172 protein-coding genes, 3 pseudogenes and 3 riboswitches are annotated in these 197,227 nt (G+C 71.4%); of the genes and pseudogenes, 85 read left to right on the forward strand and 90 right to left on the reverse strand.

What is annotated here, in order from left to right; all coding sequences use genetic code 11:
• Positions 1-499: 499 nt before the first annotated feature.
• The 7 genes from ACFYYH_RS15645 (at position 500) to ACFYYH_RS15675 (ending at position 13,006) form a co-directional block, all read left to right on the forward strand.
• Positions 500-3,541 (forward strand): family 16 glycoside hydrolase, encoded by a 3,042-nt coding sequence (locus ACFYYH_RS15645; RefSeq protein ID WP_388550863.1) that lies wholly within the window; start codon positions 500-502, stop codon positions 3,539-3,541.
• Between the two features lie 683 nt (positions 3,542-4,224).
• Positions 4,225-5,715 carry a sugar ABC transporter ATP-binding protein gene (locus ACFYYH_RS15650; protein ID WP_388550866.1) on the forward strand — a complete coding sequence of 497 codons (1,491 nt, stop codon included), beginning with the start codon at positions 4,225-4,227 and terminating at the stop codon, positions 5,713-5,715.
• Positions 5,712-6,728 carry an ABC transporter permease gene (locus ACFYYH_RS15655; protein WP_388550868.1) on the forward strand — a complete coding sequence of 339 codons (1,017 nt, stop codon included), beginning with the start codon at positions 5,712-5,714 and terminating at the stop codon, positions 6,726-6,728. Before ACFYYH_RS15650 ends, ACFYYH_RS15655 begins: the two co-directional genes overlap by 4 nt.
• Entirely contained in the window at positions 6,725-7,729 is a 1,005-nt protein-coding gene (locus tag ACFYYH_RS15660; RefSeq protein WP_388550871.1) for an ABC transporter permease, read from the forward strand. The genes ACFYYH_RS15655 and ACFYYH_RS15660 overlap by 4 nt, the downstream gene beginning before the upstream one ends.
• Complete coding sequence (locus ACFYYH_RS15665; protein WP_388550874.1) at positions 7,729-8,970, forward strand: ABC transporter substrate-binding protein; 1,242 nt, start codon at positions 7,729-7,731, stop codon at positions 8,968-8,970. The genes ACFYYH_RS15660 and ACFYYH_RS15665 overlap by 1 nt, the downstream gene beginning before the upstream one ends.
• Positions 8,967-9,833 (forward strand): sugar phosphate isomerase/epimerase family protein, encoded by an 867-nt coding sequence (locus tag ACFYYH_RS15670; RefSeq protein WP_388550877.1) that lies wholly within the window; start codon positions 8,967-8,969, stop codon positions 9,831-9,833. Before ACFYYH_RS15665 ends, ACFYYH_RS15670 begins: the two co-directional genes overlap by 4 nt.
• A gap of 47 nt (positions 9,834-9,880) precedes the next feature.
• Positions 9,881-13,006, forward strand: a complete 3,126-nt coding sequence (locus ACFYYH_RS15675; protein ID WP_388550880.1) for a ThuA domain-containing protein — start codon at positions 9,881-9,883, stop codon at positions 13,004-13,006.
• A 144-nt stretch (positions 13,007-13,150) separates the two neighbouring features.
• Here the strand turns inward: ACFYYH_RS15675 and ACFYYH_RS15680 are convergent, their stop codons facing one another.
• The 6 genes from ACFYYH_RS15680 to ACFYYH_RS15705 form a co-directional block, all read right to left on the reverse strand.
• A complete protein-coding gene (locus ACFYYH_RS15680; protein WP_388550883.1) occupies positions 13,151-13,684 on the reverse strand; it encodes an SMI1/KNR4 family protein in 534 nt (177 codons plus the stop codon).
• A gap of 192 nt (positions 13,685-13,876) precedes the next feature.
• Positions 13,877-14,128, reverse strand: a complete 252-nt coding sequence (locus ACFYYH_RS15685; RefSeq protein WP_388550885.1) for a hypothetical protein — start codon at positions 14,126-14,128, stop codon at positions 13,877-13,879.
• A complete protein-coding gene (locus ACFYYH_RS15690; RefSeq protein ID WP_388550888.1) occupies positions 14,125-14,310 on the reverse strand; it encodes an SDR family NAD(P)-dependent oxidoreductase in 186 nt (61 codons plus the stop codon). The genes ACFYYH_RS15685 and ACFYYH_RS15690 overlap by 4 nt, the downstream gene beginning before the upstream one ends.
• A 750-nt stretch (positions 14,311-15,060) precedes the next feature.
• The gene (locus ACFYYH_RS15695) at positions 15,061-17,448 is read right to left on the reverse strand and encodes a SpoIIE family protein phosphatase (protein WP_388550891.1); all 2,388 of its coding nucleotides are present in this window, start codon (positions 17,446-17,448) and stop codon (positions 15,061-15,063) included.
• A gap of 199 nt (positions 17,449-17,647) precedes the next feature.
• Positions 17,648-19,714 (reverse strand): SpoIIE family protein phosphatase, encoded by a 2,067-nt coding sequence (locus tag ACFYYH_RS15700; RefSeq protein ID WP_388550894.1) that lies wholly within the window; start codon positions 19,712-19,714, stop codon positions 17,648-17,650.
• A gap of 463 nt (positions 19,715-20,177) precedes the next feature.
• Positions 20,178-20,600, reverse strand: a complete 423-nt coding sequence (locus tag ACFYYH_RS15705) for a YjbQ family protein (RefSeq protein ID WP_388550897.1) — start codon at positions 20,598-20,600, stop codon at positions 20,178-20,180.
• A gap of 92 nt (positions 20,601-20,692) precedes the next feature.
• Here ACFYYH_RS15705 and ACFYYH_RS15710 point away from each other — a divergent pair, with 92 nt between their 5' ends.
• The 6 genes from ACFYYH_RS15710 to ACFYYH_RS15735 all read left to right on the forward strand — a co-directional run bounded on the left by ACFYYH_RS15710 (position 20,693) and on the right by ACFYYH_RS15735 (position 26,423).
• Positions 20,693-20,776: a putative leader peptide gene (locus ACFYYH_RS15710; RefSeq protein WP_388551189.1), complete on the forward strand. Its 84-nt coding sequence runs from the start codon at positions 20,693-20,695 to the stop codon at positions 20,774-20,776.
• 163 nt (positions 20,777-20,939) lie between these two features.
• Complete coding sequence (locus tag ACFYYH_RS15715; RefSeq protein WP_388550899.1) at positions 20,940-21,806, forward strand: ABC transporter permease; 867 nt, start codon at positions 20,940-20,942, stop codon at positions 21,804-21,806.
• Positions 21,779-22,609, forward strand: coding sequence for an ABC transporter ATP-binding protein (locus ACFYYH_RS15720; RefSeq protein WP_388550902.1), 831 nt, complete (start codon positions 21,779-21,781; stop codon positions 22,607-22,609). The genes ACFYYH_RS15715 and ACFYYH_RS15720 overlap by 28 nt, the downstream gene beginning before the upstream one ends.
• Before the next feature lie 327 nt (positions 22,610-22,936).
• The gene (locus ACFYYH_RS15725; protein WP_388550904.1) at positions 22,937-23,977 is read left to right on the forward strand and encodes an ABC transporter substrate-binding protein; all 1,041 of its coding nucleotides are present in this window, start codon (positions 22,937-22,939) and stop codon (positions 23,975-23,977) included.
• A complete protein-coding gene (locus tag ACFYYH_RS15730) occupies positions 23,974-25,182 on the forward strand; it encodes an LLM class flavin-dependent oxidoreductase (protein ID WP_388550907.1) in 1,209 nt (402 codons plus the stop codon). Before ACFYYH_RS15725 ends, ACFYYH_RS15730 begins: the two co-directional genes overlap by 4 nt.
• A gap of 149 nt (positions 25,183-25,331) precedes the next feature.
• Positions 25,332-26,423 (forward strand): NAD(P)-binding domain-containing protein, encoded by a 1,092-nt coding sequence (locus ACFYYH_RS15735; protein WP_388550909.1) that lies wholly within the window; start codon positions 25,332-25,334, stop codon positions 26,421-26,423.
• Between the two features lie 164 nt (positions 26,424-26,587).
• Here the strand turns inward: ACFYYH_RS15735 and mltG are convergent, their stop codons facing one another.
• Together mltG and ACFYYH_RS15745 are read right to left on the reverse strand one after the other, a co-directional pair.
• Positions 26,588-27,433: an endolytic transglycosylase MltG gene (gene mltG, locus ACFYYH_RS15740; RefSeq protein ID WP_388550911.1), complete on the reverse strand. Its 846-nt coding sequence runs from the start codon at positions 27,431-27,433 to the stop codon at positions 26,588-26,590.
• Between the two features lie 222 nt (positions 27,434-27,655).
• Positions 27,656-29,503, reverse strand: coding sequence for an ABC transporter ATP-binding protein (locus ACFYYH_RS15745; RefSeq protein ID WP_388550913.1), 1,848 nt, complete (start codon positions 29,501-29,503; stop codon positions 27,656-27,658).
• 114 nt (positions 29,504-29,617) lie between these two features.
• Between ACFYYH_RS15745 and ACFYYH_RS15750 the strand changes: the two genes are divergently transcribed.
• The 3 genes from ACFYYH_RS15750 (at position 29,618) to ACFYYH_RS15760 (ending at position 34,126) form a co-directional block, all read left to right on the forward strand.
• Complete coding sequence (locus ACFYYH_RS15750) at positions 29,618-30,061, forward strand: MarR family winged helix-turn-helix transcriptional regulator (RefSeq protein WP_388550915.1); 444 nt, start codon at positions 29,618-29,620, stop codon at positions 30,059-30,061.
• A 463-nt stretch (positions 30,062-30,524) separates the two neighbouring features.
• Complete coding sequence (locus tag ACFYYH_RS15755; RefSeq protein ID WP_388550918.1) at positions 30,525-32,348, forward strand: ABC transporter transmembrane domain-containing protein; 1,824 nt, start codon at positions 30,525-30,527, stop codon at positions 32,346-32,348.
• Positions 32,345-34,126: an ABC transporter ATP-binding protein gene (locus ACFYYH_RS15760; RefSeq protein WP_388550920.1), complete on the forward strand. Its 1,782-nt coding sequence runs from the start codon at positions 32,345-32,347 to the stop codon at positions 34,124-34,126. Before ACFYYH_RS15755 ends, ACFYYH_RS15760 begins: the two co-directional genes overlap by 4 nt.
• A 146-nt stretch (positions 34,127-34,272) precedes the next feature.
• On the opposite strand, the gene ACFYYH_RS15765 is transcribed toward ACFYYH_RS15760, so the two are convergent.
• A complete protein-coding gene (locus ACFYYH_RS15765; protein ID WP_388550923.1) occupies positions 34,273-35,064 on the reverse strand; it encodes a metal-dependent hydrolase in 792 nt (263 codons plus the stop codon).
• A gap of 75 nt (positions 35,065-35,139) precedes the next feature.
• Between ACFYYH_RS15765 and ACFYYH_RS15770 the strand changes: the two genes are divergently transcribed.
• Complete coding sequence (locus tag ACFYYH_RS15770) at positions 35,140-37,713, forward strand: DEAD/DEAH box helicase (RefSeq protein ID WP_388550926.1); 2,574 nt, start codon at positions 35,140-35,142, stop codon at positions 37,711-37,713.
• A gap of 106 nt (positions 37,714-37,819) precedes the next feature.
• Complete coding sequence (locus ACFYYH_RS15775) at positions 37,820-38,701, forward strand: acyl-CoA thioesterase (protein WP_388550929.1); 882 nt, start codon at positions 37,820-37,822, stop codon at positions 38,699-38,701.
• Positions 38,702-38,707: 6 nt separating this feature from the next.
• On the opposite strand, the gene ACFYYH_RS15780 is transcribed toward ACFYYH_RS15775, so the two are convergent.
• The gene (locus ACFYYH_RS15780; RefSeq protein WP_388550932.1) at positions 38,708-38,971 is read right to left on the reverse strand and encodes a DUF6011 domain-containing protein; all 264 of its coding nucleotides are present in this window, start codon (positions 38,969-38,971) and stop codon (positions 38,708-38,710) included.
• Between the two features lie 85 nt (positions 38,972-39,056).
• Here ACFYYH_RS15780 and ACFYYH_RS15785 point away from each other — a divergent pair, with 85 nt between their 5' ends.
• Positions 39,057-39,545, forward strand: a complete 489-nt coding sequence (locus ACFYYH_RS15785; protein WP_388550935.1) for a glutathione peroxidase — start codon at positions 39,057-39,059, stop codon at positions 39,543-39,545.
• A 43-nt stretch (positions 39,546-39,588) separates the two neighbouring features.
• On the opposite strand, the gene ACFYYH_RS15790 is transcribed toward ACFYYH_RS15785, so the two are convergent.
• Positions 39,589-40,818: an acyl-CoA dehydrogenase family protein gene (locus ACFYYH_RS15790; protein ID WP_388550937.1), complete on the reverse strand. Its 1,230-nt coding sequence runs from the start codon at positions 40,816-40,818 to the stop codon at positions 39,589-39,591.
• Positions 40,819-41,001: 183 nt separating this feature from the next.
• Between ACFYYH_RS15790 and ACFYYH_RS15795 the strand changes: the two genes are divergently transcribed.
• Positions 41,002-41,646: a TetR family transcriptional regulator gene (locus ACFYYH_RS15795; protein ID WP_388550939.1), complete on the forward strand. Its 645-nt coding sequence runs from the start codon at positions 41,002-41,004 to the stop codon at positions 41,644-41,646.
• 127 nt (positions 41,647-41,773) lie between these two features.
• Here the strand turns inward: ACFYYH_RS15795 and def are convergent, their stop codons facing one another.
• Positions 41,774-42,337, reverse strand: coding sequence for a peptide deformylase (gene def / locus ACFYYH_RS15800; protein WP_388550940.1), 564 nt, complete (start codon positions 42,335-42,337; stop codon positions 41,774-41,776).
• A 115-nt stretch (positions 42,338-42,452) separates the two neighbouring features.
• Between def and ACFYYH_RS15805 the strand changes: the two genes are divergently transcribed.
• The 5 genes from ACFYYH_RS15805 (at position 42,453) to ACFYYH_RS15825 (ending at position 47,184) form a co-directional block, all read left to right on the forward strand.
• Positions 42,453-43,691, forward strand: coding sequence for a MurT ligase domain-containing protein (locus ACFYYH_RS15805; RefSeq protein WP_388550942.1), 1,239 nt, complete (start codon positions 42,453-42,455; stop codon positions 43,689-43,691).
• A 49-nt stretch (positions 43,692-43,740) separates the two neighbouring features.
• Positions 43,741-44,469 carry a type 1 glutamine amidotransferase gene (locus ACFYYH_RS15810; protein ID WP_388550944.1) on the forward strand — a complete coding sequence of 243 codons (729 nt, stop codon included), beginning with the start codon at positions 43,741-43,743 and terminating at the stop codon, positions 44,467-44,469.
• A 297-nt stretch (positions 44,470-44,766) separates the two neighbouring features.
• Complete coding sequence (locus ACFYYH_RS15815; protein WP_388550946.1) at positions 44,767-45,792, forward strand: 6-phosphofructokinase; 1,026 nt, start codon at positions 44,767-44,769, stop codon at positions 45,790-45,792.
• 219 nt (positions 45,793-46,011) lie between these two features.
• Positions 46,012-46,962, forward strand: a complete 951-nt coding sequence (locus tag ACFYYH_RS15820; protein WP_388550947.1) for a cytochrome c oxidase assembly protein — start codon at positions 46,012-46,014, stop codon at positions 46,960-46,962.
• A 63-nt stretch (positions 46,963-47,025) separates the two neighbouring features.
• Complete coding sequence (locus ACFYYH_RS15825) at positions 47,026-47,184, forward strand: hypothetical protein (protein ID WP_388550949.1); 159 nt, start codon at positions 47,026-47,028, stop codon at positions 47,182-47,184.
• 173 nt (positions 47,185-47,357) lie between these two features.
• On the opposite strand, the gene ACFYYH_RS15830 is transcribed toward ACFYYH_RS15825, so the two are convergent.
• The 5 genes from ACFYYH_RS15830 to alsS all read right to left on the reverse strand — a co-directional run bounded on the left by ACFYYH_RS15830 (position 47,358) and on the right by alsS (position 52,901).
• Positions 47,358-48,560: an SPFH domain-containing protein gene (locus ACFYYH_RS15830; RefSeq protein WP_388550951.1), complete on the reverse strand. Its 1,203-nt coding sequence runs from the start codon at positions 48,558-48,560 to the stop codon at positions 47,358-47,360.
• A gap of 58 nt (positions 48,561-48,618) precedes the next feature.
• Complete coding sequence (locus ACFYYH_RS15835) at positions 48,619-48,789, reverse strand: hypothetical protein (protein ID WP_388550953.1); 171 nt, start codon at positions 48,787-48,789, stop codon at positions 48,619-48,621.
• 379 nt (positions 48,790-49,168) lie between these two features.
• Complete coding sequence (locus ACFYYH_RS15840; RefSeq protein WP_388550955.1) at positions 49,169-49,984, reverse strand: SAM-dependent methyltransferase; 816 nt, start codon at positions 49,982-49,984, stop codon at positions 49,169-49,171.
• 267 nt (positions 49,985-50,251) lie between these two features.
• Complete coding sequence (gene budA, locus ACFYYH_RS15845; protein ID WP_388550957.1) at positions 50,252-51,067, reverse strand: acetolactate decarboxylase; 816 nt, start codon at positions 51,065-51,067, stop codon at positions 50,252-50,254.
• Positions 51,068-51,221: 154 nt separating this feature from the next.
• Positions 51,222-52,901: an acetolactate synthase AlsS gene (gene alsS / locus ACFYYH_RS15850; protein ID WP_388550958.1), complete on the reverse strand. Its 1,680-nt coding sequence runs from the start codon at positions 52,899-52,901 to the stop codon at positions 51,222-51,224.
• A 395-nt stretch (positions 52,902-53,296) separates the two neighbouring features.
• Between alsS and ACFYYH_RS15855 the strand changes: the two genes are divergently transcribed.
• The 3 genes from ACFYYH_RS15855 to ACFYYH_RS15865 all read left to right on the forward strand — a co-directional run bounded on the left by ACFYYH_RS15855 (position 53,297) and on the right by ACFYYH_RS15865 (position 55,876).
• Positions 53,297-54,397: an ATP-binding protein gene (locus ACFYYH_RS15855; protein ID WP_388550959.1), complete on the forward strand. Its 1,101-nt coding sequence runs from the start codon at positions 53,297-53,299 to the stop codon at positions 54,395-54,397.
• 54 nt (positions 54,398-54,451) lie between these two features.
• Entirely contained in the window at positions 54,452-54,844 is a 393-nt protein-coding gene (locus ACFYYH_RS15860; RefSeq protein WP_388551191.1) for an SCO5389 family protein, read from the forward strand.
• Between the two features lie 300 nt (positions 54,845-55,144).
• Entirely contained in the window at positions 55,145-55,876 is a 732-nt protein-coding gene (locus ACFYYH_RS15865; RefSeq protein WP_388550960.1) for a peptidase inhibitor family I36 protein, read from the forward strand.
• 276 nt (positions 55,877-56,152) lie between these two features.
• Here the strand turns inward: ACFYYH_RS15865 and ACFYYH_RS15870 are convergent.
• Positions 56,153-56,500: pseudogene (locus tag ACFYYH_RS15870) on the reverse strand (winged helix-turn-helix transcriptional regulator); the annotation flags it as partial.
• A 111-nt stretch (positions 56,501-56,611) separates the two neighbouring features.
• On the opposite strand from ACFYYH_RS15870, the gene ACFYYH_RS15875 reads away from it, so the two are divergent.
• Positions 56,612-57,250 (forward strand): NADPH-dependent F420 reductase, encoded by a 639-nt coding sequence (locus tag ACFYYH_RS15875; protein WP_388550962.1) that lies wholly within the window; start codon positions 56,612-56,614, stop codon positions 57,248-57,250.
• Positions 57,251-57,307: 57 nt separating this feature from the next.
• Here the strand turns inward: ACFYYH_RS15875 and ACFYYH_RS15880 are convergent, their stop codons facing one another.
• Entirely contained in the window at positions 57,308-58,339 is a 1,032-nt protein-coding gene (locus ACFYYH_RS15880) for a medium chain dehydrogenase/reductase family protein (RefSeq protein ID WP_388550964.1), read from the reverse strand.
• Positions 58,340-58,592: 253 nt separating this feature from the next.
• On the opposite strand from ACFYYH_RS15880, the gene ACFYYH_RS15885 reads away from it, so the two are divergent.
• The gene (locus tag ACFYYH_RS15885) at positions 58,593-60,119 is read left to right on the forward strand and encodes a GMC family oxidoreductase (protein ID WP_388550965.1); all 1,527 of its coding nucleotides are present in this window, start codon (positions 58,593-58,595) and stop codon (positions 60,117-60,119) included.
• 63 nt (positions 60,120-60,182) lie between these two features.
• On the opposite strand, the gene ACFYYH_RS15890 is transcribed toward ACFYYH_RS15885, so the two are convergent.
• Complete coding sequence (locus ACFYYH_RS15890) at positions 60,183-61,133, reverse strand: AraC family transcriptional regulator (protein WP_388550967.1); 951 nt, start codon at positions 61,131-61,133, stop codon at positions 60,183-60,185.
• A 275-nt stretch (positions 61,134-61,408) separates the two neighbouring features.
• On the opposite strand from ACFYYH_RS15890, the gene ACFYYH_RS15895 reads away from it, so the two are divergent.
• Both ACFYYH_RS15895 and ACFYYH_RS15900 read left to right on the forward strand, forming a co-directional pair.
• Positions 61,409-62,125 (forward strand): lysophospholipid acyltransferase family protein, encoded by a 717-nt coding sequence (locus tag ACFYYH_RS15895; RefSeq protein WP_388550968.1) that lies wholly within the window; start codon positions 61,409-61,411, stop codon positions 62,123-62,125.
• Between the two features lie 84 nt (positions 62,126-62,209).
• The gene (locus tag ACFYYH_RS15900) at positions 62,210-63,247 is read left to right on the forward strand and encodes an NAD-dependent epimerase/dehydratase family protein (protein ID WP_388551193.1); all 1,038 of its coding nucleotides are present in this window, start codon (positions 62,210-62,212) and stop codon (positions 63,245-63,247) included.
• Positions 63,248-63,383: 136 nt separating this feature from the next.
• On the opposite strand, the gene ACFYYH_RS15905 is transcribed toward ACFYYH_RS15900, so the two are convergent.
• The 9 genes from ACFYYH_RS15905 to ACFYYH_RS15945 form a co-directional block, all read right to left on the reverse strand.
• A complete protein-coding gene (locus ACFYYH_RS15905) occupies positions 63,384-64,958 on the reverse strand; it encodes an alpha/beta hydrolase (RefSeq protein ID WP_388550969.1) in 1,575 nt (524 codons plus the stop codon).
• Positions 64,959-65,101: 143 nt separating this feature from the next.
• Positions 65,102-65,854: an urease accessory protein UreD gene (locus ACFYYH_RS15910; protein WP_388550971.1), complete on the reverse strand. Its 753-nt coding sequence runs from the start codon at positions 65,852-65,854 to the stop codon at positions 65,102-65,104.
• The gene (gene ureG / locus ACFYYH_RS15915) at positions 65,851-66,528 is read right to left on the reverse strand and encodes an urease accessory protein UreG (protein WP_388550972.1); all 678 of its coding nucleotides are present in this window, start codon (positions 66,526-66,528) and stop codon (positions 65,851-65,853) included. The genes ACFYYH_RS15910 and ureG overlap by 4 nt, the downstream gene beginning before the upstream one ends.
• 159 nt (positions 66,529-66,687) lie before the next feature.
• A complete protein-coding gene (locus ACFYYH_RS15920) occupies positions 66,688-67,383 on the reverse strand; it encodes an urease accessory protein UreF (protein ID WP_388550974.1) in 696 nt (231 codons plus the stop codon).
• Positions 67,383-69,104, reverse strand: coding sequence for an urease subunit alpha (locus tag ACFYYH_RS15925; protein WP_388550976.1), 1,722 nt, complete (start codon positions 69,102-69,104; stop codon positions 67,383-67,385). The genes ACFYYH_RS15920 and ACFYYH_RS15925 overlap by 1 nt, the downstream gene beginning before the upstream one ends.
• Positions 69,097-69,408 (reverse strand): urease subunit beta, encoded by a 312-nt coding sequence (locus ACFYYH_RS15930; protein ID WP_093599025.1) that lies wholly within the window; start codon positions 69,406-69,408, stop codon positions 69,097-69,099. The genes ACFYYH_RS15925 and ACFYYH_RS15930 overlap by 8 nt, the downstream gene beginning before the upstream one ends.
• 13 nt (positions 69,409-69,421) lie before the next feature.
• A complete protein-coding gene (locus tag ACFYYH_RS15935; RefSeq protein ID WP_388550978.1) occupies positions 69,422-69,724 on the reverse strand; it encodes an urease subunit gamma in 303 nt (100 codons plus the stop codon).
• A gap of 135 nt (positions 69,725-69,859) precedes the next feature.
• The gene (locus tag ACFYYH_RS15940) at positions 69,860-70,066 is read right to left on the reverse strand and encodes a hypothetical protein (RefSeq protein WP_388550980.1); all 207 of its coding nucleotides are present in this window, start codon (positions 70,064-70,066) and stop codon (positions 69,860-69,862) included.
• A 171-nt stretch (positions 70,067-70,237) separates the two neighbouring features.
• On the reverse strand, positions 70,238-70,588 hold the full coding sequence (locus ACFYYH_RS15945; RefSeq protein WP_388550982.1) for a type II toxin-antitoxin system Phd/YefM family antitoxin: 351 nt from the start codon (positions 70,586-70,588) through the stop codon (positions 70,238-70,240).
• Between the two features lie 68 nt (positions 70,589-70,656).
• Here ACFYYH_RS15945 and ACFYYH_RS15950 point away from each other — a divergent pair, with 68 nt between their 5' ends.
• The 3 genes from ACFYYH_RS15950 to ACFYYH_RS15960 all read left to right on the forward strand — a co-directional run bounded on the left by ACFYYH_RS15950 (position 70,657) and on the right by ACFYYH_RS15960 (position 72,624).
• Entirely contained in the window at positions 70,657-71,325 is a 669-nt protein-coding gene (locus tag ACFYYH_RS15950; protein ID WP_388550984.1) for an ATP-dependent Clp protease proteolytic subunit, read from the forward strand.
• Between the two features lie 7 nt (positions 71,326-71,332).
• The gene (locus ACFYYH_RS15955; protein WP_388550986.1) at positions 71,333-71,641 is read left to right on the forward strand and encodes a hypothetical protein; all 309 of its coding nucleotides are present in this window, start codon (positions 71,333-71,335) and stop codon (positions 71,639-71,641) included.
• A 316-nt stretch (positions 71,642-71,957) separates the two neighbouring features.
• Positions 71,958-72,148, forward strand: a riboswitch (cyclic di-AMP (ydaO/yuaA leader).
• Between the two features lie 2 nt (positions 72,149-72,150).
• Positions 72,151-72,624 carry a C40 family peptidase gene (locus tag ACFYYH_RS15960; protein ID WP_388550987.1) on the forward strand — a complete coding sequence of 158 codons (474 nt, stop codon included), beginning with the start codon at positions 72,151-72,153 and terminating at the stop codon, positions 72,622-72,624.
• A gap of 438 nt (positions 72,625-73,062) precedes the next feature.
• On the opposite strand, the gene ACFYYH_RS15965 is transcribed toward ACFYYH_RS15960, so the two are convergent.
• Positions 73,063-73,494 (reverse strand): ATP-binding protein, encoded by a 432-nt coding sequence (locus tag ACFYYH_RS15965; protein ID WP_388550989.1) that lies wholly within the window; start codon positions 73,492-73,494, stop codon positions 73,063-73,065.
• Positions 73,495-73,756: 262 nt separating this feature from the next.
• On the opposite strand from ACFYYH_RS15965, the gene ACFYYH_RS15970 reads away from it, so the two are divergent.
• Positions 73,757-74,611 (forward strand): helix-turn-helix domain-containing protein, encoded by an 855-nt coding sequence (locus ACFYYH_RS15970; RefSeq protein ID WP_388550991.1) that lies wholly within the window; start codon positions 73,757-73,759, stop codon positions 74,609-74,611.
• Between the two features lie 101 nt (positions 74,612-74,712).
• The gene (locus tag ACFYYH_RS15975; RefSeq protein WP_388550993.1) at positions 74,713-74,907 is read left to right on the forward strand and encodes a DUF397 domain-containing protein; all 195 of its coding nucleotides are present in this window, start codon (positions 74,713-74,715) and stop codon (positions 74,905-74,907) included.
• A gap of 75 nt (positions 74,908-74,982) precedes the next feature.
• On the opposite strand, the gene ACFYYH_RS15980 is transcribed toward ACFYYH_RS15975, so the two are convergent.
• On the reverse strand, positions 74,983-76,140 hold the full coding sequence (locus tag ACFYYH_RS15980) for an 8-amino-7-oxononanoate synthase (RefSeq protein WP_388550995.1): 1,158 nt from the start codon (positions 76,138-76,140) through the stop codon (positions 74,983-74,985).
• A gap of 143 nt (positions 76,141-76,283) precedes the next feature.
• Here ACFYYH_RS15980 and bioB point away from each other — a divergent pair, with 143 nt between their 5' ends.
• From bioB to manD, 8 genes and pseudogenes are all read left to right on the forward strand, one after another.
• Complete coding sequence (bioB, locus tag ACFYYH_RS15985) at positions 76,284-77,471, forward strand: biotin synthase BioB (RefSeq protein WP_388550997.1); 1,188 nt, start codon at positions 76,284-76,286, stop codon at positions 77,469-77,471.
• Positions 77,464-78,753 (forward strand): adenosylmethionine--8-amino-7-oxononanoate transaminase, encoded by a 1,290-nt coding sequence (locus ACFYYH_RS15990; protein WP_388550999.1) that lies wholly within the window; start codon positions 77,464-77,466, stop codon positions 78,751-78,753. Before bioB ends, ACFYYH_RS15990 begins: the two co-directional genes overlap by 8 nt.
• Positions 78,754-78,756: 3 nt before the next feature.
• Entirely contained in the window at positions 78,757-79,473 is a 717-nt protein-coding gene (bioD, locus tag ACFYYH_RS15995) for a dethiobiotin synthase (RefSeq protein ID WP_388551001.1), read from the forward strand.
• Positions 79,474-79,943: 470 nt separating this feature from the next.
• Complete coding sequence (locus ACFYYH_RS16000) at positions 79,944-81,278, forward strand: hemolysin family protein (protein ID WP_388551002.1); 1,335 nt, start codon at positions 79,944-79,946, stop codon at positions 81,276-81,278.
• On the forward strand, positions 81,275-82,291 hold the full coding sequence (locus ACFYYH_RS16005; RefSeq protein WP_388551004.1) for a hemolysin family protein: 1,017 nt from the start codon (positions 81,275-81,277) through the stop codon (positions 82,289-82,291). Before ACFYYH_RS16000 ends, ACFYYH_RS16005 begins: the two co-directional genes overlap by 4 nt.
• A gap of 93 nt (positions 82,292-82,384) precedes the next feature.
• A pseudogene (locus ACFYYH_RS16010) lies at positions 82,385-83,149 on the forward strand (SGNH/GDSL hydrolase family protein); the annotation flags it as partial.
• Positions 83,150-83,397: 248 nt separating this feature from the next.
• Complete coding sequence (gene purB, locus ACFYYH_RS16015; RefSeq protein ID WP_388551006.1) at positions 83,398-84,840, forward strand: adenylosuccinate lyase; 1,443 nt, start codon at positions 83,398-83,400, stop codon at positions 84,838-84,840.
• Between the two features lie 139 nt (positions 84,841-84,979).
• Positions 84,980-86,242 carry a D-mannonate dehydratase ManD gene (gene manD, locus ACFYYH_RS16020; RefSeq protein WP_388551008.1) on the forward strand — a complete coding sequence of 421 codons (1,263 nt, stop codon included), beginning with the start codon at positions 84,980-84,982 and terminating at the stop codon, positions 86,240-86,242.
• Between the two features lie 13 nt (positions 86,243-86,255).
• Here the strand turns inward: manD and ACFYYH_RS16025 are convergent, their stop codons facing one another.
• Positions 86,256-86,693, reverse strand: coding sequence for a hypothetical protein (locus ACFYYH_RS16025; protein WP_388551010.1), 438 nt, complete (start codon positions 86,691-86,693; stop codon positions 86,256-86,258).
• Between the two features lie 78 nt (positions 86,694-86,771).
• Positions 86,772-87,212, reverse strand: a complete 441-nt coding sequence (locus tag ACFYYH_RS16030; RefSeq protein WP_388551011.1) for a nitroreductase family deazaflavin-dependent oxidoreductase — start codon at positions 87,210-87,212, stop codon at positions 86,772-86,774.
• Between the two features lie 295 nt (positions 87,213-87,507).
• Here ACFYYH_RS16030 and ACFYYH_RS16035 point away from each other — a divergent pair, with 295 nt between their 5' ends.
• On the forward strand, positions 87,508-88,671 hold the full coding sequence (locus ACFYYH_RS16035) for an ROK family transcriptional regulator (protein WP_388551012.1): 1,164 nt from the start codon (positions 87,508-87,510) through the stop codon (positions 88,669-88,671).
• Between the two features lie 343 nt (positions 88,672-89,014).
• Here the strand turns inward: ACFYYH_RS16035 and ACFYYH_RS16040 are convergent, their stop codons facing one another.
• Together ACFYYH_RS16040 and sigJ are read right to left on the reverse strand one after the other, a co-directional pair.
• Positions 89,015-89,791, reverse strand: coding sequence for a GntR family transcriptional regulator (locus ACFYYH_RS16040; protein WP_388551013.1), 777 nt, complete (start codon positions 89,789-89,791; stop codon positions 89,015-89,017).
• 262 nt (positions 89,792-90,053) lie between these two features.
• Positions 90,054-90,950, reverse strand: a complete 897-nt coding sequence (sigJ, locus tag ACFYYH_RS16045) for an RNA polymerase sigma factor SigJ (protein ID WP_388551015.1) — start codon at positions 90,948-90,950, stop codon at positions 90,054-90,056.
• A gap of 237 nt (positions 90,951-91,187) precedes the next feature.
• Here sigJ and ACFYYH_RS16050 point away from each other — a divergent pair, with 237 nt between their 5' ends.
• From ACFYYH_RS16050 to ACFYYH_RS16070, 5 genes are all read left to right on the forward strand, one after another.
• Positions 91,188-92,825, forward strand: coding sequence for an alkaline phosphatase D family protein (locus ACFYYH_RS16050; protein WP_388551017.1), 1,638 nt, complete (start codon positions 91,188-91,190; stop codon positions 92,823-92,825).
• Between the two features lie 229 nt (positions 92,826-93,054).
• Positions 93,055-94,458, forward strand: a complete 1,404-nt coding sequence (locus tag ACFYYH_RS16055; protein ID WP_388551019.1) for an SWIM zinc finger family protein — start codon at positions 93,055-93,057, stop codon at positions 94,456-94,458.
• Entirely contained in the window at positions 94,455-97,220 is a 2,766-nt protein-coding gene (locus tag ACFYYH_RS16060) for a DUF6493 family protein (RefSeq protein ID WP_388551021.1), read from the forward strand. Before ACFYYH_RS16055 ends, ACFYYH_RS16060 begins: the two co-directional genes overlap by 4 nt.
• Positions 97,221-97,251: 31 nt before the next feature.
• Entirely contained in the window at positions 97,252-98,703 is a 1,452-nt protein-coding gene (locus ACFYYH_RS16065) for a GNAT family N-acetyltransferase (RefSeq protein ID WP_388551023.1), read from the forward strand.
• Positions 98,704-98,937: 234 nt separating this feature from the next.
• Positions 98,938-100,620, forward strand: a complete 1,683-nt coding sequence (locus ACFYYH_RS16070; protein ID WP_388551025.1) for a DUF885 domain-containing protein — start codon at positions 98,938-98,940, stop codon at positions 100,618-100,620.
• 144 nt (positions 100,621-100,764) lie between these two features.
• On the opposite strand, the gene ACFYYH_RS16075 is transcribed toward ACFYYH_RS16070, so the two are convergent.
• The 5 genes from ACFYYH_RS16075 to ACFYYH_RS16095 form a co-directional block, all read right to left on the reverse strand.
• A complete protein-coding gene (locus ACFYYH_RS16075) occupies positions 100,765-101,583 on the reverse strand; it encodes an SDR family oxidoreductase (RefSeq protein ID WP_388551026.1) in 819 nt (272 codons plus the stop codon).
• Between the two features lie 269 nt (positions 101,584-101,852).
• Entirely contained in the window at positions 101,853-104,861 is a 3,009-nt protein-coding gene (locus tag ACFYYH_RS16080) for an AAA family ATPase (protein ID WP_388551028.1), read from the reverse strand.
• Complete coding sequence (locus ACFYYH_RS16085; protein ID WP_388551030.1) at positions 104,858-106,024, reverse strand: exonuclease SbcCD subunit D; 1,167 nt, start codon at positions 106,022-106,024, stop codon at positions 104,858-104,860. The genes ACFYYH_RS16080 and ACFYYH_RS16085 overlap by 4 nt, the downstream gene beginning before the upstream one ends.
• A complete protein-coding gene (locus ACFYYH_RS16090; RefSeq protein WP_388551032.1) occupies positions 106,021-106,641 on the reverse strand; it encodes a YigZ family protein in 621 nt (206 codons plus the stop codon). The genes ACFYYH_RS16085 and ACFYYH_RS16090 overlap by 4 nt, the downstream gene beginning before the upstream one ends.
• A gap of 171 nt (positions 106,642-106,812) precedes the next feature.
• Entirely contained in the window at positions 106,813-107,637 is an 825-nt protein-coding gene (locus ACFYYH_RS16095) for a response regulator (RefSeq protein ID WP_388551034.1), read from the reverse strand.
• Positions 107,638-107,745: 108 nt separating this feature from the next.
• On the opposite strand from ACFYYH_RS16095, the gene ACFYYH_RS16100 reads away from it, so the two are divergent.
• The gene (locus ACFYYH_RS16100) at positions 107,746-109,338 is read left to right on the forward strand and encodes an ATP-binding protein (protein WP_388551036.1); all 1,593 of its coding nucleotides are present in this window, start codon (positions 107,746-107,748) and stop codon (positions 109,336-109,338) included.
• Between the two features lie 149 nt (positions 109,339-109,487).
• Positions 109,488-109,895, forward strand: coding sequence for a CoA-binding protein (locus ACFYYH_RS16105; protein WP_388551037.1), 408 nt, complete (start codon positions 109,488-109,490; stop codon positions 109,893-109,895).
• A 78-nt stretch (positions 109,896-109,973) separates the two neighbouring features.
• On the opposite strand, the gene ACFYYH_RS16110 is transcribed toward ACFYYH_RS16105, so the two are convergent.
• From ACFYYH_RS16110 to ACFYYH_RS16125, 4 genes are all read right to left on the reverse strand, one after another.
• Positions 109,974-110,222 (reverse strand): hypothetical protein, encoded by a 249-nt coding sequence (locus ACFYYH_RS16110; protein WP_388551039.1) that lies wholly within the window; start codon positions 110,220-110,222, stop codon positions 109,974-109,976.
• Positions 110,223-110,309: 87 nt separating this feature from the next.
• Positions 110,310-111,509 (reverse strand): helix-turn-helix domain-containing protein, encoded by a 1,200-nt coding sequence (locus tag ACFYYH_RS16115; RefSeq protein ID WP_388551041.1) that lies wholly within the window; start codon positions 111,507-111,509, stop codon positions 110,310-110,312.
• 73 nt (positions 111,510-111,582) lie between these two features.
• Complete coding sequence (locus ACFYYH_RS16120) at positions 111,583-112,137, reverse strand: YbaK/EbsC family protein (protein WP_388551043.1); 555 nt, start codon at positions 112,135-112,137, stop codon at positions 111,583-111,585.
• Positions 112,138-112,181: 44 nt separating this feature from the next.
• Positions 112,182-112,754 (reverse strand): helix-turn-helix domain-containing protein, encoded by a 573-nt coding sequence (locus ACFYYH_RS16125; RefSeq protein WP_388551044.1) that lies wholly within the window; start codon positions 112,752-112,754, stop codon positions 112,182-112,184.
• Positions 112,755-112,847: 93 nt separating this feature from the next.
• On the opposite strand from ACFYYH_RS16125, the gene ACFYYH_RS16130 reads away from it, so the two are divergent.
• Positions 112,848-113,714 (forward strand): EamA family transporter, encoded by an 867-nt coding sequence (locus ACFYYH_RS16130; protein ID WP_388551046.1) that lies wholly within the window; start codon positions 112,848-112,850, stop codon positions 113,712-113,714.
• A gap of 109 nt (positions 113,715-113,823) precedes the next feature.
• On the opposite strand, the gene ACFYYH_RS16135 is transcribed toward ACFYYH_RS16130, so the two are convergent.
• Positions 113,824-114,582 (reverse strand): acyltransferase, encoded by a 759-nt coding sequence (locus ACFYYH_RS16135; protein ID WP_388551048.1) that lies wholly within the window; start codon positions 114,580-114,582, stop codon positions 113,824-113,826.
• Between the two features lie 481 nt (positions 114,583-115,063).
• Here ACFYYH_RS16135 and ACFYYH_RS16140 point away from each other — a divergent pair, with 481 nt between their 5' ends.
• The 5 genes from ACFYYH_RS16140 (at position 115,064) to ACFYYH_RS16160 (ending at position 119,674) form a co-directional block, all read left to right on the forward strand.
• Entirely contained in the window at positions 115,064-116,851 is a 1,788-nt protein-coding gene (locus ACFYYH_RS16140) for a sensor histidine kinase (protein WP_388551050.1), read from the forward strand.
• Positions 116,852-117,044: 193 nt separating this feature from the next.
• The gene (locus ACFYYH_RS16145) at positions 117,045-117,464 is read left to right on the forward strand and encodes a roadblock/LC7 domain-containing protein (protein WP_388551052.1); all 420 of its coding nucleotides are present in this window, start codon (positions 117,045-117,047) and stop codon (positions 117,462-117,464) included.
• On the forward strand, positions 117,461-117,817 hold the full coding sequence (locus ACFYYH_RS16150) for a DUF742 domain-containing protein (RefSeq protein WP_388551053.1): 357 nt from the start codon (positions 117,461-117,463) through the stop codon (positions 117,815-117,817). Before ACFYYH_RS16145 ends, ACFYYH_RS16150 begins: the two co-directional genes overlap by 4 nt.
• Positions 117,798-118,412, forward strand: coding sequence for an ATP/GTP-binding protein (locus ACFYYH_RS16155; protein WP_388551055.1), 615 nt, complete (start codon positions 117,798-117,800; stop codon positions 118,410-118,412). Before ACFYYH_RS16150 ends, ACFYYH_RS16155 begins: the two co-directional genes overlap by 20 nt.
• On the forward strand, positions 118,409-119,674 hold the full coding sequence (locus ACFYYH_RS16160; protein WP_388551057.1) for a cytochrome P450: 1,266 nt from the start codon (positions 118,409-118,411) through the stop codon (positions 119,672-119,674). Before ACFYYH_RS16155 ends, ACFYYH_RS16160 begins: the two co-directional genes overlap by 4 nt.
• Before the next feature lie 186 nt (positions 119,675-119,860).
• On the opposite strand, the gene ACFYYH_RS16165 is transcribed toward ACFYYH_RS16160, so the two are convergent.
• Positions 119,861-121,087: a cytochrome P450 gene (locus ACFYYH_RS16165; RefSeq protein WP_388551059.1), complete on the reverse strand. Its 1,227-nt coding sequence runs from the start codon at positions 121,085-121,087 to the stop codon at positions 119,861-119,863.
• A 212-nt stretch (positions 121,088-121,299) separates the two neighbouring features.
• Between ACFYYH_RS16165 and ACFYYH_RS16170 the strand changes: the two genes are divergently transcribed.
• The gene (locus tag ACFYYH_RS16170; RefSeq protein ID WP_388551061.1) at positions 121,300-121,830 is read left to right on the forward strand and encodes a gamma carbonic anhydrase family protein; all 531 of its coding nucleotides are present in this window, start codon (positions 121,300-121,302) and stop codon (positions 121,828-121,830) included.
• 110 nt (positions 121,831-121,940) lie between these two features.
• Here the strand turns inward: ACFYYH_RS16170 and ACFYYH_RS16175 are convergent, their stop codons facing one another.
• Both ACFYYH_RS16175 and ACFYYH_RS16180 read right to left on the reverse strand, forming a co-directional pair.
• Entirely contained in the window at positions 121,941-122,648 is a 708-nt protein-coding gene (locus ACFYYH_RS16175; RefSeq protein ID WP_388551063.1) for a DedA family protein, read from the reverse strand.
• A gap of 108 nt (positions 122,649-122,756) precedes the next feature.
• Positions 122,757-123,209, reverse strand: coding sequence for a DUF4442 domain-containing protein (locus ACFYYH_RS16180; RefSeq protein ID WP_388551065.1), 453 nt, complete (start codon positions 123,207-123,209; stop codon positions 122,757-122,759).
• A gap of 94 nt (positions 123,210-123,303) precedes the next feature.
• Between ACFYYH_RS16180 and ACFYYH_RS16185 the strand changes: the two genes are divergently transcribed.
• Both ACFYYH_RS16185 and ACFYYH_RS16190 read left to right on the forward strand, forming a co-directional pair.
• Positions 123,304-124,395, forward strand: coding sequence for a hypothetical protein (locus ACFYYH_RS16185; protein WP_388551067.1), 1,092 nt, complete (start codon positions 123,304-123,306; stop codon positions 124,393-124,395).
• A 40-nt stretch (positions 124,396-124,435) separates the two neighbouring features.
• Positions 124,436-125,803 carry an MFS transporter gene (locus tag ACFYYH_RS16190; RefSeq protein WP_388551069.1) on the forward strand — a complete coding sequence of 456 codons (1,368 nt, stop codon included), beginning with the start codon at positions 124,436-124,438 and terminating at the stop codon, positions 125,801-125,803.
• Between the two features lie 71 nt (positions 125,804-125,874).
• Here ACFYYH_RS16190 and metE read toward each other — a convergent pair whose 3' ends face one another.
• Positions 125,875-128,259 carry a 5-methyltetrahydropteroyltriglutamate--homocysteine S-methyltransferase gene (metE, locus tag ACFYYH_RS16195; protein WP_388551071.1) on the reverse strand — a complete coding sequence of 795 codons (2,385 nt, stop codon included), beginning with the start codon at positions 128,257-128,259 and terminating at the stop codon, positions 125,875-125,877.
• 163 nt (positions 128,260-128,422) lie between these two features.
• Positions 128,423-128,676: riboswitch (cobalamin riboswitch) on the reverse strand.
• Between the two features lie 78 nt (positions 128,677-128,754).
• On the opposite strand from metE, the gene ACFYYH_RS16200 reads away from it, so the two are divergent.
• Positions 128,755-129,894 carry an enoyl-CoA hydratase/isomerase family protein gene (locus ACFYYH_RS16200; protein WP_388551073.1) on the forward strand — a complete coding sequence of 380 codons (1,140 nt, stop codon included), beginning with the start codon at positions 128,755-128,757 and terminating at the stop codon, positions 129,892-129,894.
• Between the two features lie 71 nt (positions 129,895-129,965).
• Here ACFYYH_RS16200 and ACFYYH_RS16205 read toward each other — a convergent pair whose 3' ends face one another.
• Positions 129,966-130,667 carry a TVP38/TMEM64 family protein gene (locus tag ACFYYH_RS16205; protein ID WP_388551075.1) on the reverse strand — a complete coding sequence of 234 codons (702 nt, stop codon included), beginning with the start codon at positions 130,665-130,667 and terminating at the stop codon, positions 129,966-129,968.
• A gap of 228 nt (positions 130,668-130,895) precedes the next feature.
• Here ACFYYH_RS16205 and ACFYYH_RS16210 point away from each other — a divergent pair, with 228 nt between their 5' ends.
• The 3 genes from ACFYYH_RS16210 to ACFYYH_RS16220 all read left to right on the forward strand — a co-directional run bounded on the left by ACFYYH_RS16210 (position 130,896) and on the right by ACFYYH_RS16220 (position 134,248).
• The gene (locus tag ACFYYH_RS16210) at positions 130,896-131,615 is read left to right on the forward strand and encodes a DNA alkylation repair protein (RefSeq protein WP_388551076.1); all 720 of its coding nucleotides are present in this window, start codon (positions 130,896-130,898) and stop codon (positions 131,613-131,615) included.
• 373 nt (positions 131,616-131,988) lie between these two features.
• Entirely contained in the window at positions 131,989-133,158 is a 1,170-nt protein-coding gene (gene tuf, locus ACFYYH_RS16215) for an elongation factor Tu (RefSeq protein WP_388551078.1), read from the forward strand.
• Between the two features lie 244 nt (positions 133,159-133,402).
• A complete protein-coding gene (locus tag ACFYYH_RS16220; RefSeq protein ID WP_388551080.1) occupies positions 133,403-134,248 on the forward strand; it encodes a spermidine synthase in 846 nt (281 codons plus the stop codon).
• Between the two features lie 17 nt (positions 134,249-134,265).
• On the opposite strand, the gene ACFYYH_RS16225 is transcribed toward ACFYYH_RS16220, so the two are convergent.
• The 5 genes and pseudogenes from ACFYYH_RS16225 to ACFYYH_RS16245 all read right to left on the reverse strand — a co-directional run bounded on the left by ACFYYH_RS16225 (position 134,266) and on the right by ACFYYH_RS16245 (position 140,576).
• The gene (locus tag ACFYYH_RS16225; RefSeq protein WP_388551081.1) at positions 134,266-134,772 is read right to left on the reverse strand and encodes an N-acetyltransferase; all 507 of its coding nucleotides are present in this window, start codon (positions 134,770-134,772) and stop codon (positions 134,266-134,268) included.
• Between the two features lie 131 nt (positions 134,773-134,903).
• A pseudogene (locus ACFYYH_RS16230) lies at positions 134,904-135,035 on the reverse strand (chlorophyllase); the annotation flags it as partial.
• A 243-nt stretch (positions 135,036-135,278) separates the two neighbouring features.
• Positions 135,279-136,262 (reverse strand): methylmalonyl Co-A mutase-associated GTPase MeaB, encoded by a 984-nt coding sequence (gene meaB, locus ACFYYH_RS16235; protein ID WP_388551083.1) that lies wholly within the window; start codon positions 136,260-136,262, stop codon positions 135,279-135,281.
• 4 nt (positions 136,263-136,266) lie between these two features.
• Positions 136,267-138,657 (reverse strand): methylmalonyl-CoA mutase, encoded by a 2,391-nt coding sequence (scpA, locus tag ACFYYH_RS16240; RefSeq protein WP_388551085.1) that lies wholly within the window; start codon positions 138,655-138,657, stop codon positions 136,267-136,269.
• The gene (locus ACFYYH_RS16245) at positions 138,657-140,576 is read right to left on the reverse strand and encodes a methylmalonyl-CoA mutase family protein (RefSeq protein WP_388551087.1); all 1,920 of its coding nucleotides are present in this window, start codon (positions 140,574-140,576) and stop codon (positions 138,657-138,659) included. Before ACFYYH_RS16245 ends, scpA begins: the two co-directional genes overlap by 1 nt.
• Positions 140,577-140,998: 422 nt before the next feature.
• On the opposite strand from ACFYYH_RS16245, the gene ACFYYH_RS16250 reads away from it, so the two are divergent.
• Both ACFYYH_RS16250 and ACFYYH_RS16255 read left to right on the forward strand, forming a co-directional pair.
• Complete coding sequence (locus tag ACFYYH_RS16250) at positions 140,999-141,871, forward strand: undecaprenyl-diphosphate phosphatase (protein ID WP_388551089.1); 873 nt, start codon at positions 140,999-141,001, stop codon at positions 141,869-141,871.
• A gap of 95 nt (positions 141,872-141,966) precedes the next feature.
• The gene (locus ACFYYH_RS16255) at positions 141,967-142,155 is read left to right on the forward strand and encodes a hypothetical protein (protein WP_388551091.1); all 189 of its coding nucleotides are present in this window, start codon (positions 141,967-141,969) and stop codon (positions 142,153-142,155) included.
• A 50-nt stretch (positions 142,156-142,205) separates the two neighbouring features.
• On the opposite strand, the gene ACFYYH_RS16260 is transcribed toward ACFYYH_RS16255, so the two are convergent.
• The 3 genes from ACFYYH_RS16260 to ACFYYH_RS16270 form a co-directional block, all read right to left on the reverse strand.
• Positions 142,206-142,763: a GNAT family N-acetyltransferase gene (locus ACFYYH_RS16260; protein WP_388551093.1), complete on the reverse strand. Its 558-nt coding sequence runs from the start codon at positions 142,761-142,763 to the stop codon at positions 142,206-142,208.
• Positions 142,764-142,827: 64 nt separating this feature from the next.
• On the reverse strand, positions 142,828-143,661 hold the full coding sequence (locus ACFYYH_RS16265) for a RimK family alpha-L-glutamate ligase (RefSeq protein ID WP_388551095.1): 834 nt from the start codon (positions 143,659-143,661) through the stop codon (positions 142,828-142,830).
• Entirely contained in the window at positions 143,658-144,605 is a 948-nt protein-coding gene (locus tag ACFYYH_RS16270) for a RimK family alpha-L-glutamate ligase (protein WP_388551097.1), read from the reverse strand. Before ACFYYH_RS16270 ends, ACFYYH_RS16265 begins: the two co-directional genes overlap by 4 nt.
• A 414-nt stretch (positions 144,606-145,019) precedes the next feature.
• Here ACFYYH_RS16270 and ACFYYH_RS16275 point away from each other — a divergent pair, with 414 nt between their 5' ends.
• Together ACFYYH_RS16275 and lnt are read left to right on the forward strand one after the other, a co-directional pair.
• Positions 145,020-145,478 (forward strand): nuclear transport factor 2 family protein, encoded by a 459-nt coding sequence (locus ACFYYH_RS16275; protein WP_388551099.1) that lies wholly within the window; start codon positions 145,020-145,022, stop codon positions 145,476-145,478.
• A 291-nt stretch (positions 145,479-145,769) separates the two neighbouring features.
• A complete protein-coding gene (lnt, locus tag ACFYYH_RS16280; protein WP_388551101.1) occupies positions 145,770-147,371 on the forward strand; it encodes an apolipoprotein N-acyltransferase in 1,602 nt (533 codons plus the stop codon).
• On the opposite strand, the gene ACFYYH_RS16285 is transcribed toward lnt, so the two are convergent.
• The gene (locus ACFYYH_RS16285) at positions 147,292-148,200 is read right to left on the reverse strand and encodes a Gfo/Idh/MocA family protein (RefSeq protein ID WP_388551103.1); all 909 of its coding nucleotides are present in this window, start codon (positions 148,198-148,200) and stop codon (positions 147,292-147,294) included. The genes lnt and ACFYYH_RS16285 overlap by 80 nt on opposite strands.
• 11 nt (positions 148,201-148,211) lie before the next feature.
• On the reverse strand, positions 148,212-148,664 hold the full coding sequence (locus ACFYYH_RS16290) for a hypothetical protein (RefSeq protein WP_388551104.1): 453 nt from the start codon (positions 148,662-148,664) through the stop codon (positions 148,212-148,214).
• Between the two features lie 156 nt (positions 148,665-148,820).
• Here ACFYYH_RS16290 and ACFYYH_RS16295 point away from each other — a divergent pair, with 156 nt between their 5' ends.
• Positions 148,821-149,339 carry a DinB family protein gene (locus ACFYYH_RS16295; RefSeq protein WP_388551105.1) on the forward strand — a complete coding sequence of 173 codons (519 nt, stop codon included), beginning with the start codon at positions 148,821-148,823 and terminating at the stop codon, positions 149,337-149,339.
• Positions 149,340-149,507: 168 nt separating this feature from the next.
• Positions 149,508-149,990: a hypothetical protein gene (locus ACFYYH_RS16300; RefSeq protein WP_388551107.1), complete on the forward strand. Its 483-nt coding sequence runs from the start codon at positions 149,508-149,510 to the stop codon at positions 149,988-149,990.
• A 109-nt stretch (positions 149,991-150,099) separates the two neighbouring features.
• On the opposite strand, the gene ACFYYH_RS16305 is transcribed toward ACFYYH_RS16300, so the two are convergent.
• From ACFYYH_RS16305 to ACFYYH_RS16335, 7 genes are all read right to left on the reverse strand, one after another.
• The gene (locus ACFYYH_RS16305) at positions 150,100-150,678 is read right to left on the reverse strand and encodes a hypothetical protein (protein WP_388551109.1); all 579 of its coding nucleotides are present in this window, start codon (positions 150,676-150,678) and stop codon (positions 150,100-150,102) included.
• Positions 150,679-150,791: 113 nt separating this feature from the next.
• Positions 150,792-151,475, reverse strand: a complete 684-nt coding sequence (locus ACFYYH_RS16310; protein WP_388551111.1) for a uracil-DNA glycosylase — start codon at positions 151,473-151,475, stop codon at positions 150,792-150,794.
• A 192-nt stretch (positions 151,476-151,667) separates the two neighbouring features.
• The gene (locus tag ACFYYH_RS16315; RefSeq protein WP_388551113.1) at positions 151,668-153,248 is read right to left on the reverse strand and encodes an ABC transporter substrate-binding protein; all 1,581 of its coding nucleotides are present in this window, start codon (positions 153,246-153,248) and stop codon (positions 151,668-151,670) included.
• 324 nt (positions 153,249-153,572) lie between these two features.
• Complete coding sequence (locus tag ACFYYH_RS16320; protein WP_388551115.1) at positions 153,573-154,352, reverse strand: SDR family oxidoreductase; 780 nt, start codon at positions 154,350-154,352, stop codon at positions 153,573-153,575.
• A 17-nt stretch (positions 154,353-154,369) separates the two neighbouring features.
• Positions 154,370-155,131: a 3-oxoacyl-ACP reductase FabG gene (gene fabG, locus ACFYYH_RS16325; protein WP_388551116.1), complete on the reverse strand. Its 762-nt coding sequence runs from the start codon at positions 155,129-155,131 to the stop codon at positions 154,370-154,372.
• 187 nt (positions 155,132-155,318) lie between these two features.
• Positions 155,319-155,702 (reverse strand): DUF3037 domain-containing protein, encoded by a 384-nt coding sequence (locus ACFYYH_RS16330; RefSeq protein ID WP_388551118.1) that lies wholly within the window; start codon positions 155,700-155,702, stop codon positions 155,319-155,321.
• Positions 155,699-156,586, reverse strand: a complete 888-nt coding sequence (locus ACFYYH_RS16335; protein WP_388551119.1) for a HipA family kinase — start codon at positions 156,584-156,586, stop codon at positions 155,699-155,701. The genes ACFYYH_RS16330 and ACFYYH_RS16335 overlap by 4 nt, the downstream gene beginning before the upstream one ends.
• 320 nt (positions 156,587-156,906) lie before the next feature.
• On the opposite strand from ACFYYH_RS16335, the gene ACFYYH_RS16340 reads away from it, so the two are divergent.
• Positions 156,907-157,383, forward strand: coding sequence for a MarR family winged helix-turn-helix transcriptional regulator (locus ACFYYH_RS16340; RefSeq protein ID WP_388551121.1), 477 nt, complete (start codon positions 156,907-156,909; stop codon positions 157,381-157,383).
• 73 nt (positions 157,384-157,456) lie between these two features.
• Here ACFYYH_RS16340 and ACFYYH_RS16345 read toward each other — a convergent pair whose 3' ends face one another.
• Positions 157,457-158,083, reverse strand: a complete 627-nt coding sequence (locus ACFYYH_RS16345) for a TetR/AcrR family transcriptional regulator (protein WP_388551122.1) — start codon at positions 158,081-158,083, stop codon at positions 157,457-157,459.
• Between the two features lie 125 nt (positions 158,084-158,208).
• On the opposite strand from ACFYYH_RS16345, the gene ACFYYH_RS16350 reads away from it, so the two are divergent.
• Positions 158,209-159,660, forward strand: a complete 1,452-nt coding sequence (locus ACFYYH_RS16350) for an amidase (protein ID WP_388551124.1) — start codon at positions 158,209-158,211, stop codon at positions 159,658-159,660.
• A gap of 58 nt (positions 159,661-159,718) precedes the next feature.
• Here ACFYYH_RS16350 and ACFYYH_RS16355 read toward each other — a convergent pair whose 3' ends face one another.
• On the reverse strand, positions 159,719-160,777 hold the full coding sequence (locus tag ACFYYH_RS16355) for an aldo/keto reductase (protein WP_388551125.1): 1,059 nt from the start codon (positions 160,775-160,777) through the stop codon (positions 159,719-159,721).
• A gap of 113 nt (positions 160,778-160,890) precedes the next feature.
• On the opposite strand from ACFYYH_RS16355, the gene ACFYYH_RS16360 reads away from it, so the two are divergent.
• Positions 160,891-161,520: a TetR/AcrR family transcriptional regulator gene (locus ACFYYH_RS16360; RefSeq protein WP_388551126.1), complete on the forward strand. Its 630-nt coding sequence runs from the start codon at positions 160,891-160,893 to the stop codon at positions 161,518-161,520.
• A 242-nt stretch (positions 161,521-161,762) separates the two neighbouring features.
• Here the strand turns inward: ACFYYH_RS16360 and ACFYYH_RS16365 are convergent, their stop codons facing one another.
• Entirely contained in the window at positions 161,763-162,842 is a 1,080-nt protein-coding gene (locus ACFYYH_RS16365) for an NAD(P)H-dependent flavin oxidoreductase (RefSeq protein ID WP_388551128.1), read from the reverse strand.
• 58 nt (positions 162,843-162,900) lie between these two features.
• The gene (locus ACFYYH_RS16370) at positions 162,901-163,857 is read right to left on the reverse strand and encodes an NmrA family NAD(P)-binding protein (protein WP_388551129.1); all 957 of its coding nucleotides are present in this window, start codon (positions 163,855-163,857) and stop codon (positions 162,901-162,903) included.
• A 185-nt stretch (positions 163,858-164,042) separates the two neighbouring features.
• Between ACFYYH_RS16370 and ACFYYH_RS16375 the strand changes: the two genes are divergently transcribed.
• From ACFYYH_RS16375 to ACFYYH_RS16385, 3 genes are all read left to right on the forward strand, one after another.
• Positions 164,043-164,621 (forward strand): winged helix-turn-helix transcriptional regulator, encoded by a 579-nt coding sequence (locus tag ACFYYH_RS16375; RefSeq protein WP_388551131.1) that lies wholly within the window; start codon positions 164,043-164,045, stop codon positions 164,619-164,621.
• Positions 164,622-164,798: 177 nt separating this feature from the next.
• Positions 164,799-167,000 (forward strand): prolyl oligopeptidase family serine peptidase, encoded by a 2,202-nt coding sequence (locus ACFYYH_RS16380; protein WP_388551133.1) that lies wholly within the window; start codon positions 164,799-164,801, stop codon positions 166,998-167,000.
• Between the two features lie 72 nt (positions 167,001-167,072).
• The gene (locus ACFYYH_RS16385; protein WP_388551135.1) at positions 167,073-167,555 is read left to right on the forward strand and encodes a Rieske (2Fe-2S) protein; all 483 of its coding nucleotides are present in this window, start codon (positions 167,073-167,075) and stop codon (positions 167,553-167,555) included.
• 123 nt (positions 167,556-167,678) lie between these two features.
• Here the strand turns inward: ACFYYH_RS16385 and ACFYYH_RS16390 are convergent, their stop codons facing one another.
• Positions 167,679-168,584: a LysR family transcriptional regulator gene (locus ACFYYH_RS16390; RefSeq protein ID WP_388551137.1), complete on the reverse strand. Its 906-nt coding sequence runs from the start codon at positions 168,582-168,584 to the stop codon at positions 167,679-167,681.
• 73 nt (positions 168,585-168,657) lie between these two features.
• On the opposite strand from ACFYYH_RS16390, the gene ACFYYH_RS16395 reads away from it, so the two are divergent.
• Positions 168,658-169,767, forward strand: coding sequence for a DMT family transporter (locus ACFYYH_RS16395; protein WP_388551139.1), 1,110 nt, complete (start codon positions 168,658-168,660; stop codon positions 169,765-169,767).
• Here the strand turns inward: ACFYYH_RS16395 and ACFYYH_RS16400 are convergent.
• Positions 169,758-171,089 (reverse strand): aminotransferase class I/II-fold pyridoxal phosphate-dependent enzyme, encoded by a 1,332-nt coding sequence (locus ACFYYH_RS16400; protein ID WP_388551141.1) that lies wholly within the window; start codon positions 171,087-171,089, stop codon positions 169,758-169,760. The two genes, ACFYYH_RS16395 and ACFYYH_RS16400, sit on opposite strands and share 10 nt — an antisense overlap.
• A 35-nt stretch (positions 171,090-171,124) precedes the next feature.
• Between ACFYYH_RS16400 and ACFYYH_RS16405 the strand changes: the two genes are divergently transcribed.
• Positions 171,125-171,820 (forward strand): pyridoxamine 5'-phosphate oxidase family protein, encoded by a 696-nt coding sequence (locus ACFYYH_RS16405; RefSeq protein WP_388551142.1) that lies wholly within the window; start codon positions 171,125-171,127, stop codon positions 171,818-171,820.
• Positions 171,821-172,142: 322 nt separating this feature from the next.
• Here the strand turns inward: ACFYYH_RS16405 and ACFYYH_RS16410 are convergent, their stop codons facing one another.
• From ACFYYH_RS16410 to ACFYYH_RS16425, 4 genes are all read right to left on the reverse strand, one after another.
• Positions 172,143-173,075, reverse strand: coding sequence for a DMT family transporter (locus tag ACFYYH_RS16410; RefSeq protein WP_388551144.1), 933 nt, complete (start codon positions 173,073-173,075; stop codon positions 172,143-172,145).
• A gap of 218 nt (positions 173,076-173,293) precedes the next feature.
• The gene (locus ACFYYH_RS16415) at positions 173,294-174,313 is read right to left on the reverse strand and encodes a DMT family transporter (RefSeq protein ID WP_388551146.1); all 1,020 of its coding nucleotides are present in this window, start codon (positions 174,311-174,313) and stop codon (positions 173,294-173,296) included.
• A gap of 110 nt (positions 174,314-174,423) precedes the next feature.
• The gene (locus tag ACFYYH_RS16420; RefSeq protein WP_388551148.1) at positions 174,424-174,978 is read right to left on the reverse strand and encodes a Clp protease N-terminal domain-containing protein; all 555 of its coding nucleotides are present in this window, start codon (positions 174,976-174,978) and stop codon (positions 174,424-174,426) included.
• A gap of 355 nt (positions 174,979-175,333) precedes the next feature.
• Positions 175,334-175,957 carry a PadR family transcriptional regulator gene (locus ACFYYH_RS16425; RefSeq protein WP_388551149.1) on the reverse strand — a complete coding sequence of 208 codons (624 nt, stop codon included), beginning with the start codon at positions 175,955-175,957 and terminating at the stop codon, positions 175,334-175,336.
• 318 nt (positions 175,958-176,275) lie between these two features.
• On the opposite strand from ACFYYH_RS16425, the gene ACFYYH_RS16430 reads away from it, so the two are divergent.
• Positions 176,276-177,097 (forward strand): PhzF family phenazine biosynthesis protein, encoded by an 822-nt coding sequence (locus tag ACFYYH_RS16430; protein ID WP_388551151.1) that lies wholly within the window; start codon positions 176,276-176,278, stop codon positions 177,095-177,097.
• An 80-nt stretch (positions 177,098-177,177) separates the two neighbouring features.
• Here ACFYYH_RS16430 and ACFYYH_RS16435 read toward each other — a convergent pair whose 3' ends face one another.
• Positions 177,178-177,978 (reverse strand): CPBP family intramembrane glutamic endopeptidase, encoded by an 801-nt coding sequence (locus tag ACFYYH_RS16435; protein WP_388551153.1) that lies wholly within the window; start codon positions 177,976-177,978, stop codon positions 177,178-177,180.
• A gap of 97 nt (positions 177,979-178,075) precedes the next feature.
• On the opposite strand from ACFYYH_RS16435, the gene ACFYYH_RS16440 reads away from it, so the two are divergent.
• Positions 178,076-179,917, forward strand: coding sequence for a substrate-binding domain-containing protein (locus tag ACFYYH_RS16440; protein WP_388551155.1), 1,842 nt, complete (start codon positions 178,076-178,078; stop codon positions 179,915-179,917).
• 33 nt (positions 179,918-179,950) lie between these two features.
• Here the strand turns inward: ACFYYH_RS16440 and ACFYYH_RS16445 are convergent, their stop codons facing one another.
• Positions 179,951-181,474 (reverse strand): glutamate--cysteine ligase, encoded by a 1,524-nt coding sequence (locus ACFYYH_RS16445; RefSeq protein ID WP_388551156.1) that lies wholly within the window; start codon positions 181,472-181,474, stop codon positions 179,951-179,953.
• 501 nt (positions 181,475-181,975) lie between these two features.
• On the opposite strand from ACFYYH_RS16445, the gene ACFYYH_RS16450 reads away from it, so the two are divergent.
• Both ACFYYH_RS16450 and ACFYYH_RS16455 read left to right on the forward strand, forming a co-directional pair.
• A complete protein-coding gene (locus ACFYYH_RS16450; protein WP_388551158.1) occupies positions 181,976-182,584 on the forward strand; it encodes a hypothetical protein in 609 nt (202 codons plus the stop codon).
• 347 nt (positions 182,585-182,931) lie between these two features.
• Positions 182,932-183,138: a DUF5999 family protein gene (locus ACFYYH_RS16455; RefSeq protein WP_388551159.1), complete on the forward strand. Its 207-nt coding sequence runs from the start codon at positions 182,932-182,934 to the stop codon at positions 183,136-183,138.
• Between the two features lie 152 nt (positions 183,139-183,290).
• On the opposite strand, the gene gcvP is transcribed toward ACFYYH_RS16455, so the two are convergent.
• Positions 183,291-186,176, reverse strand: a complete 2,886-nt coding sequence (gcvP, locus tag ACFYYH_RS16460; RefSeq protein WP_388551161.1) for an aminomethyl-transferring glycine dehydrogenase — start codon at positions 186,174-186,176, stop codon at positions 183,291-183,293.
• A 177-nt stretch (positions 186,177-186,353) separates the two neighbouring features.
• Positions 186,354-186,451: riboswitch (glycine riboswitch) on the reverse strand.
• A 111-nt stretch (positions 186,452-186,562) separates the two neighbouring features.
• Here gcvP and ACFYYH_RS16465 point away from each other — a divergent pair.
• Positions 186,563-186,967 carry a PRC-barrel domain-containing protein gene (locus ACFYYH_RS16465; protein WP_388551163.1) on the forward strand — a complete coding sequence of 135 codons (405 nt, stop codon included), beginning with the start codon at positions 186,563-186,565 and terminating at the stop codon, positions 186,965-186,967.
• Here ACFYYH_RS16465 and ACFYYH_RS16470 read toward each other — a convergent pair.
• The 10 genes from ACFYYH_RS16470 to ACFYYH_RS16515 all read right to left on the reverse strand — a co-directional run bounded on the left by ACFYYH_RS16470 (position 186,955) and on the right by ACFYYH_RS16515 (position 196,991).
• A complete protein-coding gene (locus tag ACFYYH_RS16470; RefSeq protein ID WP_388551164.1) occupies positions 186,955-188,385 on the reverse strand; it encodes a DNA polymerase IV in 1,431 nt (476 codons plus the stop codon). The two genes, ACFYYH_RS16465 and ACFYYH_RS16470, sit on opposite strands and share 13 nt — an antisense overlap.
• 150 nt (positions 188,386-188,535) lie before the next feature.
• On the reverse strand, positions 188,536-189,105 hold the full coding sequence (locus ACFYYH_RS16475; RefSeq protein ID WP_388551166.1) for a MerR family transcriptional regulator: 570 nt from the start codon (positions 189,103-189,105) through the stop codon (positions 188,536-188,538).
• A gap of 183 nt (positions 189,106-189,288) precedes the next feature.
• Positions 189,289-189,762 carry a bifunctional nuclease family protein gene (locus ACFYYH_RS16480; RefSeq protein ID WP_006123076.1) on the reverse strand — a complete coding sequence of 158 codons (474 nt, stop codon included), beginning with the start codon at positions 189,760-189,762 and terminating at the stop codon, positions 189,289-189,291.
• A gap of 53 nt (positions 189,763-189,815) precedes the next feature.
• Positions 189,816-190,556 carry a MerR family transcriptional regulator gene (locus ACFYYH_RS16485; RefSeq protein WP_388551168.1) on the reverse strand — a complete coding sequence of 247 codons (741 nt, stop codon included), beginning with the start codon at positions 190,554-190,556 and terminating at the stop codon, positions 189,816-189,818.
• 16 nt (positions 190,557-190,572) lie between these two features.
• On the reverse strand, positions 190,573-191,391 hold the full coding sequence (locus tag ACFYYH_RS16490) for an FHA domain-containing protein (protein ID WP_388551195.1): 819 nt from the start codon (positions 191,389-191,391) through the stop codon (positions 190,573-190,575).
• Between the two features lie 148 nt (positions 191,392-191,539).
• Positions 191,540-192,241: a DUF881 domain-containing protein gene (locus ACFYYH_RS16495; protein ID WP_388551196.1), complete on the reverse strand. Its 702-nt coding sequence runs from the start codon at positions 192,239-192,241 to the stop codon at positions 191,540-191,542.
• A gap of 119 nt (positions 192,242-192,360) precedes the next feature.
• On the reverse strand, positions 192,361-192,693 hold the full coding sequence (locus ACFYYH_RS16500; protein WP_023543062.1) for a small basic family protein: 333 nt from the start codon (positions 192,691-192,693) through the stop codon (positions 192,361-192,363).
• On the reverse strand, positions 192,690-193,619 hold the full coding sequence (locus ACFYYH_RS16505) for a DUF881 domain-containing protein (RefSeq protein WP_388551170.1): 930 nt from the start codon (positions 193,617-193,619) through the stop codon (positions 192,690-192,692). Before ACFYYH_RS16505 ends, ACFYYH_RS16500 begins: the two co-directional genes overlap by 4 nt.
• A gap of 159 nt (positions 193,620-193,778) precedes the next feature.
• Positions 193,779-196,274 (reverse strand): sugar phosphate nucleotidyltransferase, encoded by a 2,496-nt coding sequence (locus ACFYYH_RS16510; protein WP_388551172.1) that lies wholly within the window; start codon positions 196,272-196,274, stop codon positions 193,779-193,781.
• Positions 196,275-196,382: 108 nt separating this feature from the next.
• The gene (locus ACFYYH_RS16515) at positions 196,383-196,991 is read right to left on the reverse strand and encodes a CDP-alcohol phosphatidyltransferase family protein (protein WP_388551174.1); all 609 of its coding nucleotides are present in this window, start codon (positions 196,989-196,991) and stop codon (positions 196,383-196,385) included.
• Between the last annotated feature and the right edge of the window lie 236 nt (positions 196,992-197,227).

Raw genomic sequence — 197,227 nt, forward strand, 5'->3', positions numbered from 1 at the left:
CGGGGGGGGGGGGGGGGCGGGCGGGGGGGGGGGGGGGGGGGGGGGGGGGGGCGGGGCGGGGGGGGGGGGGGGGGGGGGGGCCCCCCCCCCCCCCCCCACCGCTGTTCCGAGCCACCCCTTCCCCGCGTCGACGTCAAGGAGGTCCGTCCCGGCCCGGTCGGCGCATTCCGTGTGCGTGGTCACGGCTTTGTGCGCCCGGCGCCGTCGAGCCCCCTCGAGCGCCGTCGAGCGCTGTCGAGCGCCGTCGAGCCCCATCGAGTCCCTTCACACGGGCGCCACCTCTCGCTCCCTCAACACCCCTTCCGTTTCCCCTTGTTGAGGACAAAGTCTGGACCGGCACAGCGCGCGTCCATACCCTGGGCGTCGTTCTCGCGCAGAAGTCTGCGTGGAGCGCGGCGGAACCCCCGCCACCGCACCGCCGGTACGTGTACGAACTCCACTCCGCGGACGCGGGCCGCCCCCGGCCCCGCCCACTCGCAGCGCCCCAGCAGGAGGACGAGTGCAGCCACACGAGTACCAGAGCGCCCGCCGCGGTCCACGCGGTCCACGCGGTCGACGCGGTCCACGGACCGTCATCGGTTCACTCCTCGCCGCCCTCATCGGCGGAGTTCTCGCGGCGCCCGCGGCCTCCGCGGAGACAAGGGCCCCCGCGGAACTGCCGCCGCAGGAACCCGGCGTCACCCTCCGTGTCTTCGACGTCCAGTCCCCGCTCAGCCGGCTCTGCGACCTGAAGCCCGCCCAGACCCCCAACGTCGACAAGCTGATTCCCACGGTCGACTGGTCCTCCACCGAGGGCTTCGGCTTCACCGACAACTTCATGTCGCAGATCATCGGCAATGTCACCGTTCCCGCCGACGGTGCCTACGCCTTCCGCCTGATCAGCGATGACGGCTCCCGTCTCTTCATCGGCGACCAGCGGGTCATCGACCACGACGGATTGCACGGCGCCGAACCCAAGGACGGCGAGATCACCCTCACCTCCGGCTACCACGCGCTCCGTATCGACCACTTCGACCGCGGCGGCGGCCAGCAGGTGACCCTCCAGTGGAAGCCGCCGGGCGCCACCGGCTTCACTCTCGTCCCCAACTCCGTGCTCAGTACAGACGCCGACGTGGTCCGGGTCACCGCCCCCGGCCGCAAGGAGTGCGAGGGCAGCTTGGACACCCCCGGCGACGGGCTCCCGCTGACCTCCGTCCACCCGGGCTACACCCTCACCGATCTGCGCCCCGACGGCTTCGAGCCGCAGGTCTCCGCCATGGACTGGCTGCCGGACGGCCGGCTCGCCGTGACCACCTGGGGCGGCAGCACCACCACCGAGGGAGAGGCCTATGTCCTCGACGGTGTCACGGGTGACACCGGACCGGAGAAGGTCACGTACAAGAAGATCGCCGAAGGGCTCAGAGAGCCGATGGGCATCAAGTACGTCGAGGGAAAGCTGTACGTGTCGGAGAAACACCAGCTCACCGAGTTGTCCGACACCGATGGCGACGATGTCACCGACACCACCCGCAAGGTCGCGGCCTGGCCGTACGGAGGCAACTTCCACGAGTTCGCCTTCGGACTGCTCTACAAGGACGGCGACTTCTATCTGAATCTCTCGGTCGCCATCAACAACGGGGGTGCGACGACGGATCCCCAGCCGGCCGCGAACCGCGGCACCACCGTCAAGGTGAACAGGCGGACCGGGGAGGTCAGTTATGTGGCGGGCGGTCTCCGCACCCCGAATGGGATCGGCTGGGGCCCGGAGGACGGTCTCTTCGTCACCGACAACCAGGGCGGCTGGCTCCCCGCCTCGAAGCTGGTCCAGGTGAAGCAGGACCGGTTCTTCAACCACTACACCAACCCGGACGGGCCGTTCGACGACCGTACGGTCACCAAACCGGTGCTCTGGCTGCCGCAGAACGAGATCGCGAACTCGCCGAGCACGCCCATGATGATCAAGGAGGGAACCTTCGCCGGCCAGATGCTCTTCGGTGATGTGACCTACGGCGGAATCCAGCGCGCCGATCTGGAGAAGGTGGACGGCGAGTACCAGGGCGCGGTGTTCCGCCACACACAGGGCCTGGAGGCCGGCATCAGCCGTATCAGCACGGGTCCGGACGGCGCGATCTACGCGGGCGGCCTCGGCGCGGACGGCAACTGGGGCCAGGAGGGGAAGCTGCGCTTCGGCCTCCAGAAGCTCGCCCCGAACGGCAGGAACGTCTTCGACATCAAGACCATGCGCGCCACCGCCGACGGCTTCGAACTCACCTACACGAAGCCCCTGTCGGAGGAGACCGCCGCCACGTTGACGAGCGACGGCTACTCCGTGCGGCAGTGGCGCTACGTCCCCACGCCGGCGTACGGCGGCCCCAAGGTGGACGAGGAGAGTCTGCCCGTCGCGGCCGCCGAGATCTCCGAGGACCGCCGTACGGTCCGGCTCGGCATCCCCGGGCTGAAGACCGACCGGGTGGTGCATGTGCGCTCGCCGCGCCCGTTCGCCTCGGCCGACGGCGAGCAGCTCTGGTCCACCGAGGCCTGGTACACCCTCAACGCGCTGCCCGGCCCCGAGGCGCCCGTGACCTCGTACGACGCCGAGTCCGCACGGCTCTCCGGCGGCGCGGACATCGACACCGAGCACGCCGGCTACACGGGCGGCGGCTTCGTCGACGGCTTCGGCACCCAGGGCGCCACCGCCACCTTCGAGGTCGAGGTCCCCGCCGACGGCACCTATGACGTGGGTCTGCGCTACGCCAACGGCCCCAACCCCTTCGCCGGCACCAAGACGATCGGCGCCGGTGTCAACGGCGGCCAGACGCGGCAGATCAGTCTCCCCGCCACCGGCGCCTGGAACCGCTGGTCCACCGGGACCGAGCGGTTCGACCTCCGCAAGGGCCGTAACACCGTCGTCTACAGCTACCGGCCCGGGGACACCGGCCATGTCAATCTCGACATGATCGAGGTACGGGCGCACGGCAGCCGTGTCGACCTGTTCTCCGGCGGCAGCATCTCCTCCGCCTGGCAGCACACCGACGGCCGCGACATCGAATGGCCGCGCACCGCCGACAACTCCGTCGAGGTGTGCTGTGGCGACATCCGTACCAAGCAGTCCTTCGGTGACTTCAGGCTGCACGCCGAGTTCCGGGTGCCCAAGCTGCCGCCGGACGTCACCGGCCAGGACCGCGGCAACAGCGGTGTCTACCTCCAGGAGCGGTACGAGATCCAGATCCTGGACTCGTTCGGCGTGGAGGAACTCGCGGCGAACGAGTCCGCGGCGATCTACGAGAAGAAGGCCGCGGACCTGAACGCCGGCACCGCGCCCGAGACCTGGCAGACGTACGACATCGTCTTCCGCGCGGCCCGTTTCGACGACGCGGGGAAGAAGACCGAGGACGCCAGGGTCACCGTGGTGTGGAACGGTACGAAGGTCCACGACGACGTGGCCGTGGACGGCCCGACCGGCAGCGGCGACGCCGAATCGGCCGCGACGGGCGCGATCCGGCTCCAGGACCACGGCAACAAGGTCCGTTTCAGGAATCTGTGGATCGAGCCGCTGGACTGACCGCCGCGCGGACCCCCGCGGGACTGCGACGCGTCCCCCGCCCGGAGACGGCCGGGGGACGCGTCACGCACCGGGAACGCGTCACGCACCGGGGAAGCGTCATCCGCCGGGAACTCTCCCGCCGACCAGGCCGGACCAGCGGATCAGGCCTGATCAACGCGTCAGACCGGTCACGCCGGATCACCGGAGCAGACCGGTCACGCCGGATCGACGCATCGGACCTGCCAGGCCGGATCAGGCCATCGCCCGCGCCAGTCGGCGGTTCACCTGGGAGGGCGACATCGCGTGCTCAGGCGCGACGCTGCTCGGCCAGGGCCATCACGTTCACGTCGTTGTCGACGAGCGCCCGCAGGCCCCGGCACCCCGACTCCGATCGAGCGCGGCGTCCGCAGGCCCGTGATCCGCGCGATGTCCGCACGTGTCGTCACAGCTCCGGAACTGCTGAGCGCCAGCACCTCGCCGGGCGAGTGGGCGGCGGAACCACTGTGATCCGACGGCACGGGCATGGCAGTCACCCCAGGGCCTCTCGTTTGGCACGGCTTCCGCTGCTCACAAAACGTTCCCTGTTCGCCGGTCGGCCCAAGTTCCCGTCGACTCCCCCTCGGAGAAAGCTTCTTGGACCCTTGACAGGTCAAAGGTCAGTCACGACTCTGCACGCAGACCGCTGACCGAGGAGCCGGCCGATGCTGACGATGCAAGGCGTGTCCAAGAGCTTCCTGGGCGTACGGGTACTCCACGATGTGGGGCTCGACCTCGAACCGGGTGAAGTCCATGCCCTGGTGGGCGAGAACGGCGCCGGCAAGTCCACCCTGATGAAGATCCTCGCGGGCGAGCACATCCCGGACACCGGCACCATCACGATCGACGGCACCGCGCACACCTTCACCCACCCGGCGCAGGCACAGGCCGCCGGCATCGGCATCATCCATCAGGAGTTCGCGCTCCTTCCCGACCGCACCGTCGCCGAGAACGTCTTCCTCGGCCGTGAACCGGTCCGCCGCGGACTCGTGGACCGCGGGGCCATGGAGCGCCGTACGGGTGAACTCCTCGCCGGGATCGACGAAACCGGCATCACGCCGCGTAATTTTGTCAGGGACCTGACAGTCGCACGCAGGCAGACCGTCGAGATAGCCAAGGCCCTCGCCTCGGACGTCCGGGTCCTCGTCATGGACGAACCCACCGCGCCCCTCGCCGACCACGAGAGCGAACTCCTCGCGGCGCTCGTACGCAGGCTCACCGCGCGCGGCCTCGGCATCCTCTACATCTCGCACCGCCTGCCGGAGGTCTTCGCCCTCGCGCGGCGCATCACCGTCCTCAAGGACGGCCGCCGCGTCACCACGGTGCGTACCGCCGACACCGACACCGACCAGGTGGTCAGAAGCATGGTCGGACGGGAGCTGACCTCCTACTACCCAGCGCGTGCCCGCCCGGAGGAGATCGGCGCGGAGCGGCTCACGGTCACCGGCGGCGGCAATGCCCGCGTCCATGACATCGACCTGACCCTGCGGGCGGGAGAGGTCGTCGGCGTCGCCGGACTCCAGGGATCCGGGCGGACGTCCCTGGCGCGCGCCCTGTTCGGCGCGACCCCCTTCACCACGGGCACCATGACCGTCGGCGGCAGGCCGCTGCGGCCCCGACGCCCGCGCCAGGCCATCCGGGCCGGTATCGCGCTGGTCACCGAGGACCGCAAGACGGAGGGCCTCGCGCTGCATCAGTCCGCGAGGGACAACGCGCTGCTCGTCCTGCGGGCCGTCCCCCCGCGCGGCGGACCGCCGACGGGCAGGGAGATCACGGCGCTCCTCGACCGCGTGCGCCTCCAGGCGCGGGGCCAGGACCAGCGGGCGCTGTACCTCTCGGGCGGCAACCAGCAGAAGGTCGTCATCGCCAAGTGGCTCGCGGCCCGGCCCCAGGTACTCCTGTTCGACGAGCCGACCCGTGGCGTCGATGTCGGCGCCAAGGCCGCCCTCCACACCCTCGTCCGTGAACTCGCCCGTGAAGGGCTCGCCGTACTGATCGTCTCCTCGGAACTGCCCGAGCTGATCGGCATGAGCGACCGGATCCTCGTGATGTCCGAGGGCCGTCTCGTGGGCGAGTTACCCGCCGGCGCGGAGGAGGAGAGCATCATGCGGCTCGCCACCGCAGGCCGCAGGGGCGGACCTGAGGACACCGCGTGACCGCGACCGGGCCCAGGCCGCTCGCCCCGCCCCGGGCCGCCGCCCGCACGCCCGGGTTCCGGCCCGGCGATCCCGTCACCGGTGTCTGGCTCGCGGCGCTGTCCGTCGTCGTCCTCGGCTGGATCGTCGTCGCCGCCCGCGGCGGGGACTTCCTCACCACCACCAATGTGGTCACGATCCTTCAGAACAGCGTCGCGCTCGGCCTCGTCGCCGTCGGCCAGTCCGCCGTCGTCCTCACCGGCTCCCTGGACCTGTCGGTCGCCTATCTCATCAGCCTCGGCACCCTCGTCGCCGCCGAGACCATGGCGAGCGGCGGCGTCGTGACGGCGGTGATCGCCGTCCTCGCCCTGTCCGCCGCGGTGGGGCTCGCCAACGGACTGGTCGTCACCGGCCTGAAGGTCAACGCGTTCATCGCGACGCTGGGCACCGCGTTCATCCTGCGCGGCTATATCGAGGACACCTACACCGGCCCCGCCGGGAAGGTACCGGCCTCCTTCCAGCACCTCGGCTACGACCGCGTCGGTCCGGTCCCCGTCTCGGTGTTCCTCCTGGCGGCGGTGGCCGGCGCGGTGTGGCTGATCACCCGCCGTACCCGCCTGGGCCATCACATGTACGCGACCGGCGGCGACGAGCACGCCGCCCGGCTCTCGGGCGTCCGCACCCGACGTACCGTCGTCGTCGCGCATGTCATCTGCTCGCTGTGCGTCGGCGCCGCCGCCCTCTTCCTCGCGGCGCGCCTCGGCGCGGGAGCGCCCTGGGCGGGTACGGAGGCCCGCTACGACCTCGAATCGATCGCCGCGGTGGTCCTCGGCGGCACGGCGCTGGCCGGCGGTCGCGGCGGAGTGGCGGGGACCCTCGGCGGTGTCCTCGTCCTCGCCGTTCTCGACAGCGTCTTCAACCAGCTCGCCGTCGACCCGTTCTTCAAGAACGTGCTCCGCGGTGTCGTCATCATCGCGGCCGTCGCCGTCTACGCCAGGCCCCGCCGTGCCGCGAAGGGAAGGCCGACCGCATGACCACGGCAACCGTCACCCGCCACGGCAGGCGCGTCGTACGGGCACTGGGCACCGGCACCCCCGTCTACGTACTCCTCGCCGTGCTGCTCGCCACGCTGGCCCTCACCGACCCGGGCTTCTACGAACCCGACCGCTTCCTCTCCTTCGTCAAACGCGCCGCGCCGCTCGTGATCCTCGCCGCCGGGCAGTATCTGGTCATCGTCTGCGGCGAGTTCGACCTCTCCGTCGGGGCGGTCGTCACCGCGGGCGTCGTGGTCGCCGCCGAGTTGTACGGCTCGTTCCCCGACGCACCCTGGCCCCTCGTCACCGCCCTGCTGCTCGTCGCGGGCGGTGTGGCAGGACTCGTCAACGGGCTGATCACCACCGCCCTGCGCGTGCCGTCGTTCATCACCACCCTCGGCATGATGCTGATCCTCGAAGGCGCGGTCTTCTTCTGGACCGGCGGCTCGCCGCAGGGGGCCCTGCCTGCCGCCTTCCGCCAGCTCGGGCGCGGTTCGGCGTTCGGCTGGCTGCCGTGGGCGGTGATCGTCTGCCTGGTCGTCGGTGCCGCCGCCGTGCTGCTGACGCGCTCGGACTTCGGCCGCACGCTCGTCGCCACCGGCGACAGCGAACGCGCAGCGGCCCTCGCCGGGGTGCGTGTCGCCCGGGTCCGGATCATCGCCTTCACACTCTCCGGGATCGCCGCGGCGACCGCCGCGGTCCTGGTCGGCGGCTTCTCGGGCGTCTCCGCCCAGGCGGGCAGGGGCTACGAGTTCGAGGCCATCACGGCCGTGGTCCTCGGCGGTGTGGTACTCGGCGGCGGGCGGGGCTCCATCGTCGCCGCCATGGCCGGCGCCTTCTCGTTGCAGGCGCTGTTCACCCTGCTCAACCTCCAGGGCGTCTCCGGCGCACTGGAGTCCACCGTCCAAGGATGCATCGTCATCGCCGCCGTCGGGCTGGGAGCAGCCGACTGGTCCCGGCCGCGCCGCCGACGTACGAACCCCTCGGAAGGACAACCCTGATGACAGCGTCCCGCCCCCCGCGCGGAAGGCCGCTCCGCCGCCGCGTCCTGACCTCGGCCGTCGCCCTGCTGGCGACAGCTCTCCTCGCGTCCTGTACGAGTGACACGCCCCCGGACTTACCGGACGCCCCCGGCGGCGCCTCCGCGACGGCGGACGGCCAGGACAGCGGCGAGCGGTCGGAGTTCTTCGAACAGGCGGAGTACGAACGCCAGTTGGCCCTCGCGAAGGAGAAGCCGCAGGGCCCCGCCGGCAGGCCGTGGGAACAGATGCTCAGCCCCGAGTTCACCGACACCACGCGGTACAGGAAGGAGCGGGCGGGCGGTGTCCATCTCTGCTTCTCCAACGCCGGTGTCTTCAACCCCTGGCGTCAGGTCGGCCTGAAGAACATGCGGGCGGAGGTCGGACTCCACCAGGAGATCACCGAGTTCACGGTCCTCGACGCACAGGGCAAGGACGACAAGCAGATCTCCGACATCCAGGAGCTCACCGGCAAGGGCTGCGACGCCCTGATCGTCTCCCCCAACACCACCGCCACCCTCACCCCCGCCGTCGAGCAGGCCTGCGCCGAGGTGCCGGTCATCGTCTTCGACCGCGGTGTGGAAACGGACTGCGCGGTCACCTTCATCAACCCGGTCGGAGGCTACGCGTACGGGGCGGTTGCCGCCGACTTCCTCGTCGAGAACGTCGAGCCCGGGGGAAAGATCCTCGCCCTGCGCATCTCGCCCGGTGTGGATGTCCTGGAGACCCGCTGGTCGGCCGCGGAGGTCGCCTTCGACAAGAGTGAACTCGACGTCGTCGATGTGAGGTTCACCGACGGGGACCCGGCCAGGACCAAGTCGGTCGTCACCGACGCGCTGACCCGGCACGGTGGCATCGACGGCGTGTGGATGGACTCCGGCGCGACCGCCGTGGCCGCGGTGGAGGCGTTCGAGGACGCGGGCCAGGACGTACCGCCCATCACCGGCGAGGACCAGCAGGACTTCCTCCAGGTGTGGAAGGACAAGAAGCTCACCGCGATCGCCCCGGCGTACCCGACCTTCCAGTGGCGCACCCCGGTCATAGCCGCCCTGAAGATCCTTCAGGGCCGGCAGGTCCCCAAGGAGTGGAAGCTCCCGCAGCCCTCGATCACCGAGGACAACCTCGACGAGTACCTCGAACCGGGCATGCCGCCCCTGCACTACGCGATGTGCGGCTGCGCCGATCTGCCCGGGTTTCCCGAGGGGTGGGGAGGCAGGGGATGACCCGGTTCCCGCTCGGCGCCAATCCGTGGATCTGGCAATCCCCCGTCGGGAGCGCCGCCCTCACCGAGGTGCTTCCGCGGCTGGCCGGCTGGGGTTTCGACTGCGTGGAACTGCCGTTGGAGCAGGCCGGGGACTGGGAGCCGGCGGCCACCGCCAAGCTGCTGGACGCGAACGGGCTCGCCCCGGCGGCCGTGATCGCGGTCATGCCGCCCGAACGGAATCTCGTACGGACCGACCCGGGCACCGTACGGGCCACCCAGGACTATCTGCTGCGGTGCGTGGACGCGGCCCGTGCGGTGGCGGCCCCCGTCGTCGCCGGCCCGGTCTACACGGCGGTCGGACGCACCTGGCGGATGACCGCCGCGGAACGGGCCGCCGCCTGGGCGGAGCTCAGGGAGAACCTCGCGCCCGTGGTCGGCCACGCGCGCGCCGCGGGGGTACGGATCGGGGTCGAGCCGCTCAACCGGTACGAGACCTCCCTGCTCAACACCGTCGGCGAGACCCTCACGGCCCTCGACGGCCTCGACGCCTCGGTCATCGGGGTCGCCCTCGACACGTACCACCAGAACATCGAGGAGCGCGGTCTGCCCGGGGCCGTCCACGAGGCCGGCTCCCGCGTCGTCCATGTCCAGGTGTGTGCCAACGACCGCGGCACTCCCGGCGCCGACCATCTCGACTGGGCCGGGTTTCTCACCGCGCTGGACGGGAGCGGCTACCGGGGTGCCCTGTGCATCGAGTCGTTCACCGCGCACAACGACGCGATCGCCGTCGCCGCGTCCGTCTGGCGCCCCCTCGCCCCCACGCAGGACGGGATCGCCACCGAGGGCCTCGCCTTCCTCCGCCGGGCCCTCCGCACCCTCTGATCGGTACCGCACCCGCACACCGAACCCCCCTCCAGAGAGGACCGGTCATGAGCCGTCATGCTCGCGGCATGAGAAGGGCGGTCGTCGCCTCGGCGAGCGCGTTACTGCTCGGACTCGCCACCCTTCCCGCCGGCGCCGCCGGCGCCCCCGCCGACAGCGACGAACCCGCCTTCCGCGCCCTGCTCTTCACCCGCGCCGTGGGTTACGTCCACGGTTCCATCCCCGCGGGGATCGAGATGTTCGAGGAAGAGGCCGCCGAGAACGGTTTCGAGATCGTCCAGAGTGCCGACCCGGCCGTCTTCGACGACGAGAAGCTCAAGGACTTCGACGCCGTCGTCATGCTCCAGAACTCCGGCATGGTCTGGGACACCGACGCACAACGCGACGCGATGGAGAACTTCGTCCGCGGCGGGAAAGGCGTCGTGGCCATCCACAACACCCTCGACATGGGCATCGAGGACCAGTTCCCGTGGTGGGACGAGACCATCAACGGCGGCGTACACATGCCGGCCCACTCACCCGGAGTGCTCCAGGGAACGGCCAAGGTCGCCGACCGCGTCCACCCCTCCACCAAGGGCCTGCCCGAACGCTGGGAGCGTCCGGAGGAGTGGTACAACTTCGACCGCAGTCCCCGCGGCGACGTGCACGTCCTGGTCACCGCGGACGAGACGACGTACGACCCCGGCGGCTCCGCGATGGGCGCCGACCACCCCATCTCCTGGTGCCGCGACACCCAGGGCGGCAAGGTCTGGGCCACCGCGATGGGACACGACACCCCGGCCTACGGCGAAGCCTTCTTCCGGGACCATGTCATCGGCGGACTGAAGTGGGCCGCGGGCGACGAGGCGGGCGACTGCGGCGGCACCGTCTGGAGCGGCTACGAGAAGGTCACCCTCGACGACAACACCGCCGACCCGATGGAACTCGACGTCGCCGAGGACGGCCGTGTCTTCTACGTGCAGCGCGACGGCCACGTGAAGGTCTTCGACCCCGAGGCCCACTCCACCGCGACCGCCGGCACGCTCGACGTCTACACCGGCGGCGAGGACGGCCTGATCGGCATGGAACTCGACCCGGACTTCGCCAGGAACGGCTGGATCTACCTGTACCACTCCCCCGCCGGAGCCACGAAGGACATCAACCGTCTCTCCCGCTTCACCATCAGGGGCGGCACACTCGACCCGGCCAGCGAGAAGAAGCTGCTCGACATCCCCGCCTACCGGGACCGCACCTTCCCCGAACCCGGACACACCGGCGGCGCCGTCGAGTTCGGCCCGGACGGCACCCTCTACCTCGGTGTCGGCGACGACGTGCCGCCCAACCTCGACCCCGACTGGCAGGGTTACGCGCCGATCGACTGGCGTGCGGGCAAGGAGATGCTCGACGCCGCACGCACGGCCGGCAACACCAACGACCTGCGCGGCAAGATCCTGCGCATCAAGCCCACCAGGAGCGGCGGCTACACCATCCCCCGGGGCAACCTCTTCAAGCCGGGCACCAAGAAGACCCGCCCCGAGATCTACGCGATGGGCTTCCGCAATCCGTTCCGCTTCACCGTCGACGCGAAGACCGGATACGTCCATGTGTCCGACTACGGCCCCGACCGGGGAGCCCCCGCCACCGACAGGGGGCCGGAGGGCCTCGTCGAGTACAACGTCATCAAGAAGCCGGGCAACTTCGGCTGGCCGTTCTGCCACGGCGACAACCAGGCGTACGCCCCGTACAACCCGGACACCGGGGAAGTCGGCGCCAAGTTCGACTGCGCGAACCCGGCGAACCCCTCGCCCAACAACACCGGCCTCACCGAGCTGCCGGACCTGACGCGGCCGGATCTCTGGTACGGCTACGGCACCTCCGAGGAGTTCCCCGAGATGGGCTCCGGCGGCTCCGCCCCCATGAGCGGCCCGGTCTACCACTACGACGACGAGAACCCCTCCACGACGAAGTTCCCCGCCTACTTCGAGGGAGCGAGCTTCTTCTACGAGTGGTCGCGCAACTACGTCAAGGAGATCCGCTTCGACACCGACGAGAAACTTCTCAAGATCAACGACTTTCTGTCCTCGGTGACGTTCAACAAGCCGATGGACATGACCTTCGGCCCCGACGGCTCGCTGTACGTCCTCGAATGGGGCAGCTCCTTCGGCGGTGGCAACAACGACTCGGGCCTGTACCGCGTCGACTACGTCCAGGGGCAGCGCAGCCCGGTCGCCAGGGCCACGGCCTCCGCCACGAACGGGCCCCTGCCGCTCGACGTCGACTTCTCCGGCGAGGGCAGCACGGACCCCGACGGCGACGCGCTGACCTACGCGTGGGACTTCGACGGCGACGGCACCTACGACTCCGGCGAGACGGCCCCCGCCCACACGTACACCACCGCGGGGGACTTCACCGCCCAGCTCAAGGTCACCGACTCCACCGGCAGGTCGGGCTACGCCAACATCCCGGTCACCGCGGGCAACACCGCGCCGGAGGTGACCATCGACTTCCCGGTCGACGGCAAGCTGATCACGTTCGGGGACAGCGTTCCCTACAAGGTCACGGTCACCGACCCGGAGGACGGGCCGGTCGACTGCTCCGAGGTCACCGTCAACCCGGCCCTCGGACACGACGACCACGAGCACCCGACCACCGACCTCCCGGGGTGCGAGGGCACCGTCGACACCGGTGATCTGGGCGGCCACCCCGAAGGCGCGGACCTCACCTACGTACTCAACGCCACGTACACGGACGCGGGAGCCGCGGGAGCCTCCGCCCTCACCGGCTACGGCCGCGCCGTCCTGCAACCCCGGCACAAGCAGGCCGAGTACTACGACGCGCAGTCCGGCACCCGGGTGGTCTCACAGGCCGGCGCCGAGAACGGCATGCGCGTCGGCGACGTCAGCGACGGCGACTGGATCGCCTTCGATCCGATGAGCGTCGAAGGCATCGCCGGCATCAGCTACACGCTGTCGTCCCCGTACGGCGTCGGCGCGATCGAACTCCGGGCGGACGCTCCCGACGGCACGCTCCTCGCCACCACCCCGGTCCCCCACACCGGCGGCTGGGACACCTACCACCCCACCCCGCCCGTCCCGGTCCAGCCCCTCCCCGGCACCCACCGGCTGTACCTGGTCTTCACCTCCCCGCAGGACAACTCGTTCGACGTGGACGCGATCGAGTTCACCAGCCCCTGACCCCCACCGCCGAACCCGCCTGTGCCGCGCGCCCGCACCCCCGTCGGACGCGCGGCACACCCCCACACGAACGGGCAGTGGTGACCGCCGGGAATCACGGGACAGCCTCTCCGACACCATCCATCGCTTCATCACCCCGAGCCGCTACACCGTAGGAGGGTCGAGCCGCCCCGTCGGCTCAAAGCTTGGTTCACCCTCGACGACAGGGAGGAACAGATCACCCTGAAGCGCCTTCCACAGGAAGTCCGTAAAAGAAAGATCGAAAAAAGCCCACTCACCCATATCGACCGCCACTCCCCAAGAACCCCTCTCAGTACGAGGCGGCACAAGGAAGAGCGCGTTTCCGGAAATTGACCTTCCTACCGCAACCAACCCACCGACGGCCGGATGCAGTGGATATTGAAATTCCTCAGGATTGTCCTGCGAGAGTGCAGCATGAGCAAGGGCCGCCTGATCCCACAATTCAGCCAGCCGCAGCCCGGCACCGCCGGCCTCACCTTTCGGATGGTAAAGATAGAGCTGCTCATTAATACACCCCGGGCCATATGCCGAAATGAATTCCTTATAATCTCCCGGGAAATCGATTCCAGCATCTCGCCCAGTCGCCCCCCAATCCCCCTCGACTTCGCGGTTGCACTGCGGCGGTCCAAGCAAATCACGGAATTGAGAGAGTTCCACCGGATGACCTTTCTAAACACGAGTACCCGTATGTGCGCGACAGCTCCCGTAGCACGGCGGTCCTCGGCGTCAGGACCGAAACGCGTCATGGGAGCGTAGTAGAAAGCAGGATCACGGGAGGAAAAGTCCCGAAAACATGAAACTCCGGTGTGCTTCACGTTGGTCTTCGCGCGCCCCATCAGCTTCGTACCCTTACCGTTCAGTCGCTCCGCATGGCGTCCGCGCCCCGACGGCCAGACGCAGGGGCGGCTCCTCCATCGCCGCGACCGCCATGACCGCGTCTGCCACGTTCTCGGCGTCGCCGAACGCCGATGGGGGCAGCGCGGAGAAGTCCGTGAGGAACTTACCGACGGTCGGTGCGTTCGTGTCGTGCGGGGCGACGACATGGAGGCCGGTGGCGAACTCGGTGGCGAAGACCCCAGGTTCGACGATAGTGACCTTCACACCCGTGGGCTGTCCTGCGGGACCGTGGTGGCCTGCCCCCGCGGGGCCTGGTCCGCCAGCTCGGCGAGTCGGTCGCGGCGGCGGCCGATGGCGATCACGTGGGCGCCCCCGGCGAGCGCGCGTTCGGCGACCAGGCGGCCGAAGCCCGAGGTCGCGCCGGTGATGAGCCAGGTTGAGGTCATGTCGGAATCCTTCAACGGAGGGCCGTGCCATGTACCCGGCGACAGGGGATGCGAGAGCGCGGGGTGGCGTCCCGCGAGGGCACACGGGGCGGCGGCGCGCGGCGATGGATCCGGAGCGGCTCGGTCTGCGCGACATGACACCGCGACGGGTCCCCGGGCTGCGCCGGGAGGAACTCGCGGCGCCGGCCGGCGTCCGTATGGACCACTACACACGCCTGGAGCAGGACAGACCCGTCACGCCCTCGGATTCCGTAGCGGTCCGGGCTGGACGGACATCGCGGATTTGCTGGTCCCGGCGCCAAGGTCACGCCGAGCGGTCCCGCGATCGAGCCGCCGGACGGCTGGGAGCTGTCCGCCTTCGTGAGGCGGACGTTCCGGAGATGCTCGCTCCGGCCGGACGCCAAGCCGGGACCGTTCCTGCCACGAAGGATCGAGATGGGTACCTACCTGGGTATCCGCCGCGGCAGCCGTCCGGTGGCGACGGCCGGTGAGCGACTGCGCATTCCGGGTCGGGCGGCCGGGCCTTCGGCCATGGCTCCCGCGTCGGACGAGGCCGTCTCCGGGCCAACGACCACTGCTCGTCCGTCAAGTCGCCCGGGTACAGCCTGCGTTCACTCCACCGCCGGTCCGACAGACCATCGCCTGCGGACCAGCGGATTCCGCCCGCATCCACACCGCACATGACGTGCACGCACAAAACGGGCGGCGGGTGAGTCACCGTGGCCATGCCATGCCATGCCGTGCCGTGCCTCAGACAACAGGGTCCAACTGTTGCTCCGCCCAAATGATCTTCCCCTGTGCCGTGTGCCGGCTTCCCCAGCGGGACGACAACTGCGCGACGAGGAAGAGTCCGCGGCCGCCCTCGTCGAAGGTGCGGGCCCGCCGCAGATGAGGAGCGGCGTCGCTCCCGTCGACGACTTCGCAGATCAGGGAGCGATCCTTGATGAGCCGCAGATGGATGGGGGGACGTCCGTGACGTATGGCGTTGGTGACCAGCTCACTGACGATGAGCTCGGTGGCGAACGACCTGTCGTCAAGGCCCCAGGCGCTGAGCCGCTCGCTCGCCCGGTCCCGTGCCGCCGCGACCGCGGAGGGGCTCGCCGGCACCTCCCAGTGCGCGACGTCGGCGCTGTCCAAGGCGCGCGGGCGTGCCACGAGAAGGGCGGCATCGTCGTGTGCGCTCTCGGGTAGTACGGCCGTCAGGATCTTGTCGCGGACGGCCGTGATCGAGGAAGTGGCGGCGGAGAGGCATTCCTGGAGTCTGGCGATTCCCTCTCCGAGATCCCGGTCGCGGGACTTCACCACTCCGTCGGTGAAGAACACGAGCAGGGATTCCTCGGGGAGGACCACCTCGACCGATTCGAAGGGCAGACCTCCCAGGCCCAGGGGCGGCCCCTCCGGAAGGTCCAGAAGACGACTGGTCCCGTCCGGCAGCACCAGCAGGGGTTCCACGTGCGCGGCCCGAGCGAGACGGCATCGACGGGAAGTGGGGTCGTAGACCGCGTAGAGGACCGAGGCCCCCACTTCCGGATCGGGGGAACCGGTCTCCGTCTCCTGGTCCATCCGGTTCACGATGTCGTCGAGGCCGGTGAGCAGTTCCTCCGGCTGAAGGTCGATGTCGGCGAGGGCACGGACGACCGAACGCAGCCGTCCCATGGTGGCGGCCGCCCGCACCCCGTGCCCCACGACATCGCCCATGACCAGCGCCACCCGGGCGCCGGACAGGGGGATCACGTCGAACCAGTCTCCGCCCACCCCCGCGGCAAGGTCGGCGGGACGGTAGCCGTAAGCGGCGTCGACCGCGTTCTGGGCGGGCGGTTCACGGGGAAGGAGGCTCTGCTGAAGTGCCAGGGCCGTGTTGTGTTCACGCTCGTAGTTGCGCGCGTTGTCGATGCACATGGCTGTGGTGTCGGCGAGTTCCTCGACGAGCAGCAGGTCCTCGGCGTCGAACGGCACCTCACGGCGCAGGAACGTGACGACACCGAGTGTGGTGCCCCGGGCGGTCAGGGGAGCGCAGACAGCCCCTCCGCGCCCGTCGGGCGCGAGATCGGATCGCAACTCCGGCCAGACGGCCGCCTCGTGCGGCAGGTCCACCCGTACGGCTCTCCGCTCCGACAGGGCCCTGCCCAGCAGGGAGCGGCGGTCTACGACATGCCACGTGCTCATGGTCTGTTCATCCGCGAGGTGGCCCGCCCGGATCTGCCCGGAGGCATCGCCGCTCATCGCGACGAGGCGTACCGCCGGCCGGCCGCGGGAGACCGAGCGGTCGGTCCCCAGCGCCTCGGGCAGCAGATGCACCATCGCGATATCGGCGAGATCGGGCACCGACAGACCGGTCAGCTCACGGGCCGTCCTGCCGACATCGAGGGAGAGACCTATGTTCCGGCGAGCCTCGTCGAGGAGGGTGAGCCGCTGGCGGGCCCAGAACTCGGCCGAGTTGTCCCGCGCCATGGAGCAAACAGCCACCACGGTGCCGTAGAGGTCCCGGACGGGGTCTATATGGAGCACCCACTCGTGCGGCCGGTTCTCTCCCGGCACCTTTTCGTACGTGTGGATCGACCGCGCCACTCCGCTATCGCGGGCCTGGCGCACTTTCTCCTCCACCGCGTAGTGCTGATCGTCGGGCGTGAGGATCTCCGTGATGCGTCGACCGCGCATCTGGCCGACGTCCATGTCGAACAGCTGACAGGTCCGGTCATTGGCCCACAGAACGCGTAGTTCGCGGGACCAGACGACGATGGCGGCGGACGACTGCGTCCACGCGCGTGCCAGCAGACCGATGCCGGAGTCCACCATGAGCCCCGGCGGCCGGCTGATGAGCCAGAGCGTGAGCCTTCCCTCCGTGAGCATCGGCTGCAACACCATGTCCACCGGGACAGTGCCTCCCGCCTTGTGACGGAGAACTGACCGGTCGATCCATCGGCGAGCGTCGAGCCCCTTCGCCATGGCGTGGCGCCGGCTCTCCTCGACGAGGTCCAGTACCGACCGGCCGATCACCTCGTCCCCGCGGTAGCCGAGGAGGGCGCCGGCTTCGGGGCTCCAGCCGTCCACATGGCCATGGGCGTCGACGGATATCGCCGCGACTCGGTTCGCGGCCGGATCCCCGTCTGCCCCTCCCGATTCCGCAGCTGTGTGCATGTCCGGACCATTCTGTCCACGGAGGTGGTGCCGGCGCCGTTTCCGTGAACGCGGGAACTTCCTCGTACACGGAGAACCCCGGCCTGGTCGAAATGCCTAGGTTTCGTCAAGGCTCCACCGTAACCATTCCCCATGAACGCATCCAGAACGTCACCTGCTCCTGGGGCATGAGGAGAACCCACCACGCGATCCGTCGCCGTCAATCGTCACGTTTCACGAGGAGGAGGGCGATGTCGTCCCTGCTCCGGGAGGACCGCCGGGTCTGTCCGGCCTGTCGGACGAGGCTCTCCGCGAGCGCGTCCAGAGGCCGTGGTTCCGCCGCCGCCAGTCGGGCGGCGAGTTCGTTCACGGCCGTGTCCAGATCGGTGCCGGGCGTTTCGACGAGGCCGTCGGTGTAGAGGGCGAGTGCGGAGCCTGGGGGAAGCGGGACCTCGGTGGTCCGGTACTCGGCCTCCGGCTCGATGCCGAGAAGGAGTCCGGTCGGTATGTCCAGGACCTCCGTACGCCCGTCGGGACGGCGCAGTACCGGTGGGAGGTGTCCGGCGGACGACAGGCAGGCCCGGTGGTGGCGCAGATCGAGGTGGGCGTAGAGGCAGCTTGTGAAGAGGGTGGAGTTCAGGTCCATCAGCAGGCGGTTGGTGCGTGCGAGGATCTCGCCCGGAGAGGCGCCCGCGCTGGCGTGGGTGTGGACGGCGGTGCGGACCTGTCCCATGAGCGCGGCGGCGTTGACGTTGTGGCCCTGTACGTCGCCGATGACGGCGGCGGCCGTGGTGTCGTCCAGGCGGATGAGGTCGTAGAAGTCGCCGCCGATGTCGAGGCCGCGGTCCGCCGGGAGATAGCGGGCGGCGACTTCGAGGCCGGGAATCCGCGGCAGATCGTGCGGCAGCAGCGCGGCCTGCAGACCGCGTGCGACCTGGTTCTCGGTGTCGAAGAGACGGGCCCGCTCCAGCGCCTGTGAGATCACTCCGATCAGTGAGGTGAGTCCGGCGCGCTCGTCCGGCGAGAAGGGGTGGGGCTGGTCGTAGCCGAGGACGCAGCAGCCGATCGTACGGCCGTAGGCGAACAGCGGCAGATAGGCGAAGGCGTCCATGATCCTGTAGAGCTCGATGTGCGGATAGGTGCGCCGGAGTTCCTCGGTGTTCGCGTAGAAAGCGGGAAGGCCGGTCGCGATGGCCCGTGTGCTGGCGGATCTCGCGGTCAGAGGGAGTCCTTCGAAGGCGTCCGGAACCCTTTGGGGGAAGCCCCGGGAGCTGATGACCCGGACTCTTCCCTCGTCGGCGGCGAGCACGGCCAGGCCCTGGGCACTGACGACGGGCATGATCTGGTCGGTGACCGCTTCCGCCACGTCCTTGACCCCGGCGGCCTCGGTGAGGGCCGTGGAGAGATGGAGGAGGTGGTAGAGGGCGCCCGGCCGGGCCTGCCCCGTGGCGGGCGGGGTCAGGAACGGTGCGCGGTCGTCGGAGGGTGTCCCGGCGGGTGTGATGCGTACGCTGATGCCGGTGGCGTCGGGGTAGAGGGTGAAGGCCAGCCGGTGGTCGGGGGGCCGCAGTGCGGTGAAGGACGTGGGGAGACGGCTGAGCAACGCCGCCAGGTAGAAATTCCTGCGGATCGGGTCGTCGAGCCAGGGCAGGACGTCCCAGGGGCGGGCCCCCAGCAGGTCATGGCGGCTGCCGCCCAGCAGTTCGGCGGCCTTGCCGTTGAGGAACGTGATACGGCCTTCCAGGTCCAGCGCGCAGGTGCCTTCCGGGAAGCGCTCCGTCAGCTCCGCCCCGGGCTGTTCGTGCCGGGTGGGCGGCGGGTCCACGATGCGCAGATCCGTGGGCCGCATCGGACGCCCGTCGTCCGCGGCCCGCCGCAGGAGGCGGCTGATCCGGCGGCGGTACCGCTCGGTCAGCCGCGCTTCCCCGGAGGAGAGCTCGGGAGCGTGCGTACCGGGCCATATCTGCAGCAGGGTGCCCCAGCGGACGGCGCCGGTCGTCAGGGGGACGACGCTCATGGCGACGTGGTAGGGCAGCGCGAGCGCCGTACGCGGAAAACGGTGGGCCAGCTCCGTGTGGCTGGCCAGCCACACCGACCGGCCCTCGCGCACCGCCTCCGCCACCGGGACCGGCGCGGCCAGCGCCACCCGGGACCACGGCCGGGCCACGTTCCGGGGCAGGCCGGTCACCGCGACCATGTGCACCAGCTGGTCCTCCGGCACCAGCAGATACACGATGCCGATATGGGCGCCGGTGGCCCGTACCAACTCCGCCAGGGCTCGATCCACGTCCGCCTCGGTACGGGCTTCGCGGTCCCCCACGCCTACGCCACCCCAGGTGCCCCGGCGGGAAGCGAGCGCCGCCGTCGGCAGAGGCACAGCCCAGCGGCCGTCCAGCCGTACCGGATTCCCGTTTCCGACCGTCTACGGGCCGCTGAGCGGCACCGCGAGCCCCCCTCTGGCTCCGCTCGCTGGCCCTGGAGTCGATTGCGCATATGCAGACAACAATCCTTATAGCCCCCATATAGTCTAGCGCTGCACCCCGGCCGTCGGCCGACGCCGACTCCGAAGCGGTCCGCCCGGGCCGATCGCGCGTGAACCAGCCCGGCCGGCACGGACCGCGCCAGGAGCGGCGCGATACCGGGACGACGCGCCCTCGCGACCTCGATCCCGTCATGCGCAGGAAGGCGTCCGATGTCCTCGACCACCCCCCACCCGCCCAAAAAAAATCGCTCCTCGTACGGCAGGAAAATCAGCCCAGGAAGCTCAGGCGTACCTGGCGGTCGGGGTTGTCGGTGTTCGTGTCGACCAGGCAGACCGACTGCCAGGTGCCCAGGGCCAGTCGGCCTCCGAGCACGGGGAGGGTGGCGTGTGGGGGGATCAGGGCGGGGAGGACGTGGTCGCGGCCGTGGCCGGGGGTGCCGTGGCGGTGGCGCCAGCGGTTGTCGGCGGGCAGCAGGGACTGGAGCGCGGCGAGCAGGTCTTCGTCGCTGCCGGCGCCGGTCTCGATGAGGGCCACCCCGGCGGTGGCGTGCGGTACGAAGACATTGAGCAGGCCGTCCCGGCCCGCCGCGGTCTGCTGGAGGAACTCCTCGCAGGCGTCGGTCAGATCGGTCACCACCTCATGGGTGCCGGTGGTGATGTTCAGGACTCTGGTGGTGAACGCGTCGGACATCCCTCCATCCTGCCGCCCGCCCCTCGGGATCGCGCGTCCGCGTGCCGAGACACCATTGACCTGATCCGGAAACGCTCGCTACGTTCTGCGCCATGTTGCGATCAGCTCTGCTCACCACGCGCGGTCATATCGACCTGCTGCGGGTGGCGTCCGCCGCGTGTTGTCGCGGCCACTGATCCTTTTCCGGCGCCCGCGCCGTTCTCCCCGCCGGACATGCCCCGGCTTCCTTCCCGGATGAGTGCCGTAACCCCCTGACCGCGTGCCGTCCGGCACCGCCGTATACGGACATCGAGCCGCGACTTCCCCCCTCCCGCGCTCTTTCGCCCCCGTGGAGCTGTTATGACTCTCGGCCATGCCCCGCCGGATATTTCCGTCCTGTCCAAGAATCAGCGACCCGATCTGGAGCCGATCACCCCCTCGTCCGTGCCCGGCTCCCGGCGGCGCTCCGTGCCCCGGTGGCTGCGTCGCACCGTCGGGCCGCTGCTGCTTCTGCTCCTCTGGCAGGTGCTCAGCGCGACCGGCGTGCTCCACGAGGACATCCTCGCCTCGCCCGGCACGATCGCCGGGGCCGCGGGCGATCTGATCGCGGACGGCACCCTGCCCGCCGCCATGGGCGTCTCGCTCCAGCGGGTCGCCGTCGGTCTGCTGCTCGGCGGGGTCATCGGCATCTCCCTCGCGCTGGTCTCGGGGCTGTCCCGGCTCGGCGAGGATCTGGTCGACGCGACCGTGCAGATGCTGCGTACGGTGCCCTGGGTCGGGCTGATCCCGCTCTTCATCATCTGGCTCGGCATCGGAGAGGCGCCCAAGATCGCGCTCATCGCGCTCGGAGTCGCCTTCCACCTCTATCTCAATGTGTACGCGGGGATCCGCGGGGTCGACGAGCAGCTCATCGAGGCGGGACATTCACTGGGGCTCGGCCGGTGGGGGCTGATCCGGCATGTCGTGCTGCCGGGGGCGCTGCCCGGCGCGATGACCGGTCTGCGGTACTCGCTCGCCACCGCCTGGCTCGCGCTGGTCTTCGGCGAGTCCATCAACGCCGACGCCGGCATCGGCTTCCTGATGAACCAGGCCCGGGAGTTCTTCCGTACCGATGTCATCGTCGTCTGCCTGGTCGTCTACGCCTTTCTCGGTCTGCTCGCCGATGCCGTCGTCCGCACTCTCGAAAGGCTGCTGCTGCAATGGCGACCGACCTTCCAGGGACAGTGAGCCCGCGCTCCGCCGCGACCGACGTCTCCCGCTCCGCCGGCTCTGCCGCCGCTGTCTCTGCCGCCGCTGCCTCCGCCGCCTCCGACGGCGTCGCGGTGAGGGTCGAGGGGCTGACCCGGTCCTTCGAGGGACGGCCGGTGATCGACAAGCTCGATCTGACCCTGCGGCCCGGGGAGTTCACGGTGCTGCTGGGCCGCAGCGGATGCGGCAAGTCCACCCTGCTGCGGGTGCTGGCGGGGCTCGACCGCGAGATCGAGGGCACGGTACTCGTACCGAAGCGGCGCGCCGTCGCGTTCCAGGCGCCACGGCTGATGCCCTGGAAACGGGTCTGGCGCAATGTTCTGCTCGGCCTCGACGGAAAGCCCCAACGGGCCGTGGCCGAGAGCGCGTTGGAGGAAGTGGGACTGACCCACCGCTCCGGTGCCTGGCCCAAGACGCTGTCGGGCGGGGAGGCTCAGCGCGCCTCGCTGGCCAGGGCGCTCGTACGGGAACCCGATCTGCTGCTGCTCGACGAGCCGTTCGGCGCGCTGGACGCCCTGACACGGCTCAACGCCCAGCGGCTGGTCGCCGAGTTGTGGCAGCGGCGCGGCTGCGCGGTCCTGCTGGTCACCCATGACGTGGAGGAGGCACTGCTCCTCGCGGACCGGGCGCTGGTGATGCGCGACGGTGTCATCGCGTACGAGACGAAGGTGGCGCTGGACCGTCCACGCTCCGTGGGCGATCCCGGCTTCGCCGTGCTGCGCTCCCGGCTGCTCACCGAACTGGGCGTCGACGAACCCGCCGCTCCCGGAACCGCGGCCTGATACGGCGCGGCGCCCCGGTGCCACTTCCACGTACCGCCGTGCACGTACCTGCCGTACGGGTGCCGCGTGCTCCGCGCCCCACGCCGCGTGCCGCGCTCCAGTGCCGTCGCCGTGCGGTGGCGCGTACCGGACCCCGGCGCCGTCGCCGTCGCGGCGCCGCACCGCAGCGGTCCCGCGCGGTGGCGTCCGGTGTCGCACTGCGGGGCGTTCCGGCGTGCTCGCCCTCCGTACGTTCCGGCCCCCTCCCGTCAAACCCAACCCGTCCCCTCCCCGTTCCCTCCCCGTTCCCTTTCTCCCCGTCCCCCCTCCCAGAAAGCCTGACACCCCATGAAACGCTTCCTGCCCGCCGTCCTCCTCCCCCTCACCCTGCTGCTCGCCGCCTGCTCCGGCACCTCGTCCGCCGACGGCTCGGGCGGCGCGGGCGGCAGCGTCGACGGCAAGGGTGCCGTGACCCTCGCCGTCGGTGACCAGAAGGGCGGTTCCGAGGCGGTCCTGCGCGCGGCCGGTGAACTCGACGATCTCCCCTACCGGATCAAGTGGTCGACCTTCACCTCGGGACCACCCATGCTCGAAGCCGTCAACGCCGAGGCGGTCGACGTCGGTTCCGTCGGCAACACCCCACCGGTCTTCGCCGCCGGAGCCGACTCGAAGATCATCGTCGTGGCCGCGACCCATGGTTCCGCCCGGGGCGAGGCCATTCTCGTACCCGAGGACTCGCCCCTCACCAGGACCACCCAGCTCAAGGGGAAGTCGGTCGCCGTCGCCCAGGGCAGTTCGGCGCACTACCAGCTCGTCGCCTCGCTCAAGAAGGCCGGGCTCACCCTGGACGACATCAAGGTCACCCTGTTGCAGCCGGCCGACGCGCTGGCCGCGTTCACCAGTGGCAAGGTGGACGCCTGGGCGGTCTGGGACCCGTACACCTCGCAGGTGCTGCACGCCGGGCAGGGACGGGTGCTGACCGACGGTGAGGGCGTCGTCAACGGTCTGAACTTCCAGGTCGCCGCCCCCTCCGCCCTGGCGGACAAGGCGAAGGCCGAGGCCATCGGCGACTATGTCGAGCGGCTGCGCCGGGCGCAGGACTGGGTCTTCGACCACCCCGAGGAGTGGGCGAAGGTCTGGGCGAAGGAGACCGGACTGCCGTACGAGGTGGCCCTGGGCGCCGTGAAGCTGACCCACGGCACCCGGGTGCCGGTCGCCCTCGACCAGGCCGTTGTCGACTCCGAGCAGGGCATCGCCGACACCTTCGCCGATCTGAAACTCATTCCGCGCCGCTTCGACTTCGCCGACTACGTGGACGACCGCTTCAACAAGGACCTGCCACCGTCGACCTCGCCGGCGCGCAGCTACGGAAAGGCCTCATCCCGATGAGCATCCATCTGCACTGGTTCCTGCCGACCGGGGGCGACGGACGTACCCTCGTGGACCGTCACGCGTACACCGACGGCGGCATCAAGCGCTCCAGGATCACGCCGGTGAGCGGGGTCAGGGCGCCCGACATCGAATACCTCGCGCAGATCGCCAAGGCGGCCGAACAGCTCGGCTTCGAGGCGGTGCTGACGCCTACGGGCACCTGGTGCGAGGACTCCTGGCTGACGACGGTGGCCCTCGCGCAGCAGACGGAGCGGCTGAAGTTCCTCGTGGCCTTCCGGCCGGGGCTGATCTCACCGGTGCTTGCGGCGCAGATGGCGGCCACCTATCAGCGCGTCACCCGCGGCAGGCTGCTCCTCAATGTGGTGACCGGCGGTGACTCGACCGAGCAGCGGCGCTTCGGCGACCATCTCGACCACGACCAGCGGTACGCCAGGACGGCGGAGTTCCTGTCGGTGATCCGTGGTGTCTGGGGCGGACGCCCCTACGACTTCGACGGTGAGCACTACCAGGTGGAGGGCGGGCTGACCGCGCTGCCGCCCAACCCGCTGCCCGAGATCTTCTTCGGCGGCTCGTCGGCCGCGGCGGGACCGGTCGCCGCCGAGCATGTCGATGTCTATCTGACCTGGGGCGAGCCGCCGGACCAGGTGAAGGAGAAGATCGACTGGATCAGGGGGCTCGCGGAGGAGCGTGGCCGTACGGTCCGCTTCGGCATCCGGCTGCACACCATCTCGCGGGACTCCGCGAAGGAGGCCTGGGCGACGGCGGGCCGGCTGCTCGACGATCTCGATCCCGAGACGGTCGCGGCGGCCCAGCAGGCGCTGGGCAGGAGCGAGTCGGTGGGCCAGCAGCGGATGCTCGCCCTGCACGGCGGTTCCCGCGACCGGCTGGAGATCTCGCCCAATCTCTGGGCGGGGGTCGGTCTGGTCCGCGGCGGCGCGGGCACCGCGCTGGTGGGCAGCCACGCCGATGTCGCCGACCGGATCGAGGAGTACCACGAGCTGGGGATCGAGCACTTCGTGCTCTCCGGCTATCCGCATCTGGAGGAGGCGTACTGGTTCGGCGAGGGGGTGACCCCCGAGCTGGCGAGGCGCGGGCTGCTGGCGCGGATCCCGGCCTCCCCGCTGCTGGGCGTGCCCGCGGCGAACGGCCGGCCGGCGTCCGCGCCCGGAGGCGCGCCGCTGCTGTTCGCCGGGGGCCGCTGAGCGGACCACGCGCCGACGGGACGGGGCAGCGCGCCTCGCACCGCGCACCGCGCACCGCGCACCGCGCACCGCGCACCGCGCACCGCGCACCGGCGGCAGCGCCTCCGGTGCGCGGGAAGATTCCCGGTACCGAGGCTGTTTGTGGAAACGTGAACGACTTCGGGGTACGGGACATCGATGTGGTGGTCGTGGGCGCCGGACAGGCGGGTCTGTCCGGCGCCCATCATCTGCGGCGGTCCGGGTTCGAACCGGACCGCGACTTCGTCGTGCTGGACCATGCCCCGCGGCCGGGCGGTGCCTGGCAGTTCCGCTGGCCCTCGCTGACGTACGGCAAGGTCCACGGCATGCACGCGCTCCCCGGTATGGAACTGATCACCCGGCCCGCCGACGACGACCGGCCCTCCTCCGAGGTGATCGGCGGCTATTTCACCGCGTACGAGGAGCGCTTCGGACTCCGGGTCCACCGGCCCGTCGATGTCACGGCGGTACGTGAGGGCGGCGGCGGGCGGCTGCTGGTGGAGACCTCCGAGGGGAACTGGTCGGCCCGCGCGCTGATCAATGCCACCGGCACCTGGGACCGGCCGTTCTGGCCGCGCTATCCGGGCCAGGAGACCTTTCTGGGGCGGCAGTTGCACACGGTGAACTATCCGGGCCCCGAGGAGTTCACCGGGCTGCGCGTGATCGTGGTGGGCGGCGGGGCCTCGGGCACACAGCATCTGATGGAGATCGCGAAGGTGGCGGCGGACACCACCTGGGTGACCCGGCGCCCGCCGGTCTACCGCGAGGGTCCGTTCGGGGAGGAGCAGGGACGGGCCGCCGTCGCGCTCGTCGACGAACGGGTACGCCAGGGGCTGCCGCCGCAGAGCGTGGTCTCGGTGACCGGGCTGCCGGTGAACGAGGCGATCAGCCGGGCGCGCGAGGAGGGGGTACTCGACCGGCTGCCGATGTTCGACCGGATCACCCCGCAGGGGGTGGCCTGGGCCGACGGACGGACGGTGGAGGCCGATGTGATCCTCTGGGCGACCGGTTTCCGTGCCGCCATCGACCATCTCGCACCGCTGCGGCTGCGCGAGCCGGGCGGCGGTATCCGGGTCGAGGGAACGCGGGCGGTACGGGACAAACGCGTCCATCTGGTCGGATACGGCCCCTCGGCGTCCACCATCGGCGCCAACAGGGCCGGGCGGGCGGCGGTACGGGACATCAAGCGGCTGCTGGAGCGCGAGCCCGCGACGGCGGCCTGACGCCACACCTCCCCGGACGCCACACGTCCCAGGCAGCGCGCGTTCGAAGCACCGCGCGCCCCAGGCGCAGCGCGGCCCCGGGCACCCCGGCACCCCGGCACCCCTCACCTCATGTCTCACTGCTCACCGGTCGGTCGCGCCGGCCGATCGGACGACCGCCGCCCTCAGCTCTTCGCCTTGGTGCGGTTCTCGTTGAACTCCTCGACGTTCTTCTGGTGCTCGGAGTAGTTGTTGGTGAAGCGGGTGTCGCCCTTCGCCACGGTGACGAAGTAGAGCCACTCGCCGCGCGAGGGGTTGAGCGCCGCGTTCATCGCCTCCTCCCCCGGGTTCCCGATCGGGGTCGGCGGCAGGCCCTTGCGTTCATAGGTGTTGTACGGGCTGTTGATCTTCGTGTCGGCCTGGGTGGTGTCGAGTGTGTTGCGGCGGAGCGCGTAGTTGAGGGTCGAGTCCATCTGAAGGGGCATGCCCAGGGCGAGCCGGTTGTGCACGACCCGGGAGACCTTGGCCATGTCGGTCGGTGAATCGGCCTCCGCCTGCACGATGCTGGCGATGGTGACGGACTGATAGGTCGTCATACCGTTGCGCTGGGAGCCCGCGGTGACATGGTCGCCCGTGAACTTCTGACTCGCGGTGTTGACCATATAGCTGAGCAGACCGGCCGGAGTGGTCGATGAATTGATCGGATACGTGGCCGGGAAGAGAAAACCCTCGGGGTTGCCCCGGGCCGCCTCCGGCAGCTTGAGCCGCGCCGCGGTCGCCGTGTCCTTGGTGGTGCCCTTCGGGAGTTCCAGGGCCTTGTCGACCAGGGCGTACACCTCGGAGGCGCGTCGCCCTTCGGTAATGACCAGTGTCGAGGTCTTCTCGTCGCCGCTCTCCCCGCCCATCAGGAGTACGGGCACCAGCACCGCCGCCCCGACGGCGAGGGTGCCGGCCACCAGCAGGACCAGCCGGCCACGGCGGGTCAGACGGGGTCTGCGACCGGGTCTCGTCCCCGGCGGCTCGTTCATCATATGGGCACGGTAACCCCGAGTGATCGCCGATCCCGGCACCTGAGGTGCGGCGACACGGGTGGCATGCGTACGGACGGGTGATTCGTGTACGCACAGCGACCATCCTGGTGAACGAATGCCCGGAGGCGGTGCCGTCGCTCCCCCGTCCCACGGAGTCGCTCGCGTGCTCAGGTGATGACCGTACTCAGAGACGATGGCCGTGCTCAGAGACGATGGCCGTGCTCAGGTGATGACCGGAGCCAGCTCGTCGGTGTGTCCCGGCAGGCTGTCCCGGCGGACCAGGGCGGCATAGCGCCCGTCCTGACGGAGCAGTTCGTCATGGGTGCCCCGCTCGGCCACACGGCCCGCGTCGAGCACCACGATCTGGTCCGCGTCCCGGACGGTGGAGAGCCGGTGCGCGATGGTGATCGTGGTGCGCCCCCGGGAGAGCGCGTCGATGGCCTGCTGCACGGCGTGTTCGGTACGGGTGTCCAGCGCGCTGGTCGCCTCGTCGAGGATCAGCACCGGCGGGTCGCGCAGGATCGTGCGCGCGATCGCGAGCCGCTGCTTCTCCCCTCCGGAGAAGCGGTATCCGCGCTCGCCCACCAGCGTGTCGTATCCGTCGGGGAGCGAGGCGATGTGGTCATGGATCTGGGCGGCCCTGGCGGCCTTCTCTATCTCCTCGTCCGTGGCCGTGGGCTTGGCGAAGCGCAGATTCTCGGCGACGGAGGCATGGAAGAGATAAGTCTCCTGGGAGACCACTCCGACAGCCCGTGCGAGCGTGTCGAAGTCCAGCTCCCGGACGTCCACCCCGTCGAGCAGGACCCGGCCGCCGGTCACGTCGTACAGCCGGGGCACGAGATAGCTGAGGGTCGACTTGCCCGAGCCCGTGGGCCCGACGACGGCGAGGCTGCCGCCGGACGGGACGGTCAGCCCGATCCCCTGGAGGGTCGGCTGCCCGCCCGTGCCGTCATAGCCGAAGTCGACGTCGTCGAACCGCACCTCACCGCGGATCCTGTCGATCCTGACCGGCCGCTCGGGCTCCGTGATGTCGACCGGGAGGTCGAGGTACTCGAAGATGCGCTGGAACAGCGCGAGCGAGGTCTGCATCTGCACTCCGGTGGAGAGCAGGCTCACGGCGGGGCGGAACAGGCCCTGCTGGAGCGAGACGAAGGCCACGAGCGTGCCGAGGGAGACGGCGCTGCCCCCGGCGCCCATCGTGATGCCCGCCGCCCAGTAGATGACGGCGGGCATGGCGGCCATGACGATGCCGATGGTGGACATGCGCCAGCGCCCCGCCATGTTCGACCGGACCTCCAGGTCGACCAGGCGCTCGGACTCGTCGGCGAAGGACTTGGTCAGCGAGTCGGCGCGCCCCATCGTGCGCCCGAGCAGGATGCCGCTCACGGAGAGGGACTCGGTGACGGTGGCCGCCATCGTGGCCATCTGGCGCTGGCGCTCGGTGGTGATCTTCTTGCGCTCGCGGCCGACTATCCGGCTGATCCAGACGAACAGCGGCAGCAGGACCAGCGAGACGGCGGTGAGCCGCCAGTCCAGGGCGAGCATGGCGACGACCGAGGCGACGACGGCCGTGAGGTTGGAGACCAGGGAGGTCGCGGTCGAGGTGACGGTGGCCTGCATACCGCCGATGTCGTTGGCGATACGGGACTGGACCTCACCGGTCCTCGTCCTGGTGAAGAAGGCGAGCGGCATCCGCTGGAGCTGGCTGTAGACGCCGGTGCGCAGATCGTGCATGACCCGCTGGCCGACCGTCGTGGAGATCAGCGTCTGGAGCACACCGAAGACGCTGTTGACGACCGCGGTGGCGATCATGCCGAGGGCGAGCAGACTGAGCAGTCCGGTACGGCTCTGCGGGATCGCGGTGTCCAGGATCTCGCGGAGCAGGAACGGCGAGGCGACCGAGACCAGCGACGAGGCGCCGACCAGCAGCCCCACGATCGCGAGCCGGCCGCGGTAGGGGCGGAAGAGGGCGAAGATGCGCCGGAGCTGCGCGGGCGGCTCCGGCTCCCCCGCGTGGTCCGTCCGGGCCGGGCGGGGTGGGGGTGTCCAGGTGGATTCCTCGGGTTTCATGGGCTCCTTCGACGAGCGGGAGGGCTTCCGTGGAAGCACGGATCGGATGCTTTTGAGAGCCTAGCTCACTGTTACCTATGTACACAATGAACTGTGTCCTGATATTGTTCCCGCATGAGCACCCCCGACGCCGACGGCATGCTGGCCGAGCAGTTGCTGCGGCTGACCCGCCGGCTCCAGCGCGTCCAGAAGCGGCAGATGGAGCCGATCGGCATCACCCCCGCCCAGGCCCGGCTGCTGCGTACGGTCGCGTTCTACGACCAGCCGCCCCGGATGGCCGATCTGGCCGAGCGGCTCGAAGTGGTGCCCCGGGCCGTGACCAGCCTGGTGGACGGTCTGGAGGCGAGCGGCTGGGTGCGGCGCGCACCCGATCCGACCAACCGCCGGGTCGTACGGATCGAGCTGACCGACAGCGGCCGGGCCACCCTGAGGGCGCTGCGCGGCGCGCGGCGGGCCGCGGCGGAGGACATCCTCGCGCCGCTCACCGCGGACCAGCGGGACGTGTTCGGCGGACTGCTGTCGACCCTGGTCGACGGGGGCGCTCACCGGCACTGCTGAGCACCGCGGCCACCGCGGACGCGTGCGGCCGGTCCGCGCCGCACACCCCACCGGACACCCCACCCGGATGTCCCCTCGGGACACCCTCGACACCCTCGACGCCCCCGAAGCCCCGACGCCCCCGGCCGCTCCCGGCCGCTCCCCGCCGCCCACCCGGACGGGCCAACCCGCGCCGACAGTTCCCGGACCGGACCGGTGACGTACGGGACCGGATCACATCGGATCCGACCGTACGGCACCGGATCCGACCGTACGGTGACACGCTCCGCCCCGGACCGGGCCGGAGCGAGATCGCGCCAGGGCCACCCGCCCCGGGCGTCACTCCGGGACGCATCCCGGAATGTCCCCGTGGCATCGCTCAACTGGCTCGATCTCGCGCTCCACGCGGAAAACCCGTTGCCTCAGGCACTCCGCCAGGGCGAACCTTGCACGGTTTGGGCCACTCCACGAGTCATGGGACATCATGCAGATTCGCGACCTTCCGTATCCCGATCCAGGGATCCCCGACGCTCGGTCAGGCCCACGGTTCCTGCTGTGGCTCGGACGCAACCAGCTCGGCGGCCAGCTCAAGGCGCTCGCCTGGGGCCTGGTGCACTTCACCGGTATCGGGGGGCTCTCGGTGGGCGCCGGGCTCGCCGTCCAGGCGGTCGTCGACCGCTCGGGCGGCAGGCTCGCGCTCGCCGGCGGCCTCATCGCGCTGTTCGGCGCCGCCATCGCCGTCGGCGACACCATGCTGCACCGCTCCGCCGTCACCAACTGGATCACCGCCGCCGCGCGTGTCCAGCAACTGCTGGCCCGCAAGACCGCGGAGCTGGGCTCCGCGCTGACCCGTCGGGTGGCCGCCGGTGAGGTCGTCGCCGTCTCCACCGGCGATGTCGAGAAGATCGGCTGGTTCGTGGAGGCGCTCTCGCGCTTCCTCGCCGCCGCGATCGCCATAGTGCTGATCTGCGTCGGGCTGGTCCTGTACCTGCCGGAGCTGGGGACGCTGGTCGCCGTCGGCGTGCCGGTCCTCGCCCTCGCCGTCCTGCCGCTGCTCCCCCGTGCCACCCAGCGGGCCGACGTCCAGCGCGAGAAGGCCGGGAAGGCCACCGAACTGGCCTCGGACACGGTCGCCGGGCTGCGGGTACTGCGCGGCATCGGCGGCGAGGAGCTGTTCCTCGGCCGCTACCGCGCCGCCTCGCAGGAGGTGCGCGAGGCCGCCGTGCGCAGCGCGCGGATGTGGTCGCTGATCTCGGCGATCCAGGTGCTGATGCCGGGCGTCATGCTGATCTCCGTCATCTGGTACGGGGCACGGCTCGCCCTGGACGGACGGATCGAGGTCGGCGGTCTGGTCACGGTCTACAGCGCGGTGACCCTGCTGCTCTTCCCGCTGCGCCACTTCGAGGAGATCGCCATGGCGTACTCCTTCTCCCGGCCCTCGGCGCGGCGTGCCGCGCGCGTGCTGTCGCTGGAGCGGACCACGTTCGAGGACGAGCGCGGCGGTCTCGACGACGCCAGGCCGACGGGGGATCTGTACGACCCCGCCACCGGTCTGCTCGCCCCGGCCGGGCTGCTGACCGTCGTGGTCTGCGGTGATCCGGACGCGGCCGGGCGGCTCGCCGAGCGGCTCGGCGGCCATGCGACCGAGGAGGAGAAGAGCCCGTCCGTGCTGCTGGGCGGGGTGGCGCTGGACGATCTGCCGCTGGACGCGGCGCGGGCCAGTGTCCTCGTCCAGGACAAGGATCCGGTGCTGCTGTCGGGCACGCTCACCGAGCTGCTGGACATCCCGTCCTCCGGGGCGGTCGAGCCGGAGAAGGCGCTGGCCGCCGCCCAGTGCGCGGATGTGCTCGACGCGCTGGCCCAGGCGTCGGTGGACGGCAGCGGTGACCCGATGCGGTCCAGGATCACCGAGCGCGGCCGTTCGCTCTCCGGCGGCCAGCGCCAGCGGCTGGCACTGGCCCGTTCGCTGGTGACCGATCCCGAGGTGCTGGTGCTCGACGAGCCGACGTCCGCCGTGGACTCCCATACGGAGGCGCGGATCGCCCAGGGGGTGAAGGAGCTGCGGGCCGGCCGCACGACCGTCGTGTTCGCCTCCTCGCCGCTGCTGCTGGACCACGCGGACCGGGTGGTCTTCCTCCACGAGGGCGAGGTCGCGGCGGTGGGTGTCCACCGTGAGCTGGTACGGAACGACGCCGGCTACCGGGCCGTCGTCACCCGCGAGACCGAACAGGAACAGCGCGTGGAGCGCGAACCCGTCATGGAGCCGGCGTCCGCGCGGGCCCGGGAAGAGATCGAGGAATCAGCATGATCGGCGTGGCGCCACCGGCGTACGACCCGGCGGCCCCGGAGTCGGCGACGACCCTGCCGGTCGGGACCCCCGCGACCGTACGGGCCTATGTGAGGGAGCTGCTGAGCCGGCACCGCGCGGCGTTCATCCTGCTGGTCACCGTGAACGCGGTCTCGGTGATCGCCTCGATGGTCGGCCCGTATCTGCTGGGCGGCATCGTCGAGGATCTGGCCGCGGGCGCACGGGACCTGCGTCTGGAGCGCACGGTGGCGGTGTTCGCCGTCGCGCTGATCGTGCAGACGGTGTTCACCCGGCTGGTACGGCTGCGCGGGGCGATGCTCGGCGAGGAGATGCTCGCGGATCTGCGCGAGGACTTCCTCGTCCGGGCCGTGGGGCTGCCGCCCGGTGTGCTGGAACGCGCGGGCACCGGCGATCTGCTCTCCCGGATCACCACCGATATCGACCGGCTGGCGAACGCCATGCGCGAGGCCGTGCCGCAGCTCGCGATCGGCGTGGTCTGGGCGGGGCTGCTGATCGGCGCGCTGGCGGTCACCGCGCCGCCCCTGGCGCTGGCGGTGCTGGTGGCGCTGCCGCTGCTGATCGCCGGATGCCGCTGGTACTTCCGGCGGGCGCCCTCGGCGTACCGCTCGGAGGCCGCCGGATACGCGGCCGTCGCCGCCATGCTCGCGGAGACGGTCGACGCCGGCCGGACCGTGGAGGCGCACCGCCTCGGCGGGCGCCGGGTGAAGCTGTCGGAGCGGCGGATCGAGGAGTGGACCGCGTGGGAGCGGTACACCCTGTGGCTGCGGTCGGTGCTGTTCCCGGTCATCAATGTGACCCATACGACGATCTTCCTGGCCGTGCTGGTGATGGGCGGTGTCTTCGTCCTCCAGGGCTGGATCACGGTCGGGCAGCTCACGACGGGCGCGCTCTTCGCCCAGATGCTGGTGGACCCGGTGGGTCTGATCCTGCGCTGGTACGACGAGCTCCAGGTCGCCCAGGTGTCCATCGCCCGGCTCGTCGGGGTACGGGAGATCGAGCCGGACGCGGGCGACGCCTCGGTCGTGCCGGACGGCCGGGACGTCAGCGCCGACGAGGTGCACTTCGGCTACCGCGAGGGCGTCGACGTGCTCCACCGGGTGACCCTGGATGTCAGCCCCGGCACCCGGCTGGCCCTGGTCGGCCCCTCGGGAGCCGGGAAGTCCACCCTGGGCCGGCTGCTCGCGGGCATCTACGGACCGCGGCGGGGGCACATCACCCTCGGCGGGGCGGAGCTGTCCCGGATGCCCGCCGAGCGGGTGCGGCAGCATGTCGCGCTGGTCAACCAGGAACACCATGTGTTCGTGGGCTCGCTGCGCGACAATCTGCTGCTGGCCCGCACGGGCGCGGTGGACGCCGAGCTGTGGGCGGCCCTCGGGGCGGTCGACGCGGACGGCTGGGCACGGGCGCTGGACGACGGGCTGGACACGGGGGTCGGCTCCGGGGGTACGGCCCTGACCCCGGCGCAGGCCCAGCAGATCGCGCTGGCCCGGCTGGTGCTCGCGGATCCGCACACCCTGGTCCTCGACGAGGCGACCTCGCTGCTGGACCCGCGGGCGGCCCGGCATCTGGAGCGCTCGCTGGCCAAGGTCCTGGACGGCCGTACGGTCGTGGCGATCGCCCACCGGCTGCACACCGCGCATGACGCGGATGTGATCGCGGTGGTCGAGGAGGGCCGGATCAGCGAGCTGGGCAGCCACGACGAGCTGGTGGCGGCGAACGGCGCGTACGCGGCGCTGTGGCGGTCCTGGCACGGGTGACGGCAACGGCAAAGGGGGGCGGCCGGTGCGTTCCGCACCGGCCGTCCCCGCCTCTCCGGGCGCCCGGCTTTCCGGCGCCGGGCCGCCCCCGCCGCGTACCCGGCCGCGAAACGGCCGCGAACCGGTCCTCAACCGGCCCCGGTGCGTTATATGACGCCCAGAGCCGCCGCGCCGCCCACTCCGCCCAGGATCATGAACGCCGGCATCAGCACCTTCAGCTCCACCCAGCTTCCGGCCCGGAAGCGCATCGCCTTCGGCGGCCCTATCGGGTACCAGCGCTTACGGCCCAGCGGGATGGGCCACAGTATCGGGCAGCCCGACACCGTCAGCGCGTCCCCGATGTCATGGACCAGCGCGCCCAGGACGATCGGCAGGCCCAGCCAGAGGTACTCCTGTCCCGGGGCGGTGAACAGCCAGTCGGCGCCGTTGCCCGGCTGGTCCAGCACGTCCGCCAGGATCCAGGCGCTGGTGGCGCCGAGCAGCCAGACGAGCACATCGCTGGAGACCCGCGCGGCCCGCCAGAGCAGGCCTTCCACTGCGAGCACGAGATGGACGAACAGGATCGCGAGCACCGCCCGGCGTCCGAACCCGTACGCCAGTGCCGAGGCACCGGCCCCGGTCAGGACCGCCCAGAGCCAGGTGTGGGTCAGTGTGCGGTGACCGCCGGTGCGGCGGGCGTCACCGGGCTTCCTCGTGGCCTTGTAGACGGCGAACGAGAGTTTGTCGACGATCTCGCAGAGCGTCCGCGACACCGGCCCGAACGCCCGGGAGATCGTCGCGGCCTTGTGGTCCAGGTCGGGGGCGAGCGCGGCACCCGCGCAGATCAGCGCGCCGACCACCAGGACCGGCCAGGGCATTCCATGGCCCGCGGCAGCCGCCGCCGCACCCACTCCCAGCCAGGCCGCCGCCCCCGACAGTGAGTGTGCCGGTCCCATCATGCTCGTTCCCGCCCCAGTGCAGTTGTGGTGAAGCCCCGCGTGCCGAAGCCCAGTTGACAGGCCAGCGTACCGTTAGTGATCTTCACTTTCCCGGCCGGTTCCCGTATCCAGGGGGAAGGCAGGCAAGATGGGGGCGTGACCCTTATCGATCAGCTGCCGCCTGACGCCGACCCCGATGCCCTCTTCGAGGCCTTCTCCTCCTGGGCCGAAGGCCAGGGCATCACGCTCTATCCGGCTCAGGAGGAGGCGCTGATCGAGGTGGTCTCCGGGGCCAACGTCATCCTGTCCACCCCCACCGGCTCCGGAAAGAGCCTGGTCGCGGCGGGTGCGCACTTCACCGCGCTGGCCCAGGACAAGGTCACCTTCTACACCGCGCCGATCAAGGCGCTGGTCTCGGAGAAGTTCTTCGACCTGTGCAAACTCTTCGGCACGGAGAACGTCGGCATGCTGACGGGTGACGCCTCCGTCAACGCCGACGCCCCGGTGATCTGCTGCACGGCCGAGGTGCTCGCCTCGATCGCACTGCGCGACGGCAAGTACGCGGACATCGGCCAGGTCGTGATGGACGAGTTCCACTTCTACGCCGAACCGGACCGCGGCTGGGCCTGGCAGATCCCCATCCTGGAACTGCCGCAGGCCCAGTTCATCCTGATGTCCGCGACCCTCGGAGACGTCTCACGCTTCGAGGCGGACCTGACCCGCCGCACGGGCCGGCCCACCTCGGTCGTACGGTCCGCGACCCGCCCGGTGCCGCTGTCGTACGAGTACCGGCTCACCCCGATCACCGAGACGCTGACCGAGCTGCTGGAGACCAAGCAGGCACCGGTGTACATCGTGCACTTCACGCAGGCCGCGGCCGTCGAGCGGGCGCAGTCGCTGATGAGCATCAACATGTGCACGCGCGAGGAGAAGGACCGGATCGCCGATCTGATCGGCAACTTCCGCTTCACCACCAAGTTCGGCCGCAATCTCTCCCGGTATGTGCGCCATGGCATCGGTGTGCACCACGCGGGCATGCTGCCCAAGTACCGGCGGCTGGTGGAGAAGCTCGCCCAGGCCGGCCTGCTGAAGGTCATCTGCGGTACGGACACGCTCGGCGTCGGTGTCAACGTCCCCATCCGCACGGTGCTGTTCACCGCGCTCACCAAGTACGACGGCAATCGTGTCCGTACGCTGCGGGCCCGGGAGTTCCACCAGATCGCGGGCCGGGCGGGCCGCGCCGGCTTCGACACGGCGGGCCTGGTGGTGGCGCAGGCGCCCGAGCATGTCGTCGAGAACGAGAAGGCGCTCGCCAAGGCCGGGGACGATCCCAAGAAGCGCCGCAAGGTGGTGCGCAAGAAGGCCCCCGAGGGCTTTGTGGCCTGGTCGGAGACCACGTTCGACAAGCTCATCGGCTCCGATCCCGAGCCGCTGACCTCCCGCTTCCGGGTCACCCACACCATGCTGCTGTCGGTGATCGCGCGGCCGGGCAACGCCTTCGAGGCGATGCGCCGTCTGCTGGAGGACAACCACGAGCCGCGCAGACAGCAGCTCCGGCACATCCGGCGGGCCATCGCGATCTACCGTTCGCTGCTGGACGGCGGGGTGGTGGAGCGGCTGGAGACCCCGGACGCGGAGGGCCGTATCGTCCGGCTCACCGTCGATCTCCAGCAGGACTTCGCGCTCAACCAGCCGCTGTCGACGTTCGCGCTGGCCTCGTTCGAGCTGCTGGACCCGGAGTCCCCCTCGTACGCGCTGGACATGGTCTCCGTCGTCGAGTCCACATTGGACGATCCGCGGCAGATCCTCGCGGCGCAGCAGAACAAGGCGCGCGGCGAGGCGGTGGCCGCGATGAAGGCGGACGGTGTCGAGTACGAGGAGCGGATGGAGCGGCTCCAGGACGTCTCGTACCCCAAGCCGCTCGAAGAGCTGCTCGTCCACGCCTACAACACCTACCGCAAGAGCCATCCGTGGGTGGGCGACCATCCCGTCTCGCCGAAGTCGGTGATCCGGGACATGTACGAACGGGCGCTGTCCTTCACCGAGTTCACCTCGTTCTACGAGCTGGCCAGGACGGAGGGCATCGTGCTGCGCTATCTGGCGGGCGCCTACAAGGCACTGGAACACACCATTCCGGACGATCTCAAGTCGGAGGACCTGGAGGATCTCACCGCGTGGCTCGGTGAGATGGTGCGCCAGGTCGACTCCAGTCTGCTCGACGAGTGGGAACAGCTCGCCAATCCGGAGATCGAGACGGCCGAGCAGGCGCAGGAGAAGGCCGATCAGGTCAGGCCCGTCACGGCCAACGCCCGTGCCTTCCGGGTGCTCGTACGCAACGCCATGTTCCGCCGTGTCGAGCTGGCCGCCCTGGACAGGGTCGGGGAACTGGGCGAGCTGGACGGCGAGTCGGGATGGGACGCGGACGCCTGGGGCGAGGCGATGGACGCGTACTGGGACGAGTACGAGGATCTGGGGACCGGGCCCGATGCCCGCGGGCCCAAGCTGCTCGCCATCGAGGAGGACCCGGCGCACGGTCTGTGGCGGGTGCGCCAGACCTTCGCCGACCCCAACGGCGACCATGACTGGGGCATCAGCGCGGAGGTCGATCTGGCGGCCTCCGACGAGGAGGGCCTGGCCGTGGTGCGGGTCACGGCCGTGGGCCAGCTCTGAGCAGGGCCGTGGGACGGCCCCGGGGCCTGCCGCGGTCCGGCCCCGGACCCGCACGGCACCGAGCACGGGAACGAGAACGGGAACGAGAACAGGAGAGCACCACGTCATGACGAACCCCGCCGAGCGGCTGGTCGATCTGCTCGATCTGGAGCGGATCGAGGTCGACATCTTCCGCGGGCGCAGCCCCGAGGAGTCCCTGCAACGGGTCTTCGGCGGCCAGGTGGCGGGCCAGGCCCTGGTGGCGGCGGGCCGTACCACCGACGGGGACCGGCCGGTCCACTCGCTGCACGCGTACTTCCTGCGGCCGGGGCGGCCCGGCGTGCCGATCGTGTACCAGGTCGAACGGATCAGGGACGGACGGTCGTTCACCACCCGCAGGGTGACCGCCGTCCAGCAGGGGCGCACGATCTTCAATCTGACGGCCTCCTTCCACCGTCCGGAGGAGGGCGGTTTCGAGCACCAGCTCGCACCGCGACTGGAGTTCCCCGACCCGGAGACGCTCCCGACGGTCGGCGACGAGGTGCGTGCCCATCTGGGCCAGCTGCCGCAGTCGCTGGAGCGGATGGCCCGGCGCCAGCCCTTCGACATCAGATATGTGGAGCGGCTGCGCTGGACCCAGGAGGAGATCAAGGAGGCGGACCCGCGCAGCGCGGTGTGGATGCGCGCGGTGGGGCCGCTGGGCGACGATCCGCTCGTCCACACCTGCGCGTTGACGTACGCGAGCGACATGACGCTGCTGGACGCGGTACGGATCCCGGTCGAGCCGCTCTGGGGGCCGCGGGGATTCGACACGGCGTCGCTGGACCACGCGATGTGGTTCCACCGCCCGTTCCGCGCGGACGAGTGGTTCCTGTACGACCAGGAGTCGCCGATCGCAACGGGCGGCCGGGGGCTGGCCCGGGGGCGGATCTACGACCGCGGGGGCCGGCTGCTGGTCTCGGTGGTGCAGGAGGGCCTGTTCCGGCGGCTGGAGGCGACCGGGCCGTAGCCGGTCTCAGACGCCGGGGAGCGGTTCCTGGTCGGCCTCGCGGCGACGGGTCCTGATGTCCGGCGCGGGCGGATGGAGTTTGGCGTCACAGGCCGGACCGAGGCCGGTGCGGCGCGACGCCGTGCCGGTGAGCGGTCTGCCGCACATACGGCATCTGATCTCGCGACCGGGGCCGGGCGGGCCGGAGTCCGGTGCAGAACCGGGCAGCCGGCCGTCGTCCGTACCGCCGTCCGTGCCGCCATCGCCGTCGCCGAGCAGGGGTTCGCGCATGTCCCAGCTCTATCAGCCCGCCCGGGGCGGCGATCACCCGCGGGTCCACAATGAAGGCAGAACGCCGGAGACCGAGGAGATCTTGATGACTCTGTACGACATCCCGCTGCGCACCCTCACGGGTGAACCCACCACCCTGGCCGCCTTCGAGGGCAAGGCCGTCCTCCTGGTGAACGTCGCGTCCAAGTGCGGCCTCACCCCGCAGTACGCGGGTCTGGAGCGGCTCCAGCAGCAGTACGGCGACCGGGGGTTCACCGTCGTCGGCGTGCCCAGCAACCAGTTCGCGGGGCAGGAGCCCGGCACCGCGGAGGAGATCCGGACCTTCTGCTCGGCGACGTACGGTGTCACCTTCCCGCTGCTGGAGAAGACGGACGTGAACGGGGAGACCCGGCACCCGCTGTACGCGGAGCTGACGAAGACGGCCGACGCCCAGGGCGAGGCCGGGGACGTGCAGTGGAACTTCGAGAAGTTCCTGCTCTCCCCCAAGGGTGAGGTGGTCGCCCGGATCAGGCCGCGTACGGAGCCGGAGGCGCCCGAGGTCGTCGCCGCGATCGAGGCCCAGCTTCCCGGCTGAGCCGCGCTCACCGGGGCCGTCGCTCTCGCGGCGGCCTCGGGGCTCAGCGGATCGGCATGCCCGACAGGGTGCGGGCGATCACCAGCCGCTGGATCTCGCTCGTCCCCTCGAAGATCGTGTAGATCGCCGCGTCCCTGTGCATGCGCTCCACCGGGTACTCCCGGGTGAAGCCGTTGCCGCCGAGTATCTGCACGGCCTGGGCCGTGACCCGCTGGGCCGTCTCACTGGCGTACAGCTTGGACATCGAGCCCTCGGCGGAGGTGAACGGCTTGCCGGTGACCGCCATCCAGGAGGCCCGCCACACCAGCAGCCGGGCCGCGTCGATCCGGGTCCGCATGTCGGCCAGTTGGAAGGCGATGCCCTGGTTGTCGATGATCGGCCGGCCGAACTGGCTGCGGGTCTTCGCGTAGTCGAGGGCGACCTCGTACGCCGCGCGGGCCGTGCCCACCGCCATGGCGCCCACCGCCGGGCGCGAGGCCTCGAAGGTGGCCATGGCCGCGTTCCTCACCCGCTCGCCGCCCGCCGTGCCGGCCCGCTCACGGGCCCGCGCGAGCCGCTCGTCCAGCTTCTCCTTCCCGCCGAGCAGACAGTGCCCGGGGACCCTGACGTCCTCCAGGACGACCTCGGCGGTGTGGGAGGCGCGGATGCCGTGCTTCTTGAACTTCTGGCCCTGGGAGAGGCCGGGGGTGGCCGGGGGGACGATGAAGGACGCATGACCCTTCGAGCCCAGCGCGGGGTCGACGACGGCGACCACCACATGGACATGGGCGATGCCGCCGTTGGTCGCCCAGGTCTTGGTGCCGTTCAGCACCCACTCGTCCTTGGCCTCGTCGTACACCGCGCGGGTACGCATCGCTCCGACATCGGACCCGGCGTCGGGCTCGGACGAGCAGAAGGCGGCGACCTTCACATCGTCGGCGTCGCCGTACATCTGCGGCACCCAGGTGCCGATCTGCTCCTCGGTGCCGTTGGCGAGGACGCCGACGGCGGCCAGGCCCGTACCGACGAGCGACAGGGCGATGCCCGCGTCGCCCCAGAACAGCTCCTCCATGGTCATCGGGATACCGAGGCCGGTGGGGTCGAAGAACTGCTGGGCGTAGAAGTCGAGGGAGTAGACACCGATCTTGGCGGCCTCCTGGATGACCGGCCAGGGAGTCTCCTCACGTTCGTCCCACTCCGCGGCGGCCGGACGCATGACGTCCGCGGCGAATCCGTGCAGCCAGTCACGGACCTGCTTCTGGTCGTCATTGAGTTCAAACGTGAACTCGGCCACGGTTCCCCTCCAGCACTGTGTTGTCCTCAACTGCGGTCGCTCACCGACGTTACCGACGGTAACATCAGTCTGTTACCGGTAGGTAGAGAATGTCAACCGGCCATGGTCTGATCTGCATTGATCGCGGGCAGGGTGTTACGTTGCCGGTGCGTCACGCAATCGCATGGGCGGGGAGACACCACGATGGAGACCACACAGCAGGCCGACCAGCAGCGGTCGGCGCGACAGCGGAGGCGGCAGTTGCTGGAGGCCGCCGACCGGGTCGTACTCCGGGACGGCCCGCACGCCTCCATGAACGCCATCGCCGCCGAGGCGGGCATCACCAAGCCCATTCTCTACCGCCACTTCGGCGACAAGGGCGGGCTGTACCGCGCGCTCGCCAAGCGCCACACCGACGCGCTGCTCGACGCCCTGCGGACCGCGCTCGACGCGCCCGCGGAGCGGCGCCAGCGCGTGGAGGCCACGCTCGACACGTATCTCGCCGCGATCGAGGCGCGCCCGCAGGTCTACCGGTTCCTGATGCATCCCGCCGAGGACACCCAACTGCCCGAGCAGGGCTTCGATGTGGGCCGCCACTCGGCCCCGCTGCTGCGCCGCCTCGGCGAGGAACTCGCCAAGGTCATCGAGGAACGGGTCGATCTCGGTCCGGGCAGTGAGCAGCTCGCCCGGGTCTGGGGCCATGGCATCGTCGGGATGATGCACGCCGCCGGCGACTGGTGGCTCGGCGAACGGCCGTGCTCGCGCGAGCAGTTGGTACGGAGCCTGGCGGACCTGCTGTGGGGCCGGCTGGCCGCGGTCGACGACCGCGAGGGCGGCCCCGGGTTCTGAACGCTCCGGCGAGGGCACCTCTCCCGGGATCCCGGTCCCGGCCGCCCGGCTCTTCTCCCCCCGGCCCGCCACGGCACGGACGGGCCGGGGGGAGAAGAGCCGGGAGCCGTCGGACAGCCGGGAGCCGTCAGACGCCCGTGCCCGTCGTCGCGGGACCGGACCAGGGCGCCCGGCGTGCGGCGCGCAGCACTCTGGAGCGGCGCCGGCCGGTGAGCCGGTCGGAGTACACCGTTCCGTCCAGGTGGTCGCACTCGTGCTGGAGACAGCGCGCGAAGAAACCCGTTCCCTCGATCCGCAGCGGTTCGCCGTGCCGGTCGACGCCCTCGGCCACGGCGTGGTCGTACCGCTCCGTCCCCGCCTCGATGCCCGGCAGCGACAGACAGCCCTCGGGGCCCCGCAGAACGATGTCGTCCGCCTGGGTGAGCCGCGGATTGACGAGGTGTCCGAGATGGCGGACGTCCTCGTCGTCCGGGCAGTCGTACACGAACACCCGCAGCGGCACGCCGATCTGGTTCGCCGCGAGCCCGACCCCCCGGGCGGCGTACATGGTCGCGAAGAGGTCTTCGATCAGTTCCGACAGGGCGGGACCGAAGTCCGTGACGGGCTCGCAGGGGGCGTGCAGCACCGGATCGCCCAGCATTCTCAAGGGGCGTACTCTCCCGGCACTGCCGGGGATCGAACGGTTAGGCATGCCGGTCAGGGTACGGTCACCGTGACCTCCGCCTTCCCGCCCGGTGCCGCGGTTCGGGCCCTTGGCCGGATCTCGATAGGCTGACCCCGGACCGACGCAAGGAGGATCAAGGACGATGGCAGGCAACACGGACCCGCTGACGCCACGGGCCAAGCTGGCCGTGACGGCGGGCAAGGCCGCTGCGGCGGTGTCGCGCGCCGCCGGCCGCGGCAGCGGATCGGTGATCGGCGGGAAGGTGGCACTGAGACTCGACCCCGATCTGCTGGGTCGGCTCGCGCAGCACCTCGACGTCATCCTCGTGTCGGCGACGAACGGCAAGACCACCACGACCCGGCTGATCGCCGAGGCCCTGCGGGCAGCCGGGCCCGTGGTCTCCAACGCGCTCGGCGCCAATATGCCGGCCGGCATCACCTCGGCCCTCGCGGGCGGCTCCGACGCCAAGTACGGTGTGATCGAGGTCGACGAGAAATATCTCGCCGGTGTGGCGCGCGACACCACGCCGAAGGCGATCGCGCTGCTCAATCTCTCGCGCGACCAGCTCGACCGCGCCGCCGAGACCCGGATGCTCGCCGAGAAGTGGCGCGAGGGCCTCGCCGGCACCAAGGCCGTCGTCATCGCCAACGCGGACGACCCGCTGATCGTCTGGGCCGCCTCCTCCTCCCCCAATGTGGTCTGGGTGGCCGCGGGGCAGGAGTGGAAGGACGACGCCTGGTCCTGCCCCGCCTGCGGCGGTGTGATGCAGCGCCCCGGCGACGACTGGTTCTGCGGTGAGTGCGGCTTCCGCAGGCCGTCCCCGAGCTGGGCGCTCCACGGCGACCATGTCCTCGACCCGCACGGCTCCGCCTGGCCGATCCATCTCCAGTTGCCGGGACGCGCCAACAAGGCGAACGCCGCCACCTCGGCCGCCGTCGCGGCCACCTTCGGGGTGCCGCCGCAGGTGGCGCTGGAGCGTATGTACCAGGTGCAGGCCGTGGCCGGCCGGTACGACGTGGTGTCGTTCCTCGGCCGTGATCTGCGACTGCTGCTCGCGAAGAACCCCGCGGGCTGGCTGGAGACCTTCTCGCTGATCGATCCGCCGCCGACACCGGTCATCCTCGCCGTGAACGCACGGGGCGCGGACGGCACGGACACGTCCTGGCTGTGGGACGTCGACTACACCCGGCTCGCCGGACATCCGATCTTCGTGATCGGCGACCGCAAGCTGGACCTCGCCGTACGCCTGGAGGTCGCGGGACTGGACTTCCGGGTCTGCGAGACGCCCGACGAGGCCGTTCAGATGGCCCCGCCCGGACGGATCGAGGCCATCGCCAACTACACGTCGTTCCAGGATCTGCGCAGACGGGTGGGGAACTGAGTCCATGTCGGGATACACGACCTCACGGAACTCCGAAGGACGAGCGAGAATGAGCGACAACAGCCTCCGGCTGGTGTGGATCTACCCTGACCTGCTGAGCACCTACGGGGATCAGGGGAACGCTCTCGTGGTGGAACGCCGGGCACGGCAGCGCGGTCTGAATGTCACCCGCGTCGATGTGCGCAGCGACCAGCCGGTGCCGACGTCCGGGGACATCTATCTGATCGGCGGCGGCGAGGACAGGCCGCAGCGGCTGGCCGCGGAGCGGCTGCGCCGTGACGGCGGGCTCAGCCGGGCGGTCTCCAACGGCGCCATCGTGTTCTCGGTCTGCGCCGGCTACCAGATCCTGGGTCATGAGTTCATCAACGACCTGGGTGAGCGCGAGCCCGGACTCGGGCTGCTCGATGTGGTCTCCACCCGTGGTGAGGGCGAGCGGTGTGTCGGCGACGTGCTCGCCGACATCGACCCCCGGCTGAACCTGCCGCAGCTCACGGGGTTCGAGAACCACCAGGGCATCACGCATCTCGGCCCGTCGGCCCGCCCGTTCGCGCGGACCCGGCTCGGCCGGGGCAACGGCACGGGCGACGGCACGGAGGGCGCGTACAACGACACCGTGTTCGGTACGTACATGCACGGCCCGGTGATGGCGCGCAACCCGCAGATCGCGGACCTGCTGCTGAAGCTGGCCCTCGATGTGAACGCGCTGCCGCCGACGGACGACCGCTGGTACGAGGCGCTGCGCGCCGAGCGGGTGGCGGCCGCCGTCCAGCCCTCCTGACGGTCCCCGCGGCGGGCCGGCCCGGCGGTGCCGTCCGAGACGGGTCCGGCCCGGCGGTCCCGTTCCGGGCTCCGCCCGCGCCCCCGCCAGCGTCTCCCCCGCCTCCGCCCCGCCCCGGTTCCTCCGGGACCGGGGCGGGGTGCGGCGGGGCCGTACGGGCCGCCCGCGCCGTACGGATGTGTGTCCAGCAGTCGGACGCGGGTTTCGGTCCCGCCGCCGCCCGCCGGTAGGGTGACGGGGATCTGTCCGGACGATGGGGTCCGGCCGTCGGCCCACGTTGCAAAGGTATCCCGGGCAATGCGAATTGGTGTGCTCACCTCAGGCGGCGACTGCCCCGGCCTCAATGCCGTGATCAGGTCCGTCGTACACCGCGCCGTCGTGGACCACGGCGACGAGGTGATCGGATTCCACGACGGCTGGAAGGGCCTTCTGGAGTGCGACTACCGCAAGCTCGACCTGGACGGCGTCGCCGGCATCCTGGCGCGCGGCGGCACGATCCTCGGCTCGTCCCGGGTCCAGCCCGCGCATCTGCGGGACGGTGTGGAGCGGGCCAGGGGGCATGTGGCGGAGCTGGGTCTCGACGCGATCATCCCGATCGGCGGTGAGGGCACCCTCAAGGCGGCCCATCTGCTCTCCGAGGCCGGGCTGCCCATCGTCGGCGTACCGAAGACCATCGACAACGACATCGCCTCGACCGATGTGACCTTCGGCTTCGACACGGCCGTCGGTGTCGCCACGGAGGCGCTGGACCGGCTGAAGACCACCGCCGAGTCCCACCAGCGGGTCCTGATCGTCGAGGTCATGGGGCGGCACACCGGCTGGATCGCCCTGCACTCCGGGATGGCCGCCGGTGCCCACGCCATCGTCGTGCCCGAGCGCCCCTTCGACATCGGCGAGCTGACCGAGCTGGTCGGCAAGCGCTTCTCCGCGGGCAAGCGGTTCGCGATCGTGGTGGTCGCGGAGGGCGCGAAGCCGCGCGAGGGCTCCATGGAGTTCGACGAGGGCGGCAAGGACGTCTACGGGCACGAGCGGTTCGCGGGCGTGGCCCGGCAGCTCTCCATCGAGCTGGAGGAGCGGCTCGGCAAGGAGGCCAGGCCGGTGATACTCGGGCATGTCCAGCGCGGTGGCACCCCCACGGCGTACGACAGGGTCCTGGCCACCCGCTTCGGCTGGCACGCGGTCGAGGCCGCGCACCGGGGCGAATTCGGCATGCTGACGGCGCTGCGCGGTACGGACATCGTCATGGTGCCGCTGGGCGAGGCCGTGGAGACGCTCAAGACGGTGCCCGCGGAGCGGTACGCCGAGGCGGAGTGCGTGCTCTGACCCTGGGCCCCAGGAAGGGCGCGAGGGCCCCGTCCCGTACGAAGGCGTGGAACCGCCCCCGGCCGCCGTTGCGGCCGGGGGCGGTTCCACGTCCTGTCCGGCCCGTCCCGTACGGTCCGGGGGCGGACGGCGCCCTGTTCCGGGCAGGGCCTAGGCTGGTGCGGACAACCGGCACGAATCCGGCCGGGGTGAGCGGTCACGTCCCACGGGAGCACACGGATGGATCACAGCGGGCACGGCACGACCATGGATCTGCCGCCGTTCACGCTGGGACGGGCACTGGAGTACTCCCCCGACCTCTTCTTCCTGATCGGCTGCCTGCTGGCGCTCGCCCTGTACGGCTGGGGTGTGGTGCGGCTGCGCCGGCGCGGTGACGCCTGGCCCGTGGGCCGTACCGTCGCGTTCGTCCTCGGCGTGCTGACCGTGGCGCTGGTGATGTGCACCTCGCTGAACGACTACGGCATGGTCATGTTCAGCGTGCACATGGTCCAGCACATGGTGATCAGCATGGTCTCCCCGATCCTGCTGCTGCTCGGGGCCCCGGTGACGCTGGCGCTGCGTGCGCTGCCGGTCGCGGGCCGCGGCCGCAAGGGCCCGCGCGAGCTGCTGCTCGCGGTGCTGCACAGCCGCTACGTGCGGATCATCACGCATCCCGCGTTCACCATCCCGCTCTTCATCGCGAGCCTGTACGGGCTGTACTTCACCCCTCTCTTCGACTTCCTCATGGGTTCCAGGGCGGGGCACATCGCGATGATGGTGCACTTCCTCGCGGTCGGTCTGGTCTTCTTCTGGCCGATCATGGGCATCGACCCGGGACCGCACCGGCCCGGCCATCTCCTGCGGATGCTGGAACTCTTCGCCGGCATGCCGTTCCACGCCTTCTTCGGGATCGCGCTGATGATGGCGACCGAGCCGATGGTCGCCGCGTACCGCGATCCCCCGGGCTCGCTGGGGATCGACGCCCTCAGCGACCAGAACGCGGCGGGCGGCATCGCCTGGGCGTTCAGCGAGATCCCCTCGGTGCTGGTGCTGATCGCGCTGGTCTACCAGTGGTACCGCTCGGAACAGCGGCAGGCGCGGCGCTCCGACCGGGCCGCCGACCGTGACGGTGACAAGGAGCTGGCGGAGTACAACGCGTATCTCGCCTCGCTCAGGGCCCGGAGCCAGTAGCGCGAACCCCCTGTCGCGGGCGACGATGGGCGTCACGGCCCCGGCCCCCGGAGGAGGACCCAGATGTCCGGATCCACGAAGACGATGGGCGTGGTGACCGTCGGTGCGCTGGTCCTGGTGACGGGCTACACGGCGGTGCTCGGCAGCAATGGATGGCTCTGGTTCGGGTGGGTGGTGCTGGGGCTGATCACGATCGCCATGATCGCCGCACGCGGACGCTGACGACACGGACGCTGACGACACGGACGCTGACGACACGGGCGCCGGCGACACCGGGCCGGCGGATCACCGCACCGGGCCGGCGGGCCCTTCCGACATTCGACGGGCGGCCCCGGACAGGGCCTACGCCGTGTCCGGGGCCGCCCGTCGAGAGATCCCGCGACGGTGTGCCGGGGTCAGTTGGAGTCGGTGACGCGGAGCGAGGGCTTGCCGTTCACGCTCGACGCCTTGGCGGCCCCGAGGGTCCCGTTCCTCAGCGAGTCGAGGATGGCCATGCCCTGGCCGACCAGACCCGCCGCCATGTCGTTGACCCCGTCGGTGCCGTTCAGAACGGTCAGATTGGCCCCCGACATGCCCCGGGAGGCCGCCTCGGCAAGCGCCGGCAGATTCTCCACGATGCGGTTGGCCGCGATGAGTTCCTGGTTGCCGTCCTTCAGCGAGCCGGCGCGGGCGGTGTTCGCGTCGGCCTGCGCCTGGGCGAGGGTGCGCTCGGTGTACGCGCCGCCGTCCGCCTCGAACCTCGCCCGGTCACGCGCGGCCTCCGCGAGGGTGCGCTGGCGGTACGCCTCGGCGTCGGCCGGGCGCCTGACCTCGGCCTCCAGCCGCTGTGCGGCCAGGAGCGCCTGACGCTCGGCCAGGGCCGTCTGCTCCTCGATGGTCTCCTGCGAGGACCTGGCCTCGGCCAGCGGTCCCGCCTGTGCGGCGCGGGCGTTGACCTGCTCCGTCTCGGCGTGGAAGCCGGCCCGCTTGATCGCGGTGTCCCGTTCGTACTCGGCCTTGAGCGCGGCGGCCTGCTGCTCGCGCTCGGCCGCCTCCTGGTCCGCCTTGGCCTGCGCGATCCGCGCCTGGCTCGCGACGGCCGCCGCGTGCGGGGCGGCCAGATTGTCGATATAGCCGGTGGCGTCGTCGATCTCCTGGATCTGGAGCGCGTCCACGACGATCCCGAGCTTCTCCATCTCGCTGTGGCTGCCCTGCTTCACTTCCTGGGCGACCCGGTCACGCTCGCGGATGATCTGTTCCACGGTCAGCCCGCCGACGATGGAGCGGAGGTGACCGGCGAAGATCCGGCCGACCAGTTCCTCCATCCGTTCCTGTTCCGCCAGGAAGCGGCGGGCGGCGTTGGCGATGGACACGGCGTCGTCACCGACCTTGAACACCGCCACCGCGCGGACCCTGAGCCTGATGCCCTGCTGGGTGACGCAGTCCTCGACGATCTCCGCTTCCCGCAGGGCCAGGGACAGCATGCGGGCCTTCTGCTTGACGGGCATCACAAAGCTGCCGTGACCGGTGACGATACGGAACTGGGTGTCCTGCGCCTGTCGTTTGGAGCCGGATATGAGCATCGCCTCGTTGGGCGCGGGAACATGCCAGAACAGCATGACGGACTCCTGTCGTGCTACTTCAGATGGTGCTGCCTGAGATGAGATCTGGAACAAATCAGGCGGGGAAGGGCTCCACGATCACCGAGCGCGCCGAGACGCACTCCACGACGATCACACGGAGGTTTCTGCCGACCGGGTGGTCCGCCCAGGCCGCGTAGGCCTCGGAGCCGCCCCGTACGGAAATCAGAACCTCACCGGGGCCGTCCGCCGGAATCGGAACGGTCACCCTGCCGATCGCGCCGACCGGGCTCTGTTCGGATTCATCTGCCGCGCACATACGTCGTTGCCCGCGTCCGTACACCCGGTTCATCAGCCGCGATCATGGGACCACGCCTCCTGGAGGACCACGCCTCCGACCTCGTCCTTCATCGAGGACGCCCCCGGCGAAACGGCCGACGGCGACATACCCTCGATAGATTCACACTACTCCGCGGGCATCAGGAGAGCGTGCCGACGGGAGAGGCCGCCGTGCCCTCACGTGTCGGTGAGGGTGCCCCTCAGGGGCCCGCGAAGACACCAAGCCGCGCCGTACGGGCGACGGCCCGGCCGGGCCGAGAAGGCGGGGCCGGGCCGTCGCGAGGGGCCGGGGCGGGGAGCGTGGCGGATCAGTGGCTCTTGCGGGCCACCGCGCCGTACATGGCGATGTCACGGTCGTCGATGGGCGGCCGACCGGGCTCGGGCCGCCAGTGATGGACCTGGGTCAGCCCGGGTTCGACCAGGTCGAGGCCGGCGAAGAAGCTCTCGGCCTCGGCGCGGGTGCGGAGCTGCATGGGCATACCGCGGCTGGCGTACTCGACGGCGACCCTGCCGACCTCGACCGGGGCGAAATCGGCGGTGCCGATGGTCATGGCCAGGAAGCTGCCCACCGGCAGCGGGTCGAGAAGACGCCGGACGAGACCGTGGTCGTCGTCGCTGTCGAGTATGAAGTGCAGAATGCCGATGATCATGAGGCCGACGGGCTCCTTCAGATCCAGGAGTTCCTGGAACTCCTCGGAGCCGATGATCGCCTCGGGATCACGCATGTCGGCGTCGACATACGCGGTGCGGCCCTCGGGAGAGCTGGTCAGCAGCGCGCGGGCGTGGGCCAGCACGATCGGGTCGTTGTCGACGTAGACGACCCGGGCGTCGGGGCGCTCCTCCTGCACGACCTCGTGCACATTGGGCGAGGTGGGCAGTCCTGTGCCGATGTCCAGGAACTGGCGGATGCCCTCCTCCCGCGCGAGATGACGGGCCGCGCGGTGCATGAACTCCCGGTTGGCGCGCATATGGACGGGGAGCGCGGGCCACCCCACACACATCGCGTCGCCGGCCTCCTGATCGACCGGATAGTTGTCCTTGCCGCCCAGGATGTAGTCGTAGACGCGCGCCGAATGCGCCTCGCCGGTGTTGAATCGGTCGTCCGGAGAGCCCTGCGGTGCCACCTTCACTCCTTCCGGGTACCCGGACCCGCGCCCGGCGGACGCCCGTGTACCAGTTCCGGTCCGTACGGTGCGCGGCCGGGACCGGCCCCGATCAAAGCCTTGGCCTGAGTCTAAGCGCTCAGTGATCTCTCACGGTATGAACAGGCCACATGGGCGGACCGACTTCGGCGCACGGCATCCCAGGAGGCGAGTACGGCGGAACCGGAGGAGGACGGCGGGACCGGAGTGGGCCGGAGCGGGGGACCGGAGTGGGCCGGAGTGAAGGGGTCAGCCGCCTTCCGTCTGCCGGATCTGCTCGCCCAGATGGTCCGTGCTGAGATCGGCCTCCAGGAACTTCCCCGACCGGGGCAGGCTCAGATGGAACTCCGACGCCGTGCTGATGGCGATCTCGCCCTCGTCCAGCCGGAAGTCCAGGGCATGGCCGCCGCTCTCACGAGCGGCGTCGAGGAAGTGCAGATGGTAACCGGCCACCGAGATGCCCTGCTCGTAGTCGGGTGAGCGGAATCCGGCGAGCGTTCCCCCGGTGTCCGTGAAGGTCCTCTCCACCTGCCCCTCGGTGGCCTGGACCAGGGGGCGATAGGGCGGTGTCTGCTCCATGACCGTACGGGTGCGGACCGAACCGAAGGCGCCGGTGATCCGGATGGCGTGGACGAGATTCGCGCTGGGGATCACCCTGTCGATCAGCGCGATGACGGCGGCCCGCTCCGTCGGCTCCGTGACCCGGATGGATCCCTGGGGGTCGAACCGGGTCACGACGGCGAAGGGCGTACGGGCCGTGGGCACGGCCACGGCGGCGCTGCCGTCCGACCACAGGTGGTAGCAGGTGCCGTCGAGGATGACCATCTCGCCGTCGAGCCGGTTGAACGTACCGAGACCGAAGTCGCCGTGGGTCAGCAACTCGGCGATGGTGACATCCCCTTCGTAGACCCCGTCGAGCAGGGCGCCCATCGTGGACGACTGATAGATCTCGCGGGCGGGACGGGCCCGGCGGCGGAGCGCCGGGTCCCCGAGACGGTGCGCGATCATCGTGCGCGCCCAGCGCCGGAACCGCTCTGTCGAGGCGTGGTGGTCGGACGCAGTCATGTCTGCCCGCTCTCCTGTGCTGCCGAGGTCACCGGACTCGGTCGTCGTACGGGGGCCCCGTAGCGGGTCCTCGTACGGGGGCACCGTGCCCGGTCGCCCTGCCCGGTCGCCCTGCCCGGTCGCCGTGGTCGGTCATGCGAAGCCGCCGTCCCGGTCATTCGAAGACGTCGTCGTGGAGCTGGGCGGCCAGTTCGGTGTTGTGGCTGTAGTCCACCGGCACATCGATGAGGGAGGGCCCCTCCTCCGCGAGCGCCCGGCGCAGTGCCGAGGTGAACTCGTCCTGGGTCGTGACCCGGCAGCCGTGCGCCCCGAACGCCTCGGCGTACTTCACGAGGTCGTAGTCGCCGAGCCGGACGCCCGACTTCCTGCCGTACTTCAGCAGTTCCTGGAAGCCGACCATGTCGTAGGTGTTGTCCCGCATCAGTACATGCGTGAAGGTCAGCCCGAGCCGCACAGCGGTCTCCAACTCCTGCCCGGAGAAGAGGAATCCGCCGTCGCCCGATACGGAGACCACCTGGGTGCCGGGGCGCACCATACTGGCCGCCATGGCCCAGGGCAGGCCCACGCCGAGCGTCTGCTGCCCGTTGGAGAACAGCAGGTGCCGCGGCTCGTGGACCCGGAAGTGACGGGCCATATGGATATACACCGATCCGATGTCGCAGGTGACGGTGGCGTCCTCGTCCAGCGCGTCGCGCAGACCCAGGACGACGGCCACCGGGTTGAGCCCGTCGCCCGTGGGGACGGCGGCGCGGGCCCTCTCGTCGATCTCGGCCAGCTCCCGCCGGCGACGGGCGATACCGGCCTGGTACGCCTCGCCCCGGACCAGTCCGGCCAGCGGCTTCACCAGTTCGGTGAGCGTCGCGGCCACCGCGCCGCGCAGTTCCAGCGTCGGCTGGTAGTGGTTGTCGACCGCCGCCGGGATCGAGTCGATGTGCACGACCGTACGGTCCACATCGGTGTTCCACAGGACCGGGTCGTACTCGACGGGGTCGTATCCGACGGTGACCAGGACATCCGCCTCGGCCACGACGGCATCACCCGGCTGATTGCGGAAGAGACCGACCCGGCCGACGTAATACCGTTCCAGGTCGCGGGACATGACGCCGGCCGCCTGGAACGTCTCGACCACCGGGAGCCCGGTCTCCACGACCAGCGCCCGCAGCGCGGCGCAGCTTCCTGGGTCCGCGGCCCGGGTCCCCACCAGCAGGACCGGCCGCCGCGCGCCGCGGATGAGATCGGCCGCCTGCCAGATCGTCTCCACCGGGGCGGGGCCGAGCGACGGTACGGGCAGCAGTCGGCTGATCCCGGCGGTGGTCGGGGCCGCCAGGACGTCGGACGGCAGGATCACCGCGGCCGATCCCCGCGGCTCCGTGGTGGCGGCCCGGAACGCGTTGACGACCGTCTCCGGCACATTGTCGGGATCGTTGACCTCACCGGTGAACTTGGTCACCGTCCTGAGCAGCGTGGCGGCGTCCATCGACTGGTGCGTCCGCTTGAGTCTGTCCTCCCGGCCGACCGCGCCGCACAGGGCCACGACGGAGTCCTGCTCGGTATTCGCGGTCAGCAGACCGGTGGCGAGATTGGCCGTACCGGGACCGGAGGTCACCAGGACCACCCCCGGAATACCGGTCAGCCTGCCCATCGCCGCCGCCATGAACACGGCGTTCTGCTCATGCCGGCAGACCACCAACCGCGGTCCCATGTCGGCCAGTACGTCGTAGACGGCGTCTATCTTCGCTCCCGGGACCCCGAAGACATACGGAACTCCCTGCGCCCGCACCGTCTCGACCGCCCGCTGCGCGCTGCGTACCGGATCCGCGCGCTTCCCGCTCATGGCGACGTCCTCTCCGCGCGCGTCCTGCCCCTCCGCTTCTCTTCCGCTTCCCCTCCGCCTGTGCTGCTCCGCGCGCCCTCGCTTCGTTCGTCCCACTGTATTTTGCGGGCCAAGTGGTCACATCTTGGGCGCTTCGACCGCCCGTACGGTCACGTAAAGAATCCGCTCGATCACGGAAGGCCGCCAGTCTCGCCCTCACCGGGAGAACCCGGCCGGCCACCCGGGGGGGGGATCCCCCCCGACCCGGCCGGATCCGGCCGCCAACCGCCCCTGACGTGCCGGCACCCAACCCTCTTCACCAGCCACCCAGTTGAGTGAGCCGCGATTTGACAGGCACTCAGACACGCCACTAGACCTAGCGACATGACATTCATTTCCAATAGAACGGCCCACTGATGCGTGTCGCGTTCGCCGGAAAGGGCGGCAGCGGCAAGACCACCCTGTCGGCTCTCTTCTCCCGTCATCTCGCGCGCTCCGGCGCGCCCGTCCTCGCCATCGACGGCGACATCAACCAGCATCTCGCCGATGCTCTCGGCGCCGGTGCGCCCGACTCCGGGCAGGACGGCTCGCGTATGGGCGGCTCGCGTATGGGCGGCCCACGTGTGGGCGGCTCACGTGTGGGCGGCTCCCCCGAGGGCGGCTCCGCCGGGGACGGCTCCTTCACCGCCCCACCGCTCAGTGCGCACCTCGGCGAGATCAAGGACACTCTGCGGGGCGAAAATCCGCTCATCGGCTCGCGGGAGGCCATGATCAAGACCACCCCGCCCGGCCGGGGCTCCACCCTGCTGCGCCTGCTCGGCGACGACCCGGTGCACACCCGCCATGTACAGGAGGTGGGCGGGGTTCCGCTGATGGTGACCGGAGAGTTCGACGAGAGCGATCTGGGCGTGGCCTGCTACCACTCCAAGCTCGGCGCGGTGGAGCTGTATCTCAACCATCTCGTGGACGGCCCCGGCGAGTATGTCGTGGTCGACATGACGGCGGGCGCGGACGCGTTCGCCTCGGGTCTGTTCACACGGTTCGATCTGACGGTCCTGGTCGCCGAGCCCACCCGCAAGGGCGTCTCGGTCCACCGCCAGTACCGCGACCACGCACGCGAGTTCGGGATTCCTCTGGCGGTCGTCGGCAACAAGGTCACCGGTGAGGACGATCTGCTCTTCCTCAAGGAGCATGTCGGTGACGACCTTCTGACCCACTGCGAGCAGTCGTCGTTCGTACGGGCCCAGGAGCAGGGGCGGGCCCGGGGGGACCTGGAGGCGCACAACCGGCACGCGCTGGACGTGATGCGCTCCGCGCTCGACGCCCGTACGAAGGACTGGGCCGCCTTCCAGAAGCATGCCGTCGAGTTCCATCTGCGCAACGCCAGGGCCTGGGCCAACCAGGCCACGGGCATCGACCTCGCCACGCAGATCGACCCGGACTTCCGGCACGGCCCGGACGCCCTGACGTCCTCACCCGCCGTGATGCCCACGGCCGCCGCGATGTCCACGGTCTGACGGGCACCGCCGACCCCCCACCCCATGAACAGCAACCGAGAGGACACCCTCGTCATGTCACTCGACGTCTCCCCCGAACTGCTCGCCGACGCCGAACAGGGCGAGGTCCGCGAGAAGGATTTCGTGGACACCGTGCGCGGCTCACTCCCGTACGCGTACCAGCTCATCGCCGGGCTGGTCGACGAACTGCGGTCCGGTTCCGCCGACTTCGCCGACAACCACACCCCGCCGCCCTCGGAGAAGGACCGCGGCCAGCTTCTGCGGGCGTTGTCCAGCGACGCGATCCGCGGCAGCCTGGAACGGCACTTCGGGGTGACCCTGGCCTTCATGAACTGCCACCGGGTCGCCGTCTTCCGCCCCGAGGCGGTCGGCGGCCGCGCGCACGTCCGGTTCACCTCCCTGCGCTCGCAGATCCTCAACCAGTCGCCCGAGTTCCGCGACTGCTGAACCCGCCGGTCCGCGGATCACACGGGCCCGGGTACGGGCCCCGCGCGGACCGGACGCCATCGATCGGCAGAGATACGGGCAGACCTGCCCCGGAGGCACGTGTCACTACGGTGAGTTACACATCTGTCGCATAGTGTGGCGACGGCCGATACGTCGTCCCGTCGTCGCGATGTGCTGGGCTCCGCCCTCGAACACCGTCCGGGACAGCCACGGTCCGCAGAACCCGGCGGCTGCCCGGGACCGGCCACGGTGGCCGGGCTCCGGGCAGCCGCGTCAGCCGTCAACGGTCAAGGGAGCGCAGTGAGCGACAACGAACCAGAACTGATCTACGGCCAGGGTGCCGAGGCCTGCCCCGAGGGGAGCTTCTGTCTCTACCGGGGCAGCAACTTCAACGCGGGTCAGACCCCGGGGCGTGGCGACAAGATCCTCGCCATCCCGACGGGCGCGCACGTCAACGACTTCTCCACCTACGGGTTCGACCACAGCGGTGACGGGGTGAGTGCCGTCGTCAACAACACCACCGAGGACAACGCGCTCTTCTCGGCCGCCGACCAGCAGGGGCACTCACTGCCGGTGGAGCGGGGCGGCTCGATCGCCGATCTGCGGGGGATCCCCATGGCCGGGAGTCCGAACGGCTCCTGGAACGACCAGGCCCAGTCGGCGCTGGCGGCCCGCTTCGTGGGGAACCTGCGGGTCGACCAGGAGCTGCGGGGCCACTGGGCGGAGGGCGCGGGGCACATCTACTCCTACCGGCTCACGATGCACGCCGAGGACACCCGCGTCATCAAGTGGGCCGTGGGCTTCGGTGACCTGCCGGAGGGAACCACGCTGTCCAAGAGCTTCATCGACGCCTTCTGGGGCGAGATCCTCCGCGACGGCACCGACGGCGCCGTCCTGCTCGGCTCCCCCAAGGGCGGCGGACACAGCGTCGATCCCGGGGCGGCCCTCCCCATCGACATCCAGGTCCTCCATCCCGACGAGGACCCCGCCCACGAACGTCTCACCGGTCTGCACGCCCAGCAACTGGGCTGATCCGGCACCCGGCCCGTAAGACACCCGACAGGCGCCCGACCGGGAAACCCCCGTCGGGCGCTTGGTGCTGTCGTCTCCGCACCGGCTTCTCCGCACCCGTTTCTCCGCACAGGCGCACCGAGTCGACCGGCGCACCGAGTCATACGGGCGTCGCAGGGACGCCGAGAGGATCAGAGCCGGGGCGGGCGCCCGCCGGAGCCGGCCGTTCGACGGTGCCGACCGTCGGCGGTACCGGGCGTCGTGCGCCTCGCGAGCGACGTCGATCTGTTCGATGTTCTGCTCGGCCCAGCGCGTCACGGCCTGAAGGACGGGCACCAGACTCTGCCCCAGTGGGGTCAGCTCGTAGTCCACGCGCACCGGCACGGCCGGGGTCACGGTGCGGGAGAGCAGACCGTCGCGTTCGAGGCGGCGCAAAGTCTGCGTCAGCATCTTCTGGCTCGCTCCCGCGACGGCACGCGCCAGCTCGCCGTAGCGGCGCGGGCCCTCGGCCAGCTCCTTGAAGACGAGAGCGACCCACTTCTCCCCCATGCGCTCCAGAAGCCGGTTGGTGGGGCAACTGGCAAAGCGGGCCTGGTGCGAGAGGCGGGCCTCCGCGTGTCGCTGCGCGGCGGTGCGCGTGGTCATGGCATCCCTTCGCGTGCGTCGGCCACCTTGAAGTGCGTACTCCTTCTCCACCGTAGCCCCGCCTAACGTCGGTCGTGAGCGCCCCCTCTCCGACCAAGGAGCGAACACACCATGACGACGATCGGCGTCCTCGGCTCCGGCAATGTGGCCCGAACCCTCGCCGGCGCACTGCACCACGCGGGGCACGAGGTCCTCGTGGGTTCCCGGAACCCGCAGAAGACATCCGCCGGCTGGGACGGTTCCGGAATACGCGTCACCGGCCTGCGGGACGCCGCCGGTTCGGCCGAGGTGGTCATCAACGCCACGCCCGGCTCGGCGTCGCTGGAGGTACTCACCGGCCTCGCGTCACGGCTGACGGGCAAGATCCTGGTCGACATCGCCAACGCCGCGGAATCCGGCTCCGACGGCTTCGCCTCGGTCCCCCTGTATCCGGGCAGCAGCCTGGCCGAGGAGATCCAGCGGGCGCTGCCCGACGTACGCGTGGTGAAGACCCTCAACACCATGCACGACTCCCTCATGGCCGACCCGTCCCAACTGACCGTCGCTCCCTCCGTCTTCGTGTCCGGGAACGATGCCGATGCCAAGAGGGCCGTCGGCGCCCTGCTCGCCGGACTGGGCTGGCCGCCGGAGTGGATCATCGACCTCGGGGATGTGACGACCGCCCGGGTGCCCGAGGCGTTCGTGCTGATGGTCGGCAGCCTTGTCCGTGCGCTGGGGCCCATACCCTTCGGCATGGCCGTCGCCCGATGAGACCCGGAGAACGCGGGGCTCCCCGGCCGGCGCGTCGTGGTGGCGGCCGCGGACGCGCTACGGGTTCAGTACGACCTTTCCTGCGACGGTGCCGGATTCGGCCAGCCGCAGGGCGTCGGCGATACGGGCGAGGGGCAGCTCGGCGGCGATCCGGGGCGTGATGTCACCGCGCTCCAGGGCCGCGAAGACCTGCGTGAGATCGGCGGACAACCGGGCCCGGAACCGGTTCTTCGCGAGGGCCCGGCCGGCCCAGACATTGAAGAAGTAGGCACGGCGGCGGTTGGGCAGCACGTTCCACAGCCACACCCGGCCGAGCAGCTTGAGGACGGGCCACTGCTTGGATCCCTCGTCGTCCCGGGTGGAGGCGCTGCCGTAGGAGACGAGCGTGCCGCCGGGCGCGAGGAGGCGCCAGGAGTCGACGATGCCCCGGCCACCGACATGGTCGAAGACGGCGTCGACGCCACCGGGGGCGAGCTCGCGGATCCGCGCGGGCATGTCTCCGGCGCGGTAGTCGACGGGGAGGACGCCCCGTTCCCGCAGGGAGTCGTGGTGGCGCGCCGACGCCGTGCCGATCACCTTCACGCCCGCGACCCGCGCGAGCTGGACCAGGACCGAGCCGACGCCGCCGTTGGCGCCGTGCACCACAATGGTCTGTCCCGCGCGGATACGTGCCGTGCGGTGCAGCATCTGCCAGGCGGTGATGCCGTTGACCACCACGGTCTCGGCCTCCGCCGCGCCGACCCCGTCGGGGACCTTCACCACGTCCGCCGCGTCCACGCTCACATGGCTGGCCCAGCCGCCGGTCTTGACCAGCGCGGCCACCCGGGTGCCGGCCAGGCCCGGTCCGACACCCTCGCCGGTCGCCAGCACCGTACCGACCAGGTCGTAGCCGGGCACGAAGGGGAACGCCGGCTGGTCGTAGTACCGGCCGCGGCGCATCTGCTGCTCGGCGAAGGAGATCCCGGTCGCCTCCATCCGGATCACGACCTGCCCCGGCCCCGGGGTGGGGACGGCTCCGTGCCGGATCTGAAGGCCTTCCGGCTCCACCCTGCCCGGCAGGACGACCTCGACAAGTCCTTCGGCGTTCATGACGGCCTCCACTGCACTCACTGTCGCGTTACCAAGCTTCGCGTTCGTTAGAAGTTATAACGCGATCGCGAAGTGAGTGTCAATAGATTCAGTGACACCTTCTAACGAAATCGTGAAGGCGTAGCCACGTACGCAGAAACCAGGGAGCCGTGCTCGTATTGGCGAGTACGTGTGCGCCCCGAGGCGCGTTCCCCTGCTCTCCGCCGCCTACCGTCGGAGGTAACGAGGAACGAGCCCCGGAAAGGAGCGGACGATGTCGGAGCTCAAGCGGGTGGAGCACGAATATGTCGTCGTGGGAGCCGGTTCATCGGGCAGTGTGATCGCACGGCGGTTGCTCGACCGTGGCCATAGCGTCCACATTCTGGAGGCCGGGCCGGAAGACACCAGTGAATCGGTGCACAGCCCCTCCTCCTGGCCCGCCCTGTTCGACAGCGAGCTCGACTGGGCGGTGCGGACGGTTCCGCAGAGGCACGCGAAGGACCGTTCCCTGCGGATGCCCAGAGGCAAGGTCCTGGGCGGCTGCGCGTCGGTGAACGGCATGATCTATATGCGCGGAGTCCGGAGCGACTACGACGACTGGAGCTACGGCGGCGCGACCGGCTGGGACTGGGAGAGCGTCTTCCCGTACTTCCTGAAGTCCGAGGACCACGAGGACGGAGCGAGCCGGTGGCATGGAGCGGAAGGTCCTCAGCCGGTCTGCCGGATCCAGGACCCTCACCCCATGGCGGCGGCGTTCGTCGACGCGGCCGTCTCCAGCGGCTTCCCGAAGACCGACGACTTCAACGGAGAGCACCCGCTGGGCGCGGGATTCAACCAGCTCACCATGCGGGACGGCAGGCGCGTGTCGACCTGGCGGTCCTTCATGACGCCGGTCCAGGAACGTCCCGCGCTCACCGTGACCACGCTCGCCCAGGCGCACCGCGTCCTCTTCGACGGCCGCCGGGCCGTCGGAGTCGAGTACAGCGTGCGCGGTGAGCCGCGCCGGGCCTACGCCTCCGCCGAGGTGGTGCTCAGCGCCGGTGTCATCGGCTCGCCCAAGCTGCTCCTGCTGTCGGGGATCGGTCCGGCCGGACACCTCAGGGAGATGGGCATCGAGGTCAGACATGACGTGCCGGGCGTGGGAGAGAACCTGCACGACCACCTCCTGGTCTCGAACATCTACGAGTCGACGAGGCCGCTGCCTGCGGGCAGATACAACATGATGGAGAGTCAGCTCTACTGCAAGAGCGACCCACGGCTGCTCGGACCCGACCTCCAGCCGGTCTTCATCCATCGCGTGTATCCGGCGGAGGGCTATCCGGTGCCCGAGCACGGATACACCATCGCCCCCGGCATCGTCCGGCCCCTGTCCCGAGGACGCCTGCGGCTCGCTGCCGCCGATCCGGAGCGCGCGCCGCTGGTCGATCCGCATGTGCTGGAGGCCCCGCACGACCTGGAGAGGCTGGTGGACGCGGTGGAGATCTGCCGCGAGATCGGCCATTCCTCGGCGTTCCGCGAATGGCGCAAGGCGGAGATCGCTCCCGGCCCTGCGGCCAGGACCCGTGACGATCTGCGTGCGTACGTACGGAGCGCCGCCGGCACCTACCACCACCAGGTCGGCACCTGCCGCATGGGCCAGGACGCGATGTCCGTCGTGGACCCGGAGCTGCGGGTCCACGGAGTGCGGTCGCTGCGCATCGCGGACGCCTCGGTCATGCCGGCCATTCCGTCCGGCAACACGCACGCGCCGTCGATGATGATCGGCGAGAAAGCCGCGGACCTCATCCTCTCCGACGCCTGAAGCCGGCCGGAACGCTGAATGCGGCGACCCGGTCGCGCCGGCCGGGCCCGCCCGGAACCGGCGTCACTCCCGCGGCCGGAGGCCGGCGCCGCGTACCCGCGCGGATCGTCTGATCTCGGCCGCGCTCTGTCCGTACTCGGCACGCAGTGTGCGGCTGAGGTGGGTGGCGTCCAGGACGCCCCAGTCCGCGGCGATCACGGAGGCGCCGCGGTGGCCCAGCGCAGGATCGCTGAGATCGTGCCTGATCCGTTCCATCCGGCGGCTGCGGATCCAGGCCGACAGCCTGATGTCACGCGGCTCCAGGATCTTGTACAGATAACGCACCGAGATCCGGTGCTCCGCGGCCACCGACTCCGCGCACAGGCACGGATCGGAGAGACGGCGCAGACAGTAGGCCAGCACCCGGTCGGCGAGTTCCTGACCGGGTGGCGCGACCGACGGACCGGCGATCGCGGACAGCGCGAGGGAGACCAGAGCGTCGGCGAGGTGCGGACCGTTGTCGCGAGCGAGACCCTCCAGGTCGTCGGCCGCGTCCCGGAGCAGCGTCGCCGCCAGCCGATGCGCACCCGAGTCGGCGGGTACGGCGCAGGCGGTCCGGCCTGCCACCTGGCCGAGGTACGGTCCCAGCAGTGTGCGCGGTATGCCGAGGACCACAAGATCGGCCGGCTCGGTGAAGCGCAGCACGTACGGCCGGACGGTCTCGTAGGCGACCAGCTCGTCAGGACCCAGCAGACAGCGCCGGCCGTCCTGCTCGATGCCCACCTGACCACGACCGCGCAGGGTGACTTTGACGAGTTCCTGGTCGTCGGAGCCGATGAGCCCGGGCGCGCGCCTCACCTCGCAGGCCGTGGCGCGGACCCGGGTCACGACGACATCCCCCGCGGTCGCGTGCCGCAGCGTGCCGCGGAAATCCCCGTCGTCGCCGTCCGGGACGACACGGAGCGGTGCGAACACCCGGGACCCCAGATGCTCCAGTCTCTCGGCCTGCTCGCGGCCGACCGCCGCGGCCCTCATGGGGACTTCCTCCCTGTCGCCCTACCGTCCGGCGCGATCGTCAGAAAAACACTCAATCATCATAATTCTATGCGATCTCACCATTGTCGAACGCAGCCGCCTCGTCGTCTTCCGGCACCACGGCACGCCGGATATCGGTGCGCGGCCACTCGACCTGTCCCCCTGGGGACGGTTACAACGGACGACACCTGCACATACACTTGCCTCCGCCGGGAACCCGGTTGACCTGGGACAATGCCGTCCTGGAGCCGGTCGGGCCAGTGAGGAGCGCACCCGTGTTCTACTACGTCCTCAAATATGTGCTGCTGGGGCCCCTGCTGCGGGTGCTCTTCCGGCCCCGGATCGAGGGGCTCGAACACATTCCGGCCGAAGGCGCGGCGATCGTCGCGGGCAATCACCTCTCCTTCTCCGACCACTTCCTGATGCCGGCGATCCTCAAACGGCGCATCACCTTCCTCGCCAAGGCCGAGTACTTCACCGGTCCCGGTCTCAAGGGGCGGCTGACCGCGTTCTTCTTCCGCAGCGCCGGGCAGATCCCGGTGGACCGCTCGGGGAAGGAGGCCGGGCGGGCGGCGATCCGGGAGGGGCTGGGGGTGCTGGCCAAGGACGAGCTGCTGGGGATCTATCCGGAGGGCACCCGCTCGCACGACGGACGGCTCTACAAGGGCAAGGTCGGGGTCGCGGTGATGGCGATCAGGGCGCAGGTGCCGGTGGTGCCGTGCGCCATGGTCGGTACGTTCGAGATCCAGCCGCCCGGTCAGGTCGTCCCCCGGATCAGAAGGGTCGCGATCCGCTTCGGTGAGCCGCTGGAGTTCTCGCGCTACGCCGGTCTGGAGAACGAGAAGGCCGCGGTCCGCGCGGTCACCGACGAGATCATGTACGCGATCCTCGGACTGTCCGGGCAGGAGTACGTCGACCGGTACGCCGCCGAGGTGAAGGCCGAGCAGGCGAAGACCGAGCCGGCGCGGAAGTTCCGGCGGCGGCCACGCTGACAGCGGATCCGCCACCGGCGAAAGCCCTGGGCGCCCGCCGCCGCATCCCTTTAGCGTCCCCGTATGAGCAGGGGACACGCAGTGGTGATCGGTGCGGCGGGACAGACGGGGCGGGTGGCCGTACAGGCGCTCGCCGAGGACGGCTGGGAGGTGACCGCCGCCTCGCTCGGCGGCGGCAGGGACGAGCACTGGCCCGGTGAGGTACGGGCGGTGCCGCTGGACCGCGAGGACGGCACGGCGCTGGCCGCGCTGCTGGGCGACGGCCGCGATGTGGTCGTCGACCTGGTGGCCTTCGGACAGGAACACGCCCGTCAGCTCACCGGACTCGCGGACCGGATCGGCTCCGCGGTCGTCGTCTCGACCGGCTCGGTGTACGAGGACGACCGGGGCCGCGGGTTCGACACCCAGGGCGAGCCGGACGGCGGTCCGCGTTATCCGGTGCCGATCCCGGAGACCTGGCGCACCGTGGCCCCGGGGGACACGACGTACAGCACGAGGAAGGTGCTGCTGGAGCGTGAGCTCCTCGGCGCGGGCGACGCGCTGCCGGTGACCCTGTTGCGGGCGGGGGCGATCCACGGCCCGTACTGCCGCACGCCGCGCGAGCTGTACTTCGTCAAGCGGCTGCTGGACGGCCGGACGCGGCGGGTGCTGGCGTACGGCGGCCGCAGCCGTTTCCATCCCGTCCATGTGGCCAATCTGGCCGAGCTGATCCGGCTCGCCGCGCTGAAGCCCGGCTCCCGGGTGCTCAACGCCGGGGATCCGCAGACGCCCACCGTCGCGGAGATCGGCGCGGAGATCGACGCGGTGCTGGGCCGGGAGACGGAGACGGTGCTGCTGGACGGGCCGCCGGAGGGGACCGTCGGGGACCACCCCTGGGCCGTCGAGCACCCCGTCGTCTATGACCTGGCCGCCGCCGGGCGGGAGTTGGACTACCGGCCGGTCACCGGCTACGCCGAGTCGCTGCCGGAGACGGTCGACTGGCTGGCCGGGCGGCTGCGCGGCCGGGACTGGGCGGACGCGTTCCCCAAGATGGCCGCGAACTACGGGCGCGACGCTCTCTTCGACTACGCGGCGGAGGACGCGTGGCTGGCGGAGTACGACCGGGGCCGGGGCGCCCGTTAGGTGCTGTCCGGTCGGTCTTCAGGTGCTGTCCGGTCGGTCTTCGTGGATCACAGGGCTTGGCAGAGACCGCGCGGGGAAGGGCGGGAAAAGGAGAGGGGGCGGCCGGTGGGACCGGCCGCCCCCGCTCCTCGGGGCCTTACGGCTTCGGCGTGGCGTGCGGAGCGCACGTCACATCGGCGCGGTCCAGCGCGCCGGTCAGCAGATACGCCTTCACCCGGTCGTTGACGCACGGGTTGGCCAGGTTGGTGATGCCGTGCGAACCGGCGTCCCGTTCGGTGATCAGACGCGAGCCCTTGAACCGCTTGTGCAGTTCGACGGCGCCCTCGTACGGCGTGGCGGCGTCACGCGTGGACTGCGTGATCAGCACCGGCGGCAGGCCCTTGCCGGTCCTGACCTCCGCCGGTGTCCCCTGCTTCACGCCCCAGGTGGCGCACGGCAGGTTCAGCCAGGCGTTGGCCCAGGTGAGGAACGGGTGGTCCCGGTGGAGCCGGGTGTTGTCCCGGTCCCAGGTCCGCCAGCTCGTGGGCCACTGCGCGTCGGCGCACTCGACGGCGGTGTAGACCGCGTTGCCGTTCTCGGCCGAGGCGTTGCCCTTGGTGTCGGACAGGTCCGGCCCGGCGGCGTCGACGAGCGCCTGGGTGTCACCGGCCAGGTAGTCGCTCCAGACGGAGGCGACCGGCACCCAGCTCGAGTCGTAGTACGGAGCGCTCTGGAAGAGGCCGATCAGCTCGGCGGGACCGACGATCCCACCGATCGGCTTCCTCTTGGCCTCGGCCCGCAGCTTCTCCCACTGCCGCTCGACCTGCGCGGGGGTGGCGCCGATGTGGAAGGCCGCGTCGTTCTGGGCGACCCACTTCATCCAGTCCTGGAAGCGCGTCTCGAAGGCGACGTCCTGGTCCAGGTTGGCCTGGTACCAGATCTTCTCCTTCGAGGGGTTCACCACGCTGTCGACGACCATGCGGCGCACATGCGTCGGGAACAGCGTGCCGTAGACGGCGCCGAGGTAGGTGCCGTAGGAGACGCCCAGGTAGTTGAGCTTCTTCTCACCGAGCGCGGCCCGGATGACATCCAGGTCCCGTGCGGTGTTGGGCGTCGTCATGTGCGGCAGCATCCAGCCGCTGCGCTCCTTGCAGCCGTCCGCGTACTCGGCCGCCAGCTTGCGCTGGGCGCGCTTGTCGGCCTCGCTGCCGGGAACGGGGTCCAGCTTGGGCGCCTTGACGAACTCCTGCGGGTCGACGCAGGAGATGGGGGTCGAGCGGCCGACTCCGCGCGGGTCGAAGCCCACGAAGTCGTACGCCTTCGCCGCGTCCGCCCAGATGGCGTTCTTGGTGACGACACGGCGGGGGAACGCCATGCCGGAGCCACCGGGACCGCCGGGGTTGTAGATCAGCGCGCCCTGGCGCTCGTCCTCGGTGCCCGTGTTGCCGATACGGTCGACAGCGAGCTTGATCTGCCGGCCGTTCGGCTTGCCGTAGTCGAGCGGCACGGTGACATAACCGCACTGGATGGGCTTCTCCAGTGACCAGTCGGCCGGGCAGTCCTGCCAGTCGATGCCCTTCTCGGCGGCCCGCTCCGCGGCGACCGTGGCGCCGTACGCGACCGGATCGCCGTGGTGACGGCCGTCGGCGTTCGCCGGAACGGCCGTCGCGCCCGCTATGAGCGCGCCCGCGAGCAGCGTGCCGGCCGAACCGAGCACTGCTGTGCCTCTCAAGTGGAACCTCCCCCTGTGTGCCGCGCTGCCGTGTGCAACGCGCGTTGATTGACTCTCCGGGATCCTTTCGTCTGGAAGGTCGCCAAGAACAGGCTGTATCGGCATTTCTTTACCGAACCCATAACCGGTGAACGGTGTCCCGCTCAGCGGTGCGCGGAGGAGTCAGGTACCTCGTCGAGCACCTCGTCCAGTACGCGCCGCAGCCGCAGGGCGTCCGGCGCGACGGCCGTGACCAGCACGGCGGGTCCGGCGAGCGGGGTGAGTACGGCGCTCTCCCCCAGCAGCCGCGGCATGGCCGGTTTCTCCTCGAACTCCGGTCCCACAAGGAGGAGTTGGCCGACGGCCCGGTGTCCGCCGAGGACCGCTCCGCCGTCCCAGCCGGCGGGTGCTCCGGGGCCGTAGGCGAGTTCCTGGTCGAGCAGCGGACGTCCGGCGCGCAGCACGGTGAGCCGGGTGTGGAGGGTGCCCGGCCCCTCGCCGTGGCGGCCGAGGATCTGCTCCTCGCGCAGGGTCAGCCGGGCGGTGCCCGCCAGTTCGACACGGGTACGCATCCGCAGATCACTGCCGTACGCGGAGACGAGCTGTTGCGGCAGCCAGTTCAGCTCGGCGTTCTCGCCGACCGTCAGCCGCACGTCGTAGTGGGCGGGGCCGGCCGCGCGGCCGGGCAGGGCGACCGTCGCCGCGGCGGCGTCCACGGTCAGCCGGGCCCCCTCCCGTACCTCGGCCTCGATGGCGAGCCGGTCACCGCCGAGCGGCGCGCTCATCGCACCGATGACGGTGACCCGGGCGCCGGGGCCGGTGGCGCGGGTACGGCGCAGCGCGAGCGGTCCCTCACCGGCCAGCACCGGCAGTCCGGTGGGGGTGGCGACGATCCGGGCGGTGGCGCGGACGCTCATGCGGTCCAGGCGGCGAGCCGCGCGCGCACCCACTCCGAGACCGGCGCCACCCCGTCCTCGCCCTTCAACGAGGTGAAGACCACGGGGAGTTCGCCCCGCTGCTCCTTGGCGTCGCGGGCCATCCTGCCGAGGTCGGAGCCGACGTAGGGCGCGAGGTCCGTCTTGTTGACCACCAGCAGGTCGGCGGTGGTGACACCGGGGCCGCCCTTGCGCGGGATGTCGTCGCCGCCCGCGACGTCGATGACGAAGATCTGCGCGTCCACGAGGCCCTTGGAGAAGGTCGCGGTGAGATTGTCGCCGCCGGACTCGACCAGGATCAGATCGAGCGGCCCCACCGCGTCCTCCAGATCCTCGACGGCTTCGAGATTGGCGGAGATGTCGTCGCGGATCGCGGTGTGCGGGCAGGCACCGGTCTCTACGGCCTGGATCCGCTCGGGCGGCAGCACGGCCTCCCGGAGCAGGAACGCGGCGTCCTCCCGGGTGTAGATGTCATTGGTGACGACGGCGAGGGAGAACCGGTCGCGCAGTGTGCGGCAGAGGGCGGCGACGGTCGCGGTCTTGCCGGAGCCGACGGGCCCGCCGAGGCCGATACGGAGCGCGCGCCGCCTGCCGTCGGGCCGGGTGGCGTCGGCGCTGACGGCGGCGGGGCCGTCCTGGCTGTGGTCGAGATGCATGGTGCGGCTCCTGTCGGGGGGAGGTACGCGGAGGCGGGGAGGTACGCGGAGGGGCCCGGGAGTGCGGGAGTACGGGAGCGGAGGGGCCCGGAGGTCAGGGGCCCGGGGCCGCGTGCCGGGGTGCCGGGGGGCCGGGTGCCCGGGGCCGGGTCTTCGGAGTCATGAGGCGAACAGCCGTACGGGCCGGGCGGCATGGGCCTCCGCGGTGATGTCCAGCAGGGGCGCCGAGGCGGCGGGCAGGGCGTCGGTCCCCTCGCGCTCCGCGCGCCCGGCGTATCCGGCGGCCCGCGCGGCGACCCGGTCGAGGTCGGGGACGAGCCGGGCGAGGACCGCGGTGGCCTCGAAGGGGTCGAGGCTGAGCAGCCGTACGGCCGCGGTCGCGGGGCCGCTCACCGCCTCGTACACCGCGCAGTACGCGGCGTCCTCGGGGGTGAGCCCGGCGGAGCGCGCGGTCAGGCCCAGGACCACCGGCTGGTGCGCGCCCCGCGGCCGGGCCGCGGCGAGTGCGTCCAGTCCGGGTCCCGGCCAGGTGGCGCGGGCGGCGCGCATCAACTGGCGGCCGAGTCTGCGCCCGGTCGCCCGCAGCGCGGGTGAGGGGGTACGGGCCTCGGCGGCCTCGTCCAGTTCCAGCGGGTCCAGTCCCCGGGCCGCCGCGGCGGCCAGCGCCGCCGCGGTCAGTCCGCTGGTGTGCAGCCGGCCCCGGCAGAAGCCGGCCAGGTCCCGGGCATCACGGATCCGGCCCGCCGTGACGGCCGCCTCCGCCCCGCCCGAGTGGGCATGGCCGCCGGCGGGGAACCGTCCGTCGGCGAGCACGAGCAGCGCGGCCCGGCCCGCGGATCCCGAGGGCGTGTTCATCAGAAGAGGAAGTAGCGCTGGGCCATCGGGAGTTCGGCAGCGGGTGCGGGCTCGACCGGCTCGCCGTCGATGGTCACCGTGAAGGTGTCGGCGTCGACCTCGACCCGGGGCAGCGCGTCGTTCTCGCGCATATCGGCCTTGGTGATCCGCCGGGTGTTCCTGATCGGTACGAACTCCTTGGCCAGACCGAGCCGTTCCGGCAGCCCGTCCTCGATCGCCGCCTCCGCGACGAAGTTGAGCGAGCCCGCCGCCGCTGCCCGGCCCAGTGCGCCGAACATGGGGCGCGGCAGCACCGGCTGGGGTGTCGGGATGGAGGCGTTGGCGTCGCCCATCTGCGCGTAGGCGATCTGGCCGCCCTTGAGGACGAGCTGGGGCTTCACCCCGAAGAAGGCCGGGTCCCAGAGCACGAGATCCGCGAGCTTGCCGGTCTCGACGGAGCCGATCTCCTGGTCGAGGCCCTGGGCGACCGCCGGGTTGATGGTGTATTTGGCGACATAGCGGCGCGCGCGGTGGTTGTCGGCCCGGCCGTCCCCGGGCAGTGCGCCGCGGCGCTTCTTCATCACATGCGCGGTCTGCCAGGTGCGCGTGATCACCTCACCGACCCGGCCCATGGCCTGGGCGTCGGAGGAGATGATCGAGATGGCTCCGAGGTCGTGCAGGATGTCCTCGGCGGCGATGGTGGAGGGCCGGATACGGGACTCGGCGAAGGCGAGGTCCTCGGGTACGGCCGGATTGAGGTGGTGGCAGACCATCAGCATGTCGAGGTGTTCCTCGATGGTGTTGACGGTGTGCGGCCGGGTCGGGTTGGTGGAGCTGGGCAGGACGTACGGCTCGCTGACGACGGTGATGATGTCCGGGGCGTGCCCGCCGCCCGCGCCCTCCGTGTGGTACGCGTGGATCGTGCGCCCCGCGATGGCCGCGAGGGTGTCCCCCACGAAGCCCGCCTCGTTCAAGGTGTCCGTGTGGATGGCGAGTTGGGCCCCGGACTCCTCGCAGACGCTCAGACAGGCATCGATGACGGCGGGAGTGGCGCCCCAGTCCTCATGGATCTTGAAGCCGAGCGCGCCGCCCCGCAGTTGGGAGCGCATCGCGTCGCGCGACATGGTGTTTCCCTTGCCGAGCAGACCGATATTGACGGGGAAGGTCTCCAACGCCTCGAACATCCGGGCGAGATGCCAGGCACCCGGGGTGACGGTGGTGGCCTTGGTGCCCTCGGCGGGTCCCGTGCCGCCGCCCACGAGGGTGGTGACGCCGGTCGCCAGCGCCTGGTCCACGATGGTCGGCGAGATGAAGTGGACGTGCGCGTCGATCGCTCCGGCGGTGACGATCTTCCCGTTGCCCGCGATGACCTCGGTCTCGGGACCGATGACCAGATCGGGGTGGACACCGTCCATGGTGTCGGGGTTGCCCGCCTTGCCGATGCCGGTGATCCGGCCGTCCCGTACCCCGATGTCGGCCTTGACGACGCCCCAGTGGTCGATGATCAGGGCGCCGGTGATCACGGTGTCGGGCGCGCCCTCGGCCCGGGTCGTACGGGACTGGCCCATCGACTCGCGGATCACCTTGCCGCCGCCGAACACCGCCTCGTCCCCGGCGCGTCCCGGCCCGCCGGAGCGGTCCTCCTCGATCTCGACGAGCAGATCGGTGTCGGCGAGCCGGATCCGGTCACCGGTGGTGGGGCCGAAGAGATCCGCGTACACGGCGCGGGACAGCTCAGTCATCGAGGGGACCTCCGGTCTCGCCCCGCAGGCCCGGTACGACCCGCAGACCGGCGAGGGGAACGAGTGCGATGTCGACGGGAATTCCGGGTTCGAAGCGGACGGCGGTGCCCGCGGCGATGTGCAGCCGCTTGCCGCGCGCGGCGGCGCGGTCGAACTCCAGACCGGGGTTGGCCTCGGCGAAGTGGTAGTGGGAGCCGACCTGGACGGGGCGGTCGGCGACATTGAGCACGGTGAGCCGGGTGACCTCACGGCCCTCGTTGAGGGCCACGGGCTCGTCGGCGTACAGGATCTCTCCGGGAATCATCGGCGCTTCCGCCTCACACGATCGGGTCATGGACGGTGACGAGCTTGGTGCCGTCGGGGAAGGTGGCCTCCACCTGTACGTCATGGATCATCTCGGGGATGCCGTCCATGACATCGGCCCGGCCGAGCACCTTCCGCCCGGACGCCATGAGTTCGGCGACGGTGCGGCCGTCCCTGGCGCCTTCGAGGATGTGCGAGGTGATCAGGGCGACCGCCTCGGGGTGGTTGAGCCGCAGCCCGCGCGCCCTGCGCCGGGCCGCCACGTCCGCGGCCACATGGATGAGCAGGCGTTCCTGTTCGTGCGGGGACAGTTGCACGCTTCCACCTCATCGTCTCCGGCCCGGTGGCGGCCGGGCGCAGCGGAACCCCAGCCAACCTCAACACTCTGTTGAACCGCAACGGTACGGCCACGGTCAGGGATTGCACGGTAGGGCGGAAGTTTTTCCGGCGCGTTAACTGATCTTCGGCCCGCGCATGGACCGCAGGGCCCGCACCCCCTTCTGGCACACCTCGACGGACACCTCGCCGGAGAGTGCCTGCTGGGCGGCGCATCCCGCCCGTACGGCCGTCGAGGACCGGGTCGTATACGGCGCGGTGGTGGTCGCGAGCGGCGCCGCGGTGACCCCGCTGGGGCCGCGCGGCGCGCGGGCGGCGCTCACCCGCGCCTCCCGGCCCGCCCGCGCCTCCCGGCCCACCCGCGCCTCCCGGCCCACCCGCGCCTCCCGGCCCGCCCGCGCCTCCCGGCCCGCCCGCGCCTCCCGGCCCGCCCGCGCCTCCCGGCCCGCCCGCGCCTCCCGGCCCGCCCGCGCCTGCGGGGCCGCCCGCCGGGCCTACTCGCGCTCGGGGCCGCGGTGCTCCGAGCGGGGTTCGGGCCGGGTGTCGGCGCGGTGTTCGAGCCGGGGCTCGGGACGGGGCTCGGGACGGTGCTCGGCCGCGATGCCGAACCGCCGCCGTTCGCCCGGAGCGGACGGCACGGAACGGATCGCGGAGACCGCGCTGATCACCCGCTCCTCGGCCTCCTCCCGCTCGCTTTCAAGTCGTTCCAGGTCAGCGGCGGAGACCAGGGCGACCAGCGGCTTTCCGTGCCGGGTCACGACCACTCGCTCACCGCCGTACACGACACGGTTGATCAGCTCGGCTAGCTCGGCTCGGGCTTGCGTCACCGGAATCTCGTAGGCCATGGTTCCATCATAACTGTCTGTACGTCCTGTACATTTTTTACAGGGCCGTGCACGAGGAGAGGTACGCCATGAACCGCCCTTCGGCCCGCCATGTCCTGCCCGAGTTCACCGAGCGGACAGCCGGCGGGACCCGCACCCTCGATCCGTACTCCAAGCTGCTGGAGGAGCGGATCGTCTTCCTCGGCACCGCGGTCGACGACACCGCGGCCAATGATGTGATCGCGCAGTTCCTCCATCTCGAGTACGCGGCGCCCGACCGGGACATCTGCCTCTACATCAACTCGCCCGGCGGCTCCCTCAGCGCCATGTCCGCGATCTACGACACGATGCAACTCGTCACCTGCGACGTGGAGACGACCTGCCTCGGCCAGGCCGCCTCGACCGCGGCGGTCCTGCTGGCGGCCGGCACCCCGGGCAAGCGGATGGCGCTGCCCGGAGCCCGGGTCGTCATCGAGCAGCCCGCCATCGAGGAGCCCGTCCGGGGCCAGCCGTCCGATCTGATGATCCATGCGGAGGAACTGCTGCGGCAGCGGAGCATGCTCGCGTCCCTGCTCGTACGGCACACCGGCCGGAGCGAGGAGCGAATCGCCGGGGACATCGAGCGGGCCAGGGTCTTCGCCGCGGCCGACGCGAAGGCGTACGGTCTGGTCGACCACGTGGTCCAGAACCGCAAGACGTCCCTCGGCAGGCCGGCCCCCAGCGCGGCACACCCCTTCGGCTCCCCCGGTGGGCGGTGACACGCCGATGCTGCCACCGGAGCTTCCTCCGCTGCCCGCGCTGACCCGCGCCGAGGGCGATCTCGTCGACAGCTTTCTCCAGATCCTCGATCTGCTGGGGCGGATCAACCCGGCGCGCGGCACGGACACCTACGGCGCACTGCGCGCGGCCCAGGCGCTGCCCGCGCAAGCGGTCGCACTACGGGACGCGCTGACGGCGATGCATCTGCGCGGTGAGACCGAACTGCACGCCACGACCCTCGCCCGCGCCCTGCGGGTACTTGACGGGGAGCGACGCGCCGGGCGCGTCACCATGCCGCCCGAAGACACGACATGAGCCCGTGTCTGTTCCCGTATGGACGCGTCCGTACGGGAACGGCTCGGCCTTTCGGGGTATGGATCTTCTGGACGCGCCGGGGGACGCAAGTTGCGCGAAGTGGCCGGGCACGGGAAGCGCGGCCCAACTCCCGCGCAGGTACGGGCCTCATCAGGCCTCGGACCCCCGGCCCGACACACCGCTCCGCCACCCGTACGGATCAGACGTGACGAACTTCACATATCCTCGTTTCGCCTCGGAAATCATCTGATAACGAGTCAAGATCCGTGGGACGACAAGCCCCCGCCACCCCCGGCGGGGCGGTCCGGGCGGACGCCGAGTCCTGCCGCCGTTCCGGATGTCTGGTCGACAGAAGTGGATCGGCAGGAGTGGAGGACCCGAGCAGTACGGGACGGCCGTGTACGCGTGTATGGCCGTTCCTTGGGGTGAAGCCGCTGACGCGGCCGGGCATCTTCGCCTGTCCGAACCCGACAGGTCATCCTTCACAGGCGGCTGACGAAGGGTTGCGCATGAATGCGCAGACATATGTCCCGTCTCTGCTCTCCCGGGCCGGTGCCGTATCGGTCCTCACCCTCGCGACGGTCGGGGGCACCATACTGGCCCCCGGCGCGACGACCGAGGCCCATGCCGCCGCACGTGCCGTCAAGGCGCTCCGCGTGGCCGCCTCCAAGGAAGGCTCTCCGTACCAGTGGGGGGCCACCGGACCCCATCGCTTCGACTGCTCGGGCCTGACGCTCTACTCGTTCAAGAAGGCGGGCAAGAAGCTCCCGCGCACCGCTCAGCAGCAGTACAACAGAACCCGCCATGTCTCGGCCTCCCACCGGCGCAAGGGCGACCTGGTGTTCTTCCACTACGGAAGTTACGTCTACCACGTCGGCATCTACGCGGGCCGCGGGAAGATCTGGCACTCGCCGAAGACCGGTGCCCTGGTGAGGCTCGAACGGATCTGGACCCGGAATGTCCTGTACGGCCGGGTGAACTGAGCGCGGTACGCCTGGACCGGCCGGTGCGCGCCCTGCCGGTCCAGCACGGCCCACAGCACGGCCGACCCGCGCGGGCCGGCCCACGGAACACCGTCACACCGAATACACCGGATACACCGGACGGTCCGAACGGTCCGGACGGTCCGGCCCGGACGACGGGACCGGACGGAACACACGCCGCCGGTGCACACCGGCACACGGAACACACGCGGCCCGCGGTGGGCCGCAGCGGAACACGACCGTTCCGTCCCCCACCGGCAGGGGACGGAACGCCCCTTGGGCGCCGCCGGCCGGCGCCCGGGACTCACGCGGCCCGTCCCAGGCCGCAACGGAACACCCCGTGTCCCGTCCCTCGCGGGGCGGGACACGGCACACCGTTCGGCCGCGCCCGGCCCGTCCCCGGCCGGGCGCGGTCGGGCGCGGCCGGGCGCGGTCGGGTCAGCTCTGGACGGGGACCGTCCAGGGCAGTGCGATCCAGACCGTCTTGCCGCCCTCCGCGGTCGGCGTGACGGACACGGCCCCGCCGCCCTCCAGGGCCAGCCAGCGGACGATCACCATGCCCCGGCCGTTGTCCTGCTGCGCCGCCACCGGCAGCCGCTGCGGCCAGCTCGGGTGGCTGTCGGTGACACCGACACGGAGCTGTTCGTCCCGGTCGAGCGCGATCTCGACGGTGAACGTGGGCGACTGGCCGAAGGTGTGCTGCACCGCGTTGGTGGCGAGTTCGGAGACGATCAGCCGGACCGTGTCGGCCGTCTCGGCGTCCCCCGGCAGGCCCCACTCCCTCAGCAGGTCGGCGACATATCTTCTCGCCGCCGGTACCGACGCGGGATCGCTCGGCAGCGTGATGGATGCTTCCTGATGGTCTGCCATGGCGACGCCGTCCCTTTCCCGCCCGGACCTGACTCCGGCGCAGTGCGGATGCCTGCGTGGACGGCCTCGGACTGTGCTCAGCGTGCCACTCATCCTGCCGTTCACACGGGCCATCCACCGAGATCTGCATATATCTGTCGCTCGAAGTGGTGAACTCTGCTACGCGAGACCGTATTTGGGCGGCGAAAAGATAACTTCTCCGCCGCGGCGCACTGGGCGCGTACGAGACGCTTACCGGAGAGGGCCGGGGAAGGGATTTATCATGCGGCATATTCCGGCGGTACGCCGACGCAGGCTCGGGGAGGAATTGCGCAGGCTGCGCCAGCGGGCGGGACTGACGAGCGGGGAGACCGCGCGGCTGCTCGGCTGGCACCAGTCGAAGGTGAGCCGGATCGAGACGGGTGTCAGCGGGGTGAAGGACGAGGACCTGGTGGCGCTACTCGACGCCCTGGGGATCACCGATCCGCAACTGCGCACCCTGCTCGGCGCCCTGGCGGGCATCACGGACGGCGGGCCGGGGTGGTGGAAGGCGTACGGCGGGGTGATCCCGCCCCGGTACCGGGACTTCATCAGCCTGGAGTCACAGGCCTCCACGGCCCGTACGCTGGAGACCTCGGTGGTGCCGGGGCTGCTCCAGACACCCGACTACGCGCGGGCGGTGACCAGGGCGGCGCTGGTCGGTCTGCCCGCCACGACGGTCGACTCCCTGGTCGAGGTGCGGCTCGCCCGCCAGGAGGTGCTGCACTCCGCGACCCCGCTCGAACTGCACGCGGTGCTGGACGAGGCCGTGCTGCGGCGCGAGGTGGGCGGACCCGGGGTGATGCGGGGCCAATTACGGCGTCTGTCCGAGGTGGCCCGGCTTCCGCAGGTCTGTCTCCAGGTACTTCCGTTCACCGCGGGCGGCTATGTCGGGCTCACAGGTCCTTTCGTTGTCTTCTCCTTCCCGCACATTACTGATCTGGATTTGGTCGTTCTCGACCATTTGACGAATAGCCTCTATCTGGAGCGGAAAGAAGACCTCGAGGCGTACGGCGCCGCGTTCCGCACGATGCAGGCGCATGCCCTCCCGCCCCAGGAATCATTGGATCTCATCGCCGGGATCGGCGACGGCGCGTAGGGAGCATCATGTCCGCTTACCTCGCACAGCCCCCTGTCCAGACTCCATCCTCCATCCCCCACACACACCACTCTCCTCCGACGACTTCCCCGGTAACAGCCGTGGCCCCGGCCGCCGTCTGGCGGCGCAGCAGCCACAGCACGGGGGCGAACAACTGCGTCGAGTCCGCGCGCACCGGCGCGGATGTACTCGCCGTACGGGACTCCAAGAACGTGACACGGCCTCATCTCTCGTTCTCCGCGGCCGCGTGGACGTCCTTCGTCGCCTCTCTGCGGGAGGAGACATTCACCGACTGACCGTGGCACCCGCTCGGTTCGTTCCGCCCGCTCAGCCGTGTCCTTCCGGCCGGTTCCCTCCGGCCGGGCGGACACTCAGGCCGCGGTCGCGCCCACGGGCGCGGCCGCGGTGATCGTCCGTACCGCCGCGCCGATCTGATCGTCCGTCAGATCGGCACGCGCGGTGAGCCTGATCCGGGAGATGCCGTCGGGCACCGACGGCGGGCGGAAACAGCCCACGGCCAGCCCCCCGGTCCGGCAGTCGGCCGCCCAGCGCACGGCCGCCTCCGGTGACGGCGCCTGTACGGAGACGACGGCGGCGTCCGGTGGCGCGACGGTCAGGCCCGCGCCGGTCAGCCGCCGGTGCAGCGTACGGGCGACCTCGCGCGCGCGGTCCGCCCTGCCGGGCTCCCCGCGCAGCAGCCGCAGACTCGCCAGCGCGCCGCCCACCGCCGCCGGTGCCAGCCCCGTGTCGAAGATGAACGTCCGCGCGGCGTTGACGAGATGCTCGACGACCCGGGCCGGGCCGAGCACCGCACCGCCCTGGCTGCCCAGGGACTTGGAGAGGGTCAGGGTGGCGACCACACCGGCCGTCCCCGCGATCCCCTCGGCGTGTGCCGTGCCCCGCCCTCCCTCGCCGAGCACACCCAGACCGTGCGCGTCGTCGACCAGGAGGGCGGCTCCCCCGGTACGGCAGATTCCGGCCAGTTCCGCCAGCGGCGCGGCGTCGCCGTCCACCGAGAACACCGCGTCGCTCACCACCAGCGCCCGCCGCCCCGGGTGCGCTTCGAGTGTCTTGCGTACGGCGCCGGGCTCCGCGTGCGGTACGACCACGGTCTCGGCGCGCGAGAGCCGGCAGCCGTCCACGATGGAGGCGTGGTTGCCCGCGTCGGAGACCAGCAGGGAGTCACGGGCCGTCAGCGCGGTGAGGGCGGCGAGATTGGCCGCGTAGCCGGAGGAGAGGACGAGCGCGGCCTCGAAACCGCAGAACGCGGCGAGTTCACGCTCCAGTTCGGTGTGCAGCTCCGTGCTGCCGGTGACCAGCCGGGAGCCGGTGGCCCCCGCACCCCAGCGGCGGGCGGCGTCCGCCGCCGCACCGGTCACCGCGGGATGACGGGCGAGCCCCAGATAGTCGTTGCTCGCCAGATCCAGCAGGGCGGAGTCGGCGGGGCGCGGGCGGAGCGTACGGACCAGGCCCGCCCTCTCACGGCGGCGCGCCTCGTCGTCGGTCCAGTCGAAGGGATCCTGCGCCATGGTGCGGTCCTTTTGTAGGGTGCGCACAGACTTTAACCGTGGCCGGACCGGGTCAGGATGTGGCCATGCACACACTTCGTTCCGGTGGTGTTGTCGTGTTCCTCCCTGGCTTCGCGACGCTCGCATAGGCCAGGATCGGCATCATGGACCTGCTGAAGACGCTGGTGGAGAAGGGCCTGCGGCGCGAGCCGCCGACCCGCGAAGAAGCCCTCGCCGTACTGGCGACCTCCGACGACGATCTGCTCGACGTGGTGGCCGCGGCCGGGAAGGTGCGCCGCCAGTGGTTCGGGCGGCGGGTGAAACTCAACTATCTGGTCAATCTGAAGTCCGGTCTGTGCCCCGAGGACTGCTCGTACTGCTCGCAGCGGCTCGGATCGACGGCGGAGATCCTCAAGTACACCTGGCTCAAGCCCGAAGAGGCGTCGAAGGCCGCGGCGGCCGGTGTGGCGGGCGGGGCGAAGCGCGTCTGTCTGGTGGCGAGCGGACGCGGACCGACGGACCGTGATGTCGACCGGGTGTCCCGCACGATCGAGGCGATCAAGGAGCAGAACGAGGGCGTCGAGGTGTGCGCCTGTCTCGGGCTGCTCTCGAACGGGCAGGCGGAGCGGCTGCGCGCGGCGGGCGCCGACGCGTACAACCACAACCTCAACACGTCCGAGAGCACGTACGGGGACATCACCACCACCCACACCTACGCCGACCGGGTCGACACCGTGCGGCAGGCGCAGGCCGCCGGGCTGTCCGCCTGTTCCGGTCTGATCGCCGGTATGGGGGAGAGCGACGCGGACCTGGTGGATGTGGTCTTCTCGCTGCGCGCGCTCGACCCGGACTCGGTCCCGGTCAACTTCCTGATCCCGTTCGAGGGCACCCCGCTGGCGAAGGAGTGGAACCTCACCCCGCAGCGCTGTCTGCGCATTCTGGCGATGACCCGGTTCGTCTGCCCGGACGTGGAGGTCAGGCTCGCGGGCGGGCGTGAGGTGCATCTGCGCTCGATGCAGCCGCTCGCGCTCCATCTCGTCAACTCGATCTTCCTCGGTGACTACCTCACCAGTGAGGGCCAGGAGGGCAAGGCCGACCTGGAGATGATCGCGGACGCGGGCTTCGAGGTGGAGGGCGCGGACACCACGACGCTTCCCGAGCACCGGGCGGGCGGCTGCGGGCCGTGCGGCGGCGAGTCCGAGGCGGGCGCTTGCGGCACGGCGGTGCCGGAGCGTACGGCCGCGGCGGCCGCCGGGCAGGCCCCGCCCGCGGCGGGCGATCCCGCGGCGCGTACGGATCTGGTCGCCGTACGCCGTCGGGGCGCCGGTACGGATCTGGCGCCCAATGCCTGAGCTGTCCCCGGCCGACCTGCTGGCCCTGGACCGGGCCCATGTCTGGCACCCGTACGGCCCGATGCCGGGCCGTGTGGAGCCGCTGGTCGTGGAGTCCGCGTCCGGGGTCCGGCTCCGGCTCGCCCAACCCGTCGAGGGGCAGAGCGAGTTGATCGACGGCATGGCGTCCTGGTGGTCGGCGGTCCATGGCTACAACCACCCGGAGCTGAACGCGGCGGCGCGTGGTCAGCTCGACCGGATGAGCCATGTGATGTTCGGCGGGCTCACCCACGAGCCCGCCGTACGGCTGGCCTCGCTGCTGGTGGAGATCACACCCGAGCCGCTGCGCCATGTCTTCCTCTCCGACTCGGGCTCGGTGGCGGTCGAGGTCGCCGCGAAGATGTGCCTCCAGTACTGGCGCTCGCTGGGACGTCCGGAGAAGCGGCGGCTGCTCACCTGGCGGGGCGGCTACCACGGGGACACCTGGACACCGATGTCGGTGTGCGACCCCGACGGCGGTATGCACGAGCTGTGGTCGGGGGTGCTGCCGCGGCAGATCTTCGCCGGGGCGCCGCCGGCCGCGTACGAGGAGACATACGCGGAGAGCCTGCGCACACTGATCGCCCGGCACGCGAAGGAACTGGCGGCGGTCATCGTCGAGCCGGTGGTACAGGGAGCGGGCGGGATGCGCTTCCACTCCCCCGAGTATCTGCGGGTGCTCCGGGAAGCGTGCGACACACACGGCGTCCTGCTCGTCTTCGACGAGATCGCGACCGGATTCGGGCGTACGGGCACGCTCTTCGCCGCCGAACAGGCCGGTGTCTCCCCCGATGTGATGTGTCTGGGCAAGGCGCTGACCGGGGGCTATCTCTCCATGGCGGCGACGCTGTGCACCTCGCGGGTGGCCGACGGCATCTCGCGCGGAGAGGTCCCCGTACTGGCCCATGGACCGACCTTCATGGGCAATCCGCTGGCCTCGGCCGTCGCCCGCGCCTCGATCGAGCTGCTGCTCGGACAGGACTGGGAGGGCGAGGTCAAGCGGATCGGGACGGGCCTGCGGGACGGGCTGGCGGAGGCCGCCTCCCTGCCGGGCGTCGCGGAGGTACGGGTGCTGGGCGCGATCGGGGTCGTCCAGCTCGACCACGAGGTGGACATGGCGGCGGCGACCCGGGCGGCGGTGCGCGAGGGGGTCTGGCTGCGGCCGTTCCGGGATCTCGTCTACACCATGCCGCCCTATGTGACCGGCGACGACGATGTCGCCCGGATCTGCCGCGCGGTGACCGCGGCGGCGCGGGAGGGCTGAGCCATGCCCGTGCTGATCGTGACGGGGACCGGGACCGAGATCGGCAAGACCGTCGTCACGGCGGCGGTCGCGGCGGCGGCCCTGGCGCGCGGGCGGACCGTCGCGGTCCTCAAGCCCGCGCAGACCGGGGTCGGCCCGGCCGACCGGGGCGACGCGGCGGAGGTCGTCCGGCTGGCGGGTCCGCTGACGGCGGCGGAGCTGGCCCGGTTCCCCGAGCCGCTGGCCCCGGCGACGGCGGCGCGCCGGGCCGGAGCGGTGCCGGTACGCCCCGAGGAGGTGGCCGAGGCGGCCGGGAAGCTGACCGCCGAGCACGATCTGGTGCTGGTCGAGGGGGCGGGCGGACTGCTCGTACGGTTCGACGGGAAGGGCGGGACGCTCGCGGACGCGGCCCGGCTGCTGGAGGCTCCGGTGCTGGTGGTGGCACCCGCCGGGCTCGGCACCCTCAATATGACCGGGCTCACCGCCGAGGCGCTGCGGACGCGGTCGCTGACGCTCGCGGGGGTGGTGATCGGGAGCTGGCCGGCCGCGCCCGGCCTCGCGGAGCGCTGCAATCTCGCGGATCTGCCGGACGTGGCGGAGGCCCCGCTGCTGGGCGCGCTGCCGGAGGGCGCGGGTGCGCTGGATCCCGTGGAGTTCCGGGCGCGGGCGCCGCAGTGGCTGGCACCCCGGCTGGACGGCCGCTGGGACGCGGCGCGCTTCGGGGCCGGGTTCACGGCCTGAGGCCGAGGCCGGGGACCGGCCCCCGACCGGGCCCCGTCCTCCGGCCCCCGACCGGAGCCGCGCGACCCGTGCGGCGGGCCCGTGTACGGCAGGTGGCCGCGTACGGCAGGTGGCCGCGTACCGCGGTTGCGCGGCGGGACGGGCTGACCCGGCGGAGCTGAATCCGCTGCTCCCGTTCGTCGCCGTCGCCACGGACCGCGCGGCGGCCGCCCAGGACCTGCGCGCGGTGGCCCCGTCGTCCCAGCACGCCGTCCCGGCGCGCCGTCCCCGGCGACGCGGTGGTGCCGGACCGCGGCGAACTCGCCCACCATGCCTGGCGCCCGGCGGGGTACGCACCTCAGGAGCGGTGGATCCGCTGGTGAAGCCACCGGCGGTCCGACCCCTCCCGGACACCACCGGGCGGGGTCCCCCGGAGGACGACACCGCGCGGTCCTTCTGCCCCTGACGGAATATGAGACGGAGGTGAACCGATGACCGAAGTGCTGCTGCTCCTGGTGGCGATCCTGCTGTCGCTCGCCTGCGGGGCCTTCGTCGCGGCGGAGTTCTCCCTGACCACCGTCGAACGCGGTGAGCTGGAGCGGGCCGCCGAGCGCGGCGAGCGCGGCGCGGCCGGGGCGCTGAAAGCCGTACGGAGTCTCACCTTCCAGCTCTCCGGAGCCCAGCTCGGCATCACCGTGACCAATCTCGTCGTCGGCATGCTCGCCGAGCCGTCGATCGCCAAGCTGATCCGCGGTCCGGTGGAGGCGGTGGGACTGTCGCCCTCCGTGGCCTCCTCGGTGGCGCTGGTGATCGGTACGGCCCTGTCGACGGTCTTCCTGATGGTCGTCGGCGAGCTGGTGCCGAAGAACTGGGCGATCTCGTCACCGCTGGCCGTCGCCAAGGTGGTCGGCACCCCGCAGCGGTACTTCTCCTCGGCCTTCCGGCCCTTCATCCGCCATCTCAACAACACGGCGAACCGGATCGTACGCAAGTTCGGGCTGGAACCCACGGAGGAGCTGGCCTCGACGCGCAGTCCCCAGGAACTGGTCGCGCTGGCCCGGCACTCGGCGAAGGAGGGGGCGCTGGAGGAGGACACCGCGGAGCTGTTCGTCAGGACCCTGAGCCTGTCCTCGCTGACCGCGGAGAACGTGATGACCCCCCGGGTACGGGTGATGGCCCTCGACGAACGGGCCACGGCGGAGGATGTCGCCAACGCCACCCGTGCCAGTGGTCTGTCGCGCTTCCCCGTCTACCGCGACAGTCTGGACACCGTCGTCGGGATCGCGCACATCAAGGACGTCCTGGCGGTCCCGGCGGCGAGCCGGACCCGGCGCCCGGTGTCCGAGCTGATACGCGAACCGCTGCTCGTGCCGGAGACGCTGACGGTGGACCGGCTGCTGGACCGGCTGTCCGGCGGCGCCACCATGGCCGTGGTCATCGACGAGTACGGCGGAACGGCGGGGGTCGTGACACTGGAGGACATCGTGGAGGAGGTCGTCGGCGAGGTACGCGACGAGCACGACCCGCAGGAGACCCCCGATCTGGTCCCGCTGGGTCACGACGCGGAGGGCAGGGCGCTCTGGTCGGCGGACGGCGCCGCGCGCGCCGACCAGTTGCGTGCCGTCGGGCTGCGGATGCCCGAGGGACCGTACGAGACGCTGGCCGGGCTGGTCGCCACCGAGCTGGGCCGTATCCCGGCCGAGGGCGACCGGGTGGTGCTGGACGGCTGGCTGCTGGAGGTCGTGGACGCCACGGGCCGGCGCGCGGCGCGGCTGCTGCTCCACGCCCCCGTCAGGGTGGCCGAGGAGAACGAGGAGACCGTATGACCATCGCGATCCAGCTCTTCGTCGGTCTGCTGACCCTGGTCGTCAACGCGTTCTTCGTCGCGTCCGAGTTCGCGCTGGTCTCCGTACGGCGCAGTCAGATCGAACCGGAGGCCGAGGCGGGCAACCGCCGGGCACTGCGCGTCGTCTGGGGACTGGAGCACGTCTCGGCGCTGCTGGCGGCGGCGCAGCTCGGCATCACGCTCTGCACGCTGGTGCTGGGTATCGTCGCCGAGCCCGCCATCGCGCATCTGCTGGAGCCCCTCTTCGTCGCGGTGGGGATGCCGAACGGTCTGGTGCATCCGGTCTCGTTCGTGATCGCGCTCGTCGTGGCGACCTATCTGCACATGCTGCTGGGCGAGATGGTGCCGAAGAACGTCGCCCTCGCGGGACCGGCGCGGGCCGCGCTGCTGCTCGGCCCCCCGCTGGTGGCGCTGGCACGGGCGCTGCGCCCGGTGATCTTCACCGTCAACGCCTTCGCCAACGGTCTGCTCAGCCTGCTCCGGGTGGAGACCAGGGACGAGGTGTCCGCCACCTACTCCGACGACGAGCTGTCCCGTCTGGTGACGGACGCGGGCGACGCGGGGCTGCTCGACGACCGCGCCACCGAGCGGCTGCACGACGCGCTGGAGCTGGGGCGGCGGCCGGTGAGGGATGTGGTGCTGCCGCTGGAGCGGGTGGTGTCCGTACGGCTCGGTGTCACCCCGGAGGAACTGGAGAGCCTCTCGGCGCGGTCGGGTTTCTCGCGCTTCCCCGTGGTGGACAGCACCCGGCGCATCCTCGGCTATCTGCATGTGAAGGACGCCCTGGACGCGGGGCCGCGCCACGAGCCGTTCCCGGTCTCCGCGATGCGCCCGATCGCCCGGGTGCGGGCGGAGACACCGATGGACGACGTACTGACCGCGATGCGCCGCAGCCGGACCCATCTCGCCGCCGTCCTGGACGCGGACGGCAGGCTGGCGGGCCTGGTGACGATGGAGGACGTACTGCGCCAACTGGTGGGCAGGCACGCGTGAGCCGGGAACCCACAGGGACCCGGGGCCGGTGTGGGCCGGGGCACCGGAGGCCGCGGGAAAGCCGTACGTACCGCGCGGTACGATCGCTCCGCCATGGAGATGAATGCCAACTACACCAGTTTTGTCGCGGTCGGTGACTCCTTCACCGAGGGCATGTCCGACCTCCTCCCCGACGGCTCGTACCGCGGCTGGGCGGATCTGCTCGCCGGACGGCTCGCCGCACGCTCGCCGGGCTTCCGGTACGCGAATCTCGCCGTACGCGGCAAGCTCATCGGCCAGATCCTCGACGAGCAGGTGGACCTCGCCGCCGCGATGAGGCCCGACGTGGTGACGCTGGTCGGCGGGCTCAACGACACCCTGCGGCCCTCGTGCGACATGGGGCGGGTCCGCGGACTGCTCACCGAGGCCGTGGAACGGCTGGCGCCCTCGTGCGGACAGCTCGTCCTGATGCGCAGCCCCGGCCGCGACGGGCCGGTGATGCAGCGTTTCCGGCCGCGCATGGAGGAACTGTTCGCCCATGTCGACGAGCTGGCGGCACGGCACGGCGCGCTGGTCGTCGATCTGTACGGGGCGCCGGTCCTCGGTGACCAGCGGCTGTGGGACCTGGACCGGCTGCATCTCACCGGCGAGGGGCACCGCAGGGTCGCCGAGGCGGTCTGGCAGGCCCTGGGCCTGCCGGCGGAGGACGACTGGCGCACGGAGCTGCCGGCGGCCGTGCCCCTGCGGTGGCTGACCCGGCGGGTCGGTGACGCGCGCTTCGCTCGGCAGCATCTCGGGCCGTGGATCGTACGCCGGGTGACCGGCCGCTCCACCGGTGACGGCAGGCCCGCCAAGCGCCCGGAGCTGCTCCCGTACGAGGTGGAGGTACCGCTCCCGCACCGGATGCCGCTACCGCTACCGCCCGGGGCGCCGGTGCCGCTACCGCTACCGCCCGAGGCGCCGCTACCGCCCCTGCCCGGGGCGCCGGTACCGCGTCCGCGCGAGGGGGCGGTGTCGCTCCCGTACGAGACGCCCGGCCCGGACGGCGAGCCGTCGCGGCTCTCGTAGCAACCCACAAACCCGACGGCGGCGCCGACCTGCGCGAACCGCCAGTAGAATCAGCTCACGTGACTGCCGTGTCTGCGAAGCCTCGCATCCCCAATGTCCTTGCCGGCCGCTACGCCTCGGCGGAGCTGGCCGTGCTGTGGTCCCCCGAGCAGAAGGTGCGGCTGGAGCGTCAGCTCTGGCTGGCGGTGCTCCGGGCGCAGAAGGACCTCGGGATCGAGGTGCCCGACGCGGCCCTCGCCGACTACGAACGGGTGATCGACCAGGTCGACCTGGCATCGATCGCCGAGCGCGAGAAGGTCACCCGGCACGATGTGAAGGCGCGGATCGAGGAGTTCAACGCGCTCGCCGGGCATGAGCAGGTGCACAAGGGCATGACCTCCCGCGATCTGACCGAGAACGTCGAGCAGCTCCAGATCCGGCTCTCGCTGGAGCTGATGCGGGACCGTACGGTCGCCGTACTGGCCCGGCTCGGCAAGCTGGCTGGCGAGTACGGCGAGCTGGTCATGGCGGGCCGCTCGCACAATGTCGCCGCGCAGGCCACCACCCTCGGCAAGCGCTTCGCGACGGCCGCCGACGAGCTGCTCGTGGCGTACGGACGGCTGGAGGACCTGCTCGGCCGCTATCCGCTGCGCGGGATCAAGGGGCCGGTCGGCACGGCGCAGGACATGCTCGACCTGCTCGGCGGCGACTCGGCGAAGCTGGCGGAGCTGGAGCGGCGGATCGCCGGGCATCTCGGCTTCGCGCGGGCCTTCACCTCGGTCGGCCAGGTGTATCCGCGCTCGCTCGACTACGACGTGGTGACCGCGCTGGTGCAGCTCGCCGCCGCGCCGTCCTCGGTCGCGCGGACGATCCGGCTGATGGCCGGGCACGAGCTGGTCACCGAGGGCTTCAAGCCCGGCCAGGTCGGCTCGTCCGCGATGCCGCACAAGATGAACACGCGCTCCTGCGAGCGGGTCAACGGGCTGATGGTGATCCTGCGCGGCTACGCCTCGATGACCGGTGAGCTGGCGGGCGACCAGTGGAACGAGGGCGATGTCTCCTGCTCGGTGGTCCGCCGGGTGGCCCTGCCCGACGCGTTCTTCGCCTTCGACGGGCTGCTGGAGACGTTCCTGACGGTCCTGGACGAGTTCGGCGCGTTCCCCGCGGTCGTGGCACGTGAACTGGACCGCTATCTGCCGTTCCTCGCCACGACGAAGGTCCTGATGGCCGCGGTGCGGGCCGGGGTGGGGCGCGAGGCCGCGCACGAGGTCATCAAGGAGCACGCGGTGGCGTCGGCGCTGGCCATGCGCGAGCGGGGCGCGGAGCGCAACGAGCTGCTCGACCGGCTGGCGGAGGACGAGCGGATCCCGCTCGGCCGCGCGGACCTGGACGCGCTGATGGCGGACAAGCTGTCCTTCACGGGCGCGGCGGAGGACCAGATCGCGACGGTGGTGTCCCGGATCGAGGAGATCGCCAAGCAGCACCCGGAGGCGGCCGCGTACCGGCCGGGATCGATCCTGTAGCCCCCGGCACGTATCGCTGGGCCACATATGGCTCGGCTACGTGTCGCTGGGCTACGTATGGCTCGGCCACGTGTCGCTCGGCCACGTATCGCTGGGCCACGTATCGCTGGGCATCCCTTCGAGAGTCTGGACACCGCACGTGAGCGCGACCGACACGATCGTCGCCGTGGATGTGGTCATCACCAGTCCCGGCCGTAACTTCGTCACCCTGAAGATCACCACGGCCGAGGGGCTGGTCGGCTGGGGCGACGCCACCCTCAACGGCCGGGAACTCGCCGTCGCCTCGTACCTCCGGGACCATGTCGCGCCGCTGCTCGTGGGGCGCGACCCGGCGAGGATCGAGGACACCTGGCAGTACCTCTACCGGGGGGCGTACTGGCGGCGCGGCCCCGTGACCATGACCTCCGTCGGCGCGGTGGACCTCGCCCTGTGGGACATCAAGGGCAAGGCCACCGGACAGCCCGTCTACCAGCTCCTCGGCGGCGCGGTCCGCGACCGGATCCTCACCTACACGCACGCGAGCGGCCGGGACGTACCGCGGCTGCTCGACGCCATCGACGCACAGCGTGCACGCGGTTTCCTGGCGGTGCGGGCGCAGAGCGGTGTGCCCGGTCTGGGCACGGTGTACGGCGTGAGCGAGAGCGGCCCAGGTCCCGGCTCCGGCGCCGGCCCCGATCACGCGCGGGCCGGACAGGGCCCGGCCGGGCGTGGCGCGGCTCCCGACGTGGAGATCTGGGACACCGACGCCTATCTCCGGCACGCCCCGGAGATGCTCGCGGCGGCCCGCGCGCATGTGGGGCCCGAGCTGAAGCTGCTGCACGACGTGCACCACCGGCTCACCCCCGGCGAGGCCGCCCGGCTCGGCAGGGCGCTGGAGGCGGTGAACCTCTTCTGGCTGGAGGACGTCACCCCGGCGGAGAACCAGGAGGTGCTGCGCCATGTCCGGCGGCACACCACCGTTCCGCTGGCGATCGGCGAGGTGTTCAACACCGTCTGGGAGTGCCAGACGCTGATCACCGAGCAGCTCATCGACTTCGTGCGGACGTGTGTGACCCACGCGGGCGGGATCAGCCATCTCCGGCGGATCGCGGCCCTGGCCGAGATCTGGCAGGTGCGGCTCGGGCCGCACGGCCCCTCGGACATCTCCCCGGTGGCGATGGCCGCGTCGCTCCATGTCGGTCTGTCGACCCCGAACTTCGCCATCCAGGAGTACATGGGGTACGAGCCCGTCGTCCACGAGGTGTTCCGGCACGCGTGGAGTTACGAGGACGGATATCTCCACCCGGGGGACGAGCCCGGTCTCGGGATCGAGGTCGACGAGGCGCTGGCCGCCCGCTTCCCGTACGAGCCCGCCTATCTGCCCATCGCCCGCCGCCAGGACGGCTCGGTCAGCGACTGGTGACCACGGGCACGCGTCATGGCGGGTCCGTCTCCGTCACCGCGGCGATCAGCCGGAACGGCTGCTCCCCCTCGTCCTCCGTCAGACCCAGCGCTATCCAGCGGCCCCCGGTCCGCCACAGATGGAGAAACCGGAGGCCGTCGCTCAGCTCACGCCACGGCTGCGGTATCTCCTCGCCCTCGCCGGCGCGCACCTGAAGACTCCACAGGCTGAGGCGGTGCGGCTCGCCGTACCGGCCGGTGAGAAGCTCCGTGAGCGCGGTGTGCTCCGCTCCGTACTGATCGGCGTCCTCGACGCGGCGCGTGCCGTCGTCGTCCCAGAAGCCCTCGCTCCGGGCCAGCTCCGCGAGGTGATAGCCCGGCCCGCTCGCGCCCACCTCGGACGGGCCGGGCTCCGCCGGGAAGGGGCGGGCACGCAGCAGCTCGATGACGGCGAGACGCTGTGCGGTGGACATGACCCCAGTAAACCCCCGGCCACTGACAATTGGCTGCCCGTCAGACGGTCCGTCCCCTTCCCGGCGGGAACGCGTCGCTCAGTCCGCCACCCGCGTCAGCCGTACGACCGGGATGTCCCTGTCCGTCTTCTTCTGGTATCCCTCGTAGGGCGGGAACAGCTCCACCAGCCCCGGCCACACCCGGGCCTTCTCCTCCGGTGACAGGGTCCGCGCCCGCGCGGCGAAGCGCTCGGCGCCCACCCGCAGCCGTACGTCCGGGTTCGCCTCCAGATTGAGGAACCACAGGGGGTGGTCGTCGGCGCCGCCCTTGGAGGCCACGATCAGATAGTCGTCGCCGTCCCGCCCGTAGATCAGTACGGTGCGACGCCACTGTCCGGTGCGCCGGCCGCGGTAGTCCAGCAGGAGGCACGGCGCTCCCTGCAACACGGCACCGCGGGCGCCGTTGGACTCCTCGTACGTCTTCGCCTGCTCCGCGACCCACCCGGAGGGGCTGATCACAACCTCTTCGTCCTGCGCCATCTCGGCTCCTCGGCCCGTTCCCTCGCCAACGCGTCCCACCCTAGGGCCTCTCGTTTGGATCGTGCCGGGCTCGCGTGCCCCGGCACCGCGTCTCGCCGCGTTGCCGGCGGAGGAGGGAGCCGACGCTCCGCGTGGGCTCCCTCCTCCGCCTCGCGATCCACGGCGCCGGACCCCGTTCCCTCATCCAGCCGGATCCAGACGAAAGACCCTCGTCAGCCCTGGGCGCAAGCGACTCGCCGCACCGCCGACCACCGAGTAGCATCCGCCAAACACGCACGAGCTGGGAGGACATACCGTGGGGCGGCTGACCGGCGGAGACCCTTCCCTCCTGCGGCGGATCAACTCGGCCGTGGTGCTGCACGCCCTGCGGGGCGCCGGTCCGCTCACCCTCACCGATCTGACCCGGATCACGGATCTCTCCCGGCCGACCGTCGAGGGCGTGGTGGAAGGACTCATCGACACGGGCCTGGTCGTGGAGTCCGCCCCGGAGGAGGGCGAGACCCGTAAACAGGGCCGTCCCGCACGGCGGTTCAGGTTCCGCGCCGAGGCCGGCCATCTGCTGGGGATCGAGATCGGAGCGCACCGGATCGCCGCGCTGCTCTCCGGACTGGACGGACGGATCATCGGCGCCGGCGCGCGTGAGGTCTCGGAGAAGGCCGACGCGGACGAACGGCTGGAGCGGGTACGGCTGGTCGTCGCCGACGTCCTGCGGCGCACCGGCGTACCGCGCAGCTCCCTGCGGGCGGTCGGTGTCGGCAGCCCCGGCATCGTGGAGACCGACGGGACCGTACGGCTGGGCACCGCGCTCCCCCAGTGGACGGGGCTGGCGCTCGGCGAGCGGCTGCGCCGCTCGTTCCGATGTCCGGTGCTCGTGGAGAACGACGCGAACGCGGCGGCGGTCGCCGAACAGTGGAAGGGCGCCGCCACCGACTCCGGAGACATCGTCTTCGTTCTGGCCGGACTCAGTCCCGGGGCGGGAGCCATGATCGGCGGGCGGCTGCACCGGGGCTTCGGCGGGGCGGCGGGCGAGATCGGTGCGCTGCATCTGCTCGGCCGCGATGTGACTCCGGAGAAGCTCCTGTCGACGACGGACGAGCCGCTCCATCCGCTGGACGAGCAGGCGGTGGCGAAGGTCTTCGCCCACGCCAAGGAGGGCGACGTACGGGCCCAGGAGGCCGTCGAGCGGTTCCTCCAGCGGCTGGTGCACGATGTGGCGGCGCTGGTGCTGGCGCTGGACCCGGAACTGGTCGTGATCGGCGGCTGGGCGGCGGGGCTCGACGGCGTACTCGACCCGCTGCGCGGTGAACTCTCCCGCTACTGTCTGCGCCCGCCGCGGGTGACGCTCTCGATGCTCGGTGAGGCGGCGGTGGCGACGGGCGCGCTGCGGCTGGCCCTCGACCATGTCGAGGAGCAGCTCTTCGCGGTGGAGGGCACGGTGACGGCCCGCCGGGAGCGGTGAGGGCCGTACGGAACGGCTCGCTCGGCACGGGAGGCCGGACAGGCGGCCCCCGGTGGGCGCGGGCACGCGGCCACGGTGGTCAGGTGGTCAGGTGGTTACGGGCATGCGGCCCCGGCGGCGCGGGCGTGTCGGCACGAGGGCATGGGAAAGGGGCGTGCGCCGCACGTCCCCTGACGGGTCGTTCGGTCACGCCCGGTTCTGAACTCCCCCATGGACGACCGGCTTCGGCGAACGGGCCGCGCACGGCCCGCTCCTGACCGCCTCGTACCGCCTGATCGCCTTGTACCGGTAGGCCCCCTGGCCGCCCCGCTTCAGGGCGCCCCGCGCTGTGAGCGCCCTGCCGTCAGGACGCCCTGCGCTCCTGCGGGTGGTCGCCCGGGTGATCGCTGATCTCCAGGTCGCCGGAGGCTCCGAAGGTCAGCCGGCAGGTGTCCGCGCGGTACGTCGCCACCGAGACCGCGGCCGTACGCCCGTCCACCACATAGCGCGTGGTGACCACGAGCACGGGAGCGCCCGGCAGCCGGTCCAGCGCCTTGGCGTCGTCCGCGCGCGCGGAGCCCAGCTCCACCGCGCGGTCCTGGCCGTCGAGGCAGAGCCGCTGGAGCTCGCGCAGCACGCTGCGGGCGCGGGCGGGGCCGGACGGCGCGTCGATCGCCGACAGCTCGGGCACGGACGAGGACGGTACGTAGAGCAGTTCGGTGGCGACGGACTGGCCGTGCGTGATCCGGATCCTGCGTACCGTGTGGACCTCTTCGCCGGCCTCCGTCTCCAGCAGCCGGGCCACGCCGGCGCCGACGGGCGCCAGGGCGCAGTCGATCGGCTGCCAGGCGTCCTGCGCGGCGCCCGGCCATTCGTGCTGGGCCGTCGAGACGTCCACACCCACCCGTGGCGGCGCGACGGTCGTGCCGACACCGCGGCGGCGCTGGAGACGCCCTTCCAGTTCGAGCTGTTCGAGCGCCTGCCTCAGCGTGGCGCGCGCGACCCCGAAACGGGCGGCCAGTTCACGCTCGTTGGGCAGGATCTCACCCACCGCGAAGTCGGAGTCGAGTGCTTCGCCGAGCACGGTCTTGAGGTGCCAGTACTTCGGCTCCGGCACTGTTTCAAGCTGCGTGGTCCCCACCCTGATCCTCCGCGATCGCCGTTCACCGACGGTTTTCCGTTTTCCGTGCCCTTGTTTATTAAAGGTTCCTGCACTAACTAGCGACGATAGGACCGCCTCTCCCGTTGGTCAAGACCAATCCTGCTTCGGTCACCGAGAGAAGTCACTCCCGGACTCAGGGTGTTCACACTACGTTCGTACGCCGGTGAGGCGTGTACGGCATGGAGCCCCGCGTCCGGAAAAGGGCACGGGGCTCGGTAACGCGTGGACCGGCGAGCAGGACCTACCGGGCGGACCGCCCGGTCACCAGTCCGCTGAGCTTGTCCGGATTCCGCATGATGTGGACGCAGGCCACCTTGCCGTCGGCGATCTCCAGTTGAAGGACGAGTTCCGGCCGTCCCTCGCTGAGGACGAGCAGCGCCACGGCCCCGTTGACCTCCGTGAGCCGGCGTTCGAAGTGGGCCCCGTCTCCGGCGACGGCGGCGAGGAACCGGGCCACCTTGTCCGCGCCTTCGAGAACCCGCAGCGGCGCCTTGGCCTTGCCGCCGCCGTCCCCGACGAGCCGGGCGTCCGGTGCCAGCAGACCGATGAGTGCGTCCAGATCGCCGCCGGCCGCCGCCGCGAGGAACCGCTCGGTCAGATCACGGCGTTCGGCGGGGTCGACGTCGTAACGCGGTCTGCGCTCCTCGACATGGCGGCGGGCCCGGCCCGCGAGCTGACGGACCGCCGCCTCGCTCCTGTCCAGCACGGCGGCGATCTCGCCGAACGGGAGGCCGAAGGCCTCCCGCAGGACGAACACCGCCCGCTCCAGCGGCGAGAGGGACTCCAGGACGACCAGGAGGGCGACGGAGACCGAGTCGGCCAGCACGGCGCGTTCGGCCGCGTCGGGCGCGACGGGACCGTAGTCGGTGACGACCGGCTCCGGCAGCCAGGGCCCGACGTAGGACTCGCGCCGCGCCTGGACCTGGCGCAGCCGGTCGATGGCGAGACGGGTGGTGATCCGTACGAGATACGCGCGCGGCTCGCGCACGTCCTCACGCTCCCGCGCACTCCAGCGCAGCCATGCCTCCTGCACCACGTCCTCGGCGTCGGCGAACCGGCCCAGCATGCGGTAGGCCACTCCGGTCAGTACGCTCCGGTGCGTTTCGAACTCGTCGGTGCTCGCCGTGTCGGTCGCCACCGTCCCATCCCAGCCCACGGCCTGTCGGCTGTCCAGGTGACGCGCGCATGGCACCGCCGCGCCCCTGCCCCGGCGGGTGCCGAGGCCGGTGGCGGGGCCGGTGACGGTGCCGGTGCCGGTGCGAACGGCCGGTTGTTCACACGGGGTTCGCGCGGTGGCCGCCACCGGGGACTAGGTATGGCGGGGACTAGGTATGGCTCGACACCCCCGGCCTCCACCTGCCCAGGAGACTCATCGATGGCGAACAGCCCCAGGAACACCACCTCCGCGTCCCCGGCCGCCGGCGCTCCCGGCCCGGCCGGCGGCGCGGACACTCCCGCCCGCCGCAGTGTGCTGCGCGGCTCGCTCGCGGCCTCCGCCGCGCTGGCCCTGCCCGGTGCCGCGCTCGTGGCGGCCGCCCCGGCCCAGGCCCGGTCAGGACGGCCGCGTGCCGCCTGGGGCGTACAGACCGGCGACATCACCACCTCCACCGGGCTGGTGTGGGTACGGTCCGACCGGCCCGCCCGGATGACCGTGGAGACCTCGGCCACCGAATCGTTCCGCCGCGCCCGTACCTGGCACGGACCCCTGCTCGGCCCCGGCAGTGACTTCACCGGAACGGTCCCGCTCGGCGGGCTGCCCGCCGGTGAGCAGGTGCACTACCGGGTGACGCTCGCGGATCCGCACGACCCCCGCCGTACCGGCGAGCCGGTGTACGGCACGTTCCGTACCGCGCCCGCGACCCGCCGCCAGGGCGTGCGGTTCCTGTGGTCGGGCGACATCGCGGGCCAGGGCTGGGGCATCAACCCGGACATCGGCGGTTTCCGGGTGTACGACGAGATGCGCCGGCTAAACCCGGACTTCTTCCTGTGCAGCGGCGACACGATCTACGCGGACGGTGTGATCGAGCCGAGCGTGACGCTGCCCGACGGGCGCGTCTACCGCAATCTCGTCACCCAGGAGAAGTCCAAGGTGGCGGAGACCCTCGACGAGTACCGGGGCAACTTCCGCTACAACCTGCTCGACACGAACGTCCGCGCGTTCAACGCGCAGGTGCCGTCCATCGTCCAGTGGGACGACCACGAGGTGCGCAACAACTGGTACCCCGGGCAGATCCTCGACGACGCGCGGTACACCGAGAAGAGCGTGGACGTGCTCGCCGCGCGGTCCACCCAGGCGTTCCACGAGTACTTCCCCATCTCCGCCACGGGAGCGCGCGGGGCGGACCGGCGTGTCCACCGGGTCGTGCGCCACGGACCGCTGCTCGATGTGTTCGTCCTCGACATGCGGACGTACCGCAACGCCAACTCGCCCGGCCGGCAGTCCGACGACACGACCGGCATCCTGGGTGCCGAGCAGCTCCACTGGCTCAAGCGCGAACTGGCGCGGTCCCGCGCGGTGTGGAAGGTCATCGCCGCCGACATGCCGATCGGGCTGGTCGTGCCGGACGGTACGGCCGGCTTCGAGGCGATCGCCCAGGGTGACCCGGGTGCCCCGCTCGGCCGGGAACTCCAGATCGCCGAACTCCTGCGGTACATCAAGCACCGGCGCATCACCGGCACGGTGTGGCTGACGGCGGACGTCCACCACACCTCGGCACAGCACTACGAGCCGGAGCGGGCCGCGTTCAAGGACTTCGCGCCCTTCTGGGAGTTCGTGTCGGGGCCGCTCGCCGCGGGCCAGTTCCAGGCCAGCGCCCTCGACGCCACCTTCGGTCCCGACCGGGTGTATGTGAAGGCGCCGGAGCGGGCGAACGTCTCGCCGATGGAGGCGCCGCAGCTCTTCGGTGAGGTGGACATCGACGGCGGCAGCGGCGAGCTGACGGTCCGTCTGCGGGCCGAGGGCGGCGCGGTGCTCTTCACCAAAGTGCTCCAGCCGGGCCGGGTCGGGCAGTAGCCGACGGGGGCCGGGGCGCGGGCGGCCGGCATCGGCGACCCGCCCGTACTCCGGCCACCCGGCCGTATCCAGGCCGTACCCAGGCCGTACCCAGGCCGTATCCAAGCCGCGCCCCGTCCTCGCCCCGTCCTCGCCCCGCCCGTGCCGTGCGGTGTCCCCTGCGCGGGTGCGGGGCCTGCGCTCCCTCGTCAGAGGCCGATTGTCAGTGCCGGGATCTACCGTCCTTTCCATGACGCGATCCACGCAGGCGATGGCCTACTCCCGTCCGTCCGCCCTGGAGAGTTCCCCCGGCGGGCGGCTGCTCGGCCTGGAGACCTCGGGCGGGCTGACCCCCACGGGCGCCGAGGCGCACCCCCGGTTCTTCTCGGGCTTTCTGGCCTCGCCCAGGGCCGCCGCCCGGGGGCTGCTGGCGGTCGCGGATGTCGCGGGCGCGCGCTACTACCAGCGGATGGTGGGCGGTTCGCTGGACCCGGTGGTGACGGGGAACGGCGACCGGCTGCGCTTCGAGTCGTTCTCCGGCTGCTGCGGGGTGTACGCGAGGCTGGACGTGGAGCCGGACGGGCTCGACGGCGCCCGGACGGGGCACGGCACCACCAATGTGGATGTGAACAGCCCGCTGCGCGAGGCCCTGTCCCGGATGGCCGGTGACGATCCGCTCCATCTGCGGGTGGGTCCGGACGAGTTGGCGGTCACCACCGTCGATGGGCCGGTGGTGGAGAAGAAGGTTCCGCTGCCCGACCGGTGGCTCCGGGGCTTCGCCGAGGCGCAGGTCGTCTCCGCGGGGTTCGATCTGCGGGCCGAGCTGAGCGCCGGGGAGGCCGTCCGTTTCCTGCGTTCGCTGCCGCGGGGTTCGGGTACGGCCTCGCGCGGGGCGCAGTGGGTCGTACCGGCGGGAAAGACCCTGCGGCCGACCACGCGGCCGGTGCCGGGAGCCGTCTGTCTGCCGGGGCCCGAGCGGCTGGCCGCCCTCCAGCGTGTGCTGCGGGACGCGACGGCGCTGCGGGTGTACGGACCGGTGGCGGACGGCGGCGCGCCGACGGCGAGTGCCTGGGAGGCGGTGCTGCCGGGGATGCGGCTCACGCTCACCCTGTCCCCGAGTGCGGCGCGCGGATTCTCGGGCGAGGGCGGGGTGCTGGAGGCGCTGGCCACCGGGGAGGCGGCGGAGGACGCCGAGCTGGTGTCCGTACTGCTGGCGTGGGAGCCGCGGATCGATCCGGCGGAGCTGGCCGCACAGGCGGGGCTGACGGTCGAGCGGGTGCGGGCGGCGCTGACCCGGCTCGGCACGGCCGGGCGCGTCGGCTATGACCTCGCGGACGCGTCGTACTTCCACCGCGAGCTGCCGTACGACGCCGATCGCGCCGAGCGGCACAATCCACGGCTGGTCTCGGCCCGTGCCCTGCTCTCGTCGGGGGCGGTGGCGCTCGACGGCGCACTGGCCTCGGTCGCCTCGGGCGAGCGGCGTTACCAGGTGCGGGAGGCCGACGGTGTGCTGAGCTGCACCTGCCGGTGGTGGGCGGAATACCGGGGCCGGCGTGGCCCGTGCGCCCACGCGCTGGCCGTCCGGATGGCGCGGCGCGAGGCCGTCGTGACGAGCGGCGTGACGAGCGGCGTGACGAGCGGCGGTGCCCGATGAGCGAGCTGCTCGACGCGGTGAGGGCCGGCCGGGCGCAGGACGTCCCCGGGCTGGTCGAGCCGCTCTCCCCTGCGGACCGCAAGGCGGCGCTGCCGGAGCTGAAGGCACTGCGCCAGGAGATGCGCGGCTGGCCCTGGGGGCAGTGGCGCGAGCGCGGGAAGGCGGGGTACGCGCTGCTGCTGGCGGGGGCCGGCTGCCATACGGGGGCGGCAGCGGCGGCTGCCTGGATCGGTGCCGGTGATCTGCGCGCGGGGCGCCGGCTCCCCCACCGTGAGCTGCTCGAACTGCTCTCGGGACGGGATCCCGCCTGGCTGGGGGATGTGGCGCACCGGCTCGCGGGACGGCCGTCGACGTCCCGGCTCGACTACGAGCTGATCGCGGGTCTGGTGGGACTGGCGGGCTGTCCGGCACCGACCGCGGACGGCTTCGTGCACGGCTGGGCCGAGGCCGCACAGTCGTCCGGCGGGCTCCTGGCCGTGCTGCGGGCCGATCCCCTGGTGCGGATCATGGTGCCCCTGCTGTTCGACACGGCCGAACTGCCCTCCCCCCTGGCCTGGTACGGCAATGCGGAGGATCCGCGGCACTGGCCGTCGGTGCTCGCCGTCCTGGCCGAGGAGGGGGTGGTGGAGCGGAGTCTGCTCGTGGACTGCGCCGTGGCGCGGCTGCTGCGCGGCGGCGCGCCCGGCGATCTGGGCTTCTTCCTGAACCTGCTGCGCCGGCTCACACCCACCGCGGACGAGGAGCGCGAGCATCTCGCCGACTGGATGGGTATGGCCGCGGACGGACCGCCGGCCGTGGCGGGGTACGCGCAGGACGTGCTCGGCCGGCTGGCGCTCTCCGGTGATCTGCCCACGCGGAGCCTCGCGGACATGTCGGGATCGGTGCTGTTCCGGCGGGAGAAGAAGCTGGTCGGGGCCCACCTGGTGCTGCTGGGCAAGGTTCTGCGGGCGGACGGCGGCGCCGCGGATGAGCTGCTGCCCGTGGTCGCCGAGGTCTTCGGGCATGAGGACACCGCCGTCCAGGAGCGTGCGCTGAAACTGGTGGCGCGCCATCTCGCCGCCGTGGACACGGCGCGGCGCGCCGAGCTGGCAGCGGCGGCGGCTTCGTTGAGCCCGGTCCACCGGGCGCGCGCCGTCGAGGTCTTCGGCGCCCTGCCGAGCGAGCCGGATCCCGTCCCGTACGAGGAGATTCTGCCGGTCGTGCCGCGCTCACCGCGGTCCGCCCCGGCCCCGGCCACCCTCGCCGAGCTGGTCGAGGAGGTGGTGGTGCTGGTCGCCTCGCAGGGCGACGGCCCGGACGCGACGGTGTTCGAGCGGACGCTGGACGGGCTGGTGCGGCACGCCTACCGGGACCGCGCGGCCGTGGCCGGCGCGTTGAGGGACGCGCTCGCGCACCGCTGGTGGCTGGACGACGCGTCGCCACGCGACCGGGACCTGTGGTTCTCGCGGAGTCCGTACGGCGTGGAGGTGGTGGCCGCCTCGCTCTGTGAGCGGGTTTCCCTCAGGGCGCTGCGGGACACCGGGGCACGGGCGGCGGTACGGCAGTCCTGCGCGCACACGGTGCTGGACGGGGTGGTCGAGGCGCGGCTGTGGGAGGTGGCCTTTCTCGTGCGCACCAGACCGTTGCCCTTTCTGCTCGCCACCCCGACGCGGGAGACGGGCGCGCTGGACGCCGATGTGCTGGTCGAGCGGCTGAGCGAGTACCAACGGCTCTGTGCCACCCCCGCTCCGGTCGACTTCGCGCAGGCGCTGCTGAGGGTACGGCGGGACGGTCATCCGGAGGCGTTGCGCGCCGCGGTGGCGCTCGGCACCCCGGAGGCCGAGCGGCTGGCCGCCTGGCTCACCGCCGACAGGACGGCCCTGCCCGCACTCGGCGTCACCGAGGAGCGCGGGCGCCGGGGCACGGGCGGGCGGGACGCCGGCGGGCAGAACGGGGCGTTCCGCCGATGGCCGGCGTCGGGATCGCGGACGGCGCGGAGGCTGGCCGCGGCCATGGAACGGCTGGTCGTCCGCAGTGAGTTCCCGCCCGCGTTCCGCCGGCTGGCCAGTCCGGAGCGCCCGGCCGGAGCGGGGTGTTACCACTGGGGCGGGGAGCGGAACGACAACTGGCCGGCCGTGCTGCCGGAGGACCGGGACACACTCGCCGGCTGGCTGCTGCCCATGGTGGCGGCCTGCGCCGAGGCCGACCAGCGGGGCGGCGCCTGGTGGCTGCCCCCGCTCGCCGAGAGCGACGGCCTCGCCGGTCCCCGGCTGCACCGGGCGCTGGCGTACGGGCTGGGCGCCCGGCATCCGCGGGACCGGCTGTCGTCCGTGGACGCGCTGCTGGTGCTGGCCGCCCGGGGCGATCTGGACGGCCCGCTGCTCGGGCGGGAGCTGGCCACGCTGGTGATGTCCGGGGCGGTCAAGGTCAACCGACTGGCCGACGCCGCGCGCACGGCCGCGGCGACCGGTGCGTATGCGACGGTCTGGTCGGTGCTCGGCGCCGCGCTGCCCGGTCTCCTGGCCTCCGGCGCCACACGTTCCGGTTTCGGGGAGCTGCTGTCCGTGGCCGCGGAGTGCGTGGAGCGCTGCGGCGCGCGCGGCACGATACCGGGACTGGCCGAGTCGGCCGGTCGCGGGGGCGGGTCGCGCGTCGTCGCCCAGGCGGCCCGGCTACTGGCCGCATTGCGTCAGGGAAGCGATCATTCCGCGCCACATATGGCCGAAGATCGCCCAAAAGGGAACAGATCCATCCTTAACCCATCAGTCACAAACCGTTCGTGATCACGCAACACCATTCCGTCAGAGTGAGGTCATGACCAATGTGACGTCTGCGAAGAGTGTCCGCCGCCCCCACCACTGGCGGCGGGACCTCGTCGAACTGGCCGCTCTGTTCACCGCGGTGGCGGTCGCCGACTCCGTGGCGAACATGATCGCGCATGGACCCGACGGTGCGTTCCTGCTGTTCGCCTCCGCCCTCACTCTGATCGCCACCGCCGCCTTCCACACATGGTGGGCACGGAGACACGGTCATGCCCCACCGGTATCCGCTCCCGCCGGCGCCGTGACCGGTGCGACGACCGCCGCCGCCCTGCCCGTGCCGGGGCTTCCGGACCCCCGGACCGGAGCGGTGGTCTCGCCGGACCGGACCGAGACGGCGCTCTGGCGGATGCGGACCACCGTACGGGACGAGCCCGGGAGCCTGGCGGCGCTGTGCACGGCGTTCGCCACGCTCCACGTGGACATCCTCACGCTCCAGACGCATCCGCTGGCCGAGGGGACGGTGGACGAGTTCCTGCTGCGTGCCCCGGCCGCGCTCCAGCCGAAGGACCTCATCGGCGGGGTCGCGGCGGCGGGCGGCAGCGGCACCTGGATCGAGCGGGCCGACGCGCACGATCTGGTGGACACCCCTACGCGGGTGCTCGGTCTGGCCACCCGTACGGCGCTCGACGGTGCGGAGCTGCCGCTCGCGCTGCGCCAGTTGCTGGGCCGCTGCACGATCCACTCACGGCCGGCCGTCCCGGTCACCGGCCGTGCCACGGGTGAGAGCGCGCCGGTCGAGGGCGTGCTGGACGGGACGGAGATGCGGCTGCACGACCCGAACGGCGGAAGCATCACCGTCGAGCGTCCGTATCTCCCCTTCACCCCCACCGAGTTCGCGCGGGCCCGCGCCCTGGTCGAGCTGGACGCCCGGCTCGGCCCGCGCATCCCGCGCAGCCAGGACGTACTCACGCTCCCGGAGGGCGAGGAAATCACCGTACGGCGCGCCGATCACGACGATCTCGACGCCGCGCTCGCCATGCACGGCCGCTGCTCCGACCGCACACTGAGCCAGCGTTACCACGGCCCCGTGGGCGACGCGGACCGCTATCTCCAGCATCTGCTCAGCCCGCGCTTCGGCCGTACGCTCGCCGTCGAGTCGGCGTCGGGGCGGCTGGTGGCCCTCGGGCATCTGCTCTGGGACGGCGACGAGACCGAGGTCGCGCTGCTCGTCGAGGACGCCTGGCAGCGGCGCGGTATCGGCTCCGAGCTGCTGGGCCGGCTGGTCGGGCTCGCCGTCGAGGCGCACTGCACCAGCGTGTACGCGGTCACCCAGGCGTCCAACACCGCCATGGTCGCGACCATGCGTGACCTCGGGCTGCCGCTCGACTACCAGATCGAGGAGGGCACGCTGGTCATCACGGCCCGGCTGGACCCGGCCTCCGTGTCGATGCTTCCGCCCTACGGGGACTCCGGTCTCTTCGACCACGAGCAGGCCGACCGCTGAACGGGAGCACCGCTGAGCGGGAGCGGGCGACCGCCGAGCGCGCGGGCCGGTACGGACGCCGCGCGTGCCGTGCCGTGCCGGGACCTCGGGCCGTGCCGGGACCGGGCCCCCTGGGCCTGACCTCTCGCCCCGGCCCTCGCCCCGGTCGGCCTCGCCCCGGTCGTCGGCCGATCCGCCGCTGCCACGGAAACCGGGAGGTGACGGGGGAGGTCCCTCTTGGAGAGGATGGCCCGCATGTCAGACACAGCCGGCAGCGCGCTGCCCCGCCAGGTCGCCGACGCCTACGTCGACGCACTCGTCGCACTCGATCCCATCACCGGCACCTACCTGGGCGTCGCGGAGAGTTCCCGCCGCCTTCCCGATTTCTCCCCCGCAGGTCAGGACCGTCTCGCCCAGCTCGCCCGGGAGACCCTCGCCCGGCTCGACCTGGCCGAGACGCTACCGGGCGCGGACACCGACGCCGAGCGTCGCTGCGGCCGGCTGCTGCGTGAGCGTCTGACGGCGGAACTGGCCGTCCACGACACCGATGAGGGGCTGCGCAAGGTCAGCAACATCCACTCCCCGGCACATCACATCCGCGATGTGTTCGCCGTGACCCCGGCCGGGACGGACGAGGACTGGGCGGCGATCGCCGAGCGGCTGCGGGCCGTGCCCGCGGCGCTGGAAGGTTTCCGCGCGTCGCTCGCCCTGGGACTCGAACGCAAGCTGTACGCGGGGCCGCGCCCCACCGCGACCTTCGTCGGCCAGCTCACGGCATGGGCGGGCGAGGACCGTGGCTGGTTCGAGGACTTCGCCTCGGCGGGCCCCGACTCCCTCCGCACCGAACTGGACGAGGCCGCGCGCGGGGCCACCGCCGCCGTCGCGGAGCTGCGCGACTGGATGCGCGAGGTGTACGCGCCGGCCGTCGAGGACGCGCCCGATGTCGTGGGCCGCGAGCGCTATGCCCGCTGGGCGCGCTACTTCAACGGCACGGACCTCGATCTGGACGAGGCGTACGCGTACGGCTGGTCCGAGTACCACCGGCTGCTCGCCGAGATGCGGGCCGAGGCCGGGAAGATCCTGCCCGGCGCGGGCCCCTGGGAGGCGCTCGCGCATCTGGACGAGCACGGCGCGCACATCGAGGGGGTCGACGAGGTCAGGGAGTGGCTCCAGAACCTCATGGACGAGGCCATCGAGGCGCTGGACGGCACGCACTTCGAACTCGCCGAAGAGCTGCGGAAGGTGGAGTCCCGGATCGCCCCGCCCGGCGGAGCCGCCGCGCCGTACTACAGCAGCCCGTCCGAGGACTTCTCCCGGCCCGGCCGCACCTGGCTCCCGACCATGGGCGCCACCCGCTTCCCCGTCTACGACCTGGTGTCCACCTGGTACCACGAGGGCGTGCCCGGCCACCATCTCCAGCTCGCCCAGTGGACGCTCGTCGCCGACCGGCTCTCCCGCTACCAGGCGACCGTCGGCATGGTCAGCGCCAACGCCGAGGGCTGGGCGCTCTACGCGGAGCGGCTCATGGACGAACTGGGATTCCTGCCCGACGCGGAGCGCAGGCTCGGCTATCTGGACGCGCAGATGATGCGTGCCTGCCGGGTGATCGTGGACATCGGTATGCACCTTGAGCTGGAGATCCCGGCGGACTCGCCGTTCCACCCCGGCGAGCGCTGGACGCCCGAGCTGGCACAGGAGTTCTTCGGCAACCACAGCGGCCGCCCCGCCGACTTCGTGGAGAGCGAGCTGACCCGCTATCTCTCGATGCCGGGCCAGGCGATCGGGTACAAGCTGGGCGAACGCGCCTGGCTGCTCGGCCGGGAGAACGCCCGTAAGGCACACGGCGACGCGTTCGACGCGAAGGCGTGGCACATGGCGGCGCTGTCGCAGGGCTCGCTGGGGCTGGACGATCTGGTGGAAGAGCTCTCCAGGCTCTGACGCGTGGGGGCCCGGCCCGCTCTGACGCGTGGGCCGGGCCCGGCCGGAAGGTACGGGCCCGGCGGCGTCAGCCGACGCCCCAGGGCCCGGCGCGGCTCCCGACGGCCACCGGCCACCGCCACAGGCCACCGTCCGCCGTCCTGGTCAGCGGCGGAAACCGCCCTCCGAGTCGATGACCTGACCCGTGATCCACTCGGCCTCGTCGGTCGCGAGCCAGGCGATCAGCCGGGCCGGGTCGTCGGGCATGCCCCAGCGTCCGCCCGGGAACCGCGCGGCGACGGCCTCGTACGCGGAACCTGTCAGATAACCGGTGTCGACGGGGCCGGGGTTGACGGTGTTGACCGTCACCGCGAGATCCGCGAGCGAGGTGGCCAGGGACCGGGTAGCGGAGGCGAGGGCTCCCTTGGCCAGAGCGTATGCGAGCTCCTCCGGCATCCCGGCGCCGAGATCCTGGCCGGACGTCATCGTCACGACCCGGCCGCCGGGCGTCCGGGCGGGGAGCTTCGCGCGCAGCCGCGCGTACGCCTGGACGAGAAGGATCACCGACCGGGTGTCGGTCGCCCAGTGCGCGTCGAGCATCGCCGCGTCGACGGTGTCGAGCGTGCCGTCGTGACCGCTGAGCGCGTGGTTGGCGACCAGGATGTCGAGCCGGCCGCCGAGCGCCTCGGCGGCGGTGCCGATCAGTTCGGCGGGCCCCTCGGCCCCGGACAGATCCCCGGGCCCGTGCACCACCCGCGCCGCCGGATCCGCCTGTGCCCGTCGCACCTGGGCGACGACTCCTTCCGGCCCTTCGGGATCCGCGCCCCACGGCTGGCCCGCGTCGTGCGGCACATGGTGATGGAGGTAGACGCTCGCGCCGTACGCGACCAGCCGCCGCGCGACCGCGCAGCCGATGCCGGCCCGGCGGCTGGCGCCGGTCACCAGGGCGGTCCGCCCGCGCAGCGGCAGCGGGTCACGGCGCATGTCCGGGTCCGGGAGCGCTTCAGCACCCTCAGCACCCTCAGCACCCGAGCGGTCACCACCCGCGGGGCCGGGACTTGCGGGACCTGCGGGACCTGCGGGACCGGGGGGATCAAGTGGGGTCATGGAAGCCCATAGTCGTCGGCGCGGCGGTGGGTGTCACACGGATATCCCAGTGCGAGGCCGTGCGCCACGAGCTCCCGACGCGCCGCTCCGCCGGCCGCCCACCGCCCCACGCCCCGCCCGGTCTGCCCCGCCCGGTGTGCCGCGCCCTACACCCCCGTCGCCGTCGCCCGGTGGCGCACCGCCGAGCCGTGCCGTTCCTTGACGATCTCCAACTGCGTGGGGATACGGCGGCGCAGATCGGCGACATGGCTGACGATGCCGACGCTGCGGTCGCGCTCCCGCAGCGCGTCCAGGACATCAAGGACCTCGTCCAGCGTCTGGTCGTCCAGACTGCCGAAACCCTCGTCGATGAAGAGGGTGTCCAGCCGTACGCCACCGGCCTCGTCGGTGACCACGTCCGCGAGACCGAGCGCCAGGGCGAGGGACGCGAAGAAGGTCTCGCCGCCCGAGAGTGTCGCGGTGTCGCGCGCGCTGCCCGTCCAGGCGTCGATGACCTGGAGTCCCAGCCCGGACCGGCGCTGCCCGCCCGCTCTGGCGTCGGAGTGGACGAGGGCGTAGCGCCCGGAGGACATGCGCTGGAGCCGTACGGTGGCCGCCGCGGCGACCTGTTCCAGCCGGGCGGCCAGGACGTAGGACTCCAGACGCATCCTGCGTTCGTTGTCGGCGGAGGTGCCCGCGGTGAGTCCGGCGAGGCGGGCCACCCGGTCGTACTCCTGCCGCACCGGGCCGAGCCCGCGTACCTCCGACTCGGCGAGCCGGGAGAGTCTGGCCAGTTCGGCACGGCGGTCCCGGGCGGTGACGGCGGCGGCCGACGCGTCCCGCAGGGCCCGCTCGGTCCGGTCGTGGGCGGCCTGCGCGGCGCCGGTGTCGGCGGGCGGCCGCGCGGCGGCGTCCCGGGCGTCCAGTTCGGCGAGCCGGTCGGCGATCGCGGCGGCCTCGGCCTGGAATCCGTCGAGGCGGTGCTGGAGTTCACGCCGGTCGGCATGGGTGAGCAGGGCCGCCGCGGCGGCCTGCGGGGTGTCGAAACCGGCCCGGAATGCGGCGCTCGCGAGCCGGCCGTCGGCCTCCTTGAGCCGCAGCGCCGTGGTGTCGGCCTCGCGTACGGCCTCGGCGGCCCCGGCGAGCCACCGGGCCCGCCGTTCGAGCTGTTCCGCGCGGTCGGCGACGGTCTCCGCGTCGCCCCGGGCACGGTTCAACTCGGCTCGCAGCGCGCTCTGTTCGCGGTCGAGGGCTTCGCGCCGCGAGGTACGGGCGGCGACCCGGCGTTCGGCGTCCTGCCGCGCGGCGAGCCGGCCCTCGTGCTCGCGCTCGGCATGGGCCAGCGCCTCGCGGGCCGTGTGCGTACCGGCTGCGAGCCGGTGCGCCTCGGCGTACTCCCGTTCCAACGCGGTCGTGTGCGCGGCGAGTTCGGTGACGGCGGCGGCTCCGGCCGCCTCGCGGGCCGCCGCGTGCCGTTCCACGAGCGCCACATGGTCGCGCTCGGCCCGGTCACGGATCCCGGCCGCTCGCTGATGGGCCGTCAGCGCGGCTTCCTCGGCGGCCGGTTCGACCTGTCCGGCGGCGGCGCGCGCGGGCTCGGGGTGGGCGGCGGAGCCGCAGACCGCGCACGGTTCGCCGTCGACGAGCCGGGCGGACAGCTCGGCTGCCATGCCCCGCAGCCGCCGCTCCCGTAGATCGAGCCATGTCTCATGGGCGGTGTTGGCCCGCCGCGCGGCCTCACGGAGCCGCCGCTCGGCCTCGCCGGTCTCCGCTTCGAGGCGGTCGCGGCGGCGGGCGGCGTCGAGCCGTTGCCGGGCGGGTTCGAGCCGGCCCGCGATTTGTTCGGCGCGGGTCGCCGCCTCCTGGGCGGCCTCGATACGGTCCTGTAGCGCCCGGCGTTCGCTCTCCCAGCCCGCCAGCCAGCCGGCCGCGTCCTGGAGGGTCTCCTCGTCGGCCCGCGCCTGCCGGTCCAGTTCGGCGCGTTCGGCCGTGATCTCCGCGCTGCGCGCCTCGGCGCGCCGGGCCGCGTCGAGGGCGCCCAGCTCCTGCCGCACCGCCCTTTCGAGGGAGGCCAGTTGCTCGGCTCCCGCCTCGACGAGATCGGCGGGCAGCAGCGCCCGGGTGCGGTCGTACTCGTCGGACGCCGACCGGTGCGCCCGCTCCGCCTCGTCGCGCAGCGCGAGCGCGGGGGCGACCAGCTCCGCCTTGTGGGCGCGTTCCAGCACCGCCTGGCCGCGGTCGCGTTCGGGGCGGCGGGCTTCGAGTGCCTCGGCGCGCCGGCGGGTGTCGGCGAACCGCCGCTGGAGCCGGTCCAGTTCCTGGGCATCGTCCAGTGCGCGCCGGGCGGCGGTCCGCCTGCTCTCGGCCGCGGTGAGCGCCGACTCGGCGATGTCCGCCCGTTCCCGGGCGGTGGAGCGGGCGATCGCCGCCCACTCCAGGACGGACCCGGCGAGTCCGGCGTCACCCGGCTTCCGCTCGGGCAGCGAGGGGGCCGAACTGCCCTCCGAGGCCTGGGCGATGCGCTGGGCGACACCGAGCAGCCGTTCGTCCCCCGCGCGGACCCGGTGTTCGGCGGCGCGCCGCAGCTCGGCGAGCCGCTCCTCGACCGCCGCGAACCGGCGGGTGTCGAAGAGCGTGCCGAGGAGCTTGCCGCGCGCTTCGGCGTCGGCGCGCAGGAAGCGGGCGAAGTCGCCCTGGGGCAGCAGCACCACCTGGCAGAACTGCTCGCGGCTCATCCCGAGCAGCCGGCCGATCTCCTCACCGATCTCCTGGTGGGAGCGGCTCATCGCCCGCCATGCGGCGCGCTCGGCGTCGTACTCGCGCAGCCAGCTCTGTGCCTTCTCCGTGGTGAGGCCCTTGGCGCGCTTCTTGGGACGCTGCTGGGCGGGCCGCCGGGTGATCTCCAGCCGCCGTCCCGCCACGGTCAGTTCGAGCGCGACCTCGGTGGGGGTCCCGGTGGAGGCGTGGTCGCTGCGCAGCGGAGCCCCGGGGCTCTGCCGGGCCCCGGGCACGGCCCCGTACAGCGCGTAGCAGACCGCGTCGAGCACGGAGGTCTTGCCCGCGCCGGTCGGCCCGTGGAGCAGGAAGAGCCCGGCGGTGGAGAGCGCGTCGAAGTCGACGGTCTGGGTGGTGGCGAAGGGGCCGAAGGCGGTGACCGTCAGCCGGTGCAGTCTCACCGGCTCACCTCGCGTGCCTCGGCGTCGACCCGTACCTCGTCGAAGGCCTCGCTCAGCACGGCGCGTTCGTGTTCGTCGGGTCCGGCCCCGCCCCGTACATGCGCCACGAAGTCCTCCGCGATCTGCTGGTCGGTACGGCCGGCGAGCCGCTGGGCGTACGAGGCGAGCGGGTCGTCGTCGCCGCGCCCGGGGTCGAAGACCAGGCTGAGGGTGTGCGGGAATCGCCCGGTGAGCCGTGCCATGGGATCGGCCGGGCGCACCGGATCGGTGAGGGTCGCCTCGACCCAGGAGTCCTCGTGGCGGGTGAGTCCCGGATCGTCGAGCAGCGCGTCGAGGGTGCCGCGGATCCTGGCCAGGGCGCGCGGCACCGGGCAGTCGATCCGCTCGGCGTCGATCCCGCCCTCCGGGCCCAGCTCCACCAGCCACATGGTCTTGCGGTGGGCGGTCTCCGAGAAGGAGTACGCGAGCGGGGAGCCGGCGTAGCGGACGCGTTCGGTGAGGGTCTGGCAGCCGTGGAGATGGCCGAGGGCGACATAGTCGGCGCCGTCGAAGACGCCCACGGGCACGGCGGCCACTCCCCCGACGGTGATGTCGCGCTCGCTGTCGCTGGGGGCGCCGCCCACCACGAAGGCATGCGCGAGGACGACGGAGCGGGTGCCGGGGCCGCGTTCCGCGAGGTCGGCGCGCACCCGCTCCATCGCGGCACCGAGCACCGCCTCGTGTCCGGCCTTCGCCGTCGCGAACTCGTCGCGCACCAGGGCGGGTTCGAGATACGGCAGACCGTAGAAGGCCACCTCGCCATGGGGGTCCGCGAGGAGTACGGGGGTACCGCAGCCGGCCGGGTCGGTCCGCAGATGGATCCCGGCCCGCCCCATCAGCCCGGCGCCTACGCCGAGTCTGCGCGCCGAGTCGTGGTTGCCGGAGATCATGACGGTCGGCACGCCGGCGTCGGCGAGACGGTGCAGGGCGCGGTCGAAGAGTTCCACGGCGGCGAGCGGTGGTACGGCCCGGTCGTAGACATCGCCCGCGACCAGGACGACGTCCACCTCGCGCTCCCGGACGGTCGCGACGAGATGGTCGAGGAAGGCGGCCTGGGCGTCGAGCAGGCCGACGCGGTGGAACGACCGTCCGAGATGCCAGTCGGATGTGTGCAGGATCCTCAAATGAAGGCCTCGCCGCCCAGTTCCAGTACGGCCGTCCCGGCCGTGGTGTCGGCGAGCCAGGCGCGGAAGGACGCCAGGTCCGCGTCCGGCAGGCCGATCCCGATGGTGACCGACTCGCCGTACCGCACCTCGCGCACGGTACGGCCCGTGGCGCGCAGATCGTTCTCCAGCCGGCCCGCGCGCTGGTGGTCGACGGTGACGGTGGCGAGCCGGAAGCGCTGCCGTGTCACGGTGCCCAGGGCGTCCAGGGCTTCCCCGACCGCTCCTCCGTACGCCCTGATGAGCCCGCCCGCGCCGAGCTTGACCCCGCCGTAGTAACGGGTGACGACCGCCGCGGTGTAGCGCACCTCACGTCGCATCAGCATCTGGAGCATCGGCGCCCCGGCCGTCCCGCCGGGCTCTCCGTCGTCGCTCGCCCTCTGCACGGAGGCGTCGGCGCCGATCACATACGCGAAGCAGTTGTGGGTGGCCGTCGGATGCTCCGTGCGGACGCGGGCGACGAACTCCTGTGCCTCCCGTTCGCTCGCGACGGGCGCCAGCGCGCAGAGGAAGCGCGACCGGTTGATCTCGGTCTCGTGCGCACCCGCGCGGGCGACGGTCCGGTACTGCTCCTGCATCCCCCCACCCTATGCGGCGGGGCCGGGCGGAAGTGGCCGGGGCGTACGGTCCGTTCTCCTGGCGACGGAGGCCGGCCGCGAGTCGGCGAGGCCGGCGTCCCTCCGGCTGTCCCGGGAGTTCCGTCCGGCTCTCCCGGGGAGTTCCGGCCGCCTCTCACCGGGAAGTTCTGCTCAGCTCCGGGACGGTTCCGTTCCGTCCCGGGGCGGCTGGGTGGCGGTTTCGAGGAAGAAGTTGTCGATGCCCTGGACGGCGGCGATGAACTCGTCGAGGTTGACGGGTTTGGCGACGTAGGCGTTGGCGTGCTTCCGGTAGGCGTCCTGGACGTCGTCCGGGGCCGCGGAGGTGGTGAGCACCACGACGGGGATGCTGCCCAGGGACGCGTCGTTCTTGAGGACGGCGAGCAGTTCCCGGCCGTTCATGCGGGGCATGTTCAGGTCCAGGACGATGAGGTCGGGCCGTGGCCTCGCCGGATCGCGGAGGTATTCCAGGGCGGCGATACCGTCGGTGACCTGGTTGATCGTGCGGGCCATACCGCGTTCGACCAGAGCGTCTTCGATGAGCATGGCGTCGGCCGGGTCGTCCTCGACGAGGAGGACCCCGTAGCTGAGGTCGGTGGCGAAAGCGTTCATGGTGGGGCTCCCGGGCTTGGGCGTGGGTAGGGGGCGTGTGGCGGGGCGTGCGGTGAAGACCAGTCCGGGCCAGCGCCGTCGGGCGCCTTGACGGCTGATGCCCCATGCGTCGCCGAGCTGGGGGTAGGTGGCGCCGGCCCGTGCCGCCGCTTCGGCCTCCAGGTGGGCGCAGTGGGCGACGGCGCGGTTCAGATAGGCCAGGACGCGAAGCCGCCCGAGCGGGTCGTTCCGCGTCGGCGCCAGGTCCGCGGTCGCGCCGGCGGTACCGCTCCGCACGGCCAGGTGGTGTGTCAGCTCCGTCACTGCCCTCTGCGCGAGCGTGGTCATCTCGTCGTGATCAGCGGAATTGGTCAGGTCAGCGCCCATGCACGCACTGTAGCGCCCACTTTACCCACGACAACTGTTGTTGTCAGGCAAGGGTACGCTGTCCGCGGCCCGGCCATCGACCGGGCCCCGTGACGAGGAGACACCGCCGTGCGCAGTGAGAGCCGGGACCACACCGAGAGCCGGGACCACACCGCCCCGGCCGCCAGGGCCGCGAAGCCCCGCCGGCTGTCGGGATGGACGACACGCCGGTGGCTGGCGGTCTGTACGGCGCTGGCCCTGGCCGTGCTGCTCGGGCTCGTGCTGTGCGGGGCCTGGATCTTCGCGCGCTCCACCGCGATCAACAACCGGCTGGTCGACCGTTCCACACCGGCCCTGATCGCCGCCGTGCGGATGGAGAGCGCGCTGATCAACCAGGAGACCGGAATACGCGGCTACGGGATGACCGCCCGCCCCGAGTTCCTCCAGCCCTACCGTGACGGCATGGCGCAGCAGCGGGCGGCGGAGCGGAAACTCGGCACACTCGCCCAGGACGACACCGGCCGGCGGGATCTCGCGGAGGTCCGCCGCCGGGCGGAGGAGTGGCGGACCCGGATCGCCGAGCCCGTCGCGTCGGCCTCCTCCCCGACCTCCCTGGACACGGAACGCGCCGAGGAGGCCAAGCGGCTCTTCGACGCGCTGCGTACGGCGATGTCCGCCCAGCAGCGACATCTGGAGACCGAGCGCGCCGACGCGCGCGCCGACCTGCTGGACGCGCGAGCCCTGCGCAACTGGACCTTCACCGCCATCGCCGCCGTCATCCTGGGCCTGGCCGGCGCTGTCTTCATCGGTCTGCGCCGCGGCGTGACCGACCATCTGGACCGGCTGTCGGCCGACATACGCACCGTCGCCGCGGGCGACTTCGCCCACCGCGTCACCGGCTCGGGACCGGCGGACCTCCGTCTGCTCGCCACGGACGTCGACACGATGCGTGCCAGACTCGCGGACGAACTCGCCTTCCGCGACAGGACACAGGCCACCCTCGCCGCCCAGGCCGTCGAACTGCGCCGCTCCAACGCCGAACTCGAACAGTTCGCCTACGTCGCCTCGCACGACCTCCAGGAGCCACTGCGGAAGGTCGCCAGCTTCTGCCAGCTCCTGGAACGCCGCTACAGCGAGCATCTGGACGACCGTGCCCGTCAGTACATCGCCTTCGCCGTGGACGGCGCCAACCGGATGCAGGGCCTCATCAGCGACCTCCTGGCCTTCTCCCGCGTCGGCCGGCTCCAGACCGAGCACGTCCCCGTCAACCTGGAGGACGTCCTCAACCGCACCACGTACGCCCTCACCACGGCGATCGAGGAGTCGGGGGCGCTCATCACCCATGACGCCCTGCCCACGCTCCCGGGCGAGCGCACCCAGCTCGGCATGCTGTTCCAGAATCTCCTCTCCAACGCCATAAAATTCCGTTCCCCCGACCAGCCGCCCCGTATCCACATCACCGCCGAGCACACCGACGGCGCCTGGAACTTCTCCGTCACCGACAACGGCATAGGCATCGACGGAGAGTTCGCCGAGCGTGTTTTCGTGATGTTCCAGCGCCTGCACACCCGCGAGCAGTACGCGGGGAACGGCCTCGGCCTCGCCCTGTGCAAGAAGATCGTCGAGTACCACGGCGGCACCATCACCCTGGACACCGGCCACACCCCCGGCACCCGCATCGTCTTCACCCTGCCCGACACCGAAGCCACCGGCGAGAACTGACGCAAGCCACGGCCACCGGCAGGCGCGGCCGAGAGCCGCGCGACGGCGGACGCGAGCCTTGCCGCCGTGTTTCGGAGGCCCGCCGGGAATGGCACGGGGGCGACGGTCGTTGCTCTGTGCGACGTACATACGACCCGTGGAGGCACGACGTGGACAGCGAGACGGACACCGTCCGCAGGATTCTCAACGAGCTCGGCGACACCTGGGCGATCGTCGGTCTCTCCTCGAACGAGCAGCGCGCCGCCTACGGAGTCGCGAAGGTCCTTCAGCGCCACGGCAAGCGGATCGTCCCGGTGCACCCGAAGGCCGAGACGGTGCACGGGGAACCGGGCTATCCGTCCCTCGACGCCATTCCCTTCGACGTCGATGTCGTGGACGTCTTCGTGAACACCGATCTGGCGGGCGCGGTCGCGGACGAGGCGGTCACGATCGGCGCCAAGGCGGTCTGGTTCCAGCTCGGCATCATCGATGAGGCCGCCTACGAGCGCACCCGCGCCGCAGGCCTCGACATGGTGATGAACCGCTGCCCGGCGATCGAGCTCAGTTCCTCGCACTAGCGTGGACGATCTGATGCGCTCCTCCCCCGTCGGAACAGGGCCGCAAGGCCCTGCGGCCGGATCGGGTGAGGGCGTGGATCACCGGGAACCCGCCTTGGGGTGGGGGTGCCGGCGGATCTCCACCGCCAGGTCGACGGCGTGGGACGGGTCGTACGCGGGCCCGCCCGCCTCCGTCGCCTGACGCCACTGCCGACTCAGGGCGCCGCAGATGTCGCACCCGGGGTAGGGCTTGGGCGGCTGGACCACCGCGGGCTCCGTCAGATGTACAGCACGCGGCTGCGTCGTGATCCTCTGTACGCCCGCGTACTGATGGTCCGGGGTCGCCATCGCGTCACACCTCCGCCGTGTCGGTGCGTGAAGCTTCGCGACACCGGAAGATGATCTCCAGGGATGCTGCGTCCTACTTCTGCGACGCTAATCCGCTACGCCGACGAATTCGGCCAGGGGCCGCAGTCCTGGAGGCCGTGCGGGCAGCTCCCACAGATCGCGGACAATGGACACGGCCAGCGTGTGATGGCGCATCCACGCCGGAGCCACCCGGCGGAGAGATTCCAGCGCCTTGACGGCACCTTCGGCGTCCCCCAGATCTGTATGTGCCCGCGCGACGTCCAGAAGCAACCATGTGCGCCATGAGGGCGGCGTGTCTTTCGACAGACGCATGCCCTTGGCCAACTTCAGGGCGTCCTCAGGGCGGCCGTGCTGAACGGCGAGCCGGACGCGTTCGATGCGGACGGACGACTTACTGAAGACCGACACCATGCGGTTGTCCTGGGACGCCGGGAGCGTGCTGACGCGCTCCGCCTCTTTCTCCGCGGCACGCATCATCTTGTCGGCCTGGTCATAATCGCCGCTGCGGGCGTAACTGGTGGCCGCGGACATCATCAGCCCGCCCCAGACTTTGACGCTTTCGGCCGTTACAAGCCCTCCGGACCTCACCCGGTCGGCCGCGTACCGGGCCACCGTGATTGCGTCGGTGAGCCGGTTCTGACGCTGGTACGCCCACGCCACGCTGTTGCAGACCATAGGCGTCAGGAGAGGGTCCGCCGACAACTCCGCCTCTGCTATCGCCCGCTCCAGGCTGATGATGGCGAGGTCGGTCTTCCCCAGCCGGACGGCAAGGTGGCCACCAAGCTGAAGAGACTTCCCGAGGGCGGCGTGAGCACCTTCCCCGCCGGCTGCCACGAGACATCGCGCCGCGGCGATGATGTCGGGGAGCGTCTTCATGAGGCTGTCGAAGTCCGCGGCGTGGTACTCCGACCACGCGTCGGCGATGCGGTCACGCAGGGCGGCCACGGACAGCCCCTCCGCCCCCGCGCAATCCGGTCCTGAGGCGAACGGCGTCGGGGTGATCGCCCGTCTGAAGGCCACCAGGGCCGGTGAGTCTCCGTCGCCCTCGGACCGTGCGCCTGGCGGGTCTCCCAGCAGCGTCGTCAGCTCGACACCGAGGCCGTTGGCCAGGGCGTGCAGGGTCGGGAGCCGGGCGGAGGACGTCCGCTTCTGCTCCAGCTTCCTGATGACGTCAACGGACACGTCCGAGCCTTCGGACAGCTCTTCCTGGGTCAGCCCGGCCAGTTTACGGAGGCGACGCAGTGTGTCGCCAAGGTGCTCGCTCACCGTGAAACGGTACTTCGATGATGCTCCGCGGGGGTACCGACGCAAAAAGCCCTCCGCCTCGTGCGGCGTGGGCTCAGATGCCGAGGCCGTCCAGGACCGCCGCGCCCGGCAGGGCCGCGAGGGACTTGCCGGGGACGATCAGTTTGCCCCGGCGGCGGCCGCTGCCGATCAGGACCCATTCGGTGTCGAGGACCGCGGAGTCGATCAGCAGGGGCCAGCTCGCGGGCAGTCCGATCGGTGTGATGCCGCCGTACTCCATGCCCGTCTCGCCGACCGCGGTGTCCATCGGGGCGAACGAGGCCTTCCGCGCGCCGAGTTGGCGGCGGACCGCGCCGTTGACGTCGACACGGGTCCGGGACAGCACGACACAGGCCGCGAGCGTGGTCTCGCCGCCGCGCCTGCCCGCCACGACCACGCAGTTGGCCGACACGTCGAGCAGTTCGGGGCCGTAGTGCTCGGCGAAGACCGCCGTGTCCGCGATCGCCGGGTCGGTGTCCACGTACACCAGTTGCTCGGCGGGAACGTCGCCCCGCCACGCGCGTACGGCGTCGGCGACGGGCGGGGTCAGCAGGTCGAGGCAGTCGGGCGCCGGGGCGGCGTTGTCGAAATGTCCGAGAGGAGCACGCATGGATCTCACGCTAACAGCCGTCCCGGAGCGGCGGTCCCGGCATCTCAGCGGGCGGGCGGGATGGAGACGGCCATGACCAGCTCGCAGGTCCGCGCGCCGTCGTTGCGGTAGATGTGCGGCACGTTCGCCTCGAAGGTCGCGGACGCCCCGGCCGGTACGGGGTGCGGTTCGCCGTCCACGACGAGGGTCAGCTCGCCCGCCGTCACATGGATCAGTTCGGTCGTGCCCGGCGGGTGCGGATCCGAGGAGCTGCCGTCACCGGGCATCAGGGTCCAGGACCACATCTCCAGCGGCCCCCGCGCCTCGGTGCCCACCAGCAGAGTGGTGCGGCTGCCCGCCGGGGTGGACCACATCCGTACGGCCTGGCTCTCCGGCACCACCCTGACCTGCGGGCCCTGCTCGTAGTCGAGCAGGGTGGTGATGGAGACGCCGAGCGCGTCGGCGAGCTTGACGGTGGTGCCCACGCTCGGGTTCGTCCGTGCCTGCTCGATCTGGATGATCATTCCTCGGCTGACCCCCGCGCGCGCGGCCAGCGCGTCCAGGGTGAAGCCCCGTTCCCCTCGCCAGCGCTTGAGATTACGGGCCAGCGACTGCGTGAGCTGATCGAGGTCAGACACATTCCGTCCAATATATTCAATGAGACAGTGCAACAGACTGCACTATGGTCTGGTGCACCCCTTTGTTCATCGCACTGTACTGCGAGGCCCTTCATGACCGCACTGTTCGCCCTGGCCACCAGCGTGCTGTGGGGGCTCGCCGACTTCGGCGGCGGACTGCTCACCCGGCGCCTGCCCGCCCTGACGGTCGTCGTGGTCTCGCAGGCCCTCGCGGTGGTGGTCCTCGGCGCGGCCGTGGTGGCCACCGGCGGCTGGTCGGAGGCCGGACCCCGGCTCTGGTACGCGGTCGCGGCCGGGGTGGTCGGCCCGGCCGCGATGCTCAGCTTCTACAAGGCGCTCGCCCTCGGCCCGATGGGGGTGGTCTCGCCCCTGGCCTCGATCGGTGTGGCCGTGCCGGTCGGAGTGGGGCTCGTCGTCGGCGAACGGCCGGGGCTGCTCCAGTTCGCAGGGATCGCGGTGGCCGTGGCCGGAATCGTTCTCGCGGGCGGGCCCGAACTGCGCGGCGCCCCGGTGCGGCGCCGGGCCGTGGCGCTCACCCTGGTCGCCGCGTTCGGCTTCGGCTCGGTGATGGCGCTGATCTCCGAGTCGTCGACCACCGTGACCGGGCTCTTCCTCGCGCTCTTCGTCCAGCGGGTGGCCAATGTGGCCGTCGGCGCGAGCGCCCTGCGGCTCTCGGCGCTCCGGGGTGGCCGTGCGCTGCCGGAGGACGGCGGCCTCCATGCCGTACGGGCCGCCCTGCCGGCTCTCGCCTTCGTGGGGCTCGCCGATGTGGCCGCCAACGGTACGTACGCCCTCGCGGCGTGGAACGGACCCGTGACCGTCGCCGCCGTACTGGCCTCGCTCTACCCGGTGATCACGGCGGTCGCGGCACGTGGGGTGCTGGGGGAACGGCTGCGCGCGGTCCAGGCGGCGGGCGCGGGGCTCGCGCTGGTGGGGACGGTGCTGCTGGCCACGGGATGAGCGGGGCAGCCACGCCCCCGCGCGGGAACGACCACACGCGGGATGAGCGCGGCCTCCGCCGCCCGCCGGGACGGCGGACCGCCCCGGCCGGGACCAGGGCCCGGCCCCGTCACGACGGCCGCTCGAAGTCCTTCAGCGCCAGGAGCTGCTCGGGCGTGATCCCCTCCGGGATCGGCACCGGCGCCGGGGTACGCAGTGGCGGCTGCCAGCCGCGCTCGGCGTCCCAGCTCCGTACGACCCGCGCGGGCGCCCCGGCCACCACCGCGTGATCGGCGACCTCTCCCCGTACGACGGCGCCCGCCGCGACCACCACGTTCCGGCCGAGCCGCGCGCCGGGCAGGATCACCGCGCCGGTGCCGAGCCAGCAGCCGGGCCCTATCTCCACCGGCTCCATCCGGGGCCACTGCTTGCCGACGGGTACCTTCGGGTCGTCGTAACTGTGGTTGGTCGAGGTGATGTAGACATACGGCCCGCAGTAGGTGTCCGCGCCGATGGTCACCGTGGTGTCGGCGATCACATGACTGCCCCGGCCGAGGACCACCCCGTCGCCGAGGGTCAGCACCGTCTCGGGGCCGAGATCGAGTCCCGGCATCATCCCCGCGGTCAGGGTGACGTGTTCGCCTATGACGCAGTGGTCCCCCAGCTCGATCCACGGCTCGCCGAAGACCGTGCCCTGCGGAAACGCGAGCCGGGTGCCGGTGCCGATCCGGCGGAAGCGCAGCCGCCCCGGACGCTCGGCGCTCACCGCGCCCGTCTCCTGGATCCAGCGCCAGCCGTTCTGGACCGCCCGGGAGACAAGACGGCGCCACCAGGAGGCCGGTGAGGGGAACGGGAGCGGTGAGGAGAACGTGTTTCTGTTCTTCGGCACGCGCCTCACGGTAGTCGGCCGGGTCCGCCCCGCCCCGGCCCACCTGCTGTGATGTTCGCCCCACGGCGCTCGCCGCGTTAGGCGCGGCACCGCCCCCACGGCGGGTCCGGTTGGCTGAAATCGGCTGACCACAGGGGATGTTGAGCCCTCGCGCGGCGCCCGAGGCGTGACATTCCGGCGGTCGAACGGGCGGCGGAGGCGTCCGACCGGGCAGGGCGGGCCCGTACGAAGGGGACCACAGCGGTCATCCCCGTCTACCACGCCGCCGTCGGCCGGTGGACGACTTCGGGACGAACTCCCCCGTTGTGTGGGCTCGGGGCTTTCCACGTTCTCCCGCGCCACTCCGCGTGGTTAGCATGAGCGCCACATGTGGTGCGGAAGATCGCCGTCCCCATCGGTGTCCGATCCCGCCCGTGCGGCCGAACCGCGCTGGTCGGCCGGTCTGTTTCCCCCCCGCACTCAAGTACCGAGGGACCGCGGAATGTCAGTGCCTGTCGCCCCCAGCCCGCACCGCATACGCACCACACGGTCGTCGCTCGCCGTGCCCCTGACGGTGGTGGTGCTGGCCGGTGCGGGCGCGGGCGCGGTGGCCGCGTCGGCCCCCGCCGCCGCCCGGACCTGGGTGGCCGCCACCGTCGCGGTCGCCTGGGCGTGTGTGGCGGTCGCCGTGGTCACGGCCGCGCTGGTGGTCCGGCGTGGCCGGCGCGGTACGGCCGCGGCGGAGAGCGAGAGCAGGACGGCGCGGACCCGGCTTGCCCAGGCCGGCGCTGAGTCCGCGCATCTCCTCAATGTCACGCTGCCCGCCGTGGTCAAGCGGCTCAGGGACGGCGCGAGCGCCGAGGAGGCGCTCGCCGCCACGCCCCCGCCGACCGATCACCAGCTCCGGCGGGTCCTGGAGATGTTCACCGCCGAGGTGGCGGACTCCGAGGCACGCGCGGCCGGAGCCGCCGCCGACAGCCGGACCGCCCTCGGCCGGCTGGCCCAGGCCGCCGACGATCTGGATCTGCTCACCACGAAGACGCTCCCCGCCGCGCTCGGCGGACTCCGCTCGGGCGGCTCGGCCGACACGGTGCTCGGCAGTATCGATCCGCCCGCCGATCCGCGGCTGCGGGTCCTGGTGGACGCGGTGGTACGGGACTTCGCCACCAGCGAGCGGCGCGCGGCGGCGGCGCAGGCGGCCAGCGCCAAGGCGCTGAGCCGGGTGCAGGCGAAGGCCGTGAGCATGCTGGCCGATCTGCGGGAGATGCAGGACCGGCACGGCGAGGAGGTCTTCGGGGATCTCCTGAAGCTCGACCACAACACCTCGCAGCTCGGACTGCTCACCGACCGGCTGGCCCTGCTCATGGGCGGACGCGCGAGCCGCGCCTGGAACAAGCCCATCGGCATGGAGAGCATCCTGCGCGGTGCGGTGGGCCGGATCGCCGCGTACCAGCGTGTACGGCTGCACTGCTCCAGCTCCGCCGCGATCGCCGGGTTCGCCGCCGAGCCGGTGATGCACCTCCTCGCCGAACTTATGGACAACGCGGCGAACTTCTCCCCGCCGATCGACGAGGTGCACGTCTATGTCGAGGAGCGCACCGCCGGGCTCGTGGTGACCATCGAGGACAGCGGCCTGAAGATGGCCGACGCCGCCATGCGGCGCGCCGAGGAGTCGGTGTCGGGACGGGTCACCGACCTGGCGATGCTCCAGGGCACCCGGCTCGGTCTGGCGGTGGTCGGCAGGCTGGCCGCGAAGTACCACATCAGTGTCAACTACCGTCCGTCCTCGCGCGGTGGTACCGGTGTCGTGGTGCTGTTCCCGCCGCAGCTCATCGCCCAGCAGCGGGTGCTGGCCACCGAGCAGTCGCTGCGCCGCCCGGCCCCGGAGACGACGGTGCCCGCGCCCGCGGGACCCCCGGTCACCTCCGCGCCGTCCTCGCCGTCGCACGCGTCCGCCCCGTCGCGCGCGTCCGCCCCGGCCGAGCCCTCCGCGGCGGGGGCCGGCCGGACCACCGCCGCCCCGTCCGCCCCGGGGGACGGGCCCAAAGTGGCGACGCCCAACGGTCTGCCGGTCCGCCCGCCGGGACGCACCATGGCCGCCGCCGACCGCGGCAGGCCGCAGCCGGACACGGAGTCCGGCGGGACACGCCCCAGCCGGGACGCGGGCTCCCAGTTCGGGGCCTTCCACCGGTCGCGCCGTCCCGCCGCGGGAGCCCCGGGAACCGGGGACGCCCCCGGGCCGGCGAACGCCCCGGAATCCGACGGCGTCCCCGGGATCCCGGCCGACTAGGGTCTTCCGTTCCGATCAGGCGGGAGCAGATGCCGGGACACACGAGCCCGGCACGATCCGGACGAGAGGCCCCAGGGCCCTCACTCTCCCCGTACGGCGCCCGGGGAATCGGCGCCCACCCCCCACCCGAACGCGAGATTGGAGGCACGGGCTGGTGACCGGCTCACCGGGAACAACCCGCCCCACGCACACCATGCAGACCACTGACAACAGCCTGACCTGGCTGCTCGAAAGCCTGTTGGAACGCACCCCCGGCACCCGCCATGCCCTGGTGCTCTCCCGTGACGGGCTGAAACTCTGCTGGAGCCGCCATCTCACGCTCGACCAGGCCGACCAGCTCGCGGCCATCTGCTCGGGCATCCAGGCGCTCGCCCAGGGCGCCTCGGTGGAGTTCGGCAACGGCACCGGCGGCGTACGGCACTCGATGACCGAATTCCACGGCGGTCTGCTCTTCATCGTCGAGGCCGGCGACGGGGCCCATCTCGCCGTGGTGGCCGAGGACGGCGCCGACCCCGGTGTCGTGGGCCACCAGATGACCGAGCTGGTCGAGCAGATCGGTGAGCACCTGCGGGCCGAACCACGCGGCACCGTCCCGGAGAGTTCACCGTCATGATCCGCCGGCCCGTCGACACCGGGGATCCCGACCGGCTGTACACCGTCACCGGTGGCCGCAGCCGGGCGGACGACGACTCGTTCGACCTGGTCACCCTGATCGTCAGCGAGTGCGAGCCGACGGCCGGGATGCAGTCGGAACATGTCAGGATCCTCGGCCTGTGCCGCCATCCCACCGCGGTCGTCGAGATCTCCGCCGAGCTGCGGCTGCCGGTCACGGTGGTACGCATCCTCCTCGGCGATCTCCTCGCGACGGGCCGGATCACCGCTCGGCATCCGCGCGCCACGCGCTCCGCCGAACTCCCCGACTCCGCCCTCTTGAAGGAGGTGCTCCTTGGACTCCGCAACCTCTGAACTCCCGGCCCGTACCCCCCTGGCCGATGCCGCCGAGACCGGGCTGAAGATCGTCATCGTCGGCGGATTCGGGGTCGGCAAGACCACCCTCGTCCGCTCGGTCAGCGAGATCCGTCCGCTCAACACCGAAGAGGTGATGACACAGGCCGGGATCGGTGTCGACGAGACGGCCGGGCTGTCCACCAAGACGACCACGACCGTGGCCTTCGACTTCGGCCGGATCAGCCTCAACGACCTCATGGTGCTCTATCTGTTCGGGGCGCCGGGACAGGAACGGTTCTGGTTCCTCTGGGACCGGCTGTTCTCGGGCACGCTGGGCGCCGTGGTCCTGGTGGACACCCGCCGGATGAGCGAGTCCTGGTACGCCATCGACCGGCTCGAACACCACCGGACCCCGTTCGTGGTCGCGGTCAACCGGTTCGACGACGACGTCTCCGCGTTCTCCCTGGACGAGATCCGTCAGGCGCTCTCGCTGCCGGACCATGTCCCGCTGATCGACTGCGACGCCCGGGTGCGCTCGTCCGGCAAGAACGTCCTGATCACCCTTGTGGACCACCTCTACGAACTGGCCATGGCCCGGGAGATGACCCCATGACCGACCCCACGGGCGCCGCACCCGACCAGGCCCCGCCACCCGGATGCCCCGCGCACGCGGGCGCCGTGCCGCTCAGCGGCCTGGAGTACCAGCAGACGCCGTCCCAGCTCTACCGCACCCTGCGCAGGGAGCACGGCGCGATCGCCCCCGTCACGCTCGACGGCGGCGTGCCCGCCTGGCTGGTGCTCGGCTACTCCGAGGTCTCCTATGTCACCAGCCACGACGAGCTGTTCGCCCGTGACTCGCGCCGCTGGAACCAGTGGGACTCGATCCCGGCGGACTGGCCGCTCATGCCGTTCGTCGGCTATCAGCCGTCGGTCATGTTCGCCGAGGGCCCCGAGCACCAGCGGCGGGCCGGGGTGATCACCGACGCGCTGGAGTCCATCGACCAGTTCGAACTGGCCCATCTGTGCCGGGAGATCGCCGAGGGACTCATCGACGCGTTCGCCGGCAGCGGGCAGGCCGAGCTGATGGCGGCGTACGCGCACGCCCTGCCGATGCGGGCGGTGGTCCGGCTCTGCGGTATGCCGGGCGACAGTGTGGACACCGACGATCTGGTGCGCGATCTGCGGATCTCGCTGGACGCCGACGAGGGGGACGATCCGGTCGCCGCGTACGGGCGCGTGATGGAGCGGATGCGGCAGCTCGTCAAGGACAAGCGGGACCACCCCGGCTCCGACATCACCTCCAGGATGCTGAGCCATCCGGCCGGGCTGACGGACGAGGAGATGGTGGTCGATCTGATCACCGTCATCGCCGCCGCCCAGCAGCCGACGGCCAACTGGATCTGCAACACCCTCCGGCTGCTGCTCACCGACGACCGCTTCGCGCTCAATGTGTCCGGCGGACGCCTCAGTGTCGGACAGGCGCTCAACGAGGTGCTGTGGCTGGACACCCCGACCCAGAACTTCATCGGCCGGTGGGCGGTGCGCGACACCCAGCTCGGCGGCCGGCACATCAAGGCGGGCGACTGTCTGGTGCTGGGGCTCGCGGCGGCCAACACGGATCCGCAGATCTGGCCCGACGGCCATATCGGCGCGGAGAACTCGGCGCATCTCTCGTTCAGCAACGGGGAACACCGCTGCCCGTATCCGGCTCCGCTGCTGGCCGATGTCATCGCCCGTACCGCGATCGAGACACTGCTGGAGCGGCTGCCCGATGTGGTGCTGGCCGTGGAACCGCACGAGCTGAGCTGGCGGCCCTCCATCTGGATGCGGGGCCTCACCGCGCTGCCGGTGAGTTTCACACCCGTCGCGCAGTAACCCGGCGCCCCGGTCGTCGCCCGGTCGTCGCCGCCCAGTCATCGCCCGGGTACGGACGGGTTCGGACGGGTGCAGACGGGTTCGGACGGGTTGTACGACAGCTTCAGCACGCCGTGCGGCGGAGCGGCGAGGGGCCCGGCCGCCGGGCCCGGGGCGTACACCTGCCCTCGGGCCCGACGGATGCCGTTATGACGCCACGGGCGTGAACTCCACCGGCAGGGTCTGCGGGCCGCGGGTGAACACGCCCCGCTCGACCGGGTCGAAGCCGTCGGCGAACCGTACGTCCGGCATCGCGTCGAGAAGCTGGTTGACACCGATCTCCACCTCGGCCTTGGCCAGCAGGGCGCCGACGCAGAAGTGCCGTCCCAGCGCGAAGGCCAGATGGTCGGCGGCGGCGGAGAAGGCCGTGGCCGTGGTCAGGTCCTCCCGGAAGATATTGAAGCTGTCCGGGTCCTGGAAGCGGGAGCCGTCGCGGTTGGCGGCGCCGATCAGACAGGTGACCGTGGCGCCCGCCGGTACCGTACCGCCGCTCAGTTCCACGTCCCGCGCGGTCTGACGCATGATCATCTGCACCGGCGGGGTGTACCGGAGGGTCTCCGCGAAGGCCCGGTCGATCAGGGTGCGGTCCTCCTGTACGGCCGCGAGCTGCTCGGGGTGGAGCAGCAGGTTCGCGAAGATGCCGGCGATGGCCTTGTCGGTGGTCTCACCGCCCGCGGCGAGAAGCAGGCTGCAGAAGGCCTTGATGTCCTCGTCGCTCATCCGTACGCCGTCGACCTCCGCGGCGCAGAGCGTGGAGAGCAGATCGTCGCCCAGGTTCTCCCGCCGGTGCCGGATGATCGGGAACATGTACTCGGCGAACTCGACCCGGGTCCGCTCGCCCGCCGCCGTGACCTGCGCGTCGCCGGAGAGGTTGCCGAGGAAGGCGATGACCGCCGTGTACCAGCCGTGGAACCGGGCGTGGTCGGCCTTGTCGAGGCCCAGCATGTCGGCGATGACATTGACGGGGAAGCGGGTCGCGTACGACTTCACCAGGTCGACGGAGCCGGCCCGGCGGAACCCGTTGATCAGTTCACGGGAGTTGCGCTCGATGACCGGCAGGAACTTCTGCTGGAGATCACTGCCGCGGAAGGCCGGGGCGACCAGCGCACGGCGTACGGAGTGCTCACGCCCGCTGAGCTGAAGGATCGTCTTGCCGTGGACGGGCTCGATCTGCCAGTCGTAGTTGTCGGTGGTGAACACCGACTCCTTGTCCTTGAAGGCCCGCTCGACATCCTCGTACCGCGAGATGAGGTAACTCTGGGTGGCCTCGTGCCAGATGAGCGGGGCACTGTCCCGCATCACCTGGTAGGCCGGATATGGATTCTCGGCGAACTCGGGCGACAGGATGTCGGGGACCTGCTGTGCGGTGGCCATGGAGCTCCTCGTTCGATGGCGGCCCGATCGGTAACGGGCAACATATTTAAGGTTATTGATCAACCGTCATCAGAAATAGCCAACTCCTGGCCGACCTGCCGTAGGTCTCCGAACGGAGATCGCCTACGGTGCCTGTGCCTACGATCAGGGGCGCGGACCGGCCGGGACCCGGTCATGAGCGGTCGCGGCGGTCGGCACCGAGGAGAGACGGCATGACGGAACGGGCACTGGTCAGGGGCGTGGGCGGCAAGGAGCCCGTGGTCGATCCCTCGGCGTTCCTGGCACCGGCCTGCGTCGTGGTGGGCGAGGTCACCGTGGGCGCGGGGGCGAGCGTCTGGTACCACGCCGTGCTCCGGGCCGACTCCGCGCCGGTCGCGCTGGGTGCCGGAAGCAATGTCCAGGACAACTGCACCCTGCACGCCGACCCCGGCTTTCCGCTCACGGTGGGCGAGGGCGTATCGGTCGGGCACAACGCCGTGCTGCACGGCTGCGTCGTCGAGGACGATGTGCTGATCGGCATGGGCGCCACGGTGCTCAACGGCGCGCACATCGGGGCGGGCTCGCTCGTCGCGGCGCAGTCGCTCGTGCCGCAGGGCATGCGCGTACCGCCGGGTTCGCTGGTCGCGGGCGTGCCCGCGAGGATCAAGCGCGAGCTGACGGAGGAGGAGCGCGCCGGGATCAGACTCAACGCGGCGGGCTATGCCGAGCGGGCGCACGCCCACCGCGAGGCGTTCGAGAGCTGAGACGCGCCGGGAAACGGATGGGAAACGGCCGTGAGGCGGCCCGGAGGCACAGCGGCCAGGAGCCCTGGCGGTGGCGGGTCCGGCGGGCCGTCGCCAGGCGCGGTTTCCGGTCAGTCGGTGGCGGCGACGGTGTCGGGCTCCCCGGCGGGCTTGGTCACGGAGTGTGCCGGCCCGGCCGTCCCCTGCTCCTGCGCCGTCCGTCCCGCCGACTGCTCCGCGGCCTTCTTGGCACGGTTGCGCACCACGAGCATGGAGACGATCCCGAACAGCACGGCGAGCACCAGCCCGAGCCAGGAGAAGCGCTTGAGCCAGGCCTCGGCGACCACACCCACCGTGTAGATGACGGCGGTCGTACCGCCCGCCCAGAGGATTCCGCCCAGCACATTGGCGATCAGGAACTTCCAGTACGGCATCCGCAGCACACCCGCGAGCGGTCCGGCGAAGATACGGAGCAGGGCGACGAAGCGGCCGAAGAAGACCGCCCACATCCCCCATTTCTCGAAGGAACGCTCCGCCATCGCGATCTGCGGGGCGCCGCAGTGCCGGGGGAACCGTACGGCGAGCCAGGCGAGCAGCGGCCGGCCGCCCTTGCGGCCGATGGCGTAGCCGATCGAGTCGCCGATGATCGCGCCGGCCGTGGCGCAGGCGCCGAGGAGATACGGATTGATGTCGCCGTGCTGCGAGGCGAGCAGCGCCGAGCTGACGAGGACGATCTCACCGGGCAGCGGGATACCGAGGCTTTCGAGGCCGATCACCACCCCGACCAGGAGATAGATGCTGACCGGGGGGATGGTCTCGAGCCACTCCTGGACGTGCAACGCCGGTTCCTTCCGTACTGCCGTGACCAGACTTCCCTGACCCACCACGGGCGGCTGCCCGGCGCGCGCGGGCGCACGGCGGGCAGCCTACCCGGTGGCGGGGGACGGTCAGGAGTGCGGGCGGAGGGTCCACACCACCGTCATCTCGCCCGTCACCGCGCCGTCCTCCCGGGTGAGGGAGACGTTCACGGGGAATTCGGGACGCTCCCCCGCGTCGAGTTCGGCGACGACCTCGGCCGGGGGCCGGCCCAGCGCCGCGGTGGCGGTCACGGTCCCCATGGCGAGTTTCCTGTAACCGATTTCCGCCTTGACGGCGAGGGGAACCGCGCGGTCGAGCTGGTCACCGAAGGCGGCGAGCACGATCGCGCCGCTGGCGGACTCGGCCAGTGTGAACATCGCGCCGGCGTGGGGTCCGCCGACATGGTTGTGGTACTCGGGCCGGTCCGGCAGCCGGACGACGGCACGCTCGGCGGTGGTCTCCAGGAATTCCAGTCCCAGGGTCCTGGCCATGGGGACCGTGGCGGCGAGCATCTCGCCGACGGACATCTGATCAGCGCTCATGGAGCGCGATGTTACCCATGGGTAGCAGAGCTTGGCCATCCCCTGACGGGGCGGACGTGGCAGCGGCCGGAGGACCCCTCTATGGTTACTCGCCATGTGGCCAGGACAGCAGCCGCCCGGGGGCGAGCAGAACCCGCAGGACCAGCAGCCGAATCCGTATCAGCAGCCGGGATACCAGCAGCCGAATCCCTATCAGCAGCCCGGGTATCAACAGCCCGGATACCAGCAGCCGGGACAGCAGCAGCCGCAGTATCCGCAGCAGGGGTACCAGCAGCCCAATCCGTACCAGCAGCCGACCGCCCCGCAGTATCCCGTGCCGGGCCAGCACGGCCAGCCCGGCCAGCCGGGTCCGCCGGGACCCCCGCAGGACAAGAAGAGGACGACCGTCATCGCCGTCGTCGCGGCGGCGGTCGTGGTGGTCGCCGCCGCGGGCACCGCGTTCTTCGTGCTGAACTCCGGTGACGGGGCGGCCGACAAGGCCGCCGACGACCCCACGTCCTCGTCCTCCGCCCCGGAGCCCGCGGAGCCGAGCGTCGAGGTGTCCGGCGACAACCCCCGCGCCGGCGGCGAGAGCAAGCCGCAGATCACGGGGTGGAAGGTCGTGACCAACCCCAAGCACGGGACGCAGTTCGACGTCCCCGCCGACTGGGAGGTCGCGGGCACGGGTGTCATATCCGGCTTCGAGGACCAGAAGAAGAAGGACGGCCTGCCCGTCATATCCTTCTCCGCGCCCGCCTTCTACAAGTCCAAGTGGTGCTCGCAGGACACCAACCGGGACGGAAAGATGGAGGACAGCGGTCTCGGCGGCACCGGCACCAAGGGCGGCCAAGGCGCCAAGGACACGGCGACGGCCGCGAAGAACGAGGCGGGAAGCTGGGCCTGGGCCGCGTACGCCCAGCAGGAGCCCGAGGCCACGGTGAAGGAGAAGGTGAAGGTCACCGCGGCCCAGCCCTACACCACCACGTCCGGGCTCACGGGGCACTACGCGACGGCCGCCACCTCGGGTGTGACGAAGAAGAACAAGTGCGACACCGAGGGCAAGTCGATCGCCTTCACCTTCACCAACGCCAAGGGCGACTTCGCGACCTGGGTGCTCTACGCCAACAAGGACGTGCCGGACGAGATCCCGGACGCGACGATCAAGAAGATCATGAGCACCGTACGGCTGGCGGGGGCGTCGTCGTAGTCGACTGGCGTTCGGGCGCGGACCCGGGGATAGTCCCCGGGTGAACTCTCCCGCCGCCTCGGGCCCCCGTACCGCCCGCCGCCCCGTACGCCGTCCCGCCTGGGCCGGCCGCAACTACACACTGCTGACCGCCGCGGCGGTCGTCACCAATCTGGGCAGCCAGGGTGCGCTGGTCGCGGCGGCGTTCGCGGTGCTGGAGTCGGGCGGCGACGCGGGCGACGTGGGGCTGGTGGCCGCGGCCCGTACGGTTCCGCTCGTCCTGTTCCTGCTCATCGGCGGGGCGCTCGCCGACCGGCTGCCCCGGCACCGGGTCATGGTCGCGGCCAACGCTCTCAACTGCGTCTCGCAGGCCTCGTTCGCGGCGCTCGTCCTCGCGGGCGAGCCGCGGCTCTGGCAGATGATGGTGCTGGCGGGCCTGGGCGGTACCGGTCACGCCTTCTTCGGCCCGGCCTCCGAGGGCATGCTGATGTCCAGCGTCGGCGGCGAACACGCGGGCCGCGCCTTCGCCCTCTACCGGATGGCGATGCACGGTGCGGGAATCGGCGGCGCGGCCCTGGGCGGCGCGCTCATCGCGGCGTTCGGGCCCGGCTGGGCCCTCGCGGTCGACGCCGCCGCCTTTCTGGTGGCGGGGTCGCTGCGCGCCTTCCTCGATGTCAGCCATGTCCCGGCCCGTGAGCCCGGCGGCGGGATGATCGCCGATCTGCGCGAGGGCTGGCGGGAGTTCGCCGGACGGCCATGGCTCTGGAGCATCGTCCTCCAGTTCGCCGTGGTCAACGCGGTCGTCTCGGCGGCCGAGGCGGTGTACGGACCGCTGGTCGCCCGGGACGAGCTGGGCGGACCCGGCCCCTGGGGGCTGGCGCTCGCCGCCTTCGGCGCGGGCACCGTCGGCGGCGCCCTGCTGATGATGCGCTGGCGCCCGCGCCGGCTGCTGCTCGCGGGCACCCTCTGCGTCTTCCCGCTCGCCCTTCCGTCGGCCGGGCTCGCGGTGCCGCTGTCCGCCGGGGGGCTGGCGGCGGTGATGTTCCTGACGGGTGTCTGCGTCGAGGTCTTCGGGGTGAGCTGGATGACGGCGCTGCACCAGGAGATCCCGGAGGAGAAGCTCTCCCGTGTCTCGGCCTACGACTGGCTCGGCTCGATCGGCATGATCCCGCTGGCCACCGCGCTGGCGGGACCGGCGGAGAGCGCCTTCGGGCGCGGCCCCGCGCTCTGGGGCTGCTCGGCGCTGATCGTCCTGCTGACGGCCGCGGTCCTGACCGTGCCCGACGTACGACGGCTGACCCGCCGCACCGAGAAGGCCGCGGAGGCACCGGCACCGGCACCGCCGGCCGGGGAAACCCCGGCCGGCGCCCGGGTCCGGCCGGCGGAGCGATCGCCGGACGGGAGGGAACTCAGCCCGTCCGGCGATTGAGCCCACCCGGTGGCCGCGGCCCTCTCTCAGGAGAGGCCGCCCCCGGACCTCAGGAGAAGCGGCCCTGGACCTCAGGAGAAGCGGCCCCGGACCGTCCGGGCCGCGGCGACGAGATTCTCCAGGGACGTACGGACCTCGGCCCAGCCCCGCGTCTTCAGCCCGCAGTCGGGATTGACCCACAGCCGCCGCGCCGGGATCGCCTCCAGTGCCGTGCCCAGCAGGACGGTCATCTCCTCGGCCGAGGGCACCCGCGGTGAGTGGATGTCGTACACCCCCGGGCCGGCCTCACGCGGATAGCGCGCCGCCGCCAGCTCGTCGGCGACCCGCATATGGGAGCGGGCGGCTTCCAGGCTGATCACATCGGCGTCCAGGTCGTCGATGGCCCGGAGGATGTCACCGAACTCCGCGTAGCACATGTGTGTATGGATCTGGGTGTCGGGACGGACACCGGCCGTGGTGAGCCGGAACGCCTCGGTCGCCCACTCCAGATAGGCCGGCCGGTCCGCCGCGCGCAGCGGCAGGGTCTCCCGCAGCGCCGGTTCGTCGACCTGGATGACGGCGGTGCCCGCGGCCTCCAGATCCGCGACCTCGTCGCGCAGCGCGAGCGCCACCTGCCGGGCGGTCTCGCCCAGCGGCTGGTCGTCACGGACGAACGACCAGGCCAGCATGGTGACCGGGCCGGTCAGCATGCCCTTGACCGGACGGTTCGTCAGCGACTGCGCGTACGCCGTGGTGGCGACGGTCATCGGGGCGGGCCGCGAGATGTCCCCGGCCAGGATCGGCGGGCGGACATAGCGGGTGCCGTACGACTGGACCCAGCCGTGCCGGGTGGCGAGATACCCGGTCAGCCGCTCGGCGAAGTACTGCACCATGTCGTTGCGTTCGGGCTCGCCGTGCACCAGGACGTCGAGACCCGCCTTCTCCTGGAAGGAGACGACCTCGCGGATCTCGGCCTCGATGCGCTCGTCGTATCCGGCCTCGTCCAGCCGCCCCGCCCGCAGTGCGGCGCGCGCCGTACGCAACTCGTCGGTCTGCGGGAACGATCCGATGGTGGTCGTGGGCAGCGGCGGCAGTCCGAGCCGTGTCTGCTGGGCCACGGTGCGCTCGGCGTACGGCTGGTCCCGGCGGACGTCCGCGTCCGTCACCGCCACCGAGCGGGCCCGTACCGCGGGATCGCGGGTGATCGCGGAGGAGGCGCGGGAGGCCAGATCGGCGCGGTTCGCGGCGAGCCGGGCCGCGACGGTGTCGGTGCCCCGCCCCAGGCCCCGGGCGAGGGTGACGACCTCGTCGGTCTTCTGGCGTGCGAAGGCCAGCCACCGGGTGAGCTGGGGATCGAGATCCCGCTCGGCGGCGCTGTCCAGCGGGACATGGAGCAGCGAGCAGGATGTCGACACATCGACCCGGTCGGCCAGGCCGAGCAGGGTGGCGAGGGTGGTCAGCGAGGCCGCGAGGTCGTTGATCCACACATTGCGGCCGTCCACCACCCCGGCGACCAGCCGTTTGCCGGGCAGTCCGCCGACCGCCGCGAGATCCGTGAGATTGACGGACGCGGGGCCGGTGAAGTCCAGCGCGAGCCCGTCGACGGGTGCCCTCACCAGCACGGGGAGGGCCTCGCCGAGGCGGTCGAAGTACGACGCCACCAGGAGCTGGGGCCGGTCGGTGAGCGCGCCGAGGTCCCGGTAGGCGCGGGCGAGCGCGTTCAGTTCGGCGCGCGTACGGTCCTGGACCAGCGCGGGCTCGTCGAGCTGCACCCAGGCGGCACCGGCCGCGCGCAGATCGGCCAGGACCTCCGCGTACACCGGCAGCAGCCGGTCGAGCAGGGTGAGCGGCTCGAAGTCGGCCGCCACACCCGGCGCGGGCTTGGCGAGCAGCAGATAGGTGACGGGGCCGACGAGCACCGGCCGGGCGGTGTGGCCGAGTGCGAGGGCCTCACGCAGCTCGGCGACCTGCTTGGCCGAGTCCGCGGTGAAAACGGTGTCGGGGCCCAACTCGGGCACGAGGTAGTGGTAGTTGGTGTCGAACCACTTGGTCATCTCCAGGGGCGCGACATCCTGGGCACCGCGCGCCATGGCGAAGTAGCCGTCGAGCGGGTCCGCCTCGACGGCGGCCCGGTGTCTGGCCGGGATCGCGCCGACCATGACACTCGTGTCGAGCACATGGTCGTAGTACGAGAAGTCGCCCGTGGGCACTTCGTCGAGACCGGAGTCGGCCAGCCGGCGCCAGGTGTCGCGGCGCAGTCCGGCGGCGGTCTCCCGCAGCGCGTCCGCGGTGACCCGGCCCTTCCAGTACCCCTCGACGGCCTTCTTCAGTTCCCGGTCGGCGCCCTGGCGCGGATGGCCGAGGACGGTGGACCCCGGCCTCGGCCGTGCCGCCGATGCCGGCGCGGATGCCGATGTCGATGTCGATGCCGACGCCGGATGTGACCGGGATGCCGCGGCTGCGGACGTGGATGTCACGGGACTCTCCTTCGCGAGTCGTGCGGGAACGATCCCGGCGGAACCCGAGGGAGACGAGGAAACGGAGATGGGGGCGGTGCCGCGCTCCACACGGCCATGTGTCACGCCCGCCCGCCCGTATCCGCCGACCCGCCCACGAGGTCACCGAGATCTCCGTGTGCGGTGCTCGCACACGGGCAGTGGCAGGTCTTCGGACTCATGGGCACGCCTCGTGGCCGTAGCCGTTGGCCGTACGGATGACGTACGGACCGGTACGAGGCTCCTACTGGCCGTCGCTTCCCGGACGGAGTGCGTCCAGTGCGTATGACGGCGGTCGTTCCCACTCACCGCTGCGGGGCAGTCCCGGATTTCCACCGGGTTCCCTCTTGCGACGCGTCTGCCTGGCGGGCAGGGCGAACCGACTGCGTGTCCAGCCTAGAGGCTCGGGTGAGGAGGCGGCCAGCCCGGTCCACGGAACGGACCCGACGGATTCCGGCGTGGCGGATACTGGGCGGCATGGTCCACGACGACGAACCGGTACTGCTCGGCCGGGCGGGCCGCGCCGCGCACATCACGCTCAACCGCCCCCGCGCCCTCAACGCCCTCACCCACCCCATGGTGCGGCGGATCTCGGAGGCCCTCGCGGAGTGGGAGGACGACGCGAGCGTCACCGCGGTGATCATCTCGGGCGCCGGCGAGCGCGGGTTGTGCGCCGGGGGCGACATCCGCGCGATCCACGAGGACGGGCGCTCCGGAGGCTCCGCCTCGCCCGCCTTCTGGCGCGACGAGTACCGGCTCAACGCCCGTATCGCCCGCTACCCCAAGCCCTATGTCGCGCTGATGGACGGCATCGTGATGGGCGGCGGAGTCGGTGTCTCCGCACACGGCAGCCATCGGATCGTCACCGAACGGTCGGTGGTCGCGATGCCGGAGACCGGGATCGGCCTGGTCCCCGATGTGGGCGGCACCTTCCTGCTCTCCCGCGCGCCGGGTGAGCTGGGCACGCATCTCGCCCTCACCGGAAGGGCGGTGGGCCCGGCGGACGCCCTGCTCTGCGGGCTCGCGGACCGCTTCGTCCCCTCGGAGCGGCTGGCCGGTCTGCGGAACGCGCTGGCCGGACCCGGGGTGCGCGAGGCGGCGGACGTCGGCGGGACGGTACAGGGGTACGCGACGACCGCGCCCGAGGGCCAACTCGCCGCGGACCGCGAGTGGATCGACGTCTGCTACGCGGCGGACACGGTGGAGGAGATCGTCGAGCGGCTGCTCGGCAGCGGCGGGCCCGCCGCGAAGGAGGCCGCCGAGACGATCCTGACCCGTTCGCCCACCGCGCTCAAGGCGACCCTGGAAGCGATGCGCCGGGCCCGTCGGCTGCCGACGCTGGAGCAGGTGCTCGACCAGGAGTACCGCGCCTCGTGCGCCGCGCTGACCGGCCACGATCTGCTGGAGGGCATCCGCGCGCAGGTCATCGACAAGGACCGCAGGCCACGGTGGTCACCGAGGGAACTGGCCGGGGTCTCCGAGGCCGATGTGGCACGGTTCTTCGCCCCGCCGCCCGGCGGCGACCTCGGACTCGGCCCCGCGCTCGGGGACGGGGCCGGGGACGGGAAGGGGGCCGGGGCCGGAGCCGGAAGCAAACCCGGCGACGGAACTCCGTAGAGAACGGACCTTTGCAGAGAACGGGCCCCGCGAGGGGAGGCCCGCGCGCCGGAGCGGCGGCGGGTCCCGGGTCAGCGGCGGAGGTGGTGGCGCTTGCGCCAGGCGACCACCGCCGCGACCAGACCGGAGAGCACGATGAAGCCCATGGCGATCAGGAACACCGGTGAGGTCGGCGAGGCGGCCCGGCTCCCCGCGACCACATAGGCCGCGTTGTTGGGGATCGAACCGATCAGCGTCGCCAGCAGGAACGGCGCCCATCGCATACGGGAGACGGCCGCGCAGTAGTTGCTCGGGCCGAACGGCACTCCGGGGAAGAGCCGGATCGCCAGCATCGACCGGAAGCCGTGGGCGCTGAGCTGACGGTCCGCCGCCGTCAGCCAGCGGCCCCGCAGCAGCGGACGCAGGGCCTCCTGGCCGAGGAAGCGGCCGAGCCCGAAGGAGAGCGCGGCGCTCAGCACCGTCCCCGCCAGCGCGGCGGCCAGCCCGATCGTGGAGCCGAGGAGCGCCCCGGCCGCGATGTTGAGCAGCGGACGCGGTACGAACGCCGTCACGCACAGCCCGTACGCCACGACGAACAGCACCACGGCGACGCCTCCGCCGACCTGGGGCGGCCAGCCGTCGGCCAGCAGCTTCTGCGGCTCGTACAGCAGCACCACGACGGCCGCAGCGGCCAGCAGGGCCACGAGCACGGAGAACCGCGCCCAGGGCGAGAGAAGGGCCCGGTAACAACGGAGCGCGAGGCTTGGCGAGGACCGGGAGACGGGTGCGAGCACCCGGCGAGCCTAACCGACGAAGATGGCCGGGTGCCGGGCGCGGGATGGCGGGCACGCCCCGCGCGGCACAACAGGGCGAGCGCCCCGGCGGCGAAGTCGCAGGTCCGCGCGGGAATGGGCGGAGGGCCCGCGCGGGAACGGGCAATTCCGCACGGGAGGCGGATCCGCCCCTTCCGCGGGGAGGGTGGATCCGCGCCCGATGTCCGAGGGGCGCCGTAGGGTGCCCGTATGACGACGTCCGCGGTCACGCAGAAGCCGCCCGTGCCGGACAGCGCGCTGGCCGACACCGTGCTGGAGCGGCTCACCGCCGTGTATCCCACGGCGGCCGATCCGGTGCGCGCCGGGAAGTCCTTCGCGTACATGAAGGGGATCGCGCCGTTCCTGGGCATCGCCACCCCGGAGCGCCGCGCGCTGTCCCGTTCGGTCCTCGCGGGCACCGCGCGCCCCGACGAGACGGACTGCGCGGCGATCGCCCTGCGCTGCTGGGAGCTGCCCGAGCGGGAGTACCAGTACTTCGCGGTCGACTATCTGCGCCGGTACAGCGGGCGCTGCTCGTCCGGGTTCCTGCCCGTCGTACGCCATCTCGTCACCACCGTCCCCTGGTGGGACACCGTCGATCCGCTCGCCGCGCATGTCGCGGGCCCGCTGGTCACCGCCGACCGCGCCCTGACGGACGACATGGACCGGTGGATCGACGACGAGGACCTCTGGGTCGCGCGTACCGCCCTGCTGCACCAGCTCGCCTACAAGGGCGGCACCGACGCCGCGCGCCTCTTCGACCACTGCCTGCGCCGCGCCGGCCACCCCGGCTTCTTCATCCGCAAGGCCATCGGCTGGGCTCTGCGGGAGTACGCGAAGACCGATCCCGCGGCCGTACGGGAGTTTGTCGAGGGGGCGCGGGACCGGCTCTCCCCGCTCTCCGTGCGCGAGGCCCTGAAGCACTTCTGACGCGGGCTCACCGGCCGGCCCGGCACGCGTGGGCACACATGGGCACCGGTGGGCGGCCGTCGGCACACGGGGAAAACCATTCGACGCGGCGGCGGCCATGAACGAGGATCGACGGCATGTTCCGGTACGCCTTCCTCGCAGCGTCGTCCGCGGTCGCGGACGCGCCGAAGGCTGCCGTGTTCCCCGACACGTGCGTGGCGGCACCGGCCGCCGGAACCGCGGCGGCGACGGCTGCCGCGGCGGCGGCAGTCGCCGCGGCGCCTCTCGGCGGCGCCCGAAGCTGACCCTTCCCGGATCGTCCGGCGGACCCCGCAGGGGGAGGGTCGGCAAGGCCCGGGGGTCCCTCTCACGCTTCGAGTTCCTGGAAGGAAGCATGCCCAAGACGGCATACGTGCGCACCAAGCCGCATCTGAACATCGGCACCATGGGCCATGTCGACCACGGCAAGACCACCCTGACCGCCGCCATCACCAAGGTCCTCAGCGACCGCGGGTCCGGCACCTACGTACCGTTCGACCGGATCGACCGGGCCCCGGAGGAGGCCGCCCGCGGGATCACCATCAACATCTCGCACGTCGAGTACGAGACGGACACCCGGCACTACGCCCATGTGGACATGCCGGGCCACGCCGACTACATCAAGAACATGGTGACCGGCGCCGCCCAGCTCGACGGGGCGATCCTCGTCGTCTCCGCGCTCGACGGGATCATGCCGCAGACCGCCGAGCATGTCCTGCTCGCCCGTCAGGTCGGTGTCAACCACATCGTCGTCGCCCTCAACAAGGCCGACGCGGGCGACGACGAACTGACCGACCTGGTCGAGCTGGAGGTGCGCGAACTGCTCACCGCCCACGGCTACGGCGGCGACGCGGCGCCCGTCGTGCGGGTGTCGGGGCTGCGCGCCCTGGAGGGGGACCCGCGCTGGACGGCGGCCGTGGAGGCGCTGCTCGACGCCGTCGACACCTATGTGCCGATGCCCGTCAGATACACGGACGCGCCGTTCCTGCTCCCGGTGGAGAACGTCCTCACCATCACCGGGCGCGGCACGGTCGTCACCGGCGCCGTCGAGCGCGGCACGGTGCGGGTGGGCGACCGGGTGGAGGTGCTGGGCGCCGAGGTGGAGACGGTGGTCACCGGTCTGGAGACCTTCGGCAAGCCGATGGAGTCCGCCGAGGCCGGGGACAATGTCGCGCTGCTGCTGCGCGGGCTGCCCCGGGACGCGGTGCGCCGCGGCCATGTGGTGGCGGCGCCGGGCAGTCTCATGCCGAGCCGACGCTTCACCGCACAGGTGTATGTGCTCTCCGCACGCGAGGGTGGCCGCACGACTCCGGTCGGCAGTGGGTACCGGCCACAGTTCTACATCCGTACGGCGGATGTGGTCGGTGACATCGACCTGGGCGGGACGGCCGTCGCACGGCCCGGGGACACGGTCAGCCTGACCGTGGAGCTGGGCCGTGACGTACCGCTGGAGCCGGGGCTGGGCTTCGCGATCCGCGAGGGCGGACGCACGGTCGGCGCCGGTACGGTCACGTCACTGCTCTGACGGGCCCGAGGAACCCGACGGGCCTCCGGGCCCGGGGGTCCCGGGCCCGTGGGTCCCGCGTCCATGGGTTCCGGGCCCGTGTGCTCCGAGCCCGTGGGTCCCGAGCGCGTGGGTCCCTGGTCCATGTGCTCCAGGGCCATGTACTCCGGGGCCATGTGCTCCAGGTCCATGGGTCCCGTGTCCGTCTCCCCGCTCCGGGGAGGCGGGCGCGGGACCGTATGCGCGCACAGCGCACAATGGGACGGTGAACGAGTCGATCCCCGTCATCCGTGCCGTGGACCGCGGCACCGCGAAGCTGCTGCCCGATGTGGACCGGGAGCGGGCCTGGCTGCTGACGGTCGACGGGGCACCGCAGTCGTATGTCGATCTGGACGACCCGACGCATCTGGAGTTCGAGTACGTACGGCGCCTCGCCCATGTCATCGACCGCGCCGCCGGGGACGGCGAGCCGCTCACCGTGCTCCATCTCGGCGGCGGTGCCTGCACCCTGCCCCGGTATGTGGCCGCGACCCGGCCCGGCTCGGCGCAGTATGTGGTGGAGGCCGACACGGGACTGCTGGCGCTGGTCGCCGAGCGGCTGCCGATACCGGACGGCAGCGGGATCACCGTACGGGACGCGGATGCCCGACGCTGGCTCGAAGCGGCTCCCGCGCGCTCGGCGGACGTGCTGATCGCCGATGTGTTCGGCGGCTCCCGGGTACCCGCGCACGTCACCTCCGTCGAGTACGCGCGGGAAGCGGCGCGCGTACTCAGGGCCGACGGGGTCTACGCCGCCAATCTCGCCGACGGCGCGCCCTTCGACTTCCTCCGCTCCCAACTGGCCACCTTCGCGACCGTCTTCGAGGAACTGGCCCTGATCGCGGAGCCGGGCGTGCTGCGTGGCCGGCGCTTCGGCAATGCCGTACTGGTCGCCTCGCACGGCCCGATCGACACGGGCGCGCTGGCCCGCCGTGCCGCGTCCGACGCCTTTCCCGCCCGGGTCGAACACGGCGCGGCGCTACGGCGGTTCATCGGGGACGCGGCACCGGTACGGGACAGCGGCGCGGTGCCCTCACCCCGGCCGCCGGACGGCGCCTTCAGCCTCGGCTGAGCGCCGGGGTTCCGGATTCAGCCGGCGTCGGGAGAGGCATCCGGAAGGGCCAGCCAGTCCTGCCAGGAGAGATCGCGGCCGATGTAGCGCGGCCGTGCGAAGGGCCATGCCTCGGCGATCCAGCGCGGGACCAGTGCGTCCAGGTCGTGTTCCAGTGGGGTGCCGACCCGGTCGTCCACGACCCACCAGGAGATCTCGGCGTCGGCGCCGGTCTTCTCCGGCGGGTCGATGTAGACACAGCCGAGCAGGGCCGTGCCCGCGTCGTCGAACAGCGCGTAGTTGAAGGACTTGTGGGCCGCGATCTCGACCTCGTGGCGCACCAGGTCGACCCGGTCCTCCTCGTATGTCATGGTCGCCGGGGGCCAGCCCCAGGCCTCCCCGAAGATGGACCAGAGACGTTCACGCGAACCCATCACGGCCGGGTAGTCGAGTGCGGTGTCCTCGCCCGTGATCGGACGCAGATGGTGTCCGCCGGGGAGCGCGACACGGACGGGATGGACGAAATCAGCGGGCAGCCAGCTCATGCCCCGGAGGCTAGTTGCCGCCCCACCGCCCCGCACCTGGTTAAACGTCCCGCACCTGGGGAAGCGCCTCGGCGAAGGCTCCGGCTCCGGAGTCGTGTGATCCGCGGCGACTCGTCCTCGTCGGGTTCGGCCTACTTGGACTCGACCCGTCCGAGCGGGTCGGGGCCGGCCGCCAGCGCGTCACGCGCCTCCCGCCAGGCAGGGTCCCCGGGGTAGAGCTCGGTGCGGAGGTAGGCCCAGGTGAGCCGCTGGACGGCGGACACGGCCGAAGCAGGCGCGCCGACGCGCCGCGAGTCGATGACGATGCCGATGCCGACGACGAGGGGCGACGCCCGGTGCGCACCGTCCACCGGGGGGCAGCGGGTCGGTGGCGATCCGACTGCGGGTCGGCGGTGACCCGGCGGTGGGCCCGGACGGGGGCTGCCGCGTCCGTACCCGCCCGCCCCACCGCACACCGCGCCGCAGGCGCGCGGCGCCCCCACCGGGAGGGGGCACCGCACCGCGCCCTACGGATCCAGCGCCTCGATGATCCGTTCCGCCGCCAGCGTCGCCGTCAACGTCCCTTCCCGTACGCCCTGTTCCAGCGTCGGCGCCAGCTCCCGTACCCCCGGATGCTCGCGCAGCCGGTCCAGGAGATGGTCGCGGACCATCGACCAGGTCCAGTCGACCTGCTGATCACTGCGCTTCCTGGCCAGCCGGCCGTCCACGCCGAGGACCGCGCGGTGCTGTTCCAGCTTCTCCCAGACCTCGTCCAGCCCCGTGCCCTCCCGCGCGCTGCAACTCAGCACCGGGGGTGTCCATGCCGCGTCCACCGGGTGCATCAGCCGCAACGCGCCCGCGAGTTCGCGCGCCGCGGAGCGCGCGTCGCGCTCGTGCGGACCGTCGGCCTTGTTGACGGCGATGACGTCCGCCAGTTCCAGCACGCCCTTCTTGATGCCCTGGAGCTGGTCGCCTGTACGGGCGAGGCTGAGCAGCAGGAAGGTGTCGACCATGTTGGCCACCGTCGTCTCGGACTGGCCGACGCCCACGGTCTCCACCAGGACGACGTCGTACCCGGCGGCCTCCATCACGATGATGGTCTCCCGGGTCGCCTTGGCCACACCGCCCAGGGTGCCCGCCGTGGGGGACGGGCGCACGAACGCCGCCGGGTCCACCGCCAGCCGTTCCATCCGGGTCTTGTCGCCCAGGATGGAGCCGCCCGTACGGGTGGAGGACGGGTCGACGGCCAGCACCGCGACCCGGTGCCCCAGCCCCGTGAGCAGCGTCCCCAGCGCGTCGATGAAGGTGGACTTGCCGACGCCGGGCACACCGCTGATCCCGATCCGGCGCGCCTTGCCCGAGTACGGCAGCAGCTCGGTCAGCAGCCGCTGGGCCAGCCTGCGGTGGTCGGGCCTGGTGGACTCCACCAGGGTGACGGCGCGGGCGATGTACGAACGGGATCCGTCCAGCACGCCCTTGGCGTAACTCTCGATGTCGATCCGTGGCGGCACGCGCTCACCGCTCGGAGCCGGGAACGGCGGGCTCGTCACCCGCGCCCGAGGTCCCGCCGTCCGCGACGCGCACCCCGCCGTCGGCCCCGGCACCCTCCACCGCACCACTGGCACCGTCGGCCCCGGCACCCTCCACCGCGCCCTCGGCACCGTATGTCTCGTGCCCCAGCGACTCCGCCAGCGACCGCAGCAGATCACGCGCGGCGTCCGGGATCACCGTGCCCGGCGGGAACACGGCGGCGGCGCCCGCCCGGCGCAGCTCCTCGATGTCCTGCGGCGGGATCACCCCGCCGACGACGATCATGATGTCCTCCCGGCCCTCCGCGGCGAGCTGTTCGCGCAGCGCCGGCACGAGGGTGAGATGGCCCGCCGCCAGCGAGGAGACGCCGACGATATGGGCGTCCGCCTCGACCGCCTGCCGTGCCACCTCGGCCGGTGTCTGGAACAGCGGGCCGACATCGACGTCGAAGCCCAGGTCGGCGAAGGCCGTCGCGATCACCTTCTGGCCGCGGTCATGGCCGTCCTGCCCCATCTTGGCCACGAGGATGCGCGGGCGGCGCCCCTCGGCCCGTTCGAAGTCCTCGACGGCGGCGCGGGTGTGCTCCACGGCCGGGGAGGCGCCTGCCTCGTTGCGGTACACACCGGAGATCGTACGGATCTGCCCCGAGTGGCGCCCGTACACCTTCTCCAGGGCGTCCGAGATCTCACCGACGGTGGCCATCGCACGGGCCGCGTTCACCGCGAGCGCCAGCAGATTGCCCTCCAGGCCGTCCCCGCTCCCGCTCCCGGCCCCGAGGCCACCACTTCCGGCCGCACCCGCCTCCGCCGCCGCCGTGAGCGCGCGCAGCGCGTCCTGGCAGGCGTGCTCGTCCCGCTCCGCGCGCAGCCGCCGCAGCTTCTCGATCTGCTGGGCGCGCACCGAGGAGTTGTCGACCTTGAGTACATCGATCTTCTCGTCCGAGCCGGTCTCCACCCGGTACTTGTTGACGCCGATGACGGGCTGGCGCCCCGAGTCGATCCGCGCCTGGGTACGGGCGGCGGCCTCCTCCACCCGGAGCTTGGGGATCCCCGCGTCGATGGCCTGGGCCATACCCCCCGCCGCCTCGACCTCCTCGATGTGCTGCCAGGCGCGCCGCGCGAGGTCGTACGTCAGTTTCTCGACGTAGGCGCTGCCGCCCCAGGGATCGGTCACCCGGCAGGTGCCCGACTCCTGCTGGAGCAGAAGCTGGGTGTTGCGGGCGATACGGGCCGAGAAGTCGGTCGGCAGGGCCAGCGCCTCGTCCAGCGCGTTGGTGTGCAGCGACTGGGTGTGGCCCTGGGTCGCCGCCATCGCCTCCACACAGGTGCGGGTGACGTTGTTGAAGACGTCCTGCGCGGTGAGCGACCAGCCGGAGGTCTGCGAATGGGTGCGCAGGGAGAGCGACTTGGCGTTCTGCGGGTCGAACTTCTTGACCAGCCTGGCCCACAGCAGCCGGGCGGCCCGCAGCTTGGCGATCTCCATGAAGAAGTTCATGCCGATCGCCCAGAAGAAGGACAGCCGGGGCGCGAACGCGTCCACGTCGAGCCCCGCCCCGAGTCCGGCGCGCAGATACTCCACCCCGTCCGCGAGGGTGTACGCCAGCTCCAGATCGGCCGTCGCGCCCGCTTCCTGGATGTGATAGCCGGAGATGGAGATGGAGTTGTAGCGCGGCATCTTCCGTGAGGTGTACGCGAAGATGTCGGAGATGATCCGCATCGAGGGCTTCGGCGGATAGATATAGGTGTTGCGGACCATGAACTCCTTGAGGATGTCGTTCTGGATGGTCCCGGCCAGCTTCTCGGGCGGTACGCCCTGCTCCTCGGCGGCCACGATGTAGAGGGCGAGTACGGGGAGCACGGCGCCGTTCATCGTCATCGACACGCTCATCCGGTCCAGCGGGATGCCGTCGAAGAGCTGGCGCATGTCGTAGAGCGAGTCGATGGCCACCCCCGCCATCCCGACATCGCCGGTGACCCTCGGATGGTCGCTGTCGTAGCCGCGGTGGGTCGGCAGGTCGAAGGCGACCGACAGGCCCTTCTGTCCGGCGGCGAGATTGCGCCGGTAGAAGGCGTTGGACTCCTCGGCGGTGGAGAACCCCGCGTACTGGCGGATCGTCCAGGGCTGGTTGACGTACATCGTCGGGTACGGGCCGCGCAGATACGGCGCGATGCCCGGGTAGGTGGCGAGGAAGTCGAGGTCCGCCGTGTCCCGCGCGGTGTAGAGCGGTTTGACGGCGATGCCCTCGGGCGTCTCCCAGAGCAGTTCGCCGTCCGCGCGGCCGGTCCGCTCCTTGACGGCCGTACGCCACTGGTCGTCGGTCACCCCGGCGCTGTCACCGGGCCCCAGTTCGATGTCGGAGAAGTCGGGGATCCGCATCACGCCACTCCCATCCGGTCGAGGGCGGAGGTCAGGACGGCGACGGCGTCGCCGCCCGCGACCACGAACTCGTCGACCCCGGCCTCCAGATAAGTCTCACGGTGCTCGCCGGGCCGGCCGGCGAGGAAGACGCGCAGCGCGCCCGCGGACCTGAGCGCCGCCGCCACGGACGCGGCTCGTTCGGCGTAGAGCGCGTCGCTGGAGCAGAGACAGGCGACGGACGCTCCGCTGCGGGTGAAGGCGTCGGCGGCGGTGTCCGCGTCGACCGACACCGGATCGTGGACCGGCTCGATCCCGCCCGCCTGGAACAGACTGGCCGCGAAGGTGGCGCGAGCCGTGTGCGCCGCGGCCGGTCCGAGCGCCGCCAGGAAGACCCGGGGGCGGGCGCCGGTGGCGGCGAGATGGGCGTCGGAGCGGGCGCGCAGCGTCTCGAACGCCTCGTCGCGGCGGACGACGGGCAGCCCGCCACGCCCGCCGTGCCCACCGTGCTCGGCGTACCCGCCATGGCCGCCGCCGGGGGTCTCCGGCACCCGTTCGCGCTCGACCGGGGGCTGCGAGAGCTGCGGGAACTCACTGACCCCGGTGATCGGTTCGCGCCGCCGGGCCAGCTTCTCCGAACGCTCCCGCCAGGTGTCCGAGAGCCGCTCGCCGATCAGTCCGTCGCGCAGTGCGGCGCGTTGGCCGCCGGCCCGCTCGATCTCCTGGAACCACGCCCAGGCCGCGTGGGCGAGTTCGTCGGTGAGCCGCTCCACGTACCAGGAACCGCCCGCCGGATCGATGACCCGGCCGAGGTGCGACTCCTCCAGCAGGATCGTCGAGGTGTTGCGCGCGATCCTGCGGGAGAAGGCGTCGGAGAGTCCGAGGGCGTGGTCGAAGGGGAGTACGGTCACGGCGTCGGCGCCGCCCAGCCCGGCCGCCAGTGCGGCGACGGTGGTGCGGAGCATGTTCACCCAGGGGTCGCGGCGGGTCATCATCACCGGTGAGGTCACGGCGTGCTGACGCTGTGCCCCGGCGGCGGGCGCGCCGCAGACCTCGGCCACCCGGGCCCAGAGCCTGCGCGCGGCCCGGAGCTTGGCGATCGTCAGAAACTGGTCGGCGGTGGCCGCGTAACGGAATTCGAGCTGGCCGCAGGCCGCCTCGACGGAGAGTCCGGCCGCGGTGAGATCACGCAGCCAGCCGACTCCGGTGGCGAGCGAGCAGCCCAGCTCCTGGGCGTCCGAGGCGCCGGCCTCGTGGTAGGGCAGCGCGTCGACGGAGATGGCGCGCAGCCCGGGGTACGCACGGTCGCAGAGCGCGGCGAGTTCCGCCGCCTCCCTGGTGTGGCCGTCCGTCTCCCGTCCGGTCCTCGCGAGTTGGGCGACGGGATCGGCGCCGAGGGTGCCGCGTGCCTGATGGCGTGCCACCCCGCGCTCCTCGTACAGCCTCAGCAGTTCCCGCGCGGCGGGTCCGAAGGCGTCGCCCGCGTCGAGCGCCACGGGGGCCAGGTCGAGATAGACACCGTCGAGCGCCGTGGCCAGACCGCTCACGGGGACTCCCCCGGCTCCCACCCCGAGCCACAGGGACGTGACCCCGTTCTCCAGGTCGGCGAGCACGGCTTCATTGGTACGCGCGGGGTCGGGCCGCGTATGACGCTGGCGTACATCCCAGCCGGAGACCGCGCCGCCCTCCGGCCGGCCGCCCCGGGTGAACGGCGCGAAACCCGGATGGCCGCTGTCGCCGGGCGCGTCCTCGGCGGTGTAGAGGGGACGGGTGCTGAGCCCGTCCTGAAGCGTCGTGGCAAGTGCTTCCTCGGCGGCCGGTCCCGAGACGTCGCGACCCGATTTACGCAGTACGCCTGCCACCAGGCTCTGCCACTGCTCGCGGGTCGCGTCGGGGAACTCGGCGGCCAGGGAAAGCCCGTCGTCAGGCAGGACCGTCATGCCCAGATGTTAGGACAGCGCGCCGAACGAGCAGCAGAGCGCGCGCCTGTGACCTATCCCTCTCCGCAATGCGCCATGTGTAGGTCTTTCACCGCACGGAACGCCCTACATGAGTTCGGACGGTGACGGGGGCACCGACCGCCCGGGGAGAGGGCCGCCGGTGGCGGGGGCTGCCAGCGGTTCCGTTCATCTTCAGACGCTACGCTGCCCCAACCCGGCATGTGATCGTCATGCCACCGGCCTCAGCGACGCCGTTTTCCGCGGTGGCGAAGCAGGCGTGAGACGTAGAACCACGTGAGTAGGACCACCTGCCCATTCATATGATCTAACCCGCGCATCGCCCGTCGTCAGCTCCCCGTCCGCCACTGTGCCGCGGTTCAGCCGGCCAGTGCATGATCCTTTTTTGGATGGCGTAGTACCTCATGTCTTGGTTCGAATCCTTCATCCTTGGGCTGGTCCAGGGACTGACCGAGTTCCTGCCCATCTCGTCCAGCGCGCATCTGCGGCTGACGGCGGCGTTCGCCGGCTGGCACGACCCGGGCGCGGCGTTCACCGCGATCACGCAGATCGGTACCGAGGCCGCCGTCCTGATCTACTTCCGCAAGGACATCGCCCGTATCGTCTCCGCGTGGTTCCGCTCGCTGACGAACAAGGCGATGCGCGGTGACCACGACGCCCAGATGGGCTGGCTGGTCATCGTCGGCTCGATCCCGATCGGCGTACTCGGGGTCACCTTCAAGGACCAGATCGAGGGTCCGTTCCGCGATCTGCGGCTGATCGCCGTGACGCTGATCGTGATGGGCATCGTCCTCGGCGTGGCCGACCGGCTGGCGGCGCGCGACGAGACCGGCGGCAAGCACCGCGCCATCAAGCAGCGCAAGTCCCTCCAGGAGCTGGGTGTCAGGGACGGTCTGATCTTCGGTATCTGCCAGGCGATGGCGCTGGTGCCCGGTGTCTCCCGCTCGGGCGCGACGATCAGCGGTGGTCTGCTGATGGGCTACACCCGTGAGGCGGCGGCGCGTTACTCCTTCCTGCTGGCGATCCCGGCCGTCCTCGCCTCCGGTGTCTTCGAGTTGAAGGACGCGGGCAACGGTCATGTGTCCTGGGGGCCCACGATCTTCGCCACGATCATCGCGTTCGTGGTGGGATACGCCGTTATCGCCTGGTTCATGAAGTTCATCACGACCAAGAGCTTCATGCCGTTCGTGATCTACCGGGTGCTGCTCGGAATCGCCCTGTTCGTCCTGATCGGAACGGACACCCTGAGCCCCCACGCGGGCGAGTCGGCCGGCTGACGGGTCCACGGGAGCAGGTTTGGCGGCGGGGCGGTGTGAGCAAGGACGCGCTCTCATCGGTGTCCCGGCGCGCGCGCTGCCCCTACGCTTGTCATATGTCCTCCTCTCGTGCCTCCGCATCGTCGGCCTCCGACGCCGTCGCGGCCAATGAGCGGATCCGCGCGCTTGTCGACGCGGCCGACGCCTCCGACGGCACCTGGCCCTCGGAGGCGTACGAAGTGCTCCTGCTGGAGTGGGCCGCCGCCCTGCACAACAGCACCCGTCAGGTGAACGAGGCAGCGTAGGCGCCGTCCGCTCGGCCCGCGCGGGCCCCCGAAGGCCGAGCGGGAACGCTCTAGCCGCTTCCCTCTTCCCCGCGCGTGATCGGCTCCCCGCGTGTGATCGGCAGGAGCAGTTCGGGGCGGTCCCACATCACGGCGGGCGGATTCGCGGCTTCCGTACCGGTCCGCCGGGCACCCACGCTGCGGTAGAAGCCCTCCGCGGGCGGGTGCGAGACGATACGGACCCGGTCGAGCCCGGCCGCGCGCGCCCGGACCGTCATATGCCCGATCAGCCGACGGCCGATACCGAGGCCCTGCGCGTCGTCCGCCACGAACATCAGATCGAGTTCCGCCGTCGCGGGAGCGAGAGGCAGCAGGACGAGGGAGTAGAAGCCGAGGACCCGGTCGCCGGAGCCGACGGCCACGAAGACCTCATGGGCCTCGATGTAGTCCGGACCCACCCGGTATCCGACGATCATCGGCGCGTACGGGCCCTCGTAGGCACGGGACCGGCGCACCAGGGCGGTGAGCCGTCTGGCGTCACGGGCGGTCGCCCGTCTGATCCCCACGGGTTCGCCCCCGAACGTCTCACCGCGCGTGTCCGCGGCCCTCCCCGTAATCTTCGAACCCATGCAGTGAGTATTACGTACGCGGGGGACGCGAGGGACGGCAGGGCTCGCGGACGCCACCTGGGGCTCACCCCGGCACAACGGCCCCCTCCCCCGTCGCCGTCCGCAGCGCCAGGGCCGCGAGCGCCTCGGGGGCACCCGCCTGTCCCCTGATACCGGGAAAGGCGTTGATGTCGACTATCAGCGGGGCGCCGCCGCCCGCGTCGATCACATCCACGCCGTAGACATCGAGCGCGAAGACGGAGCCGACCCGGCGGACCAGGTCGAGCCAGCCGCCGGGCAGATCGGCGAGCACCAGCGGAAGGGTCGGACCACGGCTCCCGGGATCGGCCAGCTCCGAGCGGCGCAGGGCCGCGAAGACCTGGCCCGCGATCACCCACAGCTTGTGGTCCCAGCCACTGTTCGCGGTGAACGGCTGGACCACCACCGGCTCGTCGGACCACTCCACGCACAGCCGGCGCAGCCCTGCGGCGTCGTCGGCACGGGCGACCAGATCCTGCCGCCTGCTGTACCGGCTCTTGACCACGAGCGGATACGGGAGGTCCGTCTCCGCCGCGAGCTGCCGCAGGGTGGCCACCGTCCGGGTGCCGGCGAACGGCAGCCCGGCGGACCCGGCCAGCTCGGCCATCGCCGTACGGTCCTGGCAGAGTCCGGTCGCGGCGGCCGAGTTGACCACGGGAGCCCCGCGCTCCTCGAAGGACCGGGCCAGGGCCAGCGCGCGCGGTGTCCGTGCCTTGAGGAGATAGACATCGGCGAGCGTGTCCCCGGACACCGGGTACGTAGGCGCTTCGTGCCCCGCCCCCGGATCGATCGAGTCCACCTCGTGCCGCGGCGTCAGCAGCGCCGTCGTGGCGGCGAGGAGCGGGTGATCGGGCCGGGGTGTGATCAGACAGATCCTCATCGGCCCTCACCGGCCGCCGTGGCGCGGAGCTGCACGGGAACCGGCTCGGGGTCGGGGAGCGCGACGATGTCCGCCGCCGGTTCCTGGGGCGGAACGACGTCCGGTGCGGCCCCGGCCGTACTCGCCCCGCCCCCGCCCGCACGGGCCAGTTCCAGTACGGCCCTCGCCACCCGTTCCACCGCGTCCGGCACCAGCCGGAAGCTCGGGAAGTCGTTGACGTCGACGATCACCGGGCCGTCGGGGCCGAGCAGCACGTCCACGCCGTACAGATCGAGCCCGTACACCGCCCCGACCTCCGCGGCCATCCCTGCCACCTCGGCGGACAGGGGTACCCGCCGCTCGTGCGCCGGCCGGTCGGGATGGAGCGGTGAGCAGCGCTCGGTCGCGTACAACTCGCCCCCGACGCAGTACACCTTGAGGTCGACTCCCGAGTTGGGCACATAGGGCTGGGCGATCAGCATCCCCTCGCCGGCCAGTTCGCTCCCCAGCTCGGCCAGTCGCTCCGGCGACGGCACCAGCCGCACCGCGCGCCCCGAACTGCCGTCGGCGGGCTTCACCACCAGCGGGAACTCCGTCTCCGGCAGTTCCGCCAGCGTCTCCGGCCGCGCCGCCGCGTAGGTCACCGGCATCGGCAGCCCCCGGCTCCGGCCGATCACCGCCGCGAGTACCTTGTCCCGCACCCCGCGAATCGACCGCGCGTCGTTGACCGTGGTCAGACCGACCGCCGCCGCCGCTTCGAGCAGCGTCAGACCCGGGCCCCCCGACACCGTCTTGAGCACCCAGGCGTCATGACTGCCCGTCAGCACCGTCTCCGACAGCCGGAGCAGGGAACTGCCGGGCCGCAGCACATCCACCCGGTGGCCCCAGGCGGTGAGTTGACGGATCACCTCCACGGGCATGCCGTCGTGCCGGTACTGCTCCTCCACCAGAAAGCAGAGTCTCATCGATCTTCCCCGTAACCCCGGACGTCCGAGCATCCTGTCCGGCACGCTGTGAACCCTCACGGCCATGATCCGCCCTTTCCCGGCCGCCGCCCCCACCAGGACCGTCCGACATCGCCGGTCGTGCCGATGGACGTTCGGGTCGCCCCGGAGAGGAGGGGCGCCGTGCCCTCCGTCCAGGAGGACCGGGGCTGGACGGCCCGGCGGGCGCGCCACGAGGATGAACATGGAGATGGACATGGCCGGGGACGGGACGGGGACGGGACGGGGACGGGACGGGCCGCCGCCCGGCCGCCGCCGAGTTCGAGTTCTTCGGCCGCCGGTGAGCCCTCGCCGCCCGGAGCAAGCGGCCCACCCCACGGGTGACCGGTGTGCGCGGCTCTTGGCCCGGGGCACTTCCTGCCGGAGACTGAGCCGATGACACAGCGCGTGGATCTCGCGACCGTGATGGGCCGTCTCGCCATCGATGAGGTGATCACCGATTACGCGGTGGCCGTGGCCGATGCCGACTGGCCGGGATACCGGGCCCTGTTCACCCCGGACGGCCGTGCCGACCACACGGGGGAGGGCGGTATCGAGGGTTCGGCCGCGGAGGTCGCCGACTGGCTGGCCGGGACTCTGCGCCCGTACAGCACACATCAGTTGCTCATCGTCAACCGCCGGCTGCGTATGGAGGATCCCGACACGTTTCCCGGCGACGGCGCGGAGCTGCGGGCGGACTACCTCAGCCCGCGCCGGCACGAGTCGGGCGAGGAGCTGATGAGCGGCGGACGGTGCACATTCGGTCTGCTGCGGGGTGACACGGGCTGGCTGCTGCGTATGGTGGCCGTCCAGGAGAAGTGGCGGCGCGTCTCGGCGTCCGCCGACGTCGGCTGACCCGCAGGCCCCGGCCCCGGCCCCGCCCACGGCCCCGCGCCCGTAGCTCAGCTCCCCGGGCTCCTGCCTCCGGTCCCCCGCTCCCCCGGCCCCCGCTCCCCCTGGCCTCCGCTCTCCCTGGCCTCCGCTCTCCCTGGCCTCCGGTCCCCGGACCCCGGACCCCGGACCGCGGACCGGGTCCGGGTCCGGATCACTTCCGTCGCCTCTTTCTCCAGGTCCCCACCCGCTTCGGTGCCGTTCCACGGGGGAAGAAAGCCTGAAGGGGCGGGGCGGGGCAAGGAGGCGCTTGGGATGCGAACCCCGGTCGGCCGGAGTCTGACGTCGCCGTGGTGGCGCGGCGCCGCCGCGGTGGTGGCCGGAGCGCTGCCGGCCCTCGCGTTTCCCGAGCCGGCCCTGTGGTGGTTCGCGTATGTCGCGCTGGTGCCCTGGATGCTGCTCGTACGGTCGGCTCCGACGGCCCGTCGCGCAGCCCTGGACGGCTGGCTGGGCGGCATCGGCTTCATGATCGCCGTACATCACTGGCTGGCGCCGAGCCTTCATGTGTTCCTGGTGGTGCTCGCCGCGCTGCTCGGGCTGCTGTGGGCGGGCTGGGGCCGGCTGGTGCGGTCCATGCTCGGCGGGACACCGTCGCCGGGCCGCGCGGCGGCGGCCGTCGCCGTGGTTCCCTCGGGCTGGCTGGTGATCGAGCTGATCAGGTCCTGGCAGGGGCTCGGCGGCCCCTGGGGGCTGCTCGGCGCCAGCCAGTGGGAGGTCGCCCCGGCCCTGCGGCTCGCCTCGGTGGGCGGCGTCTGGCTGGTGAGTCTGCTGGTCGTCGCGGTGAACACCGCGGTCACGGTGGTCGTCTCGGCCCCCTGGGCGCGGCCACGGCTCACCGGGGTCGTGTCCCTCGTGCTGTGCGCCGTCACCGTGCTCTCGGTGTGGATCTGGGCACCGGAGCCGGAGCGGTCCGGCACGGCACGGATCGCGGTCGTCCAGCCGGGCGTGGTCGAGGGCGCCGACGCCCGCGAGCGACGGTTCGCGCAGGGCGAGACCCTGACCCGCTCCCTGGCCGGCCGGGATCCGGATCTGGTGGTGTGGGGGGAGAGCAGCGTCTCCGCCGATCTGGCGACCAGACCCGATCTGGCGGCCCGGCTCGCGGTGCTCTCCCGCGCGGTCGGCGCCGAGATACTCGTCAATGTCGACGCGCGCAGCACGGACGCGGCGGGGACGGCCGGGATATACAAGCGCGCCGTGCTGGTCGGTCCGAACGGCCCGACCGGCGATACGTACGACAAGATGCGGCTGGTGCCCTTCGGTGAGTACATCCCGGCCCGCGCCGCGCTGGGCTGGGCCACCTCGGTCGGCAGGGCGGCGGGTGAGGACCGTGAGCGCGGCACCCGCCAGGTGGTGATGGTGCTGCCCGGCGAAGGCAGGGGCGGGCTGCGGTTCGGGCCGCTGGTCTGCTTCGAGTCGGCGTTCCCCGATATGAGCAGGCGGCTGGTCAGGGACGGCGCGCAGCTCCTGATCGCACAGTCCTCGACCTCGACGTTCCAGGGAAGCTGGGCGCCGGAGCAGCATGCCTCGCTGGCGGCGCTGCGGGCCGCGGAGACCGGCCGGCCGATGGCGCATGCCACGCTGACGGGCACCAGCGCGGTGTTCGGGCCGGACGGCGAGCGGATCGGCGCCGGGATCGGCACGGACCGGAGCACCACCGCCGTGTTCGACGTGCCGCTCGCCCGGGGCACGACTCCGTATGCCGAGTTCGGTGACTGGGCGGTCTACGCCGCCCTCGCCGTGCTGGCCGCGCTCTGCGCCACGGACGGCGCGCGCTCGTTCAGGAGGCGGCCTGGTCCAGTGCTTCTCGTACCACCCGCTCGCACAGCTCATGAGTCCGCAACGCATCCTGTGCGCTGACGCGTTCACCGGTCCGTACGGCGTCGAGGAACGCCAGGACGCACTGCTCGATACCGCGCTGGCGGGCCACCGGGACCCAGTCGCCGCGCCGCCGCACGCTGGGCTGTCCCTTGTGGTCGACGACGGTCGCGAGATCGTGGACGGTCCGCTTGGTGTCCTGTCCCGACACTTCGAGGATCTCCTCGGTGGAGCCGCTCAGCCGGTTCATCACGCCGATGGCGGTGAATCCGTCGCCGGAGAGCTGGAGTACGACATGGTGCAGCAGCCCGTCCCGGATCCGTGCCCGTACGCCGGTGTGCTCGACGGGGCCCGGGAGGAGGAAGCGCAGGGTGTCGACGACATGGATGAAGTCGTCGAGGACGAAGGTGCGCGGGTCCTCGGGCAGACCCACCCGGTTCTTCTGCATCAGGATCAGATCGCGCGGGTGCTCCAGGCACTGGGCGTAGCCGGGGGCGAAGCGTCGGTTGAACCCGACGGCGAGGCTGACCCCGCGCTCCTCGGCGCGGGCCACCACACGCTCCGTGTCGGCGAGTTCGTACGCGATCGGCTTGTCGACATAGGTCGGTACGCCCGCCTCCAGCAGCCGGGTGACGATCTCGGCGTGCGCGGCGGTGGGCGCGTGGACGAAGGCGGCGTCGAGCCCCTGGGCGAGCAGTGAGTCCAGGTCGGTGTGGCAGTGGGCGGCCGGGACGCGGTAGGTCTCCGCGGTCCTGGTGAGAGTGGCCGGGGTGCGCGTGTGGAGATGCGGTTCGACCCCGGGCAGGGTGGTGAGCACCGGCAGATACGCCTTCTGCGCGATGTCGCCGAGCCCGACGCAGCCGATCTTCACAAGGGCCTCCCCTATGCCTGGTGTGGTGTCCCGGAAGCATACGTGCGCCGGGGAGGCCGCCAGTCGGCGATCCCCGCGAAGCTCCGCAGGAGCAGGCCGGGGCCGAACCGGGAGGCGGCGACGATCGCGGCGTCGCGCAGGGCCGCTACGGCCGGTGAGGTGACCGCGGTCATCCGGCCCGTCCTGGTGGCCTGCCGGACGATCGCGGTGGTGCGGGGCACTCGGGCGGCGGAGTACGCGGCGAGCCCCGCGCCGAGCCGGGTCCCGGGATCGGGCCGGGTCCCGGTGTCGCTGTCGCTGTCCCTGTCGGTGTCGGTGTCGGTGCCACCGTCGGCGCGGCGCCCCTGACCGCCGTGCGAGGGGCTGATGTTCTCCTGCGCGGCGGGCTCGTACCACAACGCCGTAGTGTCCCCCGACGCGCTGCGGCGCGGATGCGACGAGTTGCTGCGCCGGAGGCTGGGCATCGCGGACGGCGACGGCGGCAGGGAGCCGGCGGGCCGGTCCTGCGGCGCACCCGCCGGTCAGCCCTGCGCCCGGCGGGCCGGCCGGCGCCGTCGCGGGGGCGGGCCGGGCGAATAACGCTTGGCGAGGACACCGGTCCGTACGTGAGGATGACCGCCATGACGACTACCGAGCGCACCTCACCCTCCACCGTCGCGGGCGAACGCGAGATGCTGGAGGGCTGGCTGGAGTACCACCGCGAGACACTGGCGGTGAAATGCGCGGGGCTGGACGACGCACAGCTCCGGGAGGCCTCCGTACCACCGTCCGGACTGAGCCTGCTGGGTCTCGTACGGCACATGGCAGAGGTGGAGCGCGCCTGGTTCCGCAGGACGCTGGCGGACGAAGAGGCCGGGCCGATCTACTACACCGACGCCGATCCGGACGGCGACTTCCATCCCGGCGAGGACGACACCTGGGCCGAGGCGTACACCACCTGGCAGGCCGAGATCGCGCGCGCCCGTGAGCTGGCCGCGCCGCACTCCCTGGACGATCTGGGCGCCGGCCGGCGGAACCGGACGACCGGCGAGCCGTTCAACCTCCGCTGGATCTACACCCACATGATCGAGGAGTACGCCCGGCACAACGGCCACGCGGACCTCGTCCGGGAACGGATCGACGGCGCGACGGGCGAGTGAGCCGCGCCCCTGAGCCCGAGCGTCCGCCCGGCGCCGCCCTGGGCACCGGGGCGGAACGGTCCACGGCGATCGCCGCCACCACGCCACAACCCCGCGGATGTCACCCGTCCGGGCCAATCCGCGCCCTTTGCGCTCCCCAAGCACCGTCCCGCCCAGCAGAGTTGCCGGGTGCAGCGAACGAGAAGCGCAGTGATGGTCCTGCTGGGGGTGGCGGTCACGGCCGTCTCCGGTTGTGTGACCGTGGAGGCACGGCCGGTGCCCCTGTCCGTACCCCGGCCGGGGCCGAGCAGCGGGGCTCCCGGGGCGGGCGGCGCGGAACCGCAGATCGTCCAGGCTCCGGCCAGGGAGGCGCTTGAGGCGATCATCCCCACCAGGAGCCCGGAACCGGCGCCGCGGACCTCCCCCGAACCGCACCGGGCCGCACCGGAGCGGGCGGCAGGACCCGAACGCCCCGGGAGCCGGCCCGTACCCGCACCGGCTCGGAAGGAACGGCCCCGAGCGCCCCATGAGCGGCCGGAGCCGCGACGCGCCCCCGCGCCCGACCGCGCTCCGCCCACCGTCGCCGATCTCTGCGATCTCGGCGAGACCTACGGCCGCTGGCCGACGGACAGCCCCCAGGCCCGTATCTGCGCCCAGACCTACCGGAATTGACCATGGGCGCGGGGCCCCGCCGACCCGGGGCCCCGTCCTGGCCCCACCGCACCGGCCGACCGGGGCCCCGTCCCTCCCTCGCCGCCCTGGCCGCCCCCGGCCCCAGGGCTCAGCGCTCCCGGAGCCGCCGCTCCAGACGGTCGATCCCCGCCCGTACCGTGTGGCCGTAGCCGTCCTCCCCCAGCGCGTCCGCCGCGTCGCGCGCCCGGTCCAGATGGAGCCGGGCCGCGTCCGGCCGCTGGAGCTTCATATAGTCGGTGGCGAGATTGAGATGGAGCGCCGGGTAGAAGGCGCGCACGGCGGGTCCGGCCCCGGCCTCCGCCGGCCACCCCCCGGTCCGCCCGGCTCCCCCCTCCGCCTCGGCGCCCCCGCGCCCGTCCCCGTCCCCGTCCCCTCGCCCGTCCCGACGCCCGTCCCCGTGTCTGTCTCCGGCCGGCCCCTCCGTACCGTCCGCGGCGGTCAGCGCCCTTAAGTCCCAGGCCAGTTCATCGCCCGGGTCGTCCTGTGTGTCCGCCATGTAGTGCGCGAGTGTGCAGCGGTGGAGCGGGTCCCCCGTCTCCCCGATCTCCGTCCAGAGCGCACCGAAGCGATTCCGAGCCTCTTCGCGGTCGCCGCCGTGGAGGAGCATGACCGCCTGCCCGATCCTGGTCATGACAGCGTCCTCCGACGCCTCCTGCCGCTCCCTCACTACCGCCTCCGCATGCCTGTCCAGTAAATCCGACAAACATGACGCTAGCTCCCGTAGCGAACATTCCCCTTCAGGCTCGGGCGGACGGCCCGAGCCTGTCGGGAGCGCCGTGGTCAGCCGAGGTCGGGGATGCGCCAGTCGATGGGCTCATGCCCCTGCGCGGCCACCGCCTCGTTGATCTGGGTGAACGGACGCGACCCGAAGAACTTCTTCGCCGACAGCGGCGAGGGGTGCGCGCCCTTCACCACCACATGGCGCTCCTGGTCGATCAGCGGCAGCTTCTTCTGCGCGTAGGCACCCCAGAGGACGAACACGGCGGGGTCGGGCCGCTCGGCGACCGCGCGGATCACCGCGTCCGTCACCTTCTCCCAGCCCTTGCCCTTGTGGGAGTTGGCCTCGCCCTCGCGGACCGTCAGCACCGCGTTGAGCAGAAGCACCCCCTGCTTCGCCCACGGCACCAGATAGCCGTTGTCCGGGACGGGGTGCCCCAGCTCCTCCTTCATCTCCTTGTAGATGTTCCGCAGGGAGGGAGGCGTCCTGACACCGGGCCGGACGGAGAAGCAGAGCCCGTGCCCCTGCCCCGCCCCGTGATACGGGTCCTGGCCCAGGATGAGGACCTTCACCTGGTCGTACGGCGTGGCGTCGAGCGCGGCGAACACCTCTTCGCGCGGCGGGTAGACCGGCCCCTTCGCCCGCTCCTCCTCGACGAAGTCGGCCAGCTCCTTGAAGTAGGGCTTGTCCAGCTCTTCGCCGAGGACGCCACGCCAGGACGCGGGCAGCATGTCGGTGTCGGTCACGTCAACAACCTCCGGTAAGCGATCACTTGTTGCGTCACTGAACCTACCGGTGGCCACTGACAACGGCCCCTGCGCCCGCCCCCGCCCCCGCGGAGACCCGCCGGCCCCGTCCCCGCCCCCGCGAGAACCAGCCGACGCCGCCGACGCCGCCGACACCACCGACGCCGCCGAGTGCCGACACCTCCGTCTCCGCTACCAGCTCGCCTTGCGGTACAGCTCCCACATCTGCATCACCGTCTGCGGATCGAGCGCGCGCTCGCCGCCCGCGATGTCCTCCCTCGACGCGACGTACAGCTTGCCCTGCCAGAGCGGAAGGAGCCGCACATCGCCCACGAAGATCTCCTGGGCACGCTGGAACTGCTGGCTGACCGCCGCGCGGTCGCTCATCCTCCGCGACTGGGGCAGCAGCGTCCCGGTGATCTCGGGGCTCTCGTACGGGGTGCTCAGCGCGTTGTGCTTGCCCACGAAGGGCGCGATGAAGTTGTCCGGGTCGGGGAAGTCGGGGAACCAGCCACGGCCGAAGACGGGATACCGGCCCTTCTGATAGCCGGCCTGGAACTCCTTCCACGGCTTGCCGCGCAGCTTGATCTCGAACAGCCCCGACGCCTCGAGCTGGCGCTTCAGCTCGGTGAACTCCGCCGCCGTGCCCGATCCGTACCGGTCCGTCGTGTACCAGAACGTGAGGGGTACGGGGGTGGTGATCCCCTCCTCCGCGAGAAGGGCCCTCGCCTTGTCCACATCGGGGTCGCCGTACTGGTCGAAGAAGCTGGTGGCATGGCCCGCGATGCCCTTGGGGACCATCGAGTAGAGCGGCTCCGCCGTGCCCTGGTAGACCTTGGCGACGAGCGCGTCGCGGTCCACGACCTGGGCGACCGCCCGCCGTACGGCCAGTCTCCCGGCGGCCGGGTCGGCGGGGTTGAACACCAGATAGCGGATGTCGGCGCCGACCGTCTCGACCAGTTGCAGGGCCTCGTTCTCCGGCCGCTTCTCCTCCAGTTCGACGACCTGCTCCGAGGTGAGGCCCCGGTAGACGGCGTCGATCTCCTTCTTCTTCAGCGCGTCGAAGAGGGGGCCGGACTCCTTGAAGTACCTGATCGTGACGCCGTTGTTCCTGCGGTCGGCGAACCCCGTGTACCGCTCGTTCCTCGCCAGCTCCGCACGGTCGCCCGTCCGGTACGAGGCGAGGGTGTACGGTCCCGACCCGTTGACCTTGCCGTCCTGTCTCAGCTCGCCCAGCGGGTACTCCGCCGGATTCACGATGGACATGGCGGGCGTGGCCAGGATGAAGGGGAAGGTCGCGTCCGGCTTCTTCAGCCGGAAGACGACGGTGTCGGTCCCCCGTGTCTCGACCTTGTCCAGGGACTCCAGCAGACCGGCGGGACCGCCCTCCACATTGATCTTCAGGATCCGGTCGAAGGAGTGCTTGACGGCCGCCGCGTCGAGCTTCGCGCCGTCGGAGAATGTCAGCCCCTTACGTAAGGCGCACTGGAATACCTGGTTCGAGGCATCGGCGAACCCGCAGTGGCGCGCCGCGTCGGGCTGCGGATACGAGCTGCCGGTGGGAAAGGCCACCAGCGTCTGGAAGACGTTGCGGAACATCTCCCAGCCGTTGTCCCAGGACGCCGCGGGGTCGAGGGTGGGCGGCTCACTCGTCGTACCGACGGTTATCTTCTGGGCTGCTTCCGCCTCGTCGTCCGAGAACAGGCCGCACCCCGCGAGCAGGGACATCGACGCGAGGGCCGCAGCGGCCTGCCGACTGGTCCGGTTGAACACTTCACACTCCTTGTTCAGCCATGGATCGGCAGACCATACCGCAGCGTGGCCGGATCAACACGGTGATCCAGTGGGGCTTTTGGGAAGATCGTAACGACGCCGGTTCACACCACTCGGGCACCCGTACCGACACCTCACGCACAGCCGTACGGCCTCTACGCCCGCTGCCGTACGCCCCCCTCGCCAGCGGCCGTACCGGCACCCTCGCGCCCGGCCCGTACCGGCACCCTCGCGGCCCGCCCGTACCGACACCCCCGCGGCCCGCCCGTTCCGGTGCCCGCGCCGGGCCCGGACCCCACCGCCGGGATCAGCCGGCCCCGCCGTTCACCCCACCCCGGCGTTGAGGAAGATGCCCCCGTCCACCACCAGCGTCTGGCCGGTGATCCAGTCCGACTGGTCGGAGGTGAGGAACGCCGCGGCGCCCCCGATGTCCTCGGGCACCCCCAGCCTGCCCAGCGGATACGCGGCCGCCACCTCGGCCTCCCTGCCCTCGTACAGCGCCTGCGCGAACCGGGTCTTGACCACGGCGGGCGCGATCGCGTTGACGCGGACGACCGGCGCGAACTCATGCGCGAGCTGGAGGGTCAGATTGACCATCGCGGCCTTGCTCATGCCGTAGGCGCCGATGAACGGCGAGGCCGAGATCCCGGCGACCGACGCGATGTTCACGATCGCACCGCCGTTCTCCCGCTGCCAGGCCCGCCAGGTGAGCTGCGCGAATCCGAGCGCCGAGACGACATTCGTCTCGAAGACCTTGCGGGCCACACCGAGATCCAGCTCGGCCATCGGGCCGAAGACCGGGTTCGTGCCCGCGTTGTTGACCAGGAAGTCGACCCGGCCGAACGCCTCCATGGTGCGCTCGACGGCGACCGCCTGGTGCGCCTCGTCGTGCGCCTTGCCCGCCACACCGATCACCCGGTCGGAACCGAGGCGCTCCACCGCCTCCTTCAGGGCCTCCTCGCCCCGGCCGGTGATGCACACCCGGTCGCCCCGGGCGACGAACGCCTCGGCGACGCCGTATCCGATACCCCGGCTCGCGCCCGTGATCAGCGCGACCCTGCCGCTGTCGGCCACCGGCCGCTCCCGCTCCGTCTCCTCGGTCATGTCACCGTCTCCCGGGTTCAGTTGAGGGGTCCGCCGGCCACGTACATGACCTGGCCGGAGACAAAGCCGGCGTCGTCGCCCGCGAAGAAGGCGATGGCGTTCGCGACGTCCTCCGGCCGGCCCACGCGCTGGACGGGGATCTGGCTCGCCGCGGCGGCCTGGAAGTCCTCGAAGCCCATACCGACGCGGGCGGCGGTCTGGGCGGTCATCTCGGTGACGATGAAGCCCGGAGCCACGGCGTTGGCGGTGACACCGAACTTGCCCAGCTCCTTGGCCAGGGTCTTGGTGAAGCCCTGGAGACCGGCCTTGACCGCCGCGTAGTTGGCCTGGCCCCGGTTGCCCAGCGCGGAGCTGGAGGAGAGGCTGACGATACGGCCGAACCCCGCGTCGACCATGTACTTCTGACAGGCGCGCGCCATCAGGAACGCGCCCTTGAGATGCACGCCGACCACGGTGTCCCAGTCGGACTCGCTCATCTTGAAGAGCAGATTGTCCCGGAGCACACCGGCGTTGTTGACCAGGATCGTCGGCGCGCCCAGTTCGGCGGCCACCCGCCCGACCGCGGCCTCCACCTGCGCGCTGTCGGAGACGTCGCAGCCGACGGCGAGCGCGGTGCCGCCCGCCGAGGTGATCTTCTCGACGGTGCCCTCGCAGGCGGCCTCGTCCAGGTCGAGTACGGCGACGGCGCGGCCCTCGGCCGCCAGCCGCACCGCGGTGGCGGCGCCAATGCCACGTGCCGCCCCGGTCACGATGGCAACGCGCTGCTCGGTGGTGGACATCCTCTGTTCTCCTCGCCTAGGAATCCGCGACTCTCCAGCACTGAGCGACCGCTTAGTCGCTCCGGCATCCGAGACGCTAGAAGGCAGGGCACCCGGTGTCAACGGCCCATGGGACCGACAGGGGGACGAGCAGCCGAAGTCACACCGGGCGGCCTGCCGGCACCCACCCCGTTCCACGCGCCGGCAGTTAACGCACCAGCAGTTCCAGCAGCCGTTCCGCCTCGGCCCCCGGATCGGCGGTCAGCCCGGTGTGCACGGGACCGGGCTGGACGACCGTCGAACGCGGCGCGATCAGCCAGCGGAACCGCCGGCCCGCGTCGTCCCCCGCAGCCTGCCCGGCCAGGTCACCGCCGCGGCAGACGCTCTCAACCGCGCGCAGGGCCGCCCGTACCCCCATGACATCGGCCCGTGGATCGAGGGCGGTCAGCTTGGCCTCGTCGAGATGGGTCCTGGCCGCCACGTAGGACCGGGCGCGGCAGTAGACCAGCACCCCCGCGTTGAAGCACTCGCCCCGCTCCACGCGTGGCACGACGCGCAGCAGCGCGTACTCGTAGACGTCCTTCTCGCTCACCGGCCGCCGTCCTTCTCGATCCTCGCGTGCTCGTCCGGCGTCCGCCGTGCCCGGGGGCCCGAGGTGCGCGCCGTGGGGGTCAGCCGGTCGGCCAGCCAGCCGGGGGCCCGCGACGGCCCGTTCCTGGTGGGCGCGTCGAGGACGATCCGCTCATGGACCGTGGCGGCGCGCGCCAGCAGCGGCTCCACATAGGCGCGGCGCAGCGCGTCGGTCGAGTCGAAGCCGGGTTCGTCGGCCAGCCACTCGTCGGGCACCTCGGCGGCGACCTCGGTCAGCAGTTCCTCGGTGACCAGCGGCGCCAACTCGGCCGCGGCGGAGGCGAGATCGGGCCCGAAGGGCGCGAGCGCGTGGTCGGAGGCGTTGTACGGCTTCGCCGCCGAGGCCGCGGCGCCCGGCCAGTTGTGGTGCCAGATCATGGTGGCGCCGTGGTCGATCAGCCACAGATCACCGTGCCAGACGAGCAGGTTGGGGTTGCGCCAGGAGCGATCGACGTTGTTGATGACGGCGTCGAACCAGACGACCCGCCCGGCCTCCTCGGCACTCACCTGATAAGCCAGCGGGTCGAAGCCGATCGATCCCGGCAGATAGTCCATGCCGAGGTTCAGCCCACCGCTCGCCTTCAGCAGCCCCTGCACCTCCTGGTCGGGCTCCGAGAGTCCGATGACGGGGTCGAGCCACATCCGCGCCAGCGTGGGGACGCGCAGCCCCAGCCTGCGGCCGAGTTCCCCGCAGATCACCTCCGCGACCAGGGTCTTCCTGCCCTGCCCCGCGCCGGTGAACTTCATGACGTACGTACCGAGATCGTCGGCCTCGACGATCCCCGGGAGCGACCCGCCCTCACGCAAGGGCGTGACATAGCGGGTCGCAGTCACCTCATTCAGCACTTTCCCAGGCCACCTAGTCTTTAGCCTTGCAATCCACTACCGCCAGGGGAGGGGCGCAGCAGCGGGAATCGCCCGTCGACGGCCCGGAGGAGGATCCGGGGAGTTCCGACCGGCATACGGTTCTCCCTGCTTCCCGAGCGGTCCGTCGACGGCGCTTCGTCCCTTGCTTCCGGCCTCCGGCATGAAGTGAGCATAGTAACCGAGGGTGATCACAGACGAGGAGTGGCCGAGGGGTGCCCGGAGCGCACCCCGGCGACGGCGGCGAGCCGGTCGCATGCATCCCGTGCGTTTACATGGCAACACACGGCTGGAGTGCCCGTATGACACGGCCGCTCGACGACGCTGAGACAGCACTGTGGATCGCCTGGAAGCGGGCCGACGAGGCCGTGACCACCGCGGTCGCTCAAGAGATCCAGGCCGCCTCGGGCCTGTCCGTGGCCGACTTCTCGGTCCTGTCCCGAGTGATCGAGAGCAGCGCCGGCCGGAGGGCTCAGCAGGAGCTGGGAACCATGCTCGGCCGGCAGCGGCCCCGCCTCTCACGTCAGCTCTCCCGTATGGCCGATCGGCACCTGCTCACGCGGGAGGCCGGTCCTGGCCGACGGCGCTTCATCATCGCCACCGACACCGGGCGCGGTGTCCTGGCCGCAGCCCGGCCGGCCCACGCGCGGGCCGTTCGCCGGGCACTGCTCAGCCACGCCGCGACGCCGGACCAGCGGGCCTTCTGGGAGGTCCTTGAGGACATCGCCGCACCGCCCGCCGCACCCGAGGGCCCGGCGTCAACCCGACCCATCGGATGAACACCGCCGCGCGCGACCACTCCGGGGTGTCGAAGTCGGCCGCGGACCGTGTGCGCACGCGGGTGCGGGACGGTCAGCCGGTGGTCGCCACGGATGCGCCGGGCCGGGAGCTGTACCGGTCCAGGATCCCCTCGACGATCCGCATCAGTCGGTCCGCCGTCTGGTCGATGCTCCCGTTCTGTGTGCTGACCTGCGCCCCTTCGAGTACGAAGGTGATCTCGGCCGCGACCTGCTCAGGGTCGGGCAGCCCGGCCTCGGCGCACATGCCGACCAGCCGGCGGGTCTGGCGGGCCTTGTGCCGCTCGATCACCTGCCGTGCCGGATGGGAGCGGTCGGGCAGCTCGGCGAGGGAGTTGATGAACGGACAGCCCCGGTGCGAGATCGCCGGCAGTCCCTCCGCGATGAAACGGGCCAGGCCCAGGATCTGGTCCCGGGGCCGGCCGGGGTGTTCGGCCTCGACCCGGTCGAAGGCCGCCTGGTAGTCGGCGGCGACGATCCGCAGCCACTCCGCGACCAGCGCGTCCTTGGTTTCGAAGTGCCGGTAGATCGCCATTTTGGTGGTCTCGGCCTTCTCGGCGATCGCCTGGACGCCCACCCGCCGGATCCCCTCGCTCTGGAAGAGCTCCTCCGCCGCGTCGAGGATGCGCTCACGAGGAGGCAGTTTCGCCACCCTGCTCGGCCTGCTGGCGGTCGATGCCATGACTGCTCCGTGACGTCGGATCGATTGGGGGCCTTTCACCCCCGCCAGGGTACTATCCCGTGCCATGCGATACCGATGGGTATCGTAAGGTGCTGGTCGGTATCGTTCTTTCCGCCGGGAGTGACATGAGAATTACCGAGTACGTGACCTTCGACGCGGTCGGGCTCGCGGAGCTGGTGACCAAGGGCGAGGTGTCCCCCGCCGAACTGGAGGCGGCCGCGCGCGAGGCCGCGCAGGCGGTCAATCCGCGGATCAACGCCATCGTGGAGACCTGGCCCACCGACGACGAGCCCGACCCCGGCAGCACACCGCTGACCGGGGTCCCCTTCCTGATCAAGGACATCGGAGTCGCCATGGCCGGGAGGCGAATGGAGCTGGGCAGCCGCCTCGCGGCCGGCAACGTCGCCGGGGTCGACTCCGCCCTGATGCTGCGCTTCCGCCGCGCCGGCCTCGTGACATTCGGCCGCACCGCGACACCGGAGATGGCCTACAGCATCACGACGGAACCCGTGCTGTACGGCCCGACCCGCAATCCGTGGAACCTCCGGCGGAGCGCGGGCGGATCCAGCGGGGGCGCGGCCGCGGCTGTCGCCGCCGGGGTGGTCCCGGTCGCACACGCCACCGACGCCGCCGGCTCGCTCCGTATCCCCGCCGCCTACAACGGCCTCTTCGGGATGAAGCCCTCCCGTGGCCGCGTCTCCATGGGCCCCGACTTCGACGAACTCTTCAGCGGCCTGGCCGTGCACGGCCACGTCAGCCGCACAGTTCGCGACAGTGCGGCCCTGCTCGACCAGATCCGCGGCCCGGAACCGGGTGACCCCTACTTCGCCCAGCAGCCGTCCCGGCCCTACGCGGAGGAGGTCACCCGCCACCCGGGCTCGCTGCGCATCGGTGTCCTCACCCAGGCATGGGGCGGACGCCGCACCACCACACCCGTGGCCGACGCCCTCCTCCGCACCGTACGTCTGCTCGAATCCCTCGGCCACACGGTGGAAGAGACCGAGGTCGGCCTCGGGGCCGACTGGGAGGAGTTCATCCTGGCCACCACCCGTCTGTTCACGGCGAACCTCGCGGCCTCGGTCGACGGGCTGGCCACCGCCTTCGACCGGCCCATCGACTCCTCGACCCTCGAACCGGTCACCCTTGCCGGCTACCACTACGGACAACGCGTCAGCGGCGCCCAGTTCGTCACCGCTCTCACGATCCGCAACCGGGTCGCCCGAAGCCTGGCACGCTACTTCAGCACCCACGACATACTGCTCACCCCCACCCTGCCGGAGCTCCCCCTCCCCCTGGGCGCCTACGCCGAGGACGCGGAAGCACTCGACGGCCACGGCTGGATCGAACGCCTCAACGACCGCTCACCGTTCACCATGCCGTTCAATGTGGCGGGCACGCCCGCCATGTCAGTGCCGCTGACGGCCGACACCGGAACGAAGCTCCCGATCGGCATGCAGTTCGCCGCCGGATACGGCCTCGAAAGCCGCCTCTTCCGCCTCGCCGGCCAACTCGAACAGGCAAACCCGTGGGCGGACCGGACCCCCACGGTGTGGGCAGGCAACCACACCCGCCTCTGAGGAGCCATGCCGAGCCGCCGCGCCGCTTCGGCGGGCGGTGGCCCTGATCCCGTCGATGTCAGGCGGCGGGCGGATGCGTGAGGTCACCCATCGGTGGGTTCAGGCGGGCGAAACCTTCCTGGCGCTGGTAGGGGAAGTAGGGGTAGGGCGCCGTCCTGCCGCTCGCCGCGTCGAGTTTCGCCATCTGATCGGGTGTGAGCGTCCAGCCGATGGCGCCGAGGTTCTGACGGAGTTGCTCCTCGTTGCGGGCGCCGATGATGACGGAGGAGACGGTCGGCCGCCGCAGCAGCCAGTTGATGGCGATCTGCGGAATGGCCTTGCCGGTCTCCTGGGCGATCTCGTCGAGGGCGTCGACCACGCGGTGGAGGTGTTCGTCCTCGACCGGCGGACCGTAGTCGGCGGTGCGGTGCAGCCGGCTGCCGGCGGGCAGCGGCTGATGGCGACGGACTCCGCCCGTGAGCCGTCCCCAGCCGAGCGGGCTCCAGACGAGCGCTCCGAGGCCCTGATCGAGCCCGAGGGGCATCAGTTCCCATTCGTAGTCGCGGCCGATGAGGGAGTAGTAGACCTGATGGGCGACATAGCGGGGGTGGCCATACCTGTCCGCGACGGCGAGGGACTTCATCGCCTGCCAGCCGATGAAGTTGGAGACTCCCAGATAGCGCACCTTTCCCGCTCGCACCAGATCGTCGAGTGTGGACAGAACCTCCTCGATGGGCGTGCCGGCGTCGAAGGCGTGCAACTGGAACAGGTCGATGTGATCGGTGCCGAGCCGGCGCAGCGCGTCCTCGCACGCGGTGATCAGGCGCGAGCGGGAGGAGCCCGCGTCGCCTGGGCCGTCCCCCATCGGCAGGCTGGTCTTGGTGGACAGGATCACCTGGTCCCTGCGCCCTTTGACGGCTTCGCCCAGCACTTCCTCGGACGCGCCGCCGGAGTAGACGTCGGCGGTGTCGAACATCGTGATCCCGGCGTCCAGACAGACGTCCACGAGACGGCGCGCTTCTCGTGCGTCGGTGTTGCCCCAGGCACCGAACAGCGGTCCTCGGCCGCCGAAGGTGCCGGCGCCGAAGCTCAGCGCGGACACCTTGAGTCCGGACGCACCCAGCCGCCGGTATTCCATGACGATCCTCTTTCCTCAGCTGATCACCGATCTTGCCTAACGGTTCTACAGTCCCGTTAGTGGTCCCGGTAAGGTAGCAGGCGCCAAGTGATTAACGAAACTGGAGTACCGTTATGGCGGCTGAAGCTGTGGAGCCGGGGACCGTTCGCCCCGGAGGGCGCACGGCGCGGGTGCGGACGGCGGTACTGCGAGCGGCCGGGGACACCCTGGCGGAACGGGGCTTCGCCCACCTGGACCTCGCCGACATCGCGCGCCGTGCCGAGGTGGGCAAGACGACCGTCTACCGCCGCTGGGGAACGGTGACCGGTCTGGTGGCCGACCTGCTGACCGACATGGCCGAGCAGTCACTGCCGCGCACCGAGACCGGCTCGCTGATCGGTGATCTCAAGGCCAACGCCCGGCTCGTGCGGCGCACCTTGGCCGACCCGAGGCAGGGGGCGCTGTTCAAGGCGGTGATCGCGGCCGCCACCTGCGAGACGAAGACGGCCGAGGCCCTGCACCGCTTCTACGAGATCCGCGTCGAGGAGTGGGCACCCTGCGTCCAGCAGGCCGTCGACCGAGGCGAGGTACCCAGGGGAACCGACACCCACGAGGTGATCCGTGCCGTCTCCGCCCCTCTCTACTACCGCCTGCTGACCAGCCCCGATCCCCTGGACGAAGCCGTCGCGGACCGGGCCGCCGAGGCCGCCGCCGCCGCGGCGCGCGCGGGTGCGTATGTGCGCGGCGAAGGCGAGGCGAAGTAGGCCTCGCACGCCGGGAATCATCCTCGGGGTACCGGCTTTCCTGTGGCGCCGATCTCGGCGAGGGCTTGCTTCCGGGCCGGGCCGCCGGGCCAGGCCTGTGCGGCAGCCAGGCCCGTGCGGCGGACCCAGGCGTTGTCGGTCAGCGCGCGCTCGATGCCGGTGATGCCGTGCGTGTGGGAGTGCCGTGCGTGTGGAAGTGCCGTATGCGTGGCAGTTGCGTCAGCCTCGACCGGGGAGTGTGCTCACCAACACCCCAGCAGCGCGGACGCGTCCCGCCACATGCGTGTCACGATGTCGCCGGCCGGCTCCGGCGAGGCCAGCGCCGCGCTCTGCCCCGCGAAGTAGCCGGTCGGGTCGACTCCCGGCGCTCCGCCCGCACGCCACCGCCCGATCAGGCCGAGCTGGTCGGGAAAGGGCGCCGGTCGCGGTGCGTCCGGCCGCTGCCACGCCTCCAGGAACGGTGTCGTAACGGCCCGAGCGAGTCGTCCCGAGTAGGCGCGCGTCGTCAAGGTGGCATCCGGCCCGAGCCCGACCAGCGCATCGGCCCACTCCGCCTCGATCGCCGCCTCCGGGGTGCGTAGCAGCGCCGTTCCGACCTGCACGGCGCTGGCGCCGAGGGCCAGCGCCGCCGCGACTCCGCGCCCGTCACCGATGCCACCGGCCGCCACCACGGGCACCCGCAGATGATCGGCGAACCACGGCACCAGAGCGAACAGCCCGATGTCCGTCCGCTCGGCGTCCTCCTGGTCGAAGCTGCCGCGGTGGCCGCCCGCTTCCATGCCCTGCGCGACCACCGCGTCCGCGCCCGCCTCCTCCGCGGCGAGTGCCTCCTCCAGGGTGGTGGCGCAGGCGAACCAGGTGATGCCCGCGGCATGCAGCCGCCGGACGTACTCGGGCTCGAACAGGCCCATGATCGAGGAAATCACCGTGGGCCGCGAGGTGAGCATCGCCTCACACTGTTCGCGATAGGGCGGCGGCCCACCCCGCCCGCCGGACTCCCCCGCGGCGCCGAATTGCCCCAGGAACGCTGCCGCGTCAGCCACCAGACGGTCCCGCTCCCCGGCTCCGGAGCCCGAGGAGCCCGGCACCCAGATATTCAGCTGCACGGCGCCGGACGGGCACCCGGCGCGGAACGCCTCCATCCACTCGCCGACCTGCTCCGGACCGTGCAGCACGGTGCCGCACGCCCCCATCCCTCCCGCGCCGGCTACCGCGACCGCCAGTGACGCCGGGCAGGCTCCCGCCATCGGCGCCTGTAGGACAGGCATGGCCAGTCCGAAGGCATCGCAGAACATCCGAACTCGCCGACGAATGTCATCCATGGATAAATCTTAATGAATAAACAAAACAAGGACTAACTGACCCAATTCGTCCCACTCCTCAGCCCGAGGGCTCCGGTACGAAGTTGGGGCCGCTGGTGCGGAAATCCTCCCTGCGACTGGTGACGTACTCTTCGACCGTCAAGGGAACGCCGCCGCCGCCGATGTTTTCGATGACGTCGTTCGTGCCGGCGAAGATTCCCCGCTGGTAGTCGACCGCCACGTTGCTCAGATGCTGGACCAGGTGGGTGGACAGCCCGCGGGCGGTCATCGCGGCCGCGAACTCTTCGACACTGATGGGCTCGTAGTGGACCGGCATGCCCAGCCCCCTGGACATGGCTTTTGCGATCTCGTAGTGATCCATCTCGATCGGCCCGTGCAGCGTATAGGTCTTGCGCCGGTGCGGTTCCGGATCGGCCAGCACCGCCGCGATCACACGCGCCTGGTCGATCTCCGTGATGGGGGCATGGCGCCCGCGTCCGAACGGCAGCCGCAGCACGCCCTCACCCTCCCTGTATTCCCACCAGTCCCTGAGCCACGCGGCGAAGAATGTGGGGCGCAGGTGGGTCGTAAGCAGGTCCGTTCGATCCAGCAGTCGCTCACCGAGCCAGTGCTGACGTGCGGCGTTGCTCTTCGCCTCCCGCCTGGCGGAGATCTGGGACATGTTCACAACGGACCGGACTCCCGCCTCGACCGCCGCCTGCGCGAAGACCGTGGTGGCCTCCAGCAGTCCCTCGCGGATCGGATAGCAGAAATAGGCCCCGCTCACCCCGCGCAGGGCACGGCTCATGTCGTCGAGATCGAGGAGGTCCCCGACGACTGTTTCCGCGCCCGCCGCGGCCAGGGCCCGTGCCCGGCCGTCGTCCTGCCGGACCAGTGCGCGGACCGTAAAACCGCGTTCCAGCAGTAGTTCGGCGCCGGCACGTCCCGTCTTACCGGCCGCACCCGTGATCAGGAAGACTCGTCGGTCATCAGCCATATGGACCTCCGTGCGATTTTTTGCTTTCGCGCCGGTCATTGCGGCAGGTGGCGCATGGGGGGAATTCGCCGTAGCCGAGCTGTCGCCCGATGCGGGAACCGCAGGTGCGGGAGGGCACTCTCCCGAGCTCGACCACAATGTCAGTTCACTGACCGAACCAGCCCCTCCGACCACCGTAGCATGCGCCAGTTCAATGAGCGAACCGTCGCTGGTAGAATCCCTGTATGACGCTCCCCAACACATACGCGGACCGGAACTGCCCGCTGGCTCGGACGCTGGAGGTTGTCGGAGAGCGGTGGACGCTCCTGATCATCCGTGACGCGTTCTACGGGGTACGTCGGTTCGGGGACTTCGCCACTCAGCTCGGGATCCCGCGCGCCGTCCTGACCAGCCGACTGAAGTCCCTTGTGCAGGAAGGCGTGCTCACGCGCGACAATCATGCGGCGGCGGGGGTCGAGTACCGGCTGACCGCCAAGGGCATCGCGCTGTGGCCGGTCGTGCGCTCCCTGATGAGCTGGGGGGACGAGTTCTACTCCCCGGCCGGAGTGAAGCGCGTCCTCCGTCACGACCAGGACGGCGGTCCGCTCGACCACGAGGGACGCTGCCAGGACTGCGGTCTGGCTGTCCCGGTCCCGGAGATCCGTATCGAACCCGGACCCGGATTCGACACAACACACTCCGATCGCGATCCTGTATCCAGCGCGATGAATACGCCACGGCGACTGCTCGAACCGGTCATGACACCGCGCACGCGACCGGCCGCGGAAAGCGAACACAGCACGACCAACGCCGGTGGCCTCTGAGACACGATCACACCCACCCGACGGCCACCACTTCAAGTCCCGGCGCCGACACACCGACGAGGCCCATGGCGGCCGACGGCCTGTCAGACTCTCCGAGAAGGACGTCGTGGGTTCCGGCACCCACCGCCGGCGTCCGACTCCGGACCGGCCCCGCAGAAACCGGAGATCACACCACTCATGGAGACCGACGCGTTCCCCCGTCAGTTCGCCCGCACCCGGCGCTTCTCGCTCGGTGTTCCCCGCCGGTTCACCGTCTCCCCCGACGGCGAGCGGGTGCTGTTCGTACGGTCCGTCTCGGGCGTCGATCCGCGCACTCCGCTGTGGTTGTACGAGAACGGGGAGGAGCGGATCCTCGCCGATCCGGCGGCGCTCGGCGGCCACGGCGCGGGAGCCGGAGCCGACGCGGGAGCGGGAGCGGGAGCGGGAGCCGGAACAGCAGGCGGAGCGGGAGCCGGAACAGGGGCAGCAGACGGGCCGGAGCCGCTGTCGCGGGAGAGGCGAACGCGGCGCGAGCGAGCACGTGAGACCGGTGCGGAGGTGGTGGCGTATGCGACCGACCGCGAGGCGCGCATGGTGGCGTTCGCGGTGGGAGGCGCGCTGTGGGTGGTACGGACGGACGGTGGCACACCCCGGCGTGTCCCCACCGCCGGCCCGGTCACCGACCCGCGCCCTTCCCCCGACGGCGCCCTGATCGCCTATGTGACCGGCGGCGCCCTCCGTGTCGTACGCGCCGACGGGAGCCGGGACCGGCCGCTGGCCGAGCCCGAGGCGCCGGGGGTGACCTACGGTCTGGCCGACCATGTCGCGGCGGAGTCCATCGGCAGATCGCGCGGCTACTGGTGGTCCCCGGCGGGCGACGCGCTCCTGGTGGCCCGCGTCGACACCTCGATGGTGGCGCGCTGGTACATCGGGGACCCCGCCGACCCCGCCCGGCCGCCCCGTTCGATCCCCTACCCCTCGGCGGGCACGGCCAATGCCGAGACCTCGCTGCGCGTGGTGACGGTCGAGGGCGGGTACACCCCGGTCCTGCTTCCCGGGCGGGCTCCCGGGGAGGACGCCCCGCGGGGTGTCTGGCAGGACCTCGCCTTCGAGTATGTCGTGAGCGCGCGGTGGGAGAGCGTGGGACCGGTCATCGGTCTTCAGACCCGGGACCAGCGCACGGTGTGGATTCTGCGCGCGGATCCGGCGACCGGCGCCGTCGAGACGCTCTCCCGGCACACGGACCACGCGTGGGTGGAGTTCCCGCCGGGCACACCGCTTCACACCGCCTCCGGTGTGGCCGTCCTGCCGTGTGTCCGGGGCGATGCCCGCTCGATCCGGATCGGCGAGGTCCTCGCCCCGGCCGGACTCCAGGTCCGAGAGGTGCTGGGCGCGGTCGGCGAACAGGTCTACTTCACCGCGAGCGAGGAACCGACCGAGGTCCATGTCTGGTCGTACACACCGGGGAACGGCTTCAGCAGAGTGACCGACGAGCCCGGTGTGCACACGGCCGCCGCCGGGGGCAGCACACTCGTCCTCGACAGCGGGACTCCGGACGGCCACCGGGTGACCGTGGTGCGGGCGGGCAGGCCCGCCGGCCGGATCGCGGTTCTCGCCGAGGAGCCCCTCGTCACGCCCAGGCCGATCCATCTGGCGCTGGGCGAGAGGGAGTTGCGTTCCCGGCTCCATCTGCCGTCCTGGTACGAGGCGGGCTCGGGCAGGCTGCCGGTGCTCCTCAGTCCGTACGCCGGGCCCGGTATGCAGGTCGTGACACGGGCGCGGGCCTGGTACACGGCCGTGTGCCAGTGGTTCGCCGAACAGGGCTTCGCCGTGCTGGCCACGGACGGACGCGGCACTCCCGGGCGCGGTGTGGAGTGGCAGCGCGCCATCGTCGGCGACCGGCTGACGCCCGTGCTGACGGACCAGATCGACGCGCTGCACGCGGCGGCCGAGCGGTACGACGCGCTGGACCTGGCGCGGGTCGGCATCCGTGGCTGGTCGTTCAGCGGCTATCTGGCGGCGGGCGCCGTGCTGCACCGCCCCGATGTGTTCCACGCCGCGGTGGCGGGCGCGCCGCCGACCGACCGGCGGCTGTACGACACGTACTGGGAGGAGCGCTATCTCGGCCATCCGGATGTCCAGCCCGGCGCCTACGAACGCTCGTCGCTGCTTCCGTACGCCGACAGGCTGACCCGTCCGCTGCTGCTCGTCCATGGACTCGTCGACGACAATGTGGTCCCGGCACACACACTCCGGCTCTCGGCGGCCCTGCTCGCCGCGGGCCGGCCGCACTCCGTGCTGCCGCTGCCCGGTACGGGCCATCTCGTGGCCGGGGAGGGTGTGGCCGACGGTCTGCTCCTGCGGGAACTCGACTTCTTCAAAAAGTCCCTCGATGCTTGAACATCGCAGCATTCGGCCGCGTATCTACCAGTGACCGGCCGATCGAGAGCCGGCCGTCGAACGGAGCTGAGCATGACCGCATGGCAGGGGTCCGCACGGATCGTGACACGGAGGACCGTGGTCGCCGCGGCCGGAGCGGTGGGGCTGGGCGCGGCGCTCGTCGCGTGCGGCGATTCGGACAGTACGGCGGACTCGGCGGCCGAGACGCCCGCCGCCGGCGACCCGGGCGCGGGCGGGGACAGCTCGGACGGCGCCGGCGGGGGCGGGGGCGATGTCCTCGCGAAGACCACCGACATCCCGGAGGGCGGCGGAAAGGTCTTCGCCGACAAGGGTGTCGTGGTCACCCAGCCCGCGGCGGGCGAGTTCAAGGCCTTCTCGTCCAAGTGCACGCACAGCGGCTGCGCCGTGAAGGACATCTCGGACGGAATCATCCACTGCCCGTGCCACGGCAGCCAGTTCAGTGTGACGGACGGCAGTGTGAAGTCCGGGCCCGCGACCCAGCCGCTGCCCGCCGCGTCGATCACGGTCGCCGGCGACTCGATCACGCTCGCCTGACGGCGGGACGCCGACCGGCGGCTGACGGGCCCACTCTTCGTCGGCAGGGAGTGGACCGTCGGCCGTCCCGCGCCCATCAGCCGCCAGTCCCGAGCCCGTCACCCGCGACCCGCGAACAGCAGCTCAGCCGCCCGCCTCGCGCGCCGCCTCGCGCAGCGCCCCGACGGCCGCCCTGATCGAAGGACGGCGATCCGCGTCGGTCCGCCACACGGCGTAGATATGGCGGCGCATCGTCTGCCGTACGGGAACGACCGCGACGCCCTCAGGGATGACACCGCGCCCCAGTCTCGGCGCGACACAGACCCCCAGCCCGGCCGCGATCAGGGCGAGTTGGGTGTGGTACTCCCCCGCGAGATGCGCGATGCGCGGCTCGAACCCCTTCGAGCGGAGTGTGAACACCAGCCAGTCGTGGCAGAACTCGCCCTCCGGCCAGGACACCCAGTCGTCCTCCGCGAACTCCTCCAGATCCACTTCCGTACGGCCCGCGAGCGGATGGTCCAGCGGCATGGCCACATCGGCGGCGTCGTCGAGGAGATGGGCCGTGGCCAGACCGCCGGGCACCGGCAGCCGTTTGTTGCTCCAGTCCAGCACCACGCCGAGATCGAGATCGCCCCTGATCACTCCCCGGACGCCGGCCTCGGGCTCCAGCTCGCGTGAGTCGACCCGCAGTTCGGGGTGGCTCTCGCGCAGGGTACGGATCGCCGCCGGGAAGAGGCCGCGGGCCGCCGTGGGAAAGGCCGAGATCCGCACCTCCCCCACCACCCGGCCGCGCTGGGCCTCGATGTCCGACTGGGCGATCTCGACCTGGGAGAGGATGCGCGCCGCGTGGTCGGCGAGCAGCCGTCCCGCGTCGGTCAGCCGCACTCCGCGCCCGTTTCTGGCCAGGAGCTGCTGGCCCACCTCGCGCTCCAGTTTGGCCATCTGCTGGGAGACGGCCGAGGTCGTGACATGCAGGCCCTCGGCGGCGCCACTCACCGAGCCATGGCGGGCCAGGGCGTCCAGGGTCCGTAGCCGCTCCAGATTCAACATGTAAGCAATACTACGCAGAAGGGTGGACACAATCTCGCTTGTTCTACGAGATGGAGCACGACATCGTGGCCGTATGAGCACCGCGACCCCGCCCCGCCCCGGCCCGTCCTCCGCCACGGCCACCCCTTCCACACCGCTCCCGGACCCGGCCGCGATCCCGGATCCTCCGGCCGCGGCCCCGCTGTCGCCGCCCACGCCCCCGGCGGCAGCGTCCCGTATCCGTGCCGCCCTGGACTGGCGGGTCGGGTTCGCGGCACTCGCGATCATCTGGGGCTTCAGCTTTCTGCTGATCAAGGTCGGCACCCATGGCTTCGCGCCCTTCCAGGTCACCTTCGGCCGGCTGTTCTTCGGTACGGCGGTGCTGGCCGTCGCCATGGCGGTCAGGCGCGAGCGGCTCCCCCGGGGCTCGCGCACCTGGGTCCATCTCACCGTCGCGGCCTTCTTCCTCAACGCCCTGCCGTTCTCGCTGTTCGCGTACGCCGAGCTGACGATCCCCTCGACACTCGCGGGCATCTGCAACGCCACCTCGCCGCTGTGGGGCATGGCGCTCTCCCTGGTCGCCCTCTCCGAGGACCGGCCCACCCGCCGACGGGTCGCCGGACTCGGCATCGGCTTCCTCGGTGTGCTGACCGTGCTCGGCGCCTGGCAGGGCTTCTCCGGCCTCGACCTCACGGGTACGGCGATGGCCCTGCTCGCCTCCCTGAGCTATCCGGTCGGCTGGATCTACGTACGCCGCACCCTGGCGGGCAGCAGCAGTTCCCATCTCTCCCTGACCGGTGGGCAGCTTCTGGTCGCCACTCTGCAACTGGCCCTGGTCACACCGCTGTTCACCACCCTGCCGACCTCGTTCCCGGCACTTCCGCTGCTCTCCGTGTTCGTGCTCGGCGCGCTCGGCACCGGTCTGGCGATCCTGCTCCAGTACGGGGTGGTCGCCGAGGTGGGCCCGACGACCGGCACGATGGTCACCTACTTCATCCCGGTGATCGCCACCGCCGCCGGTGTCACACTCCTCGGTGAGGAACTCACCTGGAACACACCTGTCGGCGCGCTGATCATCCTCGCCGGGGCCGCGCTCACCCAGAGCCGGGCCAGGAAGCCGGCGGGCGGGAAGCCGGCAGACGGGAAGCTGTCGGGAGGGAAGCCGGCGAGCGGGCGGCCGAGGTCGGCGAGCGCTCAGCCGTAGCTGCGCGCGGGCGCGGGTCCTGCCGCCGCCGCCACCGCGTCGGCGACAGGACCGATGTCGTCGTCCGTCAGGGACGACACGGTCAGCCGTACGCCCGGCGGCGCGGCCAGCCGGAAACGCGCCCCCGGCGCGACCGCCCAGCCCGCGTGCAGCAGCCGCGCCACCGCGCCGGTCTCGTCGGCCACCGGCACCCAGACATTCATCCCGCTGCGGCCGTGCGCCGTGACACCCCGCTCCGCCAGCGCCGCGACGAGCGCGTCACGCCGCCGCCCGTACGACCGGGCCACCGCCCGCGCGTCCACGGCGCCCGAGGTCCACAGATCGACGACGGCCCGCTGGAGCAGCCGGCTCACCCAGCCGGGGCCGAGGCGCTGACGCCCCAGCACCCGGTCCACGGTCACCGCGTCCCCGGTCAGCACCGCGACCCGCAGATCGGGCCCGTATGCCTTCGCGGTGGACCGTACGAGCACCCAGCTCTCCGTGGAACCGGCCAGCGGACGCAGCGGCACCTCCACGATGCGATGGCCGTGGTCGTCCTCGATGAGCAGTACCTCGGGGCGGGCCGAGAGCAGGGCCCGCAGCTCCGCCGCGCGGGCTGCGCCCATCGCGGCGCCCGTGGGATTCTGCGCGCGGCAGGTGAGGACGACCGCCCGGACCCCGGCCCGCAGGGCCCGGTCCAGATCGGCGGGGAGCGGCCCTTCGTCGTCGAGCCCCACCGGTACGGACCGCAGTCCGAGCGCGGGAACGAGGTCCAGCAGACTCCCCCAGCCCGGGTCCTCGACCGCGACCGCGTCACCCGGCCGGAGCCGGGCGGCCAGCACCCGTTCGATCGCGTCCAGCGCCCCGGAGGTGACGGCGACCGGGCCCGCCGGCACCCCGTCGGCGTCGAGGTCCGCGCGGGCCAGCCGCGCGAACTCCGGGTCCACGGGCTCCTGTCCGTACAGCGCGGGTTCTCGCGCGTGGTGGCGCGCCGCGGCGGCCAGCGCCTCGTGCAGCGCGGGCAGCAGGGCCGGATCGGGGTTGCCCTCCGACACATCGCGAACGCCGGGAGGAGCGTCGACACGGATCGATCCGCGGGCCGTACTGGCCGGGCGCGCGCGCACCCGGCTGCCCCGGCGGCCCGCGGTCTCGATCACTCCGCGCTCGCGCAGAGTGCGGTAGGCCGCCGCGACGGTGTTCGGATTGACCCCGAGGCGTGCCGCCAACTCCCGCATGGGCGGGAGAGGTTGGCCGGGGGCCAGCTCTCCCGCACCGACCGCGCGCTCCACGCTGGCGGAAATCTCCGCCGCGCCCCGACCCGTGATCCGATACTCTCCTAGCACAAAGAACACTATGCACTAGTGCAATGGAGGACGCAATGCCGGAGACCGCGCCACCGAGCGATCCCGCCGCCTACCGGCCCACCGCACGCACCGTCCCCACCCGGGCCAGGGAGCGGGCGGCGTACGACCGTGAGCTGGTGCACGCCCTGCTCGACGAGGCGTACATCTGCCATCTCGGTTTTGTCCGCGACGGCGCTCCGGCCGTCCTGCCGACGCTCTACGGCCGGGTGGGCGAGCGGCTGTACGTTCATGGCTCGACCGGCTCCCGGCCGCTGCGCATGGCGGGCGGACCGCACGGCGGTACGGAGGCCCCCGGGCTGGAGGTCTGTCTGACCGTGACCCATGTCGACGGTCTGGTCCTGGCACGCTCCGCCTTCCACCACTCGGTCAACTACCGCTCGGTCGTGGTCCACGGCATCGCCCGTCAGGTCACCGACACCGAGGAGCGGCGCACCGCGCTCGACGCGATCGTCGATCATGTGGTGCCGGGCCGTTCGCACGACTCGCGCCCCGCCAACGACCGTGAGCTGGCGGCGACAGCGGTGATCCGTCTCGATCTGGACGAGGTCTCCGCCAAGGTCCGTACCGGCGGCCCCAACGACGACCCCGAGGACACCGGACTGCCGCACTGGGCGGGGGTGGTGCCACTGGCGCGCGGCTACGACGCCCCGGTGCCGGCCGACGATCTCGACCCGTCCATCACTCTGCCCGGCTATCTGTCCGTGCTCTGACGGGGGCAATGCGCCGGGCCGGGACGAGGCGCACGGCGAGGGGAGGGAAGGCCCGCGCCCCCTCGCCCTCGCCGTAACGGCCCTTGGCCCTCGGCGCGGAGCGGGACGCCCGGCGCACCCGAGGCCCGGCGCACCCGAGGCTCGGTTCACCCGACGCTCAATGCATCAGCCGCTGAGCGCGCCGGGTTCCCCTCCCGCTCCGAGCCCGCTGCTCCTGTCCCCGCACACTCCGTACCCCACGCGACGAGCCCGGGGCCCCTGGCCCGGGGCTCCGGGTCCGGCGCTCCGGGTCCGTCCGGCGTTCCGAGCCCGGCGCTCCGCGTCAGGCCGGGGCCGCCGCCCTCCGCCTGACCGCCGCGGTCCTGGCCTCCGCCAGCGCGAGCCCCGTCACCGCCGCGAGCAGCAGCAGCGTGCCCGCCACGGTGGCGGCGGTCAGCCGCTCACCGAGCAGGGCCACCGCGATCACCGCCGCGCTCACCGGCTCCAGCAGCATGATCACGGAGACGGTCGCGGCCCGCACCACCGCGGCCCCCGCGAAGTAGAGGGCGTAGGCGAGCGCCGTGGGCACGGCCGCGACGTACACCAGCAGCCAGATCACCCGCCCCGGTTCCGCGGTCTGCGGCACCAGTCCCTCCCCCAGGGCGAGCGGCAGCAGCAGAACCGAGCCGATGGCGAAGGCCCAGGCGGTGGTGGCCGTGGAGTCGGCCCCGCCGCCGTCCCGGCCGAGCCACCGGGTGAGCAGCGTGATCCCCGCGTACCCGGCCGCCGACAGGATCGCGAGCATCACCCCCACCGGCCGTACGGTGCCGCTCTCTCCGCCCAGGACCAGCACCCCGAGACCGGCCAGCGCACCGGTCACCGCGACCAGACCGCCCCCGCCGAGCCGTTCCCCCATCGTGAGGCGGGCGCCGAGCGCGATGAGGACGGGTCCTGCGCCGAGGGTGACCACCGTGCCGACGGCGAGACCCGTCGCCTCGACAGCGGCGAAGTAGGCGCTCTGAAAGAGGGTCAGGCCGACGCCGGTCGCGATGATGCGGAGCAGCCGCCGACGGCGTGGCTCCACGGGCACGGGCTCACGGCGCCGCCGCAGCGCGAGCGCGCCGAGCAGCAGGACGAGCCCGCCGGCACAGCGCCAGAAGGAGAGCGCGAGAGGGCCGAGATCGCTGATCCGGTAGACCAGGGAGCCGGCGGCTCCCGCGGTCCCCCAGGCCACCCCGGCGATCAGCAGAAAGAACAGGCCGCGCCCGACAGGCATGCCGGACGCGGGAGCGGAGGAAGGAATCGACACGTGACGTCTCCGGGTGAAGAACGGGTGGATGGTCGCTCAGCTCCGTCACGCGGGCAGCGACGAACCGCACGGGTACCAGTGGCTGTCCGGAGGACAGCCCTGCCCGAGCCCGGTCTTCGTCAGCGGATGGCCGCCCGCGCTACACGGCGGGAGGCGGCAGTACGGTCGCACGCATGATCGGCACCCTACGGTGTGGTGGGCTCGGCGGACAACCGCGTCCCGCGCCCCTCCTGTTCGGCTGCCTCCGCCGCCCGCCCACCGCCGGATCCGCCCGCCACCGGCCCCGACGGCGGAGGCGCCGACGGTGTGGTCGACTGCGCGATGAAGGCACCGACGAGCACGACGGCGCCCCCGACGATCTGCGGCGCCGACAGATGCTCCCGCAGCAGCACCCAGGCCAGTACGGTCGCGACGACCGCCTCCAGACAGGCGACCACGCCCGCCACCTGCGGGGAGAGCTTGCGCACCGAGACCACGCCGGTCACATAGGCGAGCACGGTCGCGATCAGCACGATCCAGCCCAGCAGCAGGGCGGCGGACACCTGGGATCCGCCCATGTCGGCGCTCCCGCCGAGCAGGGACCAGTCCATGGTCCAGGGGCGGGCGACGACGGTCAGCACGACGGCGCCGACGAGCAGCCCGTACGCGATCACGCCCAGCGGGTCCGGCGCGTCCTCACCACCGGCGCCCTGATCGGCCAGGATGAAGTAGAACGCCTGGCAGCAGGCGGCGCCGAGCCCGAGCAGCACCCCCACCGGGTCGAAGCTCAGCCCGGCCCAGACCTCGACGACACAGGCGAGTCCGCCCACCGCGAGCACCACACCGACGGCGGCGGCGCGAGTGACATGCCGCCGCTGGACGAACCGTACCCAGAGCAGCACGAGCGCCGGACCGAGATACTCGATCAGCAGCGCGACCCCGACGGGGATCCGGGAGATCGCGGCGAAGTAGAAGGCCTGGACGCCGGCGACCGCGAGCAGGCCGAATCCGGCGAGCAGCGCGGGCCTGCGCACCAGCAGGGCGCGATGGCGCCAGGCCAGCGGCAGCATGACCACCGCGGCGCCGGTCACCCGTAGCCAGACCACATGGAGCGGGTCGAGCCCCGCTTCGATGAGCGGCTTGGCCGCGACACCTGAACCGCCGAACGCGAACGCCGACGCCAGGGCGATGCCCAGGCCGACGCTCCTCCCCTGAGACGCGTGCATGGCGACATCATGACAGGTGGCGTCAGGAGCGACACCCTGATGACACCTGTCGAGCCGTAAGCACCCGGAAGCCCGCACGCGCCCGGAACCGACGGGGGCAGGGGAACCCGCTACACCCGGGACAGCCGCCCGGCCAGTGCCTCGGCGTCCACCCCGGCCCGTACGAGTACATCGACCGCGCGGCTCTCCCGGTCGGAGGCGAGCGCGGCGAGCAGATCGAGCCCGGCGACACGCGGTTCGCCGCGCCGCACGGCGCGCTCCAGCGCCCGCCGCATGGCGCTGACGGCCTGCGGCGACCAGCCGCGCATGGCGCGCTCCCGCACCACCGGCACGGCACCCGAGTCCTCCACCGTCCGCTGCCAGCGCAGCCCGTAGCCGATGCTGCGCTGGACGAGATAGCCGAGCACCTTGCTCACCTGGGAGCCGCCGTCGAACGCCGCCCGCACCTCGGGGTCCGTCTCCAGCAGCGAGTGCAGCAGATGGGCCGTGTCGATCTGCGCGTCCCCGTCGCGCAGGGCCCTGCGACGGGCGCCCGACAGCGCGGAGGCCATCTCCGCCGTGAGCCGGGACTCCGCCGCGGCACGTCTCTCCGCGGCGCGCGCCGGCGCGCTGTGGGCTCGGGTCGGTGCGGTCGGTTCCGGCACCCGCGGAGGAGGGCTTTGCACTCTCCCACCCCATCAGTCCCCTCTGCGCGTGACATCCCCGAGGGGGAGCATTTCCGCGTCCCACCGAGGGTGGGCGGGTCCGGCCGGCTTCTCCTCCTTACGTAGGAGATCGGGACCATCTTTCCCCGAGGGACTCGCGCCGCCTTGCCTTGGCGGGCCCTGCCCTCCCCCGCCCGTACGCGACCACCATGGATCACCCACGCGCGCAGGGGCCCCGCGGCGTCGGCCGCGGGGCCCCTGCTCTTTCCCTGTTCCCTGTTCCCTGTTCCCTGTTCCTTCCCCGTTCCATGCTCTTTCCCTGTTCCTCACAGCCGGACCGCCACATCGCGTGCGGTCATATCGGGCACCGGAAGGGTCAGTCCTCGTCGGCGAGGATCAGATACAGCTTCTTACGGGATTCGTTGATGATGCCGATGGCCTTCTGCCGCTGCTCGGGCGTACCGGTCTTCCAGACCTGCCCGAACGCCTCCATCAGCCCGAAGCCGGCCTGACGGATCTCGTTCACCGTGTCCCAGTCGAAGCTGCGTCCCGCTTCCTCCCACGGGGCTTCCGGCCCCGATTCGGCCTCGGTACGCCCGGTGTCGGTGAGCGTGAACAGCTTCTTGCCGCCCTCGCTCCGGCTGATGATCAGCCCCTCGTCCTCCAGCAGCTGGAGTGTCGGATACACCGAGCCGGGGCTGGGGCGCCAGGCCCCGCCGCTGCGCTCGCCGATCTCCTGGATCATCTCGTAGCCGTGCATGGGACGGTCCTTCAGCAGCGCCAGGATCGAGGCGCGCACATCGCCGCGACGCGCCCGGCCCCGGCCGCCGCCCCGGCCACGCCCGCCCCCGCCGAAAGGACCGCCGAAGGGCGGACCGAACGGCCCGAAGGCCCCGCGCCGCTCCTCGAAGTCGCCCCTGCCCTGATGACCGGGCCCGCAGTGCCCGGATCCCGGCCCGTGATGTCCGTGATGACCATGCTCATGTCCTGGTGAACGCATCGCTACGCTCCTCTCGTCGTTGATCTGTCGCGATGCTTCAACGATATATCGGAATACCTCGCCCGGCAAACACCATCCCCCCTCTCGGCTGTCGGTGACCTGTGCCAGTGAACGTTGATCGATTGCCACCGACGGATGACCAACGGCCTTCCGTGTCAGCGAAGCAGGGTGTGACTCCGGCCTCCCCTCGGACCGGCCCGCCACGCCGCGATCGCACGTCGGTGCGCCTGGTGGAACCCCATCGGGACGGAGGCACCCGTTCCGCCGCCCGCGCGGGGTGCGCTGCCGGCATCCGTACCGACCTCTTAGGCTCGGAGGATGCGGATTCGAATCGTCGACGCCTTCACCGACCGTCCCTTCGCGGGCAACCCCGCCGGAGTGGTGCTCCTGGACTCCGACAGCTTCCCCGACGACGGCTGGCTCCAGCGGGTGGCGGCCGAGGTGAACCTCTCGGAGACCGCCTACGCCCACCCACTGCCTCCCGGCGGCGACGCCGACTGGGCGCTGCGCTGGTTCACGCCGGTCACCGAGGTGGACATGTGCGGCCATGCCACGCTGGCCACCGCTCATGTGCTCCACTCCACCGGACGCGCGAAGGGCGCCGTACGTTTCGCCGCGCGCCCCGGCGTCCTGGGCGCCACGGCGGACGAGGACGGCACCCTCACCCTCGACTTCCCGACGTCGTCGCTGACGCCCGTGCCGGTCCCGGACGCGGTCCCTGACGCGCTCGGCGCCTGGCCCGTCTCGGTGCACGACACCTCCGAGGAGGTCGGTGATCTGCTGGTCGAGCTGGCCGACGAGCGGACGGTGCGCTCCCTCGTCCCCGACTTCGCCTCGCTCGTCGGCCCCTTCCGGCGCGGCGTCATCGTCACGGCCGCCGCCGAGGACCCGGGCCGTGGCTACGACTTCGTCTCCCGGTGCTTCTTCCCCGGGGTCGGTGTGGACGAGGACCCGGTGACCGGCAGCGCGCACACCGCGCTCGCCCCGTTCTGGTCCGCGCGTCTCGGCCGTACCGAGCTGACCGGCCTCCAGGCCTCCGCCCGTACCGGACTCGTCCGTACGGCGCTGCGCGGCGATCGGACCCTGCTCATGGGCCGGGCGGTGACCGTCATCGACGGTGAACTGCTCGCCACCCCCTGACGCCGGGCGCGCGGACACCACTGAGGGGCGTACGAAGTCTCCCGCCCGAGTCCCGCGTCACCGCCCCCTGTCGCGCGCCGCTACACCGTGGGCAGCCAGCCCACCTTGCCGGCCAGCAGCGCGTATCCGACGAACGCCCCGATGTCGAGCAGCGCGTGCGCGGCCACCAGCGGACCGACCCGCCCCCACCGCCGGTAGAGCAGGACGAACACCACGCCCATCACCATGTTGCCCACGAAGCCGCCGATCCCCTGGTACAGGTGGTACGAGCCGCGCAGGACCGAGCTCGCCGCCAGGGCCGCCATCGGGGTCCACCCGAGCTGGCCGAGCCTGCGCAGCAGATAGCCGACGACGATGACCTCCTCCAGCACGGAGTTCTGCACCGCCGAGAGAATCAGGACCGGGAACTTCCACCACACGTCGGGCAGCGACTCCGGCACCACCGTCAGATTGAAGCCGATGGCCTGCACCGCCAGATAGAACGCCAGCCCGGCGCTGCCGATACCGGCCGCCACCAGCGTGCCGCGGCCCAGGTCCGACCAGGGCCGACGGCCGTCGAAGCCGATGGCGCGCAGTCCGCTGCCCTCCCTGATCAGGAGATGCGCGACCAGCGCGACCGGCACCAGGGCGGTACTGATCCCGAAGAGCTGCCAGGCCAGATCGAGCCAGGGCCGCCCGGGGGCCGCCGACGAGTTGAGCGTGGCCGCCTGGTCGCTCAGCGCTCCCGGCCTGGTCAGCGACCCGATGAAGCTGATGAGCGCGGACACACCGCTCGCGCCCAGCGACAGGGCCAGCACGAGCACCGTCTCGGACCGCAGAGTCCTCCGTGGGATGGCCTCCTCGGAAAAGGAACCGGCCACTCGTCCCGCCTCCGCCTGCACGTCCGCCTCCAGTTGAGTATTCCCGTCCCATGCCGTGCGCGGGGCCGCTAGGGTCTCGAATGCAGGTACGAAGATCGCGTACGACAGGCCGGGGACCATGGGACGTCACAGCTTGCCCCACCAGCCCTCGAGGAGCGCGGGCAGGGCCGGTTCGCCGCGCCGCCGCCGCGTGGCCATCGCCGTCCCGCTCGTCCTCGCCGTGACGGCGGGGGCCGGGATCGCGGTGGGCAACGGGCTGCTCTCCTTCGGTGGCCCCTGCGACCGCGCCCCGGTCCGGGTGGACCTGGTCGCCTCGCCCGATATCGCCCCCGCCCTGCGCGCCGTGGCGGACCGCGCCCGCCGGGACCGGGTCACCTCCGACGGCCGCTGTCTGGACGTACGGGTCGAGGCCCGCGAGAACTACGAGGTGGCGGAGACCCTCGCCACCGGCACCGCCGTGCCCGACTTCCAGATCTGGGTGCCCGACTCCGACGTCTGGGTGGAGCGCGCCACGACGGCGGGCGGCGTCCCCCTCACCCCGGCGGGCAATGTGGCCTCGTCACCGGTGACCCTGGCCGCCGTGCCGGCGTCCGCGGGGGCGCTGGGCTGGCCCCGGAAGACCTACACCTGGGCCGGTGTCGCCGCCATGGCGACCGAGACCGGCAGCCTGCTCCTCGGCTCGGCGGATCCGGCCCGCAGCGCGACCGGTCTGCTGGCGCTCAGCAGCATCTCCGAGTCCACCCGGCAGGAGGGGCCGAAGAGCGACACCCGGACGGCCGCCACCGCCAAACTCCTCACCCGGCGTGTCAGCGACACCGACACCCAGGTGCTGCGGACCCTGGCGCGCGAGGGCTCCGCCGCCGAGGAGCCCACCGAGGAGGCCGCCGAGAAGCCCACCGGGAAGAAGACCGGCGAGGACACCGCTAAGGACACTCCCCGCCGCAGCGAGGCGGTCCTGCTCTCCGAACAGGCCGCGTACGCCCACAACTCCGCCGACAACGGCTCCGCGAACCTCCATCTCTTCTATCCGACGGACGGCGCGCCCGCGCTCGACTACCCGTACAACCTCGTCGACGCGACCAAACTGAGCACCGACGAGAGCCGCGCCGCCATGCGGTTCATGCTGCTGCTCGGCGAGAAGCCCGCGTACCGCACGCTGGAACAGCACGGCTTCCGCGTGGCGGACGCGGAGGGCGCTCCGGTGACGGACTCGCTGGTGCGTACGGCGGGCGGGCGCTCCCCCCAGCCGTACGCGGAGAGCGACAGCGCTCCGCCGTCGTCGGAGGCGGTGCAGCAGGCCCTGGGCCTGTGGACGGTGACGGTGCAGAGCGCCCGGCTGACGACGGTCGTGGACGCCTCGGCCTCCATGACGGCGCCCGTGCCGGGCCGCGAGGGGCAGAGCAGGATGGATGTCACCAAGGCCTCGCTGCTCCAGGCGCTCGCCACGTTCACCCCCCAGGACGAGATCGGCCTGTGGGAGTTCAGCACGCGCCTGGACGGCTCCAGGGACTACCGCAAGCTGACGGAGACCGTCCGGCTCGGCGCCCCGGTGAAGGGCGGCACCCACCGCGAGCGGCTCTCCGGCGCCATCGCCGCGCTGAAGCCCATCCCGGACGGCGACACAGGGCTGTACGACACGGCGCTGGCCGCCTACCGGGAGGCCCAGGCGGGCTATGTGCAGGGCAAGTTCAACGCGGTGGTCCTGCTCACCGACGGATCCAACCAGGACGACGACGGAATCTCCCGCGGCGAACTGATCAAGCGGCTCAAGGACCTCGTGGATCCGGGACGGCCGGTGCCGCTGATCGCGATCGCCGTGGGACCTGACGCGGACCGGCGGGAGGTCGACGAGATCGCCAGAGCCGCGGAGGGGGCGGGATACGAGGTGAGCGACCCCGCCGACATCCGGGCCGTGATCCTGCGCGCGATCATGGCGGTCGGACACCTCCACGAGTCCTGAGCGCGGCCGGCCCCCGCACCCGGCCGGTCCGTCTCATCCCGGCCTCACCGGGGACGGTGCCGGGAACCCCACCGGCCAGGTGTGCACCGGCTCCCCCTGGTGCATCAGCTCCGCGTAGCGCCGGGTGGTGGCCGCGAACGCGGCGTCCCGCTCCAGCCCGGCCTCCAGCGCCCGGTGGAAGGTGTCCACCTGCCACGAGGCCCCGTTGGTCCGCCGTTTGCACCGCCCCTCGATCACCCCGAGATAGAAGTCCCGGTCCGCGGGCTCGATCTGCCACGCGTCCAGCCCCGCCGCGGCGAGCGGCAGCAGTTCGTCGCGCACGAGCTTGACCACCGGCACGGAGGTGACACCGGCGGCCCGCCCCGGGCGCGGCCAGCGCAGCTCCGCGTCGATGCCGTGGCGGCAGGCGGTGTCGAAGTTCGCGGCGGCGTCGGCGAACGAGAGCCTGCTCCACACCGGCCGGGCGTCCTCGGCGAGCGCGCGCACCAGTCCGTAGTAGAAGGCGGCGTTGGCGATCACATCGGTGACGGTGGGACCGGCCGGCAGCACCCGGTTCTCCACCCGCAGATGCGGTACGCCGCCGGCGACTTCGTACACCGGACGGTTCCAGCGGTAGACCGTGCCGTTGTGCAGGGTCAGTTCCTGGAGCTCCGGCACCCCTCCCTCGTCGAGCACCCGCATCGGGTCCTCGTCGTCGCAGATCGGCAGCAGGGGCGGGAAGTAGCGCAGATTCTCCTCGAACAGGTCGTACGCGGACTCGATCCAGCGCTCCCCGAACCAGGTCCTGGGGCGTACCCCCTGTGCCTTCAGCTCCGGCGGCCGGGTGTCGGTGGCCTGCTCGAACAGCGGCGGCCTGGACTCCCGCCACAGCTCCTTGCCGAACAGGAACGGCGCGTTGGCACCGAGTGCCACCTGCACCGATGCCATCGCCTGGGCCGCGTTCCACACCCCGGCGAACCGGTCGGGCGTCACCTGGAGGTGCAACTGCACGGAGGTACAGGCGGCTTCGGGAGCGATGGAGGCCGAGGTGCACCTGAGCCGTTCCACGCCCTCGATGTCCAGGATGAAATCCTCACCCCTGGCCGCCACCATCTGATCGTTGAGCAGGGTGTAGCGGTCGACGTCCGAGAGATTCCCGGGGACCACGTCCTGCCGGCCGAGCGTCGGAAGAATACCGATCATCACGATGCCCGCGTCGACCTCACTCGCTTTCCGATGGGCATATCCGAGCCCGGTGCGCAGTTCCTCCGCGAGCTGATCGAGAACCCTGCCTGAGAGCCGGTGCGGGGCTACATTTACTTCCATGTTGAACATTCCGAGTTCGGTCTGGAAATCCCCGCTCGCGATACGTTTCAGCACCTCCGCATTCATCATCCGGGGCATCCCGTCGGAGCCCACCAGATTCAGCTCGATCTCCAGACCCATCAGATTCTTGGGCCGGTCGAACCTCTCCTCCGCCAGGAGGCGCCCCAGCACCGCCAGGCACTGCTGGAGCTTCCTACGGTATTTCCGCCGATCGGACAGGTCCGCCCCGTCCGCGTCGACCTTCTCCCCCATCGAAGTGTCCCTCCTCGAGTGGGCAGCCCGCGGCGTCGGCCGCTCGCGTCACGATCGATAATGCCCAGACTGAGTGATCCGTAACGCCCCACGGGCTCCCGGTGGGGGGTACAGTGCCCTCTAGGGTCGTGCGGCACATTCCTTTGGCATGACGGCGGGTTCCGTTTCCACCGCCCGGCCGGGCCGCGAAAACGGCGGCGAGTTTCGGCCGACCCCGCCGGGTGAACAACCCCAGGCCAGACGCCTGCCTTCACTGTTTATCAACAGAAAGTCCGCGGAAGTTGGACCGGAATATGCCTTGTCGGCAATATCTGTGAGAGCTAGCAGAAACATGCTGTGAACACGTGTCGTATAAACTTCGCTCACGAGGCAGAGAGCCGGTGTCCGGTCACGTCCCGACCTAGGGCCGACCTCTGACCCGATTGCTGACAGTGACGTCCGCACCCGCCCGTGCACCACCTCACGCATCACCCTGTCTCCAGAAGTGAGAGGCAACCCACCATGCCGCTGCATGTTCCCCCGGCTCCCGCGCCCGCGCTGCGCAGCGTCCTCGCGGCACTCGGTTCCCCTACCGCCGTGCGTGACGCCCGCACTCCCGCTCTCCAGTCCGTCCAGGGACCGTTGAGCCCCGAACTGCCGCTTCCCGTCCATGTGCTCAGTCATGTCTCCCCGGCAAGCCGTACCGGCACCGCCGAGGGCCGCACACCGCAGACCAGACTCGCGGGCTGGCGGTTCCTGATCCACAGTGGCGACCGCGCCGTGGCCGCCGCCGACACCATGCTCACCGCGGACGGCTGGGCCTTCTCCCGGTTCTTCGAAGGCCCGTACATCACCGCCACGGAGCGTGCGCTCCGGCAGGCGGAGACCCTGGGGACCGCCTACCAGCCGAGGCTGCTGTCGGTCCCCGAGCTGTACATGCTCACGCTCTGGCTGCACGGCGACACGGAGGCCGACGCCTCCACCGGCGCACCGGCGCCGGCCGACATCCTGGTGCCTCTCGCCCCGGCTCCGCCGGGCTTCGCCGCCCACCGTCCGCACCGGGTGGCCGAGTTGCTGCCGAGGATCGGACTGCGGCTCGCTCCCGCTCCACTCCTGCGCACTCCGGCCTGAAGCGCTTTCCCTGTTTCGCCCGTACTGTGTGGTCCGTACTCCCGGCTCGTCCCCGCGTTCTCGGCGTCTTCCTTTGTGCCCCGCGGCCCTTCGGTCGCGGGGCACTCCTTTTGCCCATGCGGAGTAGTCCTCTCAGGTCACCCTGAACCACCCGAAAGGACAGTCAAGTTGAACTGAACCGTCCGGCCGGGTGACACGTCCTTAAGCAGAAGGAAGAGCTGCCGCGAAATCCCTGCGGATTGCCATCTGTAGGGCAACACTAGGACTGGACCAAACAGATACGGGGGGCGGCCATGACCACATCGAGCCGCAGGACACACACCACGACACAGCGAAAGAACTCGCCCATGTGCCAGCACCAGCCAGCCTGCCCGACAGCCGACTCCGCCGCCCGCGACGCCGCACGACTGATGGCGCACCACCCGGAGCAGGGCTGGAGTCTGCTGTGCAACGGCGTCCTGCTCTTCGAGGACACCGGTGAACTGCTGCCGGACGGGAAGATCATCGCCCCCCACCGGCCGCTGCGCAGCGAGCAGGTCGTGACGGCTGCCTGAGGCCGTCGGGCGGCCTCCGGGCCGCCGGACGAAGGGGGCCGGCCCGGAGAGATTCCTCCGCACCGGCCCCGACGCGTGACGGCCCGGACATATCACCGTCCGCCCCGACGCGTCCTGACGGCCCGGACGCGTGACGCGCCCGCCCGTCCCCGTCAGTGGTCGTACGCGTCCAGCGGCGGGCAGGAGCAGACCAGATTGCGGTCGCCGTACGCGCCGTCGATACGGCGGACCGGCGGCCAGTACTTGTCCGCCGCGGAGACCCCGGCCGGGAAGACCGCCTCGTCGCGGCCGTACGGATGCGCCCACTCACCGCCGAGCGCGGCCGCCGTGTGAGGGGCGTTGCGCAGCGGGTTGTCGTCCGCGGGCCACTCGCCCGACGCGACCTTCTCGATCTCCCGGCGAATGGCGATCATCGCCTCGCAGAAGCGGTCGATCTCGGTCAGGTCCTCACTCTCTGTGGGCTCGATCATCAGCGTGCCCGCCACCGGGAAGGACATGGTCGGCGCGTGGAAGCCGTAGTCGATCAGCCGCTTCGCGATGTCGTCGACACTGACACCCGTGGCCTTGGAGAGCGGGCGCAGATCGACGATGCACTCATGGGCCACCAGTCCGTTGGGACCGGTGTAGAGGACCGGGTAGTGGGGCTCCAGCCGCTTGGCGATGTAGTTGGCGGCGAGCACGGCGACCTGTGTCGCGCGCTTGAGCCCCTCCCCGCCCATCAGCCGTACGTACGCCCAGGAGATCGGCAGGATGCCGGCCGAGCCCCAGGGGGCGGCCGAGATGGGTCCGACGCCCGTGGCGGGACCCGCCGCCGGCTGGAGCGGGTGGTTGGGCAGATACGGCGCGAGGTGCGCCCGTACCCCGACGGGGCCCACACCGGGACCGCCGCCGCCGTGCGGGATGCAGAACGTCTTGTGCAGATTGAGATGGGAGACGTCGGAGCCGAACCGGCCCGGCTTGGCGAGCCCCACCAGCGCGTTGAGGTTGGCGCCGTCCACGTACACCTGGCCGCCCGCGTCGTGCACGGCCGCGCAGATGTCCCCGATGTGCTCCTCGAACACCCCGTGCGTGGACGGGTACGTGACCATCAGAACGGCCAGTTGGGGCCCGTGCTGGGCGATCTTGGCGCGCAGGTCCTCGACATCGACGTCGCCGTCCTCACGGGTCCTGACGACGACGACCTTCATCCCCGCCATCACCGCGCTCGCGGCGTTCGTGCCGTGCGCGGAGGACGGGATGAGGCAGACCGTGCGCTCCGTGTCGCCGTTGGCCCGGTGGTAGGCCCGTACGGCCAGCAGCCCCGCCAGTTCGCCCTGCGAGCCCGCGTTGGGCTGGAGGGACACCGCGTCATAGCCGGTGACCTCGGCGAGCCGCTCCTCCAGCTCCCGGATCAGCGTCAGATAGCCCTGGGCCTGCTCGGCCGGGGCGAAGGGGTGCAGCGCGCCGAACTCGGGCCAGGTGACCGGCTCCATCTCGGTGGTCGCGTTCAGCTTCATGGTGCAGGAGCCGAGCGGGATCATGCCCCGGTCCAGCGCGTAGTCACGGTCGGCGAGCTTGCGCAGATAGCGCAGCATCGCCGTCTCCGAGCGGTACTGGTGGAAGACGGGGTGCGTCAGATAGTCGTCGGTGCGCAGCAGCGCCCCGGGCAGGGCGTCGTCCGTCGCCGCGTCCAGCGCGTCGAGGTCGCCGTCGACCCCGAAGGCGGTCCAGACGGCGGTCAGTTGGGTACGGCCGGTGGTCTCGTCGCAGGCCAGCGAGATGTGGTCGGCGTCGACGAGATGGAGGTTCACGCCGTCCTCGCGGGCCGCGGCGACCACCTCGGCGGCCCGGCCGGGGACACGGACGGTGAGGGTGTCGAAGTAGGCCTCGTGCACGACCTCGACACCGCCCGCGCGCAGGCCCTCGGCGAGGAGCGTCGCGTACCGGTGGGTGCGCCGGGCGATGCCGCGCAGCCCCTCCGGGCCGTGGTAGACCGCGTACATGCCCGCCATGACGGCGAGCAGCACCTGGGCGGTGCAGATGTTGCTGGTGGCCTTCTCGCGGCGGATGTGCTGCTCACGGGTCTGGAGCGCCAGCCGGTACGCCTTGTTCCCGTCGGCGTCCACCGAGACCCCGACGAGCCGGCCCGGCAGGCTGCGGGCGAACTTCTCCCGGACGGCCATGTATCCGGCGTGCGGACCGCCGAAGCCCATCGGGACGCCGAAGCGCTGGGTGGTCCCGACCGCGATGTCCGCTTTCAGTTCACCGGGCGAGGTGAGCAGGGTGAGGGCGAGCAGATCGGCGGCGACGGTGACGATCGCGCCGAGGCCGTGCGCCTGCTCCACGACGGGCCTGATGTCCCGTACGGCGCCGGAGGCGCCCGGGTACTGGATCAGCACACCGAAGACACCGCGCTCGGCGGCCTCGGCCGGGATGCCCTCGCTCAGATCGGCGACCACGACCTCGACACCGGTCGGCTCGGCGCGGGTCCTGATCACGGCGACGGTCTGCGGCAGGGCGTCGGCGTCCACCAGGAAGACACCGTCCTTGACCTTGCCGACCCGGCGGGCGAGCGCCATCGCCTCGGCCGCGGCCGTGCCCTCGTCCAGCAGGGAGGCGCCCGAGGTCGGCAGTCCCGTCAGGTCGGCGACGACGGTCTGGAAGTTCAGCAGCGCCTCCAGGCGCCCCTGGGAGATCTCCGGCTGGTACGGCGTGTACGCGGTGTACCAGGCCGGGTTCTCCATGACGTTGCGCAGGATCACCGGCGGGGTGAACGTGCCGTAGTAGCCGAGCCCGATCATCGGCGCCAGCACGTCGTTGCGCGAGGCGAGCGTACGCAGTTCGGCGAGCACCTCGGCCTCGGTGCGCGCGCCGGGAAGGTTCAGTGCCTCCGTGCTCTTGATCACATCGGGCACCGCGGCGGCGGTCAGCTCGTCGAGCGAGCCGTAGCCGACCTGCGCCAGCATCTTCGCCTGGGCCCCGGCGTCGGGCCCTATGTGGCGCTGCTCGAAGGGGGTGCCCCGCTCGAGCTGCGAGAGCGGAATGCGGTGGGCTGTCATCGGGAGGCCTCCTGGTCCGACACGACCTACGAGGGGCACCAGGACGCGGGTGCCCGGACGGCCTCCCCCTCTGTCATCTCAACCTGAGAGCTTCACCGGTCCGCCTCGCGGCGGGCCGGCTTTCACCGTCGGTGAGAGCGGATGCCGACCGACGCCCGCCCTGCTTTCCAGAGTGACCTCGTCCGCGCGGTACGGGGGCCTGAGAGATTCCGGGGAGGATTTGCTCCTTCGGCGCCTCCGGCCATCTCTCCGGAGGACTCTCCCGCACGGGGTCAGCAGCCACCGTCAGACTACCAGCGAGGCCTTCCGTACGGCTTTCGAGTGGCCGCCGCCGGGGATCTGCCCTTTTGTAGTGGTACGCGCATGTGCGACCAGCTGGAGGGACCGTGGAGACCGATATCGATCCGCGCAGTCTGATAGGGCGCAAGGCGTTCGACCGCAATGGCCACAAGCTCGGCACCGTGGACGAGGTGTATCTCGACGACGCCACGGGCGTCCCGGAGTGGGCCGCGGTCCGCACCGGGTTCTTCAGCCGTGACGCCTTCGTCCCGCTCGCACCCAGCACGCTGGTGGACGACGCGCTCCAGGTCCCCTTCGAGCGCGCGCTGATCAAGGACGCCCCCGACTTCGGTGTCGGCCGCCACCTCTCCCCGGAACAGGAGCTCCAGCTCTACCACCACTACGGTCTCGCCCTGCCCGAGCCGGAACCCGAGCCACCCGAGCGGCCCGGCTCCCTGTCCGACCGGGACTCCGAACGCGACTTCGGCCGGCTGGCCGGTCAGGACGACTGACCGGCGTCCTGCGGTCCCGGCACCAGGGGCAGCGGCTCGGAGAGCGCCAGCTCGGGATCGTCCACCCAGAACGTCCTCACCCGTCCCGGCGCGGACCCCGGTTCCTCGAACCGTACGGTCACGCGCCGCAGTCCGCTGCCCTGGACCCATCCCGCGCCGTAGGCGGCGTGCCGCACATCGTGTCCGGCCGGGAAGCGCCGCTCGGCCGGTGCCTCCGGCTCCTGTGCCGGCGCGCCCCCGTCCGCCCGCGGCGGCGATTCCGCGGGCCGCGCCGCGCCGTCGTCCGCCGCTGTCCCCTCCGCCGCGCCCACCGGCGCCTGGGGGGTGGCCTCGGGCCGCTCGGCCGCCGCGGCCTGCGCGAAGAGATCCTCCTGTGTGAAGTCCGCGAGGCCGGTCACGCCCACGCCCAGCAGCCGCACCCCGCCCGTCGTGTCCACCGACTCCAGCAGCCGCCCCGCCGCCTCCCGCACCACCCCCGGATCGTCGGTGGGCCCGCGCAGCGTCTCCGAACGGGTCAGCGTCGAGAAGTCGTACCGCCGCACCTTGAGCACGACGGTCCGCCCCGAGTGCCCGGCCGCCCGCAGCCGCCGCACACACCGGTCCGCGAGCCGGTCCACCTCCGTGCGCACCCGGACCCGGTCGTGCAGATCGACGTCGAAGGTGTCCTCGACCGACACGGACTTGGCCTCGCGCTCCGACACCACCGGCCGGTCGTCGTGCCCCAGCGCCATCCGGTACAGCGAGGCACCGTGCGACTTCCCCAGCAGCCGTACGAGTTCGTCCTCGCCCGCCTCGGCCAGCTCGGCGACCGTGGTCATCCCCGCCCGCCGCAGATGCTCGCCGGTCGCGGGCCCCACCCCGGGCAGGATCCGCACCGGCATCGGCCCCAGCAGCTCGCGCTCCGTGCCCGGCTCGATGAGGACCAGCCCGTCGGGCTTGGCCTGCTCCGAGCCGATCTTCGCCAGCATCTTGGACCCGGCGAGCCCCACGGAACCCGAGAGCCCGGTGACCGCCCTGATGTCCGCGCGCAGCCGCTCACCGGCCACGAGCGCCGAGGCCGTGTCATGGGCGGATCCGCCGGCCTCCAGATCCACGAAGGCCTCGTCCAGGCTCAGCGGCTCCACCAGCGGGGAGAGCCTGCCCAGCAGTCCCATGACCTGCTCGCTGACCGTGCGGTAGAGCGCGAAGCGCGGCACCAGATACGCCGCGTTCGGCGCCAGCCGTCTCGCCTGGGCCATCGGCATCGCCGAGTGCACCCCGAACCGCCGCGCCTCGTACGAGGCCGTCGAGACGACCCCACGCGGGCCCAGCCCGCCCACCACCACCGGTTTTCCACGCAGACTCGGCTTCGCCGCCTGCTCGGCGGCGGCGAAGAAGGCATCCATGTCCAGATGCAGGATCGTCGGCGCGGATCTCACACCACCGATGCTGCCTCACACCACTGACAATCGGACGGAGATCCGGTCCGGAACAAGACCGCCCGTACCCCCGAGGGCTCTCCTCGGGGGTACGGGCGGTGCGTCACACACCAGGTGCTGGACCGGCGCCAGGCGCTGGACCGGACATCCCTAGACGGCGCGGTCCCTGCGGCGCCGCGCCAGCTCGTCCGCGGGGTTGTGTCCGATCAGTGTCTCGCCGGTGTCGATCCGCTCGCCGTGGAGCTGCGACAGCGCCGCCTCGACATCCCGCCACACCACGCCGACGGCGATCCCGAAGACGCCCTGGCCGCCCTGGAGCAGCGTCACGACCTCGTCGGGCGAGGAGCACTCGTGGACGGTCGCCCCGTCGCTCATGAGCGTCATCCGGTCCAGGTCCTGGAAACCGCGGTCCCGCAGATGCTGGACCGCCGCCCTGATGTTCTGCAAAGCGACCCCGGTGTCGAGGAACCGCTTCACAATCTTGAGGACGACCACATCACGGAAGCTGTAGAGCCGCTGTGTGCCCGATCCGTACGCCGGACGCACGCTCGGCTCGACAAGCCCCGTACGGGCCCAGTAGTCCAACTGGCGGTACGTGATGCCGGCCGCCGCACAGGCGGTCGGGCCCCGGTATCCGACCGTCTCCGTACCGGGGTCGGCCGCACCGCCGTGAAGCGGATACGGACCGCCCGCCGCCGTACTGTCGCCGCTGCTTCTCACGCCGACCCCTCCGTCCTAGACCTGCCTTGTCGAAGGTAGGCAGTCGCCCGGGGTGCGTCAACGATCGCCACACTCGCCACGCCGAGTGATAATCACCCTGAGAGTGGTTTCCCGTGCCCCTTTTCGGGGAAAAGCTGACCGAATGTCCCGATGGAGCCCGGATCGGTGCTCATCGGCGGCCGCTCATTGGCTGTTGGTACCGAAGTCCTCCGGCGAGATCTGGTCGAGGAACTCGCGGAACTTCTCCACCTCGTCCTCCTGCTCGTCCGGGATGGCGATACCGGCGTCGTCCAGCACCCCGTCACTGCCATAGATCGGCGTACCCGTGCGCAGCGCCAGCGCTATGGCGTCGGAGGGCCTGGCGCTCACCTCGACACCGCTGGCGAAGACCAGCTCCGCGTAGAAGACCCCTTCCCGCAGATCCGTGATCCGGACCTCGGTCAGTTCCTGGCCCACCGCCTCAAGGACATCCTTGAAGAGATCGTGGGTCAGCGGCCGCGCCGGAGCCATGCCCTGCTGGGCGAAGGCAATGGCCGTCGCCTCCCCAGGGCCGATCCAAATGGGGAGGTACCGGTCGCCTCCCACTTCACGCAGGAGCACGATCGGTTGGTTGGAGGGCATTTCCACCCGGACACCCACAACGTCGAGCTCGTTCACACAGTAACCCTAGGACGTGCCCGGCAGGTTTGGGTAGTCGGGCTCCCTGGTGATCAGTGCTGCCGGACCCCGAGAGCCGTCCGGACGAGGGCGGCGTGCAGCCGCACGGAGAGGGCGGCCAGTTCCATCGTGGTGGCCTCGGCATGGGCTCTGGTCTGCGGATTACGGTGCCGGCGCAGCGGCGCCACCACTTGCTCGACCAGTCCGGCCTCGCGCTCCGCGGCCGCTTTCATCGCGCGCAGATGCCGGGGTTCCAGACCGAATCTCCCCAGATCCGAGACAAGTCGCGCCACCGTGACCGACTCGGCGTCGTACGCGCCGTCCGGCATCGGCGTGATGAGGCCGTACGCCTCCCACTCGTCGAGCCTGCTCTCGCCCACCTCGACGGCGGCCAGCAGCTCCTCACGGCCGATCCGGGCGGCCGTGGGGCGGTCGGGCTCCGGCTCACCGACAGCGTCCCCCAGCGACTGCCGCTGGGGCCCTGGAGGCCCCGCGCGCTCGCCGCGCCCACGGGCGTCGAGATGCTCCCGGATGACCTTCAGCGGAAGATAGTGGTCGCGCTGCATCCGCAGGATCTCAGCCAGCCGCTCGACGTCCTCGGAACTGAACTTCCGGTAGCCGGAGGGTGTTCTGCGCGGCTCGACCAGCCCCTCCGCCTCCAGGAAGCGGATCTTGGAGATGGAGACCTCGGGAAATTCCTCCCGGAGCCTGCCGAGCACCACGCCGATACTCACCAGCGGTTCGCCCGTGGGGGCGGTGCCGTGGCCGGCACCGCCCGTCGGTGTTCGCAGCATGGACCTTCCCTGAGGGTCACACGCCCCGCTGGCTCGCGTAGAAGACCAGCCGGTACTTACCGATCTGGACTTCGTCGCCGTTCGCCAGCAGGACCGAATCGATCCGCTCACGATTGACGTACGTACCGTTCAGGCTGCCCACGTCCGAGACGGTGAAGTGGCCGTCCGCGCCCCTGCGGAACTCCACATGACGGCGTGACACGGTCACGTCGTCAAGGAAGATGTCACTCTCCGGATGACGGCCGGCCGTGGTCAGCTCACTGTCCAGCAGGAAGCGGCTGCCCGAATTCGGACCGCGGCGCACCACCAGCAGCGCCGAACCCAGCGGCAGCGCGTCGACCGCCGCCTGCGCCTCCGGCGTCAGCGAAGGAAGCGAGGTCTGGCCGGTCGCTTCCGAGTCGTACGCCTCAAGACCCGAGATGGAGATCGTCGACGTCGTCTCCGACGCGCGCTCCGGGGGCACCGCGCCCCGCAACGGCGCACCGCAATTGGAGCAGAACCGGCTCGCTTCCGCGTTCCGGTGACCGCACCTCGTACAGACCGGCAAGCCCGCCATCGTGGGTTCCTCCTGCCGCGACTGCCCCGCCGGGGCAGATGACTGCCCGAAACCTATGCGGCCGGGACCCGCAGGGTCAACAGACGACGCGCCGGTGGCCTCACCGCCCACCTGGTCGCGGAAGAGCGGGCGCTCGCCGCTCTGCTCCTCGCTCTGACCATGGCGCGACGCGCGATGGCGGGCCGTACCGCCGTCCTCGCGTGCGCTCTTGCCGAACAACTTCCCAAACAACTTCACGGGCGATTCCCCTTGACCGAAACAGACCCGCCCGTGGGGCAGGACGAACCCTGAATGAACACACCTGCCGACCCGGACATCTTGACAACGTCCGTATCCACCGGACAGTTTCCACCACACACCACGCTGATCGTGCGCCGACCCCCCGCAAGCTCATGCCCGCGTGCGACAGCCGCCATGCACCACCGGCTCACCCCGACGACGACCGAGCGTAGTCAGGCCGCTTCGCCGGTCGCAAGGCATCCACAACGATCTTCTCAGCCCGTGTCACCGAAGCTGTGGCCTGCTCCTTCTCCAGGGTCTGGACCACTCCGCCGGGAATGTTGAGGGCGGGCTCCAGATCCTGCGGCCTGCCGATGACCTCGAACTCGTACGGAGCAGCGACCGGCCGGCCGTCCACCTGGACGTCACCGCCCGTTCCCGAGAAGTATGTATCCGCGACCACGCGGACACCATCCACCTGGATGGCCTCCGCGCCCGCGGCCCGCAGCTCCTGGATCGCGTCGAGGAGCATGTCCGGCTCGACGGTGCCGTTCGGATCGCTGATCGTCAGCGTGATCCCCGGCCCCCGGGCGGCGGCCGTACCGGCCAGGATGCCGAGCTGCTGCTCCTTCTCCAGCGTCTGCCTGCGGGCCTCCTCGGCCTGGTCCGAGCTGTTCTCCAGCTCGGTGCGCTGGTCGTCCAGCCGCTGCTTCTCGTCCTCCAGCCGCTGCGTACGGTCGTCCAGCTCGTCCAGGATGCGCACCAGGTCCTCCTGGCGGGCGCCCCGCAGCGCGCTGTCGTCGTTGTTCGACCTGACCTGGATCGCGAGCCCCAGGCCGAGCACGAACAGCAGAAGGGCCACGACGAGTTGGGCCCGGGTGACCCGGGGCGGCCAGAGTCCCGCCGCCAACCGCTGGCGGCCGGTGAGCTGTTGGGGCTCGGTCTCCGGCGGGGCCGGCGTTCCCGCGGCACCGGCCGTACCGGCCGCGCCGTTTTCGTTCCTGGGGGTCTCCACGCCGCTCACCCGCCTCACGCCCGGAAGACATGCCGGCGGATCGCGGCGGCGTTGGAGAAGATCCGGATACCGAACACGACGACCACACCCGTCGACAACTGCGCGCCCACCCCCAGCTTGTCGCCGAGGAAGACGATGAGCGCGGCCACCACCACGTTGGACAGGAAGGAGACCACGAACACCTTGTCGACGAAGATCCCGTCGAGCATGGCCCGCAGGCCACCGAAGACCGCGTCCAGAGCCGCGACGACGGCGATCGGCAGATAGGGCTCGACCACCGCCGGCACCTCGGGCCGGACCAACAGTCCGACCACGACTCCCACGACGAGGCCCAGTACGGCGATCACGATGTGCCCTTCCCGGTGTCAGCCGTGCCCTGCCCGTCGCCCTTCCCGGCGTCGGTGGCCCACGGCTCTGCTGTACGTACGATCAGGCTCGGCGCGGCAGGCAGACGCACCTCTTCCTGGTCGGAGATGCTGGTGCGGATGTCGAAGTTCTCCCGCAGCGAATGCAGATAGCGTCCGTCGGCACTGTCCTGGAACGCGGCGCTCAGCTTCTTCCCGTCCCCCACCGCGAGCACCGTGTACGGCGGCACCAGCGGCCTGTTGTCGACCAGTACGGCGTCACCGGCGGCCCGGATCGCCGACAGCGACGTCAGCCGCTGCCCGTTGATGGCGATCGCCTCCGCGCCCGACTCCCACAGACCGTTGACGACTCGCTGCATGTCCCGGTCGCGTACCCGGCCCGTATCGGAGAAGCCGCTGCTCCCCCGTGGCCCGCCGCCGCCCGAACCCGACTCCTCCGCGTCGTCGACCACGAGCTTCACCCCGGGGCCGTCCACCGGCGTCGCCCCTGCCAGCAGGGCCGCCGTTCCGCCGGTGTCGCCGCCGTGCGCCCGCAGGGCCGCGCGCTGACGCGCCACGACCTCACCGCGGAGCTTCTCGACCGACTTCTCCAGTTCATCGGCCGTCGAGGTCTCCGCGTCGATACGGTCGATCAGCTCCTCGCGCTCCTTGGCCACGACAGGGGCCGAGATCCGCGCCTCGGCCGCGCCCACCGTGACCACCAGGGCGGCCAGTACCAGCCCCGCGGCGAGCCAGAGCTTGGCCCGGAGCGTATGCGGCAGACCGCCCTCCGCGGCGTCCCTGCGGGCCGCCGCCTCCGCGTAGCCCTCGTCGAGGCTGTGGTCCATCACATTGTTCAGCAGCGACATCGACGCATCGGGGCGGAGTGGCGGAGAAACGGTGCTCCGAATGGGGGGCTGCTGCGGCATGCCGCACATCGTCGCACGTCGCGGCCCCTACCGCCGAATGGCCCCACCGGTGTGCCGGACACCCCCGGGGAGGAGTGTCCGGCACACCGGCGGCATGCGGCGATTCGTCCCTATGGCCTCTCGTTCGGGTCTCGCTGGGCTCGATCCAAACGAAAGACCCTAGTGACCGGCCCCTTCGACCACGGCCGACCACTCGTCGAGCAGGGCCTGGGCCGAGGCGTCGTCGGGACCCTCCGCCCACAGATGGGTGATGGCCTCGGCGGGGTCGGGCAGCACCATCACCCAGCGGCCGTCGGCCTCCACCACCCGGACTCCGTCCGTCGTGTCCACCTGCCGGTCCCCGGCCGCCTCCACGACACTGCGCATCACCAGACCCTTGACCGCCCACGGTGTGGCCAGATCCCGGCGCAGCACATGGGCGCGGGGGATACGGGCGTCGATCTGGCTCAGCGTGAGCTGGGTGCGCGCCACCAGACCGATCAGCCGCACGAACGCCGCCGTACCGTCCAGCACACTGCTGAACTCCGGCACGATGAACGCACCGCGTCCGTCACCGCCGAAGATCGTGGACTCCTCGCGGCCCACCCGGGTCAGATCGTCGGGCGAGGTGGTCGTCCAGGCGACCTGAGTGCCGTGGTACGCGGCGACCTGCTCGGCGATACGCGTGGTCGTCACCGGCAGCGCCACCCGGCCGCTGCGCCGCTCGGCGGCGACCAGGTCGAGCAGCACCAGCAGAGCGCGGTCGTCCTCGATGATCCGCCCCCGCTCGTCGACCAGCGAAAGCCGCTCGCCCACGGGGTCGAACCGCACTCCGAACGCGGCGCGCGCCGAGGCGACGATCTCCCCGAGTCTGACCAGTCCGGAACGGCGGGATTCGGCCGTCTCCGTCGGCCTCGACTCGTCGAGACCGGGGTTGATGGTCAGCGCGTCGACACCGAGCCGGCCCAGCAGGCTGGGCAGCACGAGTCCGGCGCTGCCGTTGGACGCGTCGACCACGACCTTGAGTGCCGCCTCGGAGATACCCGTCGTATCGACGTTGCGCAGCAGCGAGCCGGTGTACGAGTCGAAGACGCTGGAGGGGAAGTGCAGATCCCCGATCTCGCCGGGGAAGGCCCTGCGGTATTCCTGGCGCGCGTACACGCGGTCCAGCTTGCGCTGACCCGCCTGGGACAGATCCGCGCCCCGCTCGTCGAAGAACATGATGTCGACGGAGTCCGGCACACCCGGCGAGGTACGGATCATGATTCCGCCGGCGCTGCCCCGGCCGGTCTGCTGCCGGGCGACGGGCAGCGGTACGTTCTCCAGGTCCCGTACGTCGATGGCGCTGGACTGGAGCGAGGAGATCACGGCCCGTTTGAGCGCGCGGGCACCACGCGAGTGGTCACGCGCCGTGGTGACGGTGGACCCCTTCTTGAGAGTCGTCGCGTACGCCCCCGCCAGCCGCACCACCACTTCCGGTGTGATCTCGACGTTGAGGATGCCGGAGACACCGCGGGCGCCGAAGAGATGTGCCTGTCCCCGGGACTCCCAGATCACCGAGGTGTTGACGAAGGCGCCGGCCTCGATGGTCTTGAACGGGTAGACCCGCACATTGCCCTGGATGATCGATTCTTCACCCACCAGGCACTCGTCACCGATGACGGCCCCGTCCTCGACGCGGGCCGCCCGCATGATGTCGGTGTTCCTGCCGACCACACAGCCGCGCAGATTGCTGTGCTGACCGATGTAGACGTTGTCGTGGACGACGGCTCTGTGCAGGAACGCACCGGTCTTCACGACCACGTTGGATCCGACGACGGTGTGCTCACGGATCTCCGCGTCGGCCTCGACCTTGGCGTAGTCACCGATGTACAGCGGACCCCGCAGCACGGCGTCGGGATGGACCTCGGCGCCCTCGGCCACCCACACACCCGGGGAGATCTCGAAGCCGTCGATCTCGACGTCCACCTTGCCTTCGAGGACATCGGCCTGGGCCTTCACATAGCTCTCGTGCGTGCCGACATCCTCCCAGTAGCCCTCGGCGATATAGCCGTAGACCTTCTTGCCCTCCTTCATGAGCTGAGGGAAGACATCACCGGACCAGTCCACGGAGACATCGGCCTCGACATAGTCGAAGACCTCGGGCTCCATCACATAGATGCCGGTATTGACGGTGTCCGAGAAGACCTGGCCCCATGTGGGCTTCTCCAGGAAGCGCTCGACCTTCCCTTCCTCGTCCACGATCGTGATGCCGAATTCCAGCGGATTCGGCACCCGGGTCAGACACACCGTCACCAGTGCGCCCTTCTCCTTGTGGAAGGCGATGAGATCGGTGAGATCGAAGTCGGTCAGGGCGTCACCGGAAATAACGAGGAAGGCATCGTCCTTCAGTGCCTCTTCGGCGTTCTTCACGCTCCCCGCGGTGCCGAGCGGCTTCTCCTCGTTGGCATAGGTGAGCTCCATCCCGAGCTCTTCACCGTCGCCGAAGTAGTTCTTGACGAGAGAGGCAAGAAATTGCACGGTTACGACGGTCTCGTTGAGCCCATGGCGCTTGAGCAACCGCAGCACATGCTCCATGATGGGCCGGTTGACCACCGGCAGGAGCGGTTTTGGCATGCTCGAGGTCATGGGGCGAAGTCGAGTTCCTTCGCCACCAGCCATCACGACAGCCTTCATGTCGGAAGCGTCCTCCTTGAAGAGACGGTCTCGCCGACTTCACCCGTCCGGACAGCGGCCCTAGCGTCAGGCGTGCGCCGGCGACACTGCACGGCTCACATCGACGAGCTAATCGGCCGCGATGTCCGCCTTGACGAGCCGACGGACTTGGACCACATACAGGATCCCTGCCCACCAATACAGGGTCGTACCCCATCCCGCGAACGCCCATCCGAAAACTTCGGCGAGTGACGCAAGCCAACCGCTTCCGTCACTGAGGAGCAGGAGCGGGAAGGCGTACATCAAGTTGAAGGTAGCCGCCTTGCCCAGGAAGTTCACCTGCGGGGGCGGATAGCCGTGCCTGCGAAGGATTCCCACCATCACCAGAAGCATCAGCTCACGGGCCAGAAGGGCTGCGGTGAGCCACAGCGGCAGGATCTCCCGCCAGGTGAGGCCAACCAGGGTGGAAAGGATGTACAGCCGGTCCGCGGCAGGGTCCAGGAGCCTGCCCAGACTGCTGATCTGGTTCCAGCGACGGGCGAGCTTGCCGTCGAGATAGTCGCTGACGCCACTCAGCATCAGCACCAGCAATGCCCAGCCGTCGCTGTTCGGTCCCCCGAACTCGGGGCGAAGGATCAGCCACAGGAAGAGGGGGACGCCGACGAGGCGGGCCATGCTGAGGATGTTGGGGATGGTGAGCACCCGGTCCGTCTGAACGCGAGTCTCCTGGACCTCCACCCGGGGGCCTCCTGTGTGGAACGTGCCAACGATGCCTCCTGACCCTACCCTCAGCGCCGGCGGCCCTGTGCAAGGGGGTAACAACCGGACATCACGATCATGGTGTCGTCACGCGGACACCGGACGCGCACACCAGAGCCCTGAACGCAGAAATGCCCCGCACCATAACGGTGCGGGGCATCCCCACAATAATTGTTCGGCGGCGTCCTACTCTCCCACAGGGTCCCCCCTGCAGT

The sequence above is a fragment of the Streptomyces sp. NPDC002018 genome (assembly GCF_042890865.1).
Classification (GTDB): domain Bacteria; phylum Actinomycetota; class Actinomycetes; order Streptomycetales; family Streptomycetaceae; genus Streptomyces.

Bases quoted from the DNA above. Each gene is read 5' to 3' on its own strand.
- ACFYYH_RS15890 (WP_388550967.1), bottom strand. From the start codon at position 61,133: ATGAGGGCCGCGGCGGTCGGCCGCGAGCAGGCCGAGAGACTGGAGCAT.
- ACFYYH_RS15730 (WP_388550907.1), top strand. From the start codon at position 23,974: ATGAGCATCCATCTGCACTGGTTCCTGCCGACCGGGGGCGACGGACGT.
- ACFYYH_RS15690 (WP_388550888.1), bottom strand. From the start codon at position 14,310: ATGACCTCAACCTGGCTCATCACCGGCGCGACCTCGGGCTTCGGCCGC.
- ACFYYH_RS15880 (WP_388550964.1), bottom strand. From the start codon at position 58,339: ATGAACGCCGAAGGACTTGTCGAGGTCGTCCTGCCGGGCAGGGTGGAG.
- ACFYYH_RS15970 (WP_388550991.1), top strand. From the start codon at position 73,757: ATGCGGCATATTCCGGCGGTACGCCGACGCAGGCTCGGGGAGGAATTG.
- ACFYYH_RS15920 (WP_388550974.1), bottom strand. From the start codon at position 67,383: ATGAACACGCCCTCGGGATCCGCGGGCCGGGCCGCGCTGCTCGTGCTC.
- budA (WP_388550957.1), bottom strand. From the start codon at position 51,067: ATGACTGCGTCCGACCACCACGCCTCGACAGAGCGGTTCCGGCGCTGG.
- ACFYYH_RS15875 (WP_388550962.1), top strand. From the start codon at position 56,612: ATGACGACGATCGGCGTCCTCGGCTCCGGCAATGTGGCCCGAACCCTC.
- ACFYYH_RS15780 (WP_388550932.1), bottom strand. From the start codon at position 38,971: ATGCGCGAACCCCTGCTCGGCGACGGCGATGGCGGCACGGACGGCGGT.
- ACFYYH_RS15885 (WP_388550965.1), top strand. From the start codon at position 58,593: ATGTCGGAGCTCAAGCGGGTGGAGCACGAATATGTCGTCGTGGGAGCC.
- ACFYYH_RS16425 (WP_388551149.1), bottom strand. From the start codon at position 175,957: ATGCGTTCACCAGGACATGAGCATGGTCATCACGGACATCACGGGCCG.
- ACFYYH_RS16375 (WP_388551131.1), top strand. From the start codon at position 164,043: ATGACGCTCCCCAACACATACGCGGACCGGAACTGCCCGCTGGCTCGG.
- ACFYYH_RS16365 (WP_388551128.1), bottom strand. From the start codon at position 162,842: ATGGATGACATTCGTCGGCGAGTTCGGATGTTCTGCGATGCCTTCGGA.
- ACFYYH_RS16430 (WP_388551151.1), top strand. From the start codon at position 176,276: ATGCGGATTCGAATCGTCGACGCCTTCACCGACCGTCCCTTCGCGGGC.
- ACFYYH_RS15670 (WP_388550877.1), top strand. From the start codon at position 8,967: ATGACCCGGTTCCCGCTCGGCGCCAATCCGTGGATCTGGCAATCCCCC.
- ACFYYH_RS15715 (WP_388550899.1), top strand. From the start codon at position 20,940: ATGACTCTCGGCCATGCCCCGCCGGATATTTCCGTCCTGTCCAAGAAT.
- ACFYYH_RS15785 (WP_388550935.1), top strand. From the start codon at position 39,057: ATGACTCTGTACGACATCCCGCTGCGCACCCTCACGGGTGAACCCACC.
- ACFYYH_RS16165 (WP_388551059.1), bottom strand. From the start codon at position 121,087: ATGGCCACCGCACAGCAGGTCCCCGACATCCTGTCGCCCGAGTTCGCC.
- ACFYYH_RS16140 (WP_388551050.1), top strand. From the start codon at position 115,064: ATGTCAGTGCCTGTCGCCCCCAGCCCGCACCGCATACGCACCACACGG.
- lnt (WP_388551101.1), top strand. From the start codon at position 145,770: ATGCGAACCCCGGTCGGCCGGAGTCTGACGTCGCCGTGGTGGCGCGGC.
- ACFYYH_RS16150 (WP_388551053.1), top strand. From the start codon at position 117,461: ATGATCCGCCGGCCCGTCGACACCGGGGATCCCGACCGGCTGTACACC.
- bioB (WP_388550997.1), top strand. From the start codon at position 76,284: ATGGACCTGCTGAAGACGCTGGTGGAGAAGGGCCTGCGGCGCGAGCCG.
- ACFYYH_RS16295 (WP_388551105.1), top strand. From the start codon at position 148,821: ATGACGACTACCGAGCGCACCTCACCCTCCACCGTCGCGGGCGAACGC.
- gcvP (WP_388551161.1), bottom strand. From the start codon at position 186,176: ATGACAGCCCACCGCATTCCGCTCTCGCAGCTCGAGCGGGGCACCCCC.
- ACFYYH_RS16455 (WP_388551159.1), top strand. From the start codon at position 182,932: ATGTGCCAGCACCAGCCAGCCTGCCCGACAGCCGACTCCGCCGCCCGC.
- ACFYYH_RS16380 (WP_388551133.1), top strand. From the start codon at position 164,799: ATGGAGACCGACGCGTTCCCCCGTCAGTTCGCCCGCACCCGGCGCTTC.
- ACFYYH_RS16005 (WP_388551004.1), top strand. From the start codon at position 81,275: ATGACCATCGCGATCCAGCTCTTCGTCGGTCTGCTGACCCTGGTCGTC.
- ACFYYH_RS16415 (WP_388551146.1), bottom strand. From the start codon at position 174,313: ATGCACGCGTCTCAGGGGAGGAGCGTCGGCCTGGGCATCGCCCTGGCG.
- ACFYYH_RS15725 (WP_388550904.1), top strand. From the start codon at position 22,937: ATGAAACGCTTCCTGCCCGCCGTCCTCCTCCCCCTCACCCTGCTGCTC.
- ACFYYH_RS15955 (WP_388550986.1), top strand. From the start codon at position 71,333: ATGCTGCCACCGGAGCTTCCTCCGCTGCCCGCGCTGACCCGCGCCGAG.
- ACFYYH_RS15950 (WP_388550984.1), top strand. From the start codon at position 70,657: ATGAACCGCCCTTCGGCCCGCCATGTCCTGCCCGAGTTCACCGAGCGG.
- ACFYYH_RS16060 (WP_388551021.1), top strand. From the start codon at position 94,455: ATGAGCGAGCTGCTCGACGCGGTGAGGGCCGGCCGGGCGCAGGACGTC.
- ACFYYH_RS16350 (WP_388551124.1), top strand. From the start codon at position 158,209: ATGAGAATTACCGAGTACGTGACCTTCGACGCGGTCGGGCTCGCGGAG.
- ACFYYH_RS16270 (WP_388551097.1), bottom strand. From the start codon at position 144,605: ATGAGACTCTGCTTTCTGGTGGAGGAGCAGTACCGGCACGACGGCATG.
- ACFYYH_RS16145 (WP_388551052.1), top strand. From the start codon at position 117,045: ATGCAGACCACTGACAACAGCCTGACCTGGCTGCTCGAAAGCCTGTTG.
- ACFYYH_RS16340 (WP_388551121.1), top strand. From the start codon at position 156,907: ATGACACGGCCGCTCGACGACGCTGAGACAGCACTGTGGATCGCCTGG.
- ACFYYH_RS16440 (WP_388551155.1), top strand. From the start codon at position 178,076: ATGGGACGTCACAGCTTGCCCCACCAGCCCTCGAGGAGCGCGGGCAGG.
- ACFYYH_RS16070 (WP_388551025.1), top strand. From the start codon at position 98,938: ATGTCAGACACAGCCGGCAGCGCGCTGCCCCGCCAGGTCGCCGACGCC.
- scpA (WP_388551085.1), bottom strand. From the start codon at position 138,657: ATGCGGATCCCCGACTTCTCCGACATCGAACTGGGGCCCGGTGACAGC.
- bioD (WP_388551001.1), top strand. From the start codon at position 78,757: ATGCCCGTGCTGATCGTGACGGGGACCGGGACCGAGATCGGCAAGACC.
- ACFYYH_RS16025 (WP_388551010.1), bottom strand. From the start codon at position 86,693: ATGTCCACCGCACAGCGTCTCGCCGTCATCGAGCTGCTGCGTGCCCGC.
- ACFYYH_RS15660 (WP_388550871.1), top strand. From the start codon at position 6,725: ATGACCACGGCAACCGTCACCCGCCACGGCAGGCGCGTCGTACGGGCA.
- ACFYYH_RS15765 (WP_388550923.1), bottom strand. From the start codon at position 35,064: ATGATGGGACCGGCACACTCACTGTCGGGGGCGGCGGCCTGGCTGGGA.
- ACFYYH_RS16260 (WP_388551093.1), bottom strand. From the start codon at position 142,763: ATGGGTTCGAAGATTACGGGGAGGGCCGCGGACACGCGCGGTGAGACG.
- ACFYYH_RS16095 (WP_388551034.1), bottom strand. From the start codon at position 107,637: ATGGGCGCTGACCTGACCAATTCCGCTGATCACGACGAGATGACCACG.
- ACFYYH_RS16090 (WP_388551032.1), bottom strand. From the start codon at position 106,641: ATGCAGGAGCAGTACCGGACCGTCGCCCGCGCGGGTGCGCACGAGACC.
- ACFYYH_RS15825 (WP_388550949.1), top strand. From the start codon at position 47,026: ATGTCCGGATCCACGAAGACGATGGGCGTGGTGACCGTCGGTGCGCTG.
- ACFYYH_RS15695 (WP_388550891.1), bottom strand. From the start codon at position 17,448: ATGCACACAGCTGCGGAATCGGGAGGGGCAGACGGGGATCCGGCCGCG.
- ureG (WP_388550972.1), bottom strand. From the start codon at position 66,528: ATGCATCTCGACCACAGCCAGGACGGCCCCGCCGCCGTCAGCGCCGAC.
- ACFYYH_RS15960 (WP_388550987.1), top strand. From the start codon at position 72,151: ATGAATGCGCAGACATATGTCCCGTCTCTGCTCTCCCGGGCCGGTGCC.
- ACFYYH_RS15665 (WP_388550874.1), top strand. From the start codon at position 7,729: ATGACAGCGTCCCGCCCCCCGCGCGGAAGGCCGCTCCGCCGCCGCGTC.
- ACFYYH_RS16120 (WP_388551043.1), bottom strand. From the start codon at position 112,137: ATGCGTGCTCCTCTCGGACATTTCGACAACGCCGCCCCGGCGCCCGAC.
- ACFYYH_RS16275 (WP_388551099.1), top strand. From the start codon at position 145,020: ATGACACAGCGCGTGGATCTCGCGACCGTGATGGGCCGTCTCGCCATC.
- ACFYYH_RS16395 (WP_388551139.1), top strand. From the start codon at position 168,658: ATGAGCACCGCGACCCCGCCCCGCCCCGGCCCGTCCTCCGCCACGGCC.
- ACFYYH_RS16370 (WP_388551129.1), bottom strand. From the start codon at position 163,857: ATGACCGGCGCGAAAGCAAAAAATCGCACGGAGGTCCATATGGCTGAT.
- ACFYYH_RS16390 (WP_388551137.1), bottom strand. From the start codon at position 168,584: ATGTTGAATCTGGAGCGGCTACGGACCCTGGACGCCCTGGCCCGCCAT.
- ACFYYH_RS16055 (WP_388551019.1), top strand. From the start codon at position 93,055: ATGACGCGATCCACGCAGGCGATGGCCTACTCCCGTCCGTCCGCCCTG.
- ACFYYH_RS16410 (WP_388551144.1), bottom strand. From the start codon at position 173,075: ATGCCTGTCGGGCGCGGCCTGTTCTTTCTGCTGATCGCCGGGGTGGCC.
- ACFYYH_RS16160 (WP_388551057.1), top strand. From the start codon at position 118,409: ATGACCGACCCCACGGGCGCCGCACCCGACCAGGCCCCGCCACCCGGA.
- ACFYYH_RS15710 (WP_388551189.1), top strand. From the start codon at position 20,693: ATGTTGCGATCAGCTCTGCTCACCACGCGCGGTCATATCGACCTGCTG.
- ACFYYH_RS15820 (WP_388550947.1), top strand. From the start codon at position 46,012: ATGGATCACAGCGGGCACGGCACGACCATGGATCTGCCGCCGTTCACG.
- ACFYYH_RS16505 (WP_388551170.1), bottom strand. From the start codon at position 193,619: ATGCCGCAGCAGCCCCCCATTCGGAGCACCGTTTCTCCGCCACTCCGC.
- ACFYYH_RS15930 (WP_093599025.1), bottom strand. From the start codon at position 69,408: ATGATTCCCGGAGAGATCCTGTACGCCGACGAGCCCGTGGCCCTCAAC.
- ACFYYH_RS15750 (WP_388550915.1), top strand. From the start codon at position 29,618: ATGAGCACCCCCGACGCCGACGGCATGCTGGCCGAGCAGTTGCTGCGG.
- ACFYYH_RS15795 (WP_388550939.1), top strand. From the start codon at position 41,002: ATGGAGACCACACAGCAGGCCGACCAGCAGCGGTCGGCGCGACAGCGG.
- ACFYYH_RS16245 (WP_388551087.1), bottom strand. From the start codon at position 140,576: ATGACGGTCCTGCCTGACGACGGGCTTTCCCTGGCCGCCGAGTTCCCC.
- ACFYYH_RS15810 (WP_388550944.1), top strand. From the start codon at position 43,741: ATGAGCGACAACAGCCTCCGGCTGGTGTGGATCTACCCTGACCTGCTG.
- ACFYYH_RS16255 (WP_388551091.1), top strand. From the start codon at position 141,967: ATGTCCTCCTCTCGTGCCTCCGCATCGTCGGCCTCCGACGCCGTCGCG.
- ACFYYH_RS15990 (WP_388550999.1), top strand. From the start codon at position 77,464: ATGCCTGAGCTGTCCCCGGCCGACCTGCTGGCCCTGGACCGGGCCCAT.
- ACFYYH_RS16355 (WP_388551125.1), bottom strand. From the start codon at position 160,777: ATGGAATACCGGCGGCTGGGTGCGTCCGGACTCAAGGTGTCCGCGCTG.
- ACFYYH_RS15860 (WP_388551191.1), top strand. From the start codon at position 54,452: ATGTCACTCGACGTCTCCCCCGAACTGCTCGCCGACGCCGAACAGGGC.
- ACFYYH_RS16225 (WP_388551081.1), bottom strand. From the start codon at position 134,772: ATGAGCTGGCTGCCCGCTGATTTCGTCCATCCCGTCCGTGTCGCGCTC.
- ACFYYH_RS15705 (WP_388550897.1), bottom strand. From the start codon at position 20,600: ATGTCCGACGCGTTCACCACCAGAGTCCTGAACATCACCACCGGCACC.
- ACFYYH_RS16405 (WP_388551142.1), top strand. From the start codon at position 171,125: ATGCCGGAGACCGCGCCACCGAGCGATCCCGCCGCCTACCGGCCCACC.
- ACFYYH_RS15945 (WP_388550982.1), bottom strand. From the start codon at position 70,588: ATGGCCTACGAGATTCCGGTGACGCAAGCCCGAGCCGAGCTAGCCGAG.
- ACFYYH_RS16485 (WP_388551168.1), bottom strand. From the start codon at position 190,556: ATGCTGCGAACACCGACGGGCGGTGCCGGCCACGGCACCGCCCCCACG.
- ACFYYH_RS16250 (WP_388551089.1), top strand. From the start codon at position 140,999: ATGTCTTGGTTCGAATCCTTCATCCTTGGGCTGGTCCAGGGACTGACC.
- ACFYYH_RS16265 (WP_388551095.1), bottom strand. From the start codon at position 143,661: ATGAGGATCTGTCTGATCACACCCCGGCCCGATCACCCGCTCCTCGCC.
- ACFYYH_RS16000 (WP_388551002.1), top strand. From the start codon at position 79,944: ATGACCGAAGTGCTGCTGCTCCTGGTGGCGATCCTGCTGTCGCTCGCC.
- ACFYYH_RS15745 (WP_388550913.1), bottom strand. From the start codon at position 29,503: ATGAAACCCGAGGAATCCACCTGGACACCCCCACCCCGCCCGGCCCGG.
- ACFYYH_RS16185 (WP_388551067.1), top strand. From the start codon at position 123,304: ATGTGGCCAGGACAGCAGCCGCCCGGGGGCGAGCAGAACCCGCAGGAC.
- ACFYYH_RS15805 (WP_388550942.1), top strand. From the start codon at position 42,453: ATGGCAGGCAACACGGACCCGCTGACGCCACGGGCCAAGCTGGCCGTG.
- ACFYYH_RS16450 (WP_388551158.1), top strand. From the start codon at position 181,976: ATGCCGCTGCATGTTCCCCCGGCTCCCGCGCCCGCGCTGCGCAGCGTC.
- ACFYYH_RS16360 (WP_388551126.1), top strand. From the start codon at position 160,891: ATGGCGGCTGAAGCTGTGGAGCCGGGGACCGTTCGCCCCGGAGGGCGC.
- ACFYYH_RS16110 (WP_388551039.1), bottom strand. From the start codon at position 110,222: ATGGCGACCCCGGACCATCAGTACGCGGGCGTACAGAGGATCACGACG.
- fabG (WP_388551116.1), bottom strand. From the start codon at position 155,131: ATGTCCACCACCGAGCAGCGCGTTGCCATCGTGACCGGGGCGGCACGT.
- ACFYYH_RS15720 (WP_388550902.1), top strand. From the start codon at position 21,779: ATGGCGACCGACCTTCCAGGGACAGTGAGCCCGCGCTCCGCCGCGACC.
- ACFYYH_RS16065 (WP_388551023.1), top strand. From the start codon at position 97,252: ATGACCAATGTGACGTCTGCGAAGAGTGTCCGCCGCCCCCACCACTGG.
- ACFYYH_RS16050 (WP_388551017.1), top strand. From the start codon at position 91,188: ATGGCGAACAGCCCCAGGAACACCACCTCCGCGTCCCCGGCCGCCGGC.
- ACFYYH_RS15925 (WP_388550976.1), bottom strand. From the start codon at position 69,104: ATGACTGAGCTGTCCCGCGCCGTGTACGCGGATCTCTTCGGCCCCACC.
- ACFYYH_RS15965 (WP_388550989.1), bottom strand. From the start codon at position 73,494: ATGGCAGACCATCAGGAAGCATCCATCACGCTGCCGAGCGATCCCGCG.
- ACFYYH_RS15855 (WP_388550959.1), top strand. From the start codon at position 53,297: ATGCGTGTCGCGTTCGCCGGAAAGGGCGGCAGCGGCAAGACCACCCTG.
- ACFYYH_RS16290 (WP_388551104.1), bottom strand. From the start codon at position 148,664: ATGCCCAGCCTCCGGCGCAGCAACTCGTCGCATCCGCGCCGCAGCGCG.
- def (WP_388550940.1), bottom strand. From the start codon at position 42,337: ATGCCTAACCGTTCGATCCCCGGCAGTGCCGGGAGAGTACGCCCCTTG.
- ACFYYH_RS16030 (WP_388551011.1), bottom strand. From the start codon at position 87,212: ATGGCGCAGGACGAAGAGGTTGTGATCAGCCCCTCCGGGTGGGTCGCG.
- ACFYYH_RS16130 (WP_388551046.1), top strand. From the start codon at position 112,848: ATGACCGCACTGTTCGCCCTGGCCACCAGCGTGCTGTGGGGGCTCGCC.
- ACFYYH_RS15650 (WP_388550866.1), top strand. From the start codon at position 4,225: ATGCTGACGATGCAAGGCGTGTCCAAGAGCTTCCTGGGCGTACGGGTA.
- ACFYYH_RS15910 (WP_388550971.1), bottom strand. From the start codon at position 65,854: ATGAGCGTCCGCGCCACCGCCCGGATCGTCGCCACCCCCACCGGACTG.
- ACFYYH_RS15830 (WP_388550951.1), bottom strand. From the start codon at position 48,560: ATGCTGTTCTGGCATGTTCCCGCGCCCAACGAGGCGATGCTCATATCC.
- ACFYYH_RS16170 (WP_388551061.1), top strand. From the start codon at position 121,300: ATGACGGAACGGGCACTGGTCAGGGGCGTGGGCGGCAAGGAGCCCGTG.
- alsS (WP_388550958.1), bottom strand. From the start codon at position 52,901: ATGAGCGGGAAGCGCGCGGATCCGGTACGCAGCGCGCAGCGGGCGGTC.
- ACFYYH_RS16345 (WP_388551122.1), bottom strand. From the start codon at position 158,083: ATGGCATCGACCGCCAGCAGGCCGAGCAGGGTGGCGAAACTGCCTCCT.
- ACFYYH_RS16385 (WP_388551135.1), top strand. From the start codon at position 167,073: ATGACCGCATGGCAGGGGTCCGCACGGATCGTGACACGGAGGACCGTG.
- ACFYYH_RS16180 (WP_388551065.1), bottom strand. From the start codon at position 123,209: ATGAGCGCTGATCAGATGTCCGTCGGCGAGATGCTCGCCGCCACGGTC.
- ACFYYH_RS15675 (WP_388550880.1), top strand. From the start codon at position 9,881: ATGAGCCGTCATGCTCGCGGCATGAGAAGGGCGGTCGTCGCCTCGGCG.
- ACFYYH_RS16320 (WP_388551115.1), bottom strand. From the start codon at position 154,352: ATGACCGAGGAGACGGAGCGGGAGCGGCCGGTGGCCGACAGCGGCAGG.
- ACFYYH_RS16510 (WP_388551172.1), bottom strand. From the start codon at position 196,274: ATGAAGGCTGTCGTGATGGCTGGTGGCGAAGGAACTCGACTTCGCCCC.
- mltG (WP_388550911.1), bottom strand. From the start codon at position 27,433: ATGATGAACGAGCCGCCGGGGACGAGACCCGGTCGCAGACCCCGTCTG.
- tuf (WP_388551078.1), top strand. From the start codon at position 131,989: ATGCCCAAGACGGCATACGTGCGCACCAAGCCGCATCTGAACATCGGC.
- ACFYYH_RS16075 (WP_388551026.1), bottom strand. From the start codon at position 101,583: ATGCGCCGTGACCCGCTGCCGCTGCGCGGGCGGACCGCCCTGGTGACC.
- ACFYYH_RS16445 (WP_388551156.1), bottom strand. From the start codon at position 181,474: ATGGGGGAGAAGGTCGACGCGGACGGGGCGGACCTGTCCGATCGGCGG.
- ACFYYH_RS15755 (WP_388550918.1), top strand. From the start codon at position 30,525: ATGCAGATTCGCGACCTTCCGTATCCCGATCCAGGGATCCCCGACGCT.
- ACFYYH_RS15760 (WP_388550920.1), top strand. From the start codon at position 32,345: ATGATCGGCGTGGCGCCACCGGCGTACGACCCGGCGGCCCCGGAGTCG.
- ACFYYH_RS15815 (WP_388550946.1), top strand. From the start codon at position 44,767: ATGCGAATTGGTGTGCTCACCTCAGGCGGCGACTGCCCCGGCCTCAAT.
- ACFYYH_RS15775 (WP_388550929.1), top strand. From the start codon at position 37,820: ATGACGAACCCCGCCGAGCGGCTGGTCGATCTGCTCGATCTGGAGCGG.
- ACFYYH_RS16200 (WP_388551073.1), top strand. From the start codon at position 128,755: ATGGTCCACGACGACGAACCGGTACTGCTCGGCCGGGCGGGCCGCGCC.
- ACFYYH_RS16210 (WP_388551076.1), top strand. From the start codon at position 130,896: ATGACGACGTCCGCGGTCACGCAGAAGCCGCCCGTGCCGGACAGCGCG.
- ACFYYH_RS15980 (WP_388550995.1), bottom strand. From the start codon at position 76,140: ATGGCGCAGGATCCCTTCGACTGGACCGACGACGAGGCGCGCCGCCGT.